Origin of the sequence: Bittarella massiliensis (ex Durand et al. 2017) (assembly GCF_017566145.1) — a bacterium.
Classification (GTDB): domain Bacteria; phylum Bacillota; class Clostridia; order Oscillospirales; family Ruminococcaceae; genus Bittarella; species Bittarella massiliensis_A.
The window spans coordinates 1-229,061 of sequence record NZ_JABFCL010000001.1 but is presented as its reverse complement, the minus strand read 5'-3'; the positions used below and the strand labels follow the sequence as shown (position 1 = coordinate 229,061).

The following is a 229,061-nucleotide window of genomic DNA, read 5'->3' as shown; positions in this document are numbered from 1 at the left end:
GGCAACAACATGTTCATGGTGCGAAACGGCTCGGTGAGCGACGTGGGGGTGCTGCAGGAGCACAACAAACTCATCTGCCGCCTGGCCAAAGACCTGGGCAAGCCGGTGGTGGCCACCGGGGACGTGCATTTTTTAAACCCCGAAGACGCCATCTTCCGGGAGATTCTCATGACCGGGCAGGGCTTTACCGACGCCTCGGAGCAGGCCCCCCTCTACTTCAAGACCACCGACGAGATGTTGGAGGAGTTTGCCTACCTGGGGCGGGAACTGGCCGAAGAGGTGGTCATCGACAACCCCGGCAAGATCGCCGACATGGTGGAGCAGATCCGCCCCATCCCCATGGGCACCTTTACCCCCACCATCGAGGGGGCGGAGGAAGACCTGGTGCGCATCACCAACGACCGGGCCAAGGAGCTCTACGGCGACCCTCTGCCCGACCTGGTGCGAAAGCGCCTGGACCGGGAGTTGGACTCCATCATCAAACACGGGTTTGCGGTGCTCTACATCATCGCCCAGAAGCTGGTCTGGAAGTCGGAGGAAGACGGCTACCTGGTCGGCTCCCGGGGTTCGGTCGGCTCCTCCTTTGTGGCCAGTATGGCCGGTATTTCAGAGGTCAACCCCCTGGTGCCCCACTACCGCTGCCCGGCCTGCAAGTACACCGAATTCTTTGACGACGGCAGCATCGGCTCCGGCTTTGACCTGCCGGACAAGGTCTGCCCCCAGTGCGGCGCGCCCCTGGTGGGGGACGGTCACGACATCCCCTTTGAGACCTTTTTGGGCTTCAACGGCGACAAGGCCCCCGATATTGACCTGAACTTCTCGGGCGAGTACCAGGCCAGCGCCCACAAGTACACCGAGGAGCTCTTCGGCAAGGACCACGTCTTTAAGGCCGGCACCATTTCCGGCATTCAGGACAAGACCGCCTACGGCTATGTGATGAAGTACCTGGAGGAGAAGGACCGGGTGGTCCACAAGGCGGAGATGAAGCGGCTGGTGCAGGGCTGCACCGGGGTCAAGCGGACCACCGGCCAGCACCCCGGCGGGATGGTGGTCGTCCCCTCCAACCACGAGGTGTACGACTTCACCGCCGTGCAGCACCCGGCGGAAAAGGCCGACTCCGACATCATCACCACCCACTTCGACTTCCACTCCCTCCACGACACCATCCTCAAGCTCGACGAGCTGGGACACGATGTTCCAACCCTCTATAAGCACCTGGAGCGGCTCACCGGCATCCATGTCAACGACCTGCCCATGAACGACCCCCAGGTGTTCAAGCTCTTCACCAGCCCGGAGCCCCTGGGGATCACGGCGGAGGAGTTGGGGAGCGAGACCGGCACCTTTGCCATCCCCGAGATGGGGACCAACTTTGTCCGCCAGATGCTGGTGGATACCCAACCCAAAAACTTTACCGACCTGCTGCAGATTTCGGGCCTCTCCCACGGCACCGACGTCTGGCTGGGCAACGCAAAGGACCTGATCAAAGACGGCATCTGCACCATCAGTGAGGTGGTGGGGACGCGCGACAGCATCATGGTCTACCTGATGCACAAGGGGCTGGAGCCCAGCATGGCCTTTAAGATCATGGAGATCACCCGAAAGGGAAACGCCAAGAAGCTCCTCACCGAGGAGCACTTTAAGGCCATGCGGGAGCACGGCGTCCCCGAGTGGTATATCGAGAGCTGCTTAAAGATCAAGTACATGTTCCCCAAGGCCCACGCCGCGGCCTACATCATCGGCGCCATGCGGCTGGCCTGGTTTAAAATCTACCGCCCGCTGGAGTTCTACGCCGCCCACTTCACCGTGCGCGGCGGCGACCTGGACGCCGAGGCGGCGGTTCGCGGCCCGGCCTACACCAAGACCCAGATGGACAACCTCAAGGCCAAGGGGATGGAGCGCTCGGTCAAGGAGGAGGACACCTACGGCACCCTGCAGGTCATGTATGAGATGATGCTGCGGGGGTACGAGTTCCTGCCGGTGGACATCTACAAGTCCGGCGCCACCGACTACCGGCTGGAGGACGGCAAGATCCGGCTGCCCTTCAACTGCCTGCGCGGACTGGGCGACACCGCCGCCATCGCCCTGGAAGAGACCATCAAAGAGGGGGGCTTCATCTCCATCGACGAGATTCAGACCCGCTCGGGCATCTCCAAGACGGTGGCCGACAGCCTCAAGGAGTGCGGCGCCTTCGGCGACCTGCCCCAGTCCAGCCAGATGACCTTCTTTTAAACTCTCCGCCGCCTGTGCGCGGCCCCTTTCAGCAGCCCGCCCCTCTTGGGGATGGGCTGCTTTTTGTGCGAACCCAAAGTGCGCACCTTTTTCCCAGGACCTTCGCACCGAGAAACCGGGTGGCAGAGCAGTGGAAAAGGGGGATAGAGGAGGATAGGGGAGGATAGGGGCCTTGGCGTTTGACATTTGTTTGTGGAAGTTGTATTGTTGTGGTGGAGAAACGCCTATTTTTTTGTAGGTGTTTGCTGTCTCGCTCCTGCACGGAGCGAGTGGGTTGAAATTGTCAGCTGGCCGTAGTGGTCGGCCTGCCAGCGCAGGTCTCGCTCCTGCACGGAGCGAGTGGGTTGAAATGCCACCTACACCGGCGGCAATGTGCTGGAAAAGCCGTCTCGCTCCTGCGCGGAGCGAGTGGATTGAAATGAAAACCTTTGCGGCTTGCAATGTACCAAAGCAGGTCTCGCTCCTACGCGGAGCGAGTGGGTTGAAATAAGCAAAACGCCGAAGTTGCCCTCAAACCGCTAGCGTCTCGCTCCCTCGCGGAGCGGGTATATTGAACCATTTTCAAGGACCAATGGCATACCAGTTTGACCTTGCCGCGCCTCCGTGCAGATTTCTCTTACACCTGTTAAGACCATTTCCCCTTTTTCCCCATCAAAAAAAGAGAGCCAGACAGCACCACCTGTCCGGCTCTCTCTTTCTATCTCTTCTTGCGGGGCTGATTTTGCCCTCTCTGTCCGCCCTGTCCAGCGGGTTTTCCCTTGGCCGCGGGCCGTCTGCCCGGCTGTCTGGCTGCGGGCTGTCTGGGCGGGGCGGGGCGCTCCCTCCGGGGCGGCCGGGACTGTTTGGGGGTGGGCTCCAAAATTTCCATGGGGTAGGGGTGGTCTTTGACCACCGGAATCTCCTGCTTGATGAGTTTTTGTATGTCCTTGAGATAGGGGATTTCGTCGAACATGCAAAAGGAGATCGCCGTGCCGCTGAGCCCCGCGCGACCGGTGCGGCCGATGCGGTGGACATAGGTCTCCGGCTCGTTGGGCAGGTCGTAGTTGATGACGTGGGACAGCTCGTCGATGTCGATGCCCCGGGCGGCGATGTCGGTGGCCACCAACACCCGGATGGAGCGGTCTTTGAAGGCTTTGAGGGCGGTCTGCCGGGCCCCCTGGCTCTTGTTGCCGTGGATGGCTTTGGCCTCGATCCCCGCCCGGCCCAGCTCCTTGACCACCCGGTCGGCCCCGTGTTTGGTGCGGGTGAAAACCAGGGCGGACTCTATTTCCGGCTGCCGGAGAAGGTCGGCCAGCAGCCGCTTTTTGTTGGGCTTGTCCACGTAGTAGAGGGACTGGCTCACCTTCTCTGCGGTGGTGGCGGAGGGGGTCACCGAGACCTTGAGCGGGTTTTTGAGGATGGTGCGGGCCAGTTTTTCAATCTCCGGCGGCAGGGTGGCGGAGAAGAGCAGGGTCTGCCGCTCCTGGGGCAGTTGGGCCACCACCCGCCGCACGTCGTGGATAAAGCCCATGTCCAGCATCCGGTCCCCCTCGTCGAGGACAAATATCTCCACCTTTTTCAGGGAGATATGCCCCTGCCCGATCAGGTCGTTGAGCCGCCCGGGGGTGGCCACCAGAATGTCGACCCCCCGCTGCAGTTTCTCCACCTGCGGGTTTTGGGAGACCCCGCCGAAGATGACGGCGCAGCGCAGGGGGAGGTACTTGCCGTACTGGACGAAATTTTCGTAAATTTGCAGGGCCAGTTCCCGGGTGGGGGTGAGGACAAGGGCACGGATGGGCGGGCGTTTGCCGCCGCGGTCGGCGCCCAGCCGCTGGAGGATGGGGGCGGCAAAGGCGCAGGTCTTGCCGGTTCCCGTCTGGGCGCAGCCAAAGAGGTCCCGTCCGGCAAGCACCGGGGGAATGGCCTTTTCCTGAATGGGGGAGGGGGTTTGATACCCCATCTCCGCCAGGGCTTTTTGAATGGGGGGAGAGAGTTTTAAATCGACAAATTGCAAATTAGTGTTCCTCTTTTCTATCTGCGGTGGGCGCGCTCTGCGCCCCTTCACGGGGGAGGGAAACACCCTCTGGCAGGAACCAGGGGCGCAGGGAGAAGGTCTTCCCCTCCAGGTAGGCGAGGGGGCTGTCCCCCTCGGGATGGAGGCGGAGGAGGTAGGCGCAGAGGGCCTGCCGGGTGTAGCGGTCGGTGGGGCCGCCGTACTTGCCGTCCCCCAGCAGGGGGTGTCCGGCGGCGGCAAATTGGGCCCGTATCTGGTGGGAGCGGCCGGTGAGCAGGGCGATCTCCACCAGACAGTCCTCCCCCAGCGGGGCGACGACCCGGTAGCGGCTGTGCACAGGCTTGCTGCCGGGCCGGGGAGACGAGTAGACCTGGGAGCGGTTTTTCCGCCCGTCCTTGACGATGTGGCCCCGCAATTCTCCCCTGTCGGGGGAGGGGGCGCCGGCGGTCAGGCAGAGGTATCGCTTCTCCGCCCGCCCCTCCCGGATGAGCCGGGTCAGCTCCCGCAGGGCGGCGGCTGTCTTGCCAAAGAGCACCAGCCCCTGGGTGTTGCGGTCCAGCCGGTTGCAAGGGGCGGGGGCAAAGCTGTGCTCCCGCTGGGGGAGATAGCTGCCGTTTTGAATCAGGTGGGCCAAGGCCATCTCCCGCAGGGAGGGGGAGCCGCTGTTGTCCGGCTGGGTGGGCACTCCCACCGGCTTTTCCAACACCAGCACCTGCGGGTCCTCATACACCACCCGGCAGGGTTCCAGCGAGGGGGGAAGGGCGAGCCCCGCCCCCCGGCTCTCGCGGAGGGAGATCCCCTCGGGCAGGTAGAGGTCCAGCTGATCCCCCTCCCGCACAAAGGCGGAGAGCTCGACCCGCTTGCGGTTGAGTTTGATTTTTTTCTGCCGGTTCCACTTGTAAAAGAGGGAGGTGGGACAGTCCGGCAGCAGCTTTTTCAGCAGGCGGTCCAGCCGCTGCCCCCCGTCGTTGGGGCCGATGGAATACTGGTACAAAACAGGTGCTCCTCTGTCGTAGCTTTTTTTGTGGGAATGGAGTATAATAGCCGCACAGCAAATTCTGTCGAATCGCCGCCGCGCCTTTTGGCGGCGGCGGGGCAAATTCGCATATCTGTCAGTATAACCCAAACGCCGAGAGATTACAAATGCGGCTTTTGCGCCGCTTTTTCGAGGTGCCTATGAGCAACGAACACAAGGGCCACCGGGACCGCACCCGGCAGCTGTTTTTGCAGATGGGCGGGGAGAGCCTGCCCGACCACATCCTGTTGGAGATTCTCCTCTACTACGCCGTTCCCCGGCGGGACACCAACGAACTGGCCCACCTCCTGCTGGGCGCTTTTGGCGGCATCAAGGGGGTGCTGGAGGCCGATGTGGACGAGCTGCAGCAGGTTCCCGGCATCGGCTACAACGCGGCGGTGCTCCTCAAGCTGGTGCTCTCCCTCTTTCGCAGCTATTTGCAGGACATGCAGTCGGCTGAAAACGTCCTCGACTGCACCCAGAAGATCGGGGACTACCTGGTCCCCATGTTCATCGGCAAGACCGACGAATCCCTCTACCTGCTCTGCTTCAACGACCGCTACAAGCTGCTTCGCTGCGAGCTGATCGCCCAGGGCATCCACAACGCGGTCTCCATCAACCAAAAGAAGATCGTGGAGCGGGCCGCCCTCTCCAAGTGCAGCCGGGTGGTCATCGCCCACAACCACCCCGGCGGGGTGGCCCTGCCCTCGGACGAGGACGTCCGCTCCACCCTGCAAATTCACAGCACCCTCAAGGCCCTGCACATCCAGCTGGTGGATCACATCATTGTCTCGGGGGACGACTACATCTCCCTGGCCGACAGCAACATCTTTGTCGCCCTTTGAGACGGCCAAAAGGGGGAAATTATGTTTGACTGGTACCTGAAAAACGACGATACCGAGCCGGTGATCCAGGCGCGCTTTCACGCCCGTAGCGAGCACCGGGGGGAGCCCCTCGCCCTGCCGGAGACGGCGGTCCTCTTCTTTCAGTCCCAGGGGGCGCCCTATCTGCAGGCAAACTATCCCGCCCTCGCCCTGACGGAAATGCTGCCCCGATTCCTCTTTCCCACCCCTGTCTACGCGGTAAAAGGGGAGGAGGGGGTCTGCTGGCGGCCGGGGCGCGCCCCAGGGGGCTGACACGGTGGAGACCCTCTTTGCCCTGGGGGTGAAAAAATTCATCCTGGTGGGCTATTGCGGCTGCTTTGCGGGGGAGGTGGGGCTCTGCGACACCGTCGTTCCCCCTCATATCCTGGTGGAGGCGGGGACCAGCCACCACTACCACTCTCAAATTTGCTGGGCCGATCCCTCGCCGGAACTGCACCGGCAGGCGGTGGCGTTCCTCTCCCCCCGTCTGCGGGTATGGGAGCGGCCGACGGTCACCACCGACGCCGTCTACCGCCAGACGGTGCGCAAGGAGACCCTCTGGCGGCAACAGGGCTGCGTGGGGGTGGACATGGAGGCCTCCGCCGTCCTGAGCGTCAGCCAGTACCTGGGGGCCGAGGCGGTGGCCCTGCTGCTGGTTTCCGACAAGCATCCCACCGCCGAGGACCCCACCCCGTGGAGTTGGGGCGTTCGCCGCCGGGCCGAGGAGAGGGACCGCTTTTTTCAGGCGGCCATCGACTTTGCCTTTGCACAGGGGCGGTGACCCGTCTTCTCTCTACTTCGCCCCGCACAGATTGACGCTCAGAGAGCTGAGGGCCGCTGGCCCCGGCTCTTTTTGCTGGAGGAAAACCGGTTCTCTCGCCGATCGTTTGGCATCTCTTCATCAATTTGTAGGAAATTTGACAGGGGACTTTTGACAAATCTCCTGTACAATGGGAGCAAAGAGGAGGAGAGAACGATGCATCGATTGGAAGCGTATGCCACTCTGGCGCTGATTTTTATTGTGGGGCTGACGATTCTGTACCTGCCCGTCTTGTTTGTTTTGAAAAGGCGGGGAAAGACGATTCCCCGGCAGATCAGCTATTTGGGGCTCTTCTGCTCCCTTTTTCTCATTGTCTTCGCGACGATTTTGTTCACCCCGATTTCCTTTCAACCGGAGACCCACACCCTCAATTTGATCCCCTTTGCGTGGCTGGGAACGGGGGACGACCTCTACCTGTTCACCGTTGAAAAGGTGCCCAACATCCTGCTCTTTATCCCGCTGGGCTTTTTCCTCCCCGCCGTGTTCCAGAAGATGAGGCGGCTTCCCGCCGCCGTGCTGGTTTCCTTTTTGACGACCTTCAGCATTGAGTTTTTCCAGTTTTTTATCGGGCGCTCGTCGGACATCGACGACGTCATTGCCAATCTGTCGGGCACGGTGATCGGCTACCTTGTGTTTGGGCTGTTGGACAGGGTGGTTGGCAACCGGCAGTTCTGGAACAAATTCACTGCGCGCAGCGGCGGGAGGAGGGCCCAGCGGTAAATCGGAAAGGCCCTCTTGTCCGGCTGGCCGCCTCTTTGGAAAAGGCGGTTTGCAGCGCGGCAGAACGCCCTTGCACAGAGACGGCGCCCCACCTGTGGGAGCGCCGTTTCTCCCTTTTGCCCGCCGCCGTTTTCCCGGGGCGGCGAAGGGGAGGGCGGCCCTCCTCTTTCCCGCGGTGATTTGGCAAAAATAGATATAAATTTTAGCTCTATGCAAACAAATGTTTTTCTTTGTGAATCTTTTAAAAAGAAGGGCGCTGTGCTATAATATAAACTTGGGTGCTCTTCTCTTTTCCCCCGCCCATCTGGAGAAAAAGCAGGGGGACAAGAGCGGTTGTATCTGTTTTATATTTGACATTTTTTGAAATGATGCGTCGTTTGCGCGATTGATCCCGCCCCTGCCCCCTGGCAGCGGCGGCAGGGAGGTGTAGAAATGGGAAATCAAAGCGGGTCGTTCAAGTTGGTCTCCCCCTACCAGCCCACCGGCGATCAGCCCCAGGCCATCGCCCAGCTGGTGGAGGGGATCGAGCGGGGGGACAAGGAACAGACCCTACTGGGGGTCACCGGCTCGGGCAAGACCTTCACCATGGCCAACGTCATCGCCCAGGTCAACCGACCCACCCTGGTGTTGGCCCACAACAAGACCCTGGCCGCCCAGCTCTGTTCGGAGTTTCGGGAGTTCTTCCCCGAAAACGCGGTGGAGTACTTTGTCTCCTACTACGACTACTACCAGCCCGAGGCGTACGTGGCCTCCACCGACACCTACATCGAAAAGGACTCCTCCATCAACGAGGAGATCGAGAAGATGCGCCACTCGGCCACCGCCGCCCTCTCAGAGCGGCGGGATGTGATCCTGGTGGCCAGCGTCTCCTGCATCTACTCCCTGGGCGACCCCATCGACTACCGGACCATGGTCATCTCCCTGCGCCCGGGGATGGAGAGGAGCCGGGACGACGTGGTCAAGCAGCTGGTGGACCTGCAGTACGAGCGAAACGACGTCAACTTCACCCGCAACAAGTTCCGGGTGCGAGGGGACGTGGTGGAGGTCTACCCCGCTTACTCCACCGAGACGGCGGTGCGCATCGAGTTTTTCGGCGACGAGGTGGACCGCATCTCCGAAATCAACCCCCTGACGGGGGAGAGCAAGAAGGTGCTGGGCCACATTGCCATCTACCCGGCCAGCCACTACATCGTCCCCAAGGAGAAGATGCAGCGGGCCATCACCGACATTCAGGACGAACTGCGCGAGCGCGTCCAGTACTTCAAGGCAAACGACAAGCTGCTGGAGGCCCAGCGCATCGAGCAGCGCACCATGTACGACATCGAGATGCTGCAGGAGATCGGCTTTTGCAAGGGGATCGAGAACTACTCCCGCACCCTCTCGGGCCGGGCGCCGGGCAGTACCCCCAACACCCTCATCGACTACTTTCCCGACGACTTCCTCCTCTTTGTGGACGAGTCCCATGTGACCCTGCCCCAGGTGCGGGGGATGTTTGCCGGCGACTACGCCCGCAAAAAGAACTTGGTGGACTACGGCTTCCGCCTCCCCTCGGCCTTTGACAACCGCCCCTTGAACTTCGACGAGTTCTACGGCAAGATCAACCAGGCGGTCTTTGTCTCGGCCACCCCCGGCGATTTTGAGCGGGAGAAGAGCACCCAGATCGTGGAGCAGGTGATCCGCCCCACCGGCCTCACCGACCCCGAGGTGATCGTCAAGCCCATCGAGGGGCAGATCGACGACCTCTACGCCGAGATTCAAAAGCGCACCGCCCGCAAGGAGCGGGTGATGGTGACCACCCTCACCAAGAAGATGGCCGAGGACCTGACGGCCTACCTGGAAAACATGGGGGTGCGGGTGCGGTACATGCACCACGGCACCGAGACCATCGAGCGCATGGAGATCATCCGCGACCTGCGGCTGGGCGAGTTCGACGTGCTGGTGGGCATCAACCTGCTGCGGGAGGGGTTGGACATCCCCGAGGTCTCCCTGGTGGCCATCCTCGACGCCGACAAGGAGGGATTCCTGCGCAGCGAGACCTCCCTGGTGCAGACCATCGGCCGCGCCGCCCGCAACGCCGGCGGCCAGGTCATCATGTACGCCGACGTGGTCACCCGCTCGATGGAGGCGGCCATCCGCGAGACCGAGCGCCGCCGCGCCATTCAGACGGCCTACAACGAGGCCCACGGCATCGTCCCCAAGACCATCATCAAGGCGGTGCGGGACGTGATTGAAATCTCCAAGAAGGACACCGACGACGTCAAAAAATTCAAGCGCCTTAGCCGGGAGAAGAAGGCCGAGATGATCAACAAGCTGACCAAGGAGATGCGCCAGGCGGCCCAACTGCTGGAATTCGAGCAGGCGGCCTTCCTCCGCGACAAGATCGAGCAGCTCAAATCCTTAAAGTAAAGCGAGGAAATACGACAGTGGCAATGGACAAAATCGTCATCAAAGGGGCCCGGGAGCACAACCTGAAAAACATCGACATCGAGATTCCCCGGGACAAGCTGGTGGTCTTTACCGGCCTCTCCGGCTCGGGCAAGTCCTCCCTGGCCTTTGACACCATCTACGCCGACGGCCAGCGCCGGTATGTGGAGAGCCTCTCCTCCTACGCCCGCCAGTTCCTCGGGCAGATGGAGAAGCCGGACGTGGACTTGATCGAGGGGCTCTCCCCGGCCATCTCCATCGACCAGAAGACCACCTCCCGCAACCCCCGCTCCACCGTGGGCACCGTCACCGAGATTTACGACTACCTCCGCCTTCTCTACGCCCGCATCGGCATTCCCCACTGCCCTGTCTGCGGCAAGGAGATCAAGCAGCAGACCGTCGACCAGATCGTGGACAAGGTGCTGGCCCTCCCCGAGGGCAGCCGCATCCAGGTGCTGGCCCCGGTGGTGCGCGGGCGCAAGGGGGAGCACGTCAAGGAGTTTGAGTCGGCCAAGCGCTCCGGCTTTGTGCGGGTGCGGGTAGACGGCAGCATCTTTGACCTATCGGAAGAGATCAAGCTGGAGAAGAACAAGAAGCACACCATCGAGATCGTGGTGGACCGGCTGGTCATCAAGGAGGGGATCAAGTCCCGCCTGACCGACTCGCTGGAGACTGCCACCGCCATCTCGGGCGGGCTGGCGGTGATCGACGTCATCGGGGGGGAGGAGATGCTCTTCTCCCAGAATTACGCCTGTCCCGACCACGACATCAGCATGGAGGAGCTCTCCCCCCGGATGTTCTCCTTCAACAACCCCTACGGCGCCTGTGAAAAGTGCACCGGCCTGGGCACCTTTTTGCGGGTGGACCCGGATTTGGTGGTGCCGGACAAGTCCAAGTCTATCCGCGGCGGGGCCATCCGCGCCTCCGGCTGGTACTACAAGGACGCCTCCACCATCTCTCACATGTACTACGATGGGCTGGCAAAGGCCTACGGCTTCACCCTGAACACCCCCTTTGAAGAGATCTCAGAGGAAGGGCAGAACGCCATCCTCTACGGCACCGGCGACCGGGCCATCGACATGACCCGCCAGAACGAGTACGGCACCGGCAAGTACAAGACCACCTTTGAGGGGATTGTCAACAACCTGGAGCGCCGCTTCCGCGAGACAAACTCCGCCTGGATGCGGGAGGAGATCCAGGAGGTCATGAGCTCGGTGCCCTGCCCCGACTGCGGCGGCAAAAAGCTGAAGAAGGCCTCCCTGGCGGTGACGGTGGCGGGGAAAAACATCATCGACTTCACCGACCTGTCGGTGGTGGACGCCTTGCGCTTCATCGACTCGATGGCGCTCACCCCCCGCGACGAGATGATCGCCCACCAGATCCTCAAGGAGATCAAATCCCGGCTCAACTTCCTGCGCAGCGTGGGGCTGGGCTACCTGACCCTCTCCCGCGCCGCCGCCACCCTCTCGGGGGGCGAGAGCCAGCGCATCCGCCTGGCCACCCAGATCGGCTCCTCTCTGGTGGGGGTCCTCTACATCCTGGACGAGCCCAGCATCGGATTGCACCAGCGGGACAACGACAAGCTCATCGCCACCCTGCGCCACCTGCGGGACATCGGCAATACCCTCATTGTGGTGGAGCACGACGAGGACACCATCCGCGCCGCCGACTACATTGTGGACATCGGTCCGGGGGCAGGCATCAACGGGGGCGAGGTGGTGGCCCAGGGCTCTTTGCAGGACATTGAGGGCTGTGAGCACTCCATCACCGGGCAGTACCTCTGTGGGGTCAAGCGAATCGAGGTGCCCGCGGCCCGGCGCAAGGGGAGCGGCAAATTTCTCGAGGTCAAGGGCGCGACCCAGAACAACCTCAAAGAGGTGAATGTAAAGATCCCCCTGGGCACCTTCACCTGTGTTACCGGGGTCTCGGGTTCGGGCAAGTCCTCCCTCATCAACGAGGTGCTCTACAAGACGCTGGCGCAAAAGCTCAACGGCGCCAAGTCCAAGCCGGGAAAATGCCAAAAGGTTCTGGGTCTCAAGAACCTGGACAAGGTCATCGGTATCGACCAGTCGCCCATTGGCCGCACCCCCCGCTCCAACCCGGCCACCTACACCGGGGTGTTCACCGACATCCGCAACTTCTTTGCCCAGACTGCCGATGCCAAGGCAAAGGGGTACAGCTCCAGCCGCTTCTCCTTCAACGTCAAGGGCGGGCGCTGCGAGGCCTGCCAGGGCGACGGCATCATCAAGATCGAAATGCACTTCCTGCCGGACATCTACGTCCCCTGCGAGGTCTGCGGCGGCAAGCGGTATAACCGGGAGACTTTGGAGGTAAAATACAAGGGCAAGAGCATCTACGACGTGCTGGAGATGTCGGTGGAGGAGGCCTGCGCCTTCTTCGAGAACATTCCCCGCATCCGCGAGAAGTTGCAGACTTTGCTGGATGTGGGCCTGGGTTACGTCAAGTTGGGCCAGCCGGCCACCACCCTCTCGGGGGGCGAGGCGCAGCGGGTCAAACTGGCGCTGGAACTCTCCCGCCGGGCCACCGGCAAGACCGTCTACATCCTGGACGAGCCCACCACCGGTCTGCACACCGCCGACGTGCACAAGCTCATCGACGTGTTGCAGCGCCTGGTGGACGCGGGGAACACCGTCATCGTCATCGAGCACAACCTGGACATGATCAAGGTGGCCGACTACCTCATCGACATCGGCCCCGAAGGGGGCGACGAGGGGGGCGAGATCGTCGCCACCGGCACCCCCGAACAGGTGGCCAAGGTGGAGCGCTCCTACACGGGGCAATATTTGAAAAAAATGCTCTGAAGTGGAAAGAGCCCCTTTACAATCGTGGAGTAATTCAGTATAATTAGGTCAGAAACCAAATAGAAAAAGGAGTGTTCCGCAATGGCAAAATATGTTTGCACCGTGTGTGGGTACGTGTACGACGAGGCCGCTGGCGCCCCCGACGAGGGGATCGCCGCCGGCACCAAGTGGGCCGACGTACCCGATGACTTTGTCTGCCCCCTCTGTGGCGTGGGCAAGGACATGTTTGAAGAGCAGGCGTAAAGAAGCGAGTGGGGCAGCCGCCTGTAGCGCGGCCGCCCCTCCTTTTTGCCAGGACTGTCAAAAGAAAAGGGGAGATCACTTTGTCCGGAACCAAAAAAATTAAGGACGGCATCTACTACACCGGGATTCTCAACCCCAACATGCGGGTCTTCGATGTGGTGATGCGCACCGAATACGGCACCAGCTACAACGCCTACACGGTGGTGGGCAGCGAGAAGACCGCCCTCATCGACGCCTCCCACCTCACCTTTGCCGAGGACTACCTGGAGACGCTGGAACAGGTCTGTGACATCGCCAAGGTGGACTACTTGGTGATGAATCACTGTGAGCCCGACCACTCGGGCGCGGTGGCAAAACTCATTGAAAAGTACCCCGACATCACCGTTTTGGTGAGCCAGGCGGGCAGCATCTACCTCAAGGGGATCACCAACAACCCCAACATGAAGGTGGAGGTGGTCAAAAACGGCGACACCCGCGATCTGGGCGGCAAGACCCTGACCTTCTTCTCTGCCCCCTTCCTCCACTGGCCCGACTCCATCTTCACCTACCTGCCGGAGGACAAGGTGGTCTTTACCTGTGACTTTTTGGGCGCCCACTACTGCGAGCCCCTGGTGTGGGACAGCAAGGTCACCTATCCCAAGGCCTATGAAGAGGCGGTCAAGGTCTACTACGACGCCATCTTCTCCCCCTTTGCCGGCTATGTGCGCAAAGGGCTCGACATCCTCTCCACCCTCGATTTCGACACCGCCTGCACCAGCCACGGCCCCATTTTGACCAAGGGCTGCTGCCTGGAATGGGTGATGGAGCAGTACCGCCAGTGGAGCGCGGAACCCGCCGGCGAGAAGCCGCTGATCCCCATCTTCTACTGCTCGGCCTACGGCAACACCACCCAGCTGGCCGAGGAGATCCGCGCCGGCATCCTCTCGGTGAAGCCGGAGGCGGAGATCCCCCTCTACAACGTCATCGAGCACGACCTGGGCGAGCAGGTGGCGGCCCTCAACCGCAGCGCTGCTTTCCTGCTGGGTTCCCCCACCATCAACCGCAACGCGGTGCCCCCCATCTGGAACCTGCTGGCCCACATCGACGCCATCGGCAACCAGAAAAAGCCGGTGGCCGTCTTTGGCTCCTTCGGCTGGAGCGGTGAGGCGGTACCCCTGCTCAACGGCTACCTGAGCAACCTCAAGTTGTGTGTCGCCATGGACGGACTGAAGGTCACCTTTGTCCCCAGTGAGGAGGACCTGAAAAAGGCATTTATCTACGGCAAAGAATTTGCCGAGAAGCTCTAAATAGCGCCCCAAAAGGGCCAGCCCTGCAGGGCTGGCCCTTTTTTATCTCCCCCCTCTGGCGCTGGCCGGGGCGTTTCTGGTATACTGAAGACGGAGAAAATGTCCACCCGCGCCCAGAGAGGGGGAAATCGCCGTGAAGCCGTTTGACACAGCCCGGCCGCTGCGGAGCGGGGCCCGCCTGGCCCTCTGCCTCTGCCTCTGCCTGTTGCTGGCACTGTTTCCCGCCGTCGCCCAGGCCGATATGGGCCCCAAACCTCGAATCACCGTGGTGGTGGAGAACCCGCCCCAGGAGGAGTACTACCTGGACCTCCTGGTCCCCGAGGGGGACTATGACAACCTGGGCGACCGGCGCGCCCAGTGCGACCCGCAAAAGTTCGCCCTGCTGGCCAATTACCGGGAGGAAGGGTGGCACGCCGGCCTGACCGTCGGCACCCGCGCCCCCATGTGGGGCGACTTGCAGGGGGTGGCACAGGGGGAGAGCCGCCGCCACATCTTTGGCTACTTTGGGGTGCCCGACCGCTTCAAACTCCTCCTCGCCACGCCGGAGGGGGAACTGCGGGTCTCCGACTGGGTCGACCGGGTCACCTTTCAGACCACCCTGACCTACGATTACCAGACCGGACAGCTCACCCGTCCCAGTATCTGGCTGGCCTATCTGCGCCAGTTCGCCGTGACGCTTCTGCCCACCCTCCTCATCGAGGGGGTGCTGCTGTTTGCCTTCCGCTTTCCCCTTCGGAAAAACTGGCTGGTCTTTTTGCTGGTCAACCTGGGCACCCAGCTCTTTTTGACCGCCACTTTGGGGCGGCGGCTTTTGCTGCACGGGCTGATTGCCAGCTACATGGCCCTGGTTCCCCTAGAACTGGTGGTGGCCGGGGCCGAGACCCTCCTCTACCTCTATCTGTTGCGGGGGCAGGGGAGGGGCCGCCGGGTGGCCTACGCCCTCACCGCCAACGCCGCCAGCGCCCTGGCGGGCTGGTTTCTGCTGAAATGGGAGTTTTGGCTGCACTTTTCCAACTAGAGAGAAAGGGCGCCCCTTTCCCACCTGTGTGGGGAAGGGGCGCTCTTTTGCCGGGGAAAAGGAAAATGGCTGGGTCACACCAGCTTTTCAAAGGGGACCTGGGCCACCTGAAAGCGCTGGCCGCTCAAGTACTGCAGCACCCCCTCGCCCGGGGGAAAGGCAAAGGTCACCTCCCGGGAGTAGAGGGCCTGGTAAGGCTGGTGATAGCGGCGGTTGACCGGCTCCCGTCCGTACTTGCCGTCCCCCAGCAGGGGGTGGCCGGCGGCGGCGAACTGGGCGCGAATCTGGTGGGTGCGCCCGGTCACCAACCGGGCCTCCACCAGGCTGAGATCCCGGCTCTCCCGCAAAACCCGGTAGTGGGTCACCGCCTGCTTGGCCCCGGGACGGGGACTGTTGCCGACATAGACCCGGCTCTTTTTGCTGTCTTTAAAGAGGTAGCCGGTGAGGGTCCCCTCCCGCTTCGGAAGGTGGCCCAGCACCACGCACCAGTAGGTCTTTTGCACCTGCCGCAGGCGGATGCGCTCTAGCATCTCCTCCAGGGCGGGCTGGTTTTTGGCGGCGATGACGATGCCACCGGTCCAGCGGTCGATGCGGTTGCAGAGGGCGGGGGGAAAGGTCTCGCCGGGGCGGTACTCCCCCCGGTCGTAGAGATAGCGCTGAATCTGGGCCTCCAGGGTGTTGACCCCCTCCTCCCGGTCGGGGAGGACCAGCAGCCCCGGATACTTGTCGGCCAGCAGGATATGTTCGTCCTCGTACACCACCTGAAACCGGGGCTTGACCCGCAGATAGGCGTTTTCGGGGGAGGGGCGCTGAAAGAACTCGTCGTTGAGATAGCACTCCAGCCGGTCCCCTGCCTGCAGCCGGTGCCCGGGCTGGGAGACCCGCTTCCCGTTGACCCGGACGCGGCCCTTGCGCAGAAATTTGTAGAGTAGGGGCTGGGGCAGGCCGTGGGTCAACTCTCCCAGCAGGGCGTCCAGCCGCCGTCCGTCCGCCGCCCCGTCCACCGTGAATTCCCTCAAAAAACGACCTCCCTTCTGCCGTTTGGCGGGTCGGTTTGGCCCGTCGCGGCTGTGCTCCAATCATATCACAAAAACCCCTTTGGGAAAAGCCACTTCCCGGGGATTTGCCGTGCGCGCGGGGGCAAAATATGGTATAATGGCCCCATAGCGGCTATGATACCTGGGGATGGCCAGGCAGATGCGCAAGCTGCGCTTGCTCCCTGCCCCATGGCCGATACCACGGCGCGCTGCGCGATTGTGGTATCGTGGCAAAAAAGACAGCTGCTGCTCTGCCTGGAAGACCGCGAAGGCAGCGCTTCGCGAACTCCGCCGGGGAACATTTGCCGCCATGCGGGTGGGGCGGCTGGACAGGCGGTTTGAGGGGGGCGGTTTTGGCCCATCCTCAAACGGCCCCCTTTTGGGGCGGATAGATCGTTTTTTTTCGCCGCCGGCCACCCCGGGGGGAGAGAATAGCGTTTTGAGATGCGGTTTCCCCGGCGGGAGGAACCGCTTGGAATGTGAGAAGAGAGGGCGTTGGTTTTGGAAATTTTGGAACCCAGCAGATATGGCGAGTACGAGGCGTTTGTCAGCGCCCATAAAAACGGCGGTTTTACCCAGTCTGTCCACTGGCCGGAGGTCAAGGCCGGCTGGGGCCGCCGGGTGGTGGTCTCCCGCGATGCGGCGGGGGAGATCGTGGGGGGGATGCTGATCCTCACCAAAAAGGTGCCGGGGCTAAACCGCCACTTCCTCTATGCCCCCCGGGGCCCGGTCTTTGACTACGGCGACGAGGCCGTCTTTGCCGACTTGGTCGAAGGGGTCAAGGCGGTGGCCAAGTTGGAGCACGGCTTTGCCTTTAAGATGGATCCCATGGTGATGACCGGGGACACCGCCTTTGTGGAGATGGCCCGCAAATACGGCTTCACCTATCAAGAAAATCAGACCGACGACGACACCATCCAGCGCCGCAGCAACTACATGCTGCCCCTGGCCGGGCGCACCAAGGAGGAACTGCTGGCCAGCTTCCACCAGAAGTGGCGCTACAACATCCGCCTGGCCGGGCGAAAAGGGGTGGTCTGCAAGGTGGGCACCAAAGAAGACCTGCCCGACTTTATGAAGGTCTACCAGGTCACCGGCCAGCGCGACGGATTCAACACCCGCCCCATGAGCTACTTTGAGCGGATGCTCGACGCCCTGGGGGAGCAGGTGCGCCTCTACCTCTGCTACTATGAGGGACGGCCCATCTCCGGCGCCATCACCACCAACTACGCGGGCAAGACCTGCTATGTCTACGGCGCGTCGGACAATGCCTTTCGCAACGTCATGCCCAACCACCTGATGCAGTGGGAGATGATTCAGTGGGCGGTGGACACCGGCTGCGTGGTCTACGACTTTCAGGGCATCCCTCTGGATCTGTCGGGAAACGATCACATGCATGGGGTCTACCTCTTCAAAAAGGGCTTTAACGGCCAGGTGGTCACCTTTGCCGGGGAGTTTGATCTGGTCTTTACCCCCTGGGTGGAGAAATTCGTCGATTTTTCGGAAAAGGTGCAGGCCAGGATGCGCAAGCGCCGGGCCCGCAAAAAAGCCAAAGCGGCCAAAGCGGCTCATTAAAGGCGAGAGGAGAGAGACAGATGGGTTGGATCATTTTGTGGGCGGTGTTGGGGCTTTTGCTGCTGCTGATTGCCGCTGTCCTGGTCAACACCCTGCGGGTGGGGACCAAATCGGTGTCGCCCCAGGGGGCGCCCTTGCCGCCGGGGGAGCGGGTCGAGCACTACGCCGAGACCCTTTCCCGGATGCTGGCGCAGGAGACGGTCACCGTGGCCCCCGGCGGAGACCTGTCAAAGATATACGCCTTTCACCGGCTGTTGGAGGAACTCTACCCCAACATCCACCGCCAGCTGGAGCGGGTGGAGTTGGACGGCGCTCTCCTCTTTCACTGGAAGGGCAGCGGCCGCTCCGACCGGCTGCCCCTGCTGCTCATGTCCCACATGGACGTGGTCCCCGCCGAGGGGGCGTGGAGCCACCCGCCCTTTGCCGGCGAGATTGAAAAGGGAATCATCTGGGGCCGGGGCGCGGTGGACACCAAGGGCTCCCTCTGCGGCTTTATGAACGCGGTGGAGGAACTGCTGGCCGAGGGATATGTCCCCCCGCAGGACATCTATCTGGCCTCCTCCTGCAACGAGGAGATCAACGGCCCCGGCGCCCCCGCCACGGTGGACTACCTGGCCGCCCGAGGGGTCAAGCTGGGCCTGGTGCTGGACGAGGGGGGCGCGGTGGCCGACAGCCCTCTGCCCGGCCTCGACTGCAAATTCGCCATGATCGGGTTGATGGAGAAGGGGAATGCCCAGGTCAAATTTGTGGCCAAGTCAAAGGGCGGCCACGCCTCCACCCCCCCGAAGGGGACCCCCTTGGCCCGGCTGGCGGGGATGGTGAACTACATAGAGAAGAAAAACCCCTTCTCGGTGCAGTTCACCCCGCCAGTGGAAGGGATGTTCCGGGAGATGGCCCCCTATATGAGCATGCCCCTGCGGCTGGTGCTGGCAAATCTCTGGCTCTTTAAACCGCTGCTCAAGTCGGCCCTCCCAAAATTCAGCGCCCAGGCCGGCGCCATGCTCCAGACCACCTGCGCCTTTACCATGGCCTCGGGGAGCGAGGCGGCCAACGTCATCCCCCAGGAGGCGTCCATCACCGCCAACCTGCGCTTCATGTCCCACGAGCGCAAAGAGGCCACCATGCAGAAGTTGTGCGCCATTGGCAAGCGCTTTGACGTGGAGGTGCAGCTGGTCTCGGGGTGGGACTGCTCGGGCGTCTCCTCCGCCGACAGCTATGGCTACCAGGCGGTGAAGGCCTGCGTGCAAAAGACCTTTCCCGAGGCGGGGGTGGCCCCCTACATCATGTTGCAGGGGAGCGATTCCCGCCACTACGAAAAGATCTGCGACTGCGTGCTCCGCTTTGCCCCCCTCTCCATCGACAAGCAGCAGCTGGGCAGCATCCACGGGGTGGACGAAAACCTCGGCGTGGAGGCGCTGGCCAAGGCGGTTTGCTTTTACAAGGAGCTGGTGCAGCGCTATTAGCCCGCTGTACCGGCAGAATCGACGCACAGACAAGGATAAAGTATGAAAAAAATAGCCAAGGTCCTGCTCAGCAGGATCGTCATCGTGGGGGTCTTGATCCTCTTGCAAGCGGCCTTTCTGGTGGTCGCCATCTGGCGCCTCAGCGAGGAGTTTGTCTATTTACAGCCCATCCTCATCGTCTTGAGCGGCCTCTGCGCCGTCTGGGTCATCTCCAAAGACGACAACCCGGCCTACAAAATTCCCTGGATTCTCATCGTCATGGCCTTGCCCATCTTCGGCGGGCTCTTCTACGTCTTTTTCGGCAACAACAAGGTGCCCCGGGCCCTGCGCGGCCGGGTCAGCGAAATTTACGACAAGACCAAAGACGAGCTGATCGCCAACCGGGTGGTCACCGAGGAGATCGAGTCCTTGAGCAAACACACCGCCAAGCAGTCCCTCTACATCAGCAACAACTCCTTCTATCCGGTCTACAAAAACACCGAGACCTGCTATCTCTCCCCGGGGGAGCGGATGTTTGAAAAGCTGGTGGAGGAGCTGGAAAAGGCCCAGCACTTCATCTTCATGGAGTACTTTATCGTTCAGGCCGGGGTGATGTGGGACACAGTGCTGGAGATTTTGGAGCGCAAGGCCGCCCAGGGGGTGGACGTGCGGATGCTCTACGACGATGTGGGCAGCCTGGTCACCCTCCCCAGCGGCTACTACAAGGAGCTGCGCAAAAAGGGGATCAAGTGCTACGCCTTCAACAAGTTCCGTCCCCGGCTGCAGATGCAGATGAATAACCGCGACCACCGCAAGATCACCGTCATCGACGGGTATGTGGGCTTCACCGGCGGCATCAACCTGGCCGATGAGTACATCAACGGCTACGAGAAGCACGGCCACTGGAAGGACGCCTCCATCATGCTCAAGGGGGAGGCGGTCTGGAATCTGACGGTGATGTTTCTGCAATTCTGGCAGTACGAGACCAAGAAGGGGGAGGAGTTCAGCCAGTTTCGGCCCGAGCGGTATATGCCCGCCCCCTGCGAGAGCGACGGCTACGTGCAGCCCTATGCCGACAGCCCCATGGACGACGAGATCGTGGGGGAGCAAGTCTACCTGAACATCATCAACAACGCCACCGAATACGTCTATATCAACACCCCCTATCTGATCGTCGACAACGAGGTGGTGACCGCCCTCAACCTGGCGGCCAAGAGCGGCATCGACGTGCGGATCGTCACCCCTCACGTGCCCGACAAGTGGTATGTGCACATGGTGACCCGCTCCTACTACAAACAGCTGCTGGAGGCGGGGGTCAAAATTTACGAGTACACCCCCGGCTTCATCCACTCCAAGACCTTTGTCGCCGACGACAAGGTGGCGGTGGTGGGGACCACCAACCTGGACTTTCGCAGCCTCTATCTGCACTTTGAGTGCGGCGTCTGGATGTACCGCTCCAAGGCGGTGCTCCAACTAAAACGGGATTTCTTGCAGACCCTGGAGTGCTGCGAGCAGATGACCATGAAAAAGTACAACGCCATCCCCCTCTATAAGCGGATGTTCGCGGCGGTGCTGCGGGTGTTCTCCCCCCTGATGTAGGGAGGGTGTAGAGTAAAGTGGCCAAGGGAGAAGGGTGCGAGATGGAACTTCACCAGATGGTCGGCCTGGGCCGGGTGGCAGAGGAAAAGTTGCGCCGGGCGGGGATCGAAACCCCGGAGCAGTTGCGGGCGATCGGGGCCAAGGAGGCCCTGCTGCGGGTGCGGCTGCACGCCGATCCAGAGGCCTGTCTGCACCTGCTCTACGCCCTGGAAGGGGCCATTCGCGGCCTGCCGAAAAAGGAGTTGCCCCCCGATGCAAAGGCCGACTTAAAGGCATTTTACAGCGGTTTGGAGAGATCGTAAACAGCCGCGGCCAGCGGGCCGCAGAGAGGGGAGAGAGGGATGAACATCATCTCACTGACCGACATTCTCGACTGCAACCACCTGTTAGAGGAGCGGGGGCTAGCCTTTCGCGTCCACCTGCGGGACGCCTGTGGCAAACAGTCCTGTTGGATTGAGCCGCTGGGGGAATGCGCCTGTTCCGGCCGTTTTGAGGAGATGCGGCAGACAGTGGAGGCGTTTTTCACCGCCCGCCGCTTTCACATCACCTACGGCGACGAGGAGAAACTCAGTTTCTGGGTCGACTGAGCCGCGTCCTGCCAAAGGGGCAAGAGAGAGGGGCCGCCTGGCACAGGCGGCCCCTCTCTCTTTTGCTCTATATGATGAACCGGTAGTGCCCGGTGATGGTGCGGTGGGTGAGGGCGTCCTCCTCTTTTTGGGGCTGGCCGTCCTGGTGGATGATGTAGGGCACCCCGTCCCGGTTGCGCTTGTCCGAGACGATGGCGATGTGGCTGGGGCTGAAGGAGACGATGTCCCCCGGCTGCCAGTCGGCCACCTGGTAGGGGTCCAGGGTGAGAACGGCGCAGTGCCGCGAAAAGAAGGTCTCCAGGTTCTTGACCCGCCGAAAGTCGATGTTTGCGTCCTCCGCGCCGGGGTAGGCGTCCGGTTCCAGAGCGATGTCCGCGTCCACCATCCCCTTTAGGTCGTATCCGGCGTGGGCCAGCGCCCGCCAGATCACGTCGGTGCAGGCGCCCCTGCCCGCCTCCGGGTAGCCGCCCGCCACATAGGAGTTGTCGTAGACCGGGTTTTCCTCCACCGCCTTTCGGGCCCCCTCGAGGATGTCGGTGAAATCGTCCACCCCGTTGCCGTTGCGGTCATCTGTGCTGTGCAGGGTCTCAATGCCGAAATCCGCCGCCGTGTAGCTGCGCTTGGGGAGGAGGGAATAGTAGTCCAGCGCCCCGAAGATCACCGCGAGAACCACCAGCGCGCAGAGGGAGAGGAGTACGGTCTGCTGTTTTCCCCACCGGCGGCGGGGCGCCCGCGCGCCCTCTTCAGCCCCTGCTTGCATCTGCTTTTTCACCTTCCGGCCCCCTTCTCGCGCCCTGTCTGTTCCCCCTGTGAAAGGGGAGCGGCAAATCCGTGTTTTTTATTATAGCCCATCTTCCCGGCAAAGAAAAGAGGCCCGCTCTCCCCAGCTGGGGAAAGCGGGCCTCTCGCCGGGTCGTCAGTCGGCGGCCTGGCGCTCTTTGTAGTGGTGTGCCTGTTCGAGCATCATATCCTTGACCTTCATCAGTCGGATCTGGGTGCTGCGCTCGTTTTCATCCAGCTTCATGGTGATGTAGCGGATGTTCTCCTGGGTCTCGGGGATCATCACGTGCTCCAAGGCGTTGACCCGGCGGCGGGTCTTTTCGATCTCGGCCGCCATCAGCTGGCAGGCCTTTTCGCACTCGGCCAGCTGCAGCAGGTCGGGCAGCACATCCGCCAGGCTCTTCACCGCCCCGTCCAGCTCGCTGGAGGTGAAGGCAAAGCCGTAGGAGTAGATGTCTCCCGGGTCGGACGTCCGGGTCCGGTAGGAAAACTGGGGGACCTCCACGCTCATCACGTTGCGGGACCCCGCGTCCAGGGTGACCTCCTGTTTGGGGGTCATCAGGGCGGCGGCCAGGTACTCGTCCTCCATGGCGGCGCGGGCCATCACAAAGTTCTGGTTGGCGGCGCCGATGCCCCGCTCCACCTTTTCCCGCAGTGCCTTGTTCACCCGCACCAGCTCCAAAAATTGCCGCATCAGCTCGTCGCGCTTGTCCTTGAGCAACTTGTGCCCCCGCACAGCGGTGGCCAACTTTTTTTTCTGCTTGGTCAGTTCCATCCGGGTGGGATTTACATGGGTAGATGCCAACGGTACTCCCCCTTTCTATGGGTTTTGGCGGGTCTAGTCGGCTGAGTAGTACTCGTCCAGGTATTCATCCTTGATCCGCTTGAGTTCGCTGCGGGGGAGGATGCGCAGCAGCTTCCAGCCGATGTCCAGGGTCTCCTCGATGCTGCGGTCGGCGTGGTAGCCCTGGGAGACGTACTCCCGCTCAAACTCGTCGGCGAACTTGGCGTAGAGCTTGTCGATGTCGGTGAGGGCCGCTTCGCCCAGCACCACCATCAGCTCCTTGGCCTCCTTGCCGCGGGCGTAGGCGGAGAAGAGCTGGTTCATGGTGTTGGCGTGGTCCGCCCGGGTCTTGCCCTCGCCGATCCCCTTGTCCTTGAGGCGGGAGAGGGAGGGGAGGACGTCGATGGGCGGGGTGACGTTTTTGCGGTAGAGTTCCCGGCTGAGGATGATCTGCCCCTCGGTGATGTAGCCGGTCAGGTCGGGAATGGGGTGGGTCTTGTCGTCCTCGGGCATGGTGAGGATGGGGATCATGGTGATGCTCCCGTTTTTCCCCTTCTGCCGCCCGGCGCGCTCGTAGAGGCTGGCCAGGTCGGTGTACATGTAGCCCGGGTATCCGCGGCGGCCGGGAACCTCTTTGCGGGCCGCCGAAATCTCGCGCAGTGCGTCGGCGTAGTTGGTGATGTCGGTGAGGATGACCAGCACGTGCATCCCCTTGTCAAAGGCCAGATACTCGGCGGCGGTGAGGGCCATACGGGGGGTGGCGATCCGCTCGACGGCGGGGTCGTTGGCCAGGTTGACAAAGAGGACGGTCCGGTCGATGGCGCCGGTCTCCTTGAAGCTCTCGATGAAGAAGTTGGCCTCCTCAAAGGTGATGCCCATGGCGGCAAAGACCACGGCGAAGGGCTCGTCGGTGCCCCGGACCTTTGCCTGCCGGGCGATCTGGGCGGCCAGCTCGGCGTGGGGGAGACCGGAGGCGGAGAAGATGGGCAGCTTCTGCCCGCGCACCAGGGTGTTGAGCCCGTCGATGGCGGAGATGCCGGTCTGAATGAACTCCTGGGGGTAGTTGCGGGCAGCGGGATTCATGGGCAGGCCGTTGACGTCCAGCCGCTTTTCGGGCAGGATGTCGGGGCCCCCGTCCATGGGGCGGCCCAGGCCGTCAAAGACCCGGCTGAGCATATCCTCCGACACCCCCAGCTCCATGGTGCGGCCCAGAAAGCGGACCTTCGAGCTGTCCAGGTTGATGCCGGCGGAGTTTTCAAAGAGCTGGACCAGGGCGTTGCCGCCGTCGATCTCCAGCACCTTGCAGCGCCGGGTCTCGCCGTTTTGCAACTCGATCTCGCCCAGTTCGTTGTAGGTGACGTTCTCCACCCCGCGAACCAGCATCAGAGGACCGGCCACTTCCTGTATGGTGCGGTATTCCTTTGGCATGTTACTCCTCCTCCTTCCGGTTCAGCAGGTCGGTGATTTCGCTCTGCAGCTGGTGCAGGACGTTGTTGTACTCCCGCTCCATCTCCTCGTCGGGGGTGTACTTGAAGCGGCCGATCTGCTCGCGCACCGGCAGCTTGACCAGCGACTCCACCGAGGCGCCCTGGTTCAGGGCCTTGGTGGCCTCGTCGAAATAGGCCAGAACCAGCCGCATCATGGCCCCCTGTTTCTGGGGCGGGGTGTAGGTGTCCACCTCGTGGAAGGCGTCCTGGTGGAGGAAGTCCTCGCGAATGGAGCGGGCCGCCTCCAGCTTCAGCCGGTCAGGGGCGGAGAGGGCGTCCATCCCCACCAGTTTGACGATCTCGTCCAGTTCGGCCTCCTCCTGCAGCAGCCGCATCAGCCGGTTGCGCAGGTCGGTCCAGTCCTCCTCCACATTGGCGCTAAACCACCTGCCGATGGTGTCGGCGTAAAGGGAGTAGGAAGTCAGCCAGTTGATGGCGGGGAAGTGGCGGGAATAGGCCAGGTTGGAGTCCAGGCTCCAGAACACCTTGACGATGCGCAGGGTGGCCTGGCTCACCGGCTCGGAGATGTCGCCGCCCGGAGGGGAGACGGCCCCGATGACCGAGAGGGCGCCCTCGCGGCCGTCCTGGCCCAGGGAGACGACCCGCCCGGCGCGCTCGTAAAACTGGGCCAGGCGGCTGCCCAGGTAGGCGGGATAGCCCTCCTCGCCGGGCATCTCCTCCAGCCGGCCAGACATCTCCCGCAGGGCTTCGGCCCAGCGGGAGGTGGAGTCGGCCATCAGCGCCACCGAGTAGCCCATGTCGCGGAAGTACTCGGCAATGGTGATGCCGGTGTAGATGGACGCCTCGCGGGCGGCCACCGGCATGTCAGAGGTGTTGGCGATGAGGACGGTGCGCTCCATCAGGGAGTAGCCGGTCTTGGGGTCTTTGAGTTCGGGAAACTCGTTGAGGACATCGGTCATCTCGTTGCCGCGCTCGCCGCAGCCGATGTAGACCACGATGTCCGCCTCTGACCACTTGGCCAGCTGGTGCTGTACCACCGTCTTGCCGCTGCCGAAGGGGCCGGGCACGGCGGCCACGCCGCCCTTGGCGATGGGGAAGAGGGTGTCGATGACCCGCTGCCCGGTGACCAGGGGCACGTCGGGGGAGAGTTTCTCCCGGTAGGGCCGCCCCACCCGGACCGGCCACTTCTGCATCAGGGTCAGTTCGCGTTCGCCGCCCTCGTCCAGGGCGACGGTGGCCACCGCCTCTTCGATGGTGTACTCGCCCCCCTCGATTTTGGAGAGGGTGCCGGACACCCCCTGGGGGACCATGATCTTGTGCAGGACCACCGGGGTCTCCTGCACGGTGCCGATGATGTCGCCGGGGAGGACCTTGTCCCCCACCTTGGCGCTGGGGACAAAGGTCCACCGGTCGGCTCGCTTGAGGGAGGGGATGGACACCCCGCGCTGCAAGTTGTTGCCGGTGGCCTTCATGATGTCGTCCAGCGGGCGCTGAATGCCGTCGAAGATGCTGCCGATGAGGCCGGGCCCCAGCTCGACGCTCATGGGGGAGCCGGTGGACTCCACCGGTTCGCCCGGCCCCAGGCCGGAGGTCTCCTCGTAGACCTGTATGGAAGCCAGGTCGCCGTGCATCTCGATGATCTCGCCGATGAGGTGTTGCTCGCTCACCCGCACCACGTCAAACATGTTGGCGTCGCGCATCCCCTCGGCAATGACCAGCGGACCGGCTACCTTTTTGATGGTACCTGTGCTCATTTCTCTTCACCTGCTTTGCTCTCATTGGAATCGCCGCCAAACAGAATATCGCTGCCGACGGCCTGCTCGACCGATTTTTTGACCAGTGCCTCGCCGATCCCAGTGTTCCCGATCACGCCGGGAATGGGGATGATGGCGGGCAGGGGCGCCTCCCGATAGCGGTCCACCACCTCGGAGAGCGCCTCGAACAGGGCCTCGGTCATGTAGATGATGGCGTAGTTGCCACCGGCCAGCTCCTTGAGCTTTTTGCCGGCGGCTGCGGGGTCGTCTATGGAATAGGTGTCCAGGCCCAGGGCGGCGAAGCCGTACACGCTGTCCCGGTCGCCCATGACCGCGATTTTATACATACATCTCACGCGCCCTTTCCCGGAGGAACTCCTCCGACAGGCCGTTTCGCTTGCCTGCCAGAATGATTCGCACCGTCTTGATTTCGTTTTCCCGCGCCAGGATGTAGGCGCAGAGGGGACCGATGGTAAAGGGGTTGTGCAGCTGGGGGCGGATCTCCCGGATGATCAGGTTGTCGCACCACCGCTCAAAGGCGGAGGGACTCTCCCGCAGCTGCTCGATGGCGTCGGCGTAGGGGGTGTACTGCAGGTACTCGCAGATGGCGTCGATCCCCTTGATGGCGGCGTCGGCCAGGGCCGACACGTCCAGGCTGTCACAGGGGGCCAGGGCGTCCTGCACAAAGCTCTTTTTCTTCTTCATCCCCGCGCAGCGCACGGCGGTTTTGATGTCGGCCGCCGCCACGGTGCGCTCGGCGTACCCGGCGATCAACTCGTTGCCCGAGGCCTTGCCCGCCTTTAAGGTGGCGCACAGCGCCGCCCGGTCCAGCAGGATGTCGCAGAGCTGGCCGTCGTGGGTGTGCAGCAGCACCCGAAAGGCCTTTTCCGCCGCCTGGCGCATCTCCTCGGGCAGGGGGGAGTAATCGTGCTCCTCCACCGCCTGGACGATGACCTCCCGGGGGATGGAGCCGCTTTCCACGAACACCCCCTCGGCGCTGGCGCCGGTGCAGACCATCTTGATGGCCGTCTTCAGGTTGTGGTAGTCCGCCGGGTACAAAAACACGTCGAACACAGAGAGGTCGTCCACCAGTTCGCCCATCAGCTCCCAGGTCTTCTGCCGCTGGGCGCGCAGCACCTCTTCGTCGCTCTCTTCCGGCTTGCCCCAGCCCTTTTCTCCCAGCAGGCGGCGGCAGTCCTCGTGGGTCTTGCAGCCGATGAGCTGGTCGATAAACGGGCCGTTCAGGAGTTCGAGCTCCTTGGAGCGCAGCCGGGTCACGGCAAAGGTGTACAGGTTTTCAGACATGGAGACCCCTCCTTTTTGGTGCCCGACGGCACCGGTTACTCAAACAGCACCCCACAGACGGCGTCTTGCAGCCGGTCTCTGGCGGCGGAGAAGAGCGCCGAAAAGGAACAGTTCTCCTCGATGCCGCCGTAGACCAGCACAAAGCCGCCGTCGATGGGACGGGTGCCGTCGGCCAGGGAGAGGGCCGCGCCACTGCCCTCCAGCCGGGCCTTGAGGTCTTTGAGGAAGGCGGGGGAAACCCGCTCCCGGTCCCGGGTGTTGAGGTAGAGCACCCCGCTCTCGCCGGGCTGGGCGTTTTTCTCGATCAATTCGGCCAGGAGGGCGAAGTACTCCTCCTCCGGGGCGTTGACCAGGGAGAGGCGGGCCTCCTCCAAAATTTCGGTGACCAGCTGCTGTTTGGCCTGCAAGAGGCGGGCCTTTTGGCGCAGTGCAGCGGTCGAGACGGCCCGCTCGTGCAGCTGGGCGACCTCTTTGCGGGCGTCCTCTGCGATCTTGGCGGCCCGCTTTTCGCCTTCGGCGCGGCCCTGCAGCTCGATCTGGGCCGCCTCCTGGCGGGCGCTCTGCAACAGCTCTTCCACCCGGGCGCTGGACTCGCTCTGTATCTGCTGGATGATTTTTTCAAGTCCTGTCATAGACAAGCAACTCCTAACTCTTTGGAATCGGTCAGATGTTCAGGCCGCCGATGCCGAAGATCGAGAGGATGGAGATCAGCAGGGCCAAAATGGCGTAGGTCTCGACCATGGCGGGGAGGATGATGGCCTTGCCGAAGGTCTCGGGGCGCTTGCAGAACATGCCGATGCTGGCCACCGAGGCGCGGGCCTGGCGGATGGCGGACCACAGGCCCACAAAGCCCATGGGCAGGCAGGCGCAGAAGTAGAGCAGGCCCTTGGCCAGGCTCATCTCGGCGCTGCCGCCCATGATGCCGATCTGGGTCAGGGTGATGAAGGCGATCAGCAGGCCGTAGATGCCCTGGGTGCCGGGGAGCAGCTGCAGAATCAGCACCTTGCCAAAGCGGCCCGGCTCCTCGGTGATGGCGCCTGCGGCGGCCTCACCGGCCATGCCGACGCCGATGGCCGAACCGATGCCGGCCAACAGTGCGGCCAGCGCCGCGCCCAACAGTGCAAAAGCAATACCAAGAGAACTCATTTCATTTTTCCTCCTTGAATTTGAAGTATTTGGTGTGGGCCCCAAACGGGGAGAACCCGCGTCCGCCGCCCTCGTAAAACTTGCCGAAGAACTCGACAAACTGCAGGCGGTTGGTGTGCACGTAAGCGCCCAGCAGGTTGATGCCGATGTTCAGAGTGTGGCCGATCAAAAAGACCACGGTGAAGAGGATCGCGCCCCCCACGCCGCCGCCCAGCATGGTGCCCATCTTGTTGAACACCGTGGCGATGACGCCGGTGGCCAGCCCCAGGGCCAGCAGCCGGGAGTAGGAGAGGATGTCGCTGAGGTAGCTGGTGACCCCGTAGACCCCGTAGAGGCCCTTGAGCAGCCGCTTGAAGGGGTTGCGGGAGTCCCGCCCGGAAAAGGCGATGATCCCCAGGGCGCCCAGCCCCGCCACAACGGCGGCCACCGTCCCCACGGTGGGGGAGAGGGTGAAGGAGAGGCCCATCATGTCGGTGATCATCTGCATGGTCAGCAGGTAGACGACCGCGCCGCCCACCAACATGTACCAAAAGACCACGTCGTAGACGGCGTCTTTGACCTTGCCCTCCCGGCAGAGTTGGTAGAACTTCATCCCCAGCCCCACAAAGAGGTGGATGATGCCCAGTAGGAAGGAGAAGACCAGCAGCCGCATGGGCTCGTTCACCGGCTCAAACCAGAGGGCCTTGAAGGTCAGGTCGCTGTGAAAAAAGGTGCTGGCGATGACCCCCACCGCGTCGCCGAAGAAGCCGCCGAACATCACCCCCCAGAAGGTGGTGGAGATGCCGCAGTAGAGAAACATCTGCATCGACTTTTTCAGCCCCGACTCGATGTTTTTGCACTTGAGGAGGACAAAGGAACAGGCGGCCACCATGATCAGCCCGTACCCTGCGTCCGACAGCATCATCCCGAAGAGGACGTAGTAGAAGACGGCCATCACCGAGGTGGGGTCCACCTCGCCCCGGCCGGGCAGGCTGTAAGAGGCGACGACCCCCTCCACCGGGGCGGCCAGGGGCCCGTTTTTCAGGGCGACGGGCACGTCCTCGTCCGGCGCGGGCTCGAAGAAGTCGAGGGCCACGTCGAAGTGGGCGGTGAGCTCCGTCTCCAGGGCGGGGATGTCTCGGGCGGCGATGTAGCCGGTGAGCACAAAGGTGCGCTTGGACTGCATCAGCTTGCCGATGACCCCGTACTTTTCCTCTCTCATGGCGTAGAAGTCAAACAGCAGCTTCAGGTCCTGCCGGTGCTCGGCCAGGGAGTGGATCTCCGCCACATCGGCGTCGATCTTGGCCTGCAACTTCTCAATTCGCTCTTCCAGCAGCCGCTTTTTGTCCGCCGGGACCCGGTGGGTGACGTGGGCGGGCCGGGCAAAGCCCATCTCCCGCAGCGCGTCCTCTGCCTGCTGGGCCTCGCTCTTGGTGGCGGTCACAAAGAGGCAGGTCTGTTCCCGCGAGGCGCTGACAATCTCGATGTCCACCGCCGAGACGCTCTCGGCGCGGGACTTGAGTTCGGTGTAGATGCCCTCCAGCGTCCACTCCCCGGGCAGGGCCCCCACAAAGGAGTCGGTGGCGTGGGTGCCGGGGTGGCGCATGGGCACATCCAGCTCCAGCCAGGGGGTCAACTCCTCCACCTGGGCCTGCATCCGGGGAATTTCCGAGCGCTGTTCGGCCACCCGTTTGTCCAGCGCCTGCAGCCGGTAGGCGACTTTTAGGGTCTCGTCCTGCCGGTCCTGAAAGGCGGTGTACTCCTCCAAGGTCATTTCCTGGCGGCCCTCCAGCATCGACAGAAGCGGCTTTTGCTCGGGGGCGAACCGGGCCAGCACGTCCAGCGCCTGGTTGGCGAGGGCGGCGTTCTTTTGAAAGATGCTCCTGGCTTGGCTCATGTCGGCGTGGGTGAAGACCTCGTCCTCGGCGGTGTCCTGCACCTCCACCGCGCCCCGGCGCTGCAGTAGCTCCAAGATCGCCTTGCGGTTTTTCTTGAGGGCGCACAGCTGCAGCCGCTTCATAGGCAGTACGGCCATAGGCAAATGCCTCCTTTCTCGTGTTTCTTTTGAAAACGCCCTACAAAAGGGCCTGCTTTACCGCTTGTATCGCAGCAGGCCGCTTTTCCAGGGCGTTCTCGCGCAGTTTTTGCGCCCGCGCGTCGGCTTCTCTCTCTGCTTTCTGCAAAAGGTCATCTTGATCGCGTCTGGACTGGGCCAGCGCCTTGGCTGCCTCCAACTGGGCGCTCTGCGCCAGTTCCACCGCGGCGCGGTCTGCGTTTTGGCGGGCGGTATCCACCAGTTCTTTTGCGGTGCGGACCGCTTCCTTCTCCGCCCGCTCCGCCTCCAGCTCGGCCTGGCGGATCGCCTCCACTGTCTCTTGTGCCATTTTCTCACCACCTGACTGTAAACTCTGCAAAAGATATAAATACTATTATAGCGCGTTTTGACCGCCTAATCAAATACATTATCACCATATTTCCCCTTTTTTACCCTGCCGGCCTCTCTTTTTTCAGGAAAAGGGGAGAGGAGGAAAATGACTGGTGGTCAGCTTTGCAGATGTCAGTATAAACGAAAAATGACCAAAAGTCAATATTTGACTTCGGCCATTTTCGCGCTCCCTTGTAAAAGGGCTAAAAATCGGCTTTTGCGGAGGGGGCGGGCCCCTCTGGACCGTCCCAGTAGTACTGGGCCTGGGCCTCCTCGTCCTCACAGATGGCGATGCGCACGGCGCCGCCCCCTCTCAAATGCAGATTGTCATCAGTATACCACAGGGGGACGGCGGGGGGAAAGGTATCCTCCCCTTTACCGAGTTTTGACAGGGGGATGGAAAACGCCGTGCAAATTCGCTATAATGGTTCCAATAGCCCCACAGGGCGACACGAGAAAAAGCAGCAGGAGGAAGAGCATGCAACAGGACAAGACCACCATCATCGGCATTGCGGGGGGCACCGGTTCGGGCAAGACCACCCTGGCCTACAAGCTGAAGGAGGCCTTTTGCGATGAAGATGTGATCATCATGTGCCACGACCACTACTACAAGGCCCACGACGACATGACCTATGAGGAGCGCACCAAGCTCAACTACGACCACCCCAACGCCTTTGAGACTGAACTGCTCGTCGAGCACTTGAAACAGCTCAAGGAGGGCAGGCCCGTGATGCGGCCGGTCTACTCCTTTGTGGAGCACAACCGCACCGGAGAACAGGTGCAGGTCAACCCGGCCAAGGTCATCATCCTTGAGGGGATCATGATCTTTGAGGACAAGACCCTGCGGGACATGATGGACATGAAGGTCTTTGTGGACACCGACGCCGACGTGCGCATCCTCCGCCGGTTGGTGCGCGACGTCAAGGAGCGAGGCCGCGACCTGGACTCGGTGGTGAGCCAGTACCTGACCACCGTCAAGCCGATGCACGAGCAGTTTGTCGAGCCCAACAAGAAGTATGCCGATGTCATCGTCCCTGAGGGGGGACACAACCAGGTGGCCCTGCACATGCTCATCGCCAGGATGCGGGCCATCATCGCCCAGAAGGGGTAAACCAGACCGACTGTACACCTATTTGCCGTAAAAAGGAGTGTGTTTTGCAATGAGCCATCCTCTGTTGGAACGCGCCTGGGAACTCCAGGATCAAATGGTGGCCGATCGCCGCTATCTGCACCAAAACCCCGAGTTGGGGTTTGAACTGCCCCTCACCTCCGCCTACGTAAAAAAGCGCCTCACCGAGATGGGGTACGAGGTGGAGGACATCTGCCCCAGCGGCTTTGTGGCCATAGCCGGCAAAAAGACCAGCGGCAAGGTGTTGCTGGTGCGCGCCGATATGGACGCCCTGCCCATGGCCGAGGAGACCGACGAGCCCTTTAAGTCCACGAACGGGGCTATGCACTCCTGCGGGCACGACATCCACACCGCCACCCTGCTGGGGGCTGCCCAGCTGCTCAAAGAGCACGAGGACGAGCTGGAGGGCCGGGTCAAACTCTGCTTCCAGCCCGCTGAAGAACCCATCAAGGGCGCGGTGGAGATGATCGAAAAGGGGGTGTTGGAAAACCCCCACGTGGATGCTGTCTTCGGCACCCACACCTCCATCCCCATGAAGGCCGGGGCCGTCCGGCTGCTGGAGGGGCCGATCCTCGCCTCCAGCGACATCTTTAAGATCACCATCCACGGCGAGGGCAGCCATGGCTCGATGCCCGAGACCGGGGTGGACCCGGTGAATGTGGCGGCCCATGTCGTCATCGCCCTGCAGTCCATCATCGCCCGCGAGGTCTCGGCCCTGCAGCCGGTGGTGTTGACCTTCGGCAGCATCCAGGCGGGGCAGGCGCCCAACATTGTCCCCTCCGACTGCGTGCTGCAGGGAACCCTGCGGGCATTTGACCCCGAGGTGCGGAAATTTGCCAAGGGGCGGATGGAGGAGATCATCCACAGCACTGCCGCCACCTTCCGCGCCGCCGCCGAGATCAGTTACGAATCCGAGACGCCCCCCACTGTAAACGATCCTGCCTTTACAAGGGAGATGCAGGCGTACATGAAAGAGGTGGTGGGGGAGGACTGCATCACCGAAGGCCCCCGCATTATGGGGTCGGACGACTTTGCCTACTTCACCGAGCAGCGCCCGGGGGCCATGTTCCACTGCGGCATGGGCACCCGGGAAGAGGGACATCTCTTCGGGTTGCACAACCCAAAAGCCCTCTTTGACGAGCGCTCCCTTCCGGCGGTGGCGGCGGTCTACGCCAACTGCTGCATCCAGTGGCTTGAGCACAACAAATAGCAGGGGAGGGGGATCGCCCATGGAACAGGAAGTGGACTACAAGGCCGAGTTTGTCTCGCTCTTCACCCAGCATGTCTCCCGCCCCGGCAGCGAGAAGCTGCTGGCCTGGCTGGAGAACACCGACTTTTTCACCGCCCCGGCCAGCACCCGCTACCACTGCGCCTGTGAGGGCGGGCTGGTGCGCCACTCCATCGGCGTCTTTCACACCATGGTGGAGCGGCACTTTCAGGAGGGAGAGGACAACCTGGAGAGCTTTGCCATCTGCGGGCTCCTCCACGACCTCTGCAAGGCCCAGTTTTACAAGGTGGGTAGCCGCAACGTCAAAAACGAGGAGACCGGCCAGTGGGAGAAGGTCCCCTTCTACCAGGTGGAAGACTCTTTTCCCTACGGCCACGGCGAGAAGTCGGTCTTTCTCATCGAGCGGTTCATGCGCCTCAAGACCAGCGAGGCCATGGCCATCCGCTGGCACATGGGGGGCTTTGACGACTCGGTGCGGGGCGGCAGCTTTGCCATGAGCAACGCCTTTCGGATGTATCCGCTGGCGGTGAAACTCCACCTGGCCGATTTGGAGTCCACCTACCTGCGGGAGAGGGGCACCTCCGACGTGCCCAACCGCTGATTTCCCGGGAAAACCGCCCGGCCCTTGACAGGAGGAGAGACGATGCTGCCCTTTCGCGCCGCCATCTTTGACATGGACGGCACCCTCACCCAGTCCACCCACATCTGGGACGGGGTGACCGACCGCTATATCGAGCAGCTGGGCCACCCCCTGCCCGAGGGGTACTACCAGCGCATCCAGGGGCGTACCTACGAGCAGGCCATGGCCTGGCTCATCGCCCTCTACGGCCTCGACAAGACGCCGGGGCAGATGGTCTTTGAGCAGTACCAGATGATCAGGGACCGCTACTGCGCTGTCCCCCTCAAGCCGGGAGTCCTGCCCTTTCTCGAATACCTGAAGGGGGAGGGAATCCCCTGCGCGGTGGCCACCCTCGCCGATCCGCGGGTGGCAAGAGAGGTGCTGGACGCCCACCGGCTGCTGCCCTATTTTGCGGCGGTGGTCAGCGCGGTGGAACTGGACGACAAGCCCAAGAGCGACCCCGCTGTCTTTTTGGAGGCGGCGGCCCGGTTGCAGACCCCGCCGGGGGACTGTGCGGTCTTTGAGGACAGCTTGCTGGCCGTCGAGACGGCGAAGGGGGCCGGCTTTCAGACGGCGGCCATCGCCGACGGCAAAAACGCTCCCCAGTGGGAGCGCCTGTGCACCCTGGCCGATTGGGCTTTGCACGACTATCGGGAGCTGATCCCCGCCGCGGAGTAGGCGGGCGGAGAGATTTTGCCGCTCCCCCCATAACAGGGGAGAGGGTGGTGGAAGAGAGGGGCTGAGGGGCCGCCGCAGGGCGGTGTTTCGGCCCCTTTTTGGCACGATGTTGCAAAAGAGAGCGGGGTTTGGGCGGCTTTGGGCAAAAAACGTCAAAAATCGGCAGCTTTCTCGCTTCCCCCTTTACCCCTGCGGGAATGGGTGTATAATAAAAGTGTGAATAAAACCGAAATATTGTAAAGTGGGTGTGAACGTGCAGCTATTTCGATGTGAGAAGTTGATGCGGGGCGTGGAGCAGGAAGGGGAGCTCCCCGACGAACAGACCGTCTTAAAGACGACGCTGAACATTGCCTGGCCCTCTATTTTGGAGTCCTTTCTCATCAGTCTGGTGGGGATGGTGGACACGGTGATGGTCGGTTCCCTGGGCTCCTACGCCATCGCGGCGGTGGGTCTCACCACCCAGCCGAAATTCATCGCCCTGGCGGTCTTTATGTCGCTGAACGTGGCCATCTCGGCCATTGTGGCCCGCCGCCGGGGCGAGGGGGACCGGGACAGCGCCAACCGGGTGCTGGTGCAGGCCCTGATCATCTCGGTGGCGCTGACGGTCGTCATCTCGGTGGTGACGGTGATCTGGGCCGATCCCATCATCCGCCTGTGCGGCTCAGCTCCCGATACCCACGACGCAGCGGTGGGCTACCTGCGCATCATCCAGGGGGGGATGATCTTCAACGTCCTCTCCATGGTCATCAACGCCGCCCAGCGGGGGTGCGGCAACACCAAAATCGCCATGCGCACCAACCTGGTCTCCAACGGGGTGAATATCGTCCTCAACTACCTCCTCATCGGGGGGAACCTGGGCTTCCCCAAACTGGGGGTGCAGGGGGCGGCCATCGCCACGGTGGCCGGCACCATCTGCGCCTGTGTCATGAGCTTTATCTCGGTGATGCACCCCGGCCAGTTCCTCAGCATTCAGGACTTCTTCAGTCTCAAGTTTGACCGGCGCAACCTCTCGGCCATCGTCAACATCGGCTCCAGCACCCTGGCCGAACAGGTGTTTTTGCGCATCGGCTTTCTGGTCTATGCGGTGCTGGTGGCCAAATTGGGCACCACCGCCTTTGCCGCCCACCAGATCGGGATGAACATTATGAATATCTCCTTCTCCTTTGGCGACGGGCTCTCGGTGGCGGCCATCGCCTTGGTGGGTCGCAGCCTGGGCGAAAACCGGCGGGATATGGCCAAGATTTACGGTGGGGTCTGCCAGCGGATGGGGGTCCTCTTCTCGGCTGCCATCTCGGTGGTCTGTATCGCCCTGGGCACCCCCATCTTCATGCTCTTTTCGCGGGAGGAGGAGATCCTTCGCTACGGCGAGATGATCATGGTCATCATGGCGATCATCACCTTTATGCAGGTGGCTCAGGTGGTCTTTTCCGGCTGTCTGCGGGGGGCGGGGGACACCAAGTTCACCGCTGTGGTCTCCCTCATCAGCGTCACCTTCATCCGCCCGGGGCTGGGCTACCTCTTTTGTTACCCCCTGTCCATGGGTCTCTTTGGCGCCTGGATGGGGCTGGCGGTGGATCAGCTGGCCCGCTTCCTGCTGACCTACCTGCGCTTTCGCAGCGGAAAGTGGATGCACTTCAAAATCTGACCGATTTTTTGAAAATTGAGAAAAGCGGCCCTCGGCAGGAGGGCCGCTTTTTTGTGTGTGGGGCTGTCCCGGCAGGCGGAAATCGCCTCTGAGCAGGTGGGAGAATGGCCTTTTGGATGGAGGATGGAAGGGTCGCGCTTCTCTCTCTGCCCTCCCTTTTCAAAAAAGTCCCCCGCCCACAAGCGGGCGGGGGACGCTCTTAGCTTAAAGGCGGGAAGGGCCTTACAGGGCCAGGCGGTAGATGGCGGCGATGTCCTCCTCTTTCAGGTGGGCAAAGTGGCCGGCATAGGGGCGGCCGTCCAGAGCGCGATGGGCCATCTCAGGGATGCGGTCGGCGGGAATTTTCAGGTCGGCAAAGGAGGTGGGCATCCCCAGGGAGCGGAAGAAGGACTCCAGCCGGCGAATGCCCTCCAGGGCGATCTCCTCACCCTTTTCAAAGGCCAGGTCCACATCCATCACCCGCACGGCGAACTGCACAAAGCGGGGGAGATTTTGCTTGTAGACGTACTTCATCCAGGCGGGGGTGATGACGGTGAGCCCCGCGCCGTGGGTCACGTCGTAGAGGGCCGAGAGCTCGTGCTCGATGTCGTGGCAGGCCCAGTCCTCCTCCCGGCCCATCCCCAGTAGGTCGTTGTGGGCCACGTTGCCCACAAACATCACTTCGGCCCGGTAGTCGTAGTTGTTCGGCTCGGCAAGGACGCGGGGGGCGGTCACCAGCATGGTGCGCAGGGCCCCCTCCAGCAGCCGGTCGGTGAAGTCCACCTGCTCGGTCTGGGTGAAGTAGCGCTCCATCAGGTGGGACATGATGTCGCAGCAGCCCGCCGCCGTCTGGTAGGCGGGAAGGGTGTAGGTGGTCTCGGGGTCGAGGATGGCGAATTTGGGGAGGATGTGGGGGGAGGAGCACATCCGCTTCTGGCTGCCTTCGTCCTTGGTGATGATGCAGGCCTTGCTGGATTCCGAACCGGAGGCGGGGATGGTCAGCACCACCCCGATGGGCAGGGCCTTTTGCACCTGGGCCTTGCCGGTGAAGCAGTCCCACAGGTCGCCCTCCATGCAGGCGCCGGCGGCGATGGCCTTGGAGGAGTCGATGGCGCTGCCCCCGCCGATGGCCAGCACAAAGTCCAGCTGGTTTTCGCGGCAGAGGCGAATGCCCTCCTTAACGGTGGAGAGGCGGGGGTTGGGAACCACCCCGTCGTACTCGACAAACGCGATGCCCGCGGCGCGCAAAGAGGCCTCGATGCGATCGAGGAGCCCGTTTTTGCGCAGGTAGTCGCCGCCGAAGTGGACCAGGGCGCGGCTGCCGTACTCTCTGGCGACGGTGCCGACCTCGTCCTCCCGGCCCTTGCCGAAGAGGATGCGGGTGGGGTTGTGAAATGTAAAGTTCTGCATGGTTTGCGTCACCTGTTCTTTCTCGCTCTCGGGGGAGAGGCGTCTTGTCGTTGTTCTTTCCCTCCCATTATACGGCGGGGGACGCAGTTCGTAAATGAACGCTTTGCATCAATTTCCCGGGAAAATGTCCGCCTCCCTTTATGATTTGAGGGCAGTTGCAGGGTTTTGCGAGGCATTTTGGCCCAGTTTGACAGCGCCCCCTATTTTTTTGGCGGAGGGGGGACAAACCGCCGGGTCTTCTTGCGGCCGGGGCCCCGCACCGTGTAGCCAAAACTGCCCAGTTTCTCCCCCTGGGCAAAGTATTCGCCGTGGGTGTAGTGAATGAGTTCAGCCCGGTCCAGGCAGAGCTTCCCGCTCTCGTCCAGAAGGGACTCCTCCACATCCACCGCCACGATTTCGGCCAGAAACATGTGGTGGCTGCCCAGTTCCAGCACCTGGGTGACCCGGCACTCCAGGTTCACCGGGCTCTCGGCCACCAGGGGGGCGGCGATCTCGCTGGCCGGGGCGCGGGTGAGCCCGGCGGCGGCGAATTTGTCCCCGTCCCTGCCGGAGCGGACGCCGCACCAGTCGCAGGCGCCGACGAGGGGGCGGCTCACCAGGTTGATGGCGAACTCGCCCCTCTCGCGAATCAGGGGGTAGGAGTGGCGCTCCGGCCGCACCGAGATATAGGTCATGGCCGGTTTGGTGCAGACGGTGCCGGTCCAGGCGACGGTGAGGAGGTTGGAGCGCTCCCCCTCGCCGCAGCTGACCAGCACCGCCGGCACCGGCGCCAGCAGGGCCCCCGGCTTCCAACACTGTTTTGCCATACAAAATGCCTCCTGTCTCACTTCTCTTTTCTTTGCCTCACCAGAATAGCACAGTTGGAGCAAAATTCCCAGCCCGGGGCGGCATTCGGTTGCAAGGGGCGGGAGAAAGGGGTAAACTAAGGACAGATGGGGCGGCGGCCCCGCTGTTTAAAAAGAGGAGGGAGTGCCGATGGAAGAACAGGGGTTGGGCGAACAGATTTTGCAAGTTTGCGCAGAGGTGCGGCGGTTGGCGCGGCCGGAGAAGGTGATCCTCTTCAACCGCAAGCTGACGCTGTCGGGCAAGACCGCCAGCTTTAAACTGGTGGTGGTGGCCGACACGGCGGACAAGCGGCGGCTGGAGAAGGAGCTCTACCTGGCCATCGACAGCCCGGTGCCCTTTGACGTGGTCCTCTACACCCCCGGGGAGTGGGCGCAGCTGGCCGGGGAACGGGGCTCTTTTGCCGCCAAGGTGCGGCGGATGGGGAAGGTGCTCTATGAGGCGTAGACACAACACCGGGGACAGCCGCCGCTACTACGACTGGATGGACAGGGCCGAGGAGGACATGGAGACGGTGGAGCTGCTGCGGCGGGAGGACCGCTGCTATTTCAGCTGCGCCTTCCACTGCCAACAGGCCATCGAAAAGGCGCTAAAGGCCTACATCCTGGTCAAGACCGGGAACCTGGTGGACGGGCACAACCTCTCCTGGCTGTGCAAACAGGCCGTCAAACACGACGGCGAGTTTGCGCAGTGGCTGGACGAGAGCGCGGCCCTCAACCACTGCTACATCGAGACCCGGTATCCCACCGACGTCCCCTACGAGATGGGGCGGGGCCAGGTGCGGCGATTTGCCGACATGGCGCGGGAGATGTTCACCTTTATCTGCGAACAGGTGGAGGAGGAGCTGGACGCCGGCGAGCCGTCCTCCGCCGGGCCGGAGGCAGCCGGGGAATAGCCGTTTGACAGGCGCGGGGCAGGAAACTGCCCTCGCGCCTTTTTTGCGCCCTTTGAGGGGTGCAACCGGCGGGGAGATGTGCTATACTAAACAACAGTTCTTTTTTGAAAAGGGTGGAGGGATCGGTTTTGGAGACGGTGATTTTGATCGTGTTGGCCGCGGTGTTGGCCCTGCAGGCAGCGGTGCTGATTGTGCTGCTGCGGCGAAGGGGAGACACCGGTGGGGAAGCGCTGAAAGAGGCCCTGCGGCAGGAGGCCCAGGCCGCCCGGGCGGACACCCTGCAGACGGTGCAGACCTCGGTCGCCGGGCTGGGGGAGGTACTGGCCCAGTCCCAGCGGCAGTTCACCGCCGTCCTCAACGAGCGGCTGGGGGACTTAAACACCCAGCTGACCCTGCGGCAGGAGAGCTTGCAGCAGTCGGTGGACCGCTCGGTGCGGGGCACCGACGCCCGGATGGCAGAGTTCACCCGCCAGAGCGCCCAGCAGATGGAGCAGATGCGCGCCACTCTGCAAAACCGGGTCAGCGCCATGCAGGAGGACAACGCCCGCCAGCTGGACCGGATCCGCCTGACGGTGGACGAAAAGCTGCAAAAGACCCTGGACGAGCGGTTGGGCCAGTCCTTCAAGGTGGTCAGCGAGCGGCTGGAACAGGTCTACAAGGGCCTGGGGGAGATGCAGACGCTGGCCGTGGGGGTGGGGGATTTGAAAAAGGTCCTCTCCAACGTCAAGACCCGGGGCATTCTGGGCGAAATTCAGCTGGGGGCCATCCTGGAGCAGATTCTCGCCCCCGAGCAGTACGGCCAGAACGTCTGCACCAAGCCGGGGAGCAAGAACGTGGTGGAATTCGCCGTCAAGCTGCCGGGGGATGGGGAGGAGCCGGTCTGGCTGCCCGTTGACGCCAAATTTCCGGCCGACGCTTACGCCCAGCTGATGGACGCCTACGACCGGGGCGACCCCGCCGAGATCGAGCAGCTGGGCGCCGCTTTGGAGCGGCGGGTCAAGCAGTTTGCCAAAGACATCCGCGACAAGTACATCGCCCCGCCCTATACCACCGATTTCGGCATCCTCTTTTTGCCGGTGGAGGGGCTCTACGCCGAGGTGGTGCGCCGGGGGCTGGTGGAGACGCTGCAAAACGAGTACAAGATCAGCCTGGCCGGGCCCACCACCATGGCGGCCATGCTCAACAGCCTGCAGATGGGCTTTCGCACCCTGGCCATCCAAAAGCGATCGGGCGAGGTGTGGCAGGTACTGGGGGCGGTGAAGACCGAGTTCGGCAAGTTTGAGGGGGCCCTTTCGGCCGCCCAGCAGCGGCTGGAACAGGCGGGCAGCGAGCTGGACCGGCTGGTGGGGGTGCGCACCCGCCAGATCCAGCGCCGCCTAAAAGAGGTGAGCCAGCTGCCCGAGGAAGAGGCGGGCGAGGTGCTGGGCTTGCCCGAGGCGTAGCGGCGCAGAGAGACACCCCCGGCGCATAGACTGGCGTCGGGGGTGTTTTGCTGATGGAATACAAGAGCCTGGCCACCATGCTGGAACTCGCCGCTGCGGCCTACGGCGACAACCTGCCGGTGAAAAAGGGACGGGAAGTGCGCTTTATCGACAGCGGAAAGACGGGCATCCAACTCTATATGGAGTGCGTGGGCAAGACGGTCTATATCGCCTTTCGGGGAACCGATTCGGCCAGGGACTGGGCCACCGATTTCCGCTTTTGCAAAAAGAAAATTCCCTACGACAACGCCGCTTCCAAGATTCGGGTGCACGGGGGCTTTATCGACATGTACAAAAACCCCGAGGTGCGCGACGCCATCCGCTATTTTCTGCCCCAAGAGGCGGAGCGGGTGCGGGTCACCGGCCACTCCTACGGGGCGGCGCTGGCAGTTTTGTGCGCGGTGGATTTGCAGTACAACTTTCCCGAGAAGGACTTTGAGGTGGTGCTCTTTGGCTGCCCGCGGGTGGGCAACCGGGCCTTTGCCCAGTCCTTCAACCGGCGGGTGTTCAAGACCTTTCGGGTGGAAAACGGCAACGACATCGTCACCAAGGTGCCCTTTGCCTGGATGGGCTTTCGCCACGTGGGTATCCGGGTCTCCATCGGTCCCCCGCGGCTGCCGGGAGCCGTCTCCTTTGAGGGCCACCGACCGCAAAACTACTATCGGGGGCTGCTCCGCTCCCAGGGGCTGTAACCGGCCCTCTAGCGCAAAAATCCCTTCATGGTCTCAATGTTTTGCTGCTCGGTCTCCAGCAGCTTTTGGGCCAGGGCGCGCACCTTGTCGCTGGCGCAGGTGTACTCCTTGAGGCGCTTGGTCATATCCACCACCCCCATGGTGCTGCCCTGAATGAGCATCTCGGCGATGTGGGAGGGGGAGTTGTCGGCCAGGGTCTTGAGCTCCAGCATCATGTAGGCCGAGAATTTGGCCATGGCGCCGGTCTTTTCCAGCTCCACTCCGGCCAGCTGTTTGGCCTCGGCAAAGATTTTGTGGTACTCCTCCTTCTGGGTGAGGAGGGCGACCTTGAAGTGGTCGTCCTCGGCGATCCCCACCAGCCGATCGAGGGTGGAGAGCCCCATTTCGGTGTTTTTATAGATAAAGTCCAGCAGTTCGGTGTTCTGGTCCATGATTCCTTTTCCCCCTATTTTGGTTTTGCAGATAGTGTGGGCGCAAAGGGACAAATTATTTGCGAAAATGAAAAAAAGGGGGTTGATTTTTTGGAAACCCATGGGTATAATAAATGAGCGCCCTGCGATATGCGGAAAGATGGCTGAGCTGGTCGAAGGCGCACGACTGGAAATCGTGTAGGCGGTGATACCGTCTCGAGGGTTCGAATCCCTCTCTTTCCGCCACGAGAAGCAACCGATTTGGTTGCTTCTTTTTTTGCGCTCTTTTAAAAAATAGGCGTTCAAAGGAAAGGGGTGAGGGCGCATTTCCCCGACGGCCAGCGCTCTTTTGACGGGAAAAAGCAGTTTGCCGCGACTTCGAGGCCTCAGACTGCAATTTTTAAGGATAAAAAATTGGCGGGTTGTAAAGGCGCTGCTGCTCGCCGCAGGTCGGAGTCCCCGGCACCTGACAGGATCGGGCGCACAATGGGCGAATTTTGAGGGGACGCAGTAAAGAACTGGGAGGGCATGGTATGGAAAACACCCCTGTTTTGGAGACGGAGCGTCTGATTTTGAGAAAGTTTACAGGAGAGGACATAGAGGCGCTCTACCTGCTTTTAAAAGACGAGGAGGTCAATACCTTTTTGCCCTGGTTCCCCGCCAAAAGTGTGGCGGACGCAAGGGCCTTTTATCAAGAGAGATATGCGGCCAACTATAAGAGGCCTCGGGCCTACGCCTATGCCATCTGTTTGAAGAGCGATGATTTCCCAATCGGCTACATCGAGGTGGATATGGGTGAAAGCCACGATTTTGGCTATGCCCTGCGAAAGGAATTTTGGCGCCAAGGCATTGTGACCGAGGCGGGAAAAGCCCTTGTGGAACAGATAAAAAGAGATGGGCTTCCCTATATCACAGCGACCCACGACGTCAATAACCCTCGAAGTGGGGAGGGGGAAAGTGCGCTGTATCGGTTCTCCTAGGGGGGAACAGCGTTTTCCGCGCAAACAGGGAGCTGGGGGGTGGATCAATTTTAAATAATAAGTTCCTTTGGAGAAAGAGGATAACAGAAAAGGCGGCTGATTTTCAGCCGCCTTTTCTGTTCAATGGCCCCTCTAAAATTCTGTCTCCACCTGCAAAGCGCTCTCGGACTGCCCCATGTAAAAACGGCAGAGGAGGTCGGACGATTCATCGTAGTAGTAAACCCAGTTGTAAATGATCTCAAAGGAGTCGATTCCCCGCAACCGGGGAATCTCTTCCACCGTCTCCCAGCGCAGGCGGTAGACCCTTTTTTCAGAGTTGGCGCCGTCTATGTAGTAGACCCACTGGCTGTCGCAGGTGATGAAGAGGGGAAAGGTCGAGTGACTGACGGTGAGGTGCATTCTCCCTCCACCGAAAGGGGCCTGGTAGATGCCGTTGTCTGTATAGTAGACGCCGTTTGGGGTGACCAGGTGAGTGCCGCTCTGACCGCCGGGCAGGGTGACCGGGGCAGAGAGCTCCCCCGTCTCCGGCGAGAGGAGGGAGACTTTCAGGGAGAGGGGTTCTTTCTCGTCCACCCACTCCCGGTAGGCAACGCCGGCAGAGCCGCTGAGAATGCCGGTGTAAAAGTGGGGGTAGTTGGCCTCTTCGTCGGCAGGCACCTGCTCTTCCAGGGCTGGGGCGAGGGGGTCTTGCAGCCGATAGAGCAGCCGGGCGCTGCCGTCAGGGGCGGTGATATAGAGGGCGTCTTTGAGGAGGGAGGCGTCCCGCGCCTCGATCCCCAGAGGGTGGACGGCGAGGGTCTGCAAATCCAGGGCAAAAAGAGCGCCGTCTTGCAGGTAATAGAGATATTTTTGATAGCGGATGAGGTGCTGTGCCCGGGAGGAGAGGGGGAGGATCAAATCCCCGCTGGCCGTTCCTCTGCCAATTTGGTAGATGCCCAGTTTGCCCGCGGCGTAGACGTAGTTTTTGTCCCCGGCGGTGAGGCGGCCCTGGTCCCTGCAGTCCATGTCGATCCCCAGATCGGCCGCATGGATGGGGGAGGAGAGAGGGCTGTCGTCTGGGGAGAAGGCGGCGCAGCCGCCCAGCAGGAGAGAGGCGGCCACCAGGCAGGCAACCAGGCGCAGGGTGGAAACAGACTGTTTTGGCAAGGTGGACTCCCCCCCTTCTCTGCAAGCCGTTCCAAAAGGCTTGCAGAGGTGTCTTTTGAAAACAGTATACAAAAAAAGTGCGATTTTGGCAATCCTGTCACAGGGGCGAACTGCCGGAAAGGCAAAAAAGCACCCCCTCTTTTGAGGGGGTGCTGCGCTTTTGGGGGGCAAGTCTACTGGGGAAAGGCGAGGCCCTCTAGGGACTGGGCGTCCAGGCGAAAGACGGTCCAATCATCCAGCGGGCGGGCGCCCATCTTTTTGTAAAAGGCGATGGAGGGGGCGTTCCAGTCCAGACAGAACCACTCCATCCGGCCGCAGTCCTCTTCCCGTGCCAGGTTGGCCAGGTATTGCAGCAGGAGCTTGCCCAGACCCAGCCCGCGGTGGGCGGGGCGGACAAACAGGTCCTCCAAATAGAGGCCGGGCTTGCCGACGAAGGTGGAGAAGTTGTAGAAGTAGAGGGCAAACCCCACCGGCTCCCCCTCCAGCTCGCCGATGACGCAGCGGGCGGCCCCCCGCTCAAAGAGGGAGCGGCGCAGGGTCTCGACGGTGGCTTCCACCGAGTCGGCCATCTTCTCGTACTCGGCCAACTCTTTGATAAAGGAGAGGATGAGCGGACAGTCCTCTTCCCGCGCGGGGCGGATGACAAACTCGCCCCCCGGGGTGACAAAGCGGTTTTTCACAGAAGTTCCCCTTTCTCGATATGGATTTGATTCCCTTCTTTTCAAACGCCCTTTATTATGCCCCATCCCTCATTTTTTTGCAACCTTCAAAAAAGAGGGAAAAAAGGGTTGACAAAGAATACTATGTACAATATAGTATCATGTGTAAGGAGGGATGAGCCATCGACGTACAACTAAAAAAAGGGCTGCTGGAGGCGTGTGTCCTCACCGCCCTAAAAAAGGAAGACTCATACGGGTACAAAATCATAGGCGATCTCTCGGAATATGTGGAGATGTCGGAGTCGACTCTCTATCCGATCCTCAAGCGCCTGGAGGGGAGCGGTTGTCTCACCACCTATTCGCAGGCGCACAACGGCCGCCTGCGCAAATACTATAAGATCACTGAAGAGGGGATTCGCCGACTGGGCGAATTCGCCGGGGAGTGGCCACAATTAAAGAGGATATACTGCTATATTTTGGGGGAGGATGCACTGTGAGACGGGACGAGTTTATGAACGCCCTGCGCCAGAGGATCGCGCCGCTGCCAGAGGGCGAGCGGGACATGGCCATGGACTACTACAACGAGATGATCGCCGACAAGTTGGAGGCGGGGATGGACGAGGAGGAGGTCATCGCCCAGTTTGGCCCGGTGGAGGAGATCGCCGACAAACTGATCGCCGAGAGCGAGGGGGGCGCCAAGAAGGAGCTCTCTGCGCCTTCGGCCGCCGAATCACACCCACAAATGGGGGGACAAGCGCCTTTTACCGCCCCCCGTCCGTCCTACGGCGCCCCCCCGGTGGGAAGTTACGGCGCGCCGCCCTACGGCCAGCCCTATCCGCCTCCGCCGCCCCGGCGGAAGGAAAGCAGCCAGACCTTAAAGATCGTCTTGCTGGCGGTGACCAGCCCCATCTGGGCGACCTTGGCGCTGGCATTCGGTATGGTGGCTTTAGCCCTGCTCCTCGTCGGGTGGGTGTTGGTGCTCTCCCTGTTTATCATGTCCTTCGCCTTTTTGGCGGCGGGATTTATCTACCTGGTGCCCTCCTTTGCGCTGCTGGCGCAAAACACCGTGATCGGGGCCTTTCAAATCGGGGTCTGCCTGTTGTTTGCGGGGGTTGCCATCCTCTCTTTCCTTGGGGGATGGGGGCTGGCAAGGGCCATGATGAAGGGCTGTAGCGCCCTCTTTGGTTGGCTAGGGAATATCGGGAAAAAGAGAAAGGGGGCTGCTGTCAATGAAGCACATTAGGGGTTGGCTGATCGCCGCCGCGGCGCTCTGTGTCGCTGGAGCCCTGTTGGCGGGCGGCGCCTTTGCCATGGTCGGATTCGACGTTTGGCAGCTGGACGCCACCAGCGGCGAGATCGAGGAGAAGAGCTACAGCGCCCCAGTGGCGGGAGTGGAGGAGATTCGCCTGGAACTGGGCAACCGGCGGGTGGAGATCCTCCCGGCCGAGGGGGAGGAGATCGCTCTCGAGTACACCGAAACCAAGTACTGCAAGTTTGAAATATCAAACGAGAACGGGGTGCTGCGGGTGCGCACCGTCAACACCGAGCGACACTACAACTGGCTGAAACAGGTCTGGTCGGGGATGTTCAGCGGCTTGAGCGAGGCCCGCACCCGCTGTGTTCTGCGGGTGCCCCAGGGCTACCAGAAGCTGCTCTCGGTGCGCACCACCAATGGCAGTATCAACTGCAGCGGAATAGGCCAGTTGGAAGACCTGTCGCTGGATACCTCCAACGCCGCCATCGAGGTGGAGAATTGCGCCCTGCCCCAGTTGAAGGCCACCACCACCAACGCCCGCATCGAATTGGACGACCTGTCGGTGGCGGGAACAGCCGTCCTCTCCACCACCAACGGCTCACTGCACCTCACCCAGGTCAAGGCGGGCCGGCTGGAGATGAAGACCACCAATTCCTCCATTGATCTGGACAGCGTCACCGCCAGCGGCGGGCTGGAGGCCGAGACCAAAAACGGCACCGTCAAGGGCCGGGCCCTGGAGGTGGGGGAGACCCTCTGGCTCAAGACCACCAACGGCACCCTCACCCTGGAGGACTCCCGCGCGAGGGTGGCAACGGTGGAGACCACCAACGCCGCCGTGCGGCTTGAGCGCATCTCCTGCGACAAGACCTTCACCGCCACCACCAAAAACGGCCGGGTCGAGTTTGAGCGGATGGAGGCCACCACCACCAATTTCAAGACCACCAACGCCTCGGTCAAGGGCAGCTTTGTGGGCGGCCAGGGCGATTACAACTACCGCTGCACCACCACCAACGGCAAGTCAAACCTGGGCGAGAGCGGTGGAACAGGGGCGCAAAAACAGTTTTACTGCGCCACCACCAACGGCAACATCGACATCTCCTTTACCCAGTCCTAAACGATCTTTCCCCGACAGGGAAAAAGCGGCGCTGCCCACAAAGGGAGCGCCGCTTTTTGCATTTTACCGGCCGGTGACTTCAACAACGACGATTTCAGAGTTGCCGATGGCGCGCACATAGGGGACAGGGGTGCAGGTGCCGGCGCTCACAATTGCATACATGGTCCCCACCCGCTTGCAGCCGCGATAGTGGGGAAAGACCCTTTGGATCAGCCGGTTGAGGGGGTAAAATTGCCCGCCGTGGGTGTGACCGCTGAGGAGGATGTCCACCCCCGCCTCCGCGGCCCCCTCCAGGTCGCCGGGCTGGTGGTCCATGGCGAGGATCAAGTTCTCCCCACAGCTGCCCTGCAGGCACTCCCTGGCCGATGCCCGCTGGGAGCGAATGTTCTCCCCCGGGGTTCGATCCGCCCGGCCCAGCAGGGTGACGCCGTCGCGCTGTAAATAGGTGTCTTTGAGAAGGGTGACCCCCGCCTGCCGGTAAAAGGCGAGCATATTGGGCAGTTCAAAGCCCGCGTCGTGGTTCCCCAAACAGGCAAAGACCCCCCAGCGGCTTTTTATCGCGCGAAATGCTGTCGCGATTTCCTGGAGCTCAAATACCTCGCGGGTGTTCTCGGTGAAGGTGTCCCCGGTGATACAGACAATGTCTGCCGAGAGGCCGTTGACGGTGTGGACGATCCGCTGCACTGTGCGGAGATCGTTGATGCTGCCCAGGTGCAGATCGCTCAGTTGGACGACGCGCAGCTGCCGTCCCCGGATGTTTGGCTTGTCGACTGGGCAGCGGTAGGTCTGCACCCGGATATTTCGGGTGTGGACGGCCCCATAGAGGAAGGTCGCCAGCCCCGCCCCGTAGAGGAGAAGGGGGAGGAGAGGGGAGAGGGTATTCCCAAACAGCCAGGAGGTCAGGGCGGTGAGAACCCATTCGGCCAGGGCGGAGAAGGCGAGCACGATCTGTAGACTGACCCAGTAGTCGCCGAGAATGCACAGCCCCTTGGAGAATTTGGAGCGGGGGAGGAGGAAGCCCGCCGGCAGGCAGGCGCAGAGGAGGAGATAGCCCACAAGATAGCCCGCCAGAGGGATCGGGGGCAGGAAGGCGGCCCAGAGGCGCCAGGCGACAAAGGCGGAGAGGGCGGCGTAGGTAACCAACAACAGGGCGGCCGCCTGTTTTTGCGGCTTGGCCATTAGATCATCGTTCCTTTCTATAAATTTGCATGGACGACAAAGGCGCAGCTCCAGCGCGTGGCCGGGGCTGCGCCTTTTGCCGGCGGGAGTTAGCGGATGTCCATCTGCTTTTTCTTGAGGACCTCGTTTGTCTTTTTCGAGGTGAGGGTATAGAGGACCGAGCAGGCGGGGACGCCGATGATGACCCCGGGGATCCCGGCAACGCCGCCGCCCACAATGAGGGCCGCCATCACCCAAAAGCCGGTGAGGCCGATGGAGGAGCCCACGATGCGGGGGTAGATGAGACTGCCCTCCAACTGCTGCAGGCAGACGATGAAGATGACAAACCAAAGGGCCTTGATGGGGCTTTCAATGAGGATGAGGAAGGCACTGGGGATGGCCCCCAGATAGGCGCCTAGAATGGGGATGAGGGCGGTGACCCCTACAATGACACTGATGAGGGGGGCGTAGGGGAAGCGGAAGATGCTCATCCCCAAAAAGCAGAGGCCGCCGAGGACGAAGGCCTCGGTGAGCTGGCCGGTGAAGTAGCCGTTGAAGGTGCTGTTGGTGAGAGAGGCCACATCGTGTACTTTGTGGAAAATATTTTCGGGGAGGATGGCGGCGGTGAGCTTTTTCACCCCGCGCACCATCTTCTCCTTGTTAAAGAGCATGTAGAGGGCAAAGACGAACCCCATGAAGACGTTGATGAGGCTGGAGGCAAAGCCCACCACCCCGCCGATGAGTTTTGGCACAAAGTCGGTGAGGAAGTTGAGCAGCCACTGCAGGGCATCGTTAAAGTAGGTGGTGAGTTTGGTGGCCACTTCGGCGGGCAGTTCGACGTTTTGCGAGATGTCGGTCACCCACTTTTGCACCTCGTTCATGTAGCCGGGCATCTGCCGGCCCAGCAGCATCACGCTGTCGGTGAGTTGAGGGCCCACGTAGCGGACGATGACGGTGAAGAGGAGCGCCACCGCCAGCAGCGTTAAGAGGATGGAGACGGTGCGGCGCAGGGAGGGCAGTTCCTTGCGGATGAGGAAGCGGTTGACCAGCCCCCGCTCGATGGCCCGCATGGGAATGTTGAGGATAAAGGCGATGAAAAAGCCGATGACAATGGGGGAGAGTAGCCCCATCATCCCGTCCGCCAGGTTGAAGATGCGGTCGATGTTCTGCAGCAAGAAGAAGAGCAGAATGCCGTAGGTGATGGGCCAGACCCACCGTTTGAAGTTGAAGTCTTGTGTCGGTTTCAAAAAATCACATCCTTATAAATTCCAATTATAGTATACCCGGAAAAAAGATGGAAGGTTTTCTGCGAATTTTCACAATCTTCACAACCGGAACTTGAAGCAAAGAGACAAAAATGGTATGATAAAACGCGAATGGACAAATTAGGAGGAACACCTTTGAAGAGCCAAACAAACCCGCCTTCTCCCCGCTTTTCCACAGCGGGAATCGAGGCCGCCAGACAGCAGTGCCGCGCCCTTTACGGGGCCCGGCGGCCCCTGGCCCACATCCACTCCTACGGCTGCCAGCAAAATGTCAGCGACGGGGAGAAGATCAAGGGGATGCTCGCCGAGATCGGCTACGATTTCACCGAGCGCCGGGAGGAGGCCGACCTGGTCATCTACAACACCTGTGCCGTGCGGGAACACGCCGAGCAGAAGCTCTACGGCAACGTGGGCGCCCTCAAGGGATACAAGGCCAAAAACCCCGGCATGGTCATCGGCCTGTGCGGCTGTATGATGCAGCAAAAGCCGGTGCAGGAGCGCATCCGCCGCAGCTACCCCTTTGTGGATTTGGTCTTTGGCACCCACGCCCTGCAAAATTTTCCCCAAAACCTCTGCCAGGTGCTGCGGGGGCGGCAGGGCAGCCCCGCCCGGGTCTTTGACGCCGAGGAGGGGGAGAACGCGATCGTCGAGGGGATGCCGGTGCGCCGGGACGGGTCGGTCAAGGCCTGGGTCCCCATCATGTACGGCTGCGACAATTTCTGCTCCTACTGCGTGGTGCCCCTGGTGCGCGGCCGGGAGGTCAGCCGCCGCCCCGAAGACGTGGTGGCCGAGGTGCGCGGCCTGGTGGAGGCCGGGTATAAAGAGATCACCCTGCTGGGGCAAAACGTCAACAGCTACGGCAAAGGGCTGGAGGAATCCTGCGATTTTGCGGATTTGCTCGCGCGCATCTGCCGCATCCCCGGCGACTTCTGGGTGCGGTTCATGACCTCCCACCCCAAGGACATCACCCACAAGCTCCTAGACCTCATCGCCAGAGAAGAAAAGATCTGCAGCCACATCCACCTGCCGGTGCAGTCGGGCAGTGACCGGGTCCTGCGGGAGATGAACCGCCACTACGACCGGGCCGGCTACCTGGAAAAGATCGCCTATGCCAAGGCGGCCATCCCCGGCGTCACCTTTACCAGCGACATCATTGTCGGCTTCCCCGGTGAGAGCGAAGAGGAGTTTTTGCAGACGGTGGAACTGGTGCGGGAGGTGGGCTACGCCAGCCTCTTCATCTTCATCTTCTCCCCCCGGCCGGGCACCCGCGCCGCGGGGATGGACGACCCCGTCCCCGCGGCCGAGAAGAGCCGCTGGTTTGCCCATCTGCAAGAGGTGCAGCGCGCCATCGGCAGCGCCCGCTTTGCGGGTCTGGTAGGCCAGACCCTGCGGGTGCTGGTGGAGGGCCCCGGCAAGCAGCCCGGACAGATGAACGGGCGGGACGAACACGGAACGGTGGTCTCCTTTGCCGGAGACGAGAGCCTGAGCGGCCAGTTTGTCCGGGTCAAGGTCACCGAGGCGCAAAACTGGGCGGTGGCGGGGGAGCTGGTTTAACCCCGCCCCAATCCCAAAAGAAAAATTGATCAATTTGTCCCCCCAAAGCCCGCCAGAGGGCGCGGGGAGGAGAGTGGAGGATTTTACAGTGGATATTATCGCACAGGCCAGAGAGTTGGCCAAGGAGATTCAGAAGGACGAGCGCTACCTGGCCCTGCAGCTGGCCCAGCAGCAAAACGACGAGGACAAGGAGCTGGGGGCTGCCATCGGCAAGTTCAACCTGGTGCGGATGAACCTCAACGCCGAGATGAGCAAGAGCGAGAAGGACAAAGCCCGCATCGACCAGCTCAACGCCGAGATGCGCACCCTCTACGCCGAGATCATGAAAAACCCCCACATGCTGGCCTTCAGCGCCGCCAAGGACGAGGTGGACAAGCTGGCCAACCAGATCAACACCATTTTGATGATGGCCATCAACGGCGAGGATCCTGACGAGATCGACGTGAGCGCCGCCGGCTGTGGCGGCAACTGCTCCTCCTGCTCCGGCTGCGGGCAGTAAGCGGGGCGCGGCGGGCGGCTTCTCCCCGGCGGGGGAGGGCTGCGCCGCCCCTTTTTCTTTCGCACACTTTGATTGGATGGAGAGGTAAAAAATGGCACCACTGTCACCGATGATGCAGCAGTACATGGACATCAAGGAGCAGCACAAAGACGAAATTCTCTTTTTTCGCCTGGGTGACTTCTACGAGATGTTCTTTGACGACGCCATCAAGGCCTCCAAAGAGCTGGAGCTGACCCTCACCGGCCGCGACTGCGGCCAGGAGGAGCGCGCCCCCATGTGCGGCGTGCCCTACCACAGCTGCGAGGCCTACATTCAGCGGCTGCTGAAAAAGGGGTACAACGTGGCCGTCTGCGAGCAGATGAGCGAGCCCACCAAGGGCCCCAATTTGGTGGAGCGGGAGGTCATTCGCATCTACACCCCCGGCACCCTGCTGGAGGGCGGGATGCTGGAGGAGGGGAAGAACAACTATCTCTGTGCCGTGGCCACCGGGAAAAACCGCTGCGGGGTCTGCTTTGCCGACGTCTCCACCGGAGAGTGCCTGGTCACCGAACTGCGGGGGCGGGATGTCCGCCAGAAGCTGGTGGACCAGCTGGGGAAATTCTCCCCCAGTGAGATCCTCCTCTGCCAAAATTCCCTCCAGCTGAAATACCACCTGGAGGCGGTGAAGGAGGCCATTGGCTGCCGGGTGGTCAAGCTGGTGGGCGACCAGTTTGGCAGCGAGGAAAACGAGGCACGCATCCTCGCCCAGTTCGACGCCATCTCCCTCTCCGACTTGCAGCTCGAGGACAGGGAGGAGTGCACCCTGGCCCTCTCCATCCTGCTGCACTATCTGGACCACACCCAGCAAAAAGGGGTCTCTCGCATCCGGGAACTGGAGTTTTACCGCTGTGAGCAGTACATGAACCTGGACATCAACACCCGCCGCAACCTAGAACTCACCGAGACCATGCGCCGGGGGGAGAAGAAGGGCAGCCTGCTCTGGGTGCTTGACCGCACCCGCACCGCCATGGGCAAGCGGCTCATCCGCAGCTATCTGGAACAGCCGCTGCAAAACATCGTCCACATCGAAAAGCGGCTGGATGCGGTGGAGGAGTTGGTGAATCAACCCTCGGCGCGCGCCGACATTGCCGAACACCTCTCCCACATCGCCGATGTGGAGCGGCTGATGTCCCGCATCGTCTACGGCAGCGCCTCTCCCAAAGAAGTAAAGGCGCTCTCCTTTACAGCACAACAGCTCCCCCCTGTCCGGACACTGCTGGCCGAGCTGCACAGCAGCGCCCTGGCGGAGTGCCACCTGCAAATCAGCGAACTGCCCGAGATCAAAGAGCTGGTGGACCGGGCCATTGAAGACGACCCGCCGGTGAGTCTCAAGGACGGCCGGGTCATCAAGCGGGGCTATAACGCCGAGGTGGACCAGCTGCGGGACCTGATCGAAAACAGCAAGGACATCCTCATGCAGATGGAGGCTCGCCTGAAAGAGGAGACCGGCATCCGCAACCTGAAGATCGGCTTCAACAAGGTGTTCGGCTATTTTATCGAGGTCAGCAAGTCCCAGACCGAACTGGTGCCCGACGGCTTTATCCGCAAGCAGACCCTGGTCAACTGCGAACGGTATATCACCCAGGAGCTCAAGGAGCTGGAAAACCGCATCCTGGGCGCGAGCGACAGCATCATCACCCTGGAGCGCACCCTCTACGACGGCGTCTGCAAGGAGATCGCCGCCCGCATTGAGGAGGTGGAGGCCACCGCCAAGGCCCTGGCCCGGCTGGACGTCTTCTGCTCCTTTGCCGAGGTGTCTGCCCGCAACGGCTACTGCCGGCCCCAGGTGACCGGCGGCAGCCGCATCCAGATCAGGGATGGCCGCCACCCGGTGGTGGAGCAGCTGCAAAAGGATGTGCCCTTTGTCCCCAACGACACCCTTTTGGACGGGCGGGACAATCTGGTGGCCATCATCACCGGCCCCAACATGGCCGGCAAATCCACCTACATGCGGCAGGTGGCCCTCATCACCCTCATGGCCCAGGTGGGCTGCTTTGTCCCCGCCTCGGCGGCGGAGATCGGCGTCGTGGACGCAGTCTTCACCCGGGTGGGCGCCTCCGACGACCTGTCGGCCGGCAAATCCACCTTCATGGTGGAGATGAGCGAGGTGGCCTACATACTGGACAACGCCACCAAGCAGAGTCTCTTGATTTTAGACGAGATCGGCCGCGGCACCTCCACCTTTGACGGGATGAGCATTGCCCGGGCGGTGATCGAGTACATCGCCGACCCCAAAAAGTTGGGGGCCAAGACCCTTTTTGCCACCCACTACCACGAACTCACCGAGGTGGAGAAGGCCCTGTCCAACGTGAAAAATTACAACATCGCCGTGAAGAAGCGGGGGGACGACATCACCTTCCTGCGGCGGATTGTCCCCGGCGGGGCCGACGAGAGCTATGGCATCGAGGTGGCCAAACTGGCGGGGGTGACCGGCGCGGTGGTGGAGCGGGCCAAGGAGATTTTGGCCTCGTTGGAGGCCCAGGCCCCCCAGACCGCCGCGCCGACCGCCCCGCAGGAGGAGGCGGTGCCCGACCTCTTCTCCTCGGCGGTGGAGAGCGCCCTGGTGCAGAAGGTCCGGGAGATCGACCCCAACGCCTACACCCCCATCGAGGCCCTCAATTTCCTCTACGAGTTGGTGAAGATCGCCAGGGAGTAGGGCCTGGCGGGAAAAATGATTTTAAAGAGAAGAGGAGGGAGGGCCTGTGGGCCGTAAGATCAACCTGTTGCAGGGCCATGTGGCGGAACTCATCGCCGCCGGAGAGGTGGTGGAGCGCCCGTCGTCCATTGTAAAAGAGCTCATCGAAAACGCCATTGACGCCGGGGCAAACGCCATCACGGTGGAGATCGGGGAGGGGGGCATCCGCCTCATCCGCATCACCGACAACGGCGGCGGCATCGGCAGGGAGGACGTGCCCACTGCCTTTCTCCGCCACGCCACCAGCAAGATTGCCTGCGAGGAGGACTTGGGCCATATTGGCACCCTGGGCTTCCGGGGAGAGGCGCTGGCCGCCATCGCCGCGGTCTGCCGGGTGGAGCTCTTGACCCGCACCCCCGACAGCCAGCTCGGCACCCGCTACTGCATCGAGGGCGGGGTGGGGGGCGAGTGCGAGGACGCCGGCTGTCCTCAGGGCACCACCATCATCGCCCGGGACATCTTCTACAACACCCCGGCGCGGATGAAATTTTTAAAGAAGAACGTCACCGAGGGCAACGCGGTGGAGTCGGTGGTGCAGAAGACCGCCCTCTCCCACCCGCAGATCTCCTTTCGCTTTATCCGCGACGGGGTGGACAAGCTGCACACCCCCGGCACCGGCCGGCTGAAGGACGCCGTCCGCGAACTCTTCGGCAAGTCGGTGGCGGACAACCTCATTGAGGTGAGCCACGAGGCCCCGCCCTACCGGGTGAGCGGCTACATCTCCAAGCCCCAGTACGCCAAGTCCAACCGCACCCTGCAGCACTTTTATGTCAACGGCCGGTTCGTCAAGACCAAGACCGGGATGGCCGCTCTGGAACAGGGCTATAAAAATGTGCTGATGGCGGGCAAATTTCCCGCCTGCTTCCTCTTCATCGAGATGCCCAACGAGCTGGTGGACGTCAACGTCCACCCAGCCAAGATCGAGGTGCGCTTTGCCGCCGAAAACGACGTCTTTCGCGCCGTCTACACCGCCGCCAAGAGCGCCATCCTCAATTTTTCCGACCGGACGGCGGCCCTCTCTCCGGGCCGGGCCAAGGCGGCGGAGCAGCCGCTGCCGCTGGAAAAGGGGGCAGGCGGCTGGCGCCCTGCAGCCCCCTTCGCCGGGGAAAGCGCCGCGCGGGGCACGGGGGAGCTGCACAGCACCGCCGCCGCGCCCCGCACCCCGGACGGCCGCTACGGCATTGGGGTGAGCGGCGCTGCCGCCGATCTGCTGCGCCGCAGCGCCGCCCTGCGCGGCGAAACCCTGGGGGAACGCCCTGCCCCGGCCACAGAGCGGCCTGCGCCCAAAGCAGCCTCGCAGCAGCCCACCCGCCTGTCCGGCATCTTCTCCGCCAAAGGGGAGCGCCGCCCCGAAACCGCCTCCGTCCGTCCGGCCTCGCCCCGCCCTGCTGCCCTCAGCGCCCCCGCCGACTCGGTGGCGCAGGAGGACGGGCAGCTGCAGTGGGCGGCCCCCTCGGCGGGCGGGGCAGAGGGCGAGGTGCCCACTGTGGTGGGGGAGCTCTTTCACACCTACATCCTCGCCTGCACCGAGGACCGCTTCTTCATCGTGGACAAGCACGCCGCCCACGAGCGCATCCTCTTTGAGCGGCTCAAGCGGGAGTACCGGCAGATCGCCCGCCAGATCCTCCTGGAGCCGGTGGCCGTGACCCTGGCGCCGGAGGAGATCAGCGCTGTGCTCGAGCACCGGGAACTGCTGCAAAACGCCGGCTTCATCGCCGAGGAGTTGGGGGTCAGCGCCATGGTGGTGCGGGAAATCCCCTCCTTCCTTCAAAACTGCGACATTGCCGGCATCTTTGAGGAGGTGGCCTCCAATCTTGCCAAGGGCGAGCAGGAGGTCAGCGCCTCCCACATCGACTGGCTCTTCAACTCCATCGCCTGCCGGGCGGCCATCAAGGGGGGCAACCGCTCCACCCAGTACGAGCTGCAGCAGCTGATGGAGGACATCTACCGCTACGACATCGTCAAGTACTGCCCCCACGGCAGGCCGATCGTCATCGAGCAGACCAAGAAGGACATCGAGAAATTATTTGGAAGGCTGTGATTTGAGTTGGAGAAGCCGCTGAAGATTTTGGCCGTGGTGGGGCCGACGGCGTCAGGCAAATCGGCGCTGGCGGTCAAACTGGCCAAAGCCCTCGACGGAGAGATCGTCTCTGCCGATTCCATGCAGATATACACCGGGATGGACATCGCCACCGCCAAGCCCACCCCGGAGGAGATGGAGGGGGTGCCCCACCACCTGATCGACTTTGTCCCCCCCACCCGCCGTTACAGCGTGGCCGACTACGTGGTGGACGCCAAACGGATCATCGCCGGCATCGCCGAACGGGGTCGCCTGCCCATCGTGGCCGGGGGGACCGGCCTCTATGTGGACGCCCTGGTGGGCAACCTCTGCTTTGATGACGCGAGGGTGGACGAGGAGGTGCGGGCCCGGCTGAAAAAAGAGCTGGCTTGCCAGGGGCCGGAGGAGATGTACCGCAAGCTGGCCGCCCTGGACCCGGAGCTGGCTGAAAAACTCCACCAGAACAACACTGGCCGGGTGCTCCGGGCTCTGGAGACCATGGAGGTCACCGGCCAGAAGATGAGTGAATTGCAAAAGCAGGCCGCCGCCACTCCCAAGCTCTACGACGCCTGCTACCTGGGGATCGAGTACAGCGACCGGGAACTGCTCTACAACCGCATCAACCGGCGGGTGGACCGGATGGTGGAGCAGGGCCTCATCTCCGAGGCGCTGGCCTTTTACACCGAGCGGCGGGAGTACCAGACAGCCCAACAGGCCATTGGCTATAAGGAGCTGGCCGATTATTTTGAGGGCAACTGCACCCTGGAAGAGGGGCTGGAGAACCTGAAAAAGCGCACCCGCAACTACGCCAAACGGCAGCTGACCTGGTTTCGGCGAAATCGATCCATCCACTGGATCGACGCGGGGGAGCAAACCACCGACGAAGAGATCTTTCAGCGGGCGATGGAGATTGCCCGCTGTCACCTAGAGGGCTGACCGGGAGAGAAAGGAAGGGGCAAACGCGTTGAAAAAGGTGCTCAAATGGCTGGGAATTGCCGGCCTCTGCCTGCTGCTCATCCTCTATGTGGGGGTGCAGGCCTTTCAGATTTACTTCAACCGCAACAAGACCGAGGTGGCCGTCAGCTATGTGATGAGCTCGTCCGCCACTACCAAGGGACTGGCCATCCGGGACGCGCAGGTCCTGCGCGCCAGCCAGGAGGGCTACTTCAACTACTCCCTCACCGACGGCTCCAAGGTGTCGGGGGGGGAACTGATCTCTGAAGTATACGCCAGCGAGAGCGATTCGGCCCTGGTGAGCAAGGTGCGCGCCCTGCAGAGAGAACTGGATATGCTCAAGGAGTCCAGCACCCTATCCACCTCGGTGACCGATCCCTCGGCTCTGGGTACCCAGATCGGCAAGACCATCGCCCAGATGGAAGGGGAGTTTCAGGGCGGCAACTACGCCAAGAGCGCCGACTACAAAAACCAACTGCTGGCCCAGATCAGCCGCCGTCAGGCGGCCACCGGCCAGGCGGTGGACTACACCGCCCAGATGAGCGCCCTGCAGAGCCAGATCGACAGCCTCAACAGCCAGCTGGGGGGCAAGGTCTCCTACGAATACGCCCCCGCCTCCGGCTATTTTTCCAGTGCGGTGGACGGCTACGAAGAGGTGCTGACCCCCCAGGCGCTGGAGGGGATGACCGCCGCCCAGGTACAGGACATCCTCGACGGCAAGAGCCAGCCGGCCGCCGTGGAGGGCAACCCTCTGGGCAAGCTGGTCAAGGACTTTGACTGGTATGTGGCCTGCATCCTCCCCGACGAAAAGCTGCGCTGGGTCAAGGAGGGGGCCACCCTCTACGTGGAGTTCCTGGGCGCTTACAACGAGGAGGTGCCGGTGGTGGTGGAACGCATCACCCCCGGCGAAGGGGGAGAGAATCTGGTGGTGTTGCGCTGTGACTACATCACCAAGGATCTGGTCAACCTGCGCATTCAGAACATCCGTCTGAGCAACAAGCGGCTGGGCGGCCTGCGGGTGCCCGCCCAGGCCCTGCGGGTGGAAAACGGGGTCAAGGGCGTCTACGTGAAAGACGGCGGCACCGTTCGCTTCAAACGGGTCAATGTATTGGTGGAAGAGGGGGACTACCTGCTGGTGGAACAGGCCGCCACCCCTGAAGAGACGGTCAAAAACGAGGAGACAGGGGAGGAGACCACCGTCCGCTACCTGGAGCTCTACGATGAAGTATTTGTGGAAGGGAAGGACCTCTACGATGGAAAATATCTCTGATCCGGCGCGCGTCCTGCGGGACATTCGCGGCCGCATCGACCGGGCGGCCCGCGCCGCCGGGCGCAGCGGCGACGAGGTGGCGCTGATGGCCGTCACCAAGACGGTGCCGGCCGAGCGGGTCAACCAGTTTATTGACAGCGGCATCTCCCTTATCGGTGAAAACCGGGTGCAAGAGTTTTTGGACAAGTATGACAGCTACCACAAAGAGGGGCTGAAAATCGCCTTCATCGGCCACCTGCAGCGCAACAAGGTCAAGTACATCGCCGACAAGGTGGACCGCATCGAGAGCGTGGATTCCCTGGCTCTGGCCGAGGAGATCAGCCGCCGCTGCGCCGCCATTGGCCGGCGAATGGACATTCTGCTGGAAGTCAACATCGGCGGCGAGGCCAGCAAATCCGGCTTCGCCAAGGGGGAACTGGAAGGGGTTTTGCCCCAGATCGCAGCCTTGCCGGGGGTGCGCATTACGGGTTTGATGGCCATCCCCCCCGCCGCCGAGGGCGATGGCGCCGCCCCCTATTTTCGGGAGATGGAGAAACTATTTATTGACATAAAGCACGAAAGATTAGATAATGTCTTTATGGAAACTCTTTCGCTGGGCATGTCTGGCGATTTTGAAACAGCCGTCTCCTGCGGGAGCACCCAGGTGCGCCTGGGCAGCATTCTCTTTGGAGAGCGGCAATCGCAAATTTAGGAGGAAACAGGACAATGGGTTTGGTCGACAAGTTTAAAGACTTCATGGGGATGGACTCCGACGAAGAGGGATATGAGGACGATTTTGAGGGCACCGGCGAGGTGGATTTTCTGAGCAGCACCCCCTCTGCCAAGAAACAGGAGGAGACGACGGTCGTGGGATACGATGAAGTGGCATCCAAGCGCAACAAGGTAGTGAACATCAACACCACCGCCCAGCTGCAGGTGGTTTTGGTCAAGCCCGAGAAGTTTGAAGATGCTTCCGCTGTGGCCGACCACCTCAACGCCAAGCGGACGGTGGTCCTCAACTTAGAGGGGACCAACAAGGACATCTCCCGCCGGCTGGTGGATTTTCTCAGCGGGGTGGCCTATGCCAATAACGGCCAGATTCAGCGGGTCGCCAACAGCACCTTCATCATCACCCCCTACAATGTAGACCTGGTGGGCGATTTGATGGACGAGCTGGAAAACAACGGCATCTTCTTCTAAAAAGGTGCGCGCTGTTTTGCCCGCAGACGAGGGGGAGAACCTCTTTCTGCGGGGAATTGAAGAGATGGTGGAGAGCTGCTACGCCCGCAGCGCCTGCAAGAGCACCTACTTTCTCGACGAGCGGCAGCGGTTGCTCTGCGCCCCCATGCTCGCCGCCCACACCGAGGTGGAGCACCGCTTTTTCGGCGGCCATCCCGATTGCCGTCGGACGGTGCTGACCATCAGCGGCGGCCCGCCCATCGGGGAGGGGGGCTTTCCCATCCGCCCCCTGCGCTTTCTCTACCGCCGACAGGACGCGCTCACCCACCGGGATTTTTTAGGGGCCCTTCTCTCGCTGGAGATTGCGCGCCGGCTGGTGGGCGACATCTTTGTGGGAGAGGGCGAGACGGTGGCCTTTTTGCACCAAAACGCCGCCCCCCTGGCCCTGGAGATCAAAAAGGTGGGGCGCGTTGGGGTGCGCGTAGAAGAGGGAAAAATGGACCAGGTGCCTCCCCAGCGCTTTGAGGAGATCGGGGGGACGGTGGCCTCCCTGCGGCTGGACGGGGTGCTCGGTGTTCTGCTGCGCCAGAGCCGGGGCCGCTGCACCCAGTTGGTGCAGTCCGGCCAGGTACAGCTCAACCACCGGGAGGTGCTCTCTCCCTCCGAGCCGCTGGAAGAGGGAGACGTCCTCTCCGTCCGCGGGGCGGGGAGATTTGTATTGACCGCCGTGGGCGGGCCCACCAAAAAGGGCCGCCTCGGCATCACCGCACAGAAGTATTTGTAGGAGGATAGAGGATGCTGACACTGGAGCAAATCAAGAACGCGACCTTTGAGCGCTCAGGGATGAAGGGCTACAAGGCCGACTCGGTGGACGATTTTATCGACGAGGTCATTGTCACCGTCGAGAAGCTGGAGGCGGAAAAGGCGGATCTGGAGCAGAAACTGGAACTGCTGGCCGACAAGTTGGAGGACTACCGAAAGGATGAGGACAGCCTGCGGGCGGCCCTGTTGGGCGCCCAGAAGCTGGGCAATTCGGTGATCGCCGAGGCGCGCCAGAAGGCCGACATCATCATGCGCGATGCCACCATCAAGTCCGAGAGCATGCTCTCCAAGTCAGAGGACAAGATCCACTTCTACCAGGATGAACTGGCGCGGATGAAGGCCGAGGTGTCCTCCTTTAAGGGGGCGCTGCTCTCCCTCTACCGCAACCACATCGAGGTCATCTCCCAGATCCCGGCGGAGGAGCCCGCCGAGGAGGAGAGCCCTGCTGAGGCGCCTGCGGAACAACCTCTGGCCGAGCAGCAGTCCGCCGCCCCGGAACCCGTTGCCGCCCCGGCAGAGGAAGAGGGCTTTTCGGTCAAGGCGGGGGAGATCAACCCCGAACTCTTTGATACCGGGTTCGACCTGAACTTTGAGATGGGGGAGCGGGGCGTCTCTGAGAAGTAGAGCGCCTGTTGCCCCCACTTGTAGCGCGGACAATTTTTTGGCAGAGGGGCAGCTGGGAGAGAACGCCTGCGGGCGCCCGCTCTTTCGGCGGCCCCTTTTGCCGGCCCAGACGACACACAGGAGGAGTAGACCCCATGGGAATGTTGACGATATTGGCCACCTGCCTGGCGCTGGTGGCAGCGGACCAACTGCTGAAGATGGCGGCGGTCATCTTTTTACAGCAGTCCGGCCCGATCGAGGTGATCCCCAATGTGCTGGGGCTCACCTACGTGGAGAACCGGGGGGCTGCCTTCGGGATGATGGAGGGGAGCACCACCCTGCTCATCGCTGTCACCACGGTGATTTTGGTCTTTGGCTGCTTTGTGCTCACCAAGAACATCCTGCAAAACAGGGTGCTCAACGGCTGTGTGCTGGTGGTGATGGCGGGCGGCCTGGGAAATTTGATCGACCGCATCTTCCGGGGCTGCGTCATCGACTATCTGCAGTTTCAGTTCATCGACTTTCCGGTTTTCAACTTTGCCGACTGCCTGGTGGTCTGCGGCATTGTGGTGATGGTGGTGGACATCCTCTTTTTCGACAAGACCTTTTTCCCCCAGAAAAAGGAGAAAAAAGCCGCTGCGGTGACCGAGGTGCCGGCCCAAGAGCTGGCGGCCGCCCCCGTTCGCCCGGCCGAGCCCATTGACGCCGACGCCGAATTGGTGTTCCCCCTGGCCGCCGAGGCGGCGGAGGAGAGCGCGGAAATTGCCGGCTTGAGCGCAGAAGAGCCTGCGCCCGCAGCGGAAGAGGGGGCCATCCCTTCAGAGGAGACTGCTGCCGAAGTGGAGGAAGTCGCTGCTGAAGCGGGGGAAACCGAGCACGAAGAAGGCGGCGTTAAAGCAGAAGAGACCGCCTCAGAGGAAGTTGCCGACGATTCAGCTGAACCCGCGCAAGAGTCCTCTGCCGGCCCGGCAGTTCCGCAGGATGAGACCGCTCCGGCCGATGAAGGGGAGACGGGCGGCGGTGAAGCGCCGCCCAAAGAGGAGCGCGCATAGGGGAGAAGGGCATGGAGTTTTTGTACACGGTACAGGCGGCGGATTTGGGGGAACGGGTGGACCTGCTCCTCAGCCGCCAGTCTGGGCTCTCCCGCTCCCAGGTGAAACGGGCCCTGGAAACGGGGCAGGTCGATTGCAACGGCAGGCCTCTCTCCAAAAAGCAGAAGCTGCAGGAGGGGGACCTGCTTGTTTTGCGCCGGCAGGAGGAAGCGCCCTTCACCCTGCGCCCCAACCCCCTCCCGCTGGAAATCCTCTATGAAGACAGCTGTTTGGCGGTGGTCAACAAGCCCAAGGGGATGGTGGTTCACCCCGGCGCCGGGCGGGAGGAGGACAGCTTGGCGTCTGCCCTGCTGGCCCGCTATGGCTGGGAGGGGCTCTCCGACGTGGGGGGACCCCTTCGCCCCGGCATCCTCCACCGGCTGGACCGGGACACCAGTGGCCTGCTGCTGGTGGCAAAGACCAACAAAGCCCACCAGATGCTGGCCGGCCAGATTCGGGCCCACAGCTTTCTGCGCCGCTATGAGGCGGTGCTGCACGGGGGGATCAAAGAGCCCTATCTGGCGCTGGAAAACCAGCTGGGCCGCCACCCTGTCGAGCGCAAGAAGATGGCGGTGGTGGCCCAGGGCGGGCGGACGGCCCGGACCGAGCTCTGGGTGCAGGGGAGATATGGCCCTTACACCCATGTAAAGCTAGAGCTCTTTACGGGCAGAACCCACCAAATTCGGGTGCAGACAGCCCAGATTGGCCATCCAGTCTGCGGCGACCCCCTCTACGGCCCCAAGCACCCGGAAAAGGGGTTGCAGGGCCAGTGCCTGCACGCCCGCACCGTCGGCTTTCTCCATCCAGAGAACGGCCGCTACCTGGAGTTTACCAGCGACCTGCCCCCCTATTTCACCGCCTTTTTGCAGGCCCTGAAAAACCGCTACGGAGGTACTTATGAGTAAGCAGATCAGCGATTATTTGGTGGTTTCCGACATGGACGGGACCCTGCTGCGGGCAGGCATCGGCCTGCCCCAGCAAAATGTCGACGCGGTTCGCGCCTTTTCCGAGGCGGGGGGCCACTTTACCGTCGCCACCGGCCGGCACAAGGACTCGGCCCGGCGCTATCTCGACCGCGTCCAGCTGTCGGCTCCAGCCATCCTCTGCAACGGGGCACTCATCTACGACTACCAGAGTGGCCGCGCCATCCGCGAGCGCTGCCTGCCCCATGCCCTGGGGGTGGAACTGGTGCGGGCCGCCTGCGCCGCCTTCCCCGATCTGGGGGCGGAGATCATGTGCCCAGATACAATTTATGTCGCAAAAAATAACCACTTTGCCCATAGACATACCAGCACAGATAGATTAGAATATATAGTGACGGATGTGGACAGCGTCCCCCAAGAGTGGTATAAAGTCCTCTTTTGTATCGACCCGGAGGAGATGGCGCGGTTGGAGGCCTTTCTCCAGTCCCAGTATCACCTGGGCGTCTACTTTGTCAAGACGGCCCCCCAGTTTTTAGAGGTGATGGCAGACGGGGTCAACAAGGGGGAAGCGCTCCACTTTCTGGCCGACTACCTGGGTTTGCCCCAGGACGCCACCGCCGCCATCGGCGACTACTACAACGACCTCGAATTGCTGCGGGCCGCGCACTTTTCCGCCACCCTGGCAGATGCGCCGCAGGACATCAAGGTGCACGCCGACATGGTCTGCGCCAGCTGTCTAGAGGGGGGCGTCGCCGAATTTTTGGGTTACCTGCGGCAAAATTGTGGCCGCCTGTAAACCCGTTTTTTCTCAAATGCCATCGCCGCGTCACACCGGCGTTTGCAGCTGGGCCCGGCTGGGTCCAGAATACGGGGAGAACTCTCCCCAGTGATAAAAATACTTAGGAGGTACCGTTATGGACCAGGCAACAAAAAAGCAACTTGCCGCGCAGGCTTGCAAAGTCCGCATGGGCGCTGTTGAGGCCGTTTACAACGCAAAATCGGGTCATCCGGGTGGCTCTCTCTCCATCGCCGACACGATGACTTATCTGTATTTCAAGGAGATGAACATCGACCCGAAAGACCCGAAGAAGGCCGATCGGGACCGCCTGGTGCTGTCCAAGGGCCACACCGCCCCGGCGCTGTACGCCACGTTGTCTGAGCGCGGGTACTTCCCCCACGAAGAGCTGCTGAAGCTGCGCAAGCCCCACGCCATGCTCCAGGGCCACCCCGACATGAAGGGGACCCCCGGCGTGGACATGTCCTCCGGCTCCCTGGGCCAGGGGCTTTCGGTCGCCTGCGGTATGGCCCTGTCGGCCAAGCTCTCCGGCGAGAGCTATCGGGTGTACGCCATCTGCGGCGACGGCGAGATTCAGGAGGGCCAGATCTGGGAGGCCGCCATGTTTGCCGGCGCCAAGGGGCTGACCAACCTCACCGTGGTGGTGGACAACAACAACCTGCAGATCGATGGCACCGTGGAGGAGGTCTGCTCCCCCTATCCCATCGGCGCGAAGTTCGCCGCCTTCAACTGGCATGTCATCGAGATCGACGGCCATGACTTCGACCAGATCGAGGCGGCCTTTAAAGAGGCCAGAGAGGTGACCGACAAGCCGGTTGCCATCATCCAGAAGAGCGTAAAGGGCAAGGGCGTCTCCTTTATGGAGAACAACGTGTCGTGGCACGGCGCCGCCCCCAACCCAGAGCAGTTTGAAATTGCAATGAACGAGCTGAAGGCGACTTTGGCGGAAGTGGAGGCGTAGGAAGATGGCAGATGTAGTGAAAAAGGCAACTCGTGAGAGTTACGGCGAGGCGCTGCGCGACCTGGCCGAGAAATACCCCGACGTAGTGGTTCTGGACGCCGATCTGGCGGCTGCGACCAAGACCGGCACCTTTAAAAAGGCCTATCCCGAGCGCTTTATCGACTGCGGCATTGCCGAGGCCAACATGGTGGGCATCGCCGCCGGCCTGGCCACCACCGGCAAAATTCCCTTTGCCAGCACCTTTGCCATGTTTGCCGCCGGCCGTGCCTATGAGCAGGTCCGCAATGCCGTTGGCTACCCCCACCTGAACGTGAAGATCGGCGCCACCCACGCCGGCATCACCGTGGGCGAGGACGGCGCCACCCACCAGTGCAACGAGGACATCGCCCTGATGCGCACCATTCCCGGCATGGTGGTCATCAACCCCGCCGACGACGTGGAGGCCAAGGCCGCTGTGGAGGCCGCCATCAACTACTACGGCCCGGTCTACCTGCGCTTTGGTCGCCTGGCCGTGCCGGTGGTCAACACCGATCCCGGCTATAAGTTTGAGCTGGGCAAAGGCGTGCAGCTGAGAGACGGCAGCGATCTGACCATCGTCGCCACCGGCCTGGAAGTGTCCGAGGCTCTGCAGGCTGCCGAGATGTTGGCCGCCGAGGGGATCAGCGCCCGAGTCATCAACATCCACACCATCAAGCCCATCGACCGCGACATCATCGTCAAGGCCGCCTGTGAGACCGGCTGCATCGTCACTGCCGAGGAGCACAGCGTCATCGGCGGTCTGGGCTCTGCCGTGGCCGAGGTGGTCACCGAGGAGTGCCCGGTGCCGGTGGTAAAACTGGGCATCTACGACCGCTTTGGCATGTCCGGCCCCGCTGCCGAGCTGCTCGACATCTTCGAGTTGCGGGCCAAAGACATTGTGATCAAGGCCAAAGAGGCCCTTGCCAAAAAGAAATAGGGAGTCCCCCTTCGTAAAGAGAGAGGGCTGGGTGCGCTGCGCGCCCAGCCCTCTCTTTCTGCAAAGACGGCCCCAGCAGATGGGAGCGCCTTTACAGAAAAGGGGGCTCACTCCTTTTCAAGGGAAGCTGGCACAGGTGTTATACTGCCAGCGGCAACTGGCTGTCCGTGCGGCCATGGATGGGGTCCCGGCGGCGGGGAAGGGGTGCCTGACAGAGCGAACCCGACTGCTGGGTGCGGCCCCCTTTTCGGAGGCTGTAAAAATTGGTGCACAAGATTCTTGTGCTGCCCTTTGCCGCCGGAAATCTGGCCGCCGGTGGCGAAGTGTGCTATAATGGCCCCAGAAGAACAGGGCGGGAGTGCGCCCAAAGGGAGAGAGCCGATGGAAGACAGCAAATTCATCCCCTCCGGCGGGTTTGTGCCGGGTAAGAAGCCCCGCAGAGGGGCCCAGGACGAGCTGGACATGCTCTCCTATTACAGCCAGGAGGGCTGGATATTGGAGCAGTTCACCAGTATGGGTTTCCTCCTCAAGAAAAAGGAGCCCCAGACCACCGCCTACCTCTACGACTGCGCCGAGCACGCCCGGGCGGAGATGCCCGCCTATATTGCGCGCTTTGCCGGCCAGGGGTGGGAATACGTCACCTCCTGCGGGGAGGGCTGCCACTTCTTCAAGGCCCCTGCGGGCACCCCGCGGCCGGAGACGGTTGGAGAGGAAAGCGAACCACCCATTTCTCCGCTGTCGGGCCAGTCCACCCCGCCGCCCGCCCCGGTGACCTGGCAGAGCGTGCGCAGCTGCCTGCGGATGAGCATCCTCTTCTGGGTGCTTGGGGCGGCTGCGCTGGCCCTCTCCGCCGTGGGAAAGGCCGGCGGGATCGCGGTGTTGCAGATGGCGGCTTTGGCCCTGGCAGTGCTCTTTTTGTTCGTGGGAAGCACCTACTTCCTCAACTTCCTCTTCACCCGCGGGCAGCTAAAGCCGGGGGATAGAGGGGAGGATGGCTCAAAAGGACCATTGCAGAGTTGACTGTGGGAATGCTCGTCCGCTCTGGCGGCAATCTCCACGACAGCGCCCACTTTTGGAAGGTCTACGCCCTCGCTAAGACCATCGGCGAACAGGAAGGGCTGGATGAGGAGACGCAGACGGTGTTGGAGGCAGCCGCCGCGTCCTTCACGACATCTCCTGCCCCCTCTGCCGGGAGAGGTATCAAACTGCTGACGGCAAGCGCCAGGAACAGGAGGGAGCCCCTCTTTCGCGCCCCACCAGCGCCGCCCTGTTCGACCAAATCTATTTCGCGCGCCGATTGTCAGCCCCTGCATGGCGGGGGAAAGAGGAGCGCACCCTTTTATCTGAAGAGATTTTTCCCGAAAGGGGAAGTCGTGCCCAGTGAAAAAAAGGAGAATTTTACCATGCCGAAACCGGTCAAAATGATGATTTTAGAGGACTGCCCCTACTGCCGCCAGGCCTTTGCCATGGAGAAGGAGCTGATTGCCGCCCACCCCGAGTATGGCCAGGTGAATATCGAGGTGATTGAGGAGAACCGCGAGCCGGAAAAGACCGAGGGCTATGACTACTGGTATGTGCCCACCTATTTTGTCGGCGACAAAAAGGTCCACGAAGGGGTTCCCACCCTGGAAAAGGTGGAGCAGGTGTTTAGAGAGGCCCTCCAGGGCGAGTGAGAGCAGAAAGGAGGGCGGGCGCTCCAGTGGGGCGCCCGCCCTCCTTTGTCACCGTCAGCCCTCGATCACCTTGACGTAGAAGGTGCGGCGGCGGGGGCCGTCGAATTCGCAGAAGTAGATGTCCTGCCAGGTGCCGAGGATGGGCTCCCCCTCACTGATGATGAGGGAGAGGGAAGGGGCCATCAGGCTGGATTTCATGTGCGCATCGGAATTGCCCTCAAAGTGGCGGTATTCCCGCAGAGGGGGAAAGGTCTTGTCCAACCCCGCCGAGAGGTCGCGCAGCACGTCGGGGTCGGCGTTTTCGTTGATGGTGATGGCGGCGGTGGTGTGGGGGGTGAAGACGACGGCGATCCCGTCGCGCACCCCGGTCTCGCGGATGTACGCGCGCACCTGGCTGGTGATGTCGTGAAAGCTGTGCGCGCCGGTGGAGAGCTGAAAACTCTTGCAGTGGGCCATGAAAGTGTCGCTCCTTTTTGCCGAATTTGCCCCGCTGGGCCCCCCACTGTGCTACAATACAGAAAAAGGGGGCGCGAAATGGTGAGTGAGGGCAGGCAGATTCGCATTTTTTTGTCTCTGTTTCTCATTATAGTGGCGGGACTGCTGTTCTGGCAAGGGGGCAAGGTGGGAAAAGACCTGGGCCCCCTCTACGACGGACAAAACCGGGTCAATGTCAACCTGGCCGACCAGGAGACCCTGGCCGCTGCCGAGTACGTGGACAGCCAGTTGGCTGGCGACATTGTGCGCGTCCGAGAGGAGCGGGGGACCTTTGCCAGCGACGAAGACCTGATGCGGGTGCCGGGGATCGACGAGTACAGCCTGCCGGTGCTTAAAGAGGTGCTCTTTTACTGAGGGGCTCTCTCTGCGCTTCCTTTAAAAAAATTGGGGGATTTGCTAAAATACAGCAGAAAATGAGCGGCAGAAACCAGCAGCTTTCCAAATTGGACGGGTGGCCTTGACAGCTCCCGGGTGGGGAGACTATAATGACTGCAATGACAAAGACGGAGAGAGTCCGATGCAATGCGCCTTTCCAGAGAGCCGGCGGATGGTGGAAGTCCGGCAGAGGTTGTGCAGCGGCTAGTCACTCCTGAGTTGAAGGGCAGAAAACCGCCAGGGGCGGCCAGTAAGTTCTTCCGCGTGGGCTGCGTTAATCGGCCCGGGGTTTGTTGGAACCCTGCAAAGCGGCACAGATCGTGCAATCTGGGTGGTACCGCGGGCTACTTGTACACACAAGGCTCGTCCCTATTACGGGGACGGGTCTTTTTTATTTGCATTTTGAAACGGAGGACTGAAAGATGGACAGCAAAATTGCAGAGATCGCAGTGAGGATCGGCGTCATGCGGGAGATTTTGGGGATCAGTGCGGAGGAGATGGCTGCCCAGGTAAACGTCTCTCTGGAGGAATATATCCGCCTGGAGGGGGGCGAGAGCGACTTTCCCATCACCTTTTTGCAAAAGTGCGCTGCCGTCTTTGGGGTGGACATGATCGAATTGCTCACCGGCGAGCGGCCCAAGCTGAACATCTACACCGTGGTGAGAAAGGGAAAGGGGCTGCCGGTGGAGCGCCGCCAAGGGCTGGCCTACCTGCACAAAGCCCACCTCTTTCGCAACAAGATGTGCGAGCCCCTCTACGTGACCGCCCCCTACCTGGAGGGCAACGAGGAGCGGCCCATGATGATGAACAACCACAGAGGACAGGAGTTTGACTACATCCTCGAGGGGAGCCTGCGCGTGGAGGTAGACGGTCACACCGTGACCCTGGAGGCGGGGGACAGCATCTACTACGACTCCACCTATCCCCACGGGATGGCGGCTGTCGGCGGCAAGGACTGCACCTTTTTGGCCATCGTCATCCACGGCGGGGACGAGGGAAAGGGGGAATAGGCGATGCTGGAGCTCTATAAAGACTACCTGCAGGAGGAGTGGGCCGCAGACGGCTCTTTAAAATCGGTGCAGCTGCACGCACCGGATGACTTCAACTTCGGCTACGACATCATCGACCGCATTGCCCTGGCAGAGCCCGATCGGCGGGCCATGGTCTGGTGCGACGACTATGGCTGGGAGGAGACCTTCACCTTTGCCGACATGATGCACCGCAGCAACCAGACGGCCAACCTGCTGCTCTCCCTGGGGATTGGAAAGGGGGACGCGGTCCTCCTTCTCCTCCGCCGGCACTACGAGTACTGGTTTTGCATTCTGGCCCTGCACAAGATAGGGGCCATCGCCATCCCCGCCACCGACCAGCTCACGGCCAAGGACATTGCCTACCGCATCAATGCGGCGGGGGTAAATGCGGTCATCTGCACCGCCGAGGGAGAGGCGGCCGACTCGGTGGACGCTGCGGCCGCAAAGTGCCCGACCCTGCGCACCAAGATTTTGGCCCGGGGCGAGCGGGAGGGCTGGCTCTCCTACCACCGGGAGCTGGAGCGGCAGAGCGACCAGCTGGAGCGAATTCCCAACCGCGCGAGTGACCCCATGCTGCTGTTTTTCACCTCTGGCACCACCGGGATGCCCAAGATGGTGCTCCACGATTATCTCTATCCCCTGGGGCACATCGTCACCGCCAAGGAATGGCACCAGGTGGCGCCCGACGGGCTGCACCTCTCGGTGGCAGACACCGGCTGGGCCAAGGCATCCTGGGGCAAAATCTACGGCCAGTGGATCATGGAGGCGGGCATCTTCGTCTATGACTACATCCGCTTTGCCCCCAAAGACCTGCTTCACCTGATTGAAAAGTACAAAATCACCACCTTCTGCGCGCCCCCCACCATCTTCCGCTTCTTCATTAAAGAGGGAATTGAAAACTACGACCTCTCCTCTCTGCGGCACGTGACAACGGCGGGGGAGGCCCTCAACCCCGAGGTGTTCGACCGGTTCAAGGAGTACACCGGTCTTGACCTCACCGAGGGCTTTGGCCAGAGCGAGACCAGCCTGCTCATCGCCAATCTGCCGGGGACCGAACTTCGCCTGGGCTCCATGGGCAAGATCAATCCCCAGTACCAGATCGCCCTGCTGGGGGAGGACGGCGAGATTGTCGACCCCGGCGAAGAGGGGGAGATCTGCATCCGCACCGAGGAGGGCAAACCCTGCGGCCTCTTCTGCGGCTACTACCTGGACGAGGAAAAGACCGCCGAAATCTGGCACGACGGGTACTACCACACCCGGGACATCGCCTGGCAGGACGAGGATGGCTACCTCTGGTACGTGGGGCGGACCGACGACGTCATCAAGGCCTCGGGCTACCGCATCGGCCCCTTTGAGATTGAGAGCGTGCTGATGGAGCACCCGGCGGTGCTGGAGTGCGCAGTCACCGGCGCCCCAGATCCCATCCGAGGCCAGGTGGTCAAGGCGACCATCACCCTCACCCGCGGTTACTCCCCCAGCGAGGAGCTAATCAAGGAGATACAGACCTTTGTCAAGCACCAAACCGCCCCCTACAAATACCCGCGGATCGTGGAGTTCGTGGATGAACTGCCCAAGACCATCAGCGGCAAAATCAAGCGAAACGAGTTGAGAAACCGGTAAATTCCCCATTCGGAAACAGCTGTAAAGGCATATGCCATCACATCTGTTTCCGAAATTTTTGGCCGTTTTTTGCACCAAAAGACAAAAATGAAAAAAGTGGAGGAAAATCCGGTCGATCTGTCAAAAAAGGGGGAGACAACGCCTTTTTTGAGCTGTAAAGTAAAAGGGCATTACAGGAAGCGAAGGGCGGGGGAAAGCTGAGCACAAATGGCTTTGCAAAGCCGTTTGTGAGCTATCCGCCCTTGCCATTTGCCGCCCTTTTATTGTATGATGACTCTGGAGATACCCGCTGTCGCCGGCGTGGGGGATGACGGGAAAACGGGAGATAGGAATCGGCCCCGCCGCTTGAGATCGGGGCGTTTGCACAGGGGAGAGACGAGATGGGAAAGAGAATTTTGGGGGCAGCCATGGCGCTGGCCATCTTTTCGGCGGCGCTGCTTCTGCCCGGCTGGGAGTGGGTCCGGGGAGAGGAGAAGGGCGACCAGCCCCTGGACGCTACCTCCTTGGCGGCGGCCGGGCAGGAGGGGACTGCAGATGCTCTGGTTGACGGCGAGCAGGTTTTCTCCTGCCCGGACGAGATGAAGGCAGTCACCCTCACCCCCGGCGTCGACTACGCCGCAGGAGAGGAGCTGGACGCCGACGGGGTGGCCGACGAGATCGACAGCTTGCTGGACAGCGCCCAGGAGATGGGGATGAACACGGTGCTCCTCCCCCTGCTGCGGGGGGAGAGATCCATCCACCCCTCCCTCTACTTTGACGCCCTTCTGCCGGACACCGATCTGCTGGCCTACCTGCTGCATGGCTGTGCTGCGCGGGGCCTCTACGCCTACCCGGTGGTGGACCTGGGGGTGCGGGCGGAGGGGGCCGCGGCCCTTCCCACCAGCGCCGAGGAGATCGCCTACATGGCCGGCCGGGCGGGGGAGATCGCCCGGGGCTACCAGTTTGCGGGGCTGCTCCTCTCGGGCTATGAAAATGCCGCCAGTGCCGCCAGCTACCAGGCCTACCGTCAGGGGGGCGGGGGCGAGGGGCTGGAGGACTGGCTGCGCCAGGGCTCCTCTTCGGCGGTGAAAGCGGCGGCCCGGCAGGTCAAGGCCGACAGCCCGCAGGTGCAGCTGGGGCTGCTGGTGGGGCCGGTCTGGGCCCACGCCTCCCAGCTGGAGGGGGGCTCGGAGACAAAAGGGGCGCCCACCGCCTACTTTGACAGCTGCGCAGACACCCGGCAGATGGCCACCAGCGGCCTCTTTGACTTTTTGGCGGTGGACATGCCCTACGCCACCACCGACCCAGACGCCCCCTTTGGGGCGCTGGCCGCCTGGTGGAAGGCGGCCCTGACCACCGACGAGGGGAGCGCCTCCCTGCCCGTCTACGCCCTGCTGCACAACGAGAAGGTGCTGGGGGAGGAGGGCGGATGGAGCGCGCCCGATCAGTTGATTCGCCAGGTGATGAGCGCGCGGGAGAACCAGTTGGCGGGCTGCGCCTTCGGCTCCTTTCAGACCCTGCGGGAAAACCCCGGCAAGACCACCGACAAGCTGCTGCAATATTATCGGGATGAACTCAACCCCAACACCATTCTCAAGGAGCTGTCGGTGGACAACCCCCGTTCTGCCGACTCGGTCACCTACGAGCCGGTGCTCACCCTCTATGGCGGAGGCGACCCCAATTTCGACTTGACCATCAACGGCGAGACTGTTCCCCTCAACGACAAGGGGCTCTTCTCGGTGGAGCGGGAACTGAAGGTGGGGGCCAATACCTTTACCTTTGCGCACAAGGGAAAGACCGCCACCTATACTGTCACCCGCAAGGTGAAGGTGTTGCAGTCGGTCTCTCCCTCGGGCAGTGTGCGGGTACCCGGCGGCACCTCCATCAAGGTGACGGCGGTGGCCTATGCCGGTTCCACCGTGACGGCCAGCCTGGGCGGCAGTTCGGTGCGGCTTAGAGAGGTGGAGGCGATGGATGACAGCGGGGAGGGAACGGTGGACTCCTACAAGACTTTTGAGGGGGTTCTCCCCACCTCAGCCACTGCCAGCGACCAGAAGCTGGGAAATATCTCGGTGAGCGCCAGCTGGAGCGGCCATTCGGAAAAGATGAGCGGCGGTTCGGTGACGGTCACCGGGGCGGGGGAGGCCCCGCCGGCAGTGGTGCCCGGGGGCGGCGGTTCCTCCTCTTCGGGGAGCAGTTCTTCGGGCGGCAGCTCGTCCAGCTCGGGGGACGCCTCCTCAACTCCTTCGGACAACCTGCCCAAAATCAGCGGCAACCTGGCGGTCATCACCGCCTCCGACGGCGAGGCGGAGGGGTACTCCCCCTCGGTCAACTCCAACTACTCCGATCCCAACTGCTTCCCCCTGGCCAAGGGGGCGCAGGTCTTTGTCAAGGGCGGAAAGGTCACCTGTTCGGACGCGGGTTACACCGACAGCTACTACAACCTGGGCTCCGGCACCCGGGTGGAGGCGCGGGACATCCAGATCAAGGGGCAGGCCACCGTCGACGCCAATGTGGTGCGGGGGGTCAGCTTTGCGAATACCGGCGGCGTCTTTCGGATGACCGTCTCCCAGGACTGGGCGGCCCCCACCCGCATCACCCTGGAGGAAAATACCCTCACCGTCCGCCTCTACTACAAGACCGGCGATCGGCCCAGCCTTCACCTGCCTGCCAACTCCATCTTTTCCGCCGCCCAGTGGATCACGGCCGAGGATGGGGCGGACGCCATCCGCTTTACCCTCAAGAGCGGGCAGTTCCGGGGATTGCGGCAGAGTTACCAGGCAAACGGCGACCTGGTGGTCGATTTCAACAACATCCTCACCTCCCTGTCGGGGATGCGGGTCTATGTGGACCCCGGCCACGGCGGCAGCGGGGACCCGGGCGCGGTCAATGGCCCCCTGCAGGAAGCGGCCATCAACAAGGCCATCGCTGACAAGCTGGTGGCCGAGCTGCAGAGCCGGGGCGCGGTGGTCAAGTTGGGCAGCCGCGCCAAGGACTTAAGCGCCCGGGTGCAGGAGGCAAACAGTTTTGGCGCAGACTTGCTGGTGAGCATCCACCAGAATTCCACCACCGGCGCCAGCGCCCGAGGGGCGGAGGTCTGGTATTTTAACCCCTACTCCAAAACCATCGCCTCTGCTATTTCCAGCCGGGTGGCCACGGCCAACCTCTCGGGGATCAACCGAGGGGCCAAGTTTGGGTATATGGCCGTCACCCGGCAGATGCGCTACCCGGCGGTGCTGGTGGAGTGCGGCTTCCTCTCCGACGCCACCGAGGGGCAAAACCTGGCCAGCGCCGCGGTGCAGGAAAAGATCGCCAAGGCCATTGCCGACGGCATTGCCGCGGGCATCTAGAAAGGGAGCAGATAAAAGAGGGTCCGGCAGCACCGCCTGCCGGGCCCTCTTGGCGCCAGAGGGCGGTTCTGCCTCCATCCCCGCCCGCATAGGGTTACAGTGAACAAACCCGCGGGGAGGTAAGGGAAAATGGAGGATTTTCGCAATCGCAGCTACGCTTTCCGGGAGAGCCGCTCCCGCCGGGACGAGCCGGGAGAGGGACCGGGAGGTGGGTTTGTCACCCTGGTGCAGATCGTGCTGGCCGCCCTGCTGGTGGGCAGCGCCTTTTTGCTGAAAACGGCCAACCCCGAATGGTACGAACGGCTGCGGCAGGACTACGCCGCCGCCATCACCCGGGAGGAGAGCTTGGAAGAGGCCAAGGATGTGCTTTTCCAGATCTATGGCGGCATCACCGGAAAGGGGGAGGGGGAGAGCGGTTCCTCCACCCCTGCCGGCGGCTCTTCTGCCACCCCGTCCGCCACCCCGCTGCCCGGCAGTTCGTCCGCCGCGCCGGGGGAGGCGATGGAGACCATGGGCGGCCAGGGCGGCTTGCAGGAGGTGCCCTACGACGACTACGACAAGACCATGACGCCGCCGGAGAATGCCTCTTACGAGCCCTATACCCTGACAGTGACCCCACAGCTGCCGGTGTCGGGCCGGGTCACTTCGCCCTTTGGCTACCGCTGGCACCCCATCACCAAAAAGCTGGACTTTCACACCGGGGTGGACATCGCGGCGGCCAAGGGCACCAAGATCGCCGCCGCCCTCAGCGGCACGGTGGCGGAGGCCGGACAGAGCCGGGTCTACGGAAACTACGTCCTCCTGCGCCACAGCGACGACCTATACACCTTCTACGGCCACTGCGACAGCCTGCAGGTGGAGGCGGGGACGGTGGTGCGCCAGGGCGAGACCATCGGCTATGTGGGGAGCACCGGCCTCTCCACCGGTCCCCACCTCCACCTGGAAATCCGGCTGCGCGGCAAACAGGTGGACCCCCGCTGGGTGTTCCCCCAGCTGTAAGGGGTGCGCTTTTTCCTGGGGCAAACGGCGGTGCGTGTCTCCCCCCTCTACCTCTTTTTGCTGCTGTGCATCTCGGTGTTTGACTACACCGGCATCCTGCTGCAGGCCTTTGTGGCCAGCTTGCTCCACGAGATGGGGCACCTGCTCTGCCTGCTGGTGCAGCGCCGTCCCGTCTGCGCGCTGGAGTTCACGGTGGCGGGCATCCGCCTGGACCGGGGGACTGACTACTGCCCCTCCCCGGCCGACATTCCGGTCTACCTGGCAGGGCCGGCGGTCAACCTGGCCATCGGCCTGGGGGCCCTCTGGCTGTTGCAGCGCCGCTTTGCCCTGCACCTGGCCACCCTGGCGCTGATCCACCTGTTGCTGGGGGCCTTCAACCTGCTGCCCATCTCGCTTTTGGACGGGGGGCAGATGCTCTTGATCGCCCTGCGGGAAAAGTTGCCGCCCCGGCGGGCCGAGCGGCTCTACTGGGCCTTTTCTTTCTGGACCTCCCTTGCCCTGCTGGGGGCAGGGCTCCTCCTCTTCGCGGCCACCCGGCAAAACGGCACCCTGGCCCTCTGCGGGGGGTACCTCTTTTACTCGGTGGTGCGGGGCCGCAGGAGGGAAGGGGGGCGGCGCGGTTGACCGCCGCCCGCCGGCCTGCCCGGCGGTTGCGACGCGGCCGGATTTAGTGTATGATAGGTAGGCGCAAAGGGAGTCTTTGCGCCTACTTTTGACGTTTGAAGAGGAATGACATGTTAAGAGATACCATTGAACAGGTGCTGCTCAAGGTGCAAAAGCCCGCCCAGTACATCGGCGGGGAGCTGGGCAGCATCGTCAAAGACAGAGACGGGGTAGACCTTCGCTTTGCCTTTTGCTTCCCCGACACCTACGACGTGGGGATGTCCCACCTGGGGATGAAGATCCTCTACGGCCTGCTCAACGAGCGGCCCGACATCTGGTGCGAGCGGGTCTTTGCCCCCTGGGTGGACATGGAGGAGCAGATGCGGGAAAACCACATCCCCCTCTACGCCCTCGAAAGCCTGGACCCGGTGGCCGACTTTGACATCGTCGGCTTCACCCTCCAGTACGAGCTCAGCTTCACCAACATCCTGAATATGCTCGATCTGGCGGGCATCCCCGTGCTGGCCGCGCAGCGGGGGGACAGTCTGGCCCCCCTCATTGTGGCGGGGGGGCCCTGTGCCTGCAACCCCGAGCCGCTGGCCGATTTCATCGACCTGTTTTTGCTGGGCGAGGGGGAGGAGCTGAATTTGGAGCTCTGCGATCTCTACCTGGCGTGCAAGAAAGAGGGGGTGGGGAAGGGGGAGTTTCTCCGCCGGGCCGCCCAGATCGAGGGGGTCTATGTCCCCTCCCTCTACCAGGTGCAGTACAAGGAGGACGGGACTGTCGAGCGGGTCACCCCTCGAGAAGGCGCCCCCGCCACTGTGCGCAAGCGGATCGTCAGGGAGATGAGCAGCGCCTATTTCCCCGCAAACTTCGTGGTGCCCTTTACCGACATCGTCCACGACCGGGCCATGGTCGAGGTGCTGCGGGGCTGTATCCGGGGCTGCCGGTTCTGCCAGGCGGGCTTCATCTACCGCCCCCTGCGGGAGAAGGACCCGGGGGTTATCGACGCCCAGGCGAAAGCCCTGTGCAAAAACACCGGCTACGACGAGGTGTCCCTCACCTCCTTGAGCACCAGCGACCTGACCACCCTGGAGGGGCTTCTGGACGAGATGCTCACCTGGACCGAGGACGAGAAGGTCAGCCTCTCGCTGCCCTCTCTGCGGGTGGACAACTTCTCCAAAGAGCTGGTGGACCGCATCACCTCGGTGCGAAAGAGCGGCCTCACCTTTGCCCCGGAGGCCGGCACCCAGCGGCTGCGGGATGCCATCAACAAAAACGTCACCCAGGGGGAGATCGACCGCACCTGCGCCCTGGCCTTTGAAAACGGCTACACCGGCGTCAAACTCTACTTCATGATCGGCCTGCCCACCGAGACGATGGAGGACGTGGAGGGGATTGTCGAGACCGCCCAGGGGGTGGTGGATCTCTACTACAAGACCAAGGAACACGCCAAGGGCAAGGGGGTGCAGGTCTCGGTGAGCACCGCCTGCTTTGTGCCCAAGCCCTTTACCCCCTTTCAGTTTGAGCCCCAGGACACCATGGAGCAGCTGGCGCAGAAGCAGGAGCGGATGCGCGCGGTGCTGCGCAGCAAGAAAATCAAGCTCAGCTGTCACGACACCCAGGTCAGCTTTATCGAAGGGGTGTTTGCCCGGGGGGACCGGCGGCTGGGGAAGGCCATCCTCCGCGCCTGGGAGAGCGGCTGCACCTTTGACGGGTGGAGCGAGCGCTTCTCCTACGAGAGGTGGATGGCGGCCTTCGCCGGGGCGGGGCTCGACCCGGCCTTTTACGCCAACCGCCGCCGCTCCTACGATGAGGTGCTCCCCTGGGATCACCTGGACTACGGGGTGAGCAAGGCCTTCTTGGTGCGGGAAAACCAACTGGCCCACCAGTCGGTCGCCACCCCCCACTGCCGGCAGCACTGCAGCGGCTGCGGCGCCAACAAGTTACTGGGAGGACCCTGCTTTGGAAACGATGCAAACAATACGCCTGTGGTTTAAAAAGGAGGGGCTGGCCAAGTACATCTCCCACCTGGATTTGGTGCGGTGCATGGCGCGGGCTCTCAAGCGCTCGGGGCTGCCGGTCTGGTACACCCAGGGCTTTAACCCCCACATCTACCTCACCTTCGCCCTGCCCCTCTCCCTGGGACAGGAGAGCGAGTGCGAGATCATGCAGTTTCGCCTGGTGGAGGAGCTGCCCTTAAACGAGGTGAAGGATCGGCTGAACGCCGCCCTGCCCACAGGGCTGCAGGTGCTCGCCGCCGCCCTGCCCCAGCAGGATCTGCAGGCGATCGCCGCCGCCGACTACCGGGTAACCCTCGAGGGGACACCGGGTTTGGCCGGGCGGTTTATGGCCTTTGCCCAGCAGCCCCAGATCAAGACCCTCAAGCGCAGCAAGAAGGGCCCAAAAGAGGTGGACATCCGCCCCCTGGTTCTCGCCTGTGGCGGCGAAGAGGGGGAGGGGGGCCGGGCCCTTCTCTCCCTGCGACTGGCCGCGGGGGGGCAGCAAAACCTCAACCCCGCCCTCCTCATCGAGGCCTACTGCGCCCAGAGCGGCGAGGCGGTCAAGACCGCTTCTATCCGCCGCACCGCCCTCTACGACGGGGCGGGAGCCCCCTTTTGTTAAAATTGCCGTGTCTTGCCAAACATTTTGCCCTTTCTGGCTGTTTTCCCCTTGCACAGGGGGGAAGGGTGTGGTAAAATACAGCAGTATGTTCCGCTGTGGGGCCTCGGGGCCCGGCGGCGGGGTTTCTGTCAACATCTGAAACCAGGCAGTCCTCTGCTCACCGCAAGGTATGTAAAAGAAGCAAGAATGTCGGAAAACCAAGGAGGATTTATCATGGATGCAATGAAACTGATGACCGACTCGATGCTCAAATCCGAGCTCCCCGAGATCAACATCGGCGACACCGTTCGGGTGCACGTGTTGATCAAAGAGGGCCAGAGAGAGCGTATCCAGGTGTTTGAGGGCACCGTCATCGCCCGCAAACACGGCGGGATCAACGAGACCTTCACCGTGCGCCGGGTTTCCTACGGCGTCGGCGTGGAGCGGGTTTTCCCGATTCACTCCCCCAAGGTCGAAAAGGTCGAGATCGTTCGCCGCGGCAAGGTGCGCAGAAGCAAACTCTACTACCTGCGCGACCGCGTCGGCAAGGCCGCCAAGGTCAAAGAGCAGCTCCGATAAACCGCAAAGGGCGGCCGGGTCAAACCGGCCGCTCTTTTCTTTGTTCGCCCAGAGGGGGGCAAGGAGCGAGATTTGAAATTTCTGTGAATCCCTTTTTTTGCGGCTCGGAAAATGGTACAATAACACCGAGAAACATGGGGCCGCCTGTCCCCAGGGCCCGAGGGCAAGGGGACAGGCGGCCTTTACTTTCGTCGAGAAAGGTCGGTGCCTTTTATGGAACACGCCGTCGCGCAGCGGGGGAAATCGCGCCCGCAGATGCCCAAGCGGACCCCGGCAGGGCCGCTCTACCGCGAATTTTTCAGCTGGGTCGAGACCATCGTCCTCTCTTTGGTGGCGGTGTCGCTGGTGTTTACCTTTGTGGTGCGCATCATCCGGGTGGACGGGGAGTCCATGCTCCCCACCCTCCAAAACAACAATGTGCTGCTGATCTCCCCCTTCCTCTACGAGGTGGAGCAGGGGGACATTGTCGTTCTCAACAGCCACGAGGACGAAAAGCTCTACATCAAGCGGGTCATTGCCACCGAGGGGCAGACTGTCAACATCGACTTCGACTCCGGCACCGTCTTTGTGGACGGGGTCCCCCTGGACGAGCCCTACATCAACGAGACCACCGCCCTGCGGGGGGACGAGACCTTCCCCCAGGAGGTGCAGCCCGGCCACTACTTCGTGATGGGGGACAACCGCAATCACTCAGAGGACAGCCGCTTCTCCTCACTGGGCCAGGTGGCCAAGCAGGACATTGTCGGCGAGGCCTATTTTAGACTGCTGCCCTTTGGCGGCTTTGGAAAGGTGGAGTGAGGGAGATGCCAAACGATCTGCACACCATTCAGTGGTTTCCCGGCCACATGGCCAAAACCCGCCGGCTCATCGCCGAAAATCTCCGCCACGTCAATTTGGTGGCCGAGATTGTGGACGCCCGCATCCCCGCCTCCAGCCGCAACCCGGAGATCGACGCCCTGGTGGGGGAGAAGCCCCGGCTGCTGCTGCTCAACAAGTCGGACCTGGCCGACGAGGCGGCCACCCGCCGCTGGATTGCGTGGTACCGCGGCCAGGGAATTCCCGCCGTCGCCATCGACGCCAAGAACGGCAGGGGACTGGGGCAGTTTAAACCCGCCGTCCTCGCCGCGCTGGAAGGGTATTTGCAGCGCCGCCGCGAAAAGGGGATGACCGGCCGCCAGATTCGGGTGATGGTGGTGGGGGTGCCCAACGTGGGCAAATCCTCCTTCATCAACCGCATTGCCGGGGGCAAGCGCGCCAAGGTGGAGGACCGCCCCGGCGTCACCCGCGGCAAGCAGTGGATCAAGATCGACGAGGACTTGGAGCTGCTTGACATGCCCGGCATCCTCTGGCCCAAATTCGACGACCCCGCCGTGGGGGAGAAACTGGCTTTCACCGGTGCCATCAAGGACGACGTGATGGATATGGAGTTCATCGCCATGAAGCTGCTCGACATCCTTGCTGCCCAGTACCCCGAGGCGCTGGCATCCCGCTACAAGCTGGACCCCGAGGCCCTGGCCGCCTGCACCGACGGCTTTGCAGTGCTGCAGCTCATCGGCCGCAAGCGGGGGATGCTCGTCTCCGGCGGGGAGATCGACACCGAGCGGGCTTCCATCATGCTGGTGGACGAATACCGGGGCCAGAAGATCGGCCGCTTTACCCTGGAGACGCCTCCCCTGGCGGAGGGGGCGCAGTGAGCGCCCCGGCCCTGCACCCCGAGCTGTTGGCCTTTGACCGGGACCTGCGCCAGCGCTTCGGACCCCTTTGCGGGGTGGACGAGGCGGGGCGGGGCCCCCTGGCCGGACCGGTCTGCGCCGCCGCCGTGGTGCTGCCAGAGGGGTATCTGCCGGCGGGGCTCAACGACTCCAAAAAGCTCACTGAAAAGCGGCGGGAGCTGCTCTTTGACGAGATTCGGGAGAACGCCCTCTCATACAGCATCCAGCTGGTGGATAACGAGATCATCGACGACATAAACATATTAAACGCCACCATGCAGGCCATGGCCCAGGCGATTGCCGGGCTGGGGGTGCCGGTGGAGCTGGCCCTCATTGACGGCAACCGCTGTCCCCCCGCCAATGTGCCCTGTCAGGCCGTCGTCCAGGGGGATGCCCGCTCGGCCAGCATCGCCGCCGCCTCCATCCTCGCCAAGGTCACCCGGGACCGGCTGATGCTGGAGTACGACCAGCTCTTTCCCGGCTACGGGTTTGCCCGGCACAAGGGCTACCCCACCAAGGCCCACTACCAGGCCCTGACCCAGCTGGGGGTCACCCCGATCCACCGGCTGACCTTCCTCAAAAAATGGAAGGGGCGCTCCCAGTGAGGGAGCGGGGGAAGGGGATGAAGTCCACCTCCGGCATTCTGGGGGAGGTGGAGGCCGCCCGCCTGGCCCGGCGCAAGGGGTATCAAATCCTGCGCTCCAACTTCGCCTGTCGCTACGGGGAGCTGGACCTGGTTGTGGCAGACGGGGACACATTGGTGGTTATGGAGGTCAAGACCCGGCTGCAAAACGCCCTCTACACCCCGGCCGAGGCGGTGACCCGCCAAAAGCAGGAGCGGATCAAGCTGGCCACCAACGTCTTTTTGGCCGCCCAGCAGCTCGACGACGTGCAGGTGCGCTTTGACGTGGTGGAAGTGATTGTGGACGAGGCCTTTGAGGTGGTGTCGGTCAACCACCTGAAAGATGCCTTTCGCTGAACGAGAGAGGAGAGGGCGCCCGTGGACCTGTTTGACCTGCACTGCGACACCCTGACCGCCTGCTGCAATAGAGGGCTGTCGTTGGCGGAGAACGAGCTGGAGATCTCCCTGCAAAAGGGAGCCTATTTAGGGCGGTGGGCCCAGTGCTTTGCCGTTTTTATCCCCGACGAGTTGCGGGGGGAGGCGGCTTACGACTACTACCGCCGGACGGTGGATTACTACCGCGCCCAATCCGCCCCGCCGCTGTTGCGCGAGGGAGCGGAGCTGGCCGCTCTGCGCCGGGGGGAGCGGCGGCTCTGCCCCATCCTCACGGTGGAGGGGGGCGCTGTCTTGGCCGGCAAGCTGGAGCGGATACAGGCCCTGGCCGAGGACGGGGTGCAGATGCTGACGATCACCTGGAACGGCGAGAATGAACTGGGTTGGGGCGTCGGCGAGAACCGGGGGCTCAAACCGCTGGGCAGGGAGGCGGTGCGGGAGATGGAGCGCTGGGGTATCCTCCCCGACGTCTCCCACCTCTCCCAGTGGGGATTTTACGACCTGGCGGCGGTGGCAGAGGGGCCGATTGTGGCCTCCCACTCCAACGCCAAAGCCCTCTGCAACCACCCCCGCAACCTGACGGATGAGCAGTTTGCCGTCATCCGCGACCGGGGCGGGCTGGTGGGTCTCAACTACAACCAGGGCTTCTTGCGGGAGGACGGCCCCGCCACCCCCGACGACATCGCCGAGCACGCCCTCCACTTTTTGGCCCTAGGGGGCGAAAAGACCCTGGCCCTGGGCTCTGATTTTGATGGAGCTGAGATGCCGCAGCAGCTGCGAGATGTCGCCGCCCTGCCCGCCCTGGCCGACGCCATGGCCCGGCGGGGAATCGCTCCGCAGCAGATACAGGCCATCTTTTTTGACAACGCCGCCGCCTTTTTTGAGAGAAGGCTGTCCTCTTTTTGAGGGGGACGGAATAGAATTTGGCGGGGAGAATCCTCTATCCGAAAAAATTGGCGACTTCTCATGGCCTGTGGTTTATGGTATAATAACCGCCAACGGCTGTTATACCGGGCTGGCCGGGCGGGTGCGCAAACGACCTTTGCTCCCCACCCCATGGCCAAATACCACTGCGCGCTTGTGGCATAATAGCGAACAATTGGCTGTGGGCGGGGGAGGGCTCTGCACCCTCTTTCCCGCCGCCCGCAAAGGGCAGTCAGCAGCCGATTTGCCCCCGTTTTCTGCCTGTGGGAGGGAGGGGACAGGGGAAGAAAAAGAGGGCGGCCTCGCGCCGCCGGACCTGGAAAATTGAAGAGGTGAGCAGATTGCGTTACAGCAGTACAAGGGATTCGTCGCTGCAGGTGTCGTCCTCCGAGGCGATTTTGCAGGGCATCTCAAAAGACGGCGGCCTGTTTGTCCCGGAGACAATTCCCGCCTTTGCGCCGGGAGAACTGGCCCAGCTGCAGGGCAGCAGCTACCAGGAGGTGGCCTCTGCCGTTCTGTCCCGTTACCTGACCGACTTTTCGCAGGAGGAGATTGACACCTGCGTGAAAAAGGCCTATGGCAGCAAGTTCCCCGAGGGAGAGGCCCCCCTGGCCGCGTTAAAAGACGGCCTTCAGGTGCTGGAGCTCTGGCACGGCCCCACCTGCGCCTTTAAGGATATGGCCCTGCAGATGTTGCCCCAGCTGCTGACGGTGGCCAACAAAAAGGCGGGCGACGGCAAGACCATCCTCATTTTGGTGGCCACCTCCGGCGACACCGGCAAGGCCGCCCTCGAGGGCTTTTGCGACGTGCCGGGCACCGAGATCGCCGTGTTCTACCCCCAGGACGGGGTCAGTCACATGCAAAAGCGGCAGATGGTGACCCAGGCGGGGGAGAACGTACACGTCTGCGGGGTGGACGGCAACTTTGACGACTGCCAGACCGGGGTGAAGCGGATTTTCACCGACGGACACGCTGCGGCTGAGTTGGCTGCCAAGGGGATGCGCTTTTCCAGCGCCAACTCCATCAACTGGGGCCGGCTGGCGCCCCAGATCGTCTACTATGTATACGCCTATCTGGAGATGTGCCGGGCCGGCCAGGTCGCCATGGGGGAGCCGGTCAACTTTGCCGTCCCCACCGGGAACTTCGGCAATATCCTCGCCGCCTATTTTGCCAAGGAGATGGGGGTCCCCGTCGGCAAACTCATCTGCGCCTCCAACCGCAACAACGTGCTCACCGACTTCCTGCGCGAGGGGCGCTACGACCGCAACCGCCCCTTTTACACCACCCTCTCCCCGTCGATGGACATTCTGGTCTCCTCCAACTTGGAGCGGCTCCTCTACCTCCTCTCCGGGCGGGACGACGGGCTGATCGGCCGCCTCTACCGCGACCTGTCCGACTCCGGCCGCTTCGCGGTGAAAGAGGAGATGCTGGGCCGGCTCAAGGAGAGTTTTGCCGCCGGCTGCGCTGACGACGCCGAGACCTCGGCTGCCATCAAAGAGGTTTACGACCGCTCGGGCTACCTCTGCGACCCCCATACCGCTGTGGCCTTTAAAGTGTACGGCGAGTACCGGGCAGCCACCGGGGATAAGACCCCCACGGTGGTGGTCTCCACCGCCAGCCCCTACAAGTTCCCGGCCAGTGTGCTGGAGGCGCTGGGCGGCGAACTGCCGGGGAAAAACGACTTCTCCATCCTCTCCTCGCTGGAGGAGAGAAGCGGCGCTCCGGCCCCGGTGGCCCTCAAGGCCCTGCGGGATAAACCCATTCGCTTTGGCGACTGCTGCATGCCCGGCGAGATGTTCGGCTGGGTCAAAGCGGTCCTCAACATCTAGCGGGTACCGGACAGAAAAAAGGGCGGCAAGGCCGCCCTTTTTTGAGGGGTCTTTGCAGAATTTCAGGTTCTCTGCCACCTATTCTCCCTCCCTGGGGTGAAAGGTGGAACAGATGGTGTCGCAGCAGGAACAGGCAAAGTGCGGCCCCACCTGAATATCTGCCGCTGTACAGCGCCGGTCGCGATTGTAAATGCAGTTTTCCACGTCGCAGACGACCTGTGGAATGGGTCCGGGCTTGCTCTTTTTCACGCGCATCCACACCCTTTGGCAAATTTCTGTGAGACCGTGTACATCAGCCCTCTTTAAAAGTGTATCTGTTCGGGGCCGCTTTTATGGCAGGGAAAAGGAGGAGGGAAAATTTGAGTATTTTTGCGCTGGGCGACCCCCATCTGTCGCTGGCCAGCGGCAAGCCGATGGATGTTTTTCCCGGCTGGTCGGGCTATCTGCCCAAACTTGAAAAAAATTGGCGCGATACCGTTTCGGACGGCGACACGGTGGTGATCCCCGGAGACGTGTCCTGGGCCATGTCACTGGAGGAGGCGGCTGCCGATTTTGCCTTTCTCGACGGCCTGCCGGGCCGCAAGATCTTGCTGAAAGGGAATCACGACTACTGGTGGTCCACCAAAAACAAGATGGACGGCTTTCTCGCCGCACAGGGGTTTTCCACCCTCTCCGTCCTCTCCAACGAGAGCTATCAGGTGGAGGGGGTCAACATCTGCGGCAGCAGAAGCTGGTTTTTCGAGGACACCGACCCCCATGACGCCAAGATCCGCGCCCGGGAACTGGGGCGGATTCGGATGTCGCTGGAAACGGCCGATCCCGCTCTGCCCATCCTCCTCTTTCTCCACTACCCGCCCGTCTACCGGGACTTTCTCTCCCAAGAGACCATCGACTTGATGGGGGAGTGGGGGATTTCCCAGTGCTACTACGGCCACCTCCACGGCAAGGCCATCCAGTGGGCTTTCGAGGGGGACTACGAAGGAATCGCCTTTCGCCTGGTCTCCGCCGATGCCCTGCACTTCTGCCCGCTGTGCGTCAAGGCGTGACGGACAGCGCCTCGCAAACTGCCATTTTGCCGCCAAAGCGGCGAAAAAGGTGAGAATCCGCCCCTGGGCCGGTTGCAATTGGCCGAATTGGTGTGATATAATTACAAAGATAATTGTCTGTGACAAAATTAGGAGGAAGTATAATTATGAGCCTTAACAGTTCTACTAAAGTTGAGACCAACAAATACGAATTGGAGGTCTCGGTCGCTCCCGACGTGTTTGGCAGCGCGGTAGACAAGGTGTACCATAAGAACGCCAAGAAAATCAGCGTTCCCGGCTTCCGCAAGGGCAAGGCCCCCCGCCACCTCATCGAGAAGATGTACGGCGAGGGTATCTTCTTTGACGAGGCCATCAATGACGTGATGCCCGAGGCCTTTGTCGAGGCCGCCAAAGAGGCCGGCGTCGAGCCCGTCTCCACCCCCGAAGTCAGCGTCGAGTCGGTCAGCAAGGCGGACGGCCTGGTCTTCAAGGCCACCGTCATCGTCAAGCCCGAGGTCGAGGTCAAAGACTACAAGGGCATAAAGGCCCAGAAAACCGTCAACACTGTCACTGCCGCGCAGGTCAAGGCCGAACTGGAGAAGATGCAGGACAGAAACGCCCGCATCATCACCGTGGAGGACGCGCCCGCCAAGTCCGGCGACACCGCCATCATCGACTTTGAGGGCTTTGTCGACGGCGTCGCCTTCGAGGGCGGCAAGGGCGAGGGCCACCCCCTGGTGCTGGGCAGCGGCCAGTTCATTCCCGGCTTTGAGGATCAGGTCATTGGCCACAAGCCCGGCGAGGAGTTCGACGTGAACGTCACCTTCCCCGAGCAGTACCAGGCCGAGGAGCTGGCCGGCAAAGCGGCCACCTTCAAGGTGAAGGTAAACGAGCTCAAATCCAAGGAGTTGCCTGAGCTCGACGACGAGTTCGCCAAGGACGTCAGCGAGTTTGACACCCTGGATGAGCTGAAAAAGGACATCAAGAAAAAGCTGCAGGAGCAGGCCAATGCCCAGAGCGAGACCGAGCTGGAAAACAGCCTGGTGGACGCGGTCATCGAGAAGCTGGAGGGCGAGATCCCCGAAGTGATGTTTGAAAACCGCATCGATGAGATGGTGCAGGACTTCGACTACCGCCTGCAGTCCCAGGGGATGAACCTGCAGCTCTACTTGCAGTACACCGGCATGGAGATGGCCGACTTCCGCAAGACCTTCCGCGAGCAGGCCGAGAAGCAGGTCAAAATCCGCCTGGCCCTGGAGAAGATCGCCAAACTGGAGAAGATCGAGATCAGCGACGAGGCTGTCGAGGAGGAGATCGCCAAGATGGCGGAGAACTACCAGATGGAGCCCGAGAAGATCAAGGCTTTGGTTTCCCTGGACAACATCCGCGAGGACCTGGCCGTCAACAAGGCCATCGACCTGATCCGCGAGAGCGCCGAGGTCGAAGAGGTCAAGCCCGCCAAGAAGACCGCGGCCAAGAAACCCGCTGCCAAAAAGGCCGCCAAGAAGGCCGAAGAGGGCACCGAGGAAAAGTAAGCGGCATACATACCTCGCCTGAGGGGGCTTTTGCAGCTAGGTGGGTAGAATCACTTTTGTTTGGAGGCGCATTGTAAATGAGTTTAGTACCTATGGTAGTGGAGCAGACCAGCCGGGGAGAGCGCTCTTACGACATCTACTCCCGCCTGCTCAACGACCGCATCGTCATGCTCTGTGACGAGGTCAACGACCAGACCGCCAGCCTGGTGGTGGCCCAGCTGCTGTACTTGGAGGGGCAGGACCCCGACAAGGACATCATGCTCTACATCAACAGCCCGGGCGGCTCGGTGACCGCCGGCCTCGCCATCTACGACACCATGAACTACATCAAGTGCGACGTCTCCACCACCTGTATCGGGATGGCGGCGTCCATGGGGGCGTTCCTGCTCTCCAGCGGCGCCAAGGGCAAGCGCTTTGCCCTGCCCAACAGCGAGATCATGATTCACCAGCCCTCCGGCGGCAGCCAGGGGCAGGCGACCGACATCAAGATCCAGGCCGAGCACATCCTCCGCATCAAAAAGCGGCTCAATGAAATCCTCGCCAAAAACACCGGGCAACCCCTGGAAGTGATCGAGCAGGACACCGAGCGGGACAACTTCAAGAGCGCGCAGGAGGCGGTGGAGTACGGCCTGGTGGACAAAGTCATAGAGAAACGGTAGGGATTTTATTCAATGCCAAATCAAGATAACGGCAACAGCGGGAACATGCTGTTTTGCTCCTTCTGCGGCAAGTCGGCCGACGAGGTCTCCAAGCTCATCACCGGGCCGGGGGTCTACATCTGCGACGAGTGTGTCTCCCTCTGCCAATCCTTTCTGGACGACGACGATTTCGCCCCTCAGAAGGGCGGAAAGGGGAAGGACACCAGCATTCACGTGCTCACCCCCAAAGAGATCAAGGCCATCCTCGACGAGTATGTGATCGGCCAAGACAGCGCCAAAAAGACCTTGGCGGTGGCGGTCTACAACCACTACAAGCGGCTGTTGGCCGGCCCCCAGGAAAACGGGGTGGAGCTGCAAAAGAGCAACATCCTGCTGCTGGGTCCCACCGGGGTGGGCAAAACCCTGCTGGCCCAGACCCTGGCGCACATCCTCAACGTCCCCTTCGCCATTGCCGACGCCACCACCCTGACCGAGGCGGGCTATGTGGGCGAGGACGTGGAGAACATCCTCCTCAAACTCATCCAGGCGGCGGACTTCGATGTGGAGCGGGCCGAGCACGGCATCATCTACCTCGACGAGATCGACAAGATCACCCGCAAGTCGGAAAACCCCTCCATCACCCGGGATGTGTCCGGTGAGGGGGTACAGCAGGCCCTGCTGAAGATGGTGGAGGGCACCGTTGCCAACGTCCCGCCCCAGGGCGGGCGCAAGCACCCCCAGCAGGAGTTCATTCAGATTGACACCTCCAACATCCTCTTCATCTGCGGCGGCGCCTTTGAGGGCATTGAGAAGATCATCGAAAAGAGAATCTCCTCCTCCGCCATGGGCTTTGGCGCCAACGTGGTGAGCAAAAAGGAGATGGCCGAGAGAAACCTGTTGGAGGAGATTGTCCCCCACGACTTGGTAAAGTTCGGCATCATCCCCGAGTTGGTGGGCCGTCTGCCCATCATCAGCTCTCTGCGGGCACTGGACGAGGACTCCCTGGTGAAGATTCTCTGCGAGCCCAAAAATGCGGTGCTCAAGCAGTATCAGGCCATGCTGGAGATGGACGGGGTCGAGTTGGAATTCACCCCAGAGGCCCTGCGGGCCGTGGCCCGCAAGAGCATCGAGCGCAAGACCGGCGCCCGGGGCCTGCGCTCCATTATGGAGGAGTTGCTCCAGGACGTGATGTACGAAATCCCCTCCCAGGAGAAAGTCAGCAAAGTCCAGATCGGGGAGCGGTGTGTCGAGGGCAAGGCGGAACCCGTTCTCACCTACGATGAGAAAAAGCGGCCGGTCCGCTTTTCTGGAAAGCTGACAGGCAAGCAAAAAGCCATTTAAATGCGAGTTGCAAAGGGGCGGCGAAGCCGCCCCTTTTTGCTGTCCCGCAAAGGAAAAGCACTTGTTCAACCGGGCGGTGGAACAAATGAGAGTTATTTGGTGTATTTTACTTGAAAAAAGGGGTAAAAGCAGCTATAATGAAGCGTAAATCCTTTCTGGCGCCGCCCTTTCCGAGCGGCTCCTTTCGACGAGAAATACGAGGTGATCTTTTGAATATAGAAAAACGCGGCGGAATGGAGAGCATGCCCGCCATGGCCCTGCGGGGAATGGTCCTCTTCCCGGGCAACATCATGCACTTTGACGTGGGGCGGGATCAGTCCATCCGCGCGGTGGAGAGCGCTCTGGAAAGCGGTGGCAACCTCTTCGTGGTGGCCCAAAAGGATGTGCGGGTGGACGACCCCACCCCCGATGACCTGTATGAGTACGGCACTGTGGCCCGGGTCAAACAGCTGCTGAAGATGCCCGACGACGGTGTAAAGGTGCTGGCCAGGGGGATATACCGGGCCCGTGTGGTGGAATTGCAATCTGGGGGAGAGATGCTGCAGGCCACCGTTGAGCGCAGCGACCTGCCCCAGCCCCGGCGCATCACCCCGACCCTGATCGCCAACGTGCGGGCGGCCAAGCAGCTCTTCGAGGAGTATGTGAACGCCGGCAGCAAGGGGGCGCCTAAAGAGGTGCTTTTGGGGGTGCTGGGGGAGCAGGATCCGTCCCGTCTGGTGGAGCAGATTTGCCAGAGCGCCAACCTTCCCTACGAGTCCAAGCAGGAGATTTTGGAACAGCGCACCGTCTCTCGCCAGGTGGAGAAGCTGGTGATTGCCCTGGAGCGGGAGATCAACGTTCTCCTCATCGAGAAGGACATCTACGACAAGGTGCGGGTACAGCTGGATCAAAATCAGCGGGAATATGTCCTTCGCGAGCAGATGCACATCATTTCCGAGGAACTGGGGGAGGACGGCGACGACAGCGATCTGGAAGAGCTGCAAAAGAAGATACAGGCGCTGGAACTGCCCCAGGAGACCCGGGAGCACTTTGAGAAAAACCTGAACCGGCTGGCCAAAATGCCCCAGGGCTCACAGGAGGGCAGCGTTATCCAGACCTATTTGGAGACCTGCCTGGAACTGCCCTGGAACACCTATTCCAAGGTGAGCGCCAACCTGCAGGCGGCGTCCAAGATTCTTGAGCGGGATCACTACGGCCTGAAAAAGGTCAAGGAGCGGATTCTCGAGTTCATCGCCGTCTCCAAATTGGCCCCCAAAAACGGCGGCCAGATCCTCTGCCTGGTGGGCCCTCCAGGGGTGGGCAAGACCTCGATCGTCAAGTCCATCGCCGAGAGCATGGGCAGAAAGTACGTCCGCATCTCCTTGGGCGGGGTGCGGGACGAGTCGGAGATTCGCGGTCACCGCAAGACCTATATCGGCTCGATGCCCGGGCGGATCATCAAGGCCATGGCCCAGGCCAAGACCCAAAACCCCCTCATCCTCCTCGACGAGGTAGACAAACTGGGCAACGACTACAAGGGCGACCCCTCGTCGGCCCTGTTGGAGGTGCTGGACAAGGAGCAAAACCAGGCCTTCCGGGATCACTACATAGAGGTGCCCTACGACCTCAGCGACGTTCTCTTCATCACCTCGGCAAACGACGCCGCGGCCATCCCCGCCCCTCTCTACGATCGGATGGAGGTCATTGAGCTGGGCAGCTACACCGACGTGGAGAAGTACAACATCGCCAAGCGCCACCTCATCCCCAAGCAGATGAAGGCCCACGGACTAGAGGCGGGGCAGCTAAAAATCTCCCGCGACGCCGTCTTTGAGCTCATCGACGGCTACACCCGGGAGGCGGGCGTTCGCAGCCTGGAGCGGGAGATTGCCGGCCTCTGCCGCAAGGCGGCCAAAGAGGTGGTGACGGGCGAACAGGGGCTCTCGGTCACCAAGGCCAACCTCTCCCGGCTGATCGGCCACCGGCGATTTGACAGGGAGGACGCCTCTCTCGAAAACAAGGTGGGCACCGTCACCGGCCTGGCCTGGACCGCGGTGGGCGGCACCACCCTGCTCATGGAGGCGGTGGTGTTGGAGGGCAGCGGCAAGATCGAGATCACCGGCTCCCTGGGCGATGTGATGCAGGAATCGGCCAAGATCGCCGTCAGCTATGTGCGCAGCATCGCCGATCTCTACGACATCCCCCACAACTTCTACAAAAACCGAGACATCCACATTCACGCCCCCCAGGGCGCGGTCCCCAAAGATGGGCCCTCGGCAGGAGTCACCATGGTGACCGCCCTGGTCTCGGCCCTGACCGAGCGGCCGGTGCGGGGCGAGGTGTCCATGACCGGCGAGATCGATCTGCACGGCAATGTGCTTCCCATTGGCGGCCTCAAAGAAAAGAGCATGGCCGCCTACAAAAACGGCTGCACCACCGTCTTGATTCCCAAGCGAAACCTCCCCGACTTGGAGGAGGTGGACCAGGAGGTCAAGGATCACCTGCGCTTTGTGCCGGTGGAAACCATCTCCCAGGTGCTGGAGACCGCTCTGGTCAAACCGGCCGCACAGCCGCCTGAGGAGGTGGAGGAACTGCCCTCTGCGCCCCCGAGGAAAAAGGCGGAACCCGCCCGCCCGCGGGACACCCACATCAAACAGTAGGGAGGACGCCATGAACTTTAACGCCATTGAATTTTACGCCTCGTACGGAGTGTCGTCCCAGCTGCCCGCCAGCGACCGGGCGGAGATCGTCTTTTCCGGCCGCTCCAATGTGGGCAAGTCCTCCCTCATCAACAAGGTGGCCAACCGCAAGCGGCTGGCGCGGGTTTCGGCCTCGCCGGGCAAGACGGTCACCATCAACTTCTTTACCGCCGGCCCCGGCTACATTGTCGACCTGCCTGGCTACGGCTACGCCAAGGTCTCCCGCTCCGAAAAGGAGCGCTGGGCCAAGTTGATGGAGGACTACTTTCACAGCGACCGGGACATCCGCCTGGTGGTACAGCTGGTGGACATCCGCCACCAGCCCACCGCCGATGACCTGCAGATGATCAACTTCCTCATCGACAGCGAAATCCCCTTTCTCATCGCCCTCACCAAGGCCGATAAGCTGACGGCCAGGCAGAAGGAGAAGCGGATGGAAGAGCTGCGGGAGGAGATCCCCTGTGGCGACCAGCTGCACCTGGTCGCCACCTCCGCCCAGACCTTTGAGGGCATCCCCGAGTTGCGGGGCATTTTGGAGGCCCTCCTGGAGGAGGACGACGGGGAGGACACAGAGGAAGAGCGCGAAGGGGAGGAGTGAGGAGATGTTCGTTTCCAAAAATTTGGACGTCAACAACCTGGGCCATCTGACTGTCGGCGGGCTGGACGCCGTCGCCCTGGCCGAGCGCTACGGCACCCCGCTCTATGTGATGGACGAGGACCTGATCCGGGAGAACTGCCGGGCCTTTAAGCGGTCCATCGACCGCTACTACGACGGCAGGGGGCTGTGTACCTATGCCAGCAAGGCCTTTTGCTGCAAGGCGGTCTGCCGCATTGCCCAGGAGGAGGGGCTGGGGTTGGACGTGGTCTCCAGTGGGGAGCTCTACACCGCGCTGCAGGCGGGTTTTCCCATGGAGCGGGTCTACTTTCACGGCAACAACAAGACCCCGGCCGAGCTGACCATGGCCTTGGAGAGCGGGGTCGGCCAGATCGTGGTGGACAATCTGGAAGAGCTGCAGCTCATCGGCAGCCTGTCCCGGGCCGCCGGGCGGGAGACCGACATCCTCTTTCGCATCAAGCCCGGCATTGACGCCCACACCCACGACTTCATCCGCACCGGGCAGATCGACTCCAAGTTTGGTCTGGCGCTGGAAAACGGCGAGGCCATGGCGGCCGTCGACGAGGCCATGGCCATGAAGGGGGTGCGCCTGAAAGGGCTGCACTGCCACATTGGCTCGCAAATTTTCGACATCGCCCCCTTTGAGTTGGCGGCCGAGGTGATGATCCGCTTTATGGGCGAGATTCGGCAAAAGTACGGCAAAGCGCTGGAAATTCTCGACCTGGGGGGCGGTTTTGGCATCAAGTATGTCGATTCCGACAACCCCTCCAGCTACGACGAGTACATGCAGCGGGTCTCCAAGGTCATCCACCGCTGCTGCGGCGAGGAGGGACTGCCCATCCCCTATGTGGTCATCGAGCCGGGGCGCTCCATTGTGGGACCTGCCGGCGCCACCCTCTACACCGTGGGCTCGGTGAAGGAGATCAAAGGCGTCCGCACCTATGTGGCTGTCGACGGGGGGATGACCGACAACCCCCGCTACGCCCTCTACCAAGCGGCCTATGATGTGCTGGTGGCCAACCGGGCGGCAGACCCCAAGACCCAGACGGTCACGGTGGCGGGCAAGTGCTGTGAGAGCGGCGACTTGATCCAGGAAAACGCCCGCATCCAGGAGGTGGGGCCCGGCGACATCCTGGCGGTGCTGGCCACCGGAGCCTACAACTACTCCATGGCCTCCAATTACAACCGCATCCCCCGCCCACCGGTGGTGATGGTCTCCCAGGGGGAGAGCCGACTGGTCGTCCGCCGGGAGAGCCTGGAGGACCTGCTGCGAAACGACCTCTGACAGGGGGGCCGACCCGTTCTTTGGGACAGCTTGTGAAAGCGTGCGGAAACCGGTGTTTCGGCGCGCTTTTTCTTGGGCGAACTGCCGGATTTCACCAACGGGGCCACAAAAGTGGTGGGAAGCCTTTACTTTCACAATTTAAGGTGTTAAACTTTAAAATAAGATGATTTGGAAAGGCGGGTTTTTCATTGAACAGCAATCTGTCAAGAGATACCTTTGACGACCTGTTTTCGGCAATCGTGTCCATCGACAACCTGGACGACTGCTATGACTTTTTTGACGACCTCTGCACCATTCAGGAGCTCAAGGCCATTGCCCAGCGCTTTCACGTGGCGCGGATGCTGCGGCAGAAAAAGGTGTACAGCGACATTGTCAAGGAGACCGGCGCCTCGACGGCGACCATCAGCCGGGTCAACCGCTCCCTCCTCTACGGGTGTGGCGGCTACGACAAACTGTTGGACTCGATGGCGGGAGAGACCGACCTTGAAGGGTAGACAGCAAAATTTCTACGGCAATTTTGCCGGCTTTTACGACGCCCTCACCGAAAATGTGGACAGGGCGCGTATGGCCGGCTTTATTGTGGAAAAGCTGGCAGAGCAGGGGATCGACAGCGGCATTGTACTGGATGCCGGCTGCGGGACGGGGGAACTTTGCCTGCGTCTCGCCCGCGCCGGATATGACCTCATCGGTGCCGACCCCTCGGAGGAGATGTTGGAAATCGCTCGGGAGCGGGTGCTGGAGAGCGGGGAGGACATTCTGCTTCTGGGGCAGGGGATGGAGGAACTCGACCTGTACGGGACCATCCGCGCCGCCGTCTCCACCCTGGACACCGTCAACCACCTGCCCGACCGGGAGGCAGTCCGCCGCGCCTTCTCCCGCATCTCCCTGTTTATGGAGGAGGGCGGCATCTTTCTCTTTGACGTCAACACCCACTACAAGCACGCCCAGGTACTGGGAAACAATGCCTACCTCTACGACCTGGGCGATCTCTACTGCGGCTGGCAGAACGAGTGGCGGGAAGAGGAAGGGGTGACCGACATCTCCCTCACCTTTTTTGAAGAGGGGGAGGACGGCCGGTTTTACCGCTATGACGAGTGTTTTTCAGAGACCTGGTATCCCCCTGAATTTTTGCAGACATCCTTGAACGAGGCGGGTTTTGCGCTGCTGCAGCGCTTTGACGGATACTGTGACCGCCCGGTGACAGAAGAGAGCCAGCGGGTGGTATACCTGGCCAAGAAGGAGGGAAAATAGATGGGACGTGTACTGCGCGCCATCAGTGAAAATGGGGGAGTGGTGATGACCGCCATCGACTCCACCGACGTTGTCGCCCAGGCCGAGCAGATTCACGAGAGTTCTGCCGTGATCACCGCTGCTCTGGGCAGGTTGCTCACCGCCGCCTCCATCATGGGTTGCGGCCTGAAGGGAGCGGAACAGAGCGTCACCCTGCGCCTTAGCGGCGGGGGGCCGGCGGGGAATGTCATTGCCGTCTCCGACGCCTGGGGCAACGTGCGGGGCACCGTCAGCCAGCCGGTGGTAGAACTGTCCCTCAACCCCTACGGAAAGCTGGACGTGGGCGGCGCGGTGGGGCGGGACGGAACCCTGACGGTCATCCGCGACACCGGCATGAAAGACCCCTACGTGGGCAGCGTGCCCCTGGTGAGTGGCGAGGTGGCCGAGGACGTGACCGCCTACTATGCCGCCAGCGAGCAGATTCCCACCGTCTGCGCCCTGGGGGTGCTGGTCAACCCCGACTTGACGGTGCGGGCGTCCGGCGGTTTTTTGGTGCAGCTTCTCCCCGGCGCGCTGGAGGAGGAGATCGAGCGGTTGGAGGGCAATCTCAAGGGGCTGCCCTCTGTCACCCAGATGCTTGAGAAGGGGATGTCTCTAGAGCAGATCATCGGGCGGGTGCTCGACGGCTTTGCCCCCAATATCTTGGACGAGTTCCCGGTGGAGTACCGCTGCAACTGCTCCCGCCAGCGGGTGGAGAAGGCCCTGCTCAGCCTGGGAAATGAGGAGCTGCAAGAGATGATCGACGAGGGGGAACCGGTGGAGGTCTGTTGCCATTTCTGTGAAAAAAAATACAGCTTCACCCAGGAAGAGCTAAAAAATTTGAAAAATCCTATTGACAGATAAACGCATCTCCTGTATACTAATAAACGTTGTCGGACAAGCAACGGCAACCCTGAAAGAGGTCAAAAAGCTACGCTTTTTTCTTTCAGTTGGTATACATGGCCCGGTAGTTCAGTTGGTTAGAACGCTAGCCTGTCACGCTAGAGGTCGAGGGTTCGAGCCCCTTCCGGGTCGCCAGTTTGGCCTCTGTAGCTCAGTCGGTAGAGCAGGGGACTGAAAATCCCCGTGTCGGTGGTTCGATTCCGCCCGGAGGCACCAAATTATGCGGGTTTAGCTCATCTGGTAGAGCGCCACCTTGCCAAGGTGGAGGTAGCGAGTTCGAGCCTCGTAACCCGCTCCACAAAAAGGCGCTAAGAAATTAGCGCCTTCCGTTTTACAAAGCCGGTTATACAGCTATTTTGTATAACCGTGAATATGGCGCCATAGCCAAGCGGTAAGGCAGAGGTCTGCAAAACCTTTATCCCCAGTTCAATTCTGGGTGGCGCCTCCAACAGCAAACAGCTGTCTTTGATGAAAATGCAAAGGCAGCTGTTTTTCGTCGCACAGCCGCACTGTGACGCGGTGTTGTGGTATACTGAAAAGAAAATGGCAGGGGGTGGCCGCCGAGGAGAGAGCTGCGGTGATCCCCCTTCTTTTGGAGGAGAGACGCGCGGTTTTTGCCGCAGAAAAAGGGGAGGTGTTTGGCAGATGGGAGAGAGCGCAGAAATTCGCCTGCCAGTTCGCCAACTGGTGGCCCTCACCACCCAGAGCGGTTCTATCGACAGCCGGTTTTCAGGGGCCGACCGGGCGCAGGAGGGCTCCCGCATCCACCGAAAGCTGCAGCGGCAGGAGGAGGGATACCGGCCCGAGGTGCCCCTCTCTATCCACTTGATTTACCGGGACATCCCCTTTTGGATTCAAGGGCGGGCCGACGGCGTCCTCCAGGAGGAGGGGGAGACGGTCATTGACGAGATCAAGACGGTGGCTGTCTCGCTGGAGTCCATCGGGCCGGAGGACAACGCCGCCTACTGGGCGCAGGCCCTCTGCTACGGGTACATCTACGCCCTGCAGGAGGGGAAGGAGCGCCTCACCCTGCGCCTGACCTATTACCAAATTGACACCGACGAGATTCTCCGCCACCGCCGCAGCCTGGATTTTGCCCAGCTGGAGGAGGGCTTTTTCGACCTGCTCTCCCGCTACCAAGTGTGGGCCGACTTCTGGCAGGGATGGACGGTCCAGCGGGACGCCAGCATCGCCTCCTCCGCCTTCCCCTTTGCGCGCTACCGCGAGGGCCAGCGGCGGATGATGGGCGCTGTCTATAAAACCATTCAGGAGAGGGGCCGTCTCTACTGCCAGGCGCCCACCGGGGTGGGCAAGACCATCTCCTCCCTCTTTCCCGCCGTCAAGGCGGTGGGGGAGGGGATGGCGGAAAAGCTCTTTTACCTCACCGCGAAAACGGTGGCCCGCCGGGCGGCGGAAGAGGGGCTTGCCAAGCTGCGGGAGGGCGGTCTTCGCTTTCGCAGTGTCTCCCTGACCGCCAAGGACAAAATCTGCTTTTTGGAGGAGCGCACCTGCAATCCCGATGACTGCCCCTATGCAAACGGCCACTTTGACCGGGTCTCCGACGCGGTGATGGAGCTGCTTCACGGGCCGGACGGCATCGACAGGGAGGAGATTGAGGCCTGCGCCCAAAAACACCGTGTCTGCCCTTTTGAGCTGGGACTGGACCTCACCCTGTGGAGCGACTGCATTGTTTGTGACTACAACTACCTCTTTGACCCGCAGGTCTACCTCAAGCGATTTTTTTCTGAGGATCGCCAGGGCGACTATGTCTTTTTGATCGACGAGGCCCACAATCTGGCCGACCGGGCGCGAGAGATGTTTTCGGCCCGGCTCTACAAGTCAAGGGTGCTGGAAATTAAGCGGCTGCTGGCAAAGGACGCCGGCAGCAAAAAGCTTAGCGCTGCCCTCACCAAGGTCAACAGCGCCATGGTGGCCCTGCGCAAGGCGTGCGGGGAGGAGCGCTTTCTCCTCAAAAAAGAGCAGGACAGCGATTTTATCGACCGCCTCGCCGCTCTCAAGAGCCGGTGCGAGGAGTGGCTGGACCGCCACAAGGCTGACGCCCGGTTGCAGGCGGTGCTCTCCTTTTATTTTGAGGTCAACAGCTATCTCAAGATCGCCCAGCTCTTTGACGAGCGGTATGTCCTCTTTGGCGAGAAGAGGGGGACAGAGGTAATCAGCAAACAGTACTGCGTCGACCCCTCCTACCTGCTGGGGCAGGCGATGGAGCGGGGGAGGGCGGCGATCCTCTTTTCCGCTACCCTCTCACCCATTCAGTATTTCGCCACCGTTTTGGGCGGCGGGGAGGGAAGCAAGGTCTGTACCCTGCCCTCGCCCTATCCGGCGCAAAATCTCTGTCTGCTGGTGGACGATGCCGTCTCCACCAAGTACAACCGGCGGGAGGAGAGCGCCGCCGCCGTCAGCGAAGCCATCTGGCAGGTGGTGTCCGCCAGGGAGGGCAACTACATCGCCTATTTCCCCTCCTATAAATATATGGAGATGGTCTGCGAGCGCTTTCGGAGCGAGCACCCCGAGATCGCCCTGGCAGTGCAGACAGGAGAGATGGACGAAGGGGAGAGGGAGGCCTTTTTGGCCCGCTTTGAGGCCCCGGCCCAGGGCGGCAGCCTGCTGGGCTTTTGCGTGCTGGGGGGGATCTATGCCGAGGGGATCGACCTGCAGGGAGAGCGGCTTATCGGCAGCATCGTGGTGGGGGTTGGCCTGCCCCAGATAAACCCCGAAACCGATGTCATTCGCGACTACTATGAGGGGCAAAATCACATGGGATTTGCCTTTGCCTACCAGTTCCCCGGCATGAACAAGGTGTTGCAGGCGGCGGGGCGGGTGATTCGCAGTGAGGAGGACAGAGGGGTGGTCCTCCTGATCGATGAGCGCTTTTCGGCCCCCCGCTACCGCCAGCTCTTCCCCGAACACTGGCGCCATGCCAGGGCAGTTCGCTCCCCAGAAGCCATCGCTCGGGCACTGGCGGCCTTTTGGGAGGGAGAGAAAGAAAGCCCTTCCTAGAGAAGGGAGGCGCCCCGCAAAAAAGAGAAAAAATGCAAAAGTTCCTATTGACAGAAGTGGGTGGATATAGTAAAATAAATCTCGTCGCTGAAGGGATGAGTTGCAGCGGTTGTGAGGGGGAGCATAGCTCAGCTGGGAGAGCATCTGCCTTACAAGCAGGGGGTCACAGGTTCGAGCCCTGTTGTTCCCACCATATATGGCCCGGTAGTTCAGTTGGTTAGAACGCTAGCCTGTCACGCTAGAGGTCGAGGGTTCGAGCCCCTTCCGGGTCGCCAGTTTGGCCTCTGTAGCTCAGTCGGTAGAGCAGGGGACTGAAAATCCCCGTGTCGGTGGTTCGATTCCGCCCGGAGGCACCAAATTATGCGGGTTTAGCTCATCTGGTAGAGCGCCACCTTGCCAAGGTGGAGGTAGCGAGTTCGAGCCTCGTAACCCGCTCCACAAAAAGGCGCTAAGAAATTAGCGCCTTCCGTTTTACAAAGCCGGTTATACAGCTATTTTGTATAACCGTGAATATGGCGCCATAGCCAAGCGGTAAGGCAGAGGTCTGCAAAACCTTTATCCCCAGTTCAATTCTGGGTGGCGCCTCCACAAAGAAGCGGTATCTGAAACACCATCAGATACCGCTTTTTTACCGCCTGAGAAGGGATGGAAGGGCGAGACATAACCCCTGCCAAAACTGCATACCTTTACCGAGAGGTGAAAAATATGCTGTTTGTCGCCAAAAGGTGTAAGCCCCCCTATTTGCTGCTGGGAATCTCGGTGCTATTGGCCCTGGTCATCACCCTTTGCAACTTCACGGCCTTTGCCATTGCCAGCGATGTCGATCTGAAAAAGCGGCCGGTCATCATCCTGGATGCGGGCCACGGCGGCTTTGACTCCGGCGCGACGTCGGGCTCGGTGGTGGAAAAGGACATCAATTTGCAAATTGCCCTCAAGCTGCGGGACACCCTGGCTTTTCAGGGGTACACTGTCATTATGACCCGAGAGCAGGACACCTCCACCGAGAGCGAGGGGAATAACCTCTCACAGCGCAAGAAGTCAGACATGCGAAATCGCCTCAAATTGATCAACGATCACCCCGACACCATCTTCCTCTCCATCCATCAAAATTCATATCAGAGCGCCAACAAGGGCTCACAGGTGTTTTACAACAGGAAAAATGCCGAGGGAGAGTTGCTGGCCAAGTGTATCCAACAGACCATCCGCACCAATTTGCAGCCCGAGAGCCACCGGGAACACAAGCCCTCTGGCAAAGAGTACTTTCTGCTGGAAAACAGCACCACGCCGGGAGTTCTCATCGAGTGCGGCTTTATCTCCAATGCCGAGGAGTTGGCAAAGCTCAAAGACAGCGGCTACCAGCAGCAGCTGGCCCTCTGTATCTACCAGGGACTCTGTGAGTACCTGGGGCGATCCTCCCGGTGGAGGTAATCTCGATAGGGGAAACTGCTGTGGCCCTCTGGCTTCTCCTTTCCGCACACCGTCCTGAAAAAATGCGCCCCCGCGCCCGACAAGGAGCGAGGGCGCATTTTTGCGCGGGGAGGGGGGCAAAGAGGTGAGCCCGCCAAACAAATAAGCATTATAATTTTCGCCGAAAGGGGCTTTTCTTATGCAAAGTGACAGGGTATAATAGGGATGTAACAAATGGAAAATCAATGATTTTCTGTCGGAAAAGGGGGATAGCCATCAATTTGATGATAAAATCTGCTCAAACAGAAAAAGAATTGTCGGGGAAATAGAAAGTGGCGGACATCGTTAAAAAATTATCAATTACCACTTGAAAAAAATGCTCTATGCTATATACTTGGATATAGTAAGCAGAGCCACCCGACAACCGCATTGGAGGAAAATCAGTATGGCGAAGAAAAACGAAACCGCACCTGTCCTCATCGACAGCGTCGAGGCGCTGATCGCGAAGATGAAGGCAATGAGAGAGGCGCAGAAGGAATTTGCGACCTTTACTCAGGAACAAGTCGACAAGATTTTCTATGAAGCCGCCATGGCGGCCAACAAGCAGCGCATCCCGCTGGCCAAAATGGCCGTCGAAGAGACTGGCATGGGCGTTGTGGAAGACAAGGTCATCAAAAACCACTACGCAGCCGAATACATCTACAACGCCTACAAGGATACCAAGACCTGCGGCGTTGTCGAGGAAGACCCCGCCTTTGGCATTCAGAAGGTGGCCGAGCCCATCGGCCTGGTGGCTGCTGTCATCCCCACCACCAACCCCACCTCGACTGCCATCTTCAAGACCCTGATTTCCCTGAAGACCCGCAATGCCATCATCATCAGCCCCCATCCCCGCGCCAAGAACTGCACCATCGCCGCCGCCAAAGTAGTTTTGGATGCGGCAGTCAAGGCGGGCGCTCCCGAAGGCCTCATCGGCTGGATCGACGTTCCCTCGCTGGAGTTGACCAATGAGGTCATGCGCAGCGCCGACATCATTCTCGCCACCGGCGGCCCCGGCATGGTGAAGGCGGCTTACTCCTCCGGCAAACCCGCCCTGGGCGTGGGCGCCGGTAACACCCCTGTCATCATCGACGACACCGCCGATGTGCGGATGGCCGTCAACTCCATCATCCATTCCAAGACCTTTGACAACGGCATGATCTGTGCCTCTGAGCAGTCGGTCACCGTGCTGGACAAAGTCTACCAGCAGGCCAAGGACGAGTTTGCCTACCGCGGCTGCTACTTCCTGAAAAAGGACGAGATCGAGAAGGTCCGCAAGACCATCCTCATCAACGGCTCTCTCAACGCCAAGATCGTCGGTCAGTCCGCTTACACCATCGCCCAGCTGGCGGGTGTCAACGTGCCCGAGAGCACCAAAATCCTCATCGGCGAGGTCGAGTCGGTGGACATTTCCGAAGAGTTTGCCCACGAAAAACTCTCCCCGGTGCTGGCCATGTACCGCGCCAAGAGCTTTGACGAGGCCCTGCAGAAGGCCGCTCAGCTGGTGGCTGACGGCGGCTATGGCCACACTGCCTCCCTCTACGTGCACCCCGCCCAGAAGGAGAAGATCGCCAAGCACGCGGCTGCCATGAAGACCTGCCGTGTTCTCATCAACACCCCCTCCTCCCACGGCGGCATCGGCGACCTCTACAACTTCAAGCTGGCTCCCTCCCTGACCCTGGGCTGCGGCTCCTGGGGCGGCAACTCGGTTTCTGAAAACGTGGGCGTGAAACACCTGCTGAACATCAAAACCGTGGCCGAGAGGAGAGAGAATATGCTCTGGTTCAGAACCCCCGAAAAGGTCTACTTCAAAAAGGGTTGCATGCCGGTCGCCCTGGACGAGCTGGGCAAAGTCATGAACAAGAAGAAGGCCTTCATCGTCACCGATACCTTCCTGTACAAAAACGGCTATGTTCACCCCATCGAGGCCAAACTCGACGAAATGGGCATTCAGCACACCTGCTTCTTCGACGTAGCTCCCGATCCGACTCTGGGCTGCGCCAAGGCCGGCGCCAAAGCCATGGCTGACTTTGAGCCCGACACCATCATCGCCCTGGGCGGCGGTTCCGCCATGGACGCTGCCAAGATCATGTGGGTGATGTACGAGCACCCCGACGTGAACTTCGAGGATATGGCCATGGACTTCATGGACATCCGCAAGCGCGTCTACACCTTCCCGAAGATGGGGGAGAAGGCCTACTTTGTCGCCATCCCGACCTCTTCTGGCACCGGTTCTGAGGTGACCCCCTTCGCCATCATCACCGACGAGAACAGCGGCGTGAAATACCCCCTGGCCGACTACGAGCTGCTGCCGAACATGGCCATTGTCGATGTGGACAACATGATGACCCAGCCCAAGGGCCTGACCAGCGCCTCCGGCATCGACGTCATGACCCACGCCCTGGAGGCCTATGTCTCCATCATGGCCTCCGACTACACCGACGGCCTGGCCCTCAAAGCCATCAAGAGCGTCTTTGAATACCTGCCCTCCGCCTACGAGAACGGCGCCAACGACCCCAAGGCCAGAGAGATGATGGCCAATGCCTCCTGCCTGGCCGGCATGGCCTTTGCCAACGCTTTCCTGGGCCTCAACCACTCCATGGCGCACAAACTGGGCGCCTTCCACCACCTGCCCCACGGTGTGGCCAACGCCGTCATCCTCACCGAGGTCATCCGCTATAACGCGGTCGAAGTTCCCACCAAGATGGGCACCTTCTCCCAGTACGAGTACCCCCATGCCCTGGCCCGCTACGCCGAGATCGGTCGCTTTGTCGGCCTGAGCGGCAAAAACGACCAGGAGGTACTCGACAAGCTCTGTGCCAAGCTGGAAGAGCTCAAAGAGGCCATCGGCATCAAGAAGACCATCAAGGATTACGGGGTCGACGAGAAGTACTTCCTGGATACCCTGGACGACATGGTGGAGCAGGCCTTTAATGACCAGTGCACCGGCGCCAACCCCCGCTACCCGCTCATGAAGGAGATCAAGGAGATCTACCTGAAGTGCTACTACGGCAAGTAAGCAAAAGCGCCGTCTATTCGCCAATCCCCACCTGGAAGGAGTAAGTGAATCATGAAATTGGAAGAAAAGGATCTCATCGTAGCACGCCCTTACAAAAAAGTCTATCTCTCCGGCGACAGCGTGGTCAAGGTCTTTGAGGAGTCCCACCCCAAAAAATACGTCTTCAACGAGGCGCTCAACCAGGCCATTGTCGAGGAGACCGGCCTGAACACCGCCAAAGTGCAGGAAGTGTCCCAGATCGACGGGAAATGGGCCCTGGTGTTGGAGCGCAAGCGCGGCAAGACCATGGAAGAGGTCATGGACGAGGACCCGGCCAACCTGGAAAAATACATGGATCAGTTTGTCTCTCTGCAGCTTGAGATGCACAGCAAACAGGCGCCCATGCTCAACAAGCTCAAGGACAAACTCAACCGCCAGATCAGCAGCCTGACCGCCATCAGCGCCACCACCCGGTACGAGCTGCACACCCGCCTGGACAGCATGCCCAAGCACGTGAAGGTCTGCCACGGCGACTTTATCCCCAGCAACGTCATCGTCGGCGAGGACGGCAGCTTGACCATTATCGACTGGGCCCACGCGACCCAGGGCAACGCCAGTGCCGACGCAGCCATGACCTACCTTCTGTTTGCCCTGAAAGACCAGAAGAAGGCCGATATGTACCTGCGCCTGTTCTGCGAGAAGAGCGACACCGCCCTGCAGTATGTGCAGCGCTGGCTGCCCATCGTGGCTGCCGCTCAGCTGACCAAGCACAACGATTTGGAACAGGATTTCCTGATGCGCTGGATCGACGTGGTGGAGTACGAATAAAAGCCGTGTTTCCTTAAAGGAGAAAAGAGACCGCTTTTGCGGTCTCTTTTTGTATTTGCAGAAAGGGGAGAGAGCCCTTATAATGGGGAAAGAGAGAAGGGGAGAGAGCCCCGTACAATTCTGGGAGGATACAGATGAAATCGAGTGAGAAGATAGCGTTTACCTGCAGCGAATGTGGGGCGAGTTTTCCCCGGTGGAGCGGCCAGTGCCCCAGCTGTGGCAGCTGGAACACCTTGGAGGAGCACCTGGTGCGTGCTCCCTCCGCCGCAAAAGGGGGAGCGGCTGCCCCCAAAACTGGAAGCCGCAGTTCCGGCCAGGCGCCCACCGCTCTCAACCGCGTCAGTGAAGAGAGCGAAGCCCGCTTTTTGACCGGCATCGGCGAACTGGACCGGGTGCTGGGCGGGGGAATTGTCAAGGGGGCCCTGGTCTTGCTGGGCGGGGAGCCGGGGGCCGGAAAGTCTACCCTGATGCTTCAGATTTGCGGCTATTTGGCGAGGCAGCTGCAGGTGCTCTACGTCTCGGGCGAGGAGTCCATCCGCCAGATCAAGTTGCGGGCCAACCGCTTAGGTGTCGACGGTGAAAACCTAAAGGTGTTGGCCGAGACCGACATCTATGCCATCTGCGACTTGATCGCCTCGTCCCGCCCCGATCTGGTGGTGATCGACTCCATTCAGACCATGAATTTGAGCGAGCTCTCCTCCTCGCCGGGCAGTGTCGCCCAGGTGCGGGAGTGCACCTCTCTGTTGATGAAGACCGCCAAGGGGGAGGAAATCCCCGTCCTCATCATCGGCCACGTCAATAAAGACGGGGCGATTGCCGGGCCAAAAGTGTTGGAGCACATTGTGGACACAGTTTTGTACTTTGAAGGGGACAAGCACTTCTCCCACCGCATCCTCCGCTCGGTCAAAAACCGGTATGGTTCCACCAATGAAATCGGCGTTTTTGACATGACAGCAGAAGGTCTCAAAGAGGTGCTCAACCCCTCGATGAGGCTTCTCGACGGCCGGCCGGCAGGGGTTTCCGGCACCTGTGTGGCCTGCAATATGGAGGGCAGCCGCCCCTTGTTGGCCGAGGTGCAGGCCCTCATCACCAAGTCGGGCTTTGCCGCGCCCCGCCGCGTCTCCACCGGGTTTGACTACAACCGGGCCAACCTCCTCATCGCCGTGATGGAGAAGAAAGGCGGCTTTTTCTTTGGGAATCTAGACGTCTATATCAACGTGGTGGGCGGCATTCGGCTGGATGAACCGGCTGCCGATCTGGCGGTGATTCTCGCCATGTATTCCAGCGTTAAAGACCAGCCCATCGCCAGCGACGTGCTGGCGGTGGGGGAGGTGGGGCTGACAGGGGAAATCCGCTCTGTTTCCCAGTTGCAAGCCCGCATCAGCGAGGCACAGCGCCTTGGCTTTCGGCGGGTGATTGTCCCCAAACAGAATCTCCGTCATGCTCAGCTGCAGCCGGTTAGGGGAATTGAGGTTGTCGGAGTGAGTTCCATCCAAGAGGCGTTTAAAGCGGCTTTTTAGTTTCCTCCAACGGGGTAAAGTGAACACAGCCTTCACCTAGATTGTTTCCCATCTGTGACAGGTTGGGCAGGTTGCAGTAGCCATCTTTTTGAAATTTGCACTTTTTCCCGCAAATCACCAGATTCATGGATTTGATCGCCTCCCATTTACAAAATATCCTGCCCAGCTAGCTGGGAGAATATCCTCAAATCTCCGAGACGATGGATAGCCTCCTTGACTTTGGCTTAGCAGATGTTGTGATTTTGCTGTGGAACGCGCCAAATCTTGCAATTGATTTTTGCGGGGAGAGGTGCTATATTGGAAACAGCGAATTGCACTAAATAAAAATTTAGTGCAATTTAGGGGGCTGGTTTTCCTTTCTCTGCTTTTAAGGGATATCTCTGTGGCTTCTCACTGCCACAGCCACAAATCAGCCCATATATCAAGTCAATTATCAATCAGGAGGTGCTTTTTTTGCCGCTGGACAAATCTGTTCTCGCACAGGCTCCCACAGTGATGCGGGACTTTCTCTTCTATATGGAGACCATCAAAGGCCGTTCGCCCCGCACAGTCGACAGCTACTTTATCGATCTGCGCACCTTCTTTCGCTTTCTCAAACTGCACAAGGGCCTGATCGCCGCCGACGTTTCCTTTGATGACATTTCCATTGATGATGTAGACATCGACTTTATCCGCAGTGTCACCCTGTCGGACGTGTATGAATTCATGTATTTCATCACCAAAGAGCGCGGCAACAACGCGACGACGCGGGCGCGAAAAGTCTCTTGCTTAAAGTCTTTTTTTAAGTACCTTACAGTCAATGCCAATCTGTTGGAGCAAAACCCCATCAAGGACCTGGAAATACCGGCCATCAAAAAGAGTATGCCCAAATACCTCACCCTCGAAGAGAGTTTTGAGCTGCTCAACCACGTGGTGGACGACGGCTACTACGAGCGGGACTTCTGCATCTTGACCCTTTTTCTCAATTGCGGCATGCGCTTGAGCGAGTTGGTGGGAATCGATCTGGGCGACCTTTCCGACAACACCGTCCGCATCACCGGCAAGGGGAACAAAGAGCGGATCGTCTACCTCAATCGGGCTTGTCTAGATGCAATTGAGAACTACAAAGCGGTCAGAAGCCGCAATTTAACCGACATAAAGGACAAGGACGCACTGTTTTTATCCCGTTTGGGCACCCGGATCAGCCGCCGGCGGGTGCAACAGATTGTGGAGCGAACGCTGCAAAACACTGGCCTTTCAAACCAAGGGCTCTCCACCCACAAGTTGCGGCACACGGCGGCGACGCTGATGTACCAATACGGTGGTGTGGACATACGGGTGTTGAGTGAGATTTTGGGCCATGAACACGTTTCCACCACCGAGATATACACCCACGTCTCCAACAAACAGATGGAGGAGGCCTCTGCCAAGTCTCCCCTCTCGGGCGTAAAGCCCCCCAAGCGAAAAACTGTGCCCAAAGTGAAATCCCAAAAAGACGACAATGACGACAATGAAGAGTAAAAGCAAAAGCGATCCCCTCCCAGTGCAGGCGTCTCTGGAAAGGGATCGCTTTAGGTTGTCCGACAATGCAAAAAGGCGATCAAGGACGTACGGTGATCTGCTGGGCAATCTCTGCGGCCGCTTCGCGGGCAGTAATCCGGCTGACATCGATCTTTTTCGTCCCCATCTGTCCATAAAGGGGCAGCCGGTCGAGACTGCGGGGAATGACACCGGCCGTGCGAAGTCCCCGCTCCACATCCCTTTGCAGGCGAATTCGCAGGGTTTCTGGGGTGCAGACAAGGGTGAATACCCGGCAGTCAAAAGGGAGTCCGGCAAGCCGGCCCAGCAGGTCGTCGAGGATCGCCCTCTGGTGGATGACCCAGCCGAAGAGGACGTATTGCAGACTGCTGTTTTGCAGAAAGTTGCGAAGGAGAAAGGCGATGTTTTCCATCACCATTTTCTTGTTTTCCTCGCTGACGACAAAGGGTTCCATGTCCCAGCACCAGTCCCCGTCGAGAAAGACACTGGGCGTCACCATCTTTTTGAGAGCCTGACAGGTGGCGGTCTTCCCTACCCCCATAGTGCCGTTGACGACGATCAATTGTTTTTTCATGGCTTCTTCTCTTCCCCGGGCTTGGCCTTTGGGTGGTGTTTTTTGTAAGAGGTGCGAGCCGCATGTCGAACGGCGTTGTGGTAAAAAGCGGTGGACTGGGGGGTGAGGTGCCCCACCAGCACCTGTACGTTTTGAATGGGAGCTCCGCTCTGGAGGAGGTGGGCCGCAAAGGACTGGCGCAGGGCTTTGGCAGTGGCCCCTTCCCCCAGTCCAGCCTTGGCTGCATACTTTCGCACCTGTTTGCAAAACCCCTGTCGTGAAAGAGACCTGCCTTCTAAATTGCGAAAGAGAAGGTCTTGAGAAGTGCCCTCTCCGGCGGATGGAAGGGCGGGCAAAACTTCTCTGCAATAGCGCTGTAGCAGCTGCAGGCACTGGGGATAGAGGGGAACACTCCGATGTGTGCCGTCCTTTCCCTCCACTGCAAGGCGGCTTTTTTTAAAGTTGATTTGCCAGGGGTGCAGGGCCAGCAATTCTTTGACCTGAATGCCAGAGGCGTAGATCAGTTCCATCATGGCGCGGTCCCTCAGCCCGGTGGGGGTGGATAGGTCGGGAGCCTGCAAAAGGCGATCGACATCGGCGGGGGAGAGAAACTCGGGAAAGGGGCGCAGGTAGTTCTGCACGGCCAGCGCCTGGGTCTGCACCTGGCCGTACCCCACCAGTTCTGCCTGTTTAAGGTATTTGACAAAGGCATTGATGGAGGAGACCTTGCGGTTTAAAGTAGCCGGCTTGAGGCCCTGTTCGCGCAGTGCGCTCAAATAGGCCTCGATAGCGCCGTCGGTAATGGCATCGGTGTTTCCAGCAAAGGAGATGGCCTGTAAAAAGCCGTTTACATCGGACAGGTAGGCACGCGAGGTGCCGGTGGAGACCCTGCCGCAGAGATGGGCGGCAAACTGTTCAGCAATGGAGTACATTGCGCTCCTTCCCTTCCCTTTTTATCTTGTTTTTTAGGCGGTAACCGCCGACTGCCGGCCATTTTCCCCTCACACCTGTATGTACGAGGAGAACGCCCAGAAGCACAGTAGCTTGAGAACCGCAGAGGCAACAATCAAAGCGGCGGCAACCCCCAGACTGTGGGTGAGGCGGCGGAAGGGCGGCCCCAGCTCCTCCTTCTCTCCCCAGAAGAGGTCTTTGCAGACGAGGTAGGAGACCCCTGCGCAGTTTCGGGCGAAGAGAAGGAGGGCGCCGGCACACAGAACAGCGGGCATCAGCAGAATGAGAAGGTTGAAGACAGCCCCCGACACCCCGTGATAGAAATAGAGATAGCCCCCGGTAAGCCCGGTAGAGACCCCCTGCACCGCCAAAAAGAGGTAGCAAAATGGCACGCCAATGCCGCTGAACGAGGAGCCGTAGAGCCCTAAAAGGATGACCAGCGGCGCCAGAATGCCCTGGGAGAGCACGTCCTGCCAGCGGCTGCTGATGGCGCACCGGACCCATGCACAGGCCGGGGCGTCACCGCCCACCTCTGTCCAGGGCAGGCCGGGCACCAGCAGAGACCCTGCGACACAGCCCAGCACAAAGGTGATCGCCAGGCTCAACAGCAGTGGGTTGACGGCGCTTCCCCGCCGGTTTCGGTGGGGCCGCCGGGCCGGATGTCTTGTACGTCTCATCTTCTTTTCCCTCCTGTTCGATACAGTCTATGAGGGAGAAAGGAGGATTAGTACAAGCTCTCCCACCCTCCTATCCCCTTTCAAACCCAGACAGGAAGGCGGGGGTGGAAACAGGGCGGGTGAAGCCGAGATTATGGAAACTACTATACCCCTTGAAAGACAAAATTACAAGGGCCAAATGCTCTCCAAAAGGGGCCCTTTGCCTCAAAACAGAAAAGGCGGGCACCCATCTCACAAAGAAGCGGTGTGCCCGGTGAACGATTTGAATGAAGCGCTGTATCAGCGGTGCTTTTTGCGGTAGTTGACCCCCCACACGCCGCCCAAACAGGCGGGAATGACACAGATGGCCAGTTTGGTGATGGCCATGGGGCCGAAGGCGAGCCCAAAGGTGAGCAGGGAGAGTCCGAGATAGAGCAGATAGAGCAGCGCCCCCGACAGGGCGCCGATGGCCATTCCGTTTTGCCGGCGGATGCGAGCGGCGACAAGCCCCGCCAAAAAGCCACCCAGTGCCAGAATAGCGGTGGTGCCGGCAATGAAAACGGGGCCGCCGAAATCGTGCAAGGTCATGGTGAAGGCAAAGATCGCCAGGGCGAGAGCCGTGCCCAAAAGCCCGGCGCCAACGCCGATGAGCCAGTGTTTGATAAAACTGCCACCCTCTGTTTTGATCGGCCCCTTTGCCGCGGTTCGCTCCCCTGTGCGCATCATCTGTTCCCTCCGTCTTTAGACTTTGGTACAGTCTATGTGCCCGCGCCGTCCATTATACCGGCCCGGGAGCGGGCACGCCGTCTCCTCGACCCTGCCTCCTGTGGCAAAAAAAGCGGCCGGCCCGCGTTTGCGCGGAAACCGGCCGGAAGGAGCGAAATCACTACTTCTTCTCTTTTTTGTCCTTCTCTTTTTCCTTGGACTCGCTGTTGTCAATGGGGTCGGCGAGTTTCTCCACTTCCTGCACAGCCCATTTTTTGACCCGCAGTTTGGTGCGGTCGCTGCCCGTCTCAAAGAGAACGGTGTCCTCTTTGATGGAGAGGACGCGGCCGACAATTCCGCCGATGGTGGTGATCTCATCTGCAACCTGCAGTTCGTCGCGCATCTTCTTCAGGGCCTTGTCCTTCTTGCTCTGGGGACGGATGAGCATGAAGTAGAAGATGATCAGGATGAGGATCATGGGCAGGAAGGTCATCAGCATGTTGGTGCCGCCGGCGGCCTCCAGTAAAAACAAATTTGACATTGATCGTTTCCCTCCAAAAAAATTACAGTATTTTCATTATACTATTGATTGGCCGTTTTTTCAACCAGTTTGCAAATCTTCACGCGCTGTTCACATCTTCTGCTTTAGATGCGGGTGTCCAGCAGATCGACGTACTGGGCGCGAAACGCCTCAAAAGTCCCCTCTTCTAGGGCGGCGCGGATTTTTTCCATCAGGGTGTTGTAGAAATAGAGGTTGTGCATCACCGCCAGCCGTTGGCCCAGTTTCTCGCCGGCGCGGAAGAGGTGGCGGATATAGGCGCGGGAGTGGCGGCGGCAGGTGGGGCAGTCGCACTGGGGGTCGATGGGCAGGGTGTCCCGCTCGTACTTCTGGTTGTTGATGTTGCGAATGCCCTCCCAGGTGAAGAGGTGACCGTGGCGGGCGTTGCGGCTGGGCATAACGCAGTCGAAGAGGTCGATCCCCCGCCAGACCCCCTCGATGATATTGCCGGGGGTGCCCACCCCCATGAGATAGCGGGGCTTGTTCTGCGGCAGGTATTCGTCCACCACCGAGAGAATGTGATACATCTCCTCTTTGGGCTCCCCCACCGCCAGGCCGCCCACGGCATAGCCGTCCAGGTCGAGCGCGGCGATTTTCTTGGCGTGTTCGATCCGCAAGTCCTCGTAGGTCCCCCCCTGGTTGATACCAAAGAGCATTTGGTGAGGGTTGTTGCGGTCGGGCAGGGCGTTGAGCCGGGCCATCTCCGCCTTGCAGCGCACCAGCCAGCGGTAGGTGCGGTCGCAGGAGGGCTTGACATAGCTGTACTCAGCCGGCAACTTGATGCACTCGTCAAAGGCCATGGCGATGGTGGAGGCCAGGTTGGACTGGATCTGCATGCTCTCCTCCGGCCCCATAAAGATTTTTCGCCCGTCGATGTGGGAGGCGAAGGTGACCCCCTCCTCCCGAATTTTGCGCAAGCCCGCCAGGGAGAACACCTGAAAGCCGCCGCTATCGGTGAGGATGGGGCGCTCCCACCCCATAAACTTGTGGAGACCGCCTAGGTCGTGGATCAGCTTGTCCCCCGGGCGCAGGTGAAGGTGGTAGGTATTGCACAGCTCCACCTGGGTGCGCAGGTCCACCAGGTCGTAGGAGCTGACCGCCCCTTTGATGGCCGCCACCGTTCCCACATTCATAAAGGCGGGGGTCTGCACGGTGCCGTGCACGGTTTGGAATTCACCCCGGCGGGCATGGCCGGACTGTTTGAGCAGGGTGTACATAGTTCACTTCCTTGTCTGGGCGCACCCCAGTGGGGACGCCGGTTCATACAGGCCATTATTATAGACATTTGGCGGCCAAAAGTCAATTTGTCCACTCCTTTAGAATCTCTTTCCCCTCCCCTCTTGGGCGGTGATTCGACAAGGAGGGGCGAGTTTGTTATAATGGGACGCAGCAAATGGACCGCTCCCCTCGCCCAAGCCCCAGGAAGGCAGGGCTGGGAAGGGCGGTTTGAGAGGAGTGAAAAAATGGGAGTGGAACCGATCATCAAAGCGGTCAACGATTTCGTCTGGGGCCCGGTGATGTTGGTGCTCCTGGTGGGGACTGGCGTCTTTTTGACCCTGCGGCTGGGCTTTCTCCCCTGGCGAAACCTGGGGCATGCCCTGAAATCGGTCTTTTCACGGGAGAAAAAGGCCGCCGGCGGAGAGGGGGACATCTCTGCCTTTCAGTCGCTGATGACCGCTCTGGCGGCCACCATCGGCACCGGCAATATCGTCGGGGTGGCCACGGCCATGGTGTTGGGCGGTCCGGGAGCTCTGGTGTGGATGTGGGTCAGCGCCCTTTTCGGGCTCTCCACCAAGTACGCCGAAAGCGTGTTGGCCGTAAAATACCGGGTCAAAACAAAGAGCGGCGAGATGGCGGGCGGGCCGATGTACGCCCTGCGCGACGGCTTCCCCATCCGCTGGATCGGCGCGGTGCTGGCTTTTCTCTTCGCCCTGTTTGCCGTGTTGGCCTCCTTTGGCATCGGCAATCTGACCCAGGCAAACTCCATCTCCGACGCGGTGGGCTCAACCTTTGGGGTGCCCACCTGGGTAACCGGTCTGGTTCTGGCCCTATTGGTGGGCGTGGTGCTGGTGGGGGGGATTCAGTCCATCGGCAAGGTCTGCGGGGTCATTGTACCGGTGATGGCTGTCTTTTACTTTGTTGCCGGTATTGCGGTGATCGCCCTCAACGCCGGCAACCTGCCCCAGGGATTGGCCGAAATCGTGCGGATGGCTTTCTCCCCCGCCGCTGTGGCCGGCGGGGTGGGCGGCACCATCACCGCCACCGTCCTCTCCGCCATGCGCTGGGGGGTGGCGCGCGGGGTTTTTTCCAACGAGGCGGGGTTGGGTTCAGCCCCTATTGCGGCCGCTGCCGCTAAGACCAATCACCCTTCCCGCCAGGGCTACATCAACATGACCGGCACCTTTTTTGACACCCTGGTGGTCTGTTCGGTGACTGGACTGGCCATCGCCTCTTCGGGGGTGTTGGGAACGATGGGGTCTGACGGCAAGCTGCTCGACGGGGTCAACTTGACCATTGCCGCCTTTCGCACTGCCCTCGGTGACGTGGGGGGGATGATCGTCACGGTGGGCATCGCCCTTTTTGCCTTCTCCACCATCCTGGGGTGGGAGTATTACGGAGAGAAGTCGCTGGAATACCTGGTGCACTCTCGGGCGGCCAACTACCTCTACCGGCTTCTCTTCTCCCTGGTGACCTTTGTGGGGGCCACCACTTCGCTGCAGGTGGTCTGGAACATTTCGGACACCATGAACGGGCTGATGGCTATTCCCAACTTGATCTGTCTGCTCGCCCTCAGCGGGGTGGTAGCCCGGGAATGTCGGGACTACCAAGAACGCGTTCTGATCCCTCAAAGGGCCGAAAAACGGGCCTTAAGGGCGCAGAAGCGAGCGGCCAGAAAAGACCCATAGAATGGATAAAAGTTGCTGAAAAAGGCGTTTTTCAGGAGCTGTGACTTCTCTGCAAAGCCGGCAGGCGCCGCGGTATTCTTTGCCGCAGCGCCTGCCGGTTTTTTTGCAAGAGGGTACCTGCCCTGCCGTCCCTGCAGGCCCCTTTAGCGCTCCCCTCTGCCCGCCCTGTCTTCCAAAGGGCCGCAAAGGAAGAACTGAAGGCGGTTAAGGGCGACGGAGAGGCCGCTGCGCTCGACACAGAGGTAGTCGGCCAGCTGCTGTTGGTCAAAGGGAATCAAAAAGTGTTCGCTCCCCTGGAGGGCGGCCTGCTCAGAGAGGTGGGAGAGAAGCTTTTCGCGGGTGGTGCGCTTGGACAGATGGCCGATCTTGCGGTTGCGGCGAAGGCGGCAGTTCTGGCAGACGGTGCACGGATAAATCCCCCTTCTCTTCCCGCTTGACGCCCGTGCGCAGCAAAAAAACATTTACCTGTGTCCGCTTTGTTGAAATTTCAACTGAAGAGAGGGAAGCACCAGCTTATGACGCGGCGGCGGTCAAGGCCGCCCAAGCCAAACAGGCGGAGGAGGAGCCCCCCCTTCCCTGCGGCTGCCCGGGCAGCCAGTCGCGGACCATAGCCACCAGGGGAACAGATTGGGAAGGGGTGGCTGTCCGCGGCAGCGAGCTCTCCCAGTGGCCGGTGCAGATCAAGTTGGCCCCGGTGGACGCCCCTTACTTTGATGGGGCGGATCTGCTGATTGCAGCCGACTGTACCGCCTATGCCTACGGCGACTTTCACCAGCGCTTTATCAGGGGGAAGCTCACCCTCATCGGCTGCCCCAAGTTGGACGAGGGGGACTACGCAGAGAAACTCACCGAGATCCTGGCCCGAAACGACCTCCGCAGCATTCAGGTGGTGCGGATGGAAGTCCCCTGTTGCGGCAAAATGGAGCAGGCGGTCAAATGCGCGCTGGAGCGCTGCGGAAAGGAGATCCCCTGCCGGGTGGCGGTGATTTCCACCGAGGGCGAGGTGCTGCCCGGGTACTGCTGCTGACGCCTTTACCAGCTGAAAAAGCGCTGCTCCCCACAAGCGGGGAGCAGCGCTTTTTTGTCGAAAAGAGGGGATCAGAGGATAAACATGGCATCGCCAAAACTGTAAAAGCGGTATTTCTCCTCCACCGCCACCCGGTAGGCATGCAGCACATTTTCCCGCCCAGCGAGGGCGCTCACCAGCATGATGAGGGTGCTTTCGGGCAGGTGGAAATTGGTGATGAGTCCGTCGATGACTCCAAACTGATAGCCGGGGTAGATGAAAATGTCGGTGTCGTCGGAAAAGGCCGTCAACCTGCCGTTTTTTTGGTAGCAGGACTCAAGGGTTCGGGTGCTGGTGGTCCCCACCGAAATGACCCGGTGCCCCTCTGCCTTGCAGCGCTCAATGATGTCGACGGTCTCCTGGGGGATGACGTAGTGCTCGGTGTGCATCTTGTGCTCGAGCACGTTCTCCTCCTTCACCGGGCGAAAGGTACCCAACCCCACGTGGAGGGTGACCGAGGCGATGATGACCCCCTTGTCGCGGAGGGTCTGCAACAGTTCGTCGGTGAAGTGGAGACCGGCGGTGGGGGCGGCGGCAGAGCCCCGCTCCCTGGCGTAGACGGTCTGATAGCGCTCGCTGTCTTTGAGCTCCTCGTGGATATAGTGGGGCAGCGGCATCTGGCCGATCTGGTCGAGGAGATTGTAGAAGTCTTCGCCCTTGCAGTCAAAGGAGATGACCCGGTTGCCGTCGTCCCGCACCTCGGTAATTTCGCCGGTGAGTAGCCCCCCGCCAAAGGTGAGGCGGACGCCGGTCTTCAGCTTGCGGCCAGGCTTGACCAGGCACTCCCAGCGGGTGACGGGACCCAACTGTTTGAGCAGCAGAACCTCTCCCTTGGCACCGGTGTCGGACTTCTGTCCGTAAAGGCGGGCGGGCAGAACCCGGGAATCGTTGACCACCAGCACGTCGCCGGGCTCGAGCAGTTCGGCAATGTCGTAAAAGTGGCGGTGGGTGATCTCGCCGGTGTGGCGGTCAAGCTGCATGAGCCGGGAGTGGTCCCGGGGATAGATGGGGGTTTGAGCGATGCGCTCTTCGGGCAGGTCGAAATAAAAATCGCTTTTTCGCAGCATGGCAAGTACAGTCCTTTGCTTTTCAAATTGACAGATGCGGGTGCTGGTGTTATGATAAGAGCAACTGAATATAGATAAAGATAGAGGTGCGGTTTTGATCAGTACCGCCGGCCAGGTGCCAAGCCGCAAACGCCGGTGGGAAAGGCAACGCCGCCGAAGGGGACGCCTTTGGCATAGGGGGCCCCTGGGCGCAGACCTGAATAAGGTTGCGACTGTCATCATGTGACATGGTGGAGAGCTATCGGATCTGGCTCTGTGTACCCGCAAAAGTGCGGTCGCAGAAACTCCATACCTTTCTATTATATTGCATGCTATGCCGGTTTTCAACCGGTTTTTTCTTTTTCTGTAGGAAGGGATCGAGAAGGTACAAGGAGAAGGAGGAAATTGTGATGAGAGAGTTTCAAGTGGGCGTTGTCGGCGCGACGGGGATGGTCGGCCAGCGCTTTATCACCCTGCTGGAGGGACACCCCTGGTTTCACCTAAAGGTGCTGGCGGCCTCTGCCCGCTCGGCGGGAAAGACCTATGAGGAGGCGGTGGGCAGCCGCTGGGCCATGAGCGAACCCATGCCCGCGTCGGTCAAGTCGATGCGGGTACTCGACGCCGAAAAGGACATGGACGAGATCACCGGGCAGGTGGACTTTGTCTTCTGCGCCGTCAACATGAAAAAAGACGAGATCAAAGCCCTGGAAGAGGCCTATGCAAAGCGGGAGTGCCCGGTCATCTCCAACAACTCGGCCCACCGCGGGGTGGCCGACGTCCCGATGATCGTGCCGGAAATCAACCCCGAACACGCCTCTGTCATCGAGGCACAGCGGGTCCGCCTGGGCACCAAGCGGGGCTTTGTGGCGGTCAAGTCCAACTGCTCGCTGCAGAGCTATGTGCCCGCCATCCATCCCCTGATGGACTTTGGGGTCACCAAGGTGCTGGCCTGCACCTACCAGGCCATCTCCGGCGCGGGCAAGACCTTTGAGACCTTCCCCGACATCGTGGACAACGTGATCCCCTTTATCGGCGGCGAGGAGGAGAAGAGCGAGCAGGAGCCCCTGAAGATCTGGGGCAAGGTCGAGGGCGGCGCGATCGTCAACGCCGAAGGGCCTTCCATCACCACCCAGTGCCTGCGGGTACCGGTGTCCGACGGGCACACCGCGGCGGTCTTTGTCTCCTTTGCAAAAAAGCCCACCGCCGAGGAGATCAAGGCGCGCTGGGCCGCCTTTTCCGGGGAGCCACAGAAGCTAGACCTCCCCTCCGCTCCCAAGCAATTCCTCCACTATTTTGAAGAGAGCGACCGCCCCCAGGCCAGGCTGGACCGCAACCTGGAAAACGGGATGGCAGTCTCCATCGGCCGCCTGCGGGAGGACGCCCAGTACGACTACAAATTTGTCTGCCTCTCCCACAACACCCTGCGTGGAGCGGCCGGCGGCGCAGTGCTGATGGCGGAGCTGTTGGCCGCCAAAGGCTATTTGGACTGATTGGCAAAGCCGCAGAGACGTATCCTCTGCGCTTTCGACTGGGAGGAGTGTCACCGATGAAGAAAACTGTATTTACCGGCGCCGGTGTGGCCATTGTGACCCCATTTTTGGAGGACGGCCAGGTCAACTACCCCAAGCTGGGGGAACTCATTGACTGGCAGATCGAGAACGGCACCGACTGCATCGTCACCTGCGGGACCACCGGCGAATCCGCCGCCATGAGCCACGAAGAACACCTGGATGTGGTGCGCTACACCGTGAAAAAGGTGGCCGGTCGGGTGCCGGTGGTGGCGGGCGCGGGCAGCAACGACACCGCTGTGGCGGTGGAGCTGTCCAAACGCAGCAAAGAGGCAGGGGCCGACGCCCTGCTGCACGTCACCCCCTACTACAACAAGACCTCGCAGCGGGGATTGGTCAAGCACTTTACTGCCATTGCCGACGCCACCGACCTGCCGGTGATCCTCTACAATGTCCCCTCCCGCACCGGGGTGGCCATTCAGATCAACACCTATCGGGAGTTGGGGAAACACCCCAACATTGTGGCGGTGAAAGAGGCAAACGGCAACATCTCCGAGATCGCCAAATTGTTTGCCGCCTGCGGCGACTGCCTGGACGTCTACTCGGGCAACGACGACCAGATCGTGCCCATCCTCTCCCTCGGGGGCAAGGGGGTCATCTCGGTGCTCTCCAACGTGATGCCCAGAGAGGCCCACGAGATTTGCCAGCTCTACTTTGACGGCAAGACCGCCGAGAGCACCGCCCTGCAGCTGAAACTGCTGCCCCTCATCAACGCCCTCTTCATGGACGTCAACCCCATCCCGGTGAAAGATGCCATGAATCTGATGGGGCTGGGCGTGGGTGAATGCCGGCTTCCCCTCTGCTCCATGGCAGAGAGCCAATTGGCCGTCCTGCGGGAGACTTTGGCCCAAAACGGCCTGGTGGAGGACAGATAGATGGTCAATATTTTGCTTGCGGGCGCCCTCGGCAAGATGGGGCGAGTGGTGAGTCAGTATGTGTCCGAGCGGGAGGATTGTCAGATCGCGGCGGGAATTGACATCGCCGAGTCGGCAGAGGGACTCCCCTTCCCCCTCTATCGCTCCATTGGGGAGTGTTCCCTAGAGGGGGATGTGATTGTCGACTTCTCCCATCCCTCCCTTCTGGGGGAGATTTTGCGCTTTGCCCGGGAGAGACGGGTTCCGGCAGTGATCTGCACCACCGGCCTCTCACCCGAACAGATGGCAGAAATCAGGGAGAGCGCCAAAGAGGTTCCCATCTTTTTTAGCGCCAACATGTCCCTGGGCATCAACCTCCTCTCCGCCCTGGCAAAAAAGGCCGTACAGGTCTTGGGAGGTCAGTTCGACATTGAAATTGTAGAGAGGCACCACAACCAGAAGGTGGACGCCCCCAGCGGCACCGCCCTGATGCTCGCCGATGCCATCAACGAGACGGCAGGCGGACGGTACGAATACGTATATGACCGCCACAGCACTCGCCAGAAGCGGGGCAAAGAGGAGTTGGGGCTCCACTCGGTGCGGGGGGGCACCATTGTCGGCGAGCACGAGGTGATCTTCGCCGGACGCGACGAGGTTCTCACCTTGAGCCACAGCGCCGCCTCGAAAGAGGTGTTCGCCGTGGGGGCGGTCAACGCAGCGGTCTTTTTGGCGGGACAAAACCCCGGCCTGTACGACATGGCCTCTCTCCTGTAAAGGGAGTGGCCTTGCAAGAGAAAGGATGGCAAAGATGATTGGTGTAACCAGTATCGCGGCGGTAGAAGACCAGATGGTGGTCACCTTCCGCAATATCGACGGTCAGTCGCAGTTTTTAGAAGAGGTCTTTTTGGAGATCGCCAAGGTGGATGTCAACCTGGATATGATCTCCCTCACCTCCTCTGAGGACGCCACCTGCAGTTTTTCCTTCACCACCTCCAATCGGTATTATGCCAAGGTAGTGGAGGTGCTGGGGGCCATCCGCAGGGACTTCCCCGCGGTCAAATTCTCCATCTCCGACGGGTATGCCAAGTTGGTGGCCGAGGGGGAAGAGATGCAGTTTCGCCCCGGTGTGGCGGCGGCGGTGATCGCTGCGGTCAAGCAAAGCGGCGCCTCCATTGCCATGATTACCACCTCTGAGACCGACATCTCCCTGCTGTTGCCCGCCGAGGGACTGGGGGCGGCCAAAGCGGCGCTGGAAAGGTGAGTTCCCTCCCGTTCCCCTTTATAACTGCAAATTCCGGCAAAAAACGGACCTCTTTAAGAGAGGTCCGTTTTGTTGTGCAAAATTTGCACAAATACTTATGTAATATGCACAAAAAACCGCAAAAAAGATTGGCCCCAAAAACAGCGTAGAATTTGGTTAAATAGCCCTTAAATCGGCTGTCATGTGTTTGCTTTCTGTAAAAAAATATTGTATCATTATTGACGATGTCGATTTTAAAAGAGGAGGGTCATATGTGAATCAGCGAAACGATATGACGCGTGGGGATCACATCATGAAGCAACTTTTCTTCTTCATGCTCCCCATGCTGCTGGGAAACATCTTTCAGCAGTTTTACAACATTGCCGACACGGTGATTGTCGGCAACTGGGTTGGCGCAGATGCGCTGGCGGCCGTTGGGGCAAGCGGCCCCATTTTCTTTTTGTTTGTCGCCGCTGCCAACGGCATGTCCGCCGGCGGCGGGGTGGTCATCGGCCAGTACTTCGGCGCGGGCGACCACAAGCGCTGCCGCAAATCTATCACCACCTTTTTGATCTTTGAGGGAGTTGTCGCCACCGCCCTGGGGATCGTGGGTATCTTCGTCTGCAAGCCCATCCTGCAGATGATCAACACCCCGGCCAACATCATCGACGGCGCCAACACCTACCTGTGCATCTACATGGGCGGGTTGGCCTTTAACTTTCTCTACTTCGCCCTCTCCGCAGTATACCGCGCCCTGGGCGACAGCAAGCCCCCGCTCTACTTTTTGATCATCTGCACCATCTTGAACATCGTGCTGGACCTGGTCTTTGTCATCAACTTCGGCTGGGGCGTCGCCGGCGTGGCCATCGCCACCATCCTCAGCCAGACTGTCTGCTGCGTTATCTCCTGGATTGTGCTCTACAAGAAGATCGCCTTCCTGGAACAGCCGGACGAGACGGGATGGGCCCGCTACTACAACGGCGAAATGGCCATGAAGATGTTCAAATTGGCGATCCCCTCCACCATCCAGATGAGCTCGGTCTCCCTGGTGGGCATTATGATGCAGGGGATCATCAACAACTACGGCACCGCCTATATCGCAGCCTACACCGCGGCCAACAAGGTGGACAACATCACCTTTATGCCGGCCATGAGCATCGGTGTGGCCATGAGCGCCTTTACGGCCCAGAACATCGGCGCCGGAAAGATCAAGCGGGTGCGGGAAGGCGTGAAAAAGGGCAATTGGCTCTCCCTCATCTTCTGCCTCTCGGTTTCGGCGGTGGTCTTTTTGCTGGGGCCCACCATTGTCTCTTGGTTTATCAGCGGCGAAGGTTCGCAGCAGATTATCGACATCGGCTCGGTGATGGTGCGCTTTATTGTGGCGTTCACCTTCCTAAGTGGGCTGCGAAACGTCTATGAGAACACCCTTAAAGGGGTTGGAGACATGAATATGGTGATGCTCATCACCATCGCGGGGATGGTGGTCCGCTACCTGGCCGCCCTGTTGATGATGAAACCCTTTGGGTTTGCCGCCGTCTACTACTCGATTCCCATTGCCGCCCTCTTTGAGGTGGTCGCCTCATTCTGGCGCTGGAAAACCGACAAGTGGAAGCGAACCATCGTGGTTCGAGAAGCGGAGTTTGACGAGTCTCTCGAAGTGTAAAAACTGTGAAAAAGAAGCCCCGGGCGTTTTAAAAAAACGCCTGGGGCTTCTTCATTGATTGTGGTAGCCCTTACAGGCTCTCTTCGTTTTCGATTCCCCGCAACCAGCTCTTGAGCGTCTCGCAAAAGAGGTTGTGGTGCTCGATCTCCAGATTGTGGCCGGCGTTTTCCCACAGCAGCAGCGAGTGGCGGGGATAGTGATCCCTCACCAGGTCGACGCACTGGGCATATCCCACCACATTGTCCTGTTTGCCCAGGAAAAAGAGGGTGGGGACATCGCAGAGGCCGTTTTCCTCGGGCAGTTCGCTGAAGGCGTACCCCGGCGAGTGGCTGATACTGCGCAGATAGGGCTCGTCAATGGCGGCAGCCGAGGCCAGCTCATCCAAGAAGCGGTCGTAGGTGTACTGGTCCTGAATGACAAATAGGTTGGTGAAGAGCACCCGGTGAGAGGCTGGCAGCTGCTTGATGAGCTCCTCATTGCGGTAGACCACCTTGAAGTTGGGGAGGATGCGCTTTTGGCGAATGGGTTCGACCAGCGGGCAGATGAAGATGCCGCCCATGATCCGTTCGGGCATGGCCGCCAGCAATCCCCGGAGAATATAGCCGCCGTAGGAGCGGCTGATGGCTAAAAACTGCCCTTCGGGGATGACCTGTTCGACAAAAGCCCTGACAAACCGCAGCATGTCGTCGCTGTTTTTAACCTGGTCACAGCGGGGGGTCTTCCCCATGCCGGGCAGATCAAAGTAGATCCGCTTGTAGCTGATGAAGGGGGCAAACACCGGTTCGATGCTGTGCTCCATCTGCACCATGCTCTCGGTCCAGCCGTGGATGCAGAGAACGGGAGTCCCCTCCCCCACGATCTTATACTCTACCGGTACGCCAAACACTTCTGTCGTCATCTGTGCACACCTCTCTTTTCTGTTACAGGGTGATTTTGTGGAAGGTCTTTTTTCCCTTTTTAATGATGATAAAGCCGTCTTTGAACGCCTCCAGGGAGACGCGGTATTGGGCGTCGGCAATCTTCTCCTCACCGACACTGACGCCGCCCTGCTGCACCAACCGCCGGGCCTCTCCTTTGGAGGGGGTCAGACCGGACATCACCATCAGGTCCAGCAGACCGACGGAGCCGCCCTGCACCAGAGACTGGTCGAGGGGGGTGGTGGGCATGTGCTCGGAGGCGGAACCCGCGGCGAAGAGGGACTTGGACGCCTCAAGGGCTTTCTGTGCCTCCTCCTCGCTGTGAACCAGTTTGGTCAGTTCAAAGGCCAGTTTTTCTTTGGCCCGGTTGATCTCGCGATCCTGCAGCGCCTCGTACTGGGCGATCTCCTCCAGGGGCATAAAGGTGAGCATCTTCATGCAGTGGATGACATCGGCATCGTCGATGTTGCGCCAGTACTGGAAGAACTCGTAAGGGCTGGTCTTCTCGGGGTCGAGCCAGACGGCGCCGCTCTCGGTCTTGCCCATCTTCTTTCCCTCTTTGGTGGTCAACAGGGTGAAGGTCATGCCGTAGGCCTCTTCCCTCTTGACGCGGCGGATCAAGTCCACCCCGCCGAGGATGTTGGCCCACTGGTCATCTCCCCCCAACTCCATGGTGCAGCCGACAGTGTCGTACATGTGCAGGAAGTCGTAGCTCTGCATGATCATGTAGTTGAACTCGATGAAGGAGAGTCCCTTTTCCATGCGTGACTTAAAGCACTCGGCGGCGAGCATCTTGTTCACTGTAAAGTATACACCAACATCCCGCAGAAAGTCCAGATAATTTAGCTTGCAGAGCCAGTCGGCGTTGTTGAGCACCAGGGCGCGCCCGTCGGTGAAGTCGACGAACTTGGACATCTGCTGCTGGAACCGCTCCACGTTGTGGGCGATCTCCTCCTTGGTGAGCATCTTGCGCATGTCGGTCTTGCCGGTGGGGTCGCCCACCAGAGTGGTGCCGCCGCCCAGCAGGGCAATGGGGCGATGGCCCGCCTGCTGCAACCGCCGCATGACCGTCAGCTGCAAAAAGTGCCCCACATGAAGGCTGTCTGCAGTGGCGTCAAAGCCGATGTAGAAGGTGATCGGCTTGTCGCCGTTGAGCAGCTCCTCCACCCTCTCCATGTTGGTCGACTGGGCGATCAGGCCCCGAGCCTGCAGTTCATTAAAGATTCCCACAATACATTCTCCTTTTTCATTTGATAAAAAAGCCCTCTGTGCATGTTTTGTGCACAGAGGGCGAGTTTTCACGCGCGGTACCACCTCAGTTTGCCGTCTCCTAGCAGGAGACAGGCCTCATTGGGGCGCGGTAACGAGCGCCGGACGGCCCCCCCTACTGCCGGCTTTAGGGCCGGGTTCGAAAGGGCGGCTCAGGGGTGTATTCCCGCCGGAAAAGCCGCTTTCTCTCAGCAAAACGAAAGCTCTCTTGGGACTTTGGATCGGCGGTACTGGTCCCCTTCCCTGCCTGTAAGCAAGTTTTCATTACCTGTATCTTACCCGTTTGTAGGGTGGTTGTCAACACCGCCCTGGGCGCGGGCTAGCATTTCCCGGGCATTTTGCAGCGACACCCCACTGACTGCGTCGCCGGAGATGATGCGGGCCAACTCCCGCACCCTCTCCTCCTCTCCCAGCGGGCGGATGTCGGTAAAGGTCGACACCCCGTCGGAGTGCTTGGAGATCAGCAGGTGGTTGCCCCCATAGGCGGCCAGACTGGCCGAGTGGGTGACGCAGATGATCTGGTGGGAGGCGGCGGTCTCCTTGAGCTTTTGACCGATCTTCTGGGCGGCGCTGCCACTGACTCCAGTGTCGATCTCGTCAAAGATCAGGGTGTCGATCTGGTCCTTCTCGGCGAGGATGTTTTTGATGGCCAGCATGATGCGGGAGAGCTCGCCCCCCGAAGCGATCTTCGAGATGGATTTGGGCGCCTCCCCCACGTTGGCCGAGATGAGGAAGCGGACGGCGTCCATTCCATCCCGGTGGAGTTTGGGTTCCGAAACCACCTCGGTGACAAAGGTGACCCCGCTCATATTGAGGAAGGCCAACTCCCGGCAGATGGCGGCGGAAAAACGCTCCCCCGCCTTTTTCCGCTTGGCCGAGAGCTGCTGGGCTAAGTCGGTGGCGGCGCGCAACTCGTCCCGCATCTGCTCTTTGAGGGAGAGGATCTCCTCGTCGCTGCCGGCGAGGGCCTCGAGTTGGTGCTGGCAGTCGTCCCGGTAAGCGAGCACCTCGTCGAGGGTGGCGCCGTATTTTTTCTCCAGCTGCTGCAGGGTGGCCAGGCGATTTTCCAAAAAGTCGATGTCCACATAGGCGTCCGCATCCGAACCGCCCGAAAGGGCGGAGAGGTCGGCGGCGTGCTCTTGCAGCTCGTAGAGGAGGGCAGTCAGCTTGTCCCCCACTGCGCCGGTGGCAGGCAGGTACTCGCGGATGTTTTGCAGGGACTGGACCGCCGTCTGCAACAGGCCGATGGCGCCACTCCCCTCTTCCCCGCCGTTCAAGCAGTCCTGCGCGGCCTGTAGATTCTGGGCGATGAGCTCGGCGTATTTGGCCTTGTTGATCTGCTCTTCCAGCACCAGGTCTTCACCGGGGGCCGGGTCGGCCTCGGTGATCTCGCCGATCTGGTAGGAGAGCAGGTCGATCTGGCGCTCCCGCTCGCTGCGGCGGGCCTCCAGGTCGGCGATGGTGCGCTTGAGATCCCGCACCTTGACATATTGGGTCTGGTAGCGCTCAAGCAGGGGTTCCAGCTGGCCGTAGGTGTCCAGCACCCGAATATGGCTCTTTTCGTCCAACAGTTGCTGGCTGTCGTGCTGTCCGTGAACATTGATGAGCAGCTGCCCCAGCTCTTTGAGGATGGACACATTGGCCGGACGCCCGCCGATCTTGCAGGTGTTTCTGCCGTCTCTCCCGATCTCCCGCACGATCAGCAAACTGCCGTCGGGGCAGTCGTAGCCCATCTCCTCTGCCCGGGCGGTCACCGCCGGGGAGAGCTCCTCAAACAGGGCGCTGATCAAGGCCCTATCGGCCCCCTGGCGCACCATATCCTTGGAAGTGCGGTTGCCCAAAATGGCGTTGACCGCACCGATGAGGATGGATTTTCCCGCGCCGGTCTCGCCGGTGAGGACGTTGAGCCCCGTCTCCAGCGGCAGGGTGGCCCGCTGGATGACGGCGACATTTTCAATGTAGAGTGTTCGCAACATGGCGCTTGTCCTACCTGTTCTGGGGGATGTAGGTCCGCAGCTCCTCGCAGAGCTCCCGGGCATACTCTTCATTTTTCATGAGGATAAAGAAGGTGTCCTCCCCCGCCAAGGAGCCCACAAAGCCGTTCCACTGCATCTCGTCAAAGGCAGCGCAGGCCGCGGAGGCCAGCCCTTTGTAGCAGAAGGCGCAGACGATGTTCTGGGCATAGTCCACCTGGCGCAGGGCCTCGGCGATGATGATCGAGTAGTTGAAGCTGACGCCACCGCTGCTGCCCGGCCTCTGGGGGGTGGTGTAGCGGTAGACGCCCTCGCGCGAAAGGCTTTTCACCAGGCGCAGCTCTTTGATGTCCCGCGAGATGGTGGCCTGGGTGACGGCAAACCCCTCTTCCTGCAGCTTTTTGAGGAGTTCTTCTTGGGTGGTGATGTCATATCGGGAAATGAGGTCGATGATCTTGGCCTGGCGCTTTGCTTTCACGTTTCAATCCCCTCTTTCAATAAATTTGGCCTTGATGACTTTGAAAAATCCGCTGCGGTCCAGCAGGGCAAACTTGACCTTTTTGTCCGCCTGGCGGATGAGAATTTGATCCCCCCCGCCGATCTTGACCGAGTGCTCGCCGTCGATGGTGACGTAGACGTCGTTTTGGTTGCGAACGCCCTGTCGGACGGCGAGGGTGCTCTCCGGGGAGAAGAGGATGGGGCGGGAGAAGAGCGAATGGGGACAGATAGGAGTCATTTCCAGGGTGTCGATGGTCGGGTCGATGACCGGCCCCCCCGCTGAGAGGGCGTAGGCCGTAGACCCGGTGGGGGTGGAGACAATGACCCCGTCGGCCCGGTAGTTGACAACCTGTTCCTCGCCGCACCAGATGTCCAGGTCCAACAGGCGGGAGACGGTGCCGCCGGTGACCACCACGTCGTTGATGGCGGTGTAGCGGAGCTCTTTTCCCCCCTGCGTGATCACGGTGTCCAGCGCCATCCGCTCTTGGATCACGTAGTCATCGGCCACCAGCTGCTTGAGCAATTCGAGCCGGTGGCAGTCGATATAGGCGAGAAAGCCCAGCCGCCCGGTGTTGATGCCGATGATGGGCTTGTTGTGTCGGAGAGCGTGTTTGGCCTGGTGAACCAAGGTGCCGTCTCCCCCCACGCAGAGGATGCAGTCGCACCAGTCGTAACCGGCGGCCGATTCGACAAAGCGAACGCCGGGGAGGTGGATCTTTTCCTGCAGATAGGCGGGCATCCAGACTTCGGCCCCGCAGTCGGCAAGGATTTGGCAGGCCTCCGGGGTGTATTTGAGGGTGCGCGGCTTGTCCAGGTTGGGAATGACGAAAAAAGAGTGCAAATGCCCTTCCTCCTTCTCTGTTTAAACAGCGAGTGCCCGGTGGGAGGCGGCCACCGTCTCGGCAACCTGCTCGCTGCCGATGATCGGCAGCGATTCCTCTGCCCCCTTTTCCAGGAAAATCAGGTATTCAATGTTTCCTTCGGGCCCTTTGACGGGTGAAAAGTCAATCCCCTTTACAGCAAATCGGCTCTCCCCGGCCAGGGAGATGACCCTCTCAATGACCTCGCGGTGGGTGTTGGGGTCGCGAACCACCCCTTTTTTGCCCACCTTTTCCCGCCCGGCTTCAAATTGGGGTTTGATGAGGCAGACGGCTTGTCCGCCAGGGGCGAGGAAGCGCCAGATGACCGGCAGCACGTGGGAGAGGGAGATAAAGGAGACATCGACGCTGACGAAATGCAGCGCGTCGGGGACCTGCTCACCGGTGAGATAGCGGATATTCTGCCGCTCTAAGTTGACCACCCGCTCGTCCGAGCGCAATTTCCAGGCCAACTGCCCATATCCCACGTCCACGGCATAGACTTTCTGCGCGCCGTTTTGCAGCATGCAGTCGGTAAATCCCCCGGTAGAGGCGCCCACATCCATGCAAATTTTGCCCTTTAAGGAGATGGGGAAAGCGCTCATCGCCTTTTCCAATTTGAGGCCGCCCCGGCTGACATAGGGCAACTTGGCGCCCCGCAGTTCGACGGCGTCCCCCTCTTTGACGGTGTCGCCGGCCTTGTCAGCCTTTTGCCCGTTGATATAGACATCACCGGCCATGATGTAGGCCTGGGCCTTTTGGCGGGTTTCCGCCAGCCCCTGCTCGGTCAGATAGACGTCCAGTCTTTTCTTCATGCAATCACTCCTGCTCTAAAAAGCGGGCTATGCCGGCTTCATCCATTCCCAGGTGGGCGAGGGTCGACTCCACCGAGGCCTGGGGGATGACGCCGTCTTCAATGGCGCGGATGTGGATGCGTCCCCGGTAGCCGCTCTCGGCCAGCTGGGCAGCCAGCCGCTCGCTGACGCCACCGCTGCGGATCCCCTCCTCTACAAAATAGACGGCTTGGTAGGAGCGAAGCAGTTCGCAGACATCCGCCCCCAGGGGGAAGAGCTTTGTCAGTTTGAGGACAGCGGCCCCCGCCTTCTGGGCGGCGGGGTAGACCTCGGCAAAGAGGCGGCCGTAGGTGACCACCACCTTGCCTCCCTTTTTTCTGCCCGGGAAGAGATGGCGGTCCTTGCAGGGCAGATCGTCCAAAAAGGCAAGGCGCTCGTCCTCTTTGCCTCGGGGATAGCGGAGGGCGCAGGGCCCTTCCTCCCCGTAGAGACAGGTGTTCAGACAGTGGCGCAGTTCCCGGTAGGTGGCGGGGGAATAGAGAGCCATGGTGGGAACGGATTGAAGCATCGACACATCGTAGATGCCCTGGTGGGTCTCCCCGTCCTGTCCCACCAGGCCGGCCCTGTCAATGGCCAGGACCAGGTGAGCCCGTTGCAGGGCCACGTCGTGGATGATCTGGTCGTAGCAGCGCTGCAAAAAGGTGGAGTAGACGGCAAACACCGGCCGCAGGCCGCCGGTGGCCAGCCCAGAGGCAAAGGTCACGGCGTGCTCTTCGGCAATGCCCACGTCGTAAAAGCGGTTGGGGTATTTGTGCTTGAAAAACTGCAGTCCGGTGCCGTATTTCATGGCCGCGGTGATGCCGCAGATGGAGGGGTCTTTGACGGCCTGCCCCACCAGGGCGCGGCCAAAGGCGGTGGAGAAGGAGTCCTCGTTGGAGATGTCGGGATTCCCCTTTTCGATGTCAAAGCTGGAGACCCCGTGGTAGGCGCCGGGGTTTTCCTCCGCCTTCTGGTACCCCTTCCCCTTTTGGGTGGCAATGTGGATGAGAACGGGGCGGCTGATGCGCTTGGCCCGCATCAGGGCGCCGCAGAGCATGTCGATGTCGTGCCCGTCGATGGGCCCCAGGTAGTCAAATCCCAGGTCCTCAAAGAAGGTGTTGTGGTAGATGGCGGTCTTGAGTTTTGACTTGGAGGAGACCAGGGCGTCCTTGATCTGCCGGCCCACCACAGGGGTGCGCTCAAGGAGGTGGGAGACCGAGTCCTTAAAGCGAAAATAGGCCGGTTTGGTGCGGATCTCCGAGAGGTAGTTGGCCACCGACCCCACGCTTTTGGAGATGGACATGTCGTTGTCGTTGAGGATGATAATCAGGTTGCCCCGGGCTTTGCCGGCGTTGTTGAGCCCCTCATAGGCCATGCCGCCGGTAAAGGCGCCGTCGCCGATGACGGCGATGACATAGCCGTCGTCCCCCCGCTGGCGCTTGGCTTCGGCCAGCCCCATGGCGGCGGAGATGGAGGTGCTGGCGTGCCCGGCCACAAAGGCGTCGTGCTCGCTCTCATACGGCTTGGGAAAGCCGGAAAGCCCCCCCTCGGTGCGGATGGTGTCGATCCGGTCCTTGCGCCCGGTGAGTATTTTATGGGTATAGGACTGGTGTCCCACGTCCCAGACAATGGCGTCTTTGGGGGTGGTGAAGATGCGGTGCAGGGCGATGGTGAGTTCCACCACCCCCAGGTTGGAAGCCAGGTGGCCCCCATTTTGGGAGACCACCTCAATCAGCCGCTCCCGAATCTCCTCCGCCAGGGCGTTGAGCTCGGCGGTGGAGAGCATCTTCAAATCACCGGGTCCGTTGATGCGCTGTAAAATGGACAAATCCGTTCACCTTCTATGTCAAAGATACCAACATGGCCACCAAAATGCCCAACAGGGCGCCGCCGAGCACCTCCAGCGGGGTGTGGCCGAGGGACTCTTTCAGGTCCTTTTTGAACATCTCGTCCTCGTCTTCGTCGGGGGCGTCCTGGCTCTTCTCCCAGGTGAAGATGATCTTGTTGAGGACTTTGGCCTGTTCCCCGGCGCTTCTGCGCACCCCCATGGCGTCGTACATGACCACGCAGGCCATCAAGAAGGCCAGGGCAAACTCCGGGGAGGAGACACCCACTGTGCGGGCGATGGCCACAGTGAGGGAACAGACCAGGGCCGAGTGGGCGCTGGGCATCCCCCCCGCCCCCACCATCCGCTCCAAATTGAGCTTTTTGGTGGCGATGAAGGTAAAGATGGTCTTGAGGACCTGTGCACTCAGCCAGGAGATCAGGGCAACGTTTAAACAGTAGTTGCCGAACATCTGTCGTACAATATCCATATCAACCGCCCTTTAGCTTTCTCTGTCCACCAGCGACTGGCAGAGGTGTGCCAGGCACTCGTCCTGCCCGTCAGGGACCGCCTTTTGCAGCTTGCAGAGGGCCCGGTCGGTGCAGGCGCGCACCTGTTTGCGAGAGGCATCTACCCCGTAAAGGGTGACAAAGGTGGTCTTTCCCTGCTCGGCGTCGCTGCCGATGGGCTTGCCCAACTTGGCCTCATCCCCCACGGCATCCAGTATATCATCTGCAATTTGAAAAGCCAACCCGATGTCCTCGGCAAAGTCGCCCAGGGCGCGCTGGCTGTCCTCTCCCGCGCCGGCGGCGATGGCCCCCAGCTGGGCGCTCACCGAGAGGAGAGCACCGGTCTTGAGCCGGTGCAGAGTGGCCAGCACCTCCGGTTTCATGGGCTTGTTCTCGTAGGCCAGGTCGATGACCTGACCGCCGATCATCCCCCGATAGCCAGCGGCGCGGGCCAAGGCGGCCACCGCCCGCAACCGCAGCCCCTCGGGAAGAGGGGCCGCGGCCACAGTCTCAAAGGCAAAGGTCAGCAGGGCATCCCCCGCCAACAAAGCGGTGGCCTCGCCATAGACCTTGTGGCAGGAGGGCTTGCCCCGGCGCAGGTCGTCATCGTCCATGCAGGGCAGATCGTCGTGGATGAGGGAGTAGGCGTGCACCATCTCGATGGCGGCGGCCAGGGGGAGCGCCTCCTCCCGCCGGCCGCCCAGGGCGGCGCAGCACTCGAGGACAAAGAGGGCGCGAATGCGCTTGCCGCCGGCCAGCAGACTGTACCGCATGGCCTCGGCCACCTCCCGGTAGAGGGGGTCGCCGTCGGGGACGGCGGTCTGCAAAAAGGCCTCGATGGCGGCCAGGTCGCGCGCGAGCTGCTCATTACAGTTCATCGTCCATCCCCTCCAATTTGATCTCCTCCACCGTCTGGCGGGCGGCTTTGAGCTGACCGTAGCAGTCAGACAGCAGGGCTGCCGCTTTGGCGTAGATGGACAGGGCCTCCTCGAGAGGGAGATCGTCCCCCTCCAGCGCGGCAATGGCCTGTTCTAAGGCGCGGTAATTCTCTTCAAAACTCGCTTTCTTCTTGGTCGGCATAACGGGTCTCCTCCCCTATCTGGTCGACGGTACAATCGGCCTTCCCGTCGCAAAAGCGAAGGGAGAGCCGGTCGCCCGGTTGTATCTGTCCAATGGAGCGGACGGCGGCGCCGCCCTTCTGTGCAATGGCGTAGCCCCGGGAGAGTACCTTGGCGGGGTTTAGGCTCTCGCAGAGGTCGGCGGCGCTGCGCCAATCGGCCTCCAGCTTGTCCAGCCGCTTGGCGCAGGCAGCCTGCAGCCGGTGGCGGAGGGCGGCAAGCCCCTCGCCCCGCTCCCCCAGCAACTGGGCGGGCGAACAGGCGCGGTGGCGCAGCTGAAGTTGGGAAAGAGCCTCCTTCTTTCGGGTGTAGAGGCGGTGAAGAGCCGTCTCCATCCGCAGGGAGGCACCGTTTAGCTGGCGGGCGATCTCCCCGCTGTCAGGGGCTACCAGTTCGGCCGCTGCCGAGGGGGTGGGCGCCCGCAGATCGGCTGCCAGGTCGGCGACGGTGAAGTCGATCTCATGCCCCACCGCCGAGATGACCGGTACCGGGCAATCGGCGATGGCACGGGCAATCTCCTCCCGGTTAAAAACCCAGAGGTCCTCCTGGCTGCCGCCGCCCCGGGTGAGGATACAGGCGTCGTACCGCCCGGCAATGGAGACGTAGCGCAGGGCCCGCACAATGGAGGGACAGGCCGCCTCTCCCTGCACCGAGACCGGGATCAGGGAGACGGTGCAGAGGTTGTACCGCCGCGCCAGAACCCCCAGCACGTCCTTGACCGCCGCCCCCGACTTGGAGGTGATGAGGGCGATGCGCTGGGGAAAGGGGGGCAAGGGCTTTTTGCGCCCGGCGTCAAAGAGCCCCTCGGCGGCCAGCTTGCGCTTGAGCTGTTCCAGCGCCAGCTGCCGGGCGCCGACGCCTTCGGGCAGGATGTCCTTGGCGTAGAGCTGGTAGACCCCGTCGCGCTCAAAGACCGAGACCGCGCCGCGGACGATCACCGACATCCCGTCCTCCGGGGAGAAGGCCAGCCGGTTGGCGTAGGACTGAAACATCACCACCTTGATCGAGGCGCCGGCGTCCTTGAGGCTGAAAAAGAGGTGACCGGTGCGAAAGTGGCGGTGAAAACTGGAAATCTCCCCCCGGATCAGCAGGTCTTTGAGCTTGCCGTCAGATTCGACGATGGATTTGACGTAGGCGTTGAGTTGGGTGACGGTAAGGGTGGCGCCGGTCATCTCCCCCACCTCTCTCTGCACAAAAGGGCAATGCCGGCGGCGTTGTCGCTGGAGAAGTTGGCCGGGGCGCAGACCCCGCCGTACGTTTGGGACAGGGCCGCCGAGAGGATGGAGTTTGACATCACTCCGCCCGAGTAGAGGACAGGCAGCGGCCCCAGCTTCTCCAGCAGCCGGGCGGTCATCCCGTCCAGGGCGGCCAGCAGGTAGTCGAGACAGTAGCGGGCCACATCGGCCGGGGCCTCGCCCTGGGCCAGCATCTTTCGGCACTGGTTTTCCACCCCGGACAGGCAGCAGTCACAGTCCTTAAAGGTGGGGCGGGCCCGGTATCTCTTCTCGCTCTGACAGGCCAACTTGTCCAGTGCCGGACCGGCGGGAAAGGGCAGCCCCAGCAGCCCTCCCACCCGGTCGACGGCCTGTCCGGCCTTCAGGTCAAGGGAACCGGCCAGATAGGTGGTCTTGCAGATGCGCTCCCCGTCGGGCTCCACCAGCACCGCCTCGGTGGTGCCGCCGGAGACGTGAAAGGCCAAAAAGGGCTTCTGCAGGTAGGCGAGGGCCCCGCCCCCGTAGAGGGCGGCGGCAATGTGCCCCTGCTGGTGGGAAAAGCGGTAGAGGGGCAGACCCAACAAGTTGGCGATGAGGGTGGCGCTGGAGAGCCCTACCAGGAAACAGGGCATATAGGAGCCCTCCACATCTCGGGGGCGGTCGGACACACCAACAGCCAGAACATCCCCGACGGGGATCCCGCCGAGGATAGAGGTGGTGAGTTCACTGAAATTTTTGACGTGTAGAAAGCAGGCGTCGCTCTGGCGAAGCCCCATCTGCCCCTCTTTGACCGGGAGGGGCAGGCGGATATTCTGCACCACTTCCCCCTCGGCCGAGCAGACGGCAAGGGAGGAGGTGTAGTTGCTGGTGTCGAGGCCGAGAAAGTACTTCATTGTTCCTGCGGCTGCGCCGGCAGCTCCTCGTCCTCGGCCGCTTCGGGCTGCGCCTGGGGTTGAAGGGCCTCCTCGGGTGTTCCCAGTTCCTTTGCCACCGCGCCCAAAAGTCCGTTGACAAAGGCGTAGTCGTCGTCGGTGCCGTACTTTTTGGCCAGTTCAACGGCCTCGTTGATGGCGACCCCCACCGGGCAGAAGTCGGCGGCGATCTCGGCCAGGGCCACCCGCAGGATGGAGCGGCAGACTGGGGAGACGCGCTCGAGGGTCCAGCCCTTTAGGTGACGGGCGATCTGCTCGTCCAGCGCGGGGGCGCGCTCGCACACCTGGCGAAAGACGTTTAGGGTGTACTGGCTCATCCGCAGGGTGCCGCACTCACTCGCGCCGGCGATGATGTCCTCGGCGCTCTCGTCGGACAGGAAAAACTGTTCAAAGGTCAGCACAAAGGCCGCCTCTCTCGATTCACTTCTGGTCATATTTGTCTCCTCGCTGTGTTGGAATATAAGGTGCGGGGCCACCCCACAAAAATACCCTCCTGTGACGGTACACGGGAGGGTATGGGGCGAATGTCAGTGCTCTTCCCCGCTCTCACTCTCAAAGGCGATCCCCTGCACGACGATATTCACCTTGGAAACGGTGATGCCCGTCATGCTCTGGATGGCGGATTTCACGCTGTTTTGCACGGCCAAGGAGACGTCCGGGATGCTGACTCCCTGGTAGAGATCCAGGCAGATATTCACCGTGGCGATGTCGCCGTTTAACTCGATGCCCACCGGGTTGCGGTGGATCGCCTTGGCCCACAGCCCCTTGATATTGGCGGAGTTCTCGCAGGTGACCTGAGCCACCCCCTTGACCTCCCCCGCCGCCATCTTGGCGATGGTGGCCAGCACCTCTTCAGAGACCTTCAGGTTGCCGATGGTGTCCTTCAAATTGGGTTCGCCCATCAATGCGCCCTCCTTTATAGCAATGCATCATTCTGTATAACATACACCCTGTATGCTGTATATTATACCACAAAAAAGGAGAGAGACAACTATTTTACCTCGGTTATTGTGATATTTTCCGCTTTGACGCCGGCCTCGCGGATGATGATCTCCTTGATCTGGTTGGCGGTGTCCTCGTTGAGGCCGTCGGTCTTGACCACCGCGTCGGCCTTTTCATTGTTGATGTACACCAGGCAGTCGGAATAGCCCTTGGCCTTGATGAGGCTCTCGATCTTCCCCTCGGTCTCCACCGCCTTGACCATGTAGGAGAGGGAGTTGGTCAGGGATTTCTTCTCCTCCTCTGAAATGGTGGTGTCCTTGAGGGATTTTTGCAGTTTGTCCAGGGCCTCGTCCCGGCTCTTTTGGCGGTTGGTGCGGGACTCGGCGAAGTACTCCTCCCCCTTTTCCACCGGGGCGGAGGTCTCCTCCTTCTCCCCCAGCTCCTCTTCGCTCTTGGAGCTGTCGCCGCCCGAGCCATTGACATACTCGGCTTCACCGTAGTTGTTTGACGCCGACAGGGAATCGGTGGTGGTGAAGTCGCTGCCCGATTTGGCGAACTGCCAGTTGAGATAGACCGCCACGCTCAGCGCCAGCACCAGCGCCCCCAAGATGACCTGCTTCTTTCCTGCTTTCATGATTTGTTTACCCCTTTCTCTGCCTTTTCTGGGCACCCCGTGCCAAAGGGCGGTCTACCCGCCTTTTTTCGCTATGTAAACGCGGTTGGAGGGGACGTCCAGCAGGGTCGTCACCGCCTCCAAAACCCGCCCTTCCACAGTGGGGTCGCCCCCTCCGTCGCAGACGATGAGCACCCCCTTGATGACCGGCTCCAGCGTGCTCTGCACCACCGCCTGTTTCTTGCCGTTTTGATCCTCCACCAAGAGATAGCTCCTCTCGGTGCTCTCCCGGCTCTTGCCGTTCTGGCCCGCCATGGCGTCCACGCTCTTTTTCTCCTCGTAGAGGTACTGGCTCTCGGAGGAGCGCTCCAGGGTGACCATCACCTCCACCCGGCCGACCCCCTGCACCTTTTGCAGGATGTCCGTCAGATCCTTCTGAGTCTGCGACACGTATGCCTCCTGGCTGACAGCGGCCGAAGAGGAGCCCGCACTCGGGGAGGATCCCTTTTTGGACTTGCCCCCCAGGCTGCTAAGAAAGATGAGCAAGACCCCGACGGCCCCCAGGATAACAATGAGCTTTGTTTTGTCCACTTTTGCGAGAAGTTCCCTGCATCTATCCAGCATCTTCTGTGTCCTCCGCGCTCGAGGTGGGCAGGCCGAACGCCTCGCTGACCTGGCGTTCCAGGGCCTCGTCCCGCCCCTTTCCCGTTTGGATTTTGATTTCTCTAATATCTATGCGCCCCTCCTCGTCCACATGAGTGCGCACCTCTATTTTTTCATAGTCCTCCCCTTTCCCCTGCGCATCCAGATAGGCGCCGATCTGGACGCGCAGGTTCTCGGCCGCCAGGGCTGCCACCTGTTTTGCAACCTGCTCCTGGGCCTGGCCCACCTGGGGCAGTTCCCCCGCCGAGGGGAGGGCGATCGAGACCCCGCCCAGCCCCGACAGGGGGGCGACGATACAGGCCAGAAAAAAGACATTGACCGCCACCTTAAACACCGACTCCATGCTGCGGGAGGGGGCCACCATCTTGAAGACCCCGCCGCAGATGCAGCTAAGGCAGAGGGCGAACCCCCACTGCTGAATTGCCTGCACGACCCGTTCCCCCTTTTTTAGCCGACGCCCATCATGACGATGACCGTGGTGATGATGACCAGCAGCGCGTAGGTGAAGAGGAGCGCCACTGCGATGGTGAGACAGTTGCCGATGGATTTGAGGGTGTCCCGCACCGACGAGACCCCCAGCATGTCGCAGAAGAACGCCCCGGCCCAGAGGGTGGCCTTGTAGAGCAGGCAGCGCAGCAGCAGCGGCACAAAGGAGACCACCACCGCGGCGATCCCGAAGACCCCGACCCCGTTTTTGACCACCTTGAGACAGCCGTAGACCGAGGAGAGGGCGTCGGAGACCGCCCCTCCCACGATCGGCACCATGTTGCCGATGAGGAGTTTTCCAGTCTTCATGGCCAGGTTGTCCGAGGCGGAGGTGACAAAGCTCTGCATCGAGAGGACGCCGCAGAAGATGGTCAGCAACAGGGTCAGCAGCACCACCGCCGCGTTTTTTAGCCCCCCGCTGATGGCCGAGACCCGCAGATCGCTCTGCACCGCGCCGGTGACCGAAAAGGCCAGCATCAGCCCCAACAGGGGGACGATGGTGGAGGAGCAGATGGCCGACACCCCCTGCACCACCAACATCAGCACCCCGGAGTAGGCCGTGGCCGTCAGCGGTTGGCCGGAGGTAGCCGCCACCGTGGAGTAGATGGGGGCGAAGGTGGCGATGAACTGGTTGGTGGAGAGGAGGGTCTGGTTGAGGTCTTGAATCAGCCGGTAGACCGGCGCAACCACCGCCACCGCGATGCAGAGGGTGGCCACCACCGACACCACCGGGGAGAGGCTTTCAGAAAAGAAGGTGCTCTTCATGCTCTCGGCCATGGCGCAGACCAAAATGGTGACCACAATGAGGGCCAGAATGCGGACGGGCTCTTTGGCGGTGGCCTTGACCGACTCCCAGAGACTGCCCAGCAACCTGGGCAGGTCGAGAAAGGAGAGGGCCCTCTCCCCCGTCAAATCGCCGTCGAGAAGGCCGCTGTCCTCCAGGGTGTCCCTGGCCTCATCGGGAAGGGCGTCCTCCAGTTGGGAGGCGCCGCTCAAGTCGTACTGCTCCTGCAAAATCTGCTGGGTGTCGGTGGCGGGGCTCTCCCCTTCCCCCTCTTGGGCCAAGGCCGTCCAGGGCGAAAAAAGGAGGAGGGTCAGGGCCAACAACAGGGCGGCCAAGATTCTTGGATGTCTCACAGCGCCACCCCCCTTTACAGAAAGATCAGGTCGTCCAAAAAGGAGACCACCGTTTTCAGCATCGGCAGGGCCAGGGCCAACACCGCGACCTTGCCCGCCAGCTCCACCTTGGAGGCGATGGCCTGCTGTCCGGCGTCCCGGCAGCTGTCGGCCGACAGCTGTACCACGTAGCAAATCCCCAAACACTTGAAGAGGGTGCCGATGTTTTCGGCCACCCCATCCGAGAGCAGCGAAATCGAGAGGACCTCTTGCAACACCGGCAGCAGGGAGGCGGCGATGTAGCCGAAGAGCAGCACCCCCGCCCCCACCGACACCACCACGGCGATCTGGGGGCTGTACTGTTTGAGGGTGAGGGCCAGGATCGCCGCAACGACGGCAAAGACCGCCACGCCCAGCACATTCATTCCTCCCACCGCCTCACAGGTCGAAGATGGCCTTGACGGTGTCAAACAGGGTGCTGATCTCCCCGATGATCATCATCAAAACCACGATGAGCCCCGCCAGGGTGGTGAGCATGGCCTGTTCCTCCCGTCCGGAGCGGATGAGCACCTGGTTGAGTACCGCCACGATGATGCCGATGGCGGCAATTTTGAAGATGAGATCTACGTCCATTTTCGCGTCCTCCTTTTGGGGCTACCAGAGGATGATGGAGAGGCCCAGCCCCGCCAGCACCCCCAGGGTGTTGTACATCTTTCCGTTTTTCCGGTAGACCTCTCGGGTCTCCTCCAGCTGTTCTTCCAGCTTTTGCACCAACAGGGCCAGGCGGGAGAGCTCCACCGGAGAGGGGCGGGTGCCAAACTCCCTCCCAAAGTCCAACATCAGCTGGCGGAGAGAGGGGGGGCTCTTTTGCAGGCAGCGGCACCCCTCCACCGCGCTGCAAAAGCTGGCCGAGAAGGCGCCGGTCTCCATCCCCCGGCAGCACAGAGGGAGAAAGTCGAGCCCGGCAAAGCGGGGGTCTTGGGCGGCCTTTTGCAGCAGCTCCCCCACCGGCGCGCCACCGTAGGTCAGCTCCCCCTCGATTCCGCGAAAGAACTTGAGCAGGGTCTCCACCAGCCGCTCCTGTTCTCGGATGCGGCTGGAGAGGTGGATCCCCCCCAGGGAACAGGCCGAGAGGAGGAAGAGGCAGCCGATTGCCTTAACCACAGGGAGCCCCCCTCTCGCAGCGGGCCCTGACCGAGAAGTCGCGGGGCGAGACCTGTAAAAAGTGGGTGAAAAAGCCCTGTTTGAGCAGTGGGGCCAGGGCGGGGTTTCGCCGCAGGTCCTCCACCGTGTCGCCGTGGGCGGTGGCGATGACCCACACCCCCGAGACGGCACAGCGCCGCAGGGCGGCTACGTCCTCTTCATTGCCGATCTCGTCGCAGGCCACCAAGTCGGGGGACATGGTGCGCACACAGCGAGAGATTCCCTCGGCTTTTGAAAAGTAACTCTGTACAAAGGCGCCCGGACCCAAATCGGTCTGGCACTGCCCCCCCAGGCAGTTGGCCAGCTCCCCCCGCTCGTCCACCACCCCCACCTTTAAATAGCGCTCCCATCCGCCGCCGGAGAAGGCGCGGACGAGCCCCCGCAAAAGGGTGGTCTTGCCGCTGCCCGGCGGGCCGACAATGAGGGTATTCCCCAGCCCGTACAGCCGGTAAAAGCGGAGGACGGCGGGGTCGGCGGGCAGCGCTCCCCGGGCGATGCGCAGGCTGACAGCCTCGAACTCGTGCACCGTCTCCCCCGTCTCGGGGGAGTAAAATCGCTTGCCGCACAGCCCCACCCGGTGCCCGCCGCGGATGGTGAGAAAGCCCTGGGCAATCTGGTCCTGATGGGAGTAGAGGGAGTACTCGCAGCAGGCCTGCACACAGGAGCACACCTGGGCGGCGGTGGCACAGAGGGCCCCTTGGGGCTCGTCCAGCAGCGCCCCTTTCCCCAGAAAGCGCAACCGCCCCTCCCCATAGAGGGAGACGGGCTGGCCAGAGGTGAGGCGAATTTCCTGACAGCGCTCCCAAGCGGGCCGGGGCAGTGCCAGACAGCCGCTGCGAATGGGTTCGGGCAGGACGGCTGTCACCTGCTCAAAAGGGGTTTCTCGGCTCATGGTTCATCCCTCCCACAACTTGTACACTAACACTATATGGGTTGTCCCACCGGGATAGAACCTGTCCCGAAACGCAAAAAAGGGCCCGCAGCTCATCAGCTGCGGGCCCTTTGTGCAAAGCAGGTCACAAGGCGCTTTTTGTGAGTAAAAAATGGGAGGCCGCTTCTCCCATCGGTTATTGCCAGCCCATCTCCCGTAAGAAGTGCAGCAGATTGTCTGCTGTCTGCCGGAGGTTTTCGGCGCTGCGGTGGCGGGCGGTGGCAAAGGCCTCGGCCCGGGGATTGATGGAGAAGATACCCGAGACCCCCTCGGCGTAGGCGGCCTCTGCGCCCTCGCCGATCTCCCCCACCAGGGCGATCACCGGCACCCCCTGTGCCCGGGCCCGGCGGGCGACCCCGACAACCACCTTGCCGCGCAGACTCTGGCTGTCGATCCGCCCCTCCCCGGTAAAGACCAGGTCGGTCTCCCGCAGCAGGTGGTCAAAGTGCACCGCGTCCAAAAGGGCGTCGATCCCCATCTGCAGCCGAAAGTCCAGCAGGGCGCAGACGCCGCCCCCCATCCCCCCGGCGGCCCCTGCCCCCGGCAGCTGCTGCAAATCCCGCCCCGTTTCGGCAAGGATCGTCTTCGCCAGCCAACAAAGCCCCTCGTCCAGCTGGGTCACCTGGTCAGGGCTCGCCCCCTTCTGGGGGGCAAAGACAGCCGCCGCGCCGCTGGGGCCGTAAAAGGGGTTGTCGATGTCGCAGATGGCGACCTTTTCGGCGGCTGCCAGCCGCGGGTCGAGCCCGGAGCGGTCGATGGCGGCGATCTGCCCCAGGGTACTGCCAACGGGGATAAAGGATACCCCCTTGTCATCCAAAAAGCGAACCCCCAAGGCGGCGGCCGCACCGGCCCCACCGTCGTTGGTGCAACTGCCCCCCAGGCCCAGTAAAATCTTCTCACACCCCCGCGCCAGGGCGTCGGCGATCAGCTGCCCCACCCCGTAGGTGGTGGTCTGCAAAGGGTCTTCCCGGCCCTCTACCAGGGGAAGGCCGGCGCAGGCCGCCATTTCAATGACGGCGGTGCGGGGGCTGCCCTGCAAAATGCCGTAGAAGGCAAAACACTCTTCAAAATAAGGCCCCGCCACCGGAATGGCGATCTTCTCGCCCCCGAGGGCGGCGAGAAAGGCGTCCACCGTCCCCTCGCCCCCATCCGCCACCGGGATGGCCCGCAGCTGGGCCGAGGGATCGCAGCGCTGGACGCAGTCGGCCAGAATATCGCAAATCTGCCCAGAGGTGAGGGTGCCCTTAAAGGAGTCGGGCACCGCGAGGTAGCGCTTCATCGACAGAGTCTCCCCTCCCTTTCGCCTTGATGAGAGAGGGGGAAAGCCCGCAGGCCCTCCCCCTCTCGCTCAAAAACGGGTATTTCTAAATTTTTTCTTCCAGCAGCTGGCGCATCAGGCCGGGGTTTCCCTGCCCCTTGGAGCGCTTCATGCACTGGCCCACCAGGAAGCCCAGCACATTGGTCTTGCCGTTGTGGTAGTCCTCCACCGCCTTGGCGTTTTCGGCCAGCACCTCGGCGACGATGGCCTCCAGCACGGCGGTGTCGCTGACCTGGGCGAGCCCCTTCTCCTTGACGATCTGGTCGATGGCGATCTCCCCGTCGTCGAGGATGCACTCCAGCACCGTTTTGGCGGAGGTGGTGGAGATGGTTTTTTGGTCGATCAGGGAGATCAGTTCCACCAGCCGCTCGGGGGTGAGGGCGAGATCGCCCAGTTCACAGCCCCGCTCGTTGAGGACTTTGGCGATGTCGCCCAGCAGCCAGTTGCAGACCGACTTGGGCGCCACCTTTCCCCCTTCGAGGCACCGCTCAAAGAAGTGGGAGCGACTCACGTCCTCGGCGATGAGGGTGGCCTCTTTCTGGGGCAGGCCGTAGGCGATCATATACCGCTCGATCTTCTGGTTGGGCAGTTCGGGGATGGTGGCCTTGAGCTCCTCCACATGCACCTCGGGGATGTAGATGGTCCGCAGATCGGGCTCGGGGAAGTAGCGGTAATCCTGGGCGTCCTCTTTGCTGCGCAGCAGCTCGGTGACCCCCTTGGCGTCGTTCCAGCGGCGGGTCTCCTGCTCGATGACGCCGCCGGCATCCAGAATTTCTTTCTGGCGGGCCATCTCGTACTCGATGGCGCGGACAGCCCCGCTAAAGGTGTTTACGTTCTTCATCTCGCAGCGGGTGCCGAAGGTGTTCGACCCCTTGGGCATCAGGGAGACGTTGACGTCGCAGCGCAGAGACCCCTCCTGCATTTTACAGTCGGAGATGTCCAGGTAGAGGAGGATGGAGCGGATGGTCTCCAGGTAGGCATGGGCCTCTTCCGGGCTGCGGATGTCGGGCTCGGACACAATTTCGATGAGGGGGACGCCGCAGCGGTTGAAGTCCACCAGGGAGCCGTCAAAGGAGTCGGCGTGGATGAGCTTGCCGGCGTCCTCTTCGATGTGGATGCGGGTGATCCCCACCCGTTTCTTCTCGCCGTCGACCATGAACTCCAGATAGCCGTTTTCGCACAGGGGGATGTCGTACTGGGAGATCTGATAGGCCTTGGGCAGGTCGGGGTAGATGTAGTTCTTCCGGTCCTGCTTGGTGACGTTGTTGATGGTGCAGTGGGTGGCGTGCCCCATGCGGATGGCGTACTCCACCACCTGCTTGTTGAGGGTGGGCAGGGTGCCGGGCATTCCCAGGCAGATGGGGCAGCACTGGGAATTGACCTCGGAGCCAAAGGAGTTTTTGCAGCCACAGTAGATCTTGGTTTTGGTGGAGAGTTCCGCATGGATCTCCAACCCGATGACAACTTCGTATTCCACGGTAAACCCTCCTTATTTCGACGCGATGGCGGGGACGGTGAACTGGTAGCCCGTCGCCTGTTCGTAGTGGTGCCCGGCACTGAGCAGCACATCCTCCCCAAAGTGGGGGCCGATGAGCTGCATGCCGATGGGCAGCCCCTGCTTGTCCCTGCCGCAGGGCATGGCCAGGGCGGGCAGTCCGGCGATGTTCACCGGCACAGTGCAGATGTCGGACTTGTACATCTTCACCGGATCGTCGATGTTTTCGCCCAGCTTAAAGGCCGTCTGGGGGACGGTGGGGGTCAGCAGGAAATCGCAGCCGGCAAAGCAGGCGTCAAACTCGGCGCAGAGGGCGCTTTGGAAGGCCTTCCCCTTTTTGTAGTAGGCGTCAAAATAGCCGGAGGAGAGGACGTAGGTGCCCAGCATGATGCGGCGCTTGACCTCGGCGCCAAAGCCCTCGGTGCGGGTGTTGACATACATCTCCTGCAGGTTCTGGTAGTGCTCGCTGCGGTAGCCGTACTTGACCCCGTCAAAGCGCGCCAGGTTGGAGGACGCCTCTGCAGAGGAGATGATGTAATAGGCCGACAGGGCGTGGGGGGAGGAGGGCAGCGAGACCTCTTTCACCTGGGCGCCCAGGGAGCGAAAGACCTGGGCCGCCTGCATGACGGCGGAAGAGACCTCCTCGTCGATCCCCTCGCCGAAGTACTCTTTGGGGATGCCGACGGTCATCCCCTTTACATCGCGGGCCAGGTAGTCGCGGTAATCCGCCCGGTGGCCCCGGTCACAGGAGGTGGCGTCCATCTCGTCCGCGCCGGTGATGGCCGAGAAGAGCATGGCGGCGTCCTCGCAGCTGCGGGCCATGGGGCCCACCTGGTCCAGGGAGGAGGCAAAGGCCACCAGCCCGTACCGGGAGACGGCCCCGTATGTAGGCTTGAGGCCCACAATGCCGCAGAAGGAGGCGGGCTGGCGGATGGAGCCGCCGGTGTCGGAGCCCAGGGCCAAAACCGCCTCGCCGGCCGCCACCGAAGCGGCGCTGCCGCCCGAGGAGCCGCCGGGAACCCGGCTCAAGTCGTGGGGGTTGCGGGTCTTTTGAAAGTGGGAGTTCTCGCAGGAGGAACCCATGGCGAACTCGTCCAGGTTCACCTTGCCGGTGATGGGGAGAAGGTTTTCCTCCACCTTTTTGACCACGGTGGCGCTGTACGGGGGGACAAAGTTGTAGAGCATCTTCGAGGCGCAGGTGGTGGTGACCCCCTCGGTACAGAGGTTGTCTTTGACGGCGATGGGGATGCCTGCAAGCGGGGGCAAATCCTCTCCCCCGGCGAGTTTTTGATCCACCAGGGCGGCGGTCTTGCGGGCAGACGCCTCGGTGAGGGCCAGGTAGCTTTGCACCTGGGGCTCACAGGCGGCGATCTGCGCAAACACCGCATCGGTGATCTCGGCGGCGGTGATCTCTCTGTCGCGCAGCAGCCGGTGCAGCTGGGCGGCGGTCTTCTGAATCAGTTCCATTTCCCTGCTCCTCCTATTCCAGTGTCTTGGGGACGATGACGCAGCCCGCCTCTACCTGGGGGGCGTTTTGCAGCAGCTTGTCCCGCGGGGTGGAGGGGCGAATCTCGTCCTCCCGCAGCTGCATGGCGTCCTCCACCCTGGGTTTGGCGTCAAAATCGGCCTGGTCGGGCAGGGCCTCCACCATCTGGATGATGTCGCTCATCTGCTTTTGATAGGTCTCGATCTCATCGTCCTCAATCTTCAAATAGGACAGCTTGGCAATGTGCCGCACGTCGATTTCCATATCCATTCCTCCATCTGTATAAGGGTTTATGCCGCCCCTGCAGAGCGGCGGTCTCTGGCAAAATACACCTGCTAAATCAACTCTAAAAACGCCTCTTCCGTGAGGACGGGGACATTCAGACTCTCGGCCTTTTCCAGCTTGCTGCCGGCGTCCTCCCCCGCCACCAGGTAGCTGGTGGCCTTGGACACGCTGGAGGAGACCTTGCCCCCGTTTTGTTTGATGAGCTCTTCAATCCCCTTGCGGGTGAATCGGGTGAGCTTGCCGGTGACCACGAACTTTTTGCCGCTCAGTTTGTCCCCCACCGCCTGCTTTTGGGCGGTGGTATTGACCCCCCGGGCCACCAGCTTGTCGACTACCCGGCGGTTTTCCTCCTGGGCAAAGAAGCGGACCACGTTCTGCGCCATCACCCCGCCGATGCCGTCGACGGCGCTGATCTCCTCCTCTCCGGCGGCCATGATGGCCTCCAGGGTGGGAAATCGCTCGCAGATCAACTCCGATGCGCGCTTGCCCACGTTCTTGATCCCCAGCCCGAAGAGCAGCCGGGGCAGGTCGTTTTTCTTGGACGCCTCGATGGCGGAGATGAGATTTTGGGCCGCCTTTTCCTGAAAGCCCTCCAACTCCACCACCTGTTCAAAGGTGAGGGCGTAGAGGTCGCCGAAATCCTCTACCAGCCCGGCCTTTTGCAGCGCCTCGATGATGGCGGGACCCAGGCCGTCGATGTCCATGGCGTCGCGGGAGCAAAAGTGCCACAACCGGCGAAAATTTTTGGCCGGGCAGTGAGGGTTGGGGCAGCGGGTGGCCGCCTCGTCCTCAGCCTGAACGGTCTTGGTGCCGCAAGAGGGGCAGTAGGCGGGAATCTGAAAGACCTGAGAGCCCTCGCAGTGGCGCTTGACGGCCACCACCTCGGGGATGATCTCCCCCGCCTTGCGCACCACGATCACGTCGCCGACACCCACCTGCTTTTCGTTGATGAAGTCCTGGTTGTGCAACACGGCGCGGCCCACGGTGGTGCCAGCCAGGGTGATGGGGTCAAAGAGGGCGGTGGGGATGAGGGCGCCGGTGCGGCCAACGCTGATCTCCACCTCCCGCAAAATGGTCTCCTTCTCCTCCGGCGGGTACTTGTAGGCAATGGCCCACTTGGGGTATTTGGAGGTGCTGCCCAGCTCCTCCCTCTCGTGCAGGTCGTCCACCTTGACCACCGCGCCGTCGATGTCAAAGGGGAGTTTTCCCCGCAAATCGTCAATTTGGCGGATGCGCTCCACTGCCTCCCCGGCGCTCTGGCAGAGGACAAAGTCGGGCGAGACGGGAAAGCCCTGTTTTGCCATCCAGTGCAGCGTCTCGCTGTGGGCGGTAAAGGCCTTGCCCTCGATCTGTTGCAGGTTGAAGACAAAGATGGAGAGCCCCCGCTCCCCGGTGATGGACGCGTCCTTCTGGCGCAGGGAGCCGGCGGCGGCGTTGCGGGGGTTTTTGAAGGGCTTTTCCCCCTCCTCTATCTGGCGCTCCACCAACTTTTCAAAGCTGGCACGGGGCATATACACCTCCCCCCGCACCTCCAAAAAGCCCTGAAAGGGGATGGTTTTGGGGATGTCCTTTATGGTGCGCAGGTTGACGGTGATGTCCTCTCCCACCAGGCCGTCGCCCCGGGTGGAGCCCCGCACCAACCTGCCTTCCCGGTACTCCAGCGAGACCGAGAGGCCGTCGATCTTCATCTCCACCACGCAGGGCATGACGCCGCCCTCGGGGGTGATCTTCTGCAAAAACTCCTCCACCTCGTCCACCGAAAAGACGTCCTGCAAACTCTCCATCTTCACCTGGTGGGCGACCTTTTCAAACTGGTTGGAGGAGACGCCCCCCACCCGGTCGGAGGGGGAGTGCTCGCTCTTGTACTGGGGGTGCTTGGCCTCCAGCGCCCGCAGCTCTTGGGTGAGCTGGTCGTAGTCGTAGTCGCTGATCTCGGGGTCGTCTTGGTTGTAGTAGCGGTCGTTGTGGTACTCGATCTGCCTCTCCAACTCCCGCATCCGCTCAAAAACGGCGTCTGGCATAGCTGTCTCTTCCTCCGTTCATACACTCGTCTAGTATAGCATATCTCTCCCCTCTTTTACAGGGGCTGTTCTCAAAATTATGGGGCAAATTTCCACCCCCTATACCCTTTTGCCCCAGCTTCCAAAAAGCCGGGCAGCCCCGCTTTCAGGGCCGTCCGGCGCGCGCTTGCCTATTTGGTGTAGTCGTTGATCTTTCCGATGAGGGAGGAGTCGTCCCCGGTCACATGGGTGAACTGGTCTGGCGTCGCCCCGACGATGATGGTCTCTGCCAGGGTGTAGCCGACGTTGAGCTCGGTCTGGGTCACATACCCCGGGATGATGGCCGAGAGCATGACCGACACCTTCAGCACCACCCGGTGCCGGGTCTGGTTGATACCCGCTGCATCAAATTGGCTGTCCACCGAACAGGCGGCATAGGACGAGGGCTGTACCCGCAGGGTGATGTCGGGCCCCACGCCCTGCAAAATTTGGGTGCCCAGCAGGGAACCCACCGGGATTTTGATGGTCTGCAGCCCAATCTGGGACATCTCGCTGTTGATGCGGTCGGTGATCCCCGCCTTGAAGAGGTTGACATTGACGGTGTTGAGGGAGATGCCGGTGACCTGGGAGCTGTCGTCCCGGGTGACGGTGGAGAAGGTGTCGTACGTCACCCCCTCCTTACCCAGGTAATCGAGGATGGCCGCGTCGATCACCTCGGTGGCAAAGCTCTTGATCTGGTAGGTGGCAAAGGACTGGACCATCGGCCGCAGCTGGTGGTCGATTGCCGCCACCGCCCCCAACAGGACAAGCAGCAACACCCCCACCCGCAGCAGCCATTCCCGCCGGTGCCGCTTTCTGCGGTGCTTCATCTGCATCCCCTCCCCCGCTCAAACTCTCTGTTCCATTCTATGAAAGGGCGGAAAAAAGGTGAAATTCAACTTTTAAGTGCGGTGTTTCCCCCTTTGGAATGCAAAAAAGCACCCTCTGCCGATTGCGGGCAGAGGGCGCTGAAAACCAGCTTTGCTAGATGGAGATGGCGTGGCCGATGTTGAGCAGCCGCTCGTCGATGGTCTTTTGCATGGCCAGGGCCTCGTTGATCTCAAAGTCGACCAGCTCGCCCTTCTGGATAGCTACCACCCGGTTGCCGATGTTCTGGGAGAGCAGTTCCACGGCGCGGTAACCCATCTTGGTGGCCATCACCCGGTCGCGCAGGGTCGGGCTGCCACCGCGCTGCACATGGCCGAGTACGGTGGTGCGGGAGTCGATGCCAAGGGTGTTCTGAATCAGCCCGGCGATGTCGCCGGCGCTGCCCACCCCCTCGGCCACCACCACGATAAAGTGGCGCTTGCCCACGCTCTGGGAGTAGCGGATGCGGTCGAGCAGGTCCTTCTGGGGGTCAAAGGGCTTTTCGGGAACCAGAATGACGCAGGCCCCGCAGGCAATGCCGGTGTTCAGGGCGATGTGCCCCGCCCGGCGGCCCATCACCTCGACCACGCTGCAGCGCTCGTGTGAGTGGGCGGTGTCCCGCAGCTTGTCGACCATCTCCATGGCGGTGTTCATGGCAGTGTCATAGCCGATGGTGTACTCGCTGCAGGCGATGTCGTTGTCGATGGTGCCGGGGACGCCGACGCAGGGGACCCCGACGTTGGAGAGGTCTTGCGCGCCGCGGAAAGAGCCGTCGCCGCCGATGACCACCAGGCCGTCGATGCCGTGTTTCTCGCACATCTCTTTGCCCTTCAAAACGCCGGACATCTCTTTGAACTCCAGGCAGCGGGCAGTGTAGAGAATGGTGCCGCCCCGCTGGATGATCTCGGACACCGAGCGGATGCTCATGTCCATGATCTCCTCATTGAGAAGACCGGAATAGCCGCGCATGATCCCCTTGACCTTGATGCCCATGGAGATGGCGGTGCGGACGACTGCGCGAATGGCGGCGTTCATGCCCGGGGCATCTCCGCCGCTGGTCAAGACGCCGATTGTCTTGATCTCTTTATCGGTGTGCATGGTGCGAACCTCCTATATGTCAACTACCTTTTTCACATACCAATTTATTGTACACGGCAGCCCAATTGATTGCAAGGACTAAAATGGGAAATCAGGAAATGATAACGTTTTTATCTCCAAAAATATTCTTTAAAGTCCGCATCAGATCCTCTGTCGGCCCCACCCGCAGGGTCTTGCTCTTGAGCTTCTTGCGGGTGTCCGCAAAACAGATGTAGACTGGGTAGTCGCCTGGATAGCTTCCCACCAGCGAGGGGATTTTGGCCATCAGCGCCTCGTTGCGGTTGGGCAGAAGGATGTAGAGGGCCCGTCCGTCCGCCCGCTCCGTCAGCGGGGGGACCGGCGTTTGCGGTGCGGGGGCGGCAACTGGGGTGGCCGGCGCAGTCGGGCGCGCTCTCCCCCCTCTGGGCGGCGGCGGGGATTCGGCCTCGGCAGGGGACTGCACGTACTCGCAGATGAGTTTGGGTGCCTCCTCCTCGCGGATGGAGAGGTGACCGCCGATGACGACAATGGCGTTTTCCCGCAGCAGGGGCCTGTACTGCTGGAGGGTGGAGGGAAAGACCAGCATCTCCATGGTGCCGGTGCGGTCTTCCACATCGGCAAACATCATGGTGCTCTGGCTCTTGGTGATCTTGGTGCGGGCGGCGGTGACCACCACCAAAAAGCGAACGTTAAGGCCGTCTTTGCTGTCGTCGAGCTGGAGCATGGAGGCAATCTGCGGGAACTTGCCCCGCTCGATGACCTCCCGGTACTCGTCCAGGGGATGGGCGGACATGTAGCAGCCGATGATCTCCTTTTCCATCTGCAACTTTTCCCGCAGGGGGTAGTCCTCCACCGCGGGGAGGGCGAAGGGCTCCTCCTCCCCCTCCTCCCCGCCGCCGAAGAGATTGAGCTGTCCCTCTACGTTGCGCCGGTCCCGCTCTTCAATGTAGTCGAAGAGGCCGTCGATGGCCTCTACCTGGGCGCGGCGGTTGGGGTTGAGCTTGTCCAGGCAGCCGCAGCGCACCATGTTTTCAATGGCCTTTTTATTTAGCTGCCGGGTCAAGATCTTCTTCATCCGGTCGACAAAATTGTAGAGGGAGGTAAAGGGCCCGCCCTTCCCTCGCTCCGCCACGATCTCGGCGATGACCCCCTCCCCCAGCCCCTTGATGCCCAGGAGGCTGTACTGAATGGCATCCCCCGACACGGTGAAGCGCTGGTAGCTCTCGTTGATGTAGGGCGGCAGCACCGGGATCTTCATCTGGTCGCACTCGGCAATGTACTCGGCCACCTTATCGGTGTTGCCCAGCACGCTGGTGAGGAGGGCGGCCATGAACTCCTTGGGGTAGTGGCATTTCAGGTAGGCCGTCTGATAGGCCACATAGGCGTAGGCCGCCGCGTGGGATTTGTTGAAGGCATAGGAGGCGAAGGAGGACATCTCGTCAAAGATGTCGTTGGCCGTCTTCTCGTCAATGCCGTTTTTGATGCAGCCCACGCACTGGCTGTCGGGGTCCTCGTCGCCGTAGAGGAAGCGCTGGCGCTCCCTCTGCATCACGTCGGCCTTCTTTTTGCTCATGGCCCGGCGGACCATGTCGGCCTGGCCGTAGGTGAACCCCGCCAGCTTGCGACAGATCTGCATCACCTGTTCCTGGTAGACGATGCAGCCGTAGGTCACGTCGAGGATCTCCTCCAGCCAGGGGTGCTTGTAGGTGATGAAGGCGGCGTTTTTGCTGGCCTTTAAGTAGCGGGGGATCGAGTCCATCGGCCCCGGGCGGTAGAGGGAGATGACGGCGATCAAGTCCTCGATGCGGGTGGGGCCCAGGTCGGTGAGCACCCGCTTCATCCCCTCCGATTCGAACTGGAACACCCCCCGGGCATCGCCCGAGGCCAGCATCTCAAAGGTGGCCCGGTCCTGCTTGTCGATGGCGCCGATGTCAAAACCTGGCTCCCGGCGGCGGATCATCCGCTCGGCGTCGCTGATGACCGTCAGGGTGCGCAGGCCGAGGAAGTCCATCTTCAAAAGGCCCAGTTCCTCCAGGGTGGTCATGGTAAACTGGGTGACGATCTGTCCGTCGGTGCTCTGCAAAGGCACGTACTCGTAAACTGGCAGCCGGCTGATGACCACCCCGGCGGCGTGGGTGGAGGCGTGGCGGGGCATCCCCTCCAGCTTCATGGCCATCTCCAGCACCTCGTGGGCGGTCTGATCACTGTCGTAGAGCTGCTTGAGATCAGCCGAGATCTTCAGCGCCTCGGCAATGGTGATGTGCAGCTGCATGGGGATGAGCTTGGCGATCTGGTCGCAGGTGGAGTAGGCGATGCCCAGGGCCCGCCCCACGTCCCGCACGGCGGCCCGGGCCGCCATGGTGCCGAAGGTGATGATCTGGGCCACGTGGTCGGCGCCGTACTTTTCAATGACATAGTCGATGACCAACTGCCGCTTCTCATAGCAAAAGTCAATGTCGAAGTCGGGCATCGAGACCCGCTCCGGGTTTAAAAACCGCTCGAAAATCAGGTTGTACTCAATGGGGTCGATCCCGGTGATGCCGATGCAGTAGGCCGCCAGGCTGCCCGCGCCCGAACCCCGCCCCGGCCCCACCGGGATGTCGTGGCTCTTGGCGTAGTTGACAAAGTCCTGCACGATGAGAAAGTAGTCCACATACCCCATCTGGGTGATGACCCCCAACTCATAGGAGAGCCGGTCCTGGATCTCCTGCGGGCAGTCCTTCCCGTAGTGATTCCAGAGCCCCTGCCAGCAGAGGTCCTCGAAATAGGACTGGTTGTCGCCGGTGGGCGAGGTAAAGTAGGGCAGCTTGGTGACCCCGAATTCGAAGTCCAGCTGGCACATGTCGGCAATTTTGCGGGTGTTGGCAATGGCCTCGGGCAGGTGGCCGAAAAGGGCCTCCATCTCCTCCCTGCCCTTGACGTAAAACTCCTCGGTGGAAAACTCAATGCCGGTGTCCTCGTCCACCGTCTTCCCCAGCTGGATGCAGGTGAGCAGGTGCTGCATCTTGCTGTCCTCCCGGCTCAAGTAGTGGCAGTCGTTGGTGCAGACCAGGCCGATGTCCAGCTTTTTGGCCAGGGCCACCAGCTTGGGATTGACCTCCGCCTGCAGATCCAGGCCGTGGTTTTGCAGCTCGATGTAGTAGCGGTCTTTGCCAAAGAGATCGCGGTAAAAGCGGGCGGTCTCCTCCGCCCCCTTCTCATCCCCCTGCAACAGTAAGCTGGGCACCTCACCGGCAATGCAGGCCGAGAGGGCGATGAGCCCCTCGCTGTGCTCCTGCAGCAACTGGTGGTCGATGCGGGGCTTTTTGTAGAAGCCGTCGATAAAGGCCTGGCTGACCATGTAGATGAGGTTTTGGTAGCCGGTGTAGTTTTCGCAGAGGAGCACCAGATGGTGGTTTTGCGAGTCGAGCCCGTGCACCTTGTCGGTGCGGGCGCGGCTGGCCACATAGACCTCGCAGCCGATGATGGGCTTGACCCCTTTGGCTTTGGCGGCCTTGTAGAAGTCGATCACCCCGTACATCACCCCGTGGTCGGTGATGGCCACCGCGTCCTGTCCCAGGGAGAGGACCTTGTCCATCAACTGGCCAATGCGGCAGGCCCCGTCGAGCAGGCTGTACTCGGTGTGCAGGTGCAGGTGAACAAAGCCGTTGTCATTGGCCATTGTTTCCTTCCTCCTCTCGCAACTTTTTTGCCAGTTCTCGTATCTTTGCCAGCCGCCGGTTGAGGCTGGAACGACTGATTCCCGGCGGACAGACCTCCATCAGCTGGTTGAGGGACGCCTCGGGGTTTTCCAGCCGCAGCCGGGCGGCCAGCAGCAGCTCTTCCCCCAAGAAGTCCTCCCCCCTCTTCTCCAATATGTACTCGATGTCCGCCGTCTGACCGGCTGCGGCGGTAGCGGTCTTGTCGATGTTGGCGGTCTCGCAGTTGGTGAGGCGGTTGACCTGGTTGCGGATGTCCTTGTAGATTTTGACATTCATCACTTCCAGCGACTTCATCGGCGCACCGACCGCCACCAGTACCTCCTCGATCTCCTTGCTGTCCTTGAAGTAGAGGAGGTTGACGTTTCCCCGGCGGGAGACCTTGGGCTGCCAACCGATGCGGCGAAATTCCTCGGCCAAGTCCCCCATCAGTCCCCGGCGGGAAGAGGTCAGTTCCAGATGGTATTCCTTTTGGGGGTTGGTGACCCGCCCCATGCTCAAAAAGGCGCCGGCCAAAAAGTGGCGGCGGCACTCGGTGCAGAGAAAGCACTGGCGCTGGATGCGCAGGCTCACCTCCTGCCCGGCATGGCCGTAAAAGAGCAGGATTTGCTGGATGTCGTCGGGGTCCACAATGCGAAAGGAGTAGAGGCTGTGCCCGGCGGCGTTCTGCCGCTCAATGCTGTAGGTGCGCATCATCTCGCCGAAGATGCGGCGGGTCAGCTCCTTGGCAAACTGCACCACCGCCTTTTTCTCCGACACCAGTTCGATGGAGGCAGCGGAAAAAGACCTGCCGCCGAGCAGCAGGCCATACAACATGGCCGCCGCACAGCAGCGGGTCTCCGGCACATTTTTCATGATCTCCGTCTTGACCGAGGTGGAAAATGACATGTTCTACCTGTCCTTTAAGATGTCCCGATGGGTGACCTTGGCCTTGAGCCCCTGGTCGGTAAAGTGGCGGTTGAGGGTCTCTGCAATGGCCACCGAGCGGTGCTTGCCGCCGGTGCAGCCGATGCCGATGACCAGTTGGCTCTTGCCCTCGTTTTTGTAGTAGGGAACCGAGAAGTCCAACAGGTCGAAGAGTTTTTGCACGTAGAGCCCCGTCTCCTTCTGCCCAAACACATAGTCGTAGACCGGCTGGTCCAGCCCGGTCTGGTGCTTGAGTTCGGGAATGTAGAAGGGGTTGGGCAGGAACCGCACATCAAAGACCAGGTCCGCCTCCACCGGAATGCCGTACTTAAAGCCAAAGGAGAGGGTGTCGATCTGGAAGAAGGAGGAGGCGCTGTCGGCAAAGATGTCGATGATGCGCTGTTTGAGCTGGGTAATGGAGAGGAGGGTGGTGTCGATGACATAGTTGGCCTGCTCCTTTACCGGCTTGAGAATCAACCGGTCAGCGGCCACCGCCTTTTCCAGGGAACCGGCCACATCCAGCAGAGGGTGGCGGCGGCGAGTTTCCTTGTAGCGGCGCACCAGCACCTCGTCGGCGCAGTCCAAAAAGAGGATCTTCACGTCGACCCCGGTGGCCTTTATGCTCTCCACCTCTTCCAGCAACTTGTAGAAAAAGTCGCCCGAACGGGCGTCGGCCACCACCGCCACCTTGCGCAGCTTGCCGTCGGTCTGTGCGCAGACCTCAAAGAAGCGGCCGATCAGGGCCGGCGGTATGTTGTCGATGCAGTAGTAACCCATATCCTCAATGACCCGCACCGCCTGGCTCTTGCCCGCCCCTGAAAGGCCGGTGATCACCAGAAGCTCCATCTTCGCGTCCATTTTCACATCCTCCTCGCCAACTGCCCGGACAGGCAGCCTGTCTTGTTCTGTCGGCAAAGAGCAGCCCTCACTGCTCCCCCAAAAAGCGCACCTCCGGCTCCAGGGAGAAGCCGGTCTTTTCGCGCACGATCCGCTGCACCTCGGCAATGAGCCCCAGCACGTCGGCGCAGGTGGCGCCGTCGGCGTTGACCACAAAGCCGCAGTGCTTCTCGCTCACCTGGGCACCGCCCACCGAAAAGCCCCGCAGCCCGCACTCGTCGATGAGTTTGGACGCATAGCTGCCCTGGGGGCGCTTAAAGGTGCTGCCGGCACTGGGCTTCTCCATGGGCTGTTTGGTGTAGCGGCGGCCCAACAGGTCGTCCATCTTCTCCTTGACGGCGCCCTTCTCCCCCGCCTGCAGCGCGAGGCGGACCCGGGTGATGAGGCAGTCCCGGTCGGAAAAATAGCTGTGGCGGTAGGAAAAACCACACTCCTCCCGGGAAAAGGTCTTTTCCTCTCCCCCCTCCCAGAAGGTCACGGAGGAGAGGACGTCCTTCATCTCGCCGCCGTAGGCGCCGGCATTCATATAGGCCGCCCCGCCCACGCTGCCGGGGATGCCCCAGGCAAATTCCAACCCAGAGAGGCCGTGCTGGTAGGCACTGTAACACAGCCGGGCCAAAGAGACCCCTGCATCTGCCTCCACCGTTTCGCCGTCAAAGGAGAGACGGCCGTATTTGTTGGCGCTCTTGAGCACCACGCCGCGGTAGCCTCTGTCCCCCACCAGCAAGTTGGAGCCCCGCCCCAGCGGGAACCAGGGCAGATCTTCCCTCTCCAACAGGGCGTAAAGTTCCCCCGCCGCCTGGGCGGTGTGGGGGATGACCATCCAGTCAGCCGCCCCTCCAATGCGAAAGGTGGTGTGGCGGGAAAGGGGCTCATCGCGCAAGATGTCACAGTCCTTGGTCTTTGCCTCTTGAATAAAGCGGTCGTAGTTCAAAGCGATCCTCCTGCCAGTGCAGTATTTCCGGTCACAGGGAGACCGGGACGCGCCGGTTGGCCAGGGCCTTTTCAAAGCGGCCCAGGTCGGCGTTGACAATCAGTTCTTCGGGGAAGTCGGCGGCCGCGAGGATGTCGGTGGCCTTTTCAAAATCCCCCACCCGGAAGGGGGAATGGGCGTCGGTGTTGACAATGACCTCCACCCGGTGCTCCTTGCAGAGCTTGGCGATGGTGAACATATTTTCAGCCGCCCCCTCGCGGAAGGTCACCGACGAGGCGTTGAATTCAATGTACTTGCCGCTGTCCTTAAAGAGGGGGACCACCCGCTCGTAGTCAAAGCGGTAACAGTTGGCCCCGGGGTGGCCAAAGACATCCACATAGGGGTTTTTCAGTAAGTTGAGCACCGCCTCGGTGTTCTCCTCCACACTCCCGGGGGCCATGACCTCGGGGTGCATCGAGCAGACCACCCATTCCATCTTCTGCAAAAAGTGTTCGTCCAGGTCCACCTTGCCGGTGCAGTCCATCAAATTCAGCTCGCACCCCCGCAGTACCCGCACCCCTTCAATGACGGGGGGAAGCTGGTGGAGGTTGCCAAAATGCCAGAGGTCTGGGGAGTCGGGCATGGAGGGGGCATGGTCGGTCATCCCCAAAATGGGAAGCCCCTTTTCGGCGGCGCCCCGGGCCATCTCGATAACGGTGCCGTAGGCGTGGGTGGAGGCCAGGGTGTGGGTGTGGGTGTCTGCGATCAATCTCATACTGATTTTATCTCCTTCGGCGTTACACCATTTACTCTATGTGGCAGGGCTGCCGTTCATCCCCTAAAAAAGGTCGATGTCCTGCTCCTCTGCCTTTTTTACGTCCTCGATCATCCCCAGGTTGGTCAGCAGCTGGCGGGCGGCGTTGTAGCCCATTCTCTTCTGGCGGTTGTTCATGGCCGCCACCTCGATGATGATGGCCAGGTTCCGCCCGGGTTTCACCGGGATGGTGAGAGAGGGGATCTTGATCCCCAAAATTTCGGTGTGGGTGTTCTCCAGGCCGATGCGGTCATAGTTCTTGTCGGCCTCCCAGGGCTCCAGATGGATGATCATGTCCACCTTTTCACTCATCTTGACCGAGCCGATGCCAAAGATGCGGCGGACGTTGACAATGCCGATGCCCCGCAGTTCGACAAAGTGGCGGATGTTGTCGGGCGAAGTGCCAACCAGGGTGGTGGTGGAGGTTTTGCGCAGCTCCACCGCGTCGTCGGCAATGAGTCGGTGCCCCCGCTTGACCAGCTCAATGGCGGTCTCGCTCTTGCCGACGCCGCTCTCTCCCAACAGCAAAATTCCCTCGCCGTAGACCTCGACGAGCACGCCGTGGCGGGTGATGCGGGGAGCCAGTTCGATGTTGAGCAGGGAGTTGAGCCCTGACATGAAGGCGGAGGTGGGCTCGCTGGTGCGCAGCAGGGGGACGCCATTTTCCTCTGCGTAGCGGATGGCGGACTCGAAAATTTCCAGCCCGCGGGTGAAGATGACGGCGACTGGCTGGGTCTTAAAGAAGCGGCAGAGGCTTGCATCCCGCGCCTCGTCGTCCAGGTCCAGCAGATAGGAGTACTCCAGATTGCCGATGAGCTGAATGCGGGAGCAATCAAAAAAATCGTGATGGCCCGCCAGGTAGAGGCCGGGGCGGTTCAGATCGCCCACGGTGATGGCGATCTCGGCGGGGTCTTTGGGCATCACGATGGGTTCCAGGCCGAATTTGTGCACGATGGTAGCAAGACTTACGCTGAATTTTCCTTCCAATTTGCAGTCCCCCCTTAATGTATCTTAAGTATATATGAAAAATGGCCTCCTTTCAACTGACATTTAGCCGGAAGCGTTTCTTTTAAAAAACGGTTATGGTATACTGGGGTCAAGTAAAATCGGTCGGCCCCTCCCCCCGCAAACCAGGGCCTGCCAAACCAGTACAGAGGAGTTCTTTGGATTATGAAAGTAGCGCTTTTTGTCGAGACCTATCTGCCGTACATCAACGGTGTGGTCACCCATGTCCACTCGCTGAAAACCGGTCTGGAGATGCTGGGCCACCAGGTGCTGGTGGTGACTGCCGACCCGGAGGTGAAGCGCCACACCTTAAAAGACGGGGTTCTCTACTGCCCCTGTAAAAAGCTCAAGCGAATTTACGGCTACGGCCTGGCCGCCCCTGTGAGCCGGGTGCGGGAAAAACTCATCGACAACTTCGCCCCCGACATCGTCCACATCCACCAGGAGTTTGGCATCGGTCTCTTCGGCTATCAGTACGCCAAGCGGCGCAAGGTTCCCATGGTCTACACCATGCACACCATGTACGACGACTACCTCTACTACGTGGTGCCCAAGCACCTGATCCCCGCCGCCAAACAGGTGGCCGGCCGCTACTCGCGGATGTTTGTCAAAGCCGCCGCCCAGGTGACTGGCCCCTCCAAAAAGGTCGAGAGCTACCTGCGCAGCCACGGCATCAAAAAACCGGTCAACGTGGTGCCCAACCCGGTGGAACTGGACACCTTCAACCTGGAGCACGCCGACATGGAGAAGGTCGCTTCCCTGAGGGAACAACTTGGCTACGCGGCCGACGACTTTGTCACCGTCTTTGTCGGCCGGGTCGGGAAGGAAAAAAATATCGACCAACTGCTGGATTTCTGGGCCGCCTCCCAACTGGTTAAGGAGCCCCACCTCAAGCTGATGGTCATCGGCGACGGGCCGGAGCGGGAAGAGCTGATCGGCAGGGCCGCAGCACTGGGTCTCTCGCATCAAGTACAGTTCATCGGCAAGGTGATGCACGACCAGCTGCTGGAATACCTGGTGGCCTGCGACGCCTACGTCACCGCCTCCCTCTCGGACACCAACTCCATCTCCATGCTGGAGGGGATGGCGGTGGGTCTGCCGGTCTTTCACATCCACGACCCCCTGAACAAGGGCCAGGTGGTGGAAGGGGTCAACGGATTCATCTACAACAGCGCCGACGAGTTGGCGCAAAAACTGCTGGCCTACCGCGACTTGGAGGACAAACAGCCCCTCAAGGAGTCGGTGGTGGAATCGGTACAGCACTCCGGCGCCAAAACCCTGGGCGAAAATCTCGAAAAGATCTATGTCAAGGCCCTTCGCTCTTGACTAATGCAGATTTTGTGATATACTATCGCATCGGGTAGAAAGGATACAGCTGTCCTCGAAATGTGGACATCTCCCCTCTTCTGCCCCTGTGTACGATACAGAAATGACTGCGGCCCGACCTGGGTCGCCGCCTGCACTTCAAATGGCGCGCCAAATCCCCCGGCCAAGCGGGAGCGCGCCATTTTTTGTGGCGCAGAGAAGAAAACGGAGGATACCACGGTGAAAAAACAACACTACGACATTGCCATTATCGGCGGCGGCATCGGCGGCATTATGGCCGCCTACCGGATTGCGGAGAACGCCCCGGAGAAATCGGTGGTGCTGGTGGAAAAGGGCCATGCCATTGTCAAGCGGGTCTGCCCCATCGTCGCCAAAAAGGTGCAAAAGTGCATCAAGTGCGAGTCCTGCGCCATCATGGAGGGAATGGCCGGCGCCGGCGCTTTTTCCGATGGCAAATATGTCATCTCCACCGAGTACGGCGGCTGGCTGACCGACTTTTTGTCCCCCAGCACGGTCATCGACTACATTGAGCAGGCCGACAAGATCCTGGTTTCCTTCGGCGCCACCACCGAGCGTTTTATGCCCAACAACGACCTGAAAAAGCGCTGCCTGCAAAACGACCTGCACATGGCCCAGGCCCAGCTCAAACACCTGGGGACCGACGCCAACTTCGACACCATGCGCAAGCTCATCGAGGAGATCAGCTCCCGGGTGGAGATCGTCACCGACACCAATGTGGTCGACGTCAACCGAGAGAGCCACGAGATTTTCACCGAGGACCGCAGCGGTACCGCCTCCTTCAAGGCAGACGAGATCATCTTTGCCGTGGGGCGGGCCGGCAGCCGCTTCTTCTCCCAGTGGTGCGCCCAAAACCAGATTCCGCTGGAGAACAACCAGGTGGACGTGGGGGTGCGCGTCGAACTGCCCTCCATCATCTGGGAGGACTTCTCCAAAAAGATTTACGAGCCCAAAATCTGGTATCGCTCCAAAAAATACGGCGATGTGACGAGGATGTTCTGCTTTAACGAGCGGGGCCAGGTGGTGACCGAGAACACCGACGGGGTGCTCACCGTCAACGGCCACGCCTACCGGGACGAGGCCAAAAAGAGCCAGAACTCCAACTTCGCCCTCCTCTCCACCATCCGCTTTACCCAACCCTTCAATCAGCCCATCGAATACGCCCGCCACGTGGCCCGGCTGGCCAACCTCATCAGCGGCGGCAGCGTGCTGGTACAGCGCCTGGGGGACCTGGAAAACGGCCGCCGCACCGATGAGGCCCGGTTGCGCCAGTCCACCACCCGCCCCACCCTGGACGCAGTGGCCGGCGACCTCTCCCTGTGCATGCCCAAGCGCCAGCTCGACAGCATCTTGGAAACCCTGCACGCCCTGGACACCATTGCCCCCGGCACCGCCAACCACGACACCCTGCTCTACGGCATTGAGTGCAAATACTACTCCGCCCGTCCGGCGGCTGACGACTTTGCCATCAGCGGCTGCAAGGGCATCTATGCCCTGGGCGACGGGGCCGGCTTCACCCGTTCCCTCTCCCAGGCGGCGGCCAACGGCCTCTATGTGGCCGACAAGCTGACCAAAAAATAGGATTTTCCCCTTTGCAAAAGCGGCCAGACCGATTCATTCGGCCTGGCCGCTTTTCTGTGCGGGGGACGCGGCAATGGTCACTCTGCCCGCCGAAAACTGTGCAAACGTTTGCCAGCAATCTCTCAGAATCTGGCAATGGTCACAAAATTTCTCTAAAAGAGTCTCCATTTTTCTGCCATACCGAAACCTCAAACACCTCGTCCTCCAACAGATCAATGGGTTTGCAGCACCGATCTTCACACAGCTTTTGATAACTTTCGACAGCCTCTATCAGCTTTTTTTCAGTCACCTGGGGAGAGGTGCGCACAGACACCGTGACCACACTCTCCCTCCTCCCCTCACCGGGCTGAATGTAGGGGGCGGTGCTGGCGATCAGCCCCCACTCGCTCTTGTAGCCGTCCAGCCGCCGGTTGAGCAGGAGGTAGCCCAGGTATTCCTGGGAGCCAAGGGGGTAAGAGCGCTCCTCTTCCGCGCGGAGAGCCCGCACCGCCCCCGCCCCCAGCGGCCCTGTCTCAATGACCGGCAGGGTGATCCTCTCGTCGGCCAGGTCGCGCACTTCGGCAAAACCGAACTGGCCGTTTTCCTCCCGGGTGAGACCCATCCACTCCTCGCTGTATTCGCCGGTATAGGCGTAAACCTTGGCACTCGGGCGGATGCGCAGCTGTTCAATGAAGAACTGCCGAAGCAAAGGTAAATTTCCGCGGTAGACCAGTTCGTCGGAGACAAAAACCTGGTCGGCGCTGTCCAAAAAGACTTCCCGTTGGGAGAGCTGGCGCTGCAAATCGTCCAGGTTCTCCCCCCACAGGGGGAGGTATTGGTTCTCCTCCGGCTGTAGGATGCAGAGAATCGCCGTGTAGCCGCGCTCATCTCCCTGCAGCGCCAGGGCGCGAACGATCTTGCGGCGGCTGATCTGCTGCCCGTCGGCACAGCCGGTGAGCAGCAATAGACAGCAGATCAAGGCCGTCGCCACACTAGTGAACCGCTTCACCGCGGGCACCTCCTCTCCCCTTTCCCCCTCTGTTCACTGCCCGCTTGTAAAACACATAGAGCAGGGGCAGCAGCGCCAAAGTCAGAGGGGCAAAGCACCCCTTGACCACAGCTGTGAGCCACTCGTATAGCCGGCTGCTAGCTCCCACCGCCGCCGAGAGGGCGGACACCAGAGCCAAAGCTGCCCAAACCCCGCTGTTGTAACGGCAGTCGTGCAGAACCCCCTGCAGGGCGGTGCAGAGGGCGAGAAGCAGGGCGGTCACCCGCACAAAGGAGATGAGCACCCAGATGACCAGGTAAAAAGAGTCCAGCCGCTGCACCACCGACAGGTCAGAGGAGACTGCCAGGGCGTAAAAGGGGTACTGTTGCAGCTGGGCATAGTTTCCCAGGGCCAGTTTCACCAGCAGGGAGAGGCCCACTGCTCCGCCGGTGGCCAGCCAAAAATAGCTCTGAAAGACTGAAGGGGTGCGCTGTGCCAGATGCTTGATCAGGGTGAAGAGGAGCAGGAGTTCCACGTTGGACTGCAAGACGGCGACAAAGGTTCCCCAGAGCCCACTCCATCGCACCTGCGAATAGGCCCGCAGGGCCGAGGGTTCCACGTTCCCCACCGTGCCGAAGAAGATGAGGGCGATGGAGAGGGCGGCGCAGACAAAGATCACCGACGCGGTGCGGGCAAAACTCTCGATCCCCACCACCACGCCGAAGAGCAGCACCCCCAAAAAGGGGATCAAAAAGATCAGATAGCTGCTCTGGGGAAAGATCTCCCGGTTGAGAAAGCGAACAAATCCACAGATGGAGTGGGCGGCGGACAGCCCCAAAAAGATCGCCAACAGCCCGTTGTAGAGTCGCCCCAGGGGCCGGTTGTACAGAAGCATGAAGTCACAGAGATTCTTGCCGGTGCCGTCCTCCAGCGCGAAAAAGAGGGCGCCGATCCCCCATACGGCCAGATTTCCCAAAACCAGACCGGCAATGCTGGAGCCAAAGGCGACCTGCCCTGCAGAGGCGCGGGGGTAGTAGGTGAGGTAACTAAAGAGATTGGAGAGAACCAGCAGCAGGACAAACTGTTTGCGGCCGATATACTGTATTCCCTTATGCATCGCCGTGCCCCCCATCGCTCTGCACCGAGGAGCCGGGCAGGTCCTGCACAATGCCGCTGTGCCCCCTCTGCAGGGTGGTCCAGCTGGCCCGCACAAAGACATCGCGAAACGCCGCCTTGCCAAAGGGGGAGATGGGACTGGTGTAGGGGATGCCGAAGGTGTTGATGGAACAGAGGTTGAGCAGCAGCGCCAACAGCCCCAGGGCAATGCCGTAGAGCCCCCAAAAGCCCCCCAGCAGGATAAAGGCAAACTTGAGGATGGTCACCGGCTCGTAGAGGTTTGGCACCACAAAGGAGCTGACAGCCGTCAGGGCCACGATCAGCACCATGGGGGTGCCGATGAGGCCGGCCGAGACCGCCGCATCGCCGATGACCAGGGCCCCGACAATGCTGACGGCATGCCCCACCGATTTGGGCAGCCGCAGCCCCGCCTCTCTCATGATCTCAAAGATGATGTGGATGATGAGGGCCTCCACCATCAAGGGGAACGGCGTTCCCTGCTGTGCCTCGATGATCTTGACCAGCAGTTCCTTGTGCAGCAACTCCGGGTGGTGTGTCACCACCGCCACGTAGCCGCCAGGGAGGAGAAAGCTGATTGTAAAGGCCAAAAACTTTAAACAGCGGATAAAGGTCACATAGTAGGGCCGCTGGGCATAATCGTCCAGCGATTGAAAATTTTCGCTGAAGAGGTAAGGCGCCACCAGCACAAAGGGGGTGCCGTCGACGAGGATTCCCACCCGGCCCTCCATGATCTTGCCGCAGAGGGTGTCCGGGCGCTCGGTATACCCCACCCCAGAGAAGAGCGAGGCGTTTTTCTTGTCCAAAAACGGGGTCACGTATCCACTGTCCAGGATGGCCTCCAGGCGGATGGTGCCCATCCGCTCCTTGATCTCCGCCAACACCTTGGCGCTGACCTTGTCGGTCATGTAGACCAAAAAGACGTCGGTCTTGCTCTCGCTGCCCAGGTTCATATATTCAAATTTCAGGTGTGGGCTCTTCATCCGCCGGCGGATCATGGTCAGGTTGATGCGGGCGGCCTCCACAAAGCCCTCCCTGCTCCCCCGCATATTCTGCTCGTTTCCCGGTTCAGAGATGGAGCGAAAATTGAATCCCTGTACCCCCAGAGCCAGCCCCTTTTCACAGCCGTCGATGAGCAGCACCGCAAAGCCGGACATGGCAAACTGAAGCACCTCTTCCCGGGTGAGGACCACCTTCTGGTCGGCGGCCAAAAAATCGGTCCGCCCCAGGGTCAAAAAGAGTTCTTCCGGCCCCTGGATATGCGCGTCCCGGTACTCCCGCAGGGGCTCGACAATCAGCTCCGCCAGGGTGCCGATGCCGATCATCCCCTCGCAGAAGACCAGTTCACACCGATGCCCCGCCAAATGGATGGATTTGTTCAAAAAATCGGAGCTGTTTTCGACCATCGCCCGCAGGGCGACGATGTTCTCCGTCAAGTTGGCGCACAGCCTCATTTCCATCACCTCTCTCTGGCCTATTCTGGCCTTTTTTCCACCGCTTCATACATAATAGGGGCGGCTGCCACCATACTAGCGATAGGTGATGTTATGTTAGTTTTGATTGTGCGCACGACGATACTTTACGCCATCGTCATCATAGCCCTGCGACTGATGGGAAAACGGCAGATCAGCGAGATGCAGCCCTCTGAATTGGTGACCACCATCCTCATCTCCAACATTGTCTCCCTGCCCATCGAAAACACCGATATTCCCATTTTAGCCGGCATCCTGCCCATCTTTTTGATCATCTGCTACGAGGTGTTTCTCTCCTTCTTCTCCCTCAAGAGCAACCGCTTCCGCAAGATGGTCACCGGCACCCCCATTGTGGTGGTGCGGGAGGGGAAGATCGTGCAAAATGAGTTGGAAAAGCTGCGGATGACCGTGGAGGACCTGCTGGAGGAACTGCGCCTCAAGGACATCTTCTCCCTGGAGGACGTCTACTATGCCATCGTCGAGACCAACGGCAAACTCAGCGTGCTCCAGCGCTTCTCCGCCGCCACCGTACAGAATAAGGATATGCAGATCGCCGGCACCGACCCCACCCCCCAGCTGGTGGTCATCAGCGACGGCAAGTTGATGGAACAGGCCCTGCGCGACTGCGGGATCGACCGCCAGTTTGTAGAGGAGAAGCTGGCTGCCAGCCACTGCCGCGTTCCCGACGTATTTCTCATGACCTGCGACAGCTATCGCAATATTCGCATTGTAAAAAAAGAGGGGAGCTGATTCCCTTCCCACCCATTCATCCCTGAAAAGGCATTTCACTTTACAGTATAAAAGGAGGCGGTTTCGTGAAGCGCGTCATCCTCGCCCTGAGCATCTTCGCCCTTTCCGTGGCCCTGGCCGTGACCTCGACCCAAATTCTCACCAACTGCTACAACGACATCAACGGCAGGCTCAACGAGGTCATCTTGCTGGCCACCGACAGCAGCGAACAGCTGCCGGAAAAGAACGAAAAGCTGATGCAGTCCTGGGAGGACAGCAAACAGCTCATCAACCTGTTTACCAACCGCAAAAATGTAGAGGACATTGGAGTGTCCATCTACAAGATGCAGGGCTATTTGGAAAAGGGGGACCTCTCCCTCTACCTGGGCGAGTGCTACGGGGTCCGCTCCAACTTGGAGCACATCCTCAAAGGGGACAACATCACCTGGGAAATCCTCACCTAATACCCTTTTCCGAAAAACGGCAGTGGGGCGCTCGAGAACTTGTTCTCGGGCGCCCCACTGTCGCCTTGATAGACAAGGCTCTATTTTTCGCGGAAAAATCGCTACTTTCCGTCCTTTTGCAGCAGCCGTTTGAGTTCGTCCATAAAGGAGTTGATGTCCTTGAACTCCCGGTAGACCGAGGCGAATCGCACGTAGGCCACCTCGTCGATCGCCTTGAGTTCCTCCATCACCTTTTCGCCAATTTCAGTAGAGGTGACCTCTCCCATCAAGGAGTTGAGAAAGGACGTCTCGATGTCAGCCGCCAACTCCTCCAGCTGGCTCAAGGGGATGGGGCGCTTTTCGCAGGCCCGAATCAACCCACCCAGAAGTTTGTCCCTGTCAAACAGCTCCCTCGACTTGTCCTTTTTGATGACGATGAGAGGCAGATTTTCGATCACCTCATAGGTGGTAAAGCGGCGGCCACAGCTGAGACACTCCCGGCGGCGGCGAATCTTTTCCCCTTCCTCGGTGGGACGGGAATCGACAACCTTGCTCTCTGTATAGGAACAAAACGGACATTTCATATAGCTCTTCTCCCTCTCTGTGCTCGCCTTACAGCAAATCCTCCAAAACGTATTGGAGCTGAAGGGGTGCAACTTTACAGTCTACCAGCAGCTGAAAGACCTTTTCAGCCTGCCGGGGGAGCGAAGTGAAATCGGCGATCCGGCGCGACTCCCCGCTCCTATATGCTGTCACCTCAAACCCATAGCCAATATAGTAGACTTCATCCAATTCTCGATACTCCCCAATCAGGTCGTAGCGGATCTTTTCTTCAAAATTTTCTGTGTAGGCTGTCTTCACAATCATTTTGATTCCTCCATACATGTATTATGAAAAAGTATACGTTGGAATCCGACAAAAGACAACCCAAAACATTCGACAATTTTTTCATCGACTAAGCAAATGCTTATAAACTTACTGTTTTCACAGATTTGGCTCACCATCTGAACAATTTGCCATTTTCCTTGCTGGACAGGCAGATGCTCTGCGGTGGCTTTTCCAGCCAGAGATGCAGCCGTCCGCCTTCCTTCTGTTGGGGGTTCTCCGTATCCTGTCACCGGAAGAGAGGGCATTTTTCACCCTGTCGCGGGAAGGAGCCTGGACGCCTCACAGTGTACTCCCCCAGAGGAAAAGCGGCTCTCCAAGTCGTCTTTTGCTGCCCAAGGGCCTGGGGAACTTTTCCTTTTTCTCTCTCCGGCCACGCCCGGTCGGGAGCTTGCAAAACCAGCCTGCATACCTGCAAAAAGACAAAACACCCCTCCCCTTTTTGCCAGGCGCCTTTTAGTATAGGAGATTTTTTGATAAATTGCAACTCTGTACGGGCCAAAAAAACGCCCGCTGTCCGTTGGACAGCGGGTGTTTTTTGATTGCAAAGAACAGGAAAGTTTACTTCTTCTTTTTGGCCTTGGGCGCTTTGGCCGCCTCGGCCTTCTTTTTGGCTTTGTGCTCCTGCCAAACCACCCACAGCGGACCGCTGATGCAGAGACTGGAGTAGACGCCGGAGATCATGCCCACGATCATGGGGAAGGCAAAGGTCAGGATGGTAGTGACGTTGAAGATCAGCGCCACGATGCAGACCACGCTCATGGCCATGACAGTGGTGATGGTGGTGTTCATGGTGCGCACAAAACTCTGGTTGATGCTCAGGTTGACCCGTTCGGCCACCGGCATCGAGCGGTGCAGCTGGGTGTTCTCGCGGATGCGGTCATAGATGACGATGGTATCGTTGATCGAGTAGCCCAAAATGGTCAAAACGACGGCGATGAAGTTGTCGTTGAGGGGGATGCGGCAGAGGGTAAAGACCGCAAAGACCATGATCACGTCGTGAAGCAGGGCCACCACAGCCATGACACCCGCCGACCAACCGCCGATCTTGCGAAAGCGCAGGGCGATGAAGAGGATCATCAGCACAGCGGCAAAGACCACCGCGGCAATGCACTTGAGGAAGAACTCGCCGCCCATGGTGGGGTCGACGCTGTCGATCGACTCCTGGGTCAGCTCGTTGGCGGCAAACTTCTGATCGAGCATCGACTGAATCGAGCTGACCTTGTCGATGGAGATGCTGCCCGAATTGGGCAGAGAGACCACCACATTCTGTTTGCCGGTGGCGCTGTTTTGCGAGTACTGCAAGTTGAGGTGCTGGCCGTCCAGAGCCGCCTTCATTTCGCTTTCAAAGGCGGATTTGTCCAACTCGCCCTGATAGGAATAGGTGATGATGGCGCCGCCAGTAAACTGGATGTCCCGCTTGACGCCGAAGATCACCGAGACCAGGATGGTCACCGCCACAATGGCCAGGGAGATGGTGAAAAAGATTTTTCGCTTGGCGACGATGTTCATGTTACTCTTCATCTTTTTTACCTCCGTACAGCCATTTGGAGCCAAAACACTTGAACTTGGAGACGGACTTGAGCATCAGCCGTGAAGCGCCCATGCCCATGACAAAGTTCATGATCACACCCACCAGCAGGGTGTAGCCGAAGGAGTAGATCGAACCGGTGATGGCCGAGGGGAAGAACTGGAAGATGGGTTTGAGCAGGGTGGCAAACATACTTGCCGGCGGGCCAAAGGCCCCCATGAGGATGATGGCCACGATGATGACGGTGATATTGCCGTCAAAGATGGCGGAAAACGCGCGCTTGTAACCGGACTGAAGGGCCGCGTTCACCGATTTTCCGGAGCGCAGCTCTTCCTTGATGCGCTCGGCGGTGATGACGTTGGCATCCACCCCCATGCCGATGGCGAGGACGATGCCCGCAATGCCCGGCAGGGTGAGGGTGAAGCTGGGGAAGGGGGCAAAATAGCCCGAGATGGCGGCGATGGCGCCGGCCGTCTGCCCCACCAGGGCAATGGAGGCCACAGCGCCCGGCAGCCGGTAGACGATGATCATGTACAGGCAGACCAGCAGCAGCGCGATCCCGCCGGCCAACACCATGGCGTCTTTGGCATCCAGCCCCAGGGTGGGGTTGATGGTGTTGTAGTTGTCGGCCGTCAGGGCAAAGGGCAGGGCGCCGGCGTTGATCTTGTCGGCCAACTCCTTGGCGCTCTCGGCGTCAAAGTTGCCGGAGATGGTGGCGATTCCGTCGGTGATGTGATCCTTTACATTGGGGTAGCTGATCATCTGGTCGTCCAGCCAGATGGAGATGATCCCGTTGCTGGGGGCCAGCTTGGCAGTGGCCTCTGAGAACTTCTCCTTGCCCGAGTCATTGAGTTCCAGCTGCACCACAAATTGAGCACTGCTGCCGCTCTGGCCACTGGTCTGGCCAGCTTTTGCACTCTTGACATCGCTGCCGGTCAGGATGATGTTGGTGGCCGTCGTCCCTGACGGGGCGCCGGTGCCGTCGGTGCTGTTGCCCTCGCGGAAAGTCAGCTCGGCGGTCTCCCCCAACTCCTTGATAGCGTTTTCGGGATTGAAGTCGCTCTCCCCCTCTTTCCAGGGGAAGCGGACGATGATGCGGTCGTTTTGGTAGTCGGTGTAGACCTCGCTGTCGGTGATATTCTGGGACACCAGGCGCTGTTTGATGACCGACTCGGCGGCGGACATCTCGTCGTCAGTCGCCTCCACATCGGCAGGCGGGGTAAAGGTCACGTCTACGCCGCCGCGGATGTCGATGCCCCATCGGATGCTGTCAACGCCCTTGATGATGATGTTTTCCACATCGCCATACCGGGTGCTGATGCCCGCTATTGCGGTATAAGCCAGCAACACGATGAGTGCAAAGACAACGAAAAATGTGATTTTTCCTCTCTTTTTCACCGGTGAAACTCCTCCAGTTGCAATTTTGAGCGGTGCAGTTGAAAAGCGGCGGAACCGGTCTGCTCCAACCGGCGCTCCCCCGCTGGCAAAAGGCACCGTACACATACCGTTCATTATAGGCAAAAAGAGGGGAAAAGTCAAATATTCAGGCGATGGCGCACCGAGAAAACGGCGGCCTTTCTCGACAGGCAGACAGAGCGGCCTTCCCGGCCTTTGGGTCCTCTGACCTTCTCCGCGACCCCAATAAGCGGAACCGCGTCAAAGAGCCAACCGGCGGCCGCCTGAGGATGGGATTTTCATCGCCTTTAAAATGTTCGCCAGGGCCATGTGGACTGCGGCGGCACCTCCACCTTTACCCTTCTTTGCGCAAAAGAGCAGACGCCCGTCAGGCGTCTGCTCTTGAGGAGGGGAAAGCTGTCTCTCCCCCTTGCTCTCTTTTTAGGCGGCCCTTTGCTCCAGCCGCTTTTCCAGCGAGGCGATGCGGGTCGCCAGGCAGAGGATGGAGATGGCGCTCTCCAGTTCTTCCAGCGGCGGGTAGGTGGGGGCAATGCGGATGTTGGCATCATCGGGGTCTTTGCCGTAGGGGTAGGTGGCGCCCACCGGGGTCAACTTGACTCCCGCCTCCTGGCAGAGCTGCTCCACCCGTTTGGCGCAGCCCGGCTCGGTGTAAAAGCTGATGAAATAGCCCCCCAGGGGGTTGGTCCAGCGGGCGATCCCCAGGCCGCCCAGCTCCCGCTGCAACATCCGCTCCACCAGTTCAAACTTGGGCCGCAGAATGTCGGCGTGTTTTTTCATGTGCTCGACAATCCCCTGGGCAGAGCCGAAAAAGCGGACGTGGCGCAGCTGGTTGACCTTGTCAAAGCCGATGGTCTGGGGGACTGTCAGGGCCTTGATGCGGGCCATATTCGCCCGGGAGGCGGCAATCACCGCCACCCCGGCGCCGGGGAAGGAGATCTTCGAGGTGGAGGCAAAGACAATGGGCCGGTCAGGACAGCCCGCCTCTTCGCAGCAGCGCAGAATGTCCAGCACCCGGTCGCGCCGGTCGGGGTAGAGGTCGTGCACCATGTAGGCGTTGTCCCAGAAGATGGTGAAGTCCTCGGCAGCGGGCTTCATGGCGGCAAAGCGGCGCACCGTCTCGTCGCTCAAGCTGGTGCCCTCGGGGTTTTGGTACTGGGGCACACACCAGACCCCCTTGATGAGGGGGTCTGCCGCCGCCAGCGCCTCCAAACGGTCCATATCCGGCCCCTGCGGGGTCATGGCCACCGGGATCATCTCGATGTCCAGCGCCTCACAGATGCCGAAATGGCGGTCATACCCCGGCGCCGGGCAGAGAAATTTGATCTTCTTCTCTTTCGCCCAGGGGCGCTCGCTCCCCAGAGCGCCCTTGAGCAGGTACTTGGCGATCACATCGTACATCAGGTTGAGGGAGGAGTTGCCGCCGATAAAAATCTGGTCCTCCCCCACCCCCAGCAGTTCGCCGAAGAGGCGCTTGGCTTCAGGCAGGCCGTCGAAGAAACCGTAGTTGCGGCAATCGCTGCCATCCTCGCTGAAATAGTCGTGCTCCTCCCGAAGGATGTCGTACATCTCCATCGAAAGGGCCAGCTGCTCGCTGCAGGGTTTGCCCCTGGACATGTCCAGGGATAGCCCCTTGGCGGCCGCCTCCTGGTATGCCGCCCGGAGGGAGGACAACTCCGCAGCTGCCTCGCCCAATCCCAACTCCCTGTATTTCTTTGCCATCTCTCCTGCCTCCCACAAACTCGCTCAAGGTGAAAAAAACCGCCCTGTATTGCAATTTCAAAAATGAAAAACTTGCAATTTGCAGGAACTTTTTCCAACTTTTATCTTTGTCGATTATTATATACCCTTATTTTATCGGCTGCAACCCCAATTCATACATTTATCCAGTTATATAAAAGTGCAAGTTAAAAAGTTACATTTCTTCAAATTTCTCACAATCGTCAATGCTTCCTTTTTCTGTTTTTCCCAAGGCAAAGCGCCGGGCAAGCCCTTTTGGGGCCTGTCCGGCGCTCGTCTGTCCCTTTTAATTAAAACTCTGCCGAACCCGTTGTCCGGGGGAAGGGCAGCACGTCGCGGATGTTGGGGATACCGGTGATGTACATGATCAGCCGCTCAAAGCCCAGGCCATACCCGGCGTGCTTGGTGCCGCCAAAGCGGCGCAGGTCCAGGTACCACCCGTAGTCCTCCTCCGCCAGGCCCAGTTCGGCCATCCGCGCCGTCAGCACATCCAGCCGCTCCTCGCGCTGGCTGCCGCCGATGATCTCGCCGATGCCGGGCACCAGCAGGTCGCAGGCCGCCACCGTCTTGCCGTCATCGTTGATGCGCATGTAAAAGGCCTTGATCTCCTTGGGGTAGTCGGTGACAAAGACCGGCTTCTGAAAGACCTTCTCGGTCAGGTAGCGCTCGTGCTCGGTCTGCAGGTCGCACCCCCAGAAGACCGGGAACTCGAACTGGTCTTTGTTCTTCTCCAGCAGCTCGATGGCTTCTGTGTAGGTACAGCGGGCAAAGTCGGCGCCAGCCACCCCTTCCAATCGCTCGATGAGGCCCTTGTCAAAGAAGTTGTTGAAGAAAGCCATCTCGTCGGGGCAGTTGTCCAGCACATAGCGGATGGCGTATTTGAGCATCGCCTCCGCCAGGTCCATGTTGTCGTTCAAATCGGCAAAGGCGATCTCCGGCTCCAGCATCCAGAACTCGGCCGCGTGGCGGGGGGTGTTGGAGTTTTCCGCCCGGAAGGTGGGGCCAAAGGTGTAGACCTTGCCAAAGGCCAGGGCCATGCTCTCTGCGTTGAGTTGGCCGGAGACGGTGAGGCTGGTCTTCTTGCCGAAGAAGTCCTTGCTGTAATCCACCTGGCCGTCCTCGGTGCGGGGCGGGTTCTCCGCGTCCAGGGTGGTGATGTGGAACATCTCCCCCGCCCCCTCGCAATCGCTGCCGGTGATGATGGGGGTATGGGCGTAGACAAAGCCGTTTTCGTTGAAGAAGCGGTGCAGGGCAAAGGCGGCCACCGAGCGCACCCGGAAAGCGGCGTTAAAGGTGTTGGCCCGGGGGCGCAGATGGGCGATGGTGCGCAGATACTCCATGGAGTGGCGCTTTTTCTGCAGGGGGTATTCCGGGCTGCTGGGCCCCTCCACCGAGATGGAGGCCGCGTGGATTTCCAGCGGCTGTTTGGCCTCGGGGGTGAGGACCACCTCCCCCTCCACCGAGAGGGCGGTGCCCACGTTCAGCTTGGCAATTTCCTTGAAATTCTCCACCTGGCCGTCCTGAAAAACCACTTGGAGATTTTTAAAGCAACTCCCGTCGTTGAGTTCAATAAAGCCCAGCGCCTTGGACGAGCGCAGGGTCCGAACCCAGCCGCAGACCGTCACCGTCTTGCCGCTATAGGCTTCGGCCTCCCGGAAAAGCTGTGTCAGTTCCAATCTCTTCATAGTGCAGTAGCCTCCAAAAATCAGTTGATAGCTTTATTAGTATAGTACAAAATTCCGCCCAATACAACAAAAAGGGAGATTCCGCCAGAGAAAGGCAGTGCCTCCCCTCTTCTCACAGCTCCTATACTACCTGAAAGAGGTAGAACTTCAGGTAGTCGGTCTCGGGCACATTCCAGAGGATGGGGTGGTCGGGGGCCTGCTGGCGTGCCTCGATCTGCCGGAGAGAGACCTGGGCGTCCGCCGCGGCGCTGACGAGCATCTTGCGAAAGAGTTCGTCTTTCATGAAGTGAGAACAGGAACAGGTGGCCAGATACCCGCCCCGGGGCAGCAGCTTCATTGCCCGGTAGTTGATCTCCTTATAGCCCCGCTCGGCCCCGTGCACCGTGTGGCGGGATTTGGTAAAGGCCGGCGGGTCGAGGATGATGAAGTCATAGCTCCCCCGTTTCTCCTTGGCCAGGGCCGGCAGCAGATCAAAGACGTTTGCCACCGCAAAGCCCATCTTCCCCTCCAAGCCGTTGCGGCGGGCGTTCTCCCGCGCCATCTCCACGGCGGAGGCGGAGACGTCCACCGCCTCCACCCACTCGGCCCCGCCCTTGGCGGCGTTGAGGGCAAAACTGCCGGTGTGGGTAAAGCAGTCCAGTACCCGCCGCCCCGCCGCCAGCTTTGCCACCGCCTGGCGGTTGTACTTCTGGTCCAAAAAGAAGCCGGTCTTCTGGCCGTTTGCAAAGTCCACCCGATAGGTGATCCCGTTTTCGACAATCTCGGTCCGGGTCTGTGCGGGGAGGGGGACACCGTCCAGGGGATAAAAGCCCTTGCCCTCCTCCATCCCCTCCAGACGGCGGATGGACACGTCGTTTCGCTCGTAGACGCCGTCGATTTTCTGGCCGTCCTCGGTCAGTATTTTGTAGAGCAGCGAAAAGAGCAGACCCTTGCGCCGCTCCATCCCCAGCGAGAGGGTCTGGGCCACCAGGATGTTGTCAAACCGGTCCACCGTCAGCCCGGGAAGGGCGTCGGCCTCGCCAAAGATGAGGCGGCAGCAGCGGATATCCGCGCCCATCACCGCCTTGCGGTAGTCCCAGGCGTAGCGCAGCCGCCGCTCCCAAAAGGCATTGTCAAAGCGGTCGTTGGCGTTGCGGGAGAGCAGCCGGATGCGGATTTTGGAGTGGCTGTTGAAAAAGCCGGTCCCCAGATATCCGCCCTTGGGGCCAAAGACGTCCACCAGTTCGCCGTCCAGGCAGTCCTCCCCCGCCTGGCGCACCTCGGTGTCGTATATCCAGGGGTGTCCCCGCAGGATCGACGCCTCTGCCTTGGGGCTCACCGCTGTGGCCGGATAGGGCCTGATCTCCTTCATCTCGTCTCCTCCTCTTTTGACGCCAAAACCACCTGTCCGTTTTGACAGACGGGGACCGATTGGCTGATGTTGAGCTGTATGCAGTAGGCAATGTCCTCTGCCAGGTTGTTTTTGAGCATGGTGCCGTAGTGGCGGGTGGGGCGCAACAGGGTGTCCATATCTGCCCCGTAGCCCTCAAACATCTTCCAGGCAGTGTAGCCCAGGTCGTTGCAGGTGACTTCGCCGCCGCCCCAAAGCTTTAGGTAGTGAATCATCGCCCCGGCGCTCACCACGTCTTCCAAGGAAAAATTCCCCTTGGTACCCGCGCAGACGATCTGCACATCCTCCCCCCGCCGCCAGAGGCGCTTTGCCACCGCCTCGGCGTTGTTGAGACAGCCCAGGTAGATGGCGCTGGCCTGCGCGGCCTTGGCCACCGCCTTGGTGCCGTTGGTGGTGGAGAGGATGAGCACTCGCCCCCCGATTCGCGCCCGGGTGTACTCCAGGGGGGAGTTGCCGCAGTCAAATCCGGGAATGATCCGGGTTTTGCGCTCGCCCCCCAACAGGGCCTCCCGGTAGGCGGGCACCTCCCTGCGCAGGCGGAAGGCGTCCTCCTTGTGGGCGACTGGGATCACCGCCGCACAGCCGTTTTCCAAAGCCGCCGTGACGGTGGAAGTGGCGCGGAAGGTGTCGATCACCACCGCTGTGCTGCCGGCCAGCTGCTGTGGGTCGACAAAGTCGTGTTGGGCGTATACTGTCACTTGCATCTCGTCAGATCACCTGTCCTTCTCTTGACTCCGGCTTATTATACGGCATCTGACCCCGTTTGAAAAGAGGCGGTCTTTCAAAGGGCAAAAAAGGGCCCGGCCGCCAAAAGCAGCCGGGCCCCTCTCGCCTCCTCTAGCCGATATAGGGAACGTCTCTCATAAATTTCTCAATGACCTCCCGCGGCGGGACGGTGCGCGCCCCCTTGTGGGAGATGGTGTAGCAGGCGGTGGCGTTGCCCCAGTCCACGCAGTCGCGCAGAGGAAGGCCGCGGGCCGCCGCCGAGATGAAGCCGGCGTTGAAGCCGTCGCCCGCGCCCACCGTGTCCACCACCTCCACGTCAAAGGTGGGCAGGAAGCCCTCCTCCTCGTCGGTGTAGTAGTGAACGCCGGCCGCCCCGGCGCGGGAGATGACCACCCGGTCAGGGGTCACCAGAGACCGGGCCGCCGCCTCCGGGTCGCCCTTGCCGGTGAGGGGCATGTACTCCTCCACCCCGGAGCCCAGCAGCAGGTTGGAGATGTTGACGATCCGCATCACCCTCTGCTGGAACTCCTCGGTGAGGGGGTTTGTCTCGATGCGCAGATTCAGGTCAAAGGAGACCAAGATCCCCGCCGCCGCGCACTTTTCCATAAAGCCGATCACCGTGTCGGCCGCCGGGTTGTCCCGCAGCATAAAGCCGGTGGTGTGCACCCAGCCGATCTGGGGGATGATCTCGTCTGGCAGGTCCTGCGGCCGCAACTGCAGATGGGAGGGATTTTCTGGCGGGTAGACGTAGATGACCCGGTTTTTGTCCTCCCCCACCACCGCCATGATGATGACGGTGGGGATGTCGGGGTTGAGGGTCAGGTAGCGGGTGTCCACCCCGTCCTTTTCAAAGTCCTCCTTGATGAACTGGCCAAAGGAGTCGTGGCCCGCCATCCCGGCGAAAAAGACCGGCATCCCCAGCCGTCCCAGGCCGGAAGCGGTGTTGCCCACCGAACCGCCGCCCTGTACAGAAATTTCCGGGCGGGGGCTGTTGACGTCGGCCTCGCCCCGGGCGACCGCGTCCATGATCTGGCGGGATTCGCCGTAGGGCAGAATGATGTCGGGGTTTACATCCCCCAGGCAGAGGATGGGTTTCTCTGTTTTCAGCTGTACCATGTTCGCGCGTCCCTTTCTGTGGCATATATTTCGCCGCGCTCGGCGCAATTTCTGCCCCTATTATAGCACGGGCGCCGTCGGGGACGCAATTGAAAAGGTGATTCCCCGCCGCCAAAATCCGCCGCGTTTGGCGGCCCTCTTTTGCGCGGCCGGTGAAAAGGACGCCCTTTTTTCGGCAATTGGGCGATTTGCCGAAATGCCCCCCTTTCCCCGGCGCCTCAACTTCGCCGAAGCCCCAACCAGAAAAAGAGGAGGGCGCACAGCGGCAGACAGATACAGAGAATCCGGCAGGTCAGGAGCACCGCCCCGCTGCGCTCCCTGCGGCGCAGCAGCCGCAGACACCAGAAGAGGGCCGCCAGGGCGTAGAGGCAGAGCAGCCAGAGCAGCAGGGCGGGCGCGTCAAAGCGGTAGACACTCTCCCCCCGGCAGGCCAGGTCTGACAGGGGAAGGGCCAACAGCCCCATCCACCCCAGGCGAAGCAGGAAGGGGGCCAGCCGGGTGCTCTCCCCTCGCCGCACCAGTTTTCCCCAACAGACAACTGCTGGCGCCGAAAGAGGCGCCCCCAGAAAAAGGGCCGCCCACAGGGGAGTGGCAGCCCCGCCCCCCAGCAGATGGGAGAGGCCGCAGCAGAGGAAGAGACCGCCCAAAAAGGCCGCCTCCGCCAGCACCCCCACCCGCCACCAGAGGCGGAACCCCCGCAGCCGACCGTCTGTCAGCGCCCGGGCAGGCGCTCGCCGCAGTTCCCGCCGGTAGGTCCACTCCACCCCGCCCAGCAGCAGGAGCACCGGCGTCAGCGCCCCCACCGTTCCCAGGGGGATGTCCATTCCAAAGGCGGGCAGCAGAATCACCGTCCCACAGCCCCCCAACAGGCAGAGCACCCGGCGGCCGCTGATGTCCCCCCACGAAAAGGCCGTCTCCAGCGCCGTCAACAGGGCGCAACCCCCGGCCACCGCCCAGAGCAGCAGCGCCCCGCCCACGCCGCCCAAAACCAGGTCTGCCCGCCGGGACCACCCGGCCCAGAGGGCCGCCCCCCAGAGGGGCAGGGCGGCGGCCGCCGCCATCCAGGCCGTGGGCTCCCCACCGCGGGCCCGCCCCCACAGCTCCCCGTAATAGGCCAGCTTTACAGCGGTGTAGATCTCCCCCACCGCCGCAGCCAGTGCCAACATCCACCACATTGTCCTCTCTCCCCCTTTCCCTCTCGCGCCTCCCTTTCTCTGGGCAGGCGCCTCTCTCACCCTATGCGCGTGAGGAGCAAAAAAGAGCAGACATTTTATCCCGCACCGATGGAAACGTTTTTCCTTTTTTGCAATTTTGTGCTATACTGGGAAAAATAAATTGTTTAAGGGGGCATATTCGCAATGAAGTGCAGAGCAGACTTTCCCGTCAAAGGGGCCATTTTTGACATGGACGGCACCCTGCTTGACTCCATGCACCACTGGCGGGTGTGGGACTTTGCGGTGCTAAAGGAGTGGGGCCTCACCCTCACCCAGGCGCAGGAGGAGGAGGCAAGGGCGCTGATGACCGACAAAAAGCTCATCGACCGCGCCCAGTACCTCGTCGACCGCTATAACCTCGACGCCACTGCACAGGACGTTTTTGACCGCTGGCTGCTGCGCATCGGCGCGGCCTATGAGGGGGAGATCGCGTGCAAACCCATGGTCCCCCAATACCTGCAGGCCCTGCACCAAAGCGGCGCCAAGGTGGGCATCGCCACCATGACCGGGCGCGATTTCTCCCGCGCCGCCCTGGAGCGGCTGGGTCTCTGGGACCAGCTGGATTTCTTCCTCACCGCGCAGGAGACCGGCATCAGCAAACGAGACCCCGACATCTTTCTGCGCGCGGCCGAGTGCATCGGCCTCCCCCCCGCCCAGTGCACCGTCTTTGAGGACAGCCTCTACGCCATCGAGACGGCCAAAAAAGCCGGATTCCAGGTTTGCGCCATCTTTGACGAGACCGCCAGAGAGGATTGGCCGCAGATCTGCGCCCTCGCCGACCGCCACATCGAGGGCTTTGCCGAACTGCTGGAGGACTAAACCGTTATCCCAAAGGGCCCCCGCCGGACAGATTGTCCGGCGGGGGCCCTTTTCTCCTCTCTTATCGCCGCGGGTGTTCTCCCTCCCACTTTTTCAGCCAACAGCGGCTCATGGCCACAAATGCCTCGGGCTGGTCGATGGCCAACTGGTGCCCGGCGTGTTCCAGCAAGGCCAGGGTGGCCCGGGGGTAGTGGGGCAGCAGTTCGAGCATCTCCTCATATCCCACCACGTCGTCCTGCCGCCCCAAAAAGAGGAGGGCCGGCGCACTGATGGTCTTCCCCTCTTCCGGCAGCCGGGCATAGCCGTAGCCGGTGCGCACGATGGCATCCAGGTAGCCTGCGTCAAAGCGGTCTTTCACCCCGTCGATCTCCCGCTTCCAGGCCGTATAACTGCGCCGGTTTTGCACCGCGATCACCCCGCCATAGGCCTCCCTCTCGAGCGGGGGCAAGGCCTGCACAAAATCCGGCTCCTCCACCAGCGGCGCAAAGGGCGGCAGGACGCGCTGGGCGTGCACCGGGTTGGCCACCGGGCAGAGGAGGATGCCTCCGGCCGCCCGGCTGCCCTCCGCCGCCAGCAACCCCCGCACAAGATACCCGCCGTAGGAATGGCCCGCCACCAGATAGGGGGTACTCTCCCCCACCACCCGGTCGATGAAAGCGCGCACAAAGGCCAGCATCTCGTCGGTGTTTCGCACCCGCGTGCAGGGCGGGGTCTCCCCCATCCCCGGCAGATCCAGGTAGATGCGCCGGTACCCCGGCAGTTCGGCAAACACCGGCTCCAGGCGCTCGGTCATCTGCAGGCGGCAGCCAGTCCAGCCGTGAATCGCCACCAGGGGCCTCCCCTCGCCCCGCTCCTCATAGGCCACCGGTGTGCCCCATATCTCGGCGGTCATCCTCTCTCCTCCTCTGCAAACAGCTTTTTGGCGATGTCGGCCGACTGCTTGGCGTCCTTGGCGTAGTAGTCCGCGCCAATTTTTTGGGCGTATTCGGGGGTCAGCACCGCGCCCCCCACCATCACCCGGCACGCCGGCAGGGCGGCTTTGAGGGCGGCGATGGTCGCCTCCATACTACCCAGGGTGGTGGTCATCAGGGCCGAGAGGCCCACCAGCCTGACCCGGTGCTCCCTGGCGGCGCGCACCACCTCGCCCACCGGCACGTCCCGCCCCAGGTCGATGACGGAAAACCCGTAGTTTTCCAAAATCACCTTGACGATGTTTTTGCCGATGTCGTGGATGTCCCCCTTGACGGTGGCCAGCACGATCTGCCCGCCGCCCCCCTCGCCGCCGCCCGCCGCGGCAATGGCGCCCTTGACCGCGTCAAAGGCCCGTCCCGCCGCCTCGGCCGACTGGATGAGCTGGGGCAAAAACAGGTTCCCCCTCTCAAATGCCTCCCCCACCCGGTCCAGGGCGGGAATTAAGAAGCGGTTGACGATCTCCAGGGGCGGGTGGTTTTTCAGCAGGGTCAGGGTGCACGCCCGGGCCCGCTCCCCCAACCCGCTACAGATGGCCTCGGCAACCGCCGCCTCGGCATCTTCCACCGCAGGGGCGCTGGCCTGGGGAGCGGTCTCTCTCTCCCCGCCGTAAGAGGCAATGAACCCGGCCGCCCCCACATCCAGGTTGGCCAGCACCCGGTAGGCCCGCACCGTGTCCATCATGGCCGCGGCGTTGGGGTTTAAAATGGGCAGGTCCAGCCCCCTCTGCAGGGCCATGGCCAAGAAGGTGCGGTTGACCAGCTCCCTTGCCGGCAGCCCGAAGGAGATGTTGGAGACCCCCAGCACCGTCTTGACCCCCAGCTTTTCCTTGACCAGGGAGACGGCCTTCAGCGTCTCCATCACCCCGTCCTGCTGGGCCGAGGCCGTCAGTACCAGGCAGTCGATGTAGATGTCCTCCCTGGGAATGCCCAGCGCCAGGGCCGCCTCTACGATCCGCTCGGCCACAGCCAGCCGTCCCTCCGCACTGGGGGGGATGCCCCCCTCGTCCAGGGTGAGCCCCACCACCGCTGCGCCGTATTTTTTGCACAGGGGCAGCACCCGGTCGAGGGAAGCCCTCTCCCCATTGACCGAGTTGACCAGCGGCTTGCCGCAGTAGACCCGCAACCCCCGCTCCAGCGCCGCCGGGTCGGTGGTGTCGATCTGCAGCGGCAGGTCCAAAATGGCCTGCAACCGCTTCACCGCCTGCTCCATGGAGGCGGGCTCGTCGATGCCCGGCATCCCCACGTTCACATCGAGAATGTCGGCTCCAGCCCGCGCCTGGGAGATGCCCTGGGCCAGAATGTAGTCCCAATTCCCCTCGGCCAGGGCCGCTTTGAACCGCTTTTTCCCGGTGGGGTTGATCCGCTCGCCGATCACCCGCGGCCGGTCCACCGCCACCACCCGCGAGGGGGAGCAGACCGCGCTGATGCGCGTCACAGCCCGTCGGGGCGGGGTTTTCCCCTCCACCAGCGCCGCGATCTGGCGGATGTATGCAGGGGTGGTGCCGCAGCAGCCCCCCAACAAAGTGACCCCCAGCTCCAAAAAGGGGGCCAGGTCGGCGGCGTACTGGCTGGGCGACACGTCGTAGCGCCCCTCTTCTAAATTGGGCAGTCCGGCGTTTGCCTTGACGATCAGGGGCAGGTCGGTCCAGCTGGCCAGTTCCTTGGCCAGGGGATAGATGTCCCGGGGGCTCAGGGAACAGTTGATGCCCAGCGCCTGCACCCCCAGCCCTTCCAGCGTTAGGGCCATGGCGGGGATCGAGACCCCGGTGAAGGTGTGCCCGCTCTTTTCAAAGGTCATGCTCACCCAGACCGGCAGGTCGCAGACCTCTTTGACCGCCAGCACCGCGGCCTTGGCCTCCAACAGGTCGGTCATGGTCTCGATCACCACCAAATCGGCCCCGGCCGCCGCCCCGGCGCGCGCCTGCTGGCGAAAGAGGTCCACCGCCTCCTCAAAGGGGAGGCTGCCGCTGGGTTCCAGCAGCTCGCCGATGGGGCCGATGTCCAGCGCCACCCGGCAGTCTCTGCCGGCCGCCGCCCGGCGGGCGCAGCCCACTGCCGCAGCGACCACCTCCTCCACCCCGTGGCCGCAACCCGCCAGCTTTTTGCGGTTTGCGCCAAAGGTGTTGGTGTAGATCACCTGGGCCCCCGCCTCGATATAGCGGCGGTGCACCCCCTCAATCAAATCCGGCTGGGTCAAATTCAGAAGTTCCGGCCGCCCGCCCAGAGGCAGCCCTGCATCCTGCAGAACGGTGCCCATGGCCCCGTCCAGAAGAACATAGCGGCTCTTTTCATCCCAATGGTTCTGCACAGTGCAGTCCCTCCCGTCTGTAAACACAGTTTTTTTGCAGGGCGCAGCCCTCGCAGCCCCGCTGGGGCCCCTTCCCCGAGGGCGCGCCCACCCCAATGATGGCGCTGACCGACTTTTCGGGCACCATCATCAGCTGTGGGGTGAGGGTCAGCCCGATCTGCCGGGATGCGTCCAGCAACCCCAAAAAGTCCCGCTGGCAGTCCAGCGGCAGGTCGCCGTACCCGGGGCTAAAGCGCCAGGTACAGCTCTTCCCCTCCGCAGCTGCCGCCCGGCGAATTTCCTCCCCCGCCAGGTCGCAGAGCGCCTCGACAGCTGCAGTTCCCAGGGCGTCGAGCACCACCGCCCGCGCCATCTGCTCCACCTGGGCGCGGCGAATCAGCCGGTCCACCTCGCCCCCCAGCGTCGCCCCCAACAGCGCGCATCCGTCACAGCCCTCCAGCAGCGCGGCGATCTGTCGCCCCGGCAGCAGGACGCCGCTCCCTGTCAGAGCGAGGGCCGCTCCCCGCCGCTCCAGGGCAAAAAATCGGTGGCAGTAGCGGGGGCGGGCAACAGCTCGCAGCTCCTCCTCGCAGCTTTTCAGCAGCGCCTCCATCTCCTCGGTCAGGGGGCCGCCCCGATGGCGCAGATAGCGCAGCATCTCTTTTCGGGAGATGGGCAGCGAGGCTGCGTCTACCGCCCTCACGCCGCCCCGCCCCCATTGACGCAATCCAGAGCGGTGGCGATGTTTTCGCAAATTCGCCGGGCCACGGCGGGGTTGTTCATGGTGTAGATGTGAATGCCCTCCACCCCGCTGCCGATCAGGTCGATGATCTGCTCGGTGGCGTAGGCGATCCCCGCGTCCCGCAGGGCGGCGGGGTCGCCCTCAAAGCGGCTGAGCATCCGGGCGAACTTCGGGGGGATGCTGGCCCCGCAGAGGGTGACGATCCGCTCGATCTGCCGCTTGCTGACAATGGGCATGATCCCCGCCTCGATGGGCAGGTGGATCCCCGCAATCCGCGCCTTCTCGACAAAGTCGTAAAAACAGCGGTTGTCAAAAAACAGCTGGGTGATCAGGTGGGTGGCCCCTGCCTCCTGTTTGCGGCGCAGGTTTTGCAGGTCGTGGAGGGCGTCGGGCGCCTCGCAGTGGCACTCGGGGTAACAGGCCCCCACCAGGTTGAACCCGCCCCGGCGGGCGATCCGCTCCATCAACTCGTTGGCGTGGCGGTAGGGCCCCTCCGCGGCCCCCTCCACCCGGTCGCCCCGCAGGGCGAGAATGTTTTTCACCCCCGCCTCCTCCAGCCTGTCCAAAAGTCCCAGCAGGGTCTCCTCGTCGGAATTGATACAGGTCAGATGGGCCAGGGGCTCCATCCCCCGGGCGCGGATGGCGCCGGCCAGTTCCACCGTCCGGTTGTCCTTGACGCCGGTGCCCCCCGCACCGAAGGTCACGCTGATAAAGTCCGGTCCTAGGGCGCACAACTCGTCCAGTGTGTGGGTGACGCTCTCCACCCCGCTGCTTTTTTTCGGCGGAAACACCTCAAAGGACAACACACACTTTTTTTGCCGAAACAGATCCGCCAGATTCATCCCTCTCCACTCTCCTTCCCCCTTGTTCCGCCGCCCTTTGGCGCGGCCCCAGAGATGGGCTCATCCCCCGCCCATCTCCTGTAAGGGGCTTTTTGGCTATTATAGCATTCCTCCAAAATACACACCAGCTTTTTGTCACCTTTTTCAAATCTTCTTTTGTCAGCTGGCAGGGCATAGCGGGGCCGCCCATCGGAATACTAAAGGGGAGGTGAGCCAAATGAACCAATCTTTCAACTGCCTGTCCGACCTCCTCTCCGGCGACGCCGAGGCCAGAGACGCCTTTGCCCAGCTGCCCGGCTACGTGCAGGAGACCATCCGCCAGCGGGGCGATCACGTCTGTACCCGCGAGGCGCTGCTGTCCTACGCCGACAAACTGACCCGGGGAGATGACTGAGATGGGCCCCAACCAGTACGGGGTGGCCCCCTTGAGCGAAGAGGCCTGCCGCATTCTGCGGGAGGCAGAAAAGGCCATCTGCCATTCCTGCGGCCAGCCGGTGGTGTTGGTCGCCTACCAAAAGGGCGGGGAGTGATCCCCGCCCTTTTCATCCGTTTGCATTTTGCCCTTCCCCCTTTTATAATGAACTGGCAGCGGCCAGCCGCCGGCAGACGGCTTGGTCAAATTTCCTGTACAGGGGGCTTTTTATGTCCATCCGCCGCCGCAGGGCGCTCTTCACCGCCCTGCTCATCCTCTACACCCTCTTTGTCTTTTCCAACTCGCTGGACATGGGGCCCAGCTCCTCCTCCAAAAGCGGGGCGGTGCTGGCCCTGATCAACGGCTTTTTGAACTCCTTCGGTCTCCCCCTCCAACTCAGCGAACACTTTGTCCGCAAAGCCGCCCACTTTGCCGAATACTTCGTGCTGGGGGCGCTGGCGCTGGCCACCTTTCGCCAGTACACCGTCCACTGGCGGCCCCACCTGGCGCTCCCCCTCTTTTACTGTCTGATGGTTCCCCTGTGCGACGAGAGCATCCAGCTCCTGGTGCCCGGGCGCTCCGGGCAGATCAGCGATGTCTGGCTCGACTTTGCCGGCGCCCTCACCGGGCTGGCTGCAGCGCTCCTCTTTCTCTTGCTGTGGCGGCGTCGGCGGGCAAAAACTCGCCAAAATTGACGCCATTTCCCTCTGATTGACGTCCCTCACCCTGCAAACACTCTCTGTGAGGGGGGATCACAATGTCCGAATCCGTTCATCTCTGTTTGAGCGATCTCATCGACCAGGACCTGACCAGCTATGAGTACTTTCACTCCCTGCCCGCCGACATGCGCCAGCAGGTGGAGGAGAGCGACGTGCGCACCTTCTCAGAATTGCAGGCCTGCGCTGAAGAGTACCGCCAAAACAGATAGATGCCCGCCCCGGCGTCAGCGCCAGGGCCAAAGGGGACGGGGCTGCCGAAATAGACCGGCGGCCCCGCCCCTTTTTGGTTGGAAAATACAGAGAATTTGTAAAAGGGGTTGCTTGTGACCCTACGTCACATAGTACAATGCCCACAGAGAGGTGATCCAACATGGACCAAAGTGAACCGCTCACCGTGGGCCAGCTGGCCGCACAGATGGGGGTCACGGTGCGCACCCTGCAGTACTATGACAGAGAGGGCCTGTTAAAACCCTCGGCCAGGAGCCCCGGCGGGCGGCGGCTCTACACCGGAAAGGACGTCGTCCGCCTCCACCAGATACAGTCTTTAAAATACCTGGGATTCTCCCTGCAACAGATCAGGGAGCATCTCTTCTCCCTGGACACCCCCCAACAGGTGGCCCAGGCCCTGGCCCACCAGCGGGAGATCGTCGGCCGTCAAATTGCCGAATTGCAGCAGGCCCTAAACGCCATCACCGCCCTGGAAAAAGAGGTGGTGCAGATGCAGGCAGTGGACTTTAAAAAATACGCCGAGATCGTCACCCTTTTGCAGCAGAAAAACGAGGGCTACTGGATCGTCAAATTCTTCGACGACTCGCTGATGGAACACATCAAAGACCGCTTTCGCGACCAGCCCGAACAGGGGCTCGCCATCTTTGACACCTGGAAGGCCCTCTGCGACGAGATCATCGCCCTGCAGGAAGCGGGCGGCGCCCTAGACGAAGGGGCCCTCGCGGACATCGGCGGCCGCTGGTGGTCCATGGTGACCGAATTCACTGGGGGCGACCTCTCCCTCCTCCCCCAGCTCACGGCCTTTGCCGACAGCAAGTCCCGCTGGGGGGACGAGTTTCGCCAGCGGCAGGAGAGGGTGACCCCCGTTTTAGAACAGGCCCTGGACGCCTATTTTCAAAGGGCTGGCATCCGCCTTCCCGAACAGAAGGAGAACTAGATGAGCAAGACCGCACTCAGCGTTCAAAACCTCTGCAAGCGCTACGGCGAAAAGGAGGTGTTAAAGGGGGTTTCCCTCACCCTAAAAGAGGGGGAGATCGCCGCCCTGCTGGGCCCCAACGGCGCCGGCAAGACCACCGCGCTGGAGTGCATCGAGGGGCTGCGCACCCGAGACCGCGGCACGGTGGAAATGTCCGGGCGGTTGGGGGTGCAGCTGCAGTCCTCCTCCCTGCCGGCCACCATCCGCCCGCAGGAGGCGCTGGAACTCTTCTGCCGCTGGAACGGCGGCGAGCGCGACCGGGAGGCGGAGGCAGAACTGGGGATTGACTCCCTGGGCAAGCGCCCCTACCGGGCCCTCTCCACCGGCCAGAAGCGCCGCCTCCACCTGGCCCTGGCCCTCATCGGCCAGCCCTCCCTCCTCTTTTTGGACGAACCCACCGCCGGTCTGGACGTGGAGGGGCGGGCTGCCCTTCACCGGCAGATCGGCCGCTTAAAGGAGCGCGGCTGCGCCATCCTCCTGGCCAGCCACGACATGGCCGAGGTCGAGCGCCTCTGCGACCAGATCGTCCTCCTCAAAGGGGGGCAAGTCGCCTTTTCCGGCAGCCCCGCCGAACTGCTCTGCCAGGGCGAAACGGGGGCGCAGATCTGCCTCAAAACCGGCGCTCCTCTAAATGCAGCGGCGCTGCGAAACTGCCAGTTCGCCGGCGAGCGCCAGGGCTATGCCCTCTACCGGGCACAACAGCTCGACGAGGGGCTGTGGGAACTGCTCTCCCTCGCCCGCAGCGCCGGCGTACGGGTGGAGGACGTACGGGTGGAGCACCAGAGCCTGGAGGACCGATTTTTGGACTTTGCACAGCAGGAGGAGACGAAATGACCGCTTTTTTCTACCAGGCCGCTCTCCAGTGGAAACTGGATTTGCGCAACCGCGACGTGCTGCTCACCTACTATCTGGTGCCTTTGGTCTTCTTCCTCTTCATGGGGGGGATCCTCACCTCCCTCGACCCCGGCGCCAAGGAGACGGTCATCCCCGCCATGTCGGTCTTTGCCGTCAGCATGGGGGCCTTTCTCGGCGCGCCGGTCCCCCTCACCGCCCTCTACGGCAGCGAGACCAAAAAGGCCTATCAGGTGGGTGGCGTTCCCCTCTGGGCCCCGGCGGCAGCCAACTTTCTGTCCGCCTTTGTCCACCTCTTTCTCGTCGGCCTGCTCATCCTTCTGCTGGCCCCGCCCCTCTTTGACGCCAGCCTGCCCTCCAACCTCCCCCTCTACCTGGGAACAATGGTCCTGTTTCTCTTTACCTGCCTCTGTCTGGGAACCGCCCTCGGCCTCTTCTTTCAGACAAGCTCCCGGCTGACCATGGTCTCCCAGATCTTCTTTCTCCCCTCCATCATGCTCTCGGGAGCCCTCTTCCCCGCCGCCTTTCTCCCCGCCCCCCTGCGCCTCGCCGGCCGCATCTTTCCAGCCTCCTGGAGCTACTCCCTCTTCACCGGCGAAGGGGGGTGGCAGGCGGTCGCCGCCCTCTTTCTCATCTCTCTTGTGGCCCTGGGCCTCTGCGGATGGCGGCTTTCCAAAAAAGGCGGGCTCCTGACCCGCTAAAATCCACCATTTTCCATTTGCTATGCGGGCGCTGTCGACCACAGCGCCCGCTCTCTTTTTGGGCCAACCGAAAGAAAATTGAAACAAATTTGTAGGGGGATGGGGACTGCCCAATTTCCCCTCCCTGTTGTATACTAAAAGGGCTATCAAGCAAAACGGGAGGAATTTGATGCAGACCCTTGTCAACCAGTGCGGCGGTCGCGCCGCCGTCGTCGCCTACCTCGCCGGCACCCTGGCCATCGGGGTGGCGGACTTTTTCTGTTTCCCCTGGCCCTATCTGCTGGTCACCGCCGCCGCCCCCCTCTTTCTCCTCATCCCGCCGCTGGCCTACCGCCTCCTTCGCCTAAAACCGGTCCCTGCCCTCAGCCGGGCCGTCGCCCTCTTCGCCTTTCTCGCCTACGGGGTGGGCATTGCCATGAAGGGCTACCACTGGTTTCCCTGGTTTGACAAGTTCGTCCACCTCCTCTCCGGCGTTCTCTTTGCCCTGCTGGGCCTCTGTCTCTTTGGCTACCTGCACAGGGATCGTCCCCTCGCCGAGGAAGACGCCCCCTTTGCCCTTTACTTCACCCTCTCCTTCCCCATGCTCGTCGCCGCCTGCTGGGAGATCGCCGAGTACGCCTGTGACTTTGTCTTTCACACCGATCCCCAGCGCGTCCTCACCACCGGCATCCACGACACCATGCTCGACATGATCGCCTGCCTGCTGGGAACCCTGCTGGTCCTCTGGTCCCTCTGGCGGTTTCACCGCAACCAAAAGGCGGGGCCTTTCATGCGCGTCTTTCTCGGTTTCTGGCGGGCCAACGCCACCTTTTAGGACTCCCTTGAAAGCCGCGCCCACTGACCGGCAAACGGTTCTTTAAAAGGGCGGCGCTTTTCTGCTGCCCGGGCGCTCCCCCCGCCAGCGGCGTCTTTCTGATTGCTCCCGCCTGAAGGGCGTCAACCCCCTGCCACATAAAATCCCCCAGGGTACAGACAGACCCTGGGGGATTTTGCGAAGCGGCTCTCTCACTGCCAGAAGCGGCGGATCCTTCTCTCGAGTGAGGGGGGCAGCGCCCTGCGCCCATGCGCGCCTGCAAAGACCACTCGCCCCATCCGTTTCATCCCCGCCGTGTGAAAAAATTCCTCCATGGCGCGAATGGCCCCCCGGCTCTGCCCGCAGAGATAGTCAAAGGGGGCGGGGGTGTTGCAGGCCGTCAGCAGCAGGTAGTGCTGGCGCGGCGACAGCCGGGGCTTGGGAAAGGTCTTGGTCTCCTCCATCGCGGTGCCGAGCAGCCGGTCAAAGAGGTTTTTGACCGCTGCGGGCAGGTTGGCCCAGTAGGTGGGGGCGGCCAGAACAACCGCGTCGCACCCCTGCAGGAGCCGGGCGATCCTCTGCACCCCATCCTGTACCACACAGCCGCCCGCCTTGATACAGGCGCGGCATCCCCGGCAAAAGCCGATCTCCTCTCGGTAGAGATCCACTCTGTCCACCGCCCACCCGGCCCTCTCGGCAGCGGCGGCAGCGCACGCCAACATGGCCGCCGTCGACCCGTTCGGATGTGGACTCCCCAAAATTGCCAACAACCGTTTCATCTCGTCCCCTCCTCTTTGGCAATGGCGCGGTATAGGGTTTCAAATCCGCCGGCAAGAAACGCCTCCCTGCTAAGACCCATCGCCTTTTCGATGTAGTGCTCCTTGCTCGCAGCCATCTGCATGAGACCAGTCAGCATTCCCCAGAAGGCAAAGACCGTGGGCAGAACTTCCAGGTCTGGGCGAAATGTGCCCGCCTCCATTCCCTCGCACAGAAAGCGGCCCATCAGGCCGTTTATCTCCTCTCCCACAGCAAAGATCTCCCGTTCCACCGGCAGGGTGTCGGGGCTCTCCCAATCTATGTTGATCTCCCGCAGGGCCAGGCCAAAGAAGAAGGAGTCCTTCTCCTGGTAGCGCCGGAGCGCCTCGCAAACAGCATTATAGCGGCCCCTTATGCCCTCTCCCCGCACAAGGGCGGAGGACAGGCAGTCCCGCAGCCGCCGCATGCTCTCCAGGGTAAGGGCGGCGACGATCTCCTCTTTGCCCCGAAAGTAAACATAGAGGGTGGCCTTGCTGTACCCCGCTTCCCGGGCAATTTCCTCCACCGTCACCGAACCCAGCCCCCGCCGGGCAAAAAGCGCGGCCGCCGCCTGGGCGATGCGGCTGCGGTGGGCCTCTGCGGGCTCCTTCTTCCGTCTCCCCATTGGTCAGTCCCCTTTAATTAAACTGTTGGTTTAATTGATTTTACCACGGTCTCCCACTCTTGGCAAGGCAAAAAGAAGATGGTTTTTTAGCGCGCCCTCTGCGGGGGTTCCTGCCAGGCCCCAAAAAGGGAGAGGCCGGCCGCCCCTTCCAGCCACTTTCCCCACCAATGTGCACCCGCTGGCTTCCGTTTCTCCCGCTCCCCTCCAGCCAGCTGGCCCCCCCCCTCTCTATTAAAGAGGTCACTCCCCCACCAGATGATGGGGTGGCTCCTTTTGCAGGGCGAAGGGGTATTTTCCCCTCTGCTCCGGCTTCTGCAGGCCGGCGGCACTTCCCCCCTGCAAAGGGGCGGCGGGCCCCTCCGCCATCTCACACATCTCCCCCCAAAATCGCTTGGGCATGTTCCCCCGCTGGCAGCGGGGGTTGACCCGGGCGGCAATGGTGGCGGACTGGTGGTACCCCCTCCACAGCTGGCGGTAGAGCTGTTCCTGCGGGGTGTCGGGGGGCAATTTCAACGCCCCGACCGAGACGATCTTGGCCTGGTGTGGGCGGTAGATCAGGGCCATCTGGTGGGACTTGTCGTGAATCATAAAGGTCTCTTCCGGGTAGCGGTCGCAAAAGTGTTCCCGCAAAACCGGCAGCACAAAGTGCTTGGGGGAGATTTGGGAGAGGAGGGCCCCGTCGTACTCGGCAAAGCGGACAAACCCCAACAGCAGGTGCGCCTCGTTTGACACCGAGAGGGCCATCTTCTGCACCCGGCTCACCGCCTCGTCCCCCAACATGTCGCAGACGGCGGGACCATAGCGGTAGCCCCGGCAGAGGAAGCGGTAGAGCCAGAGGTCCCGCCCCCCTTCCCCAAACAAAAAGGCCCTCTGCACCAGCTGGCGGGCCCCCACCCCCATCCGCTCGCCGATGGAGCGAAAGACCCGCCCCGCCCGCTCCCTGTCGCTCTCGATCTCCCGCACGGCGTAGAGCCCGGTCTGGCAGTCCTCCCGGCAGACGATGTCCAAAGGCGCTTCCCTCCTGACAAAGCTCTCAAAGACGCAGCAGAGAAACCCGGCAAAGCTGCCGTCGTGCAGGTAGATCAGATCTGGCCGGTCAAACAAGAGATCACATCCTCTCGGGTCACCGGCGGCTCGTCGAACAGGGAGAGCTGTTCCGGCCGGTTTTGGGGGAGCATGGCGGCGCTGCGCTCGGACACCAGGGCGCGAAAGGCGGCTTCCGGGCTGATTTTCAACCCCACCACCGTCTTTCCCGAACAGGTGATGAAGTACTGGGCCCGCTTGAGCACCACCCCAATTTTTTTGAGCCCGTCAAAGTGCAGGGGGCCCAGCCGCCGGGCCTTGGCAATTCGCTGGGCGCTCTTGACCCCGATGCCCGGCACCCGCAGCAGCATCTCGTAGGGGGCGCGGTTGACCTCGACGGGGAAGTGCTCCATGTGGTGGATCGCCCAGTTGCACTTGGGGTCCAGGTAGGGGTTAAAGTTGGGGGCCCGCTCGTCCAGCAATTCCCCCGCGTCGAAGCCGTAAAAGCGCAGCAGCCAGTCGGCCTGGTAGAGGCGGTGTTCCCGCAGCAGGGGCGGCTTGGTGGTGAGGGCGGGCAGAAGGGCGTCACTCTGCACCGGGGTGTAGGCCGAAAAGAAGACCCGTTTGAGACCGTATTTGCGGTAGAGACCCTGGGTCAGCCGCAAAATCTGCAAGTCGGTGTCCGGGGTGGCGCCGATGATCATCTGGGTGCTCTGCCCGGCGGGGGCAAATTTGGGCGCGCCCCGGTAGCGCACCAGGTCGGTCTGATTCTGGGCGATCCCGCTGGAAATCAGCCCCATGGGGCGAAAGATGTCCGCCTTTGACTTGTCCGGCGCCAGCAGCCGCAGGCTCTGCTGGCTGGGCAGCTCGATGTTGACGCTCATCCGGTCCGCCAACATCCCCAGGCGGGCGATCAGCCGGTCGTCCGCCCCGGGAATGGCCTTGGCATGGATGTAGCCGCGAAAGCCGTATTCCTCTCTCAAAATCTGCAGGGTCTCGATCATCCGCTCGCAGGTGTAGTCGGGGTTTTTGAGGATGCCGGAACTCAAAAACAGCCCCTCGATGTAGTTGCGGCGGTAAAACCCAATGGTCAGATCGGCCAACTCCCGGGGCGAAAAGGCGGCGCGGGGGGTGGCGTTGGAACAGCGGTTGACGCAGTACTTGCAGTCGTAAGCGCAGACGTTGGTCATCAGCACCTTTAGAAGGGAGACACAGCGCCCGTCGGCGGTAAAGCTGTGGCAGATGCCCGCGGCTGCCGCGCTCCCCAGCTGCCCCTTTTTGCCGGCCCGGTCCACCCCGCTGGAGGTGCAGGCCACATCGTACTTGGCCGCGTCGGAGAGTATCTCCAGCTTCTCCAGCAACTCCACGGCAACCCCTCCACTTCAAAATAAACATTTGTTCTTTTTATTTTAGCCCCCCTTCCCGCAAAAGTCAATTGCTCCACATCAAAATTCCCCTGCCACCTTTTTCCTGTCATCTCCCCCTTCCAAAAGGATTTCCGCCCCACCGCCATTTCCAACTCCTCTGCTCTTGTTCACCCCCTTCTTCCGATAAGGGAAAACCGGGACAGAACCCCTCTTTTCCCCTTCGAGACCCTCCATTGGCCGACAGACCCCCTCCTTTTCCCAATCGTTTCCTCAAACTGCCTGGGGGAAATCGCTTAAAAGCAAACGGTGCCCCCCTCTCCTTTCAAGAAAAATGGTGACAAGGCAAACCCCTTGTCACCTAAATCCCAACCGTTTTACCCGAGACTTGGCCGCGCCCTTCCCCTCTTTTGGATCTGTCTTTCAGCCTTTCCCGCAGAAGAGCACCCACGCATAGGCCGCCCATGCAAACGGCTGTTGCGGCCACCCCTATGGCACACCCGCCACCCAAAAGGCCGCCCTTCAGCTCCCGCATCCGCTCTGCCGCACAGAGAATGCGCCGCCCACAGCACAAATCTGCGGGCGGCGCATATCTCGCCCATTTTTTCGTCTCTTTTCGCCCCTCTCCCCTCCACAGAAAAATCCGCGAAAGAAGGGGCCGGTGTCAAAAGACGATCTTGTTAAAGTCCTTTCCCCCGGCCTTCTCCCAGTCGCTGCCCACCAGGCCCACCAGCAGATACCGCCCGGTCATGGGCTCCACCGGCAGGTCCTGCAGCAGGGCAAACGCCTCGATCTCGCCGGTGGTGCGCACGTGCATCCGCGGCCCGGTGCAGTGGTGTAGCTCGTCGCCGATGAGGATGTGCTCCTCGTCGCAGTAGGAGATGGGGATGTCTTTGGCGATCAGCTCGTTGACCTCGGTCTCCAACCGCTTCAGGTCAATGTCCGGCTTTTCGGCAAAACCAAGCACAAAGCCGTGCTTGACGTCGCCGTGGGTGTATTTTCCCCTGTATTTTTGCAAGATCAGGTGTTCGCAGAGGTCCTCCGCGGTGTGGGCCATCTTGCGAAAGCGGATGGAGCCAAAGACGATCTTTGTCAAGTCCTCCGGCTCGGGGCCGAAGAGGTTGGGGCGGGTGATGATGACCTCCCCCCCCACCCCGATGAGCAGGTGGGCGTTGCGCCCCCCCAAAAAGGGGTAGATGAGGTCGAAGTGCTCCACAATGACCCGCTTTTTCTTCTCGATGGCCTTCAAGATGGCCTCGGCCAGCACATGCATCTGGGTAAAGGCCGACTCAAAGCGGATGTCCAGGTGATAGGTGTGGGGGCTGTAAAAGCCCGAGTCGTCCTCGTCCACATCCAGGATGGGGAGGGGACGGACGTTGACCCCCTCGTCGTCGTTGGTGAGTTCCAGCCCGGGAAACATCCCCTTGACCAGCATGCTCTTGCCCGAGCCCCCCTCCCCCACAATGCCGATGAGCAGGTCAAAGGGGCTTAAGTACTGCTGGGCGATCTGCATCCCCAGGTCGGCCATCCGCACGTTGCCGCGGGGGGCAAAAAAGACGCTGTACAGGTGGTTTTTCTGCATTCGATCGGAATAGGGCATGGGGCGCTCCTCCTCTGCAAGGCGGCAGGCGCCCCTTGTGCGAAGCGCCTGCCGCCACGGCCCGGCGGTGCGGGCCCTCTCTCAGTCTCTGCTACCAGTCAAATTCCAAATCCAGCAGCGGGGCGTGCTGCTGGGCGCCGTAGACATCGGTCTCCCCCAGGTCGCCCGAACAGATGGGGCGCTGGATGGTGATCTTGATGGCCTTGGCCGGCTGGAACTCGATGATGTTGATGATCTTCTCCGGGGGGATGTGGTAGAGACGGCAGACCACCTCCTCGTTGATGATCCTCTTCTCACAGGCCTTTTCAAAGCTGGCAAAGTCCTTGAACATGATGTCCAGCGTCAACTCGTAGGGGCCGGAATTCTTGCTGCGGATGATCTCTGCCAGATCGGTGAGTTTCTGTTTCACAGCTCTCTCCTCCTCATTCTACCATTACAGGTCCACACAATCAACGGCAAAGGGGGCGACGGGGTCGTCCACGGCAATGACGTGATAGATGCTGAACACATAGACCTCGCCGGCGTGAAAATCGCTGGGCGAGTAGGGGAACGCCAGGTTGCCCGCGGTCGCCCGGCGGCCCTCGTAGCCGTAGTGGAGCATGGTGGAGCGGGCGAAAGCGCAGATGGTGTCGGCCTGTTTTTGGGTGTCGGCCACCGCCTCGATGACAATGCCCAGCTCGTGGGCTCCCTCGGTGGTGGGGGTGGGCTCCAACTCCGCCATCACCCCATTGCGGCCGTAGATGTTAAAGTGCAGGTAGTAGTGGAGGTCGGCGTCCCGGAAGTTGTCGGCCACCCGGGCGCGCACCCCTTCGAGCACCTCGTCGATCTTCTCGATCATGATGGGGTCTCTGGCCCCGGCGATGGAGACGGTGCGGTAGCCGATGCAGCGCGCCCCCTCCAGTTTGACGGTGTAGGGGTCGGGCACAAAGCGGCTGCCGCTGACCCGGACAATGTTCTCCGTCTCCTTCTCAAATTTGCAGTCGGTCAAATCCAGGTGGCCGCCCGGCCCCGGCAGGATGTAGGGGTTGGTCTTTTCGTAGAGGGTGTGGGCCGCCACCGAGAGGGTGGTGCAGCGGCGCAAGGGGCTCAAGGGCTCCACCCGGAAGTAGTCCTCCCCGATGTAGCCGAACATGCAGTCCGACCCGCTGCCGGGGGTGGCGCAGATGGAGGCGCACTCCAAAATCTTCCCCAGGTGGATGGCCAGGCCCTTGTCACAGCCCGCCCGCACCGCCGGGGCGGCAAAGACAGACGGGTCGTAGGTGCGCCCGGCCAAAACCACCTGCGCCCCCTCGTCCAGGGCCTTGATAAAGGGCTCCATCCCCATCTGGCCCACAATGCGGGTGGTTTCGTCCACCGCCTCCTCGGTCAGTTCGGGGGCCGGGGCAAGGGGGCGCACCTTCCCCGCCCGCAGGGCCGCCTTGACCGCCTCCTTCGTAAACTCGGCGTGGATGACCGCCAGCTTGAAGTGGAGGCCTTTCTCCCCGGCAATCTGCTCCACAATCTCGCGGCACCAGTTCAGGTGGGGTTCGCCCCCGCTGCCGCCGGCGGTGCCGATGACCACCGGAATGCCCTCTTTGACCCCGGCTTCCAGCATAATCTCCAGATCGCGCTTGACCGCGTCCCGGTCGGTAAAGGAGACCCCCGCCCCCAGGTAGTAGGGCCCGGGGTCGCTGGAGCCCGCGTCCACGGCGATCAGGTGGGGATGGCGCTTCATCCCCTCTTCAAAGCTCTCCCTGGGGAAGCCGTACCCCAGGATGGCGGTGGTGGACAGAATGCGAAATTCCGCTTTCATCAAAAACCCCTCCTAGCGCTCGGCCTGGGCTCTGCGCAGGGCCAGGATGCGCTGCATCTCGTTGTAGACGATCATGTACCCCTCGTCGACCCCCATGCCGGGCTTGGCGAGAATCTGGTCGGGGCAGATGGCCATGGCCAGGTTGACGCAGACCTGGGCGCTGCGGTCGGTCTCGTTGCAGGTGCCGCCCTGGTAGGCGCCGATCCCCTTCTCCTTGCAGTAGAGGACCGCCTCCACCACGTTGTTGATGCCGCCCAGGTCGGGGGTCTTGATCTGCACCATATGCCCAGCCCGGTTGTCGGCAAAGTAGCGAATGTCCTCCAGGGTGTTGCACCACTCGTCGGCCACCAGCTCCACCGGAATGCCCCGCTGGTCCACCAGGCGGGTCAGCTCTTTGAGGGCGAGCATCTGCTGCTCCCGGTCCTCCACGTCCATGGGGCCCTCGATGCGCAGATGGAAGGGGGCGGCAATCTCGGCCAGTTCGGCCAGGTAGTCGGCCATCCCCTGGTAGTTTTGGTTGCCAAAGGCCGCGCCGATGGTGCCGTAGACGTCGATGTGCAGCACCGGCGCGTAGTCCCCGTCCAGCCGCAGTTTGAGGATGCGATCGCGCAGCCAGCTCACGTACTCGGCCAGCTTTTCGCCCTTTGGACCCAGCTTGGTCTCCACGTTGTTGATGAGGGCGTGGGGCAGCACCTGGGCCCCCTTCATGATCATCTTGTCGGTGTTCTCGTAGCGGTTGTCCCCCGACTGGGTGAAGATGGGGATCTCCCGGTCGGTGACCTGGGTGTGGTACTCGTCGGCCACCACCTCGCACATCAGCCGGTGGGAGGCCTTGGCCACCGCGTCGAGGATGGCCTGGGTCACCCCGTAGCGGATGGCGGTGTGCAGCTGCTTGCCGCCCACCTGCAGCCGGTCGACCTCCTCCGCCAGAGCGCGGAAATTGTCTGCCTCCCTGCCCACCAGGCGGGGCTTTATCTCCCGCTCGATGACGGGGATGAAGTCCTCTGCCAGGAAGAGGGGGTCCCTTCCGCCCGCGCCGCTGTACTGGACCGCCGCGCAGTCGCCGTAGGCCACCTGTCCGTCCTCCAGCACCAGCATCACCGAGATGGCCTCGCCCGCCTGGCGGACCGCCGAGAACCCGGCGGTGGCGGTTTGGCCCAGATAGGCCGCGCCGTCCGATTCGGCCCCCATCTTGATGGCCCGCTGATCGTCAAAGAAAAATCCGGTGCGCCCCTTGGCGCAGACCAAATCAACAATTTTCACAGTGTGTTCCTCCTGCTCTAAGCTGTCTGTCGCGCTTTTCTGCCCGCTCTGCCCTATCGCCAGGGGCGGCCCACCAGCCGGCCTTTGGAGATGGCGTAGACATCGTCGATGACCATCTGAAAAGACGCCTTGCGCTTTTCAAAGGCCGCCCGCTCCTCGATCTTTTTGCGGTTGTAGTCCACCAGCTCGGGCGAGAGGGGGACGGCCCCCGCGTCGAGGATGCGGATGGCCCCGTCGTTGTCCCGGGCCGAGAGCATCTTGCCGGCGTTGAAGCGGCTGGGGGCAAAGGGGACGTCCAGCACCCCGGCCTGGAAGGCGCGCACCGTCCCCAGGGCGATGTCTCCCCCGCCCAGTTCAAAGCACTTGTCGACGATGCAGCGGGTCTCGGCGGCGATGATCTGCTTTTCCTCCTCCAGCCCGGCGGCGGTGAGGGTCTGGTCGCTGAGCATCGAGATGACCTGCTTGGTGCAGCGCAGCCCCTGGGCGTTTGCCTCCATGGTGGGGATGCCCATGGCCTCGTGCGGGGTCTTGACGATGACCTTGGTGGCCTTGGCCAGGGCCGCCGCCGCGCTCCCCCAGGAGATGACCCCAAAGGCCTTGGCCTCGTCCTGGGGGAAACCGCCCATCCACTGGTGGAGGACGGTGGTGACCTCCACATCGGTGTAGCCGTACTTCTCCAGGTACTCGTCGGTCAGCTCTTCCAGGGTGCGGATGGCGGCCACGTCCTGCACCAGGTTGCCGCACTGGCCGTAGCCCACGGTGATGTTTTTGACCCCCTGTTCAGCGGCCAACAAGCTCTCGATGATGGCCACCGCGTGGGAGATGCAGGGGGGCACCAGGGTGCCGGTGAGGGGGCCGTAGGGCTCGCGGTTGATGGGGATGCCCGCCTCCTCGTAGAGGCCGGTGAGCCGGTCGCAGTACTGCCAGTCGAGGATGGTGCGCTCCAGCGGCACGTTCTTGGCGTAGGGGACGTTGTAGGAGATGCCGCCCCCCTCGTAGCTGGTGAAGCCGGCGGCATAGCAGATCTCGGTGAGGAGGCGGGCGTCGGGGGTGCCATGGCGAATCTGCACCGGGATGTCCAGACTCTGGATGATCTGACGGCAGCCGGCCACCCCGTGGTTGACCGCCGGCAGGCCGTTGAGCATCGACTTCTGGCTCTTGGCCGACTCGACGATCCCCTTCTCGGCGTCCTCATAGCGGTTTTGCCGGGTGTAGCTGTCGATGGTGGTGGGCAGCAAGTCCGCCTCTCCCCTGTCCTGCAGGTAGGTCAGCAGCTCGATGTGCTCTTTGATGAGGGCGACCCCCGCCCGGGGCTGAATGAGGGTCTTTCCCTCCCTCTTGGCCCGGCTCAACTTGCGGGAGAACACCTTGCTCTCGGGCAGCTGGCGGTGAAAGTCGAAGGCCTCCTGCAAGTCCACCTCCCTGCCGGTGGGCCACTGGCCCAACACCTCTTGGCGAATTTGCTCAAAGGCGCCGTCTTCGATTCGCTTATTTTGAATTTCCATCGCAGGTCAACTCCCTCTTCATCATCTGTAAAGCGGCTCGGGGGTGGTGTTCGGCCAACAGGCCCATGGCCGCCAGAATGTAGTGTCTGTCCACCCACACCTGCGCCTGTTTGGGCCGCAGGGAGATGGGGTCGGCCGGGTTCCAAAGGGCGTGCCGCACCGCCTCCGCCGGCCGGGGGGCGTGGATGAGGGCGCCGCCGGTGGCGATGATCCGCCGCACGTCGCTCAAGTCCTTGCCGGTCTGCACGTAGGTCAGCCCCACCGGGGTATAGGTCTGCTCGATGGTGCCGGCGTGGCGGGCCACGGCGGTCTCCACCGCCAGGGACGCCAGGGCAAAATCCAGCTGTCGGCCCGCCTCGCTGTCGGGCAGTTTGTCGGGGTGGGCGGCCAGGTCCTCCACCATCTGCCGCACCGTATCAGGGGGAAGTTCGGCCAACTGAGCCACCCGGTCCAATCCGGCGGCCTCGAGGATGCCCTGGACGCTGTAGCGCATGCCGATGTCCCCCTCCACCGTCCGCTTGGCGTAGGGCTCGGGCAGCCCTTTGTAGACGGTGTCCAGCTGCTTGGGCATCCCGTTGGCGATGGAGTAGACGTCGGTGGTGGCGCCCCCCAGGTCCACCGCCAGCAATTCGCCAACGCCGGGCTCCCCCTCGAGGCCGTCGGCCAGCAGTGTCATGGCCGCCAGCATCGCCGAAGGGGTGGGCATGAGGATGCCCGAGACCAGTTCCGACGCCTGGGAAAGCCCCTTGGCCCGGATGATCCGGTCGAGGAAGATGTCGCGGATTTTCTGCTGCGCGGGCTCGATGTTGAGCACCCCGAAGCGGGGCATCACATTTTCGCACAGCAGGGTTTCCTTTTGGGCCAGCAGCCGCTGGCACCCGCGGGCGGCGGCGCGGTTTCCAGCCACCACCACCGGGAAGTCGCCGGGGACCCCGGCCAGCATCCCGGCGTTGTGGAGGATGCAGTCCCGGTTCCCCCCGTCGGTCCCCCCGGTGAGGAGGACGATGTCGGGCCGGGCGGCGGCGATCTCGTCTGCATCGTCCTCGGTGAGCTGGTAGGAGTAGACCCCCACCACCTTGGCCCCCGCCCCCAAGCTGGCCTGCTTGGCGGCCTCGGCCGTCAGTTCGGGCACCAGTCCGCAGGTGACCATCCGCAGCCCCCCGGCGGCGGAGGAGCAGGCGTAGCGCTCGGCGTAGTCCAGCTTGCCGGTCTGTCCTTCCAGCTGTGCCACCGCCCGCGCAAGTCCCTCCCCCACGTCGGTCTGCACGGTGGTGTAGCTGGAAGCGGTGCCCAGCAGGGCGGGGGCGTCCACGTCGACGGCGGTCACCTTGGTGTATGTACTTCCAAAGTCAATTAAGAGGATCGGTCGCATCGCTCCCTCACCGCCTCACGCGACGCCCAGGTCTTTTTTGAGGGAGGCGATGGTGGTCTCCGGCGAGGTGCCCGGGGGGAAGACCCGGTCAAAGCCCATGGCCAAAAACCGGCGCTCCACATCTGCAAAGGGCTGCTTGCCCACCACGATGTTTCCCCCCACGTAGAGGAGGATCCCCCCCAGTCCCGCCTCGTCGCACTTCTGGCGCAGGCCCCGGCAGTCCAGCTCGCCGTGCCCGTAGAGGGAGGAGACCACGATGGCGTCTGCGTCCGACTCGATGGCGGCGGCAATGTACTCCTCCTGCGAGACCATAACCCCCAGGTTGATGACATTGAACCCCGCGTCGGTGAACGCGTGGTCGAGGATTTTGATGCCCACGGCGTGGACGTCCGCCCCGATCACCCCGATGACCAAAGTTTTCTGTTCCATTTCGCACCCCTTGCTTTCGCAAATTTGATTTGAACTATATCTATAATATATATTGTTATATATCATAAATCAACCGAAATTTCTCCCTTTTTCCGGATAATAAGGGAGAAAATCCCGGCTCTGTTTTGGCTACTTTGGATGTTTCTCCATCTATACGCAAAAAAAGAGGAAAATGAACTAGTTCATTTCCCTCTTTTTTCTCAAAGCCTGTCTTTAGCGGCCCTTTTTGCCTCGGCGAACCTCCTCGATCTGCTCCTCAATAGAGAGTAGGGAACCGCCGTCCACCAGGTAGTCGTAGCGGATGACCGTCTGCCCGGCCCGGGCGGCGGCGCGCACCCACTCCCCCTCCTCTTTGGAACAGAAGCGGTTGTAGTTGGGGGGGAGGATGAGGACGGGGTGGCCCTCCACAAAGGCCTGTACCCCCTCTCCGCCAAAGAGGCGGGCATCCACCCGGCCGCCGTCGATGCCCAGGGCGGCGCAGCTGCGGCGGATGATCCGCCCGAACTTGTCGCTGGCGGTGAGGATGCCCACCCGCCCCTCCTCCGGGGCGCGGGCCAGGGCGGTCAGGGTCTGGTTGGAGGGGGAGAGCACCACCCGTACCAGCCGGCAGCGCCCCCCCACCGCCTGGGAGAGCTGGTGAAAGTGGGTGGAGGTGGTGATGACCAGGTCCTCGTGGTCACCGATCTTGTAGGGGGCGTTCAGCACATCGTCCAGCAGGAACTGATAGACGTCCACGTCCGCCACCCGGGAGAGCTGGTCGGCCATCTGAGAGAGGGCCTCGGCGTTGCAGTCCACCAGGGCCAGCCGCACCTGCTCATACCCCTCTTCCCGCTCCCGCAGCTTGAGGGAAAAGAATATCTCGCTCTCCCGGCTGGAAAAGCCCAATTCCTCCATCCGGTCCAGCAGGGCGTCGATGGCCGCCATCGCCAGGTCTTTGCGGCCGCCGGAGGCGCTCTCCTCCCGCCCCCGGACAAAGGTTCCCCGGCCCTGCGCCATCTCGATGAGCCCCTCTTTCTCCAGTTCGTCGTAGGCGTGTTTCACCGTCCCCTGGGCCAAACCGGTCTCCTCCGCCAGCTGGCGGACGGTGGGCAGCTTGTCGCCGGGGGCCAACTGCCCCTCGGCGATCTGACCGGCGACGGCCTCGGCAATCTGGCGGTAGACGGGGACCTGACTCCCCTGCTTCAGCTGAATTTTCATGGGCGTCCTCCTCCCCCTTTTCGCCGTCTCACTTCCCGTCGCGGGCGGCCAGGTACTCCGCCCGCCCGGTCTCGTAGAGGTTTTTTCCGGTGGAGTCGATGACCACCACGGCGGGAAAATCCTCCACCTCCAGCCGGCGGACGGCCTCGGCCCCCAGGTCCTCGTAGGCCACGATCTCGGCCTTCTTGACGCAGCGGGCCAGCAGGGCCCCCGCCCCGCCGATGGCCCCAAAGTAGACCGCGCCGTGCTCCTCCATGGCGGCAACCACCTCGGGCCCCCGTTTCCCCTTGCCGATCATCCCGGTCTCCCCCAGGGCGATGAGGGTGGGGGAATAGGCGTCCATCCGGTAGCTGGTGGTGGGGCCGGCCGAGCCGATGGGACGTCCCTCCTTGGCGGGGGTGGGCCCCACGTAGTAGATGGTGGCGTTCTCCACGTCAAAGGGCAGGGGCTCGCCCTTTTCGGCCAACTCCACCAGCCGCTTGTGGGCGGCGTCCCGGGCGGTGTAGATGACCCCGCTGATGAGGACGCTCTCGCCGCAGCGCAGCTGGCGGGCGGCCTCGCGGGTCAGGGGGGTGGTGATCTTCTTCTCCATCTCAAAGCACCTCCGTCTTGTGGCGGGTCACGTGGCAGTTGATGTTCACCGCGCAGGGCAGCCCGGCAATGTGGGTGGGCATGGCCTCGATGTTGACGGCCAGGGCGGTGGTCTTTCCCCCAAAGCCCTGGGGCCCGATTCCCTTTTGGTTGATTCTTTCCAACAGCTCTTCTTCAAGCCCGGCGTAAAACGGGCTTGGGCTGCGCTGGTCGAGGGGCCGCATCAGGGCCTGCTTGGCCAGCAGGGCGGCCTTGTCAAAGCTGCCGCCCAGCCCGACTCCCACCACGATGGGGGGGCAGGGGTTGGGGCCGGCGTCCTCCACCACCTGCAACACAAAATCGCGCACCCCCTCCAGCCCGTCGGAGGGCTTGAGCATCTTGATCTGGCTCATGTTCTCACTGCCAAAGCCCTTGGGGGCCACGGTGATTTCGATCTGCTCGCCGGGCGCCAGTTCGCAGTAGAGGAGGGCCGGGGTGTTGTCCCCGGTGTTGACCCGGTCCAGCGGGTCGCGCACCACCGATTTGCGCAGCCGCCCCTCGGCATACCCCTGGCGCACCCCCTCGTCCACCGCCGCGCGCAGGTCGCCGACAATGTGCACCTCCTGCCCGATCTTCAAAAAGACGCAGGCCATGCCGGTGTCCTGGCAGATGGGCACCCCTTCGGCCCCGGCGATCTCGTAGTTTTGGATGATCTTGTCCAGGATGCCGCAGGCGGTCTCCCCGTCCTCGCAGGCGCGGCAGGCGCGGATGCGCGCCTGCACATCCTCCGGCAGGCGGCAGTTGGCCTCAATGCAGAGGCGCTTGACCACCTGGGTGATCTGGGCGGCTTCGATCTCTCTCATAAAACCCCATTCCTTTCGCTGCGCCCTGGGCGCAGACGGCGAGACGCCCCTCCCCGTTTCAGGGTGTCTCTCGCCAAAATGATATAGTTCAATTTATCTCTATGGTATCACAATCTCTCCCCATTGCAACCCTCTGGCGAAAAAACAGGGGGAAGAAACAAAAATAGCCGCCGGCCCTTTTGAAAGATAAGCCGGCGGCGAGAAATTCTTTTTTTCATTTTGCCGTTCTGTTTGCCCCTTCCCGTCAGCGGGCCAGGGCAAAGCAGAGGGCGGCCAGCACCAATGCCAAAAACAGGGCGGGCAGCCGCAGCACCCGGGGGAAGAAAGGCGTTTTCAGGCCGTAGCGGCCCCTGAAAACACCCGCCAAAACGACGTAGAGGGCCGACATCCCCACCGGGGGAACGGCGAGGTAGAGGGCGGTGGACAGAGACCAGGCCCCGCCCCGCAGCAGCAGGACGGCGGCGGCTCCACAGCTTGCAGCCAGCCCGAAGAAGGGGGCGCCAGACACCCACCTGGCAAACTGCAAAACATCCCGGTCCGGCTGTTTTGGCAACAGTCTTTTTGCCATTCAAATCGCCCCCCTTTCATCTTGCAGGCAGGCTCTCTCTATTCCTATTATAGCACCCCCTCCCGGCAAAAACCAGACGCAAAACGGGAGGGGGCTGTCTCCCGCTCTTGCCCCCTCCCGCATCTATTTATTGTTTTCCCGTCAGCCGATCCAGCAGCGCCTGCAATTCAGCGCGGCGGCGGTCCCTCTCCTCCGAGGCGGGCCGCCAGTTCTCCCCTTCCCGGCAGAGGACGTCCCCCTCCCGCAGGCCCTCCGGCAACTCCGCCAGGGGGACGGTGCGTTCTTCGCCCTCGTCATCCTGCAAAACGGCAAAGGGGCTTTCAATGCGGTCCACGCTGTAAAACATCCCCTCACTCCCCCTTCTGGCAGATGACCTGCAAGCTGCTGCCGTCGGTGGAGAGGACGACAGCGCCGTTTTGATCGGTCCGCAGGAAGCGGATCCCCCGGTTGGCCAACAGGTCCACCGTCTCCTGGTGGGGGTGGCCGTAGGAATTGCCCTCCCCCACACAGGCCACGGCGATCTCGGGGTTCACCCTGTCCAAAAAGGCCGCCGAGGTGCTGGTGCTGCTGCCGTGGTGCCCCAGTTTGAGCACCTGGGCCTTCAGTTCGGCGGCCCCGTACTCCTCGAGCAGGTCCTCTTCGGCCCTTGCCTCCATGTCCCCGGTAAAGAGAAAGCGCTGGCTGCCGTAGCGAAAGAGGACCACAGCCGAGGTGTCGTTCAGGTCGTCGTAGTTCTCCAGCGGCCCCAGCACCGTCAGCCGGCCGTCGCCGTAGGTGAGCTGCTGTCCCGGCTCGCTGTACACCACCTTGACTTGGCTCTCGGCCGCCTGGGTGAGCAGGTCTTTGTAGGTCTTGGTGGTGGGCAGCTGGGTCTGGGGCAGGCGGGGCATCAGCAGGGTGTCGGTGGGGATGGCGGCCATCACCGCGTCCAGCCCGCCGATGTGGTCGGAGTGGGGATGGGTGGCGACGATGAGGTCGAGCTTTTCCACCCCCTGGTTTTTCAGGTAGTTCACCACCGTGTCGCCCTTGTCGTTTTCGCCCCCGTCAATGAGGACGGCGTGCCCGTCCACCAAGATGAGGGAGGCGTCCCCCTGCCCCACGTCGATGAAGTGGACCGAGGCCTCCCCCTCGGGGATCGAGATGTCCGAGAGGCCGAGACTGGCCAACAGGTCGTTTCCGCCGGGGATGGCGCCCAGCCAATCCGGGTCCATCCCCAGCACCACCAGCACCAGGGCCACCAGGCTGACCAGCACCCCCAACAGGGCCTTTTTTACCTTTTCTTTTTGCCTTTTGGCCGTCCTGCGGACGGTTTTGCGCTTTGCCACGGCTCACGCCCTCCCTTCTGGCGGCCGGCCGGCCGCCTGCCCTGGCCCCGTTTCTCCCCCTGGGCCTGCCGGCGCGCCCGCAGGGCGGCGGCGGTCTTGGCATCGGGCTTGACCAGGCACTCGGGCCCAAATCCGATCAGGTCCCAGCGGCCCGCCCGCTTGAGGGCCTCCAGCACCAGCTGTTGGTTCTGGGGCAGAAAATACTGGATCAGGGCCCGCTGCATGGCCTTTTCGTGGGGGTCGGTGGCCACGTATATCTCCTCCAGGGTAAAGGGGTCCATCCCGGTGTAGTACATGCAGGTGGAGATGGAGAAGGGGGTGGGGTAAAAGTCCTGCACCTGCTGGGGGCGCAGCCCCTCCTCCTTCAAAAAGAGGGCCAGGTCGATGGCCTCTTTGAGCCCGCTGCCCGGGTGGGAACTCATGAGATAGGGCACCAGGTACTGCTTCTTGCCGATCTGCTTGGTCTTTTGGTAGAAGGCTCTCTGGAACTTGCGGTAACTGGCAATGCCCGGTTTGCCCATGGCCCGCAGCACCCGGTCGCTGCAGTTTTCGGGGGCCACCTTCAGCTGGCCCGAGACGTGGTATTTCACCAGGTGGTCAAAAAAGGTCTGGTCTCTGTCCAGATTCAGGTAGTCAAAGCGGATGCCCGAGCGGACAAACACCTTTTTGATGCCGGGGATTTGCCGCATCCGCTCCAGGATGTCGTCGTACTCCCGGTGGTCGACCTTGAGTTTGGGGCAGGGGGTGGGGGCCAGGCACTTGCGGCCGTTTTTGCACATCCCCCGCTCCAGCTGCCCATCGCAGGAGGGGCCGCGGAAGTTGGCGGTGGGCCCCCCCACGTCGTGGATATACCCCTTGAAGCGGGGGTTGTGGGTCATCCGCTCGGCCTCCTCCAGCACCGACTCGGCCGAACGGCTGGTGACGTGCCGCCCCTGGTGAACGGCGATGGCGCAGAAGTTGCAGCCGCCGAAACAGCCCCGGTTGTGGATGATGGAGAACTCCACCTCCGCAATGGCCGGCACCCCGCCCAGCGCTTCGTAGATGGGGTGATAGGTGCGCTGGTAGGGCAGCGCATAGACCCGGTCCAGCTCCTCCCTCGCCAGGGGGCGGGAGGGGGGCGTCGCCACCAGCACCCGGTCGCCGTGCTTTTGCACCAGCAGGCGGCCGGTGGCGCAGTCGCACTCGTTGTACTGAATGGCCTGGGCCTTGGCGTAGCTGCGCTTGTTCTCCCGCACCTTTTCAAAGCTGGCGCACTCCACATAGCCGTCGGGCAGCTCGCTGCGCTCGGCAAAGTAGCAGGTGCCCCGCACGTCCCGGATGGCCGCCACCGGCTCCCCCGCCGCCAGGCGGTCGGCCACCTCGACGATCTGGTGTTCCCCCATGCCGTAGAGGAGCAAGTCGGCCTTTGCGTCCTGGAGGATGCTGGGGCGAACGGCGTTGTCCCAGTAGTCGTAGTGGGCAAAGCGGCGCATGGACGCCTCCACCCCGCCGATGAGGATGGGCGCGTCGGGGTAGAGGCGTCGGACGATTTGGGAGTAGACGATGGTGGCCCGGTCAGGGCGCTTGCCCATCACCCCGCCGGCGGTGTAAAAATCGGTGGCGCGGCGCTTTTTCGCCACAGTGTAGTGGTTGACCATCGAGTCCACGTTGCCCGCAGAGATGAGAAATCCCAGCCGGGGCTGGCCGAACTGGGTGAAGGGGGCGTCCTCCTTCACATCCGGCTGGGAGAGGATCGCCACCTTGTAGCCGGCGCTCTCCAGCACCCGGGTGATGATGGCGCAGCCGAAACTGGGGTGGTCGATATAGCTGTCGCCGCAGATGTAGACAAAATCGGGCTGGGTCCAGCCCCGCTCCTCCATCTCGGCGCGGCTGATGGGCAGAAAATCGTTCATGGGTGTCCTTTCCGGCGGGCGGCGCCGCACAGCAGAAGGCGGGCAGAGGAAACTCCCCTGCCTGCCGTACGGTCTCTCTTCTCTCTAGTGCTCAAGGGCGTCCTGGTTGGCGCACATCTCCAGCCACTGCTGGCGGCTGATGAGCACCTTGCGGGGCTTGGAGCCCTCAAAGGGTCCGATGATCCCCCGCTCCTCCATCTCGTCGACGATGCGGGCGGCCCGGGCATAGCCCAGTTTCAGCTTGCGCTGCAGCATGGAGGTGGAGATCTGGCCGGCGTCCACCGCCACCTCGATGGCGTCGGGGAGCATGTCGTCCCCCTCTTCCCCGCTGCCGCCGTTCGACCCCTTGCCCTTCTCGGCGGCGGCCTGCTTGTCGATCTCCTCGATGATCTGCTCGTCATAGGTCTTGGGGGTGTCGGGCTTGATGGCCTCGACCACCCGCTCGATCTCCTCGTCGGTGACAAAGCAGCCCTGAATGCGGGTGGGCTTGGAGGCCCCCACCGGGAAGTAGAGCATGTCTCCCCTGCCCAACAGCTTCTCGGCCCCCGCCCCGTCGAGGATGGTGCGGGAATCCACCTGGCTGGAGACGGCAAAGGCGATGCGGCTGGGGATGTTGGCCTTGATGACGCCGGTGATCACGTCCACCGAGGGGCGCTGGGTGGCAATGATCAGATGCATCCCCGCGGCGCGGGCCATCTGCGCCAACCGGCAGATGCTGTCCTCCACCTCGCCGGGGGCGGCCATCATCAGGTCGGCCAACTCGTCGATGATGATGACGATGCGGTAGAGGGGCTTCTCCCCCCGGCTCTCGCAGAGCTTGTTGTACCCCCCCAGGTCGCGGACGTTGTTGGCCGCAAAGAGCTTGTAGCGGTTGAGCATCTCGGTCACCGCCCACCCCAGGGCGCCGGCCGCCTTGTGGGGGTCGGTGACCACCGGCACCAGCAGGTGGGGGATGCCGTTGTAGACCCCCAGTTCCACCACCTTGGGGTCGACCATCAGCAGCCGCACCTCCTCGGGGGAGGACTTGTAGAGCAAACTCAAGATGATGGAGTTGATGCAGACGGATTTGCCCGAACCGGTAGCGCCGGCGATGAGGACGTGGGGCATCTTGCCGATGTCGGCCACCTTGACGTTGCCGGCGATGTCCTTGCCCAGGGCCACCGAGAGGGCACTGCCCGCATCCCGGAAGGCCGGGGAATCCAGCATCTCCCGAATGCCCACCACGCTGGTGTTTTTGTTGGGCACCTCAATGCCCACCGCCGCCTTGTTGGGGATGGGCGCTTCGATGCGCACCCCGGAGGCCGCCAGGTTGAGGGCGATGTCGTCGGCCAGGTTGGTGATCTTGCTGATCTTGACCCCGGCGTTGGGCTGCAGCTCGTACCGGGTCACCGCCGGGCCACGGCTGATGTTGATGATCTTGGTCTGCACCCCAAAACTCTTGAGGGTGTCCACCAGCCGCTCCCCGTTTTGCTTGAGTTCGCGGGAGATGTCCCGGTTGTTTTCGGCGGGGGGCGGGTTGAGCAGCCCCACCGAGGGGTAGTTGTAGACGGGGGTCTCCTCCTCTTCCTCTGCGGGGGCGGTGAAGGGCTCTGCCCCCTCCCCTTCAGGAGGCGGGGTCTCCCCCTTCTCGCCGGGGACGACGGCCGCGGCGGGCTTGATATCGGGGGCGGTAAAGGTGAAGATCTCAGCGGGGTCCAGCTCCTCCTTTTGAGGGGCGGGCGCGCCGCCGTTTACAATTTTTTGCACCAGGGCGTCAAGGGCGTCCTCGTCCTCCTGGCGGCGGGCGGGGTCGGGCAGGGCCTCCTCCGGCTCCTGCGGGGGGAGGGCGGGGGCCGCCTTCTCCTTTTTGCGGCGGAGGGCGGGGCGCTCCTCGTCGGGGCCCAGGGGGATGTCGATGGGGCGGGAGCCGCCAATGTCCACGTCGATGTTGGCCGCCCCCCGCTGCATCCGCTCGGCCACCATCTCCTTGGCCTGGCGGACCGGCTTCTGCACGCTCTGGTGCAGATCCAGCAGGGTCTTGCCGCTGATAAACATCAAAATGACAAAGGCGGCGATCCCCATGGTGAGCACAGCGCCAGTCTTGCCGAACATGGCCAGCAGCGGCCAGCCCAGCAGGCAGAAGGCGAGGCCGCCGCCCCGCTTGGCCGCCCCCATGGCGTAGAGATTGAGAAATCTGTCAAAGAAGTTGTTGCCCAGCAGCTCAGGGGCAAAGAGGAGCTGGATGGCCCCGCAGAGAAAGGCCAGAAAGAGGGCCCCCAACAGCATGGGTTTGACAATCGAGCGCTTTTTGAGGGCCGAGGAGCCGGATATGTAGACCACCAGCGGCCCCACCAGATAGGCGGCTAGCCCGAAGAGGCCGAAGAGGAAGTTGTGTAGGGCCCGCCAGACATTCAGCCCGCTCACCAGTGCCAAAAAGGTCAGCAGCAGCCCCACCGCAAAGGCGATGACCGCCGCCATCTGCTGGCGAAAGAGTTTGTTTTTCTGGGTGGCTCCCGACCTGGGGGCCGCCCGCTTTCCGGTTGTGCGCTTCGTTGCCATGAAAACTCCTCAAATCAAGCCCCTGCCCTGCGCTGGCGCAGAGGGGGCAAATCGGTTGCTATTCTGGGGCCCCGCGCAAAAAAGCGGGGCCTGTCCCACCCAGCCGGCCAAAAAAGGGGGCCGGCAGCCCTTGAAAAACCCGTTTTTATGTAAGCCGCTCCCGGCGGGGCGGCAAAGACCGGATCAGCGCTCCGGCGTCAGGGGAGCGCCGGGCTGAAATCCGGGCTCCAAAAAGGCGTTGGGATCGGTGGAGATCAGCCGCTCCACCCGGCCGCCCGACACCTGGCAGAGCTGGCCGCCCGACCGGTAGTATTCCGGCGGCGGGGCGGGGGTTTCCGCCTCCATTATCATACCACAAGGGACCGGGGTGTGTAAAATCATTTGTTCGCCTTCTTCCCTGTTTTTGCGGGGGCGCTCTCCTCTTTTTTCCCCTTTTTGCGGGCGGCTGTCTCTTTTTTGTTCTCCTCCCCGCCCTCGGGCGCCTCTTTGCGGCGGGATTCGATCTCCCGGTAGAGGTAGTTCATGGCCTCTTTGAGGCCGCCCAGCTCGTCGATGAGCCCCTCTTGGGTGGCCCGCTCCCCGTCCAGGACCGTCCCCACGTCCATCACCAGTTCGCCGGTGGTCATCATCAGCTCCTTGAATCGCTCCTTGCCGATGCGGGAGTTGCCGGCCACAAAATTCAGAATGCGGTCCTGCATCTGCTCAAAGTAGGAAAAGGTCTGGGGAACCCCCAACACCAGCCCGTTCATCCGCACCGGGTGGATGGTCATGGTGGCGCTGGGGGCGATGAAGGAGCGCCCGGCGGCCACCGCCAGCGGCACCCCGATGGAGTGGCCGCCGCCCAGCACCAGGGAGGCGGTGGGCTTTTCCATGCCGGCGATCAACTCGGCGATGGCCAGCCCCGCCTCCACGTCGCCCCCCACGGTGTTGAGGATGACGATGAGCCCGTCGATGTCGTCGCGCTCCTCAATGGCCACCAGCTGGGGGATGACGTGTTCGTACTTGGTGGTCTTGTTCTGGGGCGGCAGGATAAAGTGCCCCTCGATCTGGCCGATGATGGTCAGGCAGTGGATGGTGTAGCTGCCCTTCTGCACCGTCACCGAGCCCATGTTCAGAATCTGCGCCTGTTCCTGCTGGGCCTGGGCGGCGTCCTGTGCCTCCTCCGCCGGCTCCTCCCCGCTCACCAGAGATTGCTGTTTTTTGTTTTTCTCGCTCAAAAATGCCTCCGCCTTTCTGATTTTATGCAAATTTTCTATCCGCAAACTGGGCGGTTTTACCCGCAAAATCTGTATTCTCACTTGTTTTTATCTATTTTCTCCCGATTTGCCGGGGATATGTGTTTGTCGGAATTTTTGCAGGATTTCATTTTTGCAAATTCATTTTGTAATCGTTAACCAATTGACAATACGGGGGGTGAGGGATTATACTTGTACATGATTTCTTATTTATAATAAAGTACACAGGGGAAAACACAGAAAGGACGATGCTTGTGGGACAGAATCTCGCGGAAAAGATCATCGCCGCCCATCTGCTGTCAGGCGACATGGCGCCCGGCAGCGAGATCGGCCTGAAAATCGACCAGACCCTCACCCAAGACGCCACCGGGACCATGGCCTATTTGGAATTTGAGGCCATCGGCATCCCCCGGGTCAAGACCGAAAAATCGGTCGCCTACATCGACCACAACACCCTGCAGTCGGGCTTTGAGAACGCCGACGACCACAAATACACCCAGACGGTGGCCAAGAAGATCGGGGTGGACTTCTCCCGCCCCGGCAACGGCATCTGCCACCAGGTGCACCTGGAGCGCTACGGCGTGCCGGGCAAAACCCTCATCGGCTCGGACAGCCACACCCCCACCGGAGGCGGCATCGGCATGCTGGCCATCGGCGCCGGCGGGCTAGACGTGGCGGTGGCCATGGGCGGCGGGGCCTACTACATCCCCATGCCCCGGGTCATCAAGGTGGAGCTCACCGGGGCCCTGCGGCCCTGCGTCTCCGCCAAGGACATCATCCTCGCCGTCTTGCGGGAACTGTCGGTCAAGGGCGGTGTCGGCGCGGTGATCGAGTACGCCGGCGAGGGGGTCTCCACCCTCAGCGTACCCGAGCGGGCCACCATCACCAACATGGGCGCCGAGCTGGGGGCCACCACCTCCATCTTCCCCTCCGACGAGATCACCCGCCAGTTTTTGGCCGCCCAGGGCCGCGAGGGGGACTTCACCCCCCTTGCCCCCGACGCCGACGCCCGCTACGACCGGGTGCTCACCGTCGACCTGGGGGCGCTAAAACCCCTGGCCGCCTGCCCTCACAGCCCCGACAACGTCAAGCCGGTCGGGGAACTGGGCGGCATCCCGGTGGACCAGGTCTGCATCGGCTCCTGCACCAACTCCTCCCTCTACGACATGCTCAAGGTGGCCCGCATCCTCAAGGGCAAAACGGTGCACCCCAACGTCAGCCTCACCATCTCCCCGGGGTCCAAGCAGGTCTTTACCATGCTGGCGGAAAACGGGGCCCTGGCCGACATGATCGCCGCCGGTGCCCGGGTGCTGGAATGCGCCTGCGGCCCCTGCATCGGGATGGGCCAATCCCCCAAGTCCGGCGGGGTCTCCCTGCGCACCTTCAACCGCAACTTTGAGGGGCGCAGCGGCACCGCCGACGCCCAGGTCTACCTGGTCAGCCCCGAGACGGCCGCCTGGTCGGCTCTGCAGGGGGTCATCAGCGACCCCACCGAGATCGGCGACCTGGGCCAAATCGAGATGCCCGCCCGCTTCTTGGTCAATGACAACCTGCTGGTCGCCCCCGCCTCCCCCGAGGAGGCCGGCGCGGTGGAGGTGGTGCGCGGCCCCAACATCAAGCCCTACCCCAAGACCGAGCCCCTCTGCGACCACCTGAAAAAAGAGGTGGTGCTGAAGGTGGGGGACAACATCACCACCGACCACATCATGCCCGCCGGGGCCAAGGTCCTCCCCTACCGCTCCAACGTCCCCAAGATCAGCGAGTTCTGCTTCACCGCCTGCGACCCCGCCTTCCCCGCCCGCTGCAAGGAAAAACAGGGCGGCATCATCGTCGGCGGCCAGAACTACGGCCAGGGCTCCTCCCGCGAGCACGCCGCCCTCGCCCCCCTCTACCTGGGCGTCAAGGCGGTCGTCGCCCAGAGCTTTGCCCGCATCCACAAAGCAAACCTGGTCAACGCCGGCATCCTCCCCCTGGAGTTTGTCGACGCGGCGGACTACGAGGCCCTCTCCCTCGGCGACGAGCTGGAGATCGTCGGGCTGATCGACGCCCTGAAGGAAGGCGGCCGCATCACCGTCAAAAACAACACCCGCGGCACCCAGTTCGCGGCGCGGGCAGAGCTGTCCCAGCGGCAGGTGGAGGTGCTCCTCTGCGGCGGGCTGCTGGACTACACCAAAAAAATGAGCGAAAGGCAGGCAATGAGATGATGGAAGAGAAAGTGATCTCCGCAACCGAAGCGTTCGCCAAGGTTTTACAGGGTCAGCTGGAGCGCATCCAGCGGATGAAGGAGCAGGGCGACTTTGTCGATTACAGCGGTCTCGATCAGATCGTGATCGGCGTCTGCGGCGGCGACGGCATCGGCCCCCGCATCACCCACGAGGCCCAGCGGGTCATCTCCTACCTGCTGGAGGACCAGGTGAAGGCCGGAAAGGTGGTCTTTAAAGAGATCGACGGGCTGACCATCGAAAACCGGGTGGCCCAGAACAAGGCCATCCCCGACGACGTGCTGGCCGAACTCAAGGCCTGCCACGTCATCCTCAAGGGGCCCACCACCACCCCCCGCAAGGGCGATCCCTGGCCCAACATCGAAAGCGCCAACGTGGCCATGCGCAAAGAGCTGGACCTCTTCGCCAACGTCCGCCCGGTGAAGGTGCCCGAGCAGGGCATCGACTGGACCTTCTTCCGCGAAAATACTGAGGGCGCCTACACCCTGGGTTCCCTGGGGGTCAATGTGGACGAGGACCTGGCGGTGGACTTTACCGTCACCACCACCCAGGGCACCGAGCGCATCGCCCGGCTGGCCTACGACTACGCCCGCAAAAACGGCAAGGATCGGGTCTCTATCGTCACCAAGGCAAACGTCATCAAGACCACCGATGGCAAGTTTTTGGAAATCTGCCAGAAGGTGGCCCAGGAATACCCTGAAATCACCACCGATGACTGGTACATCGACATCATGACCGCCAAACTGGTGGACGAAAAGCGCCGCCGCGACTTCCGGGTCTTTGTCCTCCCCAACCTCTACGGAGACATCATCACCGACGAGGCGGCCGAGTTCCAGGGCGGCGTCGGCACCGCCGGCAGCGCCAACCTGGGCAAGCGCTACGCCATGTTCGAGGCCATCCACGGCTCCGCCCCCCGAATGGTGCAGGAGGGGCGGGACATCTACGCCGACCCCTGCTCCATGCTCCGGGCCGCTGTCCTGCTGCTCTCCCACATCGGCTACCAGGCCGAGGCGGACAAGTTGGAGCGGGCGCTGGACATCTGCATGTTTGAAGAGAAGAAGATGCACTGCACCGGCCGCGATACCGGCTGCACCTGCGAAGAATTCGGCAACTATGTGATGGACACCATCCAGTCGCTGTAAAACGGGGTGTTTTTGTGAAAAAGAACGGTGTTTCCCTGTCTGTCATCCGGCGGCTCCCCCGCTACTACCGCTTTTTGGGGGACTTGCTGCAAAACGGTGTGGGGCGCATCTCCTCCAAGGAGCTGTCCCAGAAGATGAACCTCACCGCCTCGCAGATCCGCCAGGACCTCAACTGTTTTGGCGGGTTTGGCCAGCAGGGCTACGGCTACAACATCGAACAGCTCCACCGGGAGATCGGGCGGATCATCGGCGTGGACACCATGCACGACACCATCCTCATCGGCGCGGGCAACCTGGGCAGCGCCATCGCCACCCACATGAACTTTGAAAAGCGGGGCTTTCGCCTGGTGGGCATCTTCGATTCCGACCCCCAGAAGGCGGGCGAGATCATCGCCGACCTGCCGGTGCGCCCCACCGGCGAGCTGGAGGCCTTCTGCCGGCAAAACCGCCCCACCATCGCCATCCTCTGTATCCCCAAGACGGCGGCCCCCAAGGTGGCCCCCCAACTGGTGGACCTGGGGATCACCGGGTTTTGGAACTTCAGCCACTACGATCTGCGGGTCGACCACAGCGACGTGGTGGTGGAAAACGTCCACCTGGGGGACAGCCTGCTGACCCTCTGCTACCAGGTGACCCACAACAGGCCGGAGGAGGGCGAGGGGGAAAAATAGAGTCCCCTTCCCCCTGCCGGCAGGCGCAAAAAAACAGGTGCGAATTCGTTCGCACCTGTTTTTTCTTTTCGTCAGTCGATGGCGGTGTCCAGCGCCAGCAGGATCATCTCTTTGAGATTTTTCTCCTTGTCCTCTGCCGAGACGCCCTTGGCCCCCGGCTTAAAGGAGGTCTCGACGATGGACATGATGGTGAGGGCCTTGGCCCCGTAGCGGGCGGCCACGGTGTAAAGGCCAGCCCCTTCCATCTCCGAGGCGATGACCCCGTAGTCGGCCCAGACTTTCTTGTACTCCTCCTTGTTGTCGATGTAGAGGTGGTCGTTGCAGATGGTGTTGCCCACATAGACCGGCAGCCCCCTCTCCCTGGCAATGTGATAGCACCTGTCTAGCAGCTCAAAGTCGGCGCAGGGGGCGTAGTGTCCGGGGAAGATGTGGTCGTTGATGGCAGAGGTGGTGCTGGTCGCCTGGGAGAGGACCAGGTCCAAGGCCTTCAACTTTTCAGAGTAGGCGCCGGCAGTCCCCAGGCGGATCATCTTTTTGCAGCCGTAGTCCCGGGCCAACTCAGTGGCGTAGATGAGGATGGAGGGAATCCCCATGCCGGTGCCCATCACCGAGACCCGCTGCCCCTTGTAGCTGCCGGTGTACCCGTACATCCCCCGGATCTCGTTGAAGCAGACGGCGTCCTCCAGATAGGTTTCGGCAATGTGTTTGGCCCGCATCGGGTCCCCGGGAAGAAGGATGTTGGGGGCGATCTCCCCCGCCTTGGCGGCAATGTGCATGCTCATGTCAACAGACAACCCCTTTCGGCTGCACCTCATGGCGCTTTTCTCCATGATACCGTTCTTCTTGGCCGGTGACAATCCGCCCCGCCACAATTTGGCGTTCCCGTGCATTTTTGCTGGGAAAACTGTGTACATTTCCCTCCTTCTTCCGGTCGATCGGTCAAAAAGGCGGCTCTCCCCTCTTTTCCCCTTGTATCTATCTAGCAAAAGTGCTAGAATATAGCAAATATATGGCAAAATATTATTCGCTTTTGGGTATACAGGAGGTGCCGTCATGCTGGAAAAGGTCAATCTCAAAAAGATCATGATGAAGGAGGAGTACAAGGCCATTGCGGGGCAGCTCAAGCCCCGCCTCTCCGCCCTACAACAGCAGATGAAGGAGGCCAAGGTACCGGTCATCCTCCTCTTTGAGGGGTGGAGCGCCGCCGGCAAGGGCAGCAAGATTTCCGACGTCATCCTCAACCTGGACCCCCGGGGCTTCAAGGTCTACTCCACCGTCGACCCGGACGAGACCGAGGCCCGCCACCCCTTCCTCTGGCGGTTCTGGCAGAAAATCCCCATTGCCGGGGAGTTCTCCATCTTCGACCGCAGCTGGTATCAGGAGGTGTCCACCGCCCAGCTGGAAAACGCACTCCCCCAAAAAGAGCTGGCCCGCCGGATCGAGGAGATCAACCACTTCGAGCGCACCCTCACCGACAACGGCTACCTGATTCTCAAGTTTTTCCTGCACATCAGCCAGAAGGAGCAGAAAAAGCGCCTCTCCGCCCTGGAGGAGAGCAAGGCGACCCGCTGGCGGGTCACCAAGACCGACTGGAAGAGAAACCGCCACTACGACGACCTCTACCAAATCTACGACCAGATGTTGGAGCAGACCGACACCCCCTGCGCCCCCTGGCACGTGATCGCCAGCGAGGACCGCAACGTGGCCATGGCGGGCATCTACCAGACCCTGGTGGGGGAGATCAGCCGGGCCATCGCCCAGCGGGCGGAGCGGGAGGCGCAGGCCGCTGCCTACCAGGGCGGCATCCCCGCCAGCCGTTTTCAGCTGGTGGAAACCCCCAAACTCGGCGACATCGACCTCAACCGCACCCTGGAACCCACCACCTATAAAGAGGAGTTGAAGAAGTGCCAGGCCAAGCTGAAAAAGCTGCACGGTCTCCTCTACAAGGAACAGATCCCGGTGATCGTCGCCTACGAGGGGTGGGACGCGGCTGGCAAAGGGGGCAACATCAAGCGGGTGGCCGCCGCCCTCGACCCCCGCGGATACGAGGTGGTCCCCATTGCCGCCCCCTCCAAGGAGGAACTGGGCCGCCACTTCCTCTGGCGGTTCTGGACCCGGCTGCCCAAGCAGGGACACATCACCATCTTCGATCGCACCTGGTACGGGCGGGTGATGGTGGAGCGGGTAGAGGGCTTCTGCACCCCCGCCGACTGGGCCCGGGCCTACGACGAGATCAACGAGTTTGAAAAGGAACTCACCGACTGGGGCGCCGTCATCGTCAAGTTCTGGCTGCAAATCGACAAGGACGAGCAGCTGCGCCGGTTCGAGGACCGGCAGAACACCCCCGAAAAGCGCTGGAAGATCACCGACGAGGACTGGCGCAACCGGGAGAAGTGGGACCAGCACGAGGCGGCGGTCAACGACATGCTGCAGTTCACTTCCACCGATTTTGCCCCCTGGACGGTGGTGGAGTCAAACGACAAGAAGTTCGCCCGCATCAAGGCCCTGCAAACCCTCATCGCCGCCATCGAAAACCGCCTGAAATAGCGCCAAAGAGCGCGCCGCACCGGCTGTTCTGCCGGGCGCGGCGCGCTCTTTTCCTCTACCGGTCCCCCAGGGGGCGGCGGCCCATCTCCTCTGCCTGCAACAGGTAGGGGGTGCCCGCCAGGTCCTCGGGGGTGTACATCCCCCGGGCGAGCAGCATGCCGCAGTCCTCCCAGTGCAGGTAGCCGAGCACCGCCTGGTAGTGCAGCACCAGCGCCTCCATCACACCGGGCTCGTCGTCCCCGCTGGCGGCCAGCAGCAGCGCCTTTTTAGGGCTCTGCCGCAAGGCGGTGTTGACGGCGTAGAACCGGTCGATGACCGCCTTCAGCTGGGCGCTCATCCCAAAGTAGTAGAGCGGGGTCACCAGGACGACCAGGTCGGCCTCCAGAAGGACGGGCAGAATTTCCTCCATCCCGTCCCCGTGGACACAGCGGCCCCCATTTTTGCGGCAGTGGTCGCAGCCCAGGCAGGGGGCGATCTTCATAAAAGCAGTGTCAAAGCGGGTCAGCTGGTGGCCCGCCTCGGCAGCGCCCCGGTCAAAGGCAGAGGCCAGGGCGGCAGTGGTCCCCTTTTTGTGGGGACTGCCGGTCAAAAGCAAGATCTTCACGGACAATACACCTCCTGTACTCCATCTTACTCCCGCCGGGGGGCCTTGGCAAGTTCGCCATATCTCCCCGGCAATTTTTGGCGGCCTCCCCTCCCCCGGGGGCTGGCCGTTGGTGCTATAATGGAGGCAATTGAAAGAGAGAAGGAGGAACGCCACCATGGACAAATCTGCACTCTGTTCCCATATCGACGGGATGGCCCAGCGGCTGGCCGCCTGGAGCGACGCCGTCTGGGACTGCCCCGAAACCGCCTTTCAGGAGCGCCGATCCGCCGAGGTCCTCTGCCGGGCGCTGGAGGAGGAGGGATTCGCTGTCGAGCGGGGGATCGCCGGCATCGAGACCGCCTTTCTCGGCCGCTGGGGAGAGGGGAAGCCGGTCATCGGCTTCCTGGGGGAGTTTGACGCCCTCTCCGGCCTCAGCCAGCAGCCCAACACCTTTGCAAAGGCCCCCCTGTGCGAGGGCGCGCCCGGGCACGGCTGCGGGCACAACCTGCTGGGGGTCGGCTCCCTGGCCGCCGCCTCAGCCGTCAAGGCCTACCTGGCCGAAAACCACCTCCCTGGCACCGTCGTCTACTATGGCTGCCCGGGGGAGGAGGGCGGCTCCGGCAAGGCCTTCATGGCCAGAGACGGGGTCTTTGACGAGTTGGACTGCGCCCTGACCTGGCACCCCGGCGACACCAATGCCGCCAACAGCACCAGTTCCCTGGCAAACGACCAGATCTGCTACCGCTACTACGGGGTCAGCGCCCATGCCGCCGCCTGCCCCCACCTGGGCCGCAGCGCCCTGGACGCGGTGGAACTGATGAACATCGGGGTGCAGTTTCTGCGCGAGCACATCGTCCCCGAAGCCCGCATCCACTACGCCATCACCAACACCGGCGGCTACTCCCCCAATGTGGTGCAGCCCTACTCCGAGGTGCTCTACCTCATCCGCGCCCCCAAGACCGGGCAGGTGCAGGAGATTTACGAGCGGGTGAACGACATCGCCAAGGGGGCGGCCCTGATGACCAGCACCCGGTTGGAGATCCAGTTCATCAAGGCCTGTTCCAACCTGGTCCCCAACACCCTGCTCACCGAAAAGCTGGACGACAACCTGCGGGCAATCCCCCTCCCCTCCTACACCGAGGAGGAGCGCGCCTACGCCGCCGCCGTGCAGCAGAGCTTTGAGAGCAAGTCCGACACCCTGATGGCTATGGCCCAGGCGGCGGGGGCCAGGGGGATCGCCTTTGCCAAGGAGCACGGCGGCCGCCCCCTCAACGACTTCGTGGTCCCCAACTTCCACATCGAAGGGACCATGCCCGGCTCCACCGACGTGGGGGATGTGAGCTGGGTCTGCCCCACCGCCCAAATCTCAGCGGTCACCATGGCCGCGGGCACACCGGGCCACTCCTGGCAGCTGGTCGCCCAGGGCAAGAGTTCGATTGCCCACAAGGGGATGCTCTACGCCGGCAAGGTGTTGGCCGCAACGGCGGTCGACCTCCTGCAACACCCCGAGTGGATCGAGGCGGCCAAGAACGAGCTGCAAGACCGCCTGGACGGCGGTCACTACATCTCCCCCATCCCCGCCGGGGTCAAGCCCTCTGTCATCGACCCCAGCGCCAAGCATTAAAACTGCACTGCCAAAAAGAGCCCGGGCCGAATGATGAACGACCTGGGCTCTTTTTTCAATTGAATTTAACAGGGCCGCAAAACTCACTCGGCCAGCATCAGCCGGCGCAGCTCCTCGGCCGAACGGCCCCGGCTCTGGGGGTCGATGCGCAGGGTCCGGCGCAGCTGCAGCGGGCTTCCCCCCACCAGGATGGCGGTGTCGCAGAGGGCGGCCGCCTCGCCGGGGTCGTGGGTGACCAGCAGGGTCAGCCGGCCGCCGCTGAGGGCTTGCAGGGTCTTTTCGCACTGGCGCTTACAGGCCATGTCCACCCCTTTAAAGGGTTCGTCCAGCAGGAGGATGTCGCTCTCGGAGAGGAGGGCCCGCGCCAGGGCGACCCGCCGGGCCATCCCCCCGCTGAGGGAGCCGGGCAGGCTGTCCAGTTCCCCCGGCATGCAGAGGCGGTTAAGAAGGGCCTCCACCTCCTCCCGGCCCACCGGGCGGCGGGCGGCCAGGGCGATGTTTTGATAGACGGTGTACCAGGGCAGCAACCGGTTTTCCTGAAAGACGGCGCTGATGCGCTCGGAAAAGAGGGCGACCTCCCCCTCATCGGGCTGCAAAAACCCCTGTATCAAGTTGAGAAGGGTGGTCTTGCCGCAGCCCGAGGGGCCGATGACGCCGTAGATGCCCTTGTTTTGCAGCTCCAGCGAGAAGTCCCGCAGGACCTCCTTCTCCCCCAGGCGCAGGGAGACCTTTTGAAAGGATACCAACATCTACCTGCCCTCCCTCTTCTGCCAGTGCGCGCCCAACCGCCCCACCGCCCAGGAAAACAGCCGCTCCATCCCCACGCTCAAGAGGATGACCACCGCCGTCCAGGCGAAGAGCTTGGGGGTCTCCAGGTAGATTTTGGCGTCGTAGAGCTGTCGGCCGATGGTGCCGCTCACCATCCCCAGCACCTCTGCCGCCACCCCCGCCTTCCAGGCCATCCCCAGGCCGGTCTTGCAGGCGGCCAGAAAGTAGGGCATAGCGGAGGGCAGGTAGATGTGCCGCCAGAGGCCCACCCGGCCAAAGCCAAAGGTCCGCCCCATCTCCAGCAGCTTGCCGTCGGTCTCCACCAGGCCCTGGTAGACGTTGCCCGCCACCAGGGGAAGGACCATCAGAAAGGAGATGAAGAGGGAGAGGTGGCTGCTCTTGAGCCACACCAGGGCCAGGATGATGAAGGAGGCCACCGGCGTGGCCTTGACGATCCCCAGAGGGACGGCGAAAAAAGCCCGCAGAAAGGTGGATTTGAGCGAGAGACAGGCCACCAGGCAGCCGGCGGCCACCGCCGAGAAAAAGCCCCCCAAAATGCTCGCCAGCGAGCGCAGCACCGTCCGGTAAAAGGCGGGGTCCCCCGCCAGGGAGAGCAGTTCCCGCACCGTCTCCCCGGGGGAGGCCACCAGCAGCGGCTTGCCCACGGCGCGGGCGGCCAAAAACCAGAGCAAGGCCCACGCCAATACGGCGCCGGCCTTGCTCGCGATGGCCCTTCTCTTTTGCCGCGGGCTAGTTGCCCGCTTTCTCGTAGTAGAGCGCATCATCGGGAAGTTTTCCCCCTATGGATTTGGCGTCGGCCTTCAAGAGGATGTCGAAGAACCCCTTGACCGACTCCTTCATGGCGGCGCCGTCCAGATAGACGATGTTGCAGTTGGGGATGGCCTTCTGGGCGACGTCGGCTTTCATGATGTCGTACTTTTCCGTCAGCGCGGCGGTCTCCGCCAGGTTGGTGGCGGTGTACTCGGTCGAGGCCTTGTACTCCTCCAAAAACTTCTCGACTGCCGCGGGGTTTTGCTCCAAAAATGCGGTGCGGACGATGATACCGCCCATGGGCAGCTCCTTGTCGCCGGTGGTCTTCTTCCACTGCTCGGTGATGTCCAGGGCCACCCGCACGTCGGCGTTTTTAGAGGTGACGGTGGTGACAAAGGGCTCGGGCAGCAGGGCGATGTCCGCCTCGCCGGAGGCGATGAGGGCGGCCAGCTCGGAATGGTCGGCCTTGTACTCGACCTTCACGTCCTCGCCGACGGTCATCCCCGCCTGCTCCAGCAGGTAGTTGAGGACGTACTCGGTGGTGGACCCCTGGCCGGAGGCGTAGATGGTCTTGCCCTTCAAATCGGCCACGGAATGGATGCTGTCGCCCTTTTCCAGCAGGTAGAGGACCCCCAGGGTGTTGACCGCCAACAGCTTGACCCCGCCGTTTGTCTTCTGGTAGAGGGTGGCCGCCAGGTTGGTGGGGACGGCGGCGATGTCCACCTCGCCCGAGGAGATTTTGCCGACGATCTCGGTGGGGGCGCTGGCCAGGCTGAAGGTGTATTTGTTTGCCGCCTCCCCGGCGTCGCTGCGCTCCATCAGCCGCACCATGCCAATGCCGGTGGGCCCTTTCAGCCCGGCCACGTTGATGTCGACCGACTGGTAGTTTTCAGTTGATTCGCCGTTGCCGGCCCCTCCCTTTTCCTTGCCGCAGCCGGCGAACGCGCTCAGGGTGAGCAGGGACGCCAGCGCGAGTGCCAACAGTTTTTTCATACTCGCACCTCTTCACACAAATATTTTCTTTGCCCGGGGGCAAATGCTCTATTTCGCCGGCCGTCCCGCAGGGCGGGGGCCGGTAAAAACCATCGTTGATCGCGGCGCTCACAACACCTCTTCGGCGTGGAGGACGGTCACCGTCTTCCCATCCTTGCGGATGAGGCCGCGGGCCTGCAGCGCCTCAAAGGCGCGATAGAGGGAGGCCCGCCCCACCCCCAGCAGCCTTCCCAGCTCGCTGGAATTGACCTTTTGCGGGCACCCGGCAGGGGCCTGTTGCTTAAAATAGGCGTAGACCTTCCCCTCCACGCTCTGGCAGGAGTAGAGGGCGACTTTCTGGTTGAGAAAGACGATGCGGTCGGCGAGAAAGGCCAGGTAGTTTTGCAGCGTCTGGGGGCAGCGGGAGAAGAGGGCGGTCAGGTCCGCCCGGCTGAAGGTGTAGAGCAGGCTCTCCCTCTGGGCGCGCACGGTGGAGACGTACTCCTCCGCCCCGCTCCAGAGCCCCGCCACCCCAAAGCAGCGGCCGGGCTCCAACACCGTCAGCAGGACGTGGTCGTTGCGGGCCTCCAACCGGCCCTGCAGCACCACCCCCAGCATGGGGGTGAACCGCTGGGGCGAAAGGATGACCTCCCCCCGCTCACACTGTCTGATGGAACCACAGCCCGAGAGGGCGGCCATCGCCTCCCCCTCTGGCACGCCGGCAAAGAGAAAGCAACCCGGCAAAACCGCCCGGACCCTCTCCTCCATTGCGCTCCCCCCTGCCCTCTGCAAATTGTCTCATTTGAAACAGTTTTGATTGTACGCTTCTGGATGAAAAAAGTCAAGCTGCAACTGGCGGGCATTGTTGAATTTTGGTGTAAAAAGACCTATACTGGGGAGGAAATACCGGAGGGCGGCCGCGGGGGCCAAAGCCGCCCTCCCCTTTTTGGAGGAGCACTATGAAACACGGCAGAATGTGGGCGGCGGCCTTGGCCTGCGCCCTTTTGTTCACCGGCTGCACCGGGGGCGACACCAGCGCCAGCGCCCCCTCCACCCCGATGGAGGAGGCCTTTGCCGGCCGGGACATGACCCTCTCGGTGCGGCTGATGGCGGTGGGGGACAACCTGATTCACGACGTCATCTACCAGCAGGCGGCCGCCCGGGGCAGCGGCGGCTACCACGACTTCGGGCCGGTCTACCGGCAGATTGCCCCCATCGTGGCCAGGGCGGACATCGCCGTCATCAACCAGGAGGTGCCGGTGGCCAGCGACCTCTACCCCCTCTCTAGCTACCCGGCCTTCAACTCCCCCAAAGAGTTGGCCGGCCAGGTGGAGGATCTGGGCTTCAACGTGGTCAGCTACGCCAACAACCACATGTACGACAAGGGCAGCGCCGGGCTGGCCGAGTCGAAAAGGGTCTTTGACGCCCTGCCCTCGGTGACGGTGGCGGGCATCTACCAGCGGGGGGCATACGACGACATCCCCATCCGGGAGGAAAACGGCATCCGCTTCGCCTTTTTGAGCTATATGGAGATGACCAACGTGGGCTCCAGCGGCGACACCTGCGGCATCTACCTCAAGGACGAGGAGACCATCCGCCGCCAGATGGAGTTGGCCCGCCAGCAGGCCGACTTCATCGTGGTCAACGTCCACTGGGGGGCCGAGGGGTCAGACACCCCCAACACCTACCAGAAAGAGGAGGCCCAGAAATTGGCCGACTGGGGGGCCGACCTGATCTTGGGCCACCACCCCCACGTGCTGCAACCCATCGCCGAGCTGACGGCCGCCGACGGGCGCCAGGTGCCGGTGATCTACTCCCTGGGCAACTTCGTCTCGGCGCAAAAGGGCAACTACAACATGGCCGGCGGCTTTTTGGACTGCACGGTGGTCCTGGACATGAAGACCGGCGAGACCCGGGTGGAGGGGCTCTCCTTCATCCCCACGGTGACCCAGTTCGGCAGCCGCTTTTCCAACCTGCACATCGTCCCCTTCGCCGATTGGAGCGAGAGCCAAGCCGCTGCCCACGGGTTGGCCGGGAACGGCTTTGGCTACCAATTTGTCAAGCGACAGTTGGAAAACACCTACGGCAATTACTTGAAAACAGGCGCTTGAGCGCTGGGGAGGCTGCCATGGGAATCATCGACTACCTGGACTATATCGGCATCGTGGCCTTTGCCGTCTCCGGCGCCGTCACCGCCATCAAAAAGCGGATGGACTACTTCGGCATTCTGGTGTTGGCCATGGTCACGGCCATCGGCGGCGGGGTCATCCGGGACATCATCATCAAAGACGGGCTGCCCACCTTCTTTCTGCGCTACGAGTACACCCTGCTCATCTGCGCCACCACCGCCCTGGTCATCCTCACCAAAGGGCAACTGAAATGGGCCTTTGCCCTGGACATCTTCGACGCCTTGGGGCTGGCCACCTTCACCGTTGAGGCCGGACTGACCGCCCTGAACATGGAGCTCAACTTCATCACCTTCAGCTTTGTCTCCCTCATCACCGCCGTGGGGGGCGGGGTGATCCGCGACGTCTTTTCCCGGGAAATCCCCCGCATCCTCCGCCAGGACGTCTACGCGGTGGCCTCCATCGCCGGCAGCACCTTCTTTTGGTTTTTGCGGCAGTGGATCTCTCTGGATGTGGCCGCCTACATCAGCATCGGCTTTATCTTTTTGCTGCGGTTGCTCTCCATCCGCTTTCAGATGCGCATCCCCACCGTGCAGCGGGCGCGCAGAACGACGGCATCGAGGTGATTTTCCATGATCGGTTGGCTGCGGCGGACAGAGGCCACCGGCGAACTGGTTCTGCTGGCCGTTCTCTGGGGGTACGGCTATGTGGCCGGTGCCCAGGCGCTGGAGGGCGGCCTCACCCCCTTTCTGGTGGTGTTCGCCCGCTTCCTCATCGCCTCGGTGGCCATGGCGCTGCTGGCCTGGCGGCAGCTGCTGCAGATCACCGCCCTCCAGCTGCGGCTGGGGTTGGTCTCAGGGCTGCTCCTCTTTGTGGGCTTTGTGCTGCAGACTTTTGGCATGGCCTACACCACCCCTTCCAACAACGCCTTCCTCACCAGCACCAACGTGGCATTTGTCCCCTTTTTTGTCTGGATCGCGGAGAGGCGTCCCCCCCAAAAGCAGGCGCTGCTGGGGGCGGCCGCCTGCATGGTGGGGGTCTGGGTCCTCACCGGGGGCGGCGTCCTTCACCTGGGACCGGGGGACCTCTTTTCCCTGGCGGGAGCGGTGGTTTTTGCCGTGCAGATCGCCTACATCGGCCACATCTCCACCCACATTGAAGTAAAGGTGTTCAACTTTATACAGATGCTCACCGTCACCCTGGTGTCAGGGTTCTCCTTTCTCCTCTTCGAGGCGGGCTCCCTCCCCCCGGTCCAGCCCAAACCGGCCCTAGTGGGGGTCCTCTACCTGGGGGTGTTTAGCACCTGTGTCTGCTACCTGTTGCAGCTGCGCGCCCAGCAGCGGGCAAGCGCCTCCAAAGCGGCCCTCATCATGTCCACCGAGGCGCTTTTCGGCACTGTCTTCTCGGTGCTGCGGGGGTACGACCAGTTTAGCTGGAACCTGGTGGGGGGCGGGCTGATCATCCTCCTCTCGGTGTTGGTGGTGGAACTGGATTTTGGGCTCCTCTTCCGGCGAAAAGGCCGGGTAAAAAAGGGGTAAGGCCGCCCGCTTTTCCTTGACTTTTCAGCCGATCCGTTTTACAATGGAAACGCAAATGAAACAAACTGGGAGGTGAAAACAAGATGGACGCTGGCGGTAGTCGAAGTTGCACAGTTAAGCGATGTGGCGCGCGTTTTTCTGCCCTCAAGTGGTATCTGTTTTCACCCCTGCAAAACAGATAGCCTTTCTTTTGCTGTGGAAAATTGCCCTCACTTAAAAGTGCATACCGAAACGAAAGCCATGGACATACTCAATCCAGTGGCTTTTTTTGCTGCCCCGGCGGCAAAAAGCCGGACCGGCGCAGCGCCGCAAATCGCTTTGGGCGCTGCACCGTCTCCCCCGTTTTTCCCACTCGATCGAAAAGGAGGGTATGCAAGTGAAAGATTTTTACAAGACCTTGGAAGACCTGGGCCGCATGGTAGAGGAGAGACAGTTCTCCCAGGCCCGCACCCTGTTGCTGGACGAAAACCCGGTGGACATCGCCGAACTGTTTGAGGAGATGCCCGAGAACACCTTGGTGCTCCTCTTCCGGCTGATGCCCAAAGAGACTGCCTCAGAGGTGTTTTCCCATCTGGATTCCGATGTGCAGCAGCGCATTGTCGAGGGCGTCACCGACAAAGAGCTCGCCACCATCCTGGACGAGTTGTTTTTTGATGACACCGTCGACTTTATTGAGGAGATGCCCGCCAACCTCGTCAAGCGGGTCCTCAAAAACACCGATCCCACCACCCGCCGCCTCATCAACCAGGTCCTCAAATACCCCGAGGACTCGGCCGGCAGCCTGATGACCCTGGAATTTATGGAGTTGAAAAAGGACGAGACGGTGGCCCAGGCCATTGTGGACATCCGCCGCAACAGCCTGGAGAAAGAGACCATCGAAACCTGCTTTGTCACCAGTTCTACCCGGGTGCTCGAGGGAACCGTCACCCTGCAAAATATCCTCACCTCCCGCGACGACACCTCCATCCAGGAAATTGTGGACAAGGACATCTTCTCGGTGAGCACCACCGAGGATCAATCGGTGGTGGCCGACCTCTTCAAAAAGTACGAGCTGCTCTCCATGCCGGTGGTGGACTCTGAAAACCGCCTGGTGGGGATCATCACCATCGACGACGTGCTGGACGTCATCGAGGAGGAGAACTCTGAAGACATCTACATCATGGGTGCTGTCACCCCGTCGGAGGACAGCTATCTCAAATCCAGCGTCTTTGAGCTGGCCAAACACCGCATCCTCTGGCTGCTGGTGCTGATGATCTCCGCCTCCATCACCGGCTTTATCATCCGCCGCTTTGACGAGGTCCTCTCCTCCATGGTCCTGCTGGCCGCCTACATCCCCATGCTGATGGACACCGGCGGCAACGCCGGCTCCCAGTCGGCCACCATGATCATCCGCGGTCTCGCCCTGGGGGAGATCAAGACCCGAGACGCCTTCAGGATCATCCGCAAGGAGTTCGCCATCAGTCTGCTGGTGGGCTCGGTGCTGGCAGTGGTCAACCTGGGCAAGCTGCTTTTCTTGGACCGGGTCTCTCTCATGGTGGCCGTCACCATCTGTATCAGTCTCTTCTGCACGGTGATCGTCGCCAAGATCTGCGGCGGCCTGCTGCCCATCCTGGCCGAAAAGTGCAAAGTTGACCCCGCCATCATGGCAAGCCCCCTCATCACCACCATTGTGGACGCCGTCTCCCTGACCATCTACTTTGTGCTGGCCACCGCCATCCTCCATATCGGCGGATAAATTTTCCGAATCAAATCCAAAATCACCTTTTAAAAGACCGTCTCCTTCAAGAGATGGTCTTTTTTCTGTCAAACTTCTTACATTTTCTCCGAAGATTGGACTTTCACGACTCTTTTCGCTATACTTTTCATTGTAGTAAAGAGAGAAGGTGGAGAGATTGCAGAGCATTTCTGCGGCGGCAAAGTCCGCCAGCCAAGCCGAGCGCCGTTCGGGCAGATCCCCCATCAACGACCGCCCCGGCGTCTATACCCTGTTTTGGATTTTTGTCGTGGCCAGCATCCTCGGCTACATTTTGGAAATGCTGTTTTGGTATTTTCACAACGGCTATTTTGAAAGCCGCAAGGGGCTCGTCTACGGCCCCTTTTCCCAGGTGTACGGCTTTGGGGCGGTTCTCCTCACCCTGCTGCTCTACCGGCTGCGGGACAAAAACCCCCTGGTCATCTTTGGCGTCAGCGCCTTTGCCGGCGCGGCCTTTGAATACCTGTGCAGCCTGCTGCAAGAGCTGGCCCTGGGTACCGTCTCCTGGCAGTACAGCCACGCCAAATACAACATCGGGGGGCGCACCACCCTGAAGTACGCCTTCTTCTGGGGGGTGCTGGGGCTGGTCTTCATCCGCTTTTGCTATCCCCTCCTCTGCGGCGCCATCGAGCGATTTCCCCGAAAATACGGCAACTGGGCCGCCGGGGCGCTGGCCGTCTTTCTCTGTTTTGACATCCTCCTCTCGGTGGCGGCTGTCAAGCGCGGGACAGACCGCTCCGAGGGGCTTCCCCCCCAGACCAGTTTCGGCCAATTTTTGGACCGCCGCTTTGACGACGCGAGGATGCAGGAAATTTACCCCAATATGAAGGTCGTGCAGAACAGGTAGCGGCAAGCCAGCCCCCTCCCCCGCCACCGGGCAACCAAGTAAAAAAACTCCCCCCGATGATCGGGGGGAGTTTTTTTACTTGCTCTTCTCTTCAAATTCGTGGATGACCCGGTAAAAGGTGTTGGCGCTCATATTGCAGAGCTTTTGCGCGTGCTGCGCCGTAATCTCTTTGTCCTTGTAGCGCCGGTAGATGTTGGGGAAATCTCTCGGGAGCGGCAATCTGGGTCTGCCGAGGGTGGTTCCCTTCTGGCGGGCACGCTTGATGCCCTCTGCCTGAAGCGCAAGACGGCGCTGCTTTTCTCTTTTGGCCGCTTCTTCCAACAGGGCCATGATCTTGTCGGTCTTTTCTTCATTCTCCACAATTTCCAAAATTGCCTGACGGTCAATTTCTGGGAACATGGGAGATCCCCCCCTTCAATCGGTTTTTCTGTATTTTGTGCAGCTTTCATTGCAGGTATTGGAGAACACCTTGCTTTCTTTTATCATAGCATTTGACTCTAAAAAAGTACAGTATTATTCTGGAAAAATACTGTCTTTACAAGTGCAGTTCTTTTCGTTTTATGTGTTTTTTTTGCCGCCGCCCTCTTTTGGCTGTTCGGAAGGGGCCGCAGGGCGAACTACAGGTGCATCCGCCGCCGCCACTCCCGCTTCATGTTCTCCCCCTGGAAAATCAGAACCGCCGCCAGGGAGACCAGGCTGCACCCCACACAGATGAGGGACGGGTAGAGCACCTGCACCCACCCAAGCAGGATGGAGATCACCGGCAGGATGCCGAAGAGAACGCTGATGAGCAGGTAGAAGAGAAAGTCCCCCACCACCAGCCGAAAGACCTTGGCAGTGACGGCGAGGGCCGCCATGGCCGCCACGCAGATGCTGGGGACCACATAGTCCACCGACCAGCCGTGCCAGCCGGTAAAGAGGTCCCACAGCAGGCAGAAGAGGATGACCACCGCCACCTGCCAGAGGATGTTTTTGGGGATGTTGTTGCGCTTTCTCACGGCGATGAAGAGGAGCACCCAGAGACAGGCGATCCCCCCCAGCACAAAGAGAGACCAGGCTCCCCCCTGCGGCAGCAGAAGGTTGACCACCACCGAGACAATGCCCAGTACCGCCGAGGCAAAGATCAGCAGTTTAAAGAAAAACTGAAACCGGTTGTAGACGGTGGGGATGACCGGGAACACCTCGTCATAGGGCTCCCCCTCGTCCCGGAGAACGCTCTGACAGAGGGGGCAGCGGGAGCGCTGCCCGGTGACGGTGAGTTTGCACTGTTCGCAGTATTTCACGGGCGCACCTCCTCTTCTGGGCGGTTGGTGGTGATTTCGACGGGGATCCCCATCCCCGTGAGGGAGCGGAAAAAGTCCTTCTGCACATCGGTGTTGCGAAAGGCAGAGGAGAAGCTGAGGGTCAAATTCTCCCCAAAGGAGCAGAGGCACAGCTGCAGGATATTGGTGCTCACAAAGACGTCGAAAAGGCGGATATACCGCTCGCACCCCGCAGGCATGCGCACCTTGCCGATGTTGGAGACCGAGATGGTGTGGTCGCGCTCGGCGATGGCGCCGGCAATGCGCAGGATGATGTTTTTGAGTCCCAGCGGGACCACCCGCACCAGGGCGTTGTGTTCGATGGCCGAGTAGCCGTTCATCCGCTTGGCCAGATTTTCGCGGGTGAGCAACTCCTCAAACTGGCGCCGAACTGAGTCCATCACACTCTCCAGATCCCCCGGGTCCCGGCCGAAGTGGTAGCCCACGTTGACGGTGCAAAAGAAGTTGCGCGCAGTCTCCGAGGGGAAGTAGTTGCGCAGATTGACCGGCACCGCCACCATCACCGGGTGGCGCTTTCGCCGCAGCACGGCGTTTTTGTCCACCGCGCAGAGAAAGAGTGCGGTGAGGAGGACGGTCATGGTCACCCCCCGCTCCCGGGCGGCGGCCAGCACCGACTTGACCGGCGTCACCCCCTCGATGATCTGCATCCGCCCTTCGGGGAGGCGGGCCCCCCGTAGCTTGTAGACCGGCTCGCTGCGCACCTTGTTCTGAGAGGCGCTGGTGTAGTATTTCTGAAAGCTGTCCTCCGCCAGCTCGGAAAAAGAGGCCCCGTGCAGCGGGGTGGGCGGGGCGGAAAACCCCTCGGGATGGCGCAGATAGAGGTAGCAGCAGACCAGGGCGCTCAAAAATTGCAGGGCGCCGGTCCCGTCGGTGAGGGCGTGATAGACCTCCAAATTGATCCGCCGGCCGTAGTAGCTCACCTCAAAGAGGAGGCCGGGGTTGTTGGCGTCGTAGATGTTGCTGCAGGGCAGTTCGCTCTCAAACTGCACCAGAGGGCGCTGGCTGCTCTCCTTGAGATAATGCCAGAAAAAGCCCTGTCGCAGGGTGGAGCGAAAGATGGGGAAATTCTCAATGGTCTCGTCCAGCGCCTGCTGCAAGAGCACCGGGTCCACCCCTTCGCGCAATTCACAGGCAAAGCGAAAGACCTTGGTGTCCCGCTTGTTGCTGATGGAGGGAAATATTTTGGCCGCGTTGTCCAGCGGCTCCCACGCGGCGTCGCGCTGTTTTGCCGTCATCAGGCCGGACCTTCTTTCAAAAAGCGATTGATGAGCCGGTGGCACTCGGCCACCTGCTCAAAGCTGGCGGGGAGGGAGAAGAATCCGTGCAGCCCGTCGGTGGCGCGGTGTGCCTCCACCCGCACCCCCGCCCTGGCCAGGCGGCGGCCGTACTCCTCTCCCTCGTCGCGCAGAGGGTCGTACTGGGCGGTGATGAGCAGGGTCTCGGGCTGGCCGCTCAGATCCTCTGCCAGCAGGGGGGCAAAGTAGGGGTTTTGCAGGTCCTCTTCGCCGCCCTGGTAGAGCTCCATGTACTCCTGCACCCGCTTGGAGGTGAGCAGGTAGTCGCTGCCGTTCTCCCGAATGGAGGGGAAGGGGGAGCTCTCGCTGTGGTCGTTATAGGTGGCCGGGTAGATGAGGATCTGTCGGGTGGGCATAAACTCCCCCCTGTCTCTGGCCATCAGGGAGACGGCTGCCGCCAGGTTTCCCCCGGCGCTGTCGCCGATGAGGGCGATGTCCTCCGCCCGCTCGGCGAAGACCCACTCGGGGTGCAAAAACACCTCCCTGGCCGCCGCGTAGCAATCTTCCAGCGCGGCGGGGAACCGGTGCTCCGGGGCCAGCCGGTAGTCCACCGACATCACCAGGCGGTGGGTCTTGCGCGCCAGATCGGTGCAGACCCGGTCGTAGCTGTCGATGTTGCCGGTGACCCAGCCGCCGCCGTGGAAGAAGAGGAGGGCCCCCTCGCTTCCCGGCAACTCGGGGGTGTAGATCCGGGCGGGAATCTGGTGGTCCCCCACCCGGATCAGGTGGTCAAAACTGGTGTAGAGCGGTGGTTTGATCAGGTGCAGATTGGTCGCATCCACCAGCCGCCGCTGCAGCTTGTAGTGCTTTTTGATGCTGATGTCTGGGTAGGACAGGGCCTTGAGGGCCGCCCGCACCACGGGGTTGATGGCCATGTAAATTCCCCCCTCTTTCTCTCGCGATCGCCCCTTCCACAAGATTCCTGCAAAAGGGCGGCTTTGCCGGACCCGCGGCCCGGCGGAGGGCCGGTGGCAAGCAGAGACTTCACATCTTGCCCGGCCAGTTCCAGTGCAATGGCTATGCGGCATTGGCCATGGGGCAGGGAGCAAGCGCAGCTTGCGCATCTGCCTGGCCATCCCCAGGT

220 protein-coding genes, 10 tRNA genes, 1 pseudogene, 1 riboswitch and 1 other annotated feature (1 of these 233 running past the window's edge) are annotated in these 229,061 nt (G+C 61.7%); of the genes and pseudogenes, 116 read left to right on the top strand and 115 right to left on the bottom strand.

Annotated elements, in window-relative coordinates:
• Nucleotides 1-2,229, top strand: the 3' portion of a protein-coding gene (locus HJY11_RS01145) for a PolC-type DNA polymerase III (protein WP_243764084.1). The gene continues 2,040 nt to the left of window position 1, outside the view; only the last 2,229 of its 4,269 coding nucleotides appear in the window; its start codon lies beyond the left edge, outside the window; the stop codon is at nt 2,227-2,229.
• 697 nt (nt 2,230-2,926) lie between these two features.
• Here HJY11_RS01145 and HJY11_RS01140 read toward each other — a convergent pair.
• Together HJY11_RS01140 and HJY11_RS01135 are read right to left on the bottom strand one after the other, a co-directional pair.
• Nucleotides 2,927-4,222 (bottom strand): DEAD/DEAH box helicase, encoded by a 1,296-nt coding sequence (locus tag HJY11_RS01140; protein WP_208074244.1) that lies wholly within the window; start codon nt 4,220-4,222, stop codon nt 2,927-2,929.
• A 1-nt stretch (nt 4,223) separates the two neighbouring features.
• The gene (locus HJY11_RS01135) at nt 4,224-5,216 is read right to left on the bottom strand and encodes an RluA family pseudouridine synthase (RefSeq protein WP_208074243.1); all 993 of its coding nucleotides are present in this window, start codon (nt 5,214-5,216) and stop codon (nt 4,224-4,226) included.
• A 182-nt stretch (nt 5,217-5,398) separates the two neighbouring features.
• Between HJY11_RS01135 and HJY11_RS01130 the strand changes: the two genes are divergently transcribed.
• From HJY11_RS01130 to HJY11_RS01090, 9 genes are all read left to right on the top strand, one after another.
• Nucleotides 5,399-6,082, top strand: coding sequence for a JAB domain-containing protein (locus HJY11_RS01130; RefSeq protein WP_208074242.1), 684 nt, complete (start codon nt 5,399-5,401; stop codon nt 6,080-6,082).
• A gap of 21 nt (nt 6,083-6,103) precedes the next feature.
• Nucleotides 6,104-6,373, top strand: coding sequence for a hypothetical protein (locus tag HJY11_RS01125; protein ID WP_208074241.1), 270 nt, complete (start codon nt 6,104-6,106; stop codon nt 6,371-6,373).
• Nucleotides 6,374-6,377: 4 nt separating this feature from the next.
• On the top strand, nt 6,378-6,881 hold the full coding sequence (locus HJY11_RS01120; RefSeq protein WP_208074240.1) for a phosphorylase family protein: 504 nt from the start codon (nt 6,378-6,380) through the stop codon (nt 6,879-6,881).
• 195 nt (nt 6,882-7,076) lie between these two features.
• Entirely contained in the window at nt 7,077-7,640 is a 564-nt protein-coding gene (locus tag HJY11_RS01115) for a VanZ family protein (protein WP_208074239.1), read from the top strand.
• 432 nt (nt 7,641-8,072) lie between these two features.
• A complete protein-coding gene (uvrB, locus tag HJY11_RS01110; RefSeq protein WP_208074238.1) occupies nt 8,073-10,046 on the top strand; it encodes an excinuclease ABC subunit UvrB in 1,974 nt (657 codons plus the stop codon).
• Nucleotides 10,047-10,063: 17 nt separating this feature from the next.
• On the top strand, nt 10,064-12,886 hold the full coding sequence (gene uvrA / locus HJY11_RS01105) for an excinuclease ABC subunit UvrA (protein ID WP_208074237.1): 2,823 nt from the start codon (nt 10,064-10,066) through the stop codon (nt 12,884-12,886).
• Nucleotides 12,887-12,967: 81 nt separating this feature from the next.
• A complete protein-coding gene (locus HJY11_RS01100; protein WP_021658277.1) occupies nt 12,968-13,129 on the top strand; it encodes a rubredoxin in 162 nt (53 codons plus the stop codon).
• 140 nt (nt 13,130-13,269) lie between these two features.
• Complete coding sequence (locus tag HJY11_RS01095; RefSeq protein WP_208074454.1) at nt 13,270-14,415, top strand: FprA family A-type flavoprotein; 1,146 nt, start codon at nt 13,270-13,272, stop codon at nt 14,413-14,415.
• A gap of 133 nt (nt 14,416-14,548) precedes the next feature.
• A complete protein-coding gene (locus HJY11_RS01090) occupies nt 14,549-15,433 on the top strand; it encodes a hypothetical protein (protein ID WP_208074236.1) in 885 nt (294 codons plus the stop codon).
• A gap of 74 nt (nt 15,434-15,507) precedes the next feature.
• On the opposite strand, the gene HJY11_RS01085 is transcribed toward HJY11_RS01090, so the two are convergent.
• Complete coding sequence (locus tag HJY11_RS01085; protein ID WP_208074235.1) at nt 15,508-16,452, bottom strand: RluA family pseudouridine synthase; 945 nt, start codon at nt 16,450-16,452, stop codon at nt 15,508-15,510.
• Nucleotides 16,453-16,971: 519 nt separating this feature from the next.
• On the opposite strand from HJY11_RS01085, the gene HJY11_RS01080 reads away from it, so the two are divergent.
• From HJY11_RS01080 to HJY11_RS01060, 5 genes are read left to right on the top strand one after another with little or no spacing between them, the layout of a single operon-like run.
• Nucleotides 16,972-18,042 carry a lipid II:glycine glycyltransferase FemX gene (locus tag HJY11_RS01080; RefSeq protein WP_208074234.1) on the top strand — a complete coding sequence of 357 codons (1,071 nt, stop codon included), beginning with the start codon at nt 16,972-16,974 and terminating at the stop codon, nt 18,040-18,042.
• 20 nt (nt 18,043-18,062) lie between these two features.
• Entirely contained in the window at nt 18,063-19,505 is a 1,443-nt protein-coding gene (locus HJY11_RS01075; protein WP_208074233.1) for a M20/M25/M40 family metallo-hydrolase, read from the top strand.
• A 42-nt stretch (nt 19,506-19,547) separates the two neighbouring features.
• Nucleotides 19,548-21,083: a cardiolipin synthase gene (gene cls / locus HJY11_RS01070; protein WP_208074232.1), complete on the top strand. Its 1,536-nt coding sequence runs from the start codon at nt 19,548-19,550 to the stop codon at nt 21,081-21,083.
• Between the two features lie 41 nt (nt 21,084-21,124).
• The gene (locus HJY11_RS01065) at nt 21,125-21,385 is read left to right on the top strand and encodes a TfoX/Sxy family DNA transformation protein (RefSeq protein ID WP_208074231.1); all 261 of its coding nucleotides are present in this window, start codon (nt 21,125-21,127) and stop codon (nt 21,383-21,385) included.
• 39 nt (nt 21,386-21,424) lie between these two features.
• Entirely contained in the window at nt 21,425-21,670 is a 246-nt protein-coding gene (locus tag HJY11_RS01060; RefSeq protein ID WP_208074230.1) for an RDAC family protein, read from the top strand.
• Between the two features lie 67 nt (nt 21,671-21,737).
• Here HJY11_RS01060 and HJY11_RS01055 read toward each other — a convergent pair whose 3' ends face one another.
• The 10 genes from HJY11_RS01055 to HJY11_RS01010 all read right to left on the bottom strand — a co-directional run bounded on the left by HJY11_RS01055 (nt 21,738) and on the right by HJY11_RS01010 (nt 31,250).
• Nucleotides 21,738-22,442, bottom strand: a complete 705-nt coding sequence (locus HJY11_RS01055; RefSeq protein ID WP_368041515.1) for a DUF1287 domain-containing protein — start codon at nt 22,440-22,442, stop codon at nt 21,738-21,740.
• A 144-nt stretch (nt 22,443-22,586) separates the two neighbouring features.
• On the bottom strand, nt 22,587-23,255 hold the full coding sequence (locus tag HJY11_RS01050) for a V-type ATP synthase subunit D (RefSeq protein ID WP_208074229.1): 669 nt from the start codon (nt 23,253-23,255) through the stop codon (nt 22,587-22,589).
• A gap of 33 nt (nt 23,256-23,288) precedes the next feature.
• Nucleotides 23,289-24,662, bottom strand: coding sequence for a V-type ATP synthase subunit B (locus tag HJY11_RS01045; protein ID WP_021658264.1), 1,374 nt, complete (start codon nt 24,660-24,662; stop codon nt 23,289-23,291).
• A 1-nt stretch (nt 24,663) separates the two neighbouring features.
• Nucleotides 24,664-26,436, bottom strand: coding sequence for a V-type ATP synthase subunit A (locus tag HJY11_RS01040; RefSeq protein WP_208074228.1), 1,773 nt, complete (start codon nt 26,434-26,436; stop codon nt 24,664-24,666).
• Nucleotides 26,433-26,783, bottom strand: coding sequence for a V-type ATP synthase subunit F (locus HJY11_RS01035; protein ID WP_208074227.1), 351 nt, complete (start codon nt 26,781-26,783; stop codon nt 26,433-26,435). Before HJY11_RS01035 ends, HJY11_RS01040 begins: the two co-directional genes overlap by 4 nt.
• Nucleotides 26,776-27,741 (bottom strand): V0D/AC39 family V-type ATPase subunit, encoded by a 966-nt coding sequence (locus HJY11_RS01030; protein WP_208074226.1) that lies wholly within the window; start codon nt 27,739-27,741, stop codon nt 26,776-26,778. The genes HJY11_RS01035 and HJY11_RS01030 overlap by 8 nt, the downstream gene beginning before the upstream one ends.
• 35 nt (nt 27,742-27,776) lie before the next feature.
• Nucleotides 27,777-28,373 carry a V-type ATP synthase subunit E gene (locus HJY11_RS01025; protein WP_208074225.1) on the bottom strand — a complete coding sequence of 199 codons (597 nt, stop codon included), beginning with the start codon at nt 28,371-28,373 and terminating at the stop codon, nt 27,777-27,779.
• Nucleotides 28,374-28,404: 31 nt separating this feature from the next.
• Nucleotides 28,405-28,887, bottom strand: coding sequence for a V-type ATP synthase subunit K (locus tag HJY11_RS01020; protein ID WP_208074224.1), 483 nt, complete (start codon nt 28,885-28,887; stop codon nt 28,405-28,407).
• 1 nt (nt 28,888) lies between these two features.
• On the bottom strand, nt 28,889-30,901 hold the full coding sequence (locus tag HJY11_RS01015; protein WP_208074223.1) for a V-type ATP synthase subunit I: 2,013 nt from the start codon (nt 30,899-30,901) through the stop codon (nt 28,889-28,891).
• A 40-nt stretch (nt 30,902-30,941) separates the two neighbouring features.
• Nucleotides 30,942-31,250, bottom strand: coding sequence for a hypothetical protein (locus tag HJY11_RS01010; protein WP_208074222.1), 309 nt, complete (start codon nt 31,248-31,250; stop codon nt 30,942-30,944).
• 519 nt (nt 31,251-31,769) lie between these two features.
• Here HJY11_RS01010 and udk point away from each other — a divergent pair.
• The 5 genes from udk (at nt 31,770) to HJY11_RS00985 (ending at nt 36,590) form a co-directional block, all read left to right on the top strand.
• Nucleotides 31,770-32,402, top strand: a complete 633-nt coding sequence (udk, locus tag HJY11_RS01005) for a uridine kinase (RefSeq protein ID WP_208074221.1) — start codon at nt 31,770-31,772, stop codon at nt 32,400-32,402.
• Nucleotides 32,403-32,451: 49 nt separating this feature from the next.
• Nucleotides 32,452-33,630, top strand: a complete 1,179-nt coding sequence (locus tag HJY11_RS01000; protein WP_208074220.1) for a M20 metallopeptidase family protein — start codon at nt 32,452-32,454, stop codon at nt 33,628-33,630.
• A 19-nt stretch (nt 33,631-33,649) separates the two neighbouring features.
• The gene (locus HJY11_RS00995) at nt 33,650-34,249 is read left to right on the top strand and encodes an HD domain-containing protein (RefSeq protein WP_243764082.1); all 600 of its coding nucleotides are present in this window, start codon (nt 33,650-33,652) and stop codon (nt 34,247-34,249) included.
• Between the two features lie 42 nt (nt 34,250-34,291).
• Nucleotides 34,292-34,945, top strand: a complete 654-nt coding sequence (locus tag HJY11_RS00990; protein ID WP_208074219.1) for an HAD family hydrolase — start codon at nt 34,292-34,294, stop codon at nt 34,943-34,945.
• A gap of 253 nt (nt 34,946-35,198) precedes the next feature.
• Nucleotides 35,199-36,590 carry an MATE family efflux transporter gene (locus tag HJY11_RS00985; RefSeq protein WP_368041514.1) on the top strand — a complete coding sequence of 464 codons (1,392 nt, stop codon included), beginning with the start codon at nt 35,199-35,201 and terminating at the stop codon, nt 36,588-36,590.
• A gap of 222 nt (nt 36,591-36,812) precedes the next feature.
• On the opposite strand, the gene HJY11_RS00980 is transcribed toward HJY11_RS00985, so the two are convergent.
• Together HJY11_RS00980 and HJY11_RS00975 are read right to left on the bottom strand one after the other, a co-directional pair.
• Complete coding sequence (locus tag HJY11_RS00980) at nt 36,813-37,979, bottom strand: iron-containing alcohol dehydrogenase (RefSeq protein WP_208074218.1); 1,167 nt, start codon at nt 37,977-37,979, stop codon at nt 36,813-36,815.
• Between the two features lie 200 nt (nt 37,980-38,179).
• A complete protein-coding gene (locus HJY11_RS00975) occupies nt 38,180-38,785 on the bottom strand; it encodes a flavin reductase family protein (protein WP_208074217.1) in 606 nt (201 codons plus the stop codon).
• Nucleotides 38,786-38,954: 169 nt separating this feature from the next.
• Between HJY11_RS00975 and HJY11_RS00970 the strand changes: the two genes are divergently transcribed.
• The 4 genes from HJY11_RS00970 to HJY11_RS00955 all read left to right on the top strand — a co-directional run bounded on the left by HJY11_RS00970 (nt 38,955) and on the right by HJY11_RS00955 (nt 41,890).
• Nucleotides 38,955-39,269, top strand: a complete 315-nt coding sequence (locus HJY11_RS00970) for a hypothetical protein (protein WP_021658241.1) — start codon at nt 38,955-38,957, stop codon at nt 39,267-39,269.
• On the top strand, nt 39,259-39,717 hold the full coding sequence (locus HJY11_RS00965; RefSeq protein ID WP_208074216.1) for a HEPN domain-containing protein: 459 nt from the start codon (nt 39,259-39,261) through the stop codon (nt 39,715-39,717). The genes HJY11_RS00970 and HJY11_RS00965 overlap by 11 nt, the downstream gene beginning before the upstream one ends.
• Nucleotides 39,718-39,854: 137 nt before the next feature.
• A complete protein-coding gene (gene rmuC / locus HJY11_RS00960) occupies nt 39,855-41,159 on the top strand; it encodes a DNA recombination protein RmuC (protein ID WP_368041525.1) in 1,305 nt (434 codons plus the stop codon).
• 53 nt (nt 41,160-41,212) lie between these two features.
• The gene (locus HJY11_RS00955) at nt 41,213-41,890 is read left to right on the top strand and encodes a lipase family protein (protein WP_208074214.1); all 678 of its coding nucleotides are present in this window, start codon (nt 41,213-41,215) and stop codon (nt 41,888-41,890) included.
• 8 nt (nt 41,891-41,898) lie between these two features.
• Here HJY11_RS00955 and HJY11_RS00950 read toward each other — a convergent pair whose 3' ends face one another.
• Complete coding sequence (locus HJY11_RS00950) at nt 41,899-42,321, bottom strand: hypothetical protein (protein WP_208074213.1); 423 nt, start codon at nt 42,319-42,321, stop codon at nt 41,899-41,901.
• A 133-nt stretch (nt 42,322-42,454) separates the two neighbouring features.
• Between HJY11_RS00950 and HJY11_RS00945 the strand changes: the two genes are divergently transcribed.
• Both HJY11_RS00945 and HJY11_RS00940 read left to right on the top strand, forming a co-directional pair.
• Nucleotides 42,455-42,546 (top strand) — tRNA-Ser (locus HJY11_RS00945).
• Between the two features lie 287 nt (nt 42,547-42,833).
• Nucleotides 42,834-43,280, top strand: a complete 447-nt coding sequence (locus tag HJY11_RS00940) for a GNAT family N-acetyltransferase (RefSeq protein WP_208074212.1) — start codon at nt 42,834-42,836, stop codon at nt 43,278-43,280.
• Between the two features lie 132 nt (nt 43,281-43,412).
• On the opposite strand, the gene HJY11_RS00935 is transcribed toward HJY11_RS00940, so the two are convergent.
• On the bottom strand, nt 43,413-44,426 hold the full coding sequence (locus HJY11_RS00935) for a hypothetical protein (protein WP_208074211.1): 1,014 nt from the start codon (nt 44,424-44,426) through the stop codon (nt 43,413-43,415).
• 173 nt (nt 44,427-44,599) lie between these two features.
• Nucleotides 44,600-45,106: an N-acetyltransferase family protein gene (locus tag HJY11_RS00930; RefSeq protein WP_368041513.1), complete on the bottom strand. Its 507-nt coding sequence runs from the start codon at nt 45,104-45,106 to the stop codon at nt 44,600-44,602.
• A 161-nt stretch (nt 45,107-45,267) separates the two neighbouring features.
• On the opposite strand from HJY11_RS00930, the gene HJY11_RS00925 reads away from it, so the two are divergent.
• Genes HJY11_RS00925 through HJY11_RS00915 form a run of 3 tightly spaced genes read left to right on the top strand, consistent with a single transcriptional unit; the run spans nt 45,268 to nt 47,454 of the window.
• A complete protein-coding gene (locus tag HJY11_RS00925; protein WP_208074450.1) occupies nt 45,268-45,582 on the top strand; it encodes a PadR family transcriptional regulator in 315 nt (104 codons plus the stop codon).
• A complete protein-coding gene (locus tag HJY11_RS00920; protein ID WP_208074209.1) occupies nt 45,579-46,328 on the top strand; it encodes a DUF1700 domain-containing protein in 750 nt (249 codons plus the stop codon). The genes HJY11_RS00925 and HJY11_RS00920 overlap by 4 nt, the downstream gene beginning before the upstream one ends.
• Entirely contained in the window at nt 46,315-47,454 is a 1,140-nt protein-coding gene (locus tag HJY11_RS00915; protein WP_208074208.1) for a DUF4097 family beta strand repeat-containing protein, read from the top strand. Before HJY11_RS00920 ends, HJY11_RS00915 begins: the two co-directional genes overlap by 14 nt.
• Nucleotides 47,455-47,517: 63 nt before the next feature.
• Here HJY11_RS00915 and HJY11_RS00910 read toward each other — a convergent pair whose 3' ends face one another.
• Nucleotides 47,518-48,633, bottom strand: a complete 1,116-nt coding sequence (locus HJY11_RS00910; RefSeq protein WP_208074207.1) for a metallophosphoesterase — start codon at nt 48,631-48,633, stop codon at nt 47,518-47,520.
• A gap of 89 nt (nt 48,634-48,722) precedes the next feature.
• On the bottom strand, nt 48,723-49,859 hold the full coding sequence (locus HJY11_RS00905) for an AI-2E family transporter (RefSeq protein ID WP_208074206.1): 1,137 nt from the start codon (nt 49,857-49,859) through the stop codon (nt 48,723-48,725).
• Between the two features lie 153 nt (nt 49,860-50,012).
• Here HJY11_RS00905 and miaB point away from each other — a divergent pair, with 153 nt between their 5' ends.
• The 17 genes from miaB to HJY11_RS00820 all read left to right on the top strand — a co-directional run bounded on the left by miaB (nt 50,013) and on the right by HJY11_RS00820 (nt 67,929).
• Nucleotides 50,013-51,431 (top strand): tRNA (N6-isopentenyl adenosine(37)-C2)-methylthiotransferase MiaB, encoded by a 1,419-nt coding sequence (miaB, locus tag HJY11_RS00900; RefSeq protein ID WP_243764081.1) that lies wholly within the window; start codon nt 50,013-50,015, stop codon nt 51,429-51,431.
• 88 nt (nt 51,432-51,519) lie between these two features.
• Nucleotides 51,520-51,930, top strand: coding sequence for a YlbF family regulator (locus HJY11_RS00895; protein WP_185915098.1), 411 nt, complete (start codon nt 51,520-51,522; stop codon nt 51,928-51,930).
• Nucleotides 51,931-52,021: 91 nt separating this feature from the next.
• Nucleotides 52,022-54,625, top strand: a complete 2,604-nt coding sequence (gene mutS / locus HJY11_RS00890) for a DNA mismatch repair protein MutS (RefSeq protein WP_208074204.1) — start codon at nt 52,022-52,024, stop codon at nt 54,623-54,625.
• Nucleotides 54,626-54,671: 46 nt separating this feature from the next.
• Nucleotides 54,672-56,705, top strand: a complete 2,034-nt coding sequence (gene mutL / locus HJY11_RS00885) for a DNA mismatch repair endonuclease MutL (protein ID WP_208074203.1) — start codon at nt 54,672-54,674, stop codon at nt 56,703-56,705.
• Between the two features lie 6 nt (nt 56,706-56,711).
• Complete coding sequence (miaA, locus tag HJY11_RS00880) at nt 56,712-57,659, top strand: tRNA (adenosine(37)-N6)-dimethylallyltransferase MiaA (RefSeq protein ID WP_208074202.1); 948 nt, start codon at nt 56,712-56,714, stop codon at nt 57,657-57,659.
• 37 nt (nt 57,660-57,696) lie between these two features.
• Nucleotides 57,697-58,947, top strand: coding sequence for an HlyD family efflux transporter periplasmic adaptor subunit (locus HJY11_RS00875; protein WP_368041524.1), 1,251 nt, complete (start codon nt 57,697-57,699; stop codon nt 58,945-58,947).
• Nucleotides 58,931-59,638, top strand: a complete 708-nt coding sequence (locus HJY11_RS00870) for a YggS family pyridoxal phosphate-dependent enzyme (protein WP_208074200.1) — start codon at nt 58,931-58,933, stop codon at nt 59,636-59,638. Before HJY11_RS00875 ends, HJY11_RS00870 begins: the two co-directional genes overlap by 17 nt.
• 14 nt (nt 59,639-59,652) lie before the next feature.
• Nucleotides 59,653-60,126, top strand: a complete 474-nt coding sequence (locus tag HJY11_RS00865; RefSeq protein ID WP_208074199.1) for a cell division protein SepF — start codon at nt 59,653-59,655, stop codon at nt 60,124-60,126.
• A gap of 16 nt (nt 60,127-60,142) precedes the next feature.
• The gene (locus HJY11_RS00860; RefSeq protein ID WP_208074198.1) at nt 60,143-60,889 is read left to right on the top strand and encodes a YlmH/Sll1252 family protein; all 747 of its coding nucleotides are present in this window, start codon (nt 60,143-60,145) and stop codon (nt 60,887-60,889) included.
• Nucleotides 60,890-60,900: 11 nt separating this feature from the next.
• Entirely contained in the window at nt 60,901-61,551 is a 651-nt protein-coding gene (locus HJY11_RS00855; protein ID WP_208074197.1) for a DivIVA domain-containing protein, read from the top strand.
• Nucleotides 61,552-61,685: 134 nt separating this feature from the next.
• Nucleotides 61,686-62,582: a signal peptidase II gene (gene lspA, locus HJY11_RS00850; protein ID WP_208074196.1), complete on the top strand. Its 897-nt coding sequence runs from the start codon at nt 61,686-61,688 to the stop codon at nt 62,580-62,582.
• An 11-nt stretch (nt 62,583-62,593) separates the two neighbouring features.
• Nucleotides 62,594-63,526 (top strand): RluA family pseudouridine synthase, encoded by a 933-nt coding sequence (locus tag HJY11_RS00845; protein ID WP_208074195.1) that lies wholly within the window; start codon nt 62,594-62,596, stop codon nt 63,524-63,526.
• Nucleotides 63,519-64,340: a Cof-type HAD-IIB family hydrolase gene (locus HJY11_RS00840; protein WP_208074194.1), complete on the top strand. Its 822-nt coding sequence runs from the start codon at nt 63,519-63,521 to the stop codon at nt 64,338-64,340. The genes HJY11_RS00845 and HJY11_RS00840 overlap by 8 nt, the downstream gene beginning before the upstream one ends.
• Nucleotides 64,341-64,458: 118 nt before the next feature.
• Nucleotides 64,459-65,301 carry a transketolase gene (locus tag HJY11_RS00835; RefSeq protein ID WP_208074193.1) on the top strand — a complete coding sequence of 281 codons (843 nt, stop codon included), beginning with the start codon at nt 64,459-64,461 and terminating at the stop codon, nt 65,299-65,301.
• Between the two features lie 4 nt (nt 65,302-65,305).
• Nucleotides 65,306-66,256: a transketolase family protein gene (locus HJY11_RS00830; RefSeq protein ID WP_208074192.1), complete on the top strand. Its 951-nt coding sequence runs from the start codon at nt 65,306-65,308 to the stop codon at nt 66,254-66,256.
• A 381-nt stretch (nt 66,257-66,637) separates the two neighbouring features.
• Complete coding sequence (locus tag HJY11_RS00825) at nt 66,638-67,276, top strand: DUF2812 domain-containing protein (RefSeq protein WP_208074191.1); 639 nt, start codon at nt 66,638-66,640, stop codon at nt 67,274-67,276.
• Nucleotides 67,277-67,659: 383 nt separating this feature from the next.
• Nucleotides 67,660-67,929: a thioredoxin family protein gene (locus tag HJY11_RS00820; protein ID WP_208074190.1), complete on the top strand. Its 270-nt coding sequence runs from the start codon at nt 67,660-67,662 to the stop codon at nt 67,927-67,929.
• A gap of 54 nt (nt 67,930-67,983) precedes the next feature.
• Here the strand turns inward: HJY11_RS00820 and HJY11_RS00815 are convergent, their stop codons facing one another.
• Nucleotides 67,984-68,385 (bottom strand): secondary thiamine-phosphate synthase enzyme YjbQ, encoded by a 402-nt coding sequence (locus tag HJY11_RS00815; RefSeq protein ID WP_208074189.1) that lies wholly within the window; start codon nt 68,383-68,385, stop codon nt 67,984-67,986.
• Nucleotides 68,386-68,550: 165 nt separating this feature from the next.
• Here HJY11_RS00815 and HJY11_RS00810 point away from each other — a divergent pair, with 165 nt between their 5' ends.
• The 15 genes from HJY11_RS00810 (at nt 68,551) to thrC (ending at nt 85,044) form a co-directional block, all read left to right on the top strand.
• Entirely contained in the window at nt 68,551-68,778 is a 228-nt protein-coding gene (locus tag HJY11_RS00810) for a ComEA family DNA-binding protein (RefSeq protein ID WP_208074188.1), read from the top strand.
• Nucleotides 68,779-69,221: 443 nt separating this feature from the next.
• The gene (locus HJY11_RS15035; RefSeq protein ID WP_243764079.1) at nt 69,222-69,809 is read left to right on the top strand and encodes a helix-turn-helix domain-containing protein; all 588 of its coding nucleotides are present in this window, start codon (nt 69,222-69,224) and stop codon (nt 69,807-69,809) included.
• Between the two features lie 3 nt (nt 69,810-69,812).
• The gene (locus HJY11_RS00805; protein ID WP_243764078.1) at nt 69,813-71,450 is read left to right on the top strand and encodes an AMP-binding protein; all 1,638 of its coding nucleotides are present in this window, start codon (nt 69,813-69,815) and stop codon (nt 71,448-71,450) included.
• 380 nt (nt 71,451-71,830) lie between these two features.
• Nucleotides 71,831-74,779: an N-acetylmuramoyl-L-alanine amidase gene (locus HJY11_RS00800; RefSeq protein ID WP_208074187.1), complete on the top strand. Its 2,949-nt coding sequence runs from the start codon at nt 71,831-71,833 to the stop codon at nt 74,777-74,779.
• Nucleotides 74,780-74,908: 129 nt separating this feature from the next.
• On the top strand, nt 74,909-75,778 hold the full coding sequence (locus HJY11_RS00795; RefSeq protein WP_208074186.1) for a M23 family metallopeptidase: 870 nt from the start codon (nt 74,909-74,911) through the stop codon (nt 75,776-75,778).
• 30 nt (nt 75,779-75,808) lie between these two features.
• Nucleotides 75,809-76,402: a site-2 protease family protein gene (locus tag HJY11_RS00790; protein WP_208074185.1), complete on the top strand. Its 594-nt coding sequence runs from the start codon at nt 75,809-75,811 to the stop codon at nt 76,400-76,402.
• Between the two features lie 110 nt (nt 76,403-76,512).
• The gene (locus tag HJY11_RS00785) at nt 76,513-78,381 is read left to right on the top strand and encodes a TIGR03960 family B12-binding radical SAM protein (protein WP_208074184.1); all 1,869 of its coding nucleotides are present in this window, start codon (nt 76,513-76,515) and stop codon (nt 78,379-78,381) included.
• Nucleotides 78,356-79,006: a TIGR03936 family radical SAM-associated protein gene (locus tag HJY11_RS00780; protein ID WP_243764114.1), complete on the top strand. Its 651-nt coding sequence runs from the start codon at nt 78,356-78,358 to the stop codon at nt 79,004-79,006. The genes HJY11_RS00785 and HJY11_RS00780 overlap by 26 nt, the downstream gene beginning before the upstream one ends.
• Nucleotides 79,007-79,219: 213 nt before the next feature.
• Nucleotides 79,220-79,564: a 50S ribosomal protein L19 gene (gene rplS, locus HJY11_RS00775; RefSeq protein WP_208074182.1), complete on the top strand. Its 345-nt coding sequence runs from the start codon at nt 79,220-79,222 to the stop codon at nt 79,562-79,564.
• Between the two features lie 255 nt (nt 79,565-79,819).
• Nucleotides 79,820-80,362, top strand: coding sequence for a signal peptidase I (lepB, locus tag HJY11_RS00770; RefSeq protein WP_208074181.1), 543 nt, complete (start codon nt 79,820-79,822; stop codon nt 80,360-80,362).
• A 5-nt stretch (nt 80,363-80,367) separates the two neighbouring features.
• Nucleotides 80,368-81,258, top strand: coding sequence for a ribosome biogenesis GTPase YlqF (gene ylqF, locus HJY11_RS00765; protein ID WP_208074180.1), 891 nt, complete (start codon nt 80,368-80,370; stop codon nt 81,256-81,258).
• Nucleotides 81,255-81,881 carry a ribonuclease HII gene (locus tag HJY11_RS00760; protein WP_368041511.1) on the top strand — a complete coding sequence of 209 codons (627 nt, stop codon included), beginning with the start codon at nt 81,255-81,257 and terminating at the stop codon, nt 81,879-81,881. Before ylqF ends, HJY11_RS00760 begins: the two co-directional genes overlap by 4 nt.
• Complete coding sequence (locus HJY11_RS00755; RefSeq protein ID WP_208074179.1) at nt 81,878-82,255, top strand: YraN family protein; 378 nt, start codon at nt 81,878-81,880, stop codon at nt 82,253-82,255. Before HJY11_RS00760 ends, HJY11_RS00755 begins: the two co-directional genes overlap by 4 nt.
• A gap of 21 nt (nt 82,256-82,276) precedes the next feature.
• Entirely contained in the window at nt 82,277-83,197 is a 921-nt protein-coding gene (locus HJY11_RS00750) for a dipeptidase (RefSeq protein ID WP_208074178.1), read from the top strand.
• Between the two features lie 359 nt (nt 83,198-83,556).
• On the top strand, nt 83,557-85,044 hold the full coding sequence (thrC, locus tag HJY11_RS00745; protein WP_208074177.1) for a threonine synthase: 1,488 nt from the start codon (nt 83,557-83,559) through the stop codon (nt 85,042-85,044).
• Nucleotides 85,045-85,122: 78 nt separating this feature from the next.
• On the opposite strand, the gene HJY11_RS00740 is transcribed toward thrC, so the two are convergent.
• A complete protein-coding gene (locus tag HJY11_RS00740; RefSeq protein WP_208074176.1) occupies nt 85,123-85,293 on the bottom strand; it encodes a DUF1540 domain-containing protein in 171 nt (56 codons plus the stop codon).
• A 110-nt stretch (nt 85,294-85,403) separates the two neighbouring features.
• Between HJY11_RS00740 and HJY11_RS00735 the strand changes: the two genes are divergently transcribed.
• The 24 genes from HJY11_RS00735 (at nt 85,404) to radA (ending at nt 106,141) form a co-directional block, all read left to right on the top strand.
• Nucleotides 85,404-86,090: a metallophosphoesterase gene (locus HJY11_RS00735; RefSeq protein WP_208074175.1), complete on the top strand. Its 687-nt coding sequence runs from the start codon at nt 85,404-85,406 to the stop codon at nt 86,088-86,090.
• A 146-nt stretch (nt 86,091-86,236) separates the two neighbouring features.
• On the top strand, nt 86,237-87,604 hold the full coding sequence (tig, locus tag HJY11_RS00730) for a trigger factor (protein WP_208074174.1): 1,368 nt from the start codon (nt 86,237-86,239) through the stop codon (nt 87,602-87,604).
• A 77-nt stretch (nt 87,605-87,681) separates the two neighbouring features.
• Nucleotides 87,682-88,263 (top strand): ATP-dependent Clp endopeptidase proteolytic subunit ClpP, encoded by a 582-nt coding sequence (gene clpP, locus HJY11_RS00725; RefSeq protein WP_208074173.1) that lies wholly within the window; start codon nt 87,682-87,684, stop codon nt 88,261-88,263.
• Nucleotides 88,264-88,275: 12 nt separating this feature from the next.
• A complete protein-coding gene (clpX, locus tag HJY11_RS00720) occupies nt 88,276-89,583 on the top strand; it encodes an ATP-dependent Clp protease ATP-binding subunit ClpX (RefSeq protein WP_044992345.1) in 1,308 nt (435 codons plus the stop codon).
• Between the two features lie 233 nt (nt 89,584-89,816).
• Nucleotides 89,817-92,219, top strand: a complete 2,403-nt coding sequence (gene lon / locus HJY11_RS00715) for an endopeptidase La (protein WP_208074448.1) — start codon at nt 89,817-89,819, stop codon at nt 92,217-92,219.
• A gap of 10 nt (nt 92,220-92,229) precedes the next feature.
• Nucleotides 92,230-92,856 carry a ribosome biogenesis GTP-binding protein YihA/YsxC gene (gene yihA / locus HJY11_RS00710; protein WP_208074172.1) on the top strand — a complete coding sequence of 209 codons (627 nt, stop codon included), beginning with the start codon at nt 92,230-92,232 and terminating at the stop codon, nt 92,854-92,856.
• Nucleotides 92,857-92,860: 4 nt separating this feature from the next.
• Nucleotides 92,861-94,159: a diaminopimelate decarboxylase gene (lysA, locus tag HJY11_RS00705; RefSeq protein ID WP_208074171.1), complete on the top strand. Its 1,299-nt coding sequence runs from the start codon at nt 92,861-92,863 to the stop codon at nt 94,157-94,159.
• Between the two features lie 188 nt (nt 94,160-94,347).
• Nucleotides 94,348-94,653, top strand: a complete 306-nt coding sequence (locus tag HJY11_RS00700; protein WP_021659164.1) for a YerC/YecD family TrpR-related protein — start codon at nt 94,348-94,350, stop codon at nt 94,651-94,653.
• Nucleotides 94,643-95,410 carry a class I SAM-dependent DNA methyltransferase gene (locus HJY11_RS00695; protein WP_208074170.1) on the top strand — a complete coding sequence of 256 codons (768 nt, stop codon included), beginning with the start codon at nt 94,643-94,645 and terminating at the stop codon, nt 95,408-95,410. Before HJY11_RS00700 ends, HJY11_RS00695 begins: the two co-directional genes overlap by 11 nt.
• Nucleotides 95,411-96,292 (top strand): Hsp33 family molecular chaperone HslO, encoded by an 882-nt coding sequence (hslO, locus tag HJY11_RS00690; protein WP_208074169.1) that lies wholly within the window; start codon nt 95,411-95,413, stop codon nt 96,290-96,292.
• Between the two features lie 97 nt (nt 96,293-96,389).
• Nucleotides 96,390-96,466, top strand: a tRNA-Asp gene (locus tag HJY11_RS00685).
• Between the two features lie 5 nt (nt 96,467-96,471).
• A tRNA-Phe gene (locus HJY11_RS00680) sits at nt 96,472-96,547 on the top strand.
• A 6-nt stretch (nt 96,548-96,553) separates the two neighbouring features.
• Nucleotides 96,554-96,629, top strand: a tRNA-Gly gene (locus tag HJY11_RS00675).
• Nucleotides 96,630-96,705: 76 nt separating this feature from the next.
• Nucleotides 96,706-96,779, top strand: a tRNA-Cys gene (locus HJY11_RS00670).
• 197 nt (nt 96,780-96,976) lie between these two features.
• Nucleotides 96,977-99,349, top strand: coding sequence for a helicase C-terminal domain-containing protein (locus HJY11_RS00665; protein ID WP_208074168.1), 2,373 nt, complete (start codon nt 96,977-96,979; stop codon nt 99,347-99,349).
• Nucleotides 99,350-99,466: 117 nt separating this feature from the next.
• Nucleotides 99,467-99,542 (top strand) — tRNA-Val (locus HJY11_RS00660).
• A gap of 5 nt (nt 99,543-99,547) precedes the next feature.
• Nucleotides 99,548-99,624: transfer RNA gene (locus HJY11_RS00655), tRNA-Asp, on the top strand.
• Nucleotides 99,625-99,629: 5 nt separating this feature from the next.
• Nucleotides 99,630-99,705: transfer RNA gene (locus HJY11_RS00650), tRNA-Phe, on the top strand.
• Between the two features lie 6 nt (nt 99,706-99,711).
• Nucleotides 99,712-99,787, top strand: a tRNA-Gly gene (locus HJY11_RS00645).
• A gap of 76 nt (nt 99,788-99,863) precedes the next feature.
• Nucleotides 99,864-99,937 (top strand) — tRNA-Cys (locus HJY11_RS00640).
• Nucleotides 99,938-100,054: 117 nt separating this feature from the next.
• Complete coding sequence (locus tag HJY11_RS00635; RefSeq protein WP_208074167.1) at nt 100,055-100,777, top strand: N-acetylmuramoyl-L-alanine amidase; 723 nt, start codon at nt 100,055-100,057, stop codon at nt 100,775-100,777.
• A 424-nt stretch (nt 100,778-101,201) separates the two neighbouring features.
• On the top strand, nt 101,202-103,814 hold the full coding sequence (adhE, locus tag HJY11_RS00630; RefSeq protein ID WP_208074166.1) for a bifunctional acetaldehyde-CoA/alcohol dehydrogenase: 2,613 nt from the start codon (nt 101,202-101,204) through the stop codon (nt 103,812-103,814).
• Between the two features lie 51 nt (nt 103,815-103,865).
• Nucleotides 103,866-104,621 (top strand): phosphotransferase family protein, encoded by a 756-nt coding sequence (locus HJY11_RS00625; RefSeq protein WP_185915139.1) that lies wholly within the window; start codon nt 103,866-103,868, stop codon nt 104,619-104,621.
• Between the two features lie 134 nt (nt 104,622-104,755).
• On the top strand, nt 104,756-106,141 hold the full coding sequence (gene radA, locus HJY11_RS00620) for a DNA repair protein RadA (protein ID WP_208074165.1): 1,386 nt from the start codon (nt 104,756-104,758) through the stop codon (nt 106,139-106,141).
• Here the strand turns inward: radA and HJY11_RS00615 are convergent.
• Nucleotides 106,125-106,268 (bottom strand): hypothetical protein, encoded by a 144-nt coding sequence (locus tag HJY11_RS00615; protein ID WP_208074164.1) that lies wholly within the window; start codon nt 106,266-106,268, stop codon nt 106,125-106,127. The genes radA and HJY11_RS00615 overlap by 17 nt on opposite strands.
• 326 nt (nt 106,269-106,594) lie before the next feature.
• On the opposite strand from HJY11_RS00615, the gene HJY11_RS00610 reads away from it, so the two are divergent.
• Nucleotides 106,595-107,641, top strand: a complete 1,047-nt coding sequence (locus HJY11_RS00610) for a tyrosine recombinase XerC (RefSeq protein WP_368041509.1) — start codon at nt 106,595-106,597, stop codon at nt 107,639-107,641.
• Between the two features lie 79 nt (nt 107,642-107,720).
• Here the strand turns inward: HJY11_RS00610 and HJY11_RS00605 are convergent, their stop codons facing one another.
• The 6 genes from HJY11_RS00605 to tgt all read right to left on the bottom strand — a co-directional run bounded on the left by HJY11_RS00605 (nt 107,721) and on the right by tgt (nt 112,300).
• Nucleotides 107,721-108,233, bottom strand: coding sequence for an AAA family ATPase (locus tag HJY11_RS00605; protein WP_208074163.1), 513 nt, complete (start codon nt 108,231-108,233; stop codon nt 107,721-107,723).
• Nucleotides 108,230-109,144: a tyrosine-type recombinase/integrase gene (locus HJY11_RS00600; protein ID WP_208074162.1), complete on the bottom strand. Its 915-nt coding sequence runs from the start codon at nt 109,142-109,144 to the stop codon at nt 108,230-108,232. Before HJY11_RS00600 ends, HJY11_RS00605 begins: the two co-directional genes overlap by 4 nt.
• Before the next feature lie 69 nt (nt 109,145-109,213).
• Nucleotides 109,214-109,840: a hypothetical protein gene (locus HJY11_RS00595; protein ID WP_208074161.1), complete on the bottom strand. Its 627-nt coding sequence runs from the start codon at nt 109,838-109,840 to the stop codon at nt 109,214-109,216.
• A 279-nt stretch (nt 109,841-110,119) separates the two neighbouring features.
• The gene (locus HJY11_RS00590) at nt 110,120-110,545 is read right to left on the bottom strand and encodes a TIGR04086 family membrane protein (protein ID WP_208074160.1); all 426 of its coding nucleotides are present in this window, start codon (nt 110,543-110,545) and stop codon (nt 110,120-110,122) included.
• Nucleotides 110,546-110,705: 160 nt separating this feature from the next.
• Complete coding sequence (yajC, locus tag HJY11_RS00585) at nt 110,706-111,065, bottom strand: preprotein translocase subunit YajC (RefSeq protein ID WP_208074159.1); 360 nt, start codon at nt 111,063-111,065, stop codon at nt 110,706-110,708.
• 104 nt (nt 111,066-111,169) lie between these two features.
• On the bottom strand, nt 111,170-112,300 hold the full coding sequence (gene tgt / locus HJY11_RS00580) for a tRNA guanosine(34) transglycosylase Tgt (protein ID WP_208074158.1): 1,131 nt from the start codon (nt 112,298-112,300) through the stop codon (nt 111,170-111,172).
• 246 nt (nt 112,301-112,546) lie between these two features.
• On the opposite strand from tgt, the gene HJY11_RS00575 reads away from it, so the two are divergent.
• Complete coding sequence (locus HJY11_RS00575) at nt 112,547-113,989, top strand: alanine/glycine:cation symporter family protein (RefSeq protein WP_243764075.1); 1,443 nt, start codon at nt 112,547-112,549, stop codon at nt 113,987-113,989.
• A 143-nt stretch (nt 113,990-114,132) separates the two neighbouring features.
• Here HJY11_RS00575 and HJY11_RS00570 read toward each other — a convergent pair whose 3' ends face one another.
• A complete protein-coding gene (locus tag HJY11_RS00570) occupies nt 114,133-114,450 on the bottom strand; it encodes a hypothetical protein (protein WP_208074157.1) in 318 nt (105 codons plus the stop codon).
• Nucleotides 114,451-114,473: 23 nt separating this feature from the next.
• Between HJY11_RS00570 and HJY11_RS00565 the strand changes: the two are divergent.
• Nucleotides 114,474-115,016 (top strand): annotated as a pseudogene (locus tag HJY11_RS00565) (ferredoxin); the annotation flags it as partial.
• A 71-nt stretch (nt 115,017-115,087) separates the two neighbouring features.
• On the opposite strand, the gene queA reads toward HJY11_RS00565, so the two are convergent.
• Complete coding sequence (gene queA / locus HJY11_RS00560) at nt 115,088-116,122, bottom strand: tRNA preQ1(34) S-adenosylmethionine ribosyltransferase-isomerase QueA (protein ID WP_368041508.1); 1,035 nt, start codon at nt 116,120-116,122, stop codon at nt 115,088-115,090.
• Nucleotides 116,123-116,195: 73 nt separating this feature from the next.
• Nucleotides 116,196-116,371, top strand: a riboswitch (Lysine riboswitch).
• Nucleotides 116,372-116,511: 140 nt separating this feature from the next.
• On the opposite strand from queA, the gene asd reads away from it, so the two are divergent.
• The 5 genes from asd (at nt 116,512) to HJY11_RS00535 (ending at nt 121,426) form a co-directional block, all read left to right on the top strand.
• Nucleotides 116,512-117,591: an aspartate-semialdehyde dehydrogenase gene (gene asd, locus HJY11_RS00555; protein ID WP_208074156.1), complete on the top strand. Its 1,080-nt coding sequence runs from the start codon at nt 116,512-116,514 to the stop codon at nt 117,589-117,591.
• 56 nt (nt 117,592-117,647) lie between these two features.
• The gene (gene dapA, locus HJY11_RS00550) at nt 117,648-118,544 is read left to right on the top strand and encodes a 4-hydroxy-tetrahydrodipicolinate synthase (RefSeq protein WP_208074155.1); all 897 of its coding nucleotides are present in this window, start codon (nt 117,648-117,650) and stop codon (nt 118,542-118,544) included.
• Nucleotides 118,545-119,297, top strand: a complete 753-nt coding sequence (gene dapB / locus HJY11_RS00545; protein ID WP_208074154.1) for a 4-hydroxy-tetrahydrodipicolinate reductase — start codon at nt 118,545-118,547, stop codon at nt 119,295-119,297. It abuts the gene before it with no gap.
• A 34-nt stretch (nt 119,298-119,331) separates the two neighbouring features.
• The gene (locus tag HJY11_RS00540) at nt 119,332-119,784 is read left to right on the top strand and encodes an ACT domain-containing protein (RefSeq protein WP_208074153.1); all 453 of its coding nucleotides are present in this window, start codon (nt 119,332-119,334) and stop codon (nt 119,782-119,784) included.
• 253 nt (nt 119,785-120,037) lie between these two features.
• On the top strand, nt 120,038-121,426 hold the full coding sequence (locus HJY11_RS00535; RefSeq protein WP_208074152.1) for an MATE family efflux transporter: 1,389 nt from the start codon (nt 120,038-120,040) through the stop codon (nt 121,424-121,426).
• Nucleotides 121,427-121,496: 70 nt separating this feature from the next.
• Here HJY11_RS00535 and HJY11_RS00530 read toward each other — a convergent pair whose 3' ends face one another.
• From HJY11_RS00530 to hprK, 35 genes are all read right to left on the bottom strand, one after another.
• Nucleotides 121,497-122,324 carry an alpha/beta fold hydrolase gene (locus HJY11_RS00530; protein WP_208074151.1) on the bottom strand — a complete coding sequence of 276 codons (828 nt, stop codon included), beginning with the start codon at nt 122,322-122,324 and terminating at the stop codon, nt 121,497-121,499.
• 22 nt (nt 122,325-122,346) lie between these two features.
• Nucleotides 122,347-123,576: a tyrosine--tRNA ligase gene (gene tyrS, locus HJY11_RS00525; RefSeq protein ID WP_208074444.1), complete on the bottom strand. Its 1,230-nt coding sequence runs from the start codon at nt 123,574-123,576 to the stop codon at nt 122,347-122,349.
• Nucleotides 123,577-123,626: 50 nt separating this feature from the next.
• Nucleotides 123,627-123,865, bottom strand: a binding site (T-box leader).
• Between the two features lie 22 nt (nt 123,866-123,887).
• Nucleotides 123,888-125,588, bottom strand: a complete 1,701-nt coding sequence (recN, locus tag HJY11_RS00520) for a DNA repair protein RecN (RefSeq protein WP_208074150.1) — start codon at nt 125,586-125,588, stop codon at nt 123,888-123,890.
• Between the two features lie 10 nt (nt 125,589-125,598).
• Entirely contained in the window at nt 125,599-126,063 is a 465-nt protein-coding gene (locus HJY11_RS15560; protein WP_208074149.1) for an arginine repressor, read from the bottom strand.
• Between the two features lie 3 nt (nt 126,064-126,066).
• Entirely contained in the window at nt 126,067-126,924 is an 858-nt protein-coding gene (locus HJY11_RS00510; RefSeq protein WP_208074148.1) for an NAD(+)/NADH kinase, read from the bottom strand.
• Between the two features lie 21 nt (nt 126,925-126,945).
• On the bottom strand, nt 126,946-127,755 hold the full coding sequence (locus HJY11_RS00505) for a TlyA family RNA methyltransferase (protein WP_208074147.1): 810 nt from the start codon (nt 127,753-127,755) through the stop codon (nt 126,946-126,948).
• A gap of 4 nt (nt 127,756-127,759) precedes the next feature.
• Nucleotides 127,760-129,601, bottom strand: coding sequence for a 1-deoxy-D-xylulose-5-phosphate synthase (dxs, locus tag HJY11_RS00500; protein WP_243764074.1), 1,842 nt, complete (start codon nt 129,599-129,601; stop codon nt 127,760-127,762).
• Nucleotides 129,602-129,614: 13 nt separating this feature from the next.
• Complete coding sequence (locus HJY11_RS00495) at nt 129,615-130,088, bottom strand: divergent PAP2 family protein (RefSeq protein ID WP_208074146.1); 474 nt, start codon at nt 130,086-130,088, stop codon at nt 129,615-129,617.
• 12 nt (nt 130,089-130,100) lie between these two features.
• On the bottom strand, nt 130,101-130,985 hold the full coding sequence (locus tag HJY11_RS00490; protein ID WP_208074145.1) for a polyprenyl synthetase family protein: 885 nt from the start codon (nt 130,983-130,985) through the stop codon (nt 130,101-130,103).
• Nucleotides 130,975-131,187, bottom strand: a complete 213-nt coding sequence (gene xseB / locus HJY11_RS00485) for an exodeoxyribonuclease VII small subunit (RefSeq protein WP_208074144.1) — start codon at nt 131,185-131,187, stop codon at nt 130,975-130,977. Before xseB ends, HJY11_RS00490 begins: the two co-directional genes overlap by 11 nt.
• Entirely contained in the window at nt 131,159-132,397 is a 1,239-nt protein-coding gene (gene xseA, locus HJY11_RS00480) for an exodeoxyribonuclease VII large subunit (RefSeq protein WP_208074143.1), read from the bottom strand. The genes xseB and xseA overlap by 29 nt, the downstream gene beginning before the upstream one ends.
• Nucleotides 132,394-133,332 (bottom strand): peptidase M22, encoded by a 939-nt coding sequence (locus tag HJY11_RS00475; RefSeq protein WP_208074142.1) that lies wholly within the window; start codon nt 133,330-133,332, stop codon nt 132,394-132,396. The genes xseA and HJY11_RS00475 overlap by 4 nt, the downstream gene beginning before the upstream one ends.
• Nucleotides 133,329-133,805, bottom strand: a complete 477-nt coding sequence (gene nusB / locus HJY11_RS00470) for a transcription antitermination factor NusB (protein ID WP_208074141.1) — start codon at nt 133,803-133,805, stop codon at nt 133,329-133,331. The genes HJY11_RS00475 and nusB overlap by 4 nt, the downstream gene beginning before the upstream one ends.
• 93 nt (nt 133,806-133,898) lie before the next feature.
• Complete coding sequence (locus HJY11_RS00465) at nt 133,899-134,273, bottom strand: Asp23/Gls24 family envelope stress response protein (protein WP_208074140.1); 375 nt, start codon at nt 134,271-134,273, stop codon at nt 133,899-133,901.
• A gap of 89 nt (nt 134,274-134,362) precedes the next feature.
• On the bottom strand, nt 134,363-134,947 hold the full coding sequence (locus HJY11_RS00460) for a SpoIIIAH-like family protein (protein ID WP_208074139.1): 585 nt from the start codon (nt 134,945-134,947) through the stop codon (nt 134,363-134,365).
• Nucleotides 134,948-135,001: 54 nt separating this feature from the next.
• Entirely contained in the window at nt 135,002-135,376 is a 375-nt protein-coding gene (locus HJY11_RS00455) for a hypothetical protein (RefSeq protein WP_208074138.1), read from the bottom strand.
• A 163-nt stretch (nt 135,377-135,539) separates the two neighbouring features.
• A complete protein-coding gene (locus HJY11_RS00450; RefSeq protein ID WP_208074137.1) occupies nt 135,540-136,019 on the bottom strand; it encodes a hypothetical protein in 480 nt (159 codons plus the stop codon).
• Nucleotides 136,020-136,036: 17 nt separating this feature from the next.
• Complete coding sequence (locus tag HJY11_RS00445; RefSeq protein ID WP_208074136.1) at nt 136,037-137,212, bottom strand: stage III sporulation protein AE; 1,176 nt, start codon at nt 137,210-137,212, stop codon at nt 136,037-136,039.
• A 14-nt stretch (nt 137,213-137,226) separates the two neighbouring features.
• On the bottom strand, nt 137,227-137,616 hold the full coding sequence (locus HJY11_RS00440; RefSeq protein ID WP_208074135.1) for a stage III sporulation AC/AD family protein: 390 nt from the start codon (nt 137,614-137,616) through the stop codon (nt 137,227-137,229).
• 13 nt (nt 137,617-137,629) lie between these two features.
• Nucleotides 137,630-137,824 carry a stage III sporulation protein AC gene (spoIIIAC, locus tag HJY11_RS00435; protein WP_021659113.1) on the bottom strand — a complete coding sequence of 65 codons (195 nt, stop codon included), beginning with the start codon at nt 137,822-137,824 and terminating at the stop codon, nt 137,630-137,632.
• A gap of 21 nt (nt 137,825-137,845) precedes the next feature.
• Entirely contained in the window at nt 137,846-138,355 is a 510-nt protein-coding gene (locus HJY11_RS00430; RefSeq protein ID WP_208074134.1) for a stage III sporulation protein AB, read from the bottom strand.
• Complete coding sequence (locus tag HJY11_RS00425; protein ID WP_208074133.1) at nt 138,348-139,286, bottom strand: stage III sporulation protein AA; 939 nt, start codon at nt 139,284-139,286, stop codon at nt 138,348-138,350. Before HJY11_RS00425 ends, HJY11_RS00430 begins: the two co-directional genes overlap by 8 nt.
• Before the next feature lie 175 nt (nt 139,287-139,461).
• Nucleotides 139,462-140,604 carry a glycerate kinase family protein gene (locus tag HJY11_RS00420; RefSeq protein WP_208074132.1) on the bottom strand — a complete coding sequence of 381 codons (1,143 nt, stop codon included), beginning with the start codon at nt 140,602-140,604 and terminating at the stop codon, nt 139,462-139,464.
• 85 nt (nt 140,605-140,689) lie between these two features.
• Nucleotides 140,690-142,120: an Asp-tRNA(Asn)/Glu-tRNA(Gln) amidotransferase subunit GatB gene (gatB, locus tag HJY11_RS00415; protein ID WP_208074131.1), complete on the bottom strand. Its 1,431-nt coding sequence runs from the start codon at nt 142,118-142,120 to the stop codon at nt 140,690-140,692.
• Between the two features lie 12 nt (nt 142,121-142,132).
• Nucleotides 142,133-143,605, bottom strand: a complete 1,473-nt coding sequence (gene gatA, locus HJY11_RS00410; RefSeq protein WP_208074130.1) for an Asp-tRNA(Asn)/Glu-tRNA(Gln) amidotransferase subunit GatA — start codon at nt 143,603-143,605, stop codon at nt 142,133-142,135.
• 13 nt (nt 143,606-143,618) lie between these two features.
• Nucleotides 143,619-143,888: an Asp-tRNA(Asn)/Glu-tRNA(Gln) amidotransferase subunit GatC gene (gatC, locus tag HJY11_RS00405; protein WP_208074129.1), complete on the bottom strand. Its 270-nt coding sequence runs from the start codon at nt 143,886-143,888 to the stop codon at nt 143,619-143,621.
• Between the two features lie 71 nt (nt 143,889-143,959).
• A complete protein-coding gene (gene ligA, locus HJY11_RS00400) occupies nt 143,960-145,930 on the bottom strand; it encodes an NAD-dependent DNA ligase LigA (protein ID WP_208074128.1) in 1,971 nt (656 codons plus the stop codon).
• Between the two features lie 170 nt (nt 145,931-146,100).
• Nucleotides 146,101-146,778, bottom strand: coding sequence for a sporulation protein YunB (yunB, locus tag HJY11_RS00395; RefSeq protein WP_208074127.1), 678 nt, complete (start codon nt 146,776-146,778; stop codon nt 146,101-146,103).
• Nucleotides 146,779-146,932: 154 nt separating this feature from the next.
• Nucleotides 146,933-147,913, bottom strand: coding sequence for a 6-phosphofructokinase (gene pfkA / locus HJY11_RS00390; RefSeq protein WP_208074126.1), 981 nt, complete (start codon nt 147,911-147,913; stop codon nt 146,933-146,935).
• 91 nt (nt 147,914-148,004) lie between these two features.
• Nucleotides 148,005-151,553, bottom strand: coding sequence for a DNA polymerase III subunit alpha (locus HJY11_RS00385; RefSeq protein ID WP_208074125.1), 3,549 nt, complete (start codon nt 151,551-151,553; stop codon nt 148,005-148,007).
• Complete coding sequence (whiA, locus tag HJY11_RS00380) at nt 151,543-152,478, bottom strand: DNA-binding protein WhiA (RefSeq protein WP_208074124.1); 936 nt, start codon at nt 152,476-152,478, stop codon at nt 151,543-151,545. Before whiA ends, HJY11_RS00385 begins: the two co-directional genes overlap by 11 nt.
• Before the next feature lie 3 nt (nt 152,479-152,481).
• The gene (rapZ, locus tag HJY11_RS00375; protein WP_208074442.1) at nt 152,482-153,342 is read right to left on the bottom strand and encodes an RNase adapter RapZ; all 861 of its coding nucleotides are present in this window, start codon (nt 153,340-153,342) and stop codon (nt 152,482-152,484) included.
• A gap of 79 nt (nt 153,343-153,421) precedes the next feature.
• Complete coding sequence (gene murB, locus HJY11_RS00370) at nt 153,422-154,327, bottom strand: UDP-N-acetylmuramate dehydrogenase (protein ID WP_243764072.1); 906 nt, start codon at nt 154,325-154,327, stop codon at nt 153,422-153,424.
• Between the two features lie 31 nt (nt 154,328-154,358).
• Complete coding sequence (locus HJY11_RS00365; RefSeq protein WP_208074123.1) at nt 154,359-155,081, bottom strand: phosphatase; 723 nt, start codon at nt 155,079-155,081, stop codon at nt 154,359-154,361.
• A 63-nt stretch (nt 155,082-155,144) separates the two neighbouring features.
• Nucleotides 155,145-156,107: an HPr(Ser) kinase/phosphatase gene (gene hprK, locus HJY11_RS00360; protein ID WP_208074122.1), complete on the bottom strand. Its 963-nt coding sequence runs from the start codon at nt 156,105-156,107 to the stop codon at nt 155,145-155,147.
• Between the two features lie 183 nt (nt 156,108-156,290).
• Here hprK and HJY11_RS00355 point away from each other — a divergent pair, with 183 nt between their 5' ends.
• Nucleotides 156,291-157,451 carry a glycosyltransferase gene (locus HJY11_RS00355; protein WP_208074121.1) on the top strand — a complete coding sequence of 387 codons (1,161 nt, stop codon included), beginning with the start codon at nt 156,291-156,293 and terminating at the stop codon, nt 157,449-157,451.
• Nucleotides 157,452-157,670: 219 nt separating this feature from the next.
• Nucleotides 157,671-159,050, top strand: a complete 1,380-nt coding sequence (locus HJY11_RS00350) for an NAD(P)/FAD-dependent oxidoreductase (RefSeq protein WP_368041507.1) — start codon at nt 157,671-157,673, stop codon at nt 159,048-159,050.
• Nucleotides 159,051-159,189: 139 nt separating this feature from the next.
• Here HJY11_RS00350 and HJY11_RS00345 read toward each other — a convergent pair whose 3' ends face one another.
• From HJY11_RS00345 to HJY11_RS00335, 3 genes are read right to left on the bottom strand one after another with little or no spacing between them, the layout of a single operon-like run.
• Nucleotides 159,190-160,038 (bottom strand): hypothetical protein, encoded by an 849-nt coding sequence (locus HJY11_RS00345; protein WP_208074119.1) that lies wholly within the window; start codon nt 160,036-160,038, stop codon nt 159,190-159,192.
• Entirely contained in the window at nt 160,022-161,134 is a 1,113-nt protein-coding gene (locus HJY11_RS00340) for a GerAB/ArcD/ProY family transporter (protein ID WP_208074118.1), read from the bottom strand. The genes HJY11_RS00345 and HJY11_RS00340 overlap by 17 nt, the downstream gene beginning before the upstream one ends.
• The gene (locus tag HJY11_RS00335) at nt 161,127-162,611 is read right to left on the bottom strand and encodes a spore germination protein (RefSeq protein WP_208074117.1); all 1,485 of its coding nucleotides are present in this window, start codon (nt 162,609-162,611) and stop codon (nt 161,127-161,129) included. The genes HJY11_RS00340 and HJY11_RS00335 overlap by 8 nt, the downstream gene beginning before the upstream one ends.
• An 87-nt stretch (nt 162,612-162,698) precedes the next feature.
• On the opposite strand from HJY11_RS00335, the gene HJY11_RS00330 reads away from it, so the two are divergent.
• Nucleotides 162,699-163,373, top strand: coding sequence for a DUF421 domain-containing protein (locus tag HJY11_RS00330; protein WP_208074116.1), 675 nt, complete (start codon nt 162,699-162,701; stop codon nt 163,371-163,373).
• A gap of 65 nt (nt 163,374-163,438) precedes the next feature.
• The gene (locus HJY11_RS00325; RefSeq protein WP_208074115.1) at nt 163,439-163,816 is read left to right on the top strand and encodes a DUF4363 family protein; all 378 of its coding nucleotides are present in this window, start codon (nt 163,439-163,441) and stop codon (nt 163,814-163,816) included.
• Between the two features lie 101 nt (nt 163,817-163,917).
• Here HJY11_RS00325 and nrdR read toward each other — a convergent pair whose 3' ends face one another.
• The 10 genes from nrdR to HJY11_RS00275 all read right to left on the bottom strand — a co-directional run bounded on the left by nrdR (nt 163,918) and on the right by HJY11_RS00275 (nt 175,456).
• Nucleotides 163,918-164,379, bottom strand: coding sequence for a transcriptional regulator NrdR (gene nrdR, locus HJY11_RS00320; RefSeq protein WP_208074114.1), 462 nt, complete (start codon nt 164,377-164,379; stop codon nt 163,918-163,920).
• Between the two features lie 28 nt (nt 164,380-164,407).
• Nucleotides 164,408-164,662: a DUF6514 family protein gene (locus tag HJY11_RS00315; RefSeq protein WP_208074113.1), complete on the bottom strand. Its 255-nt coding sequence runs from the start codon at nt 164,660-164,662 to the stop codon at nt 164,408-164,410.
• Between the two features lie 579 nt (nt 164,663-165,241).
• On the bottom strand, nt 165,242-166,204 hold the full coding sequence (gene secF / locus HJY11_RS00310; RefSeq protein WP_208074112.1) for a protein translocase subunit SecF: 963 nt from the start codon (nt 166,202-166,204) through the stop codon (nt 165,242-165,244).
• Complete coding sequence (locus HJY11_RS00305) at nt 166,194-167,609, bottom strand: preprotein translocase subunit SecD (protein WP_208074111.1); 1,416 nt, start codon at nt 167,607-167,609, stop codon at nt 166,194-166,196. The genes secF and HJY11_RS00305 overlap by 11 nt, the downstream gene beginning before the upstream one ends.
• A 438-nt stretch (nt 167,610-168,047) precedes the next feature.
• Nucleotides 168,048-169,346: an aminotransferase class I/II-fold pyridoxal phosphate-dependent enzyme gene (locus tag HJY11_RS00300; RefSeq protein WP_208074110.1), complete on the bottom strand. Its 1,299-nt coding sequence runs from the start codon at nt 169,344-169,346 to the stop codon at nt 168,048-168,050.
• A 308-nt stretch (nt 169,347-169,654) separates the two neighbouring features.
• Nucleotides 169,655-171,049, bottom strand: a complete 1,395-nt coding sequence (asnS, locus tag HJY11_RS00295; protein WP_208074109.1) for an asparagine--tRNA ligase — start codon at nt 171,047-171,049, stop codon at nt 169,655-169,657.
• 121 nt (nt 171,050-171,170) lie between these two features.
• On the bottom strand, nt 171,171-172,400 hold the full coding sequence (locus HJY11_RS00290) for a class I SAM-dependent rRNA methyltransferase (protein WP_208074108.1): 1,230 nt from the start codon (nt 172,398-172,400) through the stop codon (nt 171,171-171,173).
• Complete coding sequence (locus HJY11_RS00285; protein ID WP_208074107.1) at nt 172,397-173,143, bottom strand: 2-phosphosulfolactate phosphatase; 747 nt, start codon at nt 173,141-173,143, stop codon at nt 172,397-172,399. Before HJY11_RS00285 ends, HJY11_RS00290 begins: the two co-directional genes overlap by 4 nt.
• Nucleotides 173,144-173,276: 133 nt before the next feature.
• The gene (locus HJY11_RS00280; RefSeq protein ID WP_208074106.1) at nt 173,277-174,281 is read right to left on the bottom strand and encodes a carbohydrate kinase family protein; all 1,005 of its coding nucleotides are present in this window, start codon (nt 174,279-174,281) and stop codon (nt 173,277-173,279) included.
• A gap of 218 nt (nt 174,282-174,499) precedes the next feature.
• Nucleotides 174,500-175,456, bottom strand: coding sequence for a hypothetical protein (locus tag HJY11_RS00275; protein WP_208074105.1), 957 nt, complete (start codon nt 175,454-175,456; stop codon nt 174,500-174,502).
• 183 nt (nt 175,457-175,639) lie between these two features.
• Between HJY11_RS00275 and HJY11_RS00270 the strand changes: the two genes are divergently transcribed.
• Nucleotides 175,640-176,314: an HAD family hydrolase gene (locus tag HJY11_RS00270; RefSeq protein ID WP_208074104.1), complete on the top strand. Its 675-nt coding sequence runs from the start codon at nt 175,640-175,642 to the stop codon at nt 176,312-176,314.
• Nucleotides 176,315-176,375: 61 nt separating this feature from the next.
• Here HJY11_RS00270 and HJY11_RS00265 read toward each other — a convergent pair whose 3' ends face one another.
• From HJY11_RS00265 to HJY11_RS00250, 4 genes are read right to left on the bottom strand one after another with little or no spacing between them, the layout of a single operon-like run.
• Nucleotides 176,376-177,206: an alpha/beta fold hydrolase gene (locus tag HJY11_RS00265; RefSeq protein ID WP_208074103.1), complete on the bottom strand. Its 831-nt coding sequence runs from the start codon at nt 177,204-177,206 to the stop codon at nt 176,376-176,378.
• Nucleotides 177,203-179,593 (bottom strand): homocysteine S-methyltransferase family protein, encoded by a 2,391-nt coding sequence (locus HJY11_RS00260; protein ID WP_368041506.1) that lies wholly within the window; start codon nt 179,591-179,593, stop codon nt 177,203-177,205. Before HJY11_RS00260 ends, HJY11_RS00265 begins: the two co-directional genes overlap by 4 nt.
• On the bottom strand, nt 179,574-180,275 hold the full coding sequence (locus tag HJY11_RS15545) for a vitamin B12 dependent-methionine synthase activation domain-containing protein (protein ID WP_208074102.1): 702 nt from the start codon (nt 180,273-180,275) through the stop codon (nt 179,574-179,576). Before HJY11_RS15545 ends, HJY11_RS00260 begins: the two co-directional genes overlap by 20 nt.
• Nucleotides 180,272-181,156: a methylenetetrahydrofolate reductase gene (locus HJY11_RS00250; protein ID WP_208074101.1), complete on the bottom strand. Its 885-nt coding sequence runs from the start codon at nt 181,154-181,156 to the stop codon at nt 180,272-180,274. The genes HJY11_RS15545 and HJY11_RS00250 overlap by 4 nt, the downstream gene beginning before the upstream one ends.
• Nucleotides 181,157-181,373: 217 nt before the next feature.
• Here HJY11_RS00250 and HJY11_RS00245 point away from each other — a divergent pair, with 217 nt between their 5' ends.
• The 8 genes from HJY11_RS00245 (at nt 181,374) to HJY11_RS00215 (ending at nt 185,858) form a co-directional block, all read left to right on the top strand.
• Nucleotides 181,374-181,550, top strand: coding sequence for a hypothetical protein (locus HJY11_RS00245; RefSeq protein WP_208074100.1), 177 nt, complete (start codon nt 181,374-181,376; stop codon nt 181,548-181,550).
• A 1-nt stretch (nt 181,551) separates the two neighbouring features.
• Nucleotides 181,552-181,686 (top strand): hypothetical protein, encoded by a 135-nt coding sequence (locus HJY11_RS15380; RefSeq protein ID WP_279570995.1) that lies wholly within the window; start codon nt 181,552-181,554, stop codon nt 181,684-181,686.
• A gap of 112 nt (nt 181,687-181,798) precedes the next feature.
• The gene (locus HJY11_RS00240) at nt 181,799-182,263 is read left to right on the top strand and encodes a VanZ family protein (protein WP_208074099.1); all 465 of its coding nucleotides are present in this window, start codon (nt 181,799-181,801) and stop codon (nt 182,261-182,263) included.
• 62 nt (nt 182,264-182,325) lie between these two features.
• A complete protein-coding gene (locus HJY11_RS00235; protein ID WP_208074098.1) occupies nt 182,326-182,496 on the top strand; it encodes a hypothetical protein in 171 nt (56 codons plus the stop codon).
• A gap of 161 nt (nt 182,497-182,657) precedes the next feature.
• Nucleotides 182,658-183,452 carry a MerR family transcriptional regulator gene (locus HJY11_RS00230; RefSeq protein ID WP_208074097.1) on the top strand — a complete coding sequence of 265 codons (795 nt, stop codon included), beginning with the start codon at nt 182,658-182,660 and terminating at the stop codon, nt 183,450-183,452.
• Nucleotides 183,453-184,325, top strand: coding sequence for an ABC transporter ATP-binding protein (locus HJY11_RS00225; protein ID WP_208074096.1), 873 nt, complete (start codon nt 183,453-183,455; stop codon nt 184,323-184,325). It abuts the gene before it with no gap.
• Entirely contained in the window at nt 184,322-185,044 is a 723-nt protein-coding gene (locus HJY11_RS00220; protein WP_208074095.1) for an ABC transporter permease, read from the top strand. Before HJY11_RS00225 ends, HJY11_RS00220 begins: the two co-directional genes overlap by 4 nt.
• A gap of 169 nt (nt 185,045-185,213) precedes the next feature.
• Nucleotides 185,214-185,858 carry a hypothetical protein gene (locus HJY11_RS00215; protein ID WP_208074094.1) on the top strand — a complete coding sequence of 215 codons (645 nt, stop codon included), beginning with the start codon at nt 185,214-185,216 and terminating at the stop codon, nt 185,856-185,858.
• A 191-nt stretch (nt 185,859-186,049) separates the two neighbouring features.
• On the opposite strand, the gene HJY11_RS00210 is transcribed toward HJY11_RS00215, so the two are convergent.
• The 22 genes from HJY11_RS00210 to HJY11_RS00105 all read right to left on the bottom strand — a co-directional run bounded on the left by HJY11_RS00210 (nt 186,050) and on the right by HJY11_RS00105 (nt 207,775).
• Entirely contained in the window at nt 186,050-186,616 is a 567-nt protein-coding gene (locus HJY11_RS00210; protein ID WP_208074093.1) for a flavodoxin family protein, read from the bottom strand.
• Nucleotides 186,613-187,257, bottom strand: coding sequence for a TetR/AcrR family transcriptional regulator (locus HJY11_RS00205; RefSeq protein ID WP_208074092.1), 645 nt, complete (start codon nt 187,255-187,257; stop codon nt 186,613-186,615). The genes HJY11_RS00210 and HJY11_RS00205 overlap by 4 nt, the downstream gene beginning before the upstream one ends.
• Before the next feature lie 240 nt (nt 187,258-187,497).
• A complete protein-coding gene (locus HJY11_RS00200; RefSeq protein WP_208074091.1) occupies nt 187,498-188,361 on the bottom strand; it encodes a TIGR03915 family putative DNA repair protein in 864 nt (287 codons plus the stop codon).
• Entirely contained in the window at nt 188,340-189,647 is a 1,308-nt protein-coding gene (locus HJY11_RS00195; protein WP_208074090.1) for a putative DNA modification/repair radical SAM protein, read from the bottom strand. The genes HJY11_RS00200 and HJY11_RS00195 overlap by 22 nt, the downstream gene beginning before the upstream one ends.
• A gap of 78 nt (nt 189,648-189,725) precedes the next feature.
• A complete protein-coding gene (locus HJY11_RS00190) occupies nt 189,726-189,881 on the bottom strand; it encodes a hypothetical protein (protein WP_208074089.1) in 156 nt (51 codons plus the stop codon).
• A gap of 427 nt (nt 189,882-190,308) precedes the next feature.
• Entirely contained in the window at nt 190,309-191,244 is a 936-nt protein-coding gene (locus HJY11_RS00185) for an alanine-tRNA synthetase second additional domain-containing protein (protein ID WP_208074088.1), read from the bottom strand.
• Between the two features lie 91 nt (nt 191,245-191,335).
• Nucleotides 191,336-191,653 (bottom strand): DUF4387 domain-containing protein, encoded by a 318-nt coding sequence (locus HJY11_RS00180; protein ID WP_208074087.1) that lies wholly within the window; start codon nt 191,651-191,653, stop codon nt 191,336-191,338.
• A gap of 24 nt (nt 191,654-191,677) precedes the next feature.
• Nucleotides 191,678-193,036, bottom strand: a complete 1,359-nt coding sequence (locus tag HJY11_RS00175; protein ID WP_208074086.1) for an acyclic terpene utilization AtuA family protein — start codon at nt 193,034-193,036, stop codon at nt 191,678-191,680.
• Between the two features lie 12 nt (nt 193,037-193,048).
• Nucleotides 193,049-194,299, bottom strand: a complete 1,251-nt coding sequence (locus HJY11_RS00170; RefSeq protein WP_208074085.1) for a methylaspartate ammonia-lyase — start codon at nt 194,297-194,299, stop codon at nt 193,049-193,051.
• A 53-nt stretch (nt 194,300-194,352) separates the two neighbouring features.
• A complete protein-coding gene (locus tag HJY11_RS00165; RefSeq protein WP_208074084.1) occupies nt 194,353-195,804 on the bottom strand; it encodes a methylaspartate mutase subunit E in 1,452 nt (483 codons plus the stop codon).
• Nucleotides 195,788-197,176: a methylaspartate mutase accessory protein GlmL gene (gene glmL, locus HJY11_RS00160; protein WP_208074083.1), complete on the bottom strand. Its 1,389-nt coding sequence runs from the start codon at nt 197,174-197,176 to the stop codon at nt 195,788-195,790. Before glmL ends, HJY11_RS00165 begins: the two co-directional genes overlap by 17 nt.
• A gap of 15 nt (nt 197,177-197,191) precedes the next feature.
• Nucleotides 197,192-197,605, bottom strand: a complete 414-nt coding sequence (gene glmS / locus HJY11_RS00155) for a methylaspartate mutase subunit S (RefSeq protein WP_208074082.1) — start codon at nt 197,603-197,605, stop codon at nt 197,192-197,194.
• 213 nt (nt 197,606-197,818) lie between these two features.
• Nucleotides 197,819-198,802 carry a GntR family transcriptional regulator gene (locus HJY11_RS00150; RefSeq protein ID WP_208074081.1) on the bottom strand — a complete coding sequence of 328 codons (984 nt, stop codon included), beginning with the start codon at nt 198,800-198,802 and terminating at the stop codon, nt 197,819-197,821.
• A 28-nt stretch (nt 198,803-198,830) separates the two neighbouring features.
• Nucleotides 198,831-199,394 carry a Fe-S-containing hydro-lyase gene (locus HJY11_RS00145; RefSeq protein WP_208074080.1) on the bottom strand — a complete coding sequence of 188 codons (564 nt, stop codon included), beginning with the start codon at nt 199,392-199,394 and terminating at the stop codon, nt 198,831-198,833.
• 1 nt (nt 199,395) lies between these two features.
• Entirely contained in the window at nt 199,396-200,235 is an 840-nt protein-coding gene (locus HJY11_RS00140) for a fumarate hydratase (RefSeq protein WP_208074079.1), read from the bottom strand.
• Nucleotides 200,236-200,479: 244 nt separating this feature from the next.
• A complete protein-coding gene (locus tag HJY11_RS00135) occupies nt 200,480-200,803 on the bottom strand; it encodes a hypothetical protein (RefSeq protein WP_208074078.1) in 324 nt (107 codons plus the stop codon).
• A gap of 127 nt (nt 200,804-200,930) precedes the next feature.
• Entirely contained in the window at nt 200,931-201,149 is a 219-nt protein-coding gene (locus HJY11_RS00130; protein WP_208074077.1) for a DUF3006 domain-containing protein, read from the bottom strand.
• Between the two features lie 4 nt (nt 201,150-201,153).
• A complete protein-coding gene (locus HJY11_RS00125; RefSeq protein WP_208074076.1) occupies nt 201,154-202,128 on the bottom strand; it encodes a ComEC/Rec2 family competence protein in 975 nt (324 codons plus the stop codon).
• Nucleotides 202,074-204,020 (bottom strand): YgiQ family radical SAM protein, encoded by a 1,947-nt coding sequence (locus HJY11_RS00120; RefSeq protein ID WP_208074075.1) that lies wholly within the window; start codon nt 204,018-204,020, stop codon nt 202,074-202,076. The genes HJY11_RS00125 and HJY11_RS00120 overlap by 55 nt, the downstream gene beginning before the upstream one ends.
• Before the next feature lie 84 nt (nt 204,021-204,104).
• Complete coding sequence (locus tag HJY11_RS00115; RefSeq protein ID WP_208074074.1) at nt 204,105-206,558, bottom strand: FtsK/SpoIIIE family DNA translocase; 2,454 nt, start codon at nt 206,556-206,558, stop codon at nt 204,105-204,107.
• A gap of 183 nt (nt 206,559-206,741) precedes the next feature.
• Nucleotides 206,742-206,939, bottom strand: coding sequence for a YlzJ-like family protein (locus HJY11_RS00110; RefSeq protein WP_279570994.1), 198 nt, complete (start codon nt 206,937-206,939; stop codon nt 206,742-206,744).
• Nucleotides 206,936-207,775: a ClpP family protease gene (locus HJY11_RS00105; RefSeq protein ID WP_279570993.1), complete on the bottom strand. Its 840-nt coding sequence runs from the start codon at nt 207,773-207,775 to the stop codon at nt 206,936-206,938. Before HJY11_RS00105 ends, HJY11_RS00110 begins: the two co-directional genes overlap by 4 nt.
• A gap of 272 nt (nt 207,776-208,047) precedes the next feature.
• Here HJY11_RS00105 and HJY11_RS00100 point away from each other — a divergent pair, with 272 nt between their 5' ends.
• The 3 genes from HJY11_RS00100 to HJY11_RS00090 are packed head-to-tail and all read left to right on the top strand — an operon-like array spanning nt 208,048 to nt 211,828.
• A complete protein-coding gene (locus HJY11_RS00100) occupies nt 208,048-209,997 on the top strand; it encodes an aconitate hydratase (protein ID WP_208074072.1) in 1,950 nt (649 codons plus the stop codon).
• Nucleotides 209,997-211,157 carry an isocitrate/isopropylmalate family dehydrogenase gene (locus tag HJY11_RS00095; RefSeq protein WP_438820422.1) on the top strand — a complete coding sequence of 387 codons (1,161 nt, stop codon included), beginning with the start codon at nt 209,997-209,999 and terminating at the stop codon, nt 211,155-211,157. The genes HJY11_RS00100 and HJY11_RS00095 overlap by 1 nt, the downstream gene beginning before the upstream one ends.
• Nucleotides 211,158-211,171: 14 nt before the next feature.
• Nucleotides 211,172-211,828: a redox-sensing transcriptional repressor Rex gene (locus tag HJY11_RS00090; RefSeq protein WP_208074070.1), complete on the top strand. Its 657-nt coding sequence runs from the start codon at nt 211,172-211,174 to the stop codon at nt 211,826-211,828.
• Between the two features lie 71 nt (nt 211,829-211,899).
• Here the strand turns inward: HJY11_RS00090 and deoD are convergent, their stop codons facing one another.
• On the bottom strand, nt 211,900-212,610 hold the full coding sequence (gene deoD / locus HJY11_RS00085; protein WP_208074438.1) for a purine-nucleoside phosphorylase: 711 nt from the start codon (nt 212,608-212,610) through the stop codon (nt 211,900-211,902).
• 271 nt (nt 212,611-212,881) lie between these two features.
• Between deoD and pap the strand changes: the two genes are divergently transcribed.
• Nucleotides 212,882-214,375 carry a polyphosphate:AMP phosphotransferase gene (pap, locus tag HJY11_RS00080; protein ID WP_208074069.1) on the top strand — a complete coding sequence of 498 codons (1,494 nt, stop codon included), beginning with the start codon at nt 212,882-212,884 and terminating at the stop codon, nt 214,373-214,375.
• Between the two features lie 55 nt (nt 214,376-214,430).
• Here the strand turns inward: pap and HJY11_RS00075 are convergent, their stop codons facing one another.
• On the bottom strand, nt 214,431-214,979 hold the full coding sequence (locus tag HJY11_RS00075; protein ID WP_208074068.1) for a flavodoxin family protein: 549 nt from the start codon (nt 214,977-214,979) through the stop codon (nt 214,431-214,433).
• 157 nt (nt 214,980-215,136) lie between these two features.
• Here HJY11_RS00075 and HJY11_RS00070 point away from each other — a divergent pair, with 157 nt between their 5' ends.
• Nucleotides 215,137-216,585 carry a M20 family metallopeptidase gene (locus HJY11_RS00070; protein WP_208074067.1) on the top strand — a complete coding sequence of 483 codons (1,449 nt, stop codon included), beginning with the start codon at nt 215,137-215,139 and terminating at the stop codon, nt 216,583-216,585.
• 83 nt (nt 216,586-216,668) lie between these two features.
• On the opposite strand, the gene HJY11_RS00065 is transcribed toward HJY11_RS00070, so the two are convergent.
• The 4 genes from HJY11_RS00065 to HJY11_RS00050 form a co-directional block, all read right to left on the bottom strand.
• Nucleotides 216,669-217,334 (bottom strand): ATP-binding cassette domain-containing protein, encoded by a 666-nt coding sequence (locus tag HJY11_RS00065; RefSeq protein ID WP_208074066.1) that lies wholly within the window; start codon nt 217,332-217,334, stop codon nt 216,669-216,671.
• The gene (locus tag HJY11_RS00060) at nt 217,335-218,057 is read right to left on the bottom strand and encodes an ABC transporter permease (protein ID WP_208074065.1); all 723 of its coding nucleotides are present in this window, start codon (nt 218,055-218,057) and stop codon (nt 217,335-217,337) included. It lies immediately after the preceding gene.
• A gap of 46 nt (nt 218,058-218,103) precedes the next feature.
• Nucleotides 218,104-219,117 (bottom strand): ABC transporter substrate-binding protein, encoded by a 1,014-nt coding sequence (locus HJY11_RS00055; RefSeq protein ID WP_208074064.1) that lies wholly within the window; start codon nt 219,115-219,117, stop codon nt 218,104-218,106.
• Between the two features lie 108 nt (nt 219,118-219,225).
• On the bottom strand, nt 219,226-219,864 hold the full coding sequence (locus HJY11_RS00050; protein ID WP_208074063.1) for a Crp/Fnr family transcriptional regulator: 639 nt from the start codon (nt 219,862-219,864) through the stop codon (nt 219,226-219,228).
• A gap of 191 nt (nt 219,865-220,055) precedes the next feature.
• On the opposite strand from HJY11_RS00050, the gene HJY11_RS00045 reads away from it, so the two are divergent.
• The 5 genes from HJY11_RS00045 (at nt 220,056) to HJY11_RS00025 (ending at nt 225,360) form a co-directional block, all read left to right on the top strand.
• Entirely contained in the window at nt 220,056-221,207 is a 1,152-nt protein-coding gene (locus HJY11_RS00045) for a CapA family protein (RefSeq protein WP_208074062.1), read from the top strand.
• A gap of 17 nt (nt 221,208-221,224) precedes the next feature.
• Nucleotides 221,225-221,848, top strand: coding sequence for a trimeric intracellular cation channel family protein (locus tag HJY11_RS00040; RefSeq protein WP_208074061.1), 624 nt, complete (start codon nt 221,225-221,227; stop codon nt 221,846-221,848).
• Between the two features lie 6 nt (nt 221,849-221,854).
• Nucleotides 221,855-222,760: a DMT family transporter gene (locus HJY11_RS00035; RefSeq protein WP_208074060.1), complete on the top strand. Its 906-nt coding sequence runs from the start codon at nt 221,855-221,857 to the stop codon at nt 222,758-222,760.
• Nucleotides 222,761-223,157: 397 nt separating this feature from the next.
• Nucleotides 223,158-224,495 (top strand): magnesium transporter, encoded by a 1,338-nt coding sequence (gene mgtE / locus HJY11_RS00030; protein WP_208074437.1) that lies wholly within the window; start codon nt 223,158-223,160, stop codon nt 224,493-224,495.
• Nucleotides 224,496-224,652: 157 nt separating this feature from the next.
• Nucleotides 224,653-225,360 carry a putative ABC transporter permease gene (locus tag HJY11_RS00025; RefSeq protein WP_208074059.1) on the top strand — a complete coding sequence of 236 codons (708 nt, stop codon included), beginning with the start codon at nt 224,653-224,655 and terminating at the stop codon, nt 225,358-225,360.
• Between the two features lie 75 nt (nt 225,361-225,435).
• On the opposite strand, the gene HJY11_RS00020 is transcribed toward HJY11_RS00025, so the two are convergent.
• The 4 genes from HJY11_RS00020 to HJY11_RS00005 form a co-directional block, all read right to left on the bottom strand.
• On the bottom strand, nt 225,436-225,759 hold the full coding sequence (locus HJY11_RS00020) for a hypothetical protein (RefSeq protein ID WP_208074058.1): 324 nt from the start codon (nt 225,757-225,759) through the stop codon (nt 225,436-225,438).
• Nucleotides 225,760-225,977: 218 nt separating this feature from the next.
• Complete coding sequence (locus HJY11_RS00015; protein WP_208074057.1) at nt 225,978-226,643, bottom strand: DUF6320 domain-containing protein; 666 nt, start codon at nt 226,641-226,643, stop codon at nt 225,978-225,980.
• Nucleotides 226,640-227,917, bottom strand: coding sequence for a hypothetical protein (locus HJY11_RS00010; protein ID WP_208074056.1), 1,278 nt, complete (start codon nt 227,915-227,917; stop codon nt 226,640-226,642). Before HJY11_RS00010 ends, HJY11_RS00015 begins: the two co-directional genes overlap by 4 nt.
• On the bottom strand, nt 227,917-228,852 hold the full coding sequence (locus HJY11_RS00005; protein ID WP_208074055.1) for an alpha/beta hydrolase: 936 nt from the start codon (nt 228,850-228,852) through the stop codon (nt 227,917-227,919). The genes HJY11_RS00010 and HJY11_RS00005 overlap by 1 nt, the downstream gene beginning before the upstream one ends.
• Nucleotides 228,853-229,061: the final 209 nt, after the last annotated feature.

Coding starts and splice junctions, on each gene's coding strand:
- HJY11_RS00835 (WP_208074193.1), top strand. CDS start 64,459: ATGGACCAGGCAACAAAAAAGCAACTTGCCGCGCAGGCTTGCAAAGTC.
- HJY11_RS00120 (WP_208074075.1), bottom strand. CDS start 204,020: ATGAACGATTTTCTGCCCATCAGCCGCGCCGAGATGGAGGAGCGGGGC.
- HJY11_RS15035 (WP_243764079.1), top strand. CDS start 69,222: ATGGACAGCAAAATTGCAGAGATCGCAGTGAGGATCGGCGTCATGCGG.
- HJY11_RS00795 (WP_208074186.1), top strand. CDS start 74,909: ATGGAGGATTTTCGCAATCGCAGCTACGCTTTCCGGGAGAGCCGCTCC.
- deoD (WP_208074438.1), bottom strand. CDS start 212,610: ATGAGCATGCACATTGCCGCCAAGGCGGGGGAGATCGCCCCCAACATC.
- nusB (WP_208074141.1), bottom strand. CDS start 133,805: ATGACCAGAAGTGAATCGAGAGAGGCGGCCTTTGTGCTGACCTTTGAA.
- HJY11_RS00940 (WP_208074212.1), top strand. CDS start 42,834: ATGGAAAACACCCCTGTTTTGGAGACGGAGCGTCTGATTTTGAGAAAG.
- HJY11_RS00635 (WP_208074167.1), top strand. CDS start 100,055: ATGCTGTTTGTCGCCAAAAGGTGTAAGCCCCCCTATTTGCTGCTGGGA.
- nrdR (WP_208074114.1), bottom strand. CDS start 164,379: ATGAAATGTCCGTTTTGTTCCTATACAGAGAGCAAGGTTGTCGATTCC.
- HJY11_RS00190 (WP_208074089.1), bottom strand. CDS start 189,881: ATGGAGGGTCTCGAAGGGGAAAAGAGGGGTTCTGTCCCGGTTTTCCCT.
- HJY11_RS00845 (WP_208074195.1), top strand. CDS start 62,594: ATGGAGTTTTTGTACACGGTACAGGCGGCGGATTTGGGGGAACGGGTG.
- HJY11_RS00825 (WP_208074191.1), top strand. CDS start 66,638: ATGGAAGACAGCAAATTCATCCCCTCCGGCGGGTTTGTGCCGGGTAAG.
- HJY11_RS00245 (WP_208074100.1), top strand. CDS start 181,374: ATGAACCAATCTTTCAACTGCCTGTCCGACCTCCTCTCCGGCGACGCC.
- lspA (WP_208074196.1), top strand. CDS start 61,686: ATGGGAATGTTGACGATATTGGCCACCTGCCTGGCGCTGGTGGCAGCG.
- HJY11_RS00065 (WP_208074066.1), bottom strand. CDS start 217,334: ATGTTGGTATCCTTTCAAAAGGTCTCCCTGCGCCTGGGGGAGAAGGAG.
- HJY11_RS00570 (WP_208074157.1), bottom strand. CDS start 114,450: ATGTTTTTTTGCTGCGCACGGGCGTCAAGCGGGAAGAGAAGGGGGATT.
- HJY11_RS00225 (WP_208074096.1), top strand. CDS start 183,453: ATGAGCAAGACCGCACTCAGCGTTCAAAACCTCTGCAAGCGCTACGGC.
- hslO (WP_208074169.1), top strand. CDS start 95,411: ATGGGACGTGTACTGCGCGCCATCAGTGAAAATGGGGGAGTGGTGATG.
- HJY11_RS00800 (WP_208074187.1), top strand. CDS start 71,831: ATGGGAAAGAGAATTTTGGGGGCAGCCATGGCGCTGGCCATCTTTTCG.
- HJY11_RS00590 (WP_208074160.1), bottom strand. CDS start 110,545: ATGATGCGCACAGGGGAGCGAACCGCGGCAAAGGGGCCGATCAAAACA.
- HJY11_RS00270 (WP_208074104.1), top strand. CDS start 175,640: ATGAAGTGCAGAGCAGACTTTCCCGTCAAAGGGGCCATTTTTGACATG.
- HJY11_RS00335 (WP_208074117.1), bottom strand. CDS start 162,611: ATGGAAATGAGGCTGTGCGCCAACTTGACGGAGAACATCGTCGCCCTG.
- HJY11_RS00300 (WP_208074110.1), bottom strand. CDS start 169,346: ATGGCAAAGAAATACAGGGAGTTGGGATTGGGCGAGGCAGCTGCGGAG.
- HJY11_RS00595 (WP_208074161.1), bottom strand. CDS start 109,840: ATGAGACGTACAAGACATCCGGCCCGGCGGCCCCACCGAAACCGGCGG.
- HJY11_RS00815 (WP_208074189.1), bottom strand. CDS start 68,385: ATGGCCCACTGCAAGAGTTTTCAGCTCTCCACCGGCGCGCACAGCTTT.
- HJY11_RS00020 (WP_208074058.1), bottom strand. CDS start 225,759: ATGTTCCCAGAAATTGACCGTCAGGCAATTTTGGAAATTGTGGAGAAT.
- spoIIIAC (WP_021659113.1), bottom strand. CDS start 137,824: ATGGACGTAGATCTCATCTTCAAAATTGCCGCCATCGGCATCATCGTG.
- udk (WP_208074221.1), top strand. CDS start 31,770: ATGCAACAGGACAAGACCACCATCATCGGCATTGCGGGGGGCACCGGT.
- HJY11_RS00165 (WP_208074084.1), bottom strand. CDS start 195,804: ATGGAAATTCAAAATAAGCGAATCGAAGACGGCGCCTTTGAGCAAATT.
- glmS (WP_208074082.1), bottom strand. CDS start 197,605: ATGGAACAGAAAACTTTGGTCATCGGGGTGATCGGGGCGGACGTCCAC.
- yunB (WP_208074127.1), bottom strand. CDS start 146,778: ATGAAGCACCGCAGAAAGCGGCACCGGCGGGAATGGCTGCTGCGGGTG.
- HJY11_RS00505 (WP_208074147.1), bottom strand. CDS start 127,755: ATGAAGAAAAGACTGGACGTCTATCTGACCGAGCAGGGGCTGGCGGAA.
- clpX (WP_044992345.1), top strand. CDS start 88,276: ATGCCAAATCAAGATAACGGCAACAGCGGGAACATGCTGTTTTGCTCC.
- glmL (WP_208074083.1), bottom strand. CDS start 197,176: ATGCGACCGATCCTCTTAATTGACTTTGGAAGTACATACACCAAGGTG.
- HJY11_RS00865 (WP_208074199.1), top strand. CDS start 59,653: ATGGGTTTGGTCGACAAGTTTAAAGACTTCATGGGGATGGACTCCGAC.
- HJY11_RS00420 (WP_208074132.1), bottom strand. CDS start 140,604: ATGAAGCGCTACCTCGCGGTGCCCGACTCCTTTAAGGGCACCCTCACC.
- HJY11_RS00365 (WP_208074123.1), bottom strand. CDS start 155,081: ATGAGATTGATCGCAGACACCCACACCCACACCCTGGCCTCCACCCAC.
- HJY11_RS01025 (WP_208074225.1), bottom strand. CDS start 28,373: ATGACAGGACTTGAAAAAATCATCCAGCAGATACAGAGCGAGTCCAGC.
- HJY11_RS00265 (WP_208074103.1), bottom strand. CDS start 177,206: ATGACCGCCGAGATATGGGGCACACCGGTGGCCTATGAGGAGCGGGGC.
- HJY11_RS00215 (WP_208074094.1), top strand. CDS start 185,214: ATGCAGACCCTTGTCAACCAGTGCGGCGGTCGCGCCGCCGTCGTCGCC.
- asnS (WP_208074109.1), bottom strand. CDS start 171,049: ATGAAGAGATTGGAACTGACACAGCTTTTCCGGGAGGCCGAAGCCTAT.
- HJY11_RS00240 (WP_208074099.1), top strand. CDS start 181,799: ATGTCCATCCGCCGCCGCAGGGCGCTCTTCACCGCCCTGCTCATCCTC.
- HJY11_RS00290 (WP_208074108.1), bottom strand. CDS start 172,400: ATGAAGGAGATCAGGCCCTATCCGGCCACAGCGGTGAGCCCCAAGGCA.
- HJY11_RS00805 (WP_243764078.1), top strand. CDS start 69,813: ATGCTGGAGCTCTATAAAGACTACCTGCAGGAGGAGTGGGCCGCAGAC.
- lon (WP_208074448.1), top strand. CDS start 89,817: ATGGAGAGCATGCCCGCCATGGCCCTGCGGGGAATGGTCCTCTTCCCG.
- HJY11_RS00965 (WP_208074216.1), top strand. CDS start 39,259: ATGAGGCGTAGACACAACACCGGGGACAGCCGCCGCTACTACGACTGG.
- HJY11_RS01045 (WP_021658264.1), bottom strand. CDS start 24,662: ATGCCAAAGGAATACCGCACCATACAGGAAGTGGCCGGTCCTCTGATG.
- lysA (WP_208074171.1), top strand. CDS start 92,861: ATGTTCGTTTCCAAAAATTTGGACGTCAACAACCTGGGCCATCTGACT.
- ligA (WP_208074128.1), bottom strand. CDS start 145,930: ATGCCAGACGCCGTTTTTGAGCGGATGCGGGAGTTGGAGAGGCAGATC.
- HJY11_RS00235 (WP_208074098.1), top strand. CDS start 182,326: ATGTCCGAATCCGTTCATCTCTGTTTGAGCGATCTCATCGACCAGGAC.
- HJY11_RS01040 (WP_208074228.1), bottom strand. CDS start 26,436: ATGAGCACAGGTACCATCAAAAAGGTAGCCGGTCCGCTGGTCATTGCC.
- HJY11_RS00830 (WP_208074192.1), top strand. CDS start 65,306: ATGGCAGATGTAGTGAAAAAGGCAACTCGTGAGAGTTACGGCGAGGCG.
- HJY11_RS01065 (WP_208074231.1), top strand. CDS start 21,125: ATGGAACTTCACCAGATGGTCGGCCTGGGCCGGGTGGCAGAGGAAAAG.
- HJY11_RS01100 (WP_021658277.1), top strand. CDS start 12,968: ATGGCAAAATATGTTTGCACCGTGTGTGGGTACGTGTACGACGAGGCC.
- clpP (WP_208074173.1), top strand. CDS start 87,682: ATGAGTTTAGTACCTATGGTAGTGGAGCAGACCAGCCGGGGAGAGCGC.
- HJY11_RS01000 (WP_208074220.1), top strand. CDS start 32,452: ATGAGCCATCCTCTGTTGGAACGCGCCTGGGAACTCCAGGATCAAATG.
- HJY11_RS00970 (WP_021658241.1), top strand. CDS start 38,955: ATGGAAGAACAGGGGTTGGGCGAACAGATTTTGCAAGTTTGCGCAGAG.
- HJY11_RS00530 (WP_208074151.1), bottom strand. CDS start 122,324: ATGACGACAGAAGTGTTTGGCGTACCGGTAGAGTATAAGATCGTGGGG.
- HJY11_RS00150 (WP_208074081.1), bottom strand. CDS start 198,802: ATGAAAATTCAGCTGAAGCAGGGGAGTCAGGTCCCCGTCTACCGCCAG.
- gatA (WP_208074130.1), bottom strand. CDS start 143,605: ATGGAACTGATTCAGAAGACCGCCGCCCAGCTGCACCGGCTGCTGCGC.
- tgt (WP_208074158.1), bottom strand. CDS start 112,300: ATGTACACCCTGCTCAAACAGTCCGGCCATGCCCGCCGGGGTGAATTC.
- HJY11_RS00495 (WP_208074146.1), bottom strand. CDS start 130,088: ATGGATATTGTACGACAGATGTTCGGCAACTACTGTTTAAACGTTGCC.
- HJY11_RS00135 (WP_208074078.1), bottom strand. CDS start 200,803: ATGGCAAAAAGACTGTTGCCAAAACAGCCGGACCGGGATGTTTTGCAG.
- HJY11_RS01115 (WP_208074239.1), top strand. CDS start 7,077: ATGCATCGATTGGAAGCGTATGCCACTCTGGCGCTGATTTTTATTGTG.
- HJY11_RS00230 (WP_208074097.1), top strand. CDS start 182,658: ATGGACCAAAGTGAACCGCTCACCGTGGGCCAGCTGGCCGCACAGATG.
- HJY11_RS00130 (WP_208074077.1), bottom strand. CDS start 201,149: ATGTTTTACAGCGTGGACCGCATTGAAAGCCCCTTTGCCGTTTTGCAG.
- HJY11_RS00605 (WP_208074163.1), bottom strand. CDS start 108,233: ATGAAAAAACAATTGATCGTCGTCAACGGCACTATGGGGGTAGGGAAG.
- HJY11_RS00990 (WP_208074219.1), top strand. CDS start 34,292: ATGCTGCCCTTTCGCGCCGCCATCTTTGACATGGACGGCACCCTCACC.
- HJY11_RS00475 (WP_208074142.1), bottom strand. CDS start 133,332: ATGAAGTACTTTCTCGGCCTCGACACCAGCAACTACACCTCCTCCCTT.
- HJY11_RS00220 (WP_208074095.1), top strand. CDS start 184,322: ATGACCGCTTTTTTCTACCAGGCCGCTCTCCAGTGGAAACTGGATTTG.
- HJY11_RS01125 (WP_208074241.1), top strand. CDS start 6,104: ATGTTTGACTGGTACCTGAAAAACGACGATACCGAGCCGGTGATCCAG.
- HJY11_RS00465 (WP_208074140.1), bottom strand. CDS start 134,273: ATGGGCGAACCCAATTTGAAGGACACCATCGGCAACCTGAAGGTCTCT.
- HJY11_RS00915 (WP_208074208.1), top strand. CDS start 46,315: ATGAAGCACATTAGGGGTTGGCTGATCGCCGCCGCGGCGCTCTGTGTC.
- HJY11_RS00600 (WP_208074162.1), bottom strand. CDS start 109,144: ATGTACTCCATTGCTGAACAGTTTGCCGCCCATCTCTGCGGCAGGGTC.
- HJY11_RS00115 (WP_208074074.1), bottom strand. CDS start 206,558: ATGGCAACGAAGCGCACAACCGGAAAGCGGGCGGCCCCCAGGTCGGGA.
- HJY11_RS00035 (WP_208074060.1), top strand. CDS start 221,855: ATGATCGGTTGGCTGCGGCGGACAGAGGCCACCGGCGAACTGGTTCTG.
- radA (WP_208074165.1), top strand. CDS start 104,756: ATGAAATCGAGTGAGAAGATAGCGTTTACCTGCAGCGAATGTGGGGCG.
- HJY11_RS00780 (WP_243764114.1), top strand. CDS start 78,356: ATGCAAACAATACGCCTGTGGTTTAAAAAGGAGGGGCTGGCCAAGTAC.
- HJY11_RS00785 (WP_208074184.1), top strand. CDS start 76,513: ATGTTAAGAGATACCATTGAACAGGTGCTGCTCAAGGTGCAAAAGCCC.
- HJY11_RS00625 (WP_185915139.1), top strand. CDS start 103,866: ATGAAATTGGAAGAAAAGGATCTCATCGTAGCACGCCCTTACAAAAAA.
- HJY11_RS00110 (WP_279570994.1), bottom strand. CDS start 206,939: ATGATTTTACACACCCCGGTCCCTTGTGGTATGATAATGGAGGCGGAA.
- dapB (WP_208074154.1), top strand. CDS start 118,545: ATGGTCAATATTTTGCTTGCGGGCGCCCTCGGCAAGATGGGGCGAGTG.
- HJY11_RS00615 (WP_208074164.1), bottom strand. CDS start 106,268: ATGAATCTGGTGATTTGCGGGAAAAAGTGCAAATTTCAAAAAGATGGC.
- HJY11_RS15380 (WP_279570995.1), top strand. CDS start 181,552: ATGGGCCCCAACCAGTACGGGGTGGCCCCCTTGAGCGAAGAGGCCTGC.
- HJY11_RS00210 (WP_208074093.1), bottom strand. CDS start 186,616: ATGAAACGGTTGTTGGCAATTTTGGGGAGTCCACATCCGAACGGGTCG.
- HJY11_RS00205 (WP_208074092.1), bottom strand. CDS start 187,257: ATGGGGAGACGGAAGAAGGAGCCCGCAGAGGCCCACCGCAGCCGCATC.
- HJY11_RS00010 (WP_208074056.1), bottom strand. CDS start 227,917: ATGACGGCAAAACAGCGCGACGCCGCGTGGGAGCCGCTGGACAACGCG.
- cls (WP_208074232.1), top strand. CDS start 19,548: ATGAAAAAAATAGCCAAGGTCCTGCTCAGCAGGATCGTCATCGTGGGG.
- HJY11_RS00045 (WP_208074062.1), top strand. CDS start 220,056: ATGAAACACGGCAGAATGTGGGCGGCGGCCTTGGCCTGCGCCCTTTTG.
- HJY11_RS01035 (WP_208074227.1), bottom strand. CDS start 26,783: ATGTATAAAATCGCGGTCATGGGCGACCGGGACAGCGTGTACGGCTTC.
- HJY11_RS00055 (WP_208074064.1), bottom strand. CDS start 219,117: ATGAAAAAACTGTTGGCACTCGCGCTGGCGTCCCTGCTCACCCTGAGC.
- HJY11_RS00440 (WP_208074135.1), bottom strand. CDS start 137,616: ATGAATGTGCTGGGCGTGGCGGTCTTTGCCGTCGTTGCGGCGATCCTG.
- HJY11_RS00425 (WP_208074133.1), bottom strand. CDS start 139,286: ATGAGCCGAGAAACCCCTTTTGAGCAGGTGACAGCCGTCCTGCCCGAA.
- gatC (WP_208074129.1), bottom strand. CDS start 143,888: ATGGAAATCGACGTGCGGCACATTGCCAAGCTGTCCTATTTGAAGATT.
- HJY11_RS00840 (WP_208074194.1), top strand. CDS start 63,519: ATGAGTAAGCAGATCAGCGATTATTTGGTGGTTTCCGACATGGACGGG.
- HJY11_RS00050 (WP_208074063.1), bottom strand. CDS start 219,864: ATGGAGGAGAGGGTCCGGGCGGTTTTGCCGGGTTGCTTTCTCTTTGCC.
- HJY11_RS01020 (WP_208074224.1), bottom strand. CDS start 28,887: ATGAGTTCTCTTGGTATTGCTTTTGCACTGTTGGGCGCGGCGCTGGCC.
- HJY11_RS01075 (WP_208074233.1), top strand. CDS start 18,063: ATGGGTTGGATCATTTTGTGGGCGGTGTTGGGGCTTTTGCTGCTGCTG.
- ylqF (WP_208074180.1), top strand. CDS start 80,368: ATGCCAAACGATCTGCACACCATTCAGTGGTTTCCCGGCCACATGGCC.
- HJY11_RS01130 (WP_208074242.1), top strand. CDS start 5,399: ATGAGCAACGAACACAAGGGCCACCGGGACCGCACCCGGCAGCTGTTT.
- uvrB (WP_208074238.1), top strand. CDS start 8,073: ATGGGAAATCAAAGCGGGTCGTTCAAGTTGGTCTCCCCCTACCAGCCC.
- HJY11_RS01010 (WP_208074222.1), bottom strand. CDS start 31,250: ATGGCACAAGAGACAGTGGAGGCGATCCGCCAGGCCGAGCTGGAGGCG.
- HJY11_RS00870 (WP_208074200.1), top strand. CDS start 58,931: ATGGAAAATATCTCTGATCCGGCGCGCGTCCTGCGGGACATTCGCGGC.
- HJY11_RS00855 (WP_208074197.1), top strand. CDS start 60,901: ATGCTGACACTGGAGCAAATCAAGAACGCGACCTTTGAGCGCTCAGGG.
- secF (WP_208074112.1), bottom strand. CDS start 166,204: ATGAAGAGTAACATGAACATCGTCGCCAAGCGAAAAATCTTTTTCACC.
- rapZ (WP_208074442.1), bottom strand. CDS start 153,342: ATGGAGCTTCTGGTGATCACCGGCCTTTCAGGGGCGGGCAAGAGCCAG.
- lepB (WP_208074181.1), top strand. CDS start 79,820: ATGCCCAAGCGGACCCCGGCAGGGCCGCTCTACCGCGAATTTTTCAGC.
- HJY11_RS00140 (WP_208074079.1), bottom strand. CDS start 200,235: ATGAGAGAGATCGAAGCCGCCCAGATCACCCAGGTGGTCAAGCGCCTC.
- HJY11_RS00330 (WP_208074116.1), top strand. CDS start 162,699: ATGTTAGTTTTGATTGTGCGCACGACGATACTTTACGCCATCGTCATC.
- HJY11_RS00355 (WP_208074121.1), top strand. CDS start 156,291: ATGAAAGTAGCGCTTTTTGTCGAGACCTATCTGCCGTACATCAACGGT.
- HJY11_RS00275 (WP_208074105.1), bottom strand. CDS start 175,456: ATGTGGTGGATGTTGGCACTGGCTGCGGCGGTGGGGGAGATCTACACC.
- pfkA (WP_208074126.1), bottom strand. CDS start 147,913: ATGCACACCGATAAAGAGATCAAGACAATCGGCGTCTTGACCAGCGGC.
- HJY11_RS00285 (WP_208074107.1), bottom strand. CDS start 173,143: ATGCAAGTGACAGTATACGCCCAACACGACTTTGTCGACCCACAGCAG.
- dapA (WP_208074155.1), top strand. CDS start 117,648: ATGAAGAAAACTGTATTTACCGGCGCCGGTGTGGCCATTGTGACCCCA.
- HJY11_RS00070 (WP_208074067.1), top strand. CDS start 215,137: ATGGACAAATCTGCACTCTGTTCCCATATCGACGGGATGGCCCAGCGG.
- HJY11_RS00540 (WP_208074153.1), top strand. CDS start 119,332: ATGATTGGTGTAACCAGTATCGCGGCGGTAGAAGACCAGATGGTGGTC.
- yihA (WP_208074172.1), top strand. CDS start 92,230: ATGAACTTTAACGCCATTGAATTTTACGCCTCGTACGGAGTGTCGTCC.
- HJY11_RS00145 (WP_208074080.1), bottom strand. CDS start 199,394: ATGGAGAAGAAGATCACCACCCCCCTGACCCGCGAGGCCGCCCGCCAG.
- xseB (WP_208074144.1), bottom strand. CDS start 131,187: ATGCCGACCAAGAAGAAAGCGAGTTTTGAAGAGAATTACCGCGCCTTA.
- yajC (WP_208074159.1), bottom strand. CDS start 111,065: ATGTCAAATTTGTTTTTACTGGAGGCCGCCGGCGGCACCAACATGCTG.
- rplS (WP_208074182.1), top strand. CDS start 79,220: ATGGATGCAATGAAACTGATGACCGACTCGATGCTCAAATCCGAGCTC.
- HJY11_RS01095 (WP_208074454.1), top strand. CDS start 13,270: ATGCGGGTCTTCGATGTGGTGATGCGCACCGAATACGGCACCAGCTAC.
- HJY11_RS01015 (WP_208074223.1), bottom strand. CDS start 30,901: ATGGCCGTACTGCCTATGAAGCGGCTGCAGCTGTGCGCCCTCAAGAAA.
- HJY11_RS00995 (WP_243764082.1), top strand. CDS start 33,650: ATGGAACAGGAAGTGGACTACAAGGCCGAGTTTGTCTCGCTCTTCACC.
- whiA (WP_208074124.1), bottom strand. CDS start 152,478: ATGTCATTTTCCACCTCGGTCAAGACGGAGATCATGAAAAATGTGCCG.
- HJY11_RS00385 (WP_208074125.1), bottom strand. CDS start 151,553: ATGGCCAATGACAACGGCTTTGTTCACCTGCACCTGCACACCGAGTAC.
- HJY11_RS00175 (WP_208074086.1), bottom strand. CDS start 193,036: ATGAAAGCGGAATTTCGCATTCTGTCCACCACCGCCATCCTGGGGTAC.
- HJY11_RS00980 (WP_208074218.1), bottom strand. CDS start 37,979: ATGCAGAACTTTACATTTCACAACCCCACCCGCATCCTCTTCGGCAAG.
- HJY11_RS01030 (WP_208074226.1), bottom strand. CDS start 27,741: ATGTCTGAAAACCTGTACACCTTTGCCGTGACCCGGCTGCGCTCCAAG.
- mutS (WP_208074204.1), top strand. CDS start 52,022: ATGGCACCACTGTCACCGATGATGCAGCAGTACATGGACATCAAGGAG.
- recN (WP_208074150.1), bottom strand. CDS start 125,588: ATGTTGCGAACACTCTACATTGAAAATGTCGCCGTCATCCAGCGGGCC.
- HJY11_RS00665 (WP_208074168.1), top strand. CDS start 96,977: ATGGGAGAGAGCGCAGAAATTCGCCTGCCAGTTCGCCAACTGGTGGCC.
- HJY11_RS00005 (WP_208074055.1), bottom strand. CDS start 228,852: ATGGCCATCAACCCCGTGGTGCGGGCGGCCCTCAAGGCCCTGTCCTAC.
- HJY11_RS00315 (WP_208074113.1), bottom strand. CDS start 164,662: ATGATTGTGAAGACAGCCTACACAGAAAATTTTGAAGAAAAGATCCGC.
- HJY11_RS00490 (WP_208074145.1), bottom strand. CDS start 130,985: ATGAACTGTAATGAGCAGCTCGCGCGCGACCTGGCCGCCATCGAGGCC.
- HJY11_RS00185 (WP_208074088.1), bottom strand. CDS start 191,244: ATGCCCTATTCCGATCGAATGCAGAAAAACCACCTGTACAGCGTCTTT.
- HJY11_RS01060 (WP_208074230.1), top strand. CDS start 21,425: ATGAACATCATCTCACTGACCGACATTCTCGACTGCAACCACCTGTTA.
- adhE (WP_208074166.1), top strand. CDS start 101,202: ATGGCGAAGAAAAACGAAACCGCACCTGTCCTCATCGACAGCGTCGAG.
- HJY11_RS00910 (WP_208074207.1), bottom strand. CDS start 48,633: ATGGCCAAGCCGCAAAAACAGGCGGCCGCCCTGTTGTTGGTTACCTAC.
- HJY11_RS00460 (WP_208074139.1), bottom strand. CDS start 134,947: ATGAAAGCAGGAAAGAAGCAGGTCATCTTGGGGGCGCTGGTGCTGGCG.
- queA (WP_368041508.1), bottom strand. CDS start 116,122: ATGCTGCGAAAAAGCGATTTTTATTTCGACCTGCCCGAAGAGCGCATC.
- HJY11_RS00250 (WP_208074101.1), bottom strand. CDS start 181,156: ATGAATCTGGCGGATCTGTTTCGGCAAAAAAAGTGTGTGTTGTCCTTT.
- asd (WP_208074156.1), top strand. CDS start 116,512: ATGAGAGAGTTTCAAGTGGGCGTTGTCGGCGCGACGGGGATGGTCGGC.
- HJY11_RS00575 (WP_243764075.1), top strand. CDS start 112,547: ATGGGAGTGGAACCGATCATCAAAGCGGTCAACGATTTCGTCTGGGGC.
- HJY11_RS00975 (WP_208074217.1), bottom strand. CDS start 38,785: ATGGCAAAACAGTGTTGGAAGCCGGGGGCCCTGCTGGCGCCGGTGCCG.
- HJY11_RS00955 (WP_208074214.1), top strand. CDS start 41,213: ATGGAATACAAGAGCCTGGCCACCATGCTGGAACTCGCCGCTGCGGCC.
- HJY11_RS00820 (WP_208074190.1), top strand. CDS start 67,660: ATGCCGAAACCGGTCAAAATGATGATTTTAGAGGACTGCCCCTACTGC.
- HJY11_RS00280 (WP_208074106.1), bottom strand. CDS start 174,281: ATGGTACAGCTGAAAACAGAGAAACCCATCCTCTGCCTGGGGGATGTA.
- xseA (WP_208074143.1), bottom strand. CDS start 132,397: ATGACCGGCGCCACCCTTACCGTCACCCAACTCAACGCCTACGTCAAA.
- HJY11_RS00340 (WP_208074118.1), bottom strand. CDS start 161,134: ATGCATAAGGGAATACAGTATATCGGCCGCAAACAGTTTGTCCTGCTG.
- HJY11_RS00950 (WP_208074213.1), bottom strand. CDS start 42,321: ATGGACCAGAACACCGAACTGCTGGACTTTATCTATAAAAACACCGAA.
- pap (WP_208074069.1), top strand. CDS start 212,882: ATGCTGGAAAAGGTCAATCTCAAAAAGATCATGATGAAGGAGGAGTAC.
- HJY11_RS00095 (WP_438820422.1), top strand. CDS start 209,997: ATGGAAGAGAAAGTGATCTCCGCAACCGAAGCGTTCGCCAAGGTTTTA.
- HJY11_RS00040 (WP_208074061.1), top strand. CDS start 221,225: ATGGGAATCATCGACTACCTGGACTATATCGGCATCGTGGCCTTTGCC.
- tig (WP_208074174.1), top strand. CDS start 86,237: ATGAGCCTTAACAGTTCTACTAAAGTTGAGACCAACAAATACGAATTG.